This window comes from Methyloversatilis sp. (assembly GCF_051861465.1).
GTDB lineage: Bacteria > Pseudomonadota > Gammaproteobacteria > Burkholderiales > Rhodocyclaceae > Methyloversatilis.
This window is the reverse complement of the sequence record NZ_JBHYCQ010000004.1, coordinates 113,840-342,474: the sequence shown is the minus strand read 5'-3', so window position 1 is coordinate 342,474 and position 228,635 is coordinate 113,840. Positions and strand designations below refer to the sequence as shown.

Here is a 228,635-nt window from a genome sequence, read left to right as displayed (position 1 = left end):
GGCTGTCTGTTGCGCGTGATCGAACGCTTCTCGTCGGCCAGCACACCGCGATCGAGCAGACGTTCGACCAGATCGACCTTGTCGCCGACCGGGTAGTTGCGCCAGATTTCCTGCTTCAGTGCGGCCGGCGATCCGCCGCCGTGCAGGCTGATCAACGAATACCAGCCGCCCTGGTACGAAGCGGTCAGGTCTTCCATGAAGCGCGCGACCTCGATCCGCTTGTCGTACGGGATGTCCGGATTGGCACGCAGCACCTCGGCCAGCGTCGCGGCCGTGGCTGGGTTGTGGTCTTCGTCCGGGCCGGGAAGGGCGACGATCAGGCCGCCCGACACTTCGTGCGCCAGCCGGTGCATGTCGTAGATCTGGGTGGACAGCAGCAGCTTGCCGATATTGGCGAACACCGGCTCCGGCATGAAGGTGTGCGAGTACGGATCGGCCGCGGCATAGACGCTGGCCGCCACGCCGCAGGCGTAGAAACCTTCGGTGATCTTGATCAGTTCGACCATCGGGTCGCGCAGATTGGCCTTGCGGTCCGGGTCCAGACCGTTGGCTTCGCACATCAGCGCGGCGGCGCCGATCAGCAGATCGCCGAAGCCTGCGCGCGCCGCGATGCAGCTGTGGCGGTGATGGGTGGCGTAGTTGTAGGTGACGGCGCCCGAGTGTTCCCATTCGCCGGCCAGGAACACGCGTTCCCAGGCCACGAACACCTGATCGAAGATGACCACGCCGGTGGACTGACCATAGCGGCGCGAAAACAACGGCGAGCCGTGTTCGGGTTTCTCGCCCGGGCGCCCGGCGGGTCGGGCGACGATGGTGATGCCCGGCGCGTCGACCGGCACCGCGCAGCACACGGCAAAGTCGGCGTCCGCTTCCGTCATGTTGCGCGACGGCATGACCAGGAACTCATGCATGTAGGGTGCACCGGTGACGATGGCCTTGGTCCCCGAAATGACGATGCCGCGGGCGTTGCGCTCGACGATGTGCAGATAGACGTCCGGATTCGACTGCTGGTGCGGCCGTTGGCTGCGGTCGCCCTTGGCGTCGGTCATCGCGATGCCCAGCGTCAGGTCTTCGTCCTGCACGCGCTGCAGATAGTCGGCGAAGCGGGCGCCGTATTCGGTGTTGCCCCGCGCATCATCCAGCCGCGCCACCGCCTGGCCGATGCCATTGAGTGCGTCATGCGCCAGATAGCGCTGTGCGCAGCCGGTTTCCTGACACAGGATGCGCACTGCTTCGAGCTTGTTCAGCAGGTCGCCGGACGACTCGTTGATGTGCAGCATGCGATTGACCGTCCGCCCGCTGCGCGTCTGCACGGCCGTCATCAGCGGGGCCCTGGCCGGGTCGTGCGCGAAGTCGTAGCTCACCGCAAGCGCGTTGATGCCGGGCTGCAGCGACGGGGCATCAACGACCGAGTCGATCCGCTGGCCATCGACGTACACCGTAGGGGCGTACTTGCGCAGGGACTCACGGTAGTCCTGACCGGTCATCAGCGTGCCGGTGCTGGGTGGCGCATGTTTGTGCATGTGAAGTGTGGCGTGTTCCATTGATTGAACACTGTTCAAATAATTGCGTCAGGTTAAAATCAGGTCATGGTCAAGTCAACCGTACGGTCACCGGACGACGCTCCGGCGCAGGCTGCGCCGAGCGGGCCGCGCGTGCTGCGCGAGACCGTCATCAACGAAGCGCGGCGCATGCTGATTCTTGATGCTGCACGGTCCGCATTCTTCGAACTGGGGCTCGATGGCGCCAGCCTGCGGGAAATCGCCAAGCGGGCCGGCTACACACCGGGCGCGCTGTACAGCTACTTCGGCAGCCGCGAGGAAATCTACGCGGCACTGCTGGGCGAGTCGCTGCTGCGTCTGCAGCGCAGTGTGGATGACGCGACGCCGGCGGACAGCGCGCCCGCGACGGGTGAGCGTGCCGCGCTGATCGCGTTGCTGCGTGCCCGTGTGATGGCTTTTTTCGACTTCTATCGCGAGCACCCGCAGGACATGGACCTCGGGTTCTATCTGTTCAATGGCGCGCGGCCCCGCGGTCTGACGCCGGAACTGAACCAGCAGCTGAACGGCCGGCTGCAGGCCACGCTGCAGCCGATCCAGGACGTGCTGGTCCGGCTCGGTCTGAATGAAGCGGAGGCGGTGATCGAAACCACCGCGATCTTCGCCCACACCGTCGGCCTGCTGATGCTGAACAACACCGGCCGCATCCGCTTGTTCGGGCAGAACGCGCGGGACCTGCTGGTGCGCTATCTCGACCCGCTGTCGGCAAGGGTCGCCGGCCCGGCCTGACGCGCTTCAGGTGCCACCGCGAACCGGTGCGGGGCGCGCCGAAAAGCGCCTGGCCTGGACGACCCAGCCGTCTGCCTGCAGGCCGCCGGCCTGCGCGACCGGCATTCTCTGCGACAGCCAGCAGCGCGTCGCCATGAACGGATTGGCGGCCACCGCGCGCGCGGCGGCTGCCTGCGGCGGAAGATTGGCAAGCATCGTGCGGATGAGGTCGCGCTCGTCTTCACCGATGTCGCGCGTGATGAACACCAGACGCCCGTGGCGGTCGTCGAACGGGCCGCCTGCCGGCCACGCAGGCAGGCGCAGCGGCGGGTAGGCCACATCCTGCACGCACTGGATCACCTGCGGCAGGTCGTCACCGGCCACATTCATCAAGCCCTTCACGCGCAGCAGACGCGGGCCCCAGCTTTCCAGGATGCGGCCCATGGCGACTGAAAACCCATACCAGGGAACCGGTGCGTCGAAGCGGACGACGAAGCTCGATACCGAATCGTCGTGGCGCGCCGACGTCGCGCGCGCCGGTGCCGGCTGCGTGGTCCAGCGCAGCGGAGCCGTGGCCTGTGCGGCCCGGGCGCTTTCATCGAGCACGCGTTCCTCACCCAGCCACGCCGCCACATCCGGCAGCTTGCCGGCGGTGGAATAGATGCCGCTGCCGAACAGCTGTTCGGGCTCGATCCGCCCGTGGCGCACCTCCAGACGCAGCGCGCCCGGATTGAGCATGTCAAGCCGCGCATCGAGCGCCGTTCGGCTGTCGGCATCGGCCAGATCACCCTTGGTGATCAGCAGGCGGTCGGCCATGGCGATCTGGCGCAGCGCCTCCTGATGGCGGTCGATCTGTTCCAGGCCGTGCGTCGCATCGACCGCGGTCAGCACGCTGTCACACACGAAACGCGCGGCGATGAAGCGCTCTTCCATCAGCGTGTAGATGACCGGCACCGGGTCGGCCAGACCGGTGGTTTCGATGAGCACCCGCGTGACCGGCGGAATTTCGCGCTTCGAACTTCTGAGGTGCAGCTGCTTGAGTGCCGCCACCAGATCGCCCTGCACGCTGCAGCACAGGCAACCCGAATCAAGCAGCACGGTGGTGTCGTCGAGTCTTTCCACCAGATGGTGGTCGATGCCCACCTCGCCGAATTCGTTGATCAGGACCGCAGTACCGGCCATCGCCGGATGCTTCATCAGCCGGTTCAGAAGGGTCGTCTTGCCGGCACCGAGAAAGCCGGTCAACAGGCTCACCGGGATCCGGTCTACCGGGGCGGAGCCGGCGCTGGCAGTGGATGGAACACGAAAGGTCAAGGGTTTCTCCGAAGGTTCTGTCGGCGCGGGCGAGTCCGGGAGCCCGGAATCATCTGGCGCGTTGCAACGGTACTCGAGTCGCCGACCGGGGGTACCCGGCCTGCGCAAACGCGGCTTTCGGATCCGCAGCCGATGGTGTGGCCCGACCGCCTCGATGAAGCATTTCACCTTTGTTATCAATGACCGAACCCCGTTCGTGGTCGCTACGAGCGTGGTGCAGGCGGTCGTACTTTGGTATAACGCATCATTGTAGAGGGTCGGGGTCGCATCGCTCTCGTGTCCGCTCCGGGACACCGACGCACCGAGCCGGTCAGCGGTTCTCGTGGCATCGGTTCCCGCGCACGCGCGCAGCGGCGTCACCGGCAGACCTGTGCTCCTCTCCCGTTGCAAGGCGGGACAGTCCGATCACCCGCATGTTGGCCAGATTGATCCGGATCGCCACGGCCTTGCCGAAGCGTGCTGCTGCACGGCGTCGGCAAGACGATGCGCGGATGCGGCGGTGCTTCAGGACAAACCAGGGAGGTGCATGAGTTCGACCACTTCAGGCCAGCTGTTTTCCGAGCCGGAAAACGATCATCAAGTGATGGCGTCGTGGGAGCGCTTTCTGAACGGCGACGAGGGCGGTGCGGACGCCCTGCGGCGCCTGATCGATGATTCATGGCGCCGCTGCCAGGGCGCCCGCGTCGATCCGGCGATCTATCAGGCGCCGCCGCCGATCAAGGAGAACTCGCTGCACTCGCTGCAGACGGAATGCAGCGAACTGCTGACGGCGAGTACGCCAGTGATGGCCGCGGCGCGCGACTTCCTCGCGGAAACCGGCACCGTCATGGTGCTGACCGACCAGAGCGGAACGATCCTGAATCTCGAAGGCGACATGTCCACGCGTGGCGCCGCGGAGGATGTGCATCTGCTGTCGGGCGCCAACTGGAGCGAACTCGCCTGCGGCACCAACGCGATCGGTACCGCGCTGGCGGTCGGGCATGCGGTGCAGATTCATTCGGCCGAGCACTACTGCGCCGGCATCAAGCGCTGGTCCTGCGCGGCCACCGTGGTGCGCGATCCGTACGACAAGTCCATTCTCGGTGTCGTCGATGTGTCCGCCCTGACCGAGTCCTACAACCGTCTCAGTCTTGCGCTGGTGCTCGCGACGGCGGGCCGCATCGAAAACCGGCTGGCCAAGCTGGAACTGGACATCCGGTACCGCCTGCTCGAAGAGTGCGTCGACCGGCTGTCCAGCCGGACCACCGATGGCGTCATCGTGTTCGACCGTCGCGGGCGTGCCATCAAGTCCAACGGGCGCTCGTCGGCGATCATTTCCGATCTGGGCATCGACGCGGCCGCCGTCGACCCGGAAGGCCTGTCATCGCTGACCTTGCGCTGGAACAAGCGAAAGGATTCGCCGGACGATCTGCCCGACTGGATACGCCGGGAGTGGATCGAGCCCGTCATCGAGAATGGCGAGCACATCGGCAGCGTGCTGACCCTGCCGAGCCGGCGCGGATCGACGCTGGCCGGCAGCCGTCGCGGCACCGTGTCCGCCACCAGCGGCGACGCGGCGGACAAGCGCGGTTTCGAGAGGATCATCGGCAAATCCGATGCCCTGATGCAGGCGGTCGGCCGCGCCCAGCAGTTGGCCAGGTCCCGCGTGCCGGTGTTGCTGCTGGGGGAAACCGGCGTCGGCAAGGATGTGTTCGCGCGCTGCATCCATGAAGCGGGGACGTCGGCGGGCGCGCCGTTCGTGGCGTTGAATTGCGGAGGCTTTTCGCGCGAGCTGCTGTCGAGCGAACTGTTCGGTTACGCCGAGGGCGCCTTCACCGGTGCCCGGCAGGGCGGGGCCATCGGCAAGATAGAAGCGGCCAGCGGCGGCACCCTCTTTCTCGATGAAATCGGCGAAATGCCGCTCGATCTGCAACCGCATTTCCTGCGTGTTCTCGAGGAAGGCGAGGTCTATCGCATCGGTGAAAACAAGCCGAGAAAGGTGAACTTCCGGCTCATTGCGGCAACCAATCGAGACCTGCGCAAGGAAATCCAGTCCGGCGGATTCCGCATGGACCTGTTTTACCGGGTGGCCGTCACCAGCATCAACATTCCTTCGCTGCGTGACCGCACCGACGATATCGCGCTGCTCGGCGAATATTTCCTGACCCAGCTGTCGCAACGGCACGACATGCCCAGGCGGACCTTGTCGCCGGACGTCCTGAGCGTATTGCAGCGGCACGCCTGGCAGGGAAACATCCGCGAATTCCGCAACGTGATGGAAAGCATGCTGCTCACGTCCGCGAATTCGGTTCTGGACGTGGAAGACCTGCCGCCTCATGTGCTGTTGCCGCTGGCATCCGCATCAAGTCCGGCAGCGGCGTCCGCTGCACCGACCGGATACGACGCGGCAATGCCGGTGGCGGACAACGCCACGCCGTTGACCGGCATGGAGCATGCCGAACGCGAAGTGATCGTGAACGCCATCATCAAGCATGGCGGAAACATGACCGCCGCCGCGCGCGAAGCGGGCATCGCGAAGAGCACGCTCTACGTCAAGCTCAAGCGCTTCGGCATCGACGAGCGGCTGAAGCGCTCCGGTCTGGACGGCCTCACGCGCGACCAGCAGGGCACGCCGGCCTGATTGCGCCATCGCGCTGCTTGGCTGCGCCCCTGTGCAACGCATGTGCCGTGACCGACTGGCGCGTCCGTCACCCGATTGCAACATTCACCCCTGAGAATCCGGTATCGCGGCGTGCGACACATCGCTGCGAGAAAACCCCATTCCGCTTCCAGTCCGCATCCATCAATGGCTCGCGGACCGGACATACCGCACACAACGACGGACCGGTCATGCGTCCAGACATACACGACCGTTCAGGCGCTCCATGAAAGATTCGCTCGCGCAGGAACAGGTGGACGTTCAGTTGCTGCTGTTCACGATCGAAACGTCGATCCGGGTGGTCAAGCGCTTCCAGTTTTTCCTGTGGGCCCAGGGGTCGCTGCAGACCTTCCTGCCGCACGAAACGCTGCTGTGCGCCTGTGGCGATCTCGAGCGCGGCAACTTCCGCGCGCTGGTGTTTTCGCGTTCGGTGCTGGCGCCGGACGTCGAGGCACAGCTGACCCATCCGGTCGATGGCCTGATCGGTCGTCTGATCGAGGACTGGCGCAACGGCGCGCGCGAACCGCTGGCCCGTTCAAGCGGGCCGCGCAACCGCGACAGCAGCACGGCGCTGCTGCGCACGCTCGGCATTGAACATGCCCTGGCGCACGGTTGTCGCGAGGCACGCGGCGAGCAGTCCACCTTCTTTGCGCTGCTCGGTGTGCCGGCGGCGCCGACCAGTCAGGACGCGCGCCACATCGAGCTGCTGATGCCCAATCTTCACCTGGCACTGCTGCGCATCGTCGAGTTCGAGCGCGCCGAATCGGGGGATCGCACCGGCGCTCGCCCGGCACTCCAGGTGACGCTGAGCGGGCGCGAACTGCAGGTGCTCGACTGGGTACGCGAAGGCAAGACCAATCAGGAGATCGGGCAGATCCTGGACATCAGCCCGCTGACGGTGAAGAACCATATCCAGAAGATCCTGCGCAAGCTCGACGTGACCAACCGCGCACAGGCCGTGGCGCGGGTCACCGCGCTGCGTGCGCACGAAGGCGGCGCCGAAGCGGCGCGGGACATGTCATGAACAGGACGATATCGATGCGGTGGAGCCAGACCGTTTTCCTTTTGCTGGGTCTGTGGATGACCGGCGCGCAGGCGCAGGATGTGCCGCCCGAATGGCAGGGCCGCATCGCCGAGCCCGAGCGGCCGCGCGCCGCCGTGCCCGCAACCGCGCTCGAGTACGCCGACATCCGGCGCAGCGGTGCCGACGTCGATCCGCGCGCCTACCGTGCAGCGGATCTCGCACTGCTGTCGGCTGCGCGTCGCGGTGAGTGGGTCACCGCGGCGAAACTGCTGAAGGCCGGTGCGCCGGCCAACGCACGAGACGTGTGGGGCGACAGCGTACTGGTACATGCGGCGGCAGCTGGCGAAACCGAATTCGTGCGCGCGCTGATCAACGCCGGCGCCCACGTCGACCGGCGCGGCTCGAAGGGCTTCACGCCGCTGGGCGCGGCAGCGCTTGCCGGCCATCACAAGGTGGTCGATCTGCTGCTGCGCGCCGGTGCCGACATCGACGCCAAAAGTTCGAACGGCCATACGCCGCTGATCGACGCGGTGATGCTCGACCGCAGCGAGGTGGTGGCCGTGCTGCTGCGCCACCGGCCGCAGTGGGAATTCCAGACCGAGCGCGAATTCGGCCGCCATGCGCTGTCGCTGGCGGCCTCACTGGGTCATCTGAACGTGCTCGACCAGTTGCTGGCGGCCGGTTTCGACCCGAACATTCCGGATCGCGGCGGGTTCAATGCGCTGTACTGGGCGGTTTTCAAGAAGCAGCGGCTGGCCGTCGCTCATCTGCTGGCGCTCGGCGCCGATCCGGGCGCCATGTCGACCGACATCTACGACTGACCACCCTCACCGCGCAGGGCATCCCCTCTGCCGCGTCCGCGCGGCAGTCCGGCCGCCATCCTGCGGTTGTCGGGCCGGGCAGGGCGCCGGCTGGCCCGGGACGTTGCCCCGGTGATACCATTCGCTGCTTTTCCCACGACCTGCGCGGCCTGCAAAACGATGCGTCCGGCACACCGCGGCGCGCACGGAGCAGCCGCGGCTCCCAAGGCTTGAATTCATGGTGTCTTCCAATTCGGTGGCGGAACACGTCCGTTCGGTTCACGCCATCATCAGCCGTCCGCAACGCCCGGCGGGTCACGAACTCGTGGCCCGCTCGTGGTTGCGCTGCTTTCACGAACTGGGTCTGGACCCGGCCGCCGAAGACAGCCCGCCGCCGCTGGCACCCCAGGCGTGGCGCGAGCGCGGCGACCGGCTGGGCGAAGTCATGGACAGCGCCATCCCGGAAATGCAGACCCTGCACCGTCAGCTCGACGACCCGCAGTCTGCGCTGGTGCTCGCCGACGCCGAGGGCGTCATCGTCAGCATCGTGCGTCACCCGGGGTTCGCGCGTGAAGCGTCGCTGCGCGGACTGGTTGAAGGCGCGCGCTGGAGCGAGGACGTGCAGGGCACGAATGGCATCGGCACCGTGCTGGCGGAACGTCATTCGCTGGTGATCGCGGGTGAGGAGCACTTTTTTGCCCGCCACACCGACATGGTGTGCGCCGCGGCACCCATCTACGACGGCGTCGGCGAGGCAGCGGCGGTGCTGGCCGTGTGTTCGCTGGCTCCGGGTGGCGCGCGCGCGCTGCGTGCGCTGATCGAGCGCTCGGCGCGGGTGATCGAACATCGCGCTTTCCGTGCCCGCCACGCCACCGACTACATCATCCGCTTCCACGCGCACGCCGGCCGTGTGCTGACCGCGGTCGACGGTCTGCTTGCGCTGTCGCCGGAGGGTGAGGTGATCGAAGCCAACCACATCGCGTTCGAACTGCTGTCGCCGGAAGGGGAGGCGCTGCTCGGACGCGAAGTGACCGAATTTTTCGGCCAGTCGCTGCCGGAGCTGCTGTCGCGTACCTTCCGCGCCGGTTTCCATCCGCTCGCGCTGTCGATGCCGCAGCACCAGACCTGGCATCTGCTGGCACAGCAGCCGTCGCGCACCCGCGCGCAAAGCGGTACGCGCGCCAGCGACTCCGCGTCGGCGGCGCAGGCGCTGGCCGAGCTGGACCTGGGCGACCTGCGCATGGCCGGCAATGTTCACAGCGCGATGCGCATCCTCGATCGCGACATTCCACTGCTGATCGCCGGCGAAACCGGCACCGGCAAGGAAGTGTTCGCACGCGCCTTTCATGCGTCGAGCCAGCGCGCGCGCGGGCCTTTCGTCGCCATCAACTGCGCGTCGCTGCCCGAAACACTGATCGAATCCGAACTGTTCGGCTACAAGCAGGGCGCCTTCACCGGCGCCAATCGCGACGGCCGTCGCGGCAAGGTGCTGCAGGCCGACGGCGGCACGCTGTTCCTCGACGAGATCGGCGACATGCCGCTGCAGCTCCAGGCACGCCTGCTGCGCGTGCTCGAAGAGCGCAAGGTGACGCCGCTGGGTGGCGAGAACGCGGTGCCGGTCGATCTGCAGCTGGTGTGCGCGACACACCGTGACCTGCGCGCCATGGTGCGCGACGGCAGCTTCCGCGAAGACCTGTACTACCGTCTGCGCGGCATGGAAATCAGTCTGCCCCCGTTGCGCGAGCGCACTGACCGCCGTTCGCTGATCGAGCGCTGCCTGAGCGAGGAAAGTGCCGGGCGCCACCCGCCGGTGCGCTTGGGCCATGCGGCGATGAATGTGCTCGACCGCTTCCGCTGGCCGGGCAATATCCGGCAGCTGCGCTATGTGCTGCGCACGCTGGTCGCGCTGTGCGACGGACCGGAAATCACGCTGCGCGACATGCCGGCCGAAATGCTGGACGCGCCCGAACCGCTGCCGCCCGCCGCCGTTGCGCACGAACCTGCGCATGAGACCGCAGGGGTGCCGTCGGCGCCGCCGAGCAACCTCAATCCGCTGCAATCGGCCGAGCGTGACGCGCTGCTGGGCGAACTGCGCCGCCATCGCTGGAACATCGCAGGACTGGCGCGCGAGCTGGGCGTCAGCCGCAACACCATCTACCGCAAGATGAAGCGGCTCGATATCGACACTGACGCGCAGGTGGGCGATGGCTTCTGATCCGCGGCTTGACCCGCAGTGGGACCCGCTGGAACTGCTGCCCGACGCGCGCATCGCGTGGGGGCTGACCGGTTCCGGTCACTTCCTGAAGGAGTCGCTGGAACTGGCGGATGTCATGAACGGCATCGACCTGTTCATGACGCGCGCCGGCGAAGAAGTGCTCAACATGTACGGCTATCCGCTGGCCGACATGAAGAAGCGCTATCGCATCTTCCGCGACAACACCGCGAGCGCGGCGCCGGTCGGGCTGTTCTATCAGGGCCAGTACCACACCGTGGTGATCGCGCCGGCGACGTCGAACACCGTGGCCAAGTGCGCGCTGGGCATTTCCGATACGCTGGTGAGCAATATCTTTGCGCAGGCCGGCAAGCTGCGCATTCCGACCATCGTGTTCGCGTGCGACAGCGAGCCGGTGGTGATCACCGAATCGCCCAGCGAATGGGTGACGCTGTACCCGCGCGCCATCGACCTCGCACACACCGCGACCCTCGGGACCTTCGAACACGTGACCGTGGTCGACAGCGTCGAGGCGCTGAACGCAGCGCTCAAGCGAAGATTGGCATGCCTGAAAACGACTCCGCCCGCTCCGTCGAACGCGTCCTCTTCCTGACCGGGCATCTGGCGCAGAAAAGCCTGCACCGGATACTCGACGACATGCAGCCGCTGCCCTTTGCGCCCGAGGTGCTGGACATCGGCATCAATGTCGCCGGGCTGATGACAGCGGAACTGATCCGTCGCCGCCTGCCGGCGCCGGTCGCCGCCGACCGCATCATCGTGCCCGGCCGCTGCCGTGGCGATCTCGAGGCGCTGGCGCAGCACTATGGCGTGCCGGTGCAGCGCGGGCCGGACGAACTGAAGGACCTGCCGCTGCACTTCGGCCGCAAGGCGAAGGTGGCTGACCTGTCTAAGCACGACGTGCTGATCTTTGCCGAGATCGTCGATGCACCGCGGGTCGAAGTGGCCGCCGTCGTAGAACGTGCGCAGCGCTATCGGCGCGACGGGGCGGACGTGATCGACATCGGATGCCTGCCCGACACCGATTTTCCGCATCTCGAAGACTGCGTGCGCGCACTCAAGGCCGAAGGTTTCCGCGTCAGCGTCGATTCGCTCGATCCGAAGGACCTGCTGCGCGGTGCCCATGCCGGCGCGGATTTCCTGCTCAGCCTGAAGGAAGACACGCTGTGGGTGGCCGACGAGGTCGACGCCACGCCGATCCTGATCCCGAACACGCCGGGCGACCTCGATTCACTGCGCCGCGTGGTCGACCGGATGGTCGAGCGCGGCCGGCCCTTTTTCGCCGACCCGATACTGGAACCCATCCACTTCGGGCTGACCGCGTCCATCGTGCGTTTCCACGAGCTGCGGCACAGCCACCCGGACATTCCGATGATGATGGGCGTGGGCAATCTGACCGAACTGACCGATGCCGACACCAGCGGCATCAATGCGCTGCTGATGGGCATCATTTCGGAGCTGCGCGTGGGCGCCATCCTCGCCACCGAAGTCAGCCCGCATGCCCGCCGTGCGGTGCGCGAGGCCGACTGGGCGCGCCGCATCATGTTTGCTGCGCGCGAGGACAACGCGCTGCCGCGCGACTATTCCGGTGCGCTGATGACGACGCATGCGCGGCGCCCCTACACCGACACGCCGCAGGAAATCGTCGACGTGGCCGGTGCGGTGCGCGACCCCAACTTCCGCATCCAGGTCGCGACCGACGGCGTGCATATCTACAACCGCGACGGCCACCAGGTCGCGACCGACCCGTTCGACCTCTACCCGAAGCTGGGCGTCGAAGACGACGCAGGTCACGCGTTCTACCTCGGTGTGGAGCTGGCGCGCGCGCAGATCGCGTATCAGCTGGGCAAGCGCTACGCCCAGGACGAAGAGCTGGAGTGGGGCGCTGCGGTCGATCCGAAGCCGGTCGACCTGCAGGTGCATCGCGCGCCGGGCAGCACCACGAAGAAGAAGCCGAAGAAGCCCGCTGACCGGCTGGCCGACGCACAACAAGGCAGCATGCCCGACGGCACACAGGATCCCGACCGGGACCGCATACAGGACACGCCATGATCTGGGAAACCATACTCACCACCGTCGACGTGCAAGGCCGCACCCACATCACGCCATTGGGCATCCGCGAGGAGCGCGGGCTCACCGTGCTGTCGCCGTTCCGTCCGTCCTCCACACTGGACAATGTGCTCGCCAACCGCGTGGCGGTGGTCAATTTCACCGACGATGTGCGCGTGTTCGCCGGGTGTCTGACCGGCCGGCGCGACTGGCCGGTTCAGCCCGGTGAAGAAGTTGCCTGCGCGCGGCTGGTCGACACGCTGGCCCATCGCGAACTGGAACTGGTCGAGGTCGAGGAAGACGATGTACGCCCGCGTCTTTACTGCCGCACCGTGCATGAAGCCACTCATGGTGCGTTTCCCGGTTTCAACCGCGCCCGATCGGCGGTGGTCGAAGCCGCCATCCTGGTCAGCCGCCTGCACATGCTGCCCGTCGAGAAGATCGATGCCGAGCTGGCCTATCTGCAGATTGCCATCGACAAGACCGCCGGCCCGGCCGAACGCGAGGCCTGGGGCTGGTTGATCGAGAAGATCGACGCCCATCGGGCCGGAGTGCCGTCTTGATCCGCATGCTCGCCAGTGTGAAAGACCTGGCCGAGGCGCGGGTCGTGCTCGACACCGGCGTCGACCTGATCGATCTGAAGAACCCCGCTGACGGCGCTCTCGGCGCACTGCCGGGCGATGTCATCCGCGCAGTCGTCGACTTCGTTGCCGGCCGCACGATCACCAGCGCCACTGCCGGCAACCTCGGCCCGGATGCCAGCGAACTGCAGGCGGCGATGCTGCGCATCGCGGCCACCGGCGTCGATTACGTGAAGGCCGGTCTGTTTCCGCGCGGCTGGACGCACGGCGGGCGCGGCTACGTCGAGGTGTTCGACTGTCTCACCGGGCTGCAACCGCTGCCCGGCGCACGCCGCATTGCGGTCCTGTTCGCCGATCTCGCGCCGCCGCTCGATCTGGTGGACGCGGTGGCCGAAGCCGGATTCGACGGTGTCATGGTCGATACCGCGCTGAAGCAGGGTCGCAGCCTGTGCGATGTCGCGTCTTCCGAGTGGCTGGCCGATTTCGTTGCGCGCGCTCACGGACGCAGCCTCATGTGCGGCCTGGCCGGGTCGTTGCGTATGGAGCACATCGACGCACTGGCTTTGCAGGCTCCAGACTACCTTGGCTTTCGCGGCGCGCTGTGCGTCGGGCGCGAACGCGGCAGCGAACTTGACAGCCAAGCGGTGCGGCGCGTGCGCCAGAAACTGCGTGCCATCGAGCACGACGCGGTCGTCTGACGGCGCCTCGGTCGCCCGTACCACCCGTGTCGCGGGGCAACGCATGCGTTGCCTCTATCCTTATGTGGGAGGATCGCCTTACATGGCGAGCCCGCCTTGCAGGGGCGACGCAGTGCGTCGCCCCTATCCTGCACGTGGGAGGTCGGCTGAATACAGCCGACCCGTGTCGCCGGGGCAACGCATGCGTTGCCTCTATCCGGCGACACCCCACATCGCGCATTTGCGTTCTATGGTCTTTCGCGACACGCCCAGCTGGCGGGCGGCTTCGGATTTGTTGCCGCCACAGGCGGTGAGCACATCGAGGATGTGCTTGCGTTCGACGTCATCGAGCGCGGTGCGCTCGCCTGCGGCGGGGGCCGGCGGGGTCAGGCTGCCGAGGGCGTCGGCCGGAAAGTAGCCGAGGATGAGGGCGCGTTCGACCAGGTTGCGCAGTTCGCGGATATTGCCGGGCCAGTCGTAGCCAGCCATGCGCAGCACGGTATCGCGATCGAGCGGAATCGGCGCCACACCGAGGCGGGACGACAGCTGCGCCATGAAGTGAGCGATCAGCAGCTTCACGTCTTCACGCCGTTCGCGCAGGGGCGGAATGGTGATGCGCACGACGTCGAGCCGGTAGAACAGGTCCTGCCGGAAGCGGCCGGTGCGCACTTCGGAGGCGAGGTCGCGGTTGCTGGCAGCGACGATGCGGATGTCGACCGGGACTTCGCGTGTCGAACCGACCGGGCGGATCATGCGATCTTCGAGCACGCGCAGCAGCTTGGTCTGCATGGCTTGCGGCAGCTCGGAAATTTCGTCCAGGAACAGCGTGCCGCCCTGGGCATAGAACAGCAGGCCGGGGTAGTTGTCCTGTGCGCCGGTGAACGCGCCCTTGACGTGACCGAACAGTTCGGACTCGATCAGTTCGGCGCTGATGGCACCACAATTGACGGGCACGAACGGGGCTGCGGAGCGCGGGCTCATCTGGTGCAACGCGCGCGCGGCGACTTCCTTGCCGACGCCGGACTCACCGGTCAGCAGCACGGTGCTGGGCATCGCCGCGGCGCGTCGCAGTACGGTGGCCAGTTCGCGTACCGGTGCGGATTCGCCGACCATGCCTTCAACGCCTTCGGTCTGGCGCGCGATTTCCCGGCGCAGCACATAATTTTCTCGCAGCAGGCCGGCGCGGTCGAAGCAGCGGCCGACGGCATTCATCATCTGGTCGATGCGGAAGGGCTTCAGGATGAAGTCCGACGCGCCTGCGCGCAGTGCGTTGATGGCCGTCTCGATATCGGCAAACGCAGTGATCAGGATGACATCGCACTGGTGTCCCTGTTCGCGCAGCTCGTTGAGCCAGTCGAGGCCGCTGCGGCCGGGCAGGGTGATGTCGAGGATGACGAGATCGAAGTGCAGCCGGGCGAACAGCTGCTGCGCGGTTTCAACGCTGCAGGCGGCTTCCACCAGACCGCAGCGCGCACCCAGGGCGCGCGTGATGAAGCTGCGCATGCCCTCTTCGTCGTCGACCACCAGCACCGAATACTGCTGCCAGTCGCGCGTGCCCGCGCCCGCAGCAGCCGTCACGGATTCTGCACGGCGACCAGGATGCTGCACGGCGCTTCCTCGACCAGCGAAGCGCCGACCGAACCCTTCCACCAGCGCTCAAGCCGTGACGGGTGATGCTTGTGACCGATCACGATGAGGTCGACTTTCAGTTCGCGCGCCATGCGGCTGATTTCACGCACCGCATCGCCGGTCACCAGATGGCCGGCGGCCTTGACGTTGCGTGAGGCGAGCTGGGCCAGGCCATCATCGAGCACCTGCGCGAAGCGCGCGTTTTCCTCTTCCTGTGGCACATCGGCGACAAAACCTTCGGCGACGAACAGCGTCGGCGCGATGGGCGCCACCGCCAGCAGGTGGATGTCGGCATGCAGCAGGTTATTGATGTCGGCGCATTCGAACAGCGCACGGCGGCCGGATTCGGATCCGTCGTAGGCGAGCAGGACCTTGCTGTACATGGGATGCTCCCTGTCGATACAGTCAGATCTGCCGCGCGGAAGTGCGCGACAAGACGATTACCAGAGCTTCCACCACGGGTCGTCCTTGCCGTCCTGGAAGCCCAGTTCCGGATAGGTGCTGTCGGGGAAGTTCTTGACCATGACGCGCTGTGCGTCTTCCTGCAGATCGCTCAGGCCGAGCTGTTCGTACGAGCGGGTGAGGATGTACAGCGCTTCTTCGGTCGACGGCGATTCCTGGAAGTTGCTGATCGCGAACTGTGCGCGGTTCGCCGCGGCAAGATACGCACCGCGCCGGAAGTAGTAACGCGCCACGTGTACTTCGGCGGCGGCCAGCGCATTGACCAGATAGCCCATGCGCGCCTTGGCGTCCGGCACGTATTTGCTGTCCGGATAGCGGGTGATCAGTTCCTTCAGCGCGTCGAACGAGTCGCGCAGGCCCTTGGGGTCGCGTTCGGTCATGTCCTGACGCGAAATCTTGCTCATGAAGCCCATGTCTTCGTTGAAGTCGACCAGGCCGCGCAGGTAGAAGATGTAGTCGATGTTCGGGTGATTGGGGTGCAGGCGGATGAAGCGTTCGCAGGCGGCAAGCGCCTGTACGCGGTCACCGGAGCGATAGTAGGCGTAGGCCACCTCGATCTGCGCCTGCTGCGCATAACGGCCGTAGGGGTAACGCGCTTCCAGCTTTTCGTACATCTTGACCGACTGGTCGAAGGCGCCTTCGTCGAGCAGTTGCTTGGCTTCGGTGTAGAGGCGCTGCGCCGACCAGTTGGCCGTTTCGTCGATCTTCTTCGGCAGGATGTTGCAGCCAGCGGACAGCATCACCACAAGCACTATCGTTAAAATACGCCACATGACCGAACCAGCCCTGGAAGAGATTCAAGAAGAGGATTATATCGCCGAGCCGCCCGGTCATCGACTTCATGCAGTGGTGCCGCCCGGCGTGGTCGGCCAGCGGCTCGACGTGGTGCTGGCTGCCGTGTGGCCGCAGTACTCGCGGGCGCGGCTTCAGGACTGGCTGCGCGCGGGTCGGGTGAAGGTGGATGAGGCGGTGGCGAGCGACACCCGACGCCGCACCTTCACCGGCGAGCGGCTCGAACTCGATCCCGACGCACCGGCGCCGGACACCGTGCATGCGCCGCAGCACATCCCGCTCGACATCATTCACGAAGACGACACGCTGCTGGTGGTCAGCAAGCCTGCGGGCATGGTCGTGCACCCGGGCAATGGCGTACCGGACGGTACCTTGCTCAATGCGCTGCTACATCACCGCCCGGCGCTGGCGCAGGTTCCGCGCGCCGGCATCGTGCATCGGCTGGACAAGGACACGACCGGCCTTCTGGTGGTGGCCTGCACGCTCGAAGCGCAGACCGATCTGGTGCGCCAGCTGCAGGCGCGCACTGTCTCGCGCCGCTACATTGCGGTGGTCAGCGGCGCCGTGCGGGCCGACGGCGTGGTTGACGCGCCGATCGGCCGTCATCCGGTGCACCGCACGCGCATGGCCGTCGTGCCGACCGGGCGGCCGGCACGCACCCACTACGCCGTGCGCGACCGCCTGCGCGACGCCACGGCGCTCGAGTGTCGGCTGGAAACCGGCCGCACGCATCAGATACGCGTACACATGGCATCCATCGGTCACCCGCTGCTCGGTGATGACACCTATGCGCCGCGCCCGGTGGCGGCGCAGTTCGGCCGGCAGGCGCTGCACGCGTGGCGCCTCGGTCTGATCCACCCGAAAAGTGGCACCGACGTCGCCTGGGAAGTGCCGCTGCCGGATGACCTGGTGCAGCTGATCGACAGCCTGCGCGCGTCCCGATGACGCTGCCGCTGATCCGCCCCGACTGGCCGGCCCCGCCCGGCATCCATGCGGCCGTGACGACCCGGCTCGGCGGCGTCAGCCTGCCGCCGTTCGGTCCATTCAACCCGGCCTCGCACGTGGGCGACGATCCGGTAGCGGTCGCGGCGAATCGCGCGCTGCTGCGCGCCTGCCTGCCTGCCGAACCGCTGTGGCTCGATCAGGTGCACGGCGCAGACGTGGCGGATGCGGACAGCGACCGCACGGCGTGTGCCGATGCATCGGTGTCGCATCAGCCGGGTTCGGTGTGCGCGGTGCTGACCGCCGACTGTCTGCCGGTGCTGTTCTGCAACCGGCAAGGCACTGCGGTGGCTGCCGCGCATGCAGGATGGCGTGGTCTGGCCGCCGGCGTGCTCAGCCGTACCGTCGAACGCATGGGCTGTCCGGCGTCAGACATCCTTGCCTGGCTCGGACCGGCCATCGGGCCGGATGCCTTCGAGGTCGGACCTGAAGTGAAGGATGCCTTTGCGGCGCGGCTGGCGCGGGCGGAAGACGCCTTCAGGCCCGGCCAGGGCGACCGGCTGTTTGCCGATCTCTACCGCCTGGCGCGGCTCGAACTGGCGCAGGCCGGCGTGCATGCGGTGTATGGAGGCGGTTTGTGCACGGTTCGACAGGCCGGCCTGTTCCATTCTTTCCGTCGCGACGGACGTACCGGACGCATGGCCAGCCTGGTCTGGCGGACGGCAGGCCCCGCTGCGTCGCCGGATCAAGGATAATCCGGCCTCTTTTCAGCTACGCGCGGCACTTTATGTCTGTACTCATGTGGATCGTGCTCGCCTCGCTCGTGGGCGGCGTGATCAGTGTATGCGCCGCTGCCCTGGTCGGTTTTGCCGCGAAGCCGCACAGCATTCCGCTGCTCATCAGCTATTCGGTCGGTGCATTGCTCGGTGCATCGTTGCTGGGCGTGCTGCCACAGGCGATCACCGAAATCGGCAGCGTCGAGGTCGCCACGAGCATTCTTCTGGCCGGCATCCTTGGCTTTTTCCTGCTGGAAAAACTGGTGCTTTGGCGGCATTGCCATGAAGTGAGCTGCGAGGCGCATGACCCGGTCGAAGTGAAGCGTCCCGCGACGGCGCATTCGTACCGGCCGGTCGCCCAGGCGACTGTGCCCGTGACGCTCCACGCCCACGGTCACGCCGCGGGCGGCGGCCATGCGCACGGCTACGGCAGCGAGGAATCCGTGCGCAGCGCATCGCTGATCCTGATCGGTGACGCCTTCCACAATTTTGTCGATGGCGTGCTGATCGCCGCTGCCTTCACGCAGAGCATTCCGCTCGGCATCGTCACCGCCACCGCGATCGTGGCGCACGAAATCCCGCAGGAAGTCGGCGACTATCTGGTCCTGCTGCACTCGGGCATGAGCCGTATGAAGGCGCTCGCCTTCAATCTGCTGTCGAGCATGGCCACGCTGGTCGGCGCCGTGGGCGCGTACTTCGCGCTGGCGTCGATATCAGGGGCGGTGCCCTACCTGCTGTGCATCGCGGCGGCGAGCATGATCTACGTCGCCGTCGCCGACCTGATCCCCGGTCTGCACCGCCGCGCCGAACTGTCCGCCACCATTCAGCAGGTGGTGCTCATTTCGGCCGGCATCGGCAGCATCGTGCTGATCCACCATCTGGTCGACGGATTCGCCCACTGAAGCTTCGGCCTGCGCGAGCAGCGCCTTGCGGTGCGCGGTGCGCCGTCGGGCCGGCGTGCCGAAAATCCACAGGAAAAGAGCCAGCGGCGCCAGACCGTAGAAAACAAAGGTCATGATGCCGGCGATGACTGACTGTTCGGTGATCGACATCATCAGCACGACGTAGATCCAGGCGATTGCGACGATGTACATCCGGTGTGACTCCTTCCGCATTCCGGGATTGACACAGTTTTTGTGCGATGCAACAATTCTCGAGAAGGCTGAATGTTGCGAGAGGTAATTGAGGTAATCGTGCTGCGTTCATGCAATGCCGGACCGGAAGACAGGTCCTTTCAAGTTGCCGCTGCTATGCTCGGTAGCCGTATATCCGTATCCGATGGCGCTGCAGCTTACCGTTGCTTGCCGCGCATCTGGGTACATCAGGAACGACAGGAATCGAATTAGATGAGCAGCGAATCGGCAACGCCCGGGTCTTCATCAGTGCCGCCGTCCGGCGCACAGACCCAGGACTGGATGTCCATCATGACTGCCATGAGCCGCACCTTCAGCGACTTCATGGCACGCCAGCAGATTCCGGACGCTGCCCGCGCCGCCGCCACTCAGACACCTTTTCCGACGATCGGTTTTCCCCCGCCCGAGGCGGAGCGCTTCAACGCCCTGCACCAGCAGTGGCTGAACAGCCAGCATCAGCTCTGGCAGGCCTTTGCACAACGCAAACCCGATGAACCGGGCACCCCTGTCGTCACGATGGATCCGTCGGATCGTCGCTTCCGTGCGCCGGAATGGTCGGAGAGCCCGTACTTCGACTATCTGCGCCAGGCTTATGCGCTGAACGCAGCCTTCATGCGCGAGTGCATCGAGGCCACGCCGGTGGCCGACGGCCGTGCCAAGGAGCGCATGCGCTATCTGTCGAAGCAGATGATCGAGGCGATGTCGCCGGCGAATTTCGCCGCGACCAACCCCGAATTCATCCAGACGGCACTGCGCACCGAAGGCGAAAGCATCCGCAAGGGCATGGAAAACCTGTTGCGCGATCTGCAGCAGGGCTACATTTCGATGTCGGCACCGGGCGCCTTCGAGGTCGGCAGGAATCTGGCCGTGACGCCGGGTTCGGTGGTGTTCGAGAACACGCTGATACAGCTGATCCAGTACGCGCCGCTGACCGCCAAGGTGCATGCGAAGCCGCTGCTGATCATTCCGCCCTGCATCAACAAGTACTACCTGATGGACCTGCAGCCGGAAAACTCGCTGGTGCGCTACCTGGTCGAACAGGGCTTCACGGTTTTCCTCGTGTCGTGGCGGAATCCGGACGATTCGATGGGCAACCTGACCTGGGAAAATTACCTCAGTCTCGGCCCGCTGACGGCGCTGGATGTCGTACGCGACATCACGGGTGACGCACAGCCGAACACGCTGGGTTTCTGCGTCGGCGGCACCATTCTGGCCTCGGCGCTCGCCGTGGCCTGCGGTCGTGGCGAGAAACCGGCAGCCAGCATGGCCTTGCTGACAACGCTGCTCGACTTTTCCGATGCCGGCGAACTCGCCTGCCTGATCGACGAAGGCATGGTGGCCGCGCGCGAAGCGACCATTGGACGCGGTGGCGTGCTGCCCGGGCGCGAACTGGCGCAGACCTTCAGCAGCCTGCGGCCGAACGACCTGATCTGGAATTACGTGGTCGGCAACTACCTCAAGGGCGAAACACCGCCGCCTTTCGACATCCTGCACTGGAACTGCGACAGCACGAATCTGCCCGGGCCCTTCCTGACCTGGTATCTGCGCAACCTGTATCTGGAAAACAGCCTGCGCGTGCCGGGCAAGCTCGAGGTACTCGGCGTGCGGCTCGATCTGGGCAAGGTCGACATGCCGGCCTACCTGCTTGCCACATCGGAAGATCACATCGTGCCCTGGACCGGCGCCTATCTGGCGCGCGGTCTGCTCGGCGGCGACACCACCTTTGTGCTCGGCGCGAGCGGCCATGTTGCCGGCACGATCAATCCGGTTTCGAAGGACAAGCGCTCGCACTGGACTGGCGGCGATGCATCGACCGCGCTGGAATGGCGGGCGGGCGCGACCGAAAATCCGGGCAGCTGGTGGAAGCACTATGCCGTGTGGCTGGCGGGCAAGTCCGGCAAGAAGGTCGCCGCGCCGAAAGCCCCCGGAAATGCAAGATACGCCGTCATTGAAGCGGCGCCCGGCCGGTACGTGAAAGGGCTCGCAACGACTTGAGAAATGGCGGCCTTAAAGGAGGGGGGCCGCGGCAGCGAAATACCCTCAAAAAAATGGAGGAGACAAGCATGGCAAGAGTTGCACTGGTAACAGGCGGCATGGGCGGACTGGGTGAAGCGGTCTGCATCAAGCTCGCTGCACTGGGTTTCCGCGTGGTCACCACGCACAGCCCGGGCAATACGAAGGCAGCCGAATGGCTGCAGGCGATGAACAACATGGGCTATGGATTCAAGGCCTACGCGTGCGATGTGTCGGATTTCGATTCGTGCAAGGCGTGCGTGGAAACCGTGACCCGGGAAGTGGGGCCGGTGGATGTGCTGGTGAACAACGCCGGCATCACGCGCGACATGACGTTCAAGAAGATGACAGCGGCGGACTGGAAAGTGGTGATTTCGACCAATCTCGACTCCTGCTTCAACATGACGAAGCAGGTCATCGACGGCATGACCGAGCGCAAATGGGGTCGCGTCATCAATGTGTCGTCGGTGAATGGTTCGAAGGGCGCCTTCGGACAGACCAACTACTCGGCCGCCAAGGCCGGCATGCATGGCTTCACCAAGGCGCTGGCGCTCGAAGTGGCGCGCAATGGCGTGACCGTCAACACGATTTCGCCGGGCTACATCGGCACCAAGATGGTGATGGCGATTCCGCAGGAGATTCTCGACAGCAAGATCCTGCCGCAGATTCCGGTGTCGCGTCTGGGAAAACCGGAAGAAATTGCAGGCCTGGTGGCCTATCTGGCGTCGGACGAAGCCGCTTTCGTCACCGGCGCCAATATTGCAATCAACGGTGGTCAGCATATGGCCTGACCGCCAGCGCGGATGTCCGCGCAAAACTTCCACCCCGTCCGGCGGGGGTGGAAGCTCACTGACGCAGCTGGCTGGGAGATGAGTGATGACGAAAAGAGTGGCGCTGGTAACTGGCGGTATGGGCGGCCTGGGAACCGCAATCTGCAAGGCACTGGCAAAGGACGGCTACACCGTGGTGGCCAACTGTCTGCCGGGTTTCCCGCAGAAGGACGAATGGCTGACGAAGATGCAGACGGAAGGTTTTGACCTGAAGGCTGCCGAAGGTGACGTGTCGGACTACGAGTCCTGCAAGGCCATGATCGAAAAGGTCGAGCAGGATTTCGGACCCGTTGACGTCGTCGTCAACAACGCCGGCATCACCCGCGACAAGTTCTTTTCGAAGATGGACAAGGGTCAGTGGGACGCCGTGCTGACCACCAATCTCGACAGCCTGTTCAACGTGACCCATCAGGTTGCCGGCCGCATGGCCGAGCGTGGCTGGGGACGCATCATCAACATTTCGTCGGTCAATGGCGTCAAGGGTCAGGCAGGTCAGACGAACTACTCGGCCGCCAAGGCCGGCGTGATCGGCTTCACCAAGGCGCTGGCGGCTGAAATGGCCACCAAGGGCGTCACCGTCAATGCCATTTCGCCGGGCTACGTCGGCACTGAAATGGTCATGTCGATCCGCGACGATATCCGTCAGAGCATCATCGACTCGGTGCCGATGAAGCGTCTGGGCAAGCCGGAAGAGATCGGTGCGGCGGTATCCTATCTTGCGTCGGAACTGGCAGGCTACGTGACCGGCGCAACGCTGAACATCAACGGCGGGCTGTATTACCAGTAAGTTTAGAGCGTAAAGAATTGTTGCGCTAAGTATTGAGCCAAAGGCCTTATGCGGCACTGCCGCATAAGGCCTTTGCTTGCTGTATGATCAAAAATGTTGCGGACGGAACCCACCGTCCCGACGAAGAGCCAACGAGCAAGGACAGGACACAATGAGCGTTTCGCAAAGCCGCGAGGGGACCAGTTCCACCCACAGGCTGATCAAGAAATACCCCAACCGCCGGCTTTACGACACCCGCACGAGTTCCTACATCACGTTGTCCGATGTGAAGGAACTGGTCCTCGAGAACGCGGAATTCCAGGTGGTCGATGCGAAGACCGGCGACGACCTGACGCGCAGCATCCTGCTTCAGATCATCATCGAAGAAGAGAGTGAAGGCGTGCCGATGTTCACGTCGGACCTGCTGTCGCAGATGATCCGCTTCTATGGCAATGCGATGCAGGGCATGATGGGCAAATATCTGGAAGGCAACATCAAGGCCTTCACCGACGTACAGTCCAAGCTTCAGGATCAGGCGCGCGCCATTTATGGCGACAACAACGCCATGAGCAAGGATCTGTGGGCACAGTTCCTGAACTTCCAGGGCCCTGCCATGCAAAGCATGATGGGCGCCTACATGGAACAGAGCAAGCGCATGTTCGTGCAGATGCAGGAACAGATCGAACAACAGACGCGCTCCATGATGTCCGGCTTCAAGTTTCCAGGCTTCACGCCGCCGCAAAGTGGCGACAAGGGTCCGCCGCCGACCAAGTAAGCGGCAACGAAAGATGGTGCGAACCACTCAGAGCCGATCCGCAGGATCGGCTCTTTTGTTTACGGAGCGGCCGCGTTGATCAACGCCTGCCTGCTCGCCGATCGGCTGGTGCTGGTGCCGATGACGCACGACGACGCATCCGATCTTGCGCTGATCGCGGCCGACGCGTCGATTTTCCGGTACATCCCGGACATTCCGCAGCCATTCGATGCCGGGCGCTGGGTGCGCAGCGTGGTCGCCAACGACGCGCACCGCATCAAGCACGTGATCCGGCTCAGAACGGGCGAACCGGTCGGCTTCCTGCAACTCGGGCAACGGCGCAACGGCGATCTGCAGATCGGCTACTTCCTCGCCCGGGCGCATTGGGGGCACGGATTTGCTCGCGAAGCCTGTCTGTCCGCCCTCGGGTTTCTCGCCGGTCTGGGCGACGAACGGCCCGTGCATGCTGCAGTGCATCGCGACAATCTGACGTCGCTCCGCATGCTCGGATCGATGGGTTTTCGCCGCCTTGATTCGATGCCACCCCGCGCCGATTTGCCGCTCGACATGATCGACCACGTCCGATCGCCGGTCCGGGACGGGCGGGGCGGTATACTTGCGCGTTGATTTCCTATCGAGTGCTTCATGAGCAAGAATCCGAGTGTGGGCTTCCTCAGCCTGGGGTGTCCCAAGGCCACGGTAGACTCCGAATCCATCCTGACCCGGCTGCGCTCCGAGGGCTACGACATTTCACCGACCTACGACGGTGCGGACATCGTCGTGGTGAACACCTGTGGCTTCATTGATGCCGCGGTCGAGGAGTCGCTCGATGCAATCGGCGAGGCGCTGGCCGAGAACGGCAAGGTCATCGTGACCGGCTGCATGGGCGCCGAAGGTCCGAAGCGCCAGCAGGTGCTGGAAACGCACCCGCAGGTACTGGCCGTGACCGGTCCGCACGCGACCGAGGAGGTCATGAATGCGGTGCATCGCCATCTCCCCAAGCCGCATGACCCGTTCACCGATCTGGTGCCGCCTCAGGGCATCCGCCTGACGCCGTCGCACTATGCCTATCTGAAGATTTCCGAAGGCTGCAACCACCGCTGCAGCTTCTGCATCATTCCGTCGATGCGCGGCGATCTGGTCAGCCGGCCGATCGGCGACGTCATGCGCGAAGCCGAAACACTGCGCGACGCCGGCGTGCGCGAACTGCTGATCGTGTCGCAGGACACCAGTGCCTATGGCGTCGATGTGAAGTACCGCACCGGCTTCTGGGGCGGCAAGCCGCTGCGCACCAAGCTGTACGATCTGGCGAGTGCGCTCGGCGAACTGGGCATCTGGGTGCGCATGCATTATGTATACCCGTATCCGCATGTCGACGACATCCTGCCGCTGATGGCAGAGGGCAAGATACTTCCCTATCTCGACGTGCCGTTCCAGCACGCCAGCCCGCGCATCCTGAAGGCCATGAAGCGGCCGGCCAACGCAGAGAACAATCTGGAACGCATCCGCGCGTGGCGCGAAATCTGTCCGGACATCACGATACGCAGCACCTTCATCGCGGGCTTTCCGGGCGAAACGGACGCCGAGTTCGAAGAGTTGCTGCAGTTCCTCGGCGAGGCGCGGCTGGACCGCGTCGGCTGTTTCGCCTATTCCCCGGTTGATGGCGCGACCGCCAACGACCTTCCGGGCGCGGTGCCGGAAGAGGTGCGCGAAGAGCGCAGGCAGCGTCTGATGGAGTTTCAGGAAGACATCAGCACGCAGCGGCTAGAAGAGAAGATCGATCGCGAAATGATCGTGCTGGTCGACGAAGTGGATGAAGATGGCGCCGTGGCGCGCAGCGAGGGCGACGCACCTGACATCGACGGTCTGGTGCACATCCTCGACGGTCAGGACCTCGATGTCGGCGACTTCGTACGCGTACGCATCACCGACTGCGACGTGCATGACCTGTATGCCGAGCTGGTCATCGAGGACTGACGATGGAGCGCGAGCGCCTCGCTGACGCGCTCGCCGGGTTGCGCGATCTCGTCGGCGACGCACACGTGCTGACAGCCGCCGCCGATACCGCCCCGCACCTGACCGACTGGCGCGGCCGCTACACCGGTGATGCGCTGTGCGTCGTGCGCCCGGCAACGACGGAAGAACTGTCTCGCGTGGTGCGACTGTGTGCCGACGCCGGGCTGCCCATGGTGCCGCAGGGCGGTAACACCGGCCTGTGCGGCGGCGCAACGCCCCGCGCAGGGCAGGGCGAGGTGCTGGTCAATCTGTCGCGCCTGAACCGTATCCGCACGCTGGACCGCGACAATGCGTCGATCACGGTCGAAGCCGGCTGCAAGCTGGTGTCCGTTCAGGCGGCGGCACGCGACGCGGGCCTGTTGTTTCCGCTCAGTCTCGCATCGGAAGGCTCATGCGAAATCGGCGGCAACCTGTCGACCAACGCAGGTGGCGTACATGTGTTGCGTCATGGCAATGCGCGCGATCAGGTACTCGGGCTGGAAGTCGTGCTGCCAGACGGTCGTGTGTGGGACGGCCTGCGCGCCTTGCGCAAGGACAATACCGGCTACGACCTCAAACACCTGTTCATCGGCGCCGAGGGCACGCTGGGCTTCATCAGCGCTGCCGTGCTGAAGCTGTCGCCGTTGCCGGCGCATTCGGCACTGGCCTGGGTGGCGCTGGAGGATGCGCAACGCGGCATCGATGTGCTGGCGCATCTGCGCGCACAGGCAAGCGATGTGCTGAACGCCTTCGAACTGGTCGGGCGCGAGGCGCTGACGCTGGTACTCAAGCACCTGCCCGCCACGCGTGACCCCTTGCCTGGCGTTTCGCCCTGGTATGCGCTGATCGAGCTGTCTGGCAATCAGCCCGGGCTCGATGAACGCCTGGGTGCGCTGCTGGGCGCTCTGATGGAGCAGGGTGTCATGCGCGACGCGGTGATCGCACAGGATCTTTCGCAAGCGGCTGCACTGTGGGCGCTGCGCGAGAATATCTCCGAAGCACAGCGCATCGAGGGTTTCAGCGTGAAGCACGACATCAGTGTCCCGGTCAGCGCGATTCCGTGTTTCATCGACCAGGCCGGGAAACGCATCGCGCAGGCGCTGCCCGGCATACGTATCGTGGTGTTCGGCCATGCCGGCGATGGCAACCTGCACTACAACCTGTCCTTCCCGCAGGCGGACGACAACGCGCGGCTGATGGCCGACGCAGAAACAGCCAACACACTCGTCTACGAAACGGTACGCGCGCTGGCGGGGTCGATATCCGCCGAACACGGTATCGGCCAGCTCAAGCCAACGCTGCTGGCCGCGTGCAAAAGTCCGGTCGAGCTCGACCTGATGCGCGCAGTGAAACATGCGCTCGATCCGCAAGCGCTGATGAATCCCGGGAAGCTGCTGCCACCCCCTTTCACCTGAAGGCATACTGCCGCAATATGCGGAAGCGCTACGCATCTGGAATGTAGGCGGGGATCAGGCAAAAATAATCGCCTGGCTCACTTTACAAAGCGCCCGGACTGCTTATAATGCGCGTCTCTTTCGACGGGGGTATAGCTCAGCTGGGAGAGCGCTTGCATGGCATGCAAGAGGTCAGCGGTTCGATCCCGCTTACCTCCACCAGGCGAAAGAGAAACAGCAGCAGAAGCAAAAACTAGGTCCCCATCGTCTAGAGGCCTAGGACACTACCCTTTCACGGTAGGTACCGGGGTTCGAATCCCCGTGGGGACGCCAGTGATTCCGCTGGTCAGTCAAGTGAGTCCGGAAATGCTAGTGCCGGCACCAACAAGGAGTGGTAGTTCAGTTGGTTAGAATACCGGCCTGTCACGCCGGGGGTCGCGGGTTCGAGTCCCGTCCACTCCGCCAGCAATAACCGGGGCGCAGCATGCGCTTCGGTCAAAGAAAGGGCCGCGCATGCGGCCCTTTTCTTTTCGGTTGTTCATTTTGGTTTTTCTTGTCGGTCTTTGCGGTTTCGGTTCTGTTGAGTGTTCGGACCGTTGCGGATGATCGTTCCCGCCGATTCAGAACAGTTCGATAGCGCCGCAGTTGTCGACCTCGAGCACTTCGTCGCTGCGCAGCAACGCCTCGTGCGAATGCACCTGATTGCGGCCGTGCTTCTTCGCGTGATACACGGCGCGGTCACCACGGTCCACAGCGCTGCTTGCATTGTCCATTGCGCGGACGCGCGTGAATCCGACGCTCGCGGTGACCGTGCCGACCTGCGGGAAGCTGAAGGCGGCGAGCTGTTCGCGGAAGAACTCGAAGGCGAGCATGGCTTCACCTTCATGCTCGGCGCGCAACAGCACGATGAACTCCTCGCCGCCGAAGCGATAAAGCTGTTCGCTCTGACGAAATGCGCTGCGCAGCAGGCGCGCAACCAGCAGCAACACTTCGTCGCCGATCAGGTGGCCGAAATTGTCATTCACCAGCTTGAAATGGTCGATGTCGATGACGCCCAGCCACCAAGACAAGGACCTGTCGTCCTTGGTCGGTTCAATGCATTTCAGGAACTGTTCGTCAAAGGTCTTTCGGTTCAGCAGGCCTGTCAGGCTGTCGCGTTCGCTGTAATCGAGCAGCGTGATCTGGTTGCGATAGATCTTCAGCAGGCCGCTCACCAGACGCAGCTGCACCGGCAACAGTGGCTGTTCGCTGATCAGCTCGATGATGCCGAAACGTCGCGGCCCCGCCCAGACGGCAAAAAGATTGAGCCACGGACCCTCGTCGTCGCGCAGCGGCAGATCGAGCAGCGGCTCGTCCTGTGCGAAAGCCTGCTCGAACTGGGGGCGCGACGACAGTTGTGGCAGCGCTTCGAGCGGCGTCCAGGAAGGGTCGGCCGCAACCATGCCCTGACCTTTTTCCATACCGGCCTGCAACAGCAGGCGCAGGTCCGATCCGTCGCCGACGCAGCGATACAGATTCAGACGCAGCGGGTCGAGCCAGTCCCCGAGCACCGAAACGAAGGTACTGTCAATGAGATCACGGTCGCGGTATCCGGTGAGATTGGCGACTGATCCGATGAGATCTGACATGAACGGCGGCGTGCCCGGGAGGAAGGGATTCGTAGGGGTTATCGGCCCGCTTCCGCCTGCACTTTAGCGCGTCCATGGCGTCGATCCTCGCAGGCGCACGGAGCGCCGCGAGCGCTGTGCGGTGATACGCTCCGCTTTCCCTGTACCTGACGGATGCCGCATGCCTGTCCAGATTCTCGAATCCCGCCCACGCCTTCGCAAGACACTGATCGGATTGATCATTTTTCTTGTGTTGTTCGGCCTGTTCGGCTTCTTTGCAGCGCCGCACATCGTGCGGTCACTGGCGGAAAAGCATGGCTCGGAATTTCTCGGCCGGCAGGTCACGCTGAAAGAAGTATCGATCAATCCCTACACGCTTGAACTGTCGCTGGCCGGCTTGCGCATCCTGGAGTCGAACGAGGAAACCGAGGCACTCAGCCTTGCCCGGCTGGCGGTGGATGTCGAGTGGTCTTCGCTGTTCCGTGGTGCGCCGATCGTTCGCTCGGTAGAGATCGATCAGCCGCGCATTCGTCTCGCACGCATCGATGCATCGACCTACAACTTCAGCGACGTGCTGAACAAGATTCTCGACCAGCCCTCGACCGATGACGAACCGGCGCGCTTCTCGATCAACAACATCGTGCTGCGCGGCGGCCACATCGACATCGATGACCAGCCTCTGGGGCGACAGCACACGATCAGCGGGATCGAGATCGGCCTGCCTTTCGTGTCGAATCTGCCCTCCGACATTGCGCTTCACGTCGAGCCTTCGATTTCCGCGCGTGTTAACGATGCCGCGTTTGCGCTGCAGGGCAAGGTACGCCCCTTCACCGACGAGCGCGAAGCGACGCTCAAACTGGAACTGAAGGCGCTTGATCTGGCGCGAAGCGACGAATACTCGCCGGTACCGCTGGACTTCCGCATCGCCACCGGCACACTCGATACCGACATCGAGATCGGTTTCCGGCAGCCACTGAAGGGCGAGCCGCGCATCACGCTGCGTGGCACGCTGGGGCTGCATGATTTCAGACTTGACGACAAGGCCGGTGCCGCGCTGATCAAGCTGCCGGCGCTCGACGTCGTGCTGAACGAGATTGAACCGCTGATCGGCAAGGTCGATATCGCCAGCGTCCGCATCGACCAACCGGACATCGATGTCGCGCGTGCCAAGGACGGTCGCCTCAACCTGTTGTCGCTGATGCCCTCGGGCGGGACGGAGCCGTCCGATATCGCCCCGGCCGACGCCGCGGCCGCCACGAAGCCGGACATCAGGATCACGCTGCTCGAAGTGGTGCAGGCACGCATCGGCGTCATCGATGCGGTGCCGGTACGCCCGTTCGCCTTCGTCGTTGAACCGATCGACGTCGTGCTGCGCGACTTTTCGCTGCAGGGCGAAGCGCCGGCCACGCTGGTGGTGGACGCGAAGGGCGATGGCGGCCTGCAGATCAAAGTCGATGCCCGTGTGACGGCCGCGACAATGACTGCCGACGGGGAGCTGTCCATTGCAAGCCTGGATATCCCGCGCTTTGCCGGCTATCTGCCGGCATCGCTCGACTTCGTGATCGAGCAGGCGCAGGCGCGGCTCGGCGCGAAGCTGAAGATCGCGCTGGTCGAGGGCGTGCCGCAGGGTGAAGTGACGGTGACCGAAGCGGGGGTGGGCGGGCTCAAGCTGGTGCGCAAGGGCGCCAAGCAGCCTTTCGTGCAGGCAGACGACATCGTGCTGTCCGGCGCGACAATGGATCTGGCGGCCCGAACAGTGAAGGCGGACGCGTTCGATATCGTGCATCCGAAGCTGCGCGCTGCGCGTGAAGCCGATGGCAACATCGATCTCGCAGGACTTGTCACGGCGTCGTCCCCGCCCGTGACAGCGGCATCGACTGCAGGCGACCCTCAGCCGAACGGTGCGCCTTGGAGCGCCTTGCTCGGCGCTTTCCGCATGAAGGAGGGTGCGGTCCGGTTCGAGGACCGCACGCTGGCCAAGCCCGGTGTGGTCGAACTGGACAAGATCGCGCTGACGGTGGACAACATCGGCACCGACAAGACCCTGAAGTCGCGTATCGACCTGGCGTTCCGCGACGCGGCGGGCGGCCTGTTCGGTGCGCGCGGCGGCTTTTCGATGCAGCCGGTGTCGGCCAGCCTCAAACTGGACGCGCGACGTCTTGACCTGCTGGCCGGACAACCCTGGATGGCCGAGCGGCTCAACGCCGAATTGCTCCGCGGCAATATCAGCCTGCGCGGTGATCTGGGCGTGCAGGTTGCGCCGGCAGGGACCTGGTCCCTGTCGTGGAACGGCGAGACGACGGTGGCCGATGTACATCTGACCGACAAGATCCATGCCTCCGACCTGCTGAAGTGGCGCACGCTGTTCATCGGTGCGGTGGCATTGAAGCTCGACAGCAGCAAACCCGATCTGCTGTCGTCGCTGTCGGTCGGCGAGGTTGCGCTGTCCGATTACTTCGCCCGCATCATCCTTTCGAAAGAGGGCCGCCTTAATCTGCAGGATATCGTCAAGCAGCCTGCCAGCGCCCCCACGTCCGTAGCGCCACCGGCCCCTCCGGTCGCTGCCGCGCCGCCGGCGCCGCCCAAGCCACCGGCCTCCCAGGGCGCAGCGCTGGCAAGGATGATCGATGCAGCGCGGCCGCCGGTCGACGTGAAGACGATCGTACTGCAGGGCGGACAGGTCGATTTCAGCGATTTCTTCATCAAGCCGAATTACCGCGCGCAACTCTCGAAGCTCGGCGGACGGGTGTCCGGCCTCAGTTCGAAGTCGGGTACCGCAGGCGAAGTCGAACTGCGCGGCGTGGTCGAAGGTTCGGCGCCGATCGACATCACGGGCCGCATCAATCCGCTGGCCGGGCCGCTGTTCCTCGACATCAAGGCGAATGCGCGCGGCATCGAGCTGGCGCCGCTGTCACCGTACTCGGGCAAGTACGTGGGCTACGGCATCGAGAAGGGCAAGCTGAGCGTCAGCATCGCCTACAAGATCGAGAATGACCAGCTCACGGCACAGAACAATGTCGTGCTCGACCAGCTCACCTTCGGCGCGCCGGTCGACAGTCCGGACGCGATCAAGGCACCGATCCTTCTTGCCGTGTCGCTGCTGAAGGACCGCAACGGCGTCATCGACATCAATCTTCCGATCAGCGGTTCGCTGTCCGATCCACAGTTCTCGATCGGTGGTCTGGTGGTGAAGGTGATCGTGAACCTGATCGTCAAGGCCGTCACATCGCCATTCGCACTGCTCGGGTCGCTGTTCGGCTCGGATGCCGACCTCGACCATGTCGCGTTCGAGCCCGGACGGGCTTCGCTTGGCGACACCGCGCGCGGCAAGCTCGATACGCTCGGCAAGGCGCTGGCCGATCGGCCGGCGCTGAAGATCGAAGTCACCGGTCGTACCGACCGCGCGACCGACGTCGAGGGGTATCGCCGCGCGCTGCTCGACAACAAGGTGAAGGCGGTCAAGGCGGCGAAAACCAAGGTGCCGGTCGACGAGGTGGTGGTTGATCCGGCGGAGTACCCGGATCTGCTGGAGACGGTGTACAAGGCGGCGTCGTTTCCGAAGCCGCGCAATATTGTCGGGCTGACGAAAAGCCTGCCGGTCGGCGAGATGGAAACACTCCTGCTCACCAATACCGAAGTGGGCGATGAAGATCTTCGCCTGCTCGGACTGGCGCGTGCGCAGGCGGTGAAGGACTATCTCGCACAGCAGGCGAAGATCGATGACGCACGGCTGTTCGTCATTGCGCCGAATACGGTGGCGAAAACCGGCGACAAGACAAGTGATGCCAAGGCATCACCGGCTCGCGCCGACTTTTCGATCAAGTAGCCGCCACGCGCGAGGCGCGGATCGATCGGCCTGAGTGCCTGTTTCAGCGGCTGGCTTCCTGCGCCGGAATGATGTGGGCAATCTGTTCGGTCGCTTCGCGCGTGCGTTCGGACAGCGTGCGCACCTCGTCGGCCACCACCGAAAAACCACGGCCGGCGTCACCGGCGCGCGCTGCCTCGATGGCCGCATTGAGTGCCAGGCGGTTCGTCTGGCTGGCAATGTCGCGGATCGTGGTGACGATTTCGTGAATCTTCTGCACGTTGTCCTTCAGCTGCTGGCGCTGGTTCAGTTCCAGTTCCTGCAGATGACGTTCGTTCAGTTCGCTGTCGATGCTGGTCAGCGCGCCAACCGCACGCAGCGGCGTGCCGTCGGCGGCGCGCCGGGTACGGCCACGGGCGCGGAACCAGCGGTACTGGTTGTCCTTGCAGCGCAGCCGGTAGTCGATGCAGTAGGGCGTGCGGCCGCTGCGGTCCATCAGATGGTCGATGAAGGCCTTGAACACGGCCTGCTTCTCGTCCGGATGAAGACGTGAAGCCCAGCTGTCGAGCACGTTCGGAAACTCCTCTTCGGTCTCGAATCCGACCAGCTGGCGGAACTGGTCCGACCACCAGAAGGTGTTCGACGGATTGACCGGGTCGCCGGCGACGACGTCGAGGTCCCAGATGCCGTCGTTGAGCATTTCGCTGGCCAGCGTGAAACGGGTCAGCGTGACGTCCAGCATGGCTTCGTCTTCACGGCGCTGCGTGATGTCGGTCAGCGATCCGGCAATGCGCAGCGACTGGCCGGACGGATCGAAGGCCGTCACGACGCGGCCGCGTATCCAGCGGTAGCGGCCATCCTTGGCGGCGATCCGGTACTGCATGTCGGGCCAGCTGCCATCACGACGGTTACACCAGGCGTGGCTCAGTGCCTCCAGAGTGGCCTTGCGATCATCCGGGTGCAGTCGGCTCGACCAGCTCTCGAGCCGGTTCGGAAAGTCGGCTTCGCTGTCGAAGCCCAGCATGTGGCGCACGGTGTCGGACCACCAGACAGGTGCTTTCAGATCCAGCGTGCGGCTGTCGCCGGGCGTGGCCTCCCACAAACCCGCATCGGACAACGTTGCCATCATTTCGCTGCGCGTGCGCGCCTGATCGCCCGCCTCGCGTGCTTCATTCAGCTCGGCCTTCGTGGCCGCGAGATCGCCTTCCAACTGCCGAACCTGCTCTTCCGCGTGGTGCAAACCTTTCTTCAGGCCATCCAGCGCATTCGACAGCGAACCCAGCACCGCACGCTGTCGTGCGCCCCCTCCGGCCGGAGGGGCGTAGCCGTCGCCACGCGATGCGTTGTCTGCAATCTTCTGGATTTCCTGATGCAAGTTCGACCCGAAAAGGCTGTTCAGCATGTTTTTATTCCCCCGTTATGCGTCCGCTTGTGGCGAACCTGTAGCAAGGCGATCGGCACGCCTTGTTGATTCGTGGTTAGCGGACACTACGGCGGGATACTTGAAGCATTTCTTCACGCTGCAGGGAAGATGATTGCGCGAAGAAATTCCGGATTCTGAGGCGCGACATGCTGCGCTGCGGCTGAGGGGCGGATGCCGCACGGCATCCGCCCCTCAGCCGGTCAGCCGTAGCGCAGTTCGGTGGCCTTGCCCCAGAACACGCGATGGGCGAAAAAGGTGTAACCCAGTATGGCCGGCACCGTGAAGGCGCAGCCGGCAAGGATGAGGTTGAGGGCAGCCGTTGAACTGGCGGCTTGCCAGATCGTGATGCGGTCCATCACGACATACGGATAGAGGCTGTAGGCCAGGCCCAGCCCCCCCATGAGGAACACGCCGATGGTCAGGATGAACGGCAGCCAGCACAGTGTGCCCAGCGCGCGCGTGCCCGACAGGGTCCACCACAGCGCCACGAAGCAGGCGAAGGTGGCGAACGGTATGGGCAGCAGGCCGATCAGTTGCGGCAGGCTGAACCAGCGCTCGGCGACCGTGCTGCTGACCCAGGGCGTGGCCAGCGAGATCAGGCCCATGCCGATGATCACCGGTATCAGGGCAGTCCGGCCCCACTGTGCGGCGCGACGCTGCAGCTCGCCGTCCGTCTTGAGTACCAGCCAGCTGGCGCCCATCAACACGTAGGCGCAGGGCAGGGCGATGGCGATGGCCAGCGCGAACAAGTCATAGACGGCGCCTTCGGCGAAGCCGGTGATGAAACGTCCGAGCATCCAGCCCTGCGCCACCGACGTGACGGTCGAGCCGATGAAGAAGCCGCGGTTCCACAGCGGCTTGTGGGTGTCCTGCGCCTTGACCCGAAAATCGAAGGCGACGCCGCGCAGGATCAGCCCGATCAGCATCAGCGCGATCGGCAGATAGAGCGCAGTCATGACGACACCGTGTGCCTTCGGGAAGGCGATCAGCAGAATGCCGACGCCGAGCACCAGCCAGGTTTCGTTGGCGTCCCAGAACGGTCCGATGGACGCAATCATCATGTCCTTCTGACTGTCGTCGGCGCGATGCAGCAGCATGCCGACACCCAGGTCGAAACCATCCAGCACCACATAGAGGAACATCGACAGGCCCATCAGGCCCATGAAGATGACCGGCAGAAACTCGGCCCAGGTCATGCTTCACCTGCCTTGCGCGCCAGTTGCGCGCCACCGAGCACGGCCGCGCCGCCGGTGGGCGCCGGGTCGTAGGTGTCGGACGGCTTTTCAGCCATGTAGCGCAGCACACCGATGTAGCAGGCGATCAGCGCGGCGTACGTGATCAGATAGCCGGCCAGCGTGAGCGCGATGTAGGGCGCAGGCGTCGACGAGGCGACGTCCGCGGTCTTGATCAGGCCCTGCACGATCCACGGCTGACGGCCGATTTCGGTCACATACCAACCTGCGACAGTGGCCACCCAGCCGGAGAAGGTCATGCCGGCAATCGACGCAATCAGCCAGCGCGGCGCCCGCTCCGGCTGCCAGCCGTGGCGGCGCAGTATCCAGCAGCCGACCCAGCTGACCAGCAGCATCATCGTGCCGACGGCAACCATGATGCGGAAGCCGAAGAACAGGGGTTTGACCGGCGGATGGTTCTCGAACTCGTTCAGTCCTTTCAGTTCGCCGTCCCATTCGTGGGTCAGGATGAAAGAGGCCATCTTCGGAATGCCGATCGCGAGGTCGTTGCGCCGTTCCGCCTCGTTCGGCAGTGCGAACAGCAGCAGCGGGGCGCCTTTCTCGGTTTCCCACACCCCCTCGATCGCAGCGATCTTCTGCGGTTGGTGCTGCAGGGTGTTGAGACCATGCATGTCACCCACGACGATCTGCACCGGAATCAGCAGGGCGGCCAGCGTCAGTGCGGCACGCAGCGCCACCGCACTGGACGGGTTGGCCTTGCGCCGAAGTACCTGCCAGGCCGAGACGCCTGCCACCAGGAAGGACATGGTCAGGAAGGAGGCCAACAGCATGTGCGCGAATCGCCACGGGAAGGATGGATTGAAGATGATTTCCAGCCAGCTGGTCACGTGGAATTCGCCATCGATGATTTCGTAGCCGACCGGCGTCTGCATCCATGAATTGAGGACCAGGATCCAGAAGGCACTCATCGTGGTGCCGAAGGCGACCAGGAAGGTGGCCAGCATATGTATACGTTCACTGACGCGTCCATGGCCGAACAGCATGACACCGAGGAAGGTCGCCTCAAGGAAGAAGGCGGTCAGCACCTCGAAGCCCAGCAGCGGACCGGCGATGTTTCCGACCTTTTCCATGAAGCCCGGCCAGTTGGTACCGAACTGGAAGCTCATCGTGATGCCACTGACCACGCCCAGCGCGAAAGTGAGCGCGAAAACCTTGGTCCAGAAGCGGTAGGCCGTCAGCCAGGGGCGCTGATTTGTCTTCAGCCAGCGCCAGCGCATGAACAGCAGCATCCAGCCGAGCGCGATCGTGATGGTCGGAAACAGGATGTGGAAGGTGATGTTGGCGGCAAACTGGATGCGCGCCAGCAGGACGGGATCAAGATCCATCAGGTCACTCCTTGCTGCCGGATTTGAGCTGGCCGGTCAGTTCCAGCAGTTTCTGCACCTTGGAACCCATGCGCATCAGTTTGGCGAGTGTCTGGGCATCGAGCCGCTGTACATCGTCGAACCACGTGCTCATCAGGTCGATCAGATCGTGCATGCTGCGCATGCGTTCCTGCGCGATGCGGTCGGCTTCGCTGCCCGGCTCTTCAAGCAGCGCGCTGCGCAGCATGGACAGTGTCGGTTCCATCTCGCGCCGGCGGCGTTCTTCGGCCAGTGTCCGGAATACTTCCCAGGCATCGGTCGGGGCCTCGAAGAATTCCCGCCGGTCGCCCGGGACGTGCTTCATCTTCACCAGCCGCCAGGACTGAAGTTCCTTCAGCCCCATGCTCACATTCGAGCGTGAACAGCCGAGCGTGTCCGCAATCTCGTCGGCGCACAGCGCAGTCGGCGACACGAAGATCAGCGCGTAGATCTGGCCGACCGTGCGATTGATGCCCCAGCGGCTGCCCATCTCGCCGAAGTGGCCGACAAAGCTCTGTACGAGGGGTGTCATGGACGTGTGGATTGCAAGGGCTGATTGCGGTTTCGTTAATGTACATCAAATTTCAGTAATTACTGAAACTTCGATAACCTCCTGAAGCAGAAGACGCCATCGGACAGCCGGGACGCCAATCCCTGACGTCAAGGGCGAAGACTTGTGGCCCCGGTCTTGCTACACTCTATGGTTGTCCTTCTACGTCCCGCAGCATTTTTCCGGAGATTCACCATGGCAGCAGAACGCACCCTTTCGATCATCAAGCCCGACGCCGTCGCCAAGAACGTTATCGGCAAGATCTATCAGCGCTTTGAGGACGCGGGTCTGAAGATCGCCGCATCGCGCATGACCCAGCTGTCGCGCGCCGAGGCCGAAGGCTTCTATGCCGTGCACCGCGAGCGTCCGTTCTTCAAGGATCTGGTCGATTTCATGATTTCCGGCCCGGTGATGATCCAGGTGCTGGAAGGCGAAGGCGCCATCCTCAAGAATCGCGACCTGATGGGCGCCACTGACCCGAAGAAGGCCGCGCCGGGCACCATCCGCGCCGATTTCGCCGATTCGATCGACGCCAATGCCGTGCATGGCTCGGACGCGCCGGAAACCGCCGCTGTCGAAATCGCCTACTTCTTCCCCGCGCTGAACGTCTACTCGCGCTGAGAGCCGCCGCGTGACCCGCACCAACCTGCTGCAGTTTGACGCCGAAGGGTTCGCAGACTTTTTCGCCGGTCTTGGCGAAAAGCCCTTCCGCGCGCGACAGGTCATGCGCTGGATCCACCGCAACGGCGAGGGGGAGTTCGCTCAGATGAGCGACGTCGCCAAGTCATTGCGCGCGAAACTCGAACAGATCGCCTGCGTGGAGGCACCGGTGCCGGTGCGCGACAGCACCAGCACCGATGGCACGCGCAAGTGGCTGATCGATGTCGGCGCCGGCAATGCCATCGAAACCGTCTTCATTCCCGAAGAGCGTCGCGGCACGCTGTGCATTTCGACCCAGGCGGGCTGTGCGCTCGATTGTGCGTTCTGCTCGACCGGCAAGCAGGGCTTCAACCGCAATCTCGAGGTGTCGGAAATCATCGGCCAGCTGTGGCTGGCCAATCGTGCGCTGGGCGCCGTGCGCGGCGGCGAGAATGACGGCGAACGTGTGATTTCGAACGTCGTCATGATGGGTATGGGCGAGCCGCTGGCCAATTTCGATGCCACGGTGAAGGCGCTGCGCCTGATGCTGGACGACAACGCCTACGGCTTGTCGCGTCGTCGGGTGACGGTGTCGACCTCCGGCATCGTGCCGGCCATGGACCGCCTGGGCGAGGCCTGCCCGGTCGCACTGGCCGTGTCGCTGCATGCACCGAATGATGCGCTGCGCGACGAACTGGTGCCGATCAACAAGAAGTATCCACTGCGCGAGCTGCTGGCCGCCTGCGTCCGCTACCTCGATCACGCGCCGCGCGATTTCATCACCTTCGAGTACGTGATGCTCGACGGCGTGAACGACAGCGACGCCCATGCGCGCGAACTGATCGCGATTGCACGTCAGGTGCCGTGCAAGTACAACCTGATTCCGTTCAATCCGTTTCCTGCGGCACCGTTCGGGCGGTCGTCGAAAGAGCGCATCCGTGCGTTTTCGGACATCCTGATGGCGGAGGGCATCGTCACGACGACCCGCAAGACGCGCGGCGACGATGTCGATGCCGCTTGCGGGCAACTTGCCGGTCAGGTGCTCGACCGCACCCGACGTACGCAGAAAACCATTCCACTCGTGGAGGTTCCAGCACGGTGACCAGATTTTCATCAGGTGTTGCGACCGTCCTGTCACTCGCCGTCCTGCTCGCCGGATGCGCAGGCAGCCAGGGCGGAAATTCAACCGGCTCCACGACGGGCAATCCGAATACGACCACCACCGTGCAGAGTCGTACCGGTGCGCAGTCGTCGGAGTACAAGCCGCTCGAACCCATCGTGACGGGGGCGGCCCGCACGCGTGCAAAATCGCATACCGAGCTGGGCATGGCCTACCTTGAGGCGGGAAATGTTGCGATCGCGCTTGAAGAAGGGCGCACCGCACTGCGCGACGACGCGTCCTACGGCCCGGCCTACAACCTGATGGGTCTGGCGCACATGTACCTTGGCGAGAAGCAGCAGGCGCGCGACAACTTCGAGCGCGCGCTGCGTCTTGCGTCGAGCGATCCGGACATCAACAACAACTACGGCTGGTTCCTCTGTCAGAACGGCGACACGGCGCGTGCGATGCAGCTGTTCAACGAGGCGATCCGGAACCCGCTGTACGCCACTCCGACCCGTCCCTACACGAACGCCGGGCTGTGCGCATTGCAGGGGAATGACCTGCAGACCGCGGAAGTCAATTTCCTGCTGGCGATCAACGCCGATCCGGGCAATACGCAGGCGATCTACAACCTGGCGGCACTGCTGTATCGCAAGGGCAGCTATCTCGAGGCACGCAAGCAGTTGAGCAATTTCCACGCGCAGCGCGATTCGGTGGCGGAAAGTCTCTGGCTTGCCGTGCGCATCGAACGCAAACTGAGCGACAAGGTGTCGGAGGCTGGCTTCGCCAGCCAGTTGCGCCGCCGCTTTGCGGGCACGCCTGAACACCAGCAATTGATGCAGGGGAACTACGACTGATGTCTGAGCAGGACGAGGTGGTCGATCTGCCGCGCGATGCGCTCACAGGTTCGGTCGGCACGCGACTGAGGCAGGCGCGCGAAGCGCGCGGCATGTCCATCGACAGTGTCGGACGTGCGATCAAGCTGGCACCGCGTCAGGTCGAAGCCATCGAAGCGGACGATTTCGACAGCCTGATGAGCCCGACCTATGTTCGAGGTTTCATACGCAATTACGCGGCGCTGATCGGTCTGGATGCGCAGACCCTGCTGGGCAGTCTGGATCAGCAGCATGTACGGGCGACGCCGCAGCTGATCGAACAGGCCAATGTGGGCGTCGCCATGCCGGTGCAGTCGGCCCGGCGCAAGTGGCTGCTGCCGCTGCTTGCCATGAGCGTTCCGGTGCTGGCGGGTTTTGCCTTATATATATGGTTCGAGTTCTGGCCCGCCGATGTGCCGGTCACCGGGCAGGCGGACATTTCGCTGCTCGATCCGTCGCCGCTGGACGGCCCCGTGTCCACCGAAGCCTCCGGCGATGTCCGGTTCGATCCGGCCGATGCATCGGCCAGCGACCTATTGCCGTTGCCGGCCGAATTGTCGAGTGATGCGGCCCCCGACGCGGTTGTCCAGACCACGCCGTCGGACGCCGTTGCCGCGGCAGCCCCCGGAGAGCACCGGCTCGAATTCACCTTCAGCACGGACTCGTGGGTGGAAATCCGCGATGCCAGCGACGCCATCCTGCTGTCGGATCTGAACCGGAGCGGCAGCACCCGGACGGTGAATGCCACTTTCCCGGTCTCTCTGGTCATCGGAAATGCGCGTTCCGTGACCCTGAAGGTCGATGGGCAGCCGCACGATCTGGCGCCGTCGATCAAGGTTGATGTCGCGCGACTGAGGCTCGAGTAATGGGTGATCAAGCAATGAGTTCGCTGGTCCGCCGCGCGACACGTTCGGTGAAGGTCGCAGGCGTGACGATTGGTTCGGCTGCGCCGGTGGTCGTGCAGTCGATGACCAACACCGACACCGAAGACCATATTTCGACCGCCATCCAGGTGGCCCAGCTGGCACGCGCCGGTTCGGAAATCGTGCGCATCACGGTGAACACGATGGAGGCGGCGGCAGCCGTGCCGCGGGTGCGCGAGCAGCTGCTGAAAATGAATGTGGATGTGCCGCTGGTCGGTGATTTCCACTTCAACGGCCACAAGCTGCTGCGCGAGCATCCGGCCTGCGCCGAGGCGCTTGACAAGCTGCGCATCAATCCGGGCAATGTGGGCAAGGGCAGCAAGCGCGACGAACAATACGCAGCGCTGATCGAAATCGCCTGTCGTTACGACAAGCCGGTGCGCATCGGCGTGAACTGGGGCAGCCTCGACCAGACCTTGCTGGCACGCGTGATGGACGAGAACGCCCGCCGGCCGCAGCCCAAGGACGCCATCGACGTGATGCGCGAAGCCATGGTCACGTCCGCGCTGGAAAGTGCGGCGCAGGCCGTCGAATGGGGCCTGCCGCCCGATCGCATCATCCTGTCGTGCAAGGTGAGCGGCGTGCAGGACCTGATCGCCATCTACAGCGAACTGGCAAAGCGCTGCGACTACCCGCTGCATCTGGGCCTGACCGAAGCCGGCATGGGTTCCAAGGGCATCGTGGCATCGACCGCGGCGATGGCGGTACTGCTTCAGCAGGGCATCGGCGACACGATCCGCGTATCGCTGACGCCCGAACCCAACGGCGACCGCACGAAGGAAGTGATCGTGGCGCAGGAAATGCTCCAGACCATGGGGCTGCGCGCGTTCACGCCGATGGTCGCAGCCTGCCCGGGGTGCGGACGCACCACGTCGACCTTCTTCCAGGAACTGGCGTCCGACATCCAGAGCTATGTGCGCGACCGGATGCCTGACTGGAAAACGCAGTACGACGGCGTCGAACGGATGACGCTGGCCGTGATGGGCTGCGTCGTGAATGGCCCGGGTGAAAGCAAGCACGCCAACATCGGCATTTCGCTGCCGGGCACCGGTGAGACGCCGGTGGCACCGGTGTTCGAGGACGGCGAAAAAACCGTCACGCTGAAGGGCGACAACATCGCCGCCGAGTTCCGCGGCATCGTCGACGCCTACGTCGCCCGCACCTACACCAGGAAAATCGCCGGCACGACCGGCGCCTGAACAACGAACAATGAGCAAACTGCAAGCCGTTCGCGGCATGAACGACATCCTGCCGGACGAGGCAGAACGCTGGGAAGCCTTCGAAACCATCGTGCGCGACTGGCTGCGCGCTTACGGATACCGCCCGATCCGCATTCCGCTGCTCGAGCACACGCCGTTGTTCAAGCGCGCGATCGGTGAAGTGACCGACATCGTCGAGAAGGAAATGTATTCCTTCGAAGATGCGCTCAATGGTGAAAACCTGACGCTGCGCCCGGAAGGCACCGCCTCCTGCGTGCGCGCCGTGACCGAGCACAATCTGCTGTATGACAGCCCGCGCAAGCTCTGGTACATGGGCCCGATGTTCCGTCACGAGCGCCCTCAGAAAGGTCGCTACCGCCAGTTCCATCAAGTCGGCGTGGAAGCGCTCGGCTACGCCGGGCCCGATGTCGACGCCGAACTGATCATGATGTGCCAGCGCCTGTGGGACGACCTCGACCTGATGGGCATCCGGCTGGAAATCAATTCGCTCGGCTCGCCCGAGGAGCGCCTTCAGCATCGCGCCGAACTCATCGCCTATTTCGAGGCGCACCAGGAGCAACTGGACGAGGACGCGAAGCGCCGCCTGCACAGCAACCCGCTGCGCATCCTCGACACCAAGAACCCGGCCATGCAGGCGCTGGTCGAGGCGGCGCCAAAGCTGTCGGACTACCTGGGCAAGGAGTCACTGGCGCATTTCACCGCCATCCAGGACACGCTGCGCGCCGCCAATATCCCGTTCCGCATCAATCCGAGGCTGGTGCGCGGCCTGGATTACTACAACCTCACCGTGTTCGAGTGGGTGACCGACCAGCTTGGCGCCCAGGGAACGGTGTGTGCCGGCGGTCGCTACGACGGACTGGTTTCGCAGCTCGGCGGCAAGCCTGCCCCGGCAGCCGGCTTTGCAATGGGCATCGAACGTCTGCTGTCGCTGTGGAATCCGGTGCAGGCCGACGCGCTGATCGAACGCCCGGAAGCCTATGTCGTCCACTCGGGAGAAGGCGTCCAGGCGGAGGCGTTCGCGCTGTCAGAGCAGCTGCGCGACGCGGGCTTTGCCACGTTGATGCATTGCGGCGGTGGCAGCTTCAAGTCGCAGATGAAGCGCGCCGACGCCTCCGGCGCTGCGGTCGCACTGATACTTGGCGAAGACGAAGTCGCATCCGGTGATGTCACGTTCAAACCTCTGCGCGGGGGTGACCAGATGCGCATCAGCCGTGATGACGTCGCCGAACACCTCGCCATGCTGCTGCTCGGTGGCGACGACACCGACGACGAAGAACCGTTGTTGCACTGAAAATCAAACCACAACCGGAAACACCGGACAGGAGTCCAGGACATGGCAGCACTCGATCTTGAAGAACAGGAACAGCTTTCGACCATCAAGGCATGGTGGGCGGCTTGGGGCAATCTGATCACCTGGACGGTGATCGCGGTGTCCGCGTCGCTGATCGGCTACCAGGCGTGGAACTGGTACAACCGCGATCAGTCGGTGAAGGCCAGCGTCGTGTTCGACGCGCTGCAGGACGCCGCGCTTGCCGGTGACCTGAAGAAGACCCGCGAAACCTCCGGCCAGCTGACCGAACATTTCGGCGGCAGTTCGTACGCGAGCCTGGGAGCTCTGCTGTCGGCCAAGCTGCATGTCGACAACGGCGACACCAAGACTGCTCGCGCACAGCTGGAATGGGTCAAGGCGAACGCGCCGGAAAACATGCTGCGCGACCTCGGCCGCCTGCGACTGGCGTATGTGCTGATCGAGGAACAGGCGTTCGACGAAGCAACCAAACAGCTCGACGGCAAGGTCGATCCCACGCTTGAAGCGCGATTTCTCGAAGCGCGCGGCGACGTGCTGCTGATGCAGGACAAACGGGACGAAGCGCGCACGGCCTACCAGTCCGCGCTGACGAAGATCGATGAAAACGTCAAGGCGGGTGATGCGCTGGCCAGCGCGGCTCCGCAGGGCTATCGCAATGTGGTCGAGATCAAGCTCGATGCGGTCGGTGGCGCCCGGTGACGCGACTGACCGTTCTGCTGGTGGCCAGCGCACTGTTGGCGGGGTGTGGCTCAACGCTCGACAGCCTGGACAGCCTCAATCCGTTCAGCGGCCCGCCCAAGCCCAAGATGCCGGTACTCGAGCCGCTCGAATCCAGTGCCCCGGTGACCGAACTGTGGCGCTATGAGATCGGTCAGTCCGGCAATGCGGTGTTCGAACCCGCGGTGATCGGCAGCAGCATCTTTGTCGCCGCGCGCGATGGCACGATCGCCCGTCTGGACGACGGCAGGCAGATCTGGAAGATCAACGCCGGCAAGCCCCTTTCCGGCGGCATCGGCGCCAATGAGCGGCAACTTGTCGTCGGCACTGAAAAGGGCGATGTGCTGGCGTTCGACCTCGACGGCAAGCCGCTTTGGGACGGTCTCGTCAGTTCCGAAGTGCTGAGCGCACCGCTGGTGACCGATGACATGGTGTTCGTGCGCAGTGCCGACAGCCGCATCCAGGCGTTCACGGCGATCGATGGCGCGCGCAAGTGGAATTACCAGCGACCGAATCCGTCGCTGACGCTGCGCACCCACGCCGGGGTGATCAGTACCCCGTCCTTTCTGATTGCAGGGTTCCCGGGCGGCAAGCTCGTCGCCATCAACCGCAGCACCGGCGTGGCGGTGTGGGAATCTAACGTGGCATTGTCGCGTGGCGCGACGGAACTTGAACGCATCGCCGACGTATCCAGCCTGCCGGTCATCGTCGGTCGGGACGTCTGCGCCTCGGCCTTTCAGGGGCGGGTGGCGTGCTTCGAACTGAGTACCGGCAAATCCATCTGGACACGCGACATATCGAGTGCCGCCGGCATCGATATCGACGCACAGAACCTGTACGTCAGTGATGACAATGGTGCCATCCATGCGCTGGATCGCGCGACCGGCGCCAGCGTGTGGAAGCAGGACAAGCTGAAGCGCCGCTATCCGGGGCGGCCACTCGCGCTCGAGGGCGTTGTTGCCGTCGCCGATGGCGAAGGGCTGCTGCACCTGCTGAGTACGGAGAACGGCGCCTTCGTCGCGCGGGTCAAGGGTGACGGCAGCGCGCTCAATGCGTCGCTGCGTCCTTACGGCACCGCTTTCGTGGCGCAGAGCCGCGCCGGCATCGTACGGGCCCTGGCGGCCCGCTGAGGATCTAGCTTGAAACCCGTACTGGTACTCGTAGGTCGCCCGAACGTCGGCAAGTCGACGCTGTTCAACCGGCTGACCAAAACCCGTGACGCCCTCGTTGCCGATTTCCCCGGCCTGACGCGCGACCGTCATTACGGCACCGGCCGCCTCGGCGACCGGCCGTTTCTCGTGGTGGACACCGGTGGTTTCGAGCCGACCGCCCGCGACGGCATCATGGTCGAAATGGCGGCACAGGCCGAACAGGCGATTGCCGAAGCGGACGTTCTGATTTTCCTCGTCGATGGCCGGGCCGGCCTGACCGCGCACGACCGGGAAATCGCCGCCCGTCTGCGCCGTGTCGGCAAGCCTCTGGTGGTTGCGGTGAACAAGGCGGAAGGCATGCGGCAGGAAATCGTCGCGGCCGAGTTTCACGAGCTCGGGCTGGGTGATCTGCACGTGATTTCTTCCGCCCACGGCGAGGGCGTGCGCAGCCTGCTTGACCACTGCCTGAGCGGCTTTGCCGACGACGACGAGGTGGAACCTGATGACCGGGTCCCGAAGATTGCCGTGGCCGGTCGCCCGAACGTCGGGAAATCGACGCTGATCAATGCGCTTTTGGGCGAAGAGCGTGTCATCGCCTTCGACCAGGCCGGAACGACGCGCGACGCGATCAGCATTCCGTTCGAACGCAACGGCAAGCGCTACACACTGATCGATACCGCCGGGCTGCGCCGCAAGGGACGGGTGTTCGAAACGATCGAGAAGTTTTCGGTCATCAAGACAGTGCAGGCGATCGAGCAGGCAAACGTGTGTGTGCTGGTGCTCGATGCAACGCAGGAAGTATCCGATCAGGACGCCCATATCGGCGGCTTCATCGTCGAAAGCGGCCGTGCCCTGGTGCTTGCCGTCAACAAGTGGGACGCCGTGGACAGCTACCGGCGCGAAATCTTCAAGCGTGAAATCGCGCGCAAGCTGGGTTTTCTGGGCTTCGCGCGCCATCTGTACATTTCGGCACTGGAGGGGTTGGGCGTGAGCGGCCTGTTCGGTGCTGTGGACGCCGCCTACGCAGCGGCGATGACCAAACTTCCGACGCCCAGGCTGACGCGCGCGCTGCAGGCGGCGGTCGAGAAGCAGTCGCCCCCGAAGCACGGCCTTTTCCGGCCCAAGATGCGCTATGCCCACCAGGGCGGAATGAATCCGCCGGTCATCGTCATTCACGGCGCCGCACTCGAACATATTGCCGAAAGTTACCGGCGCTATCTCGAACACTATTTTCTGGAAATATTCCGGCTTCAGGGTACGCCGCTGAGGGTCGAATTCCGTACCGCGCACAATCCGTTCGTCGCATCGAAGAAATGATGTCGCGATCGGGGATCAAAATGCGGGGTCCGGGGTCTGAAGCTGCGGTGCATCAAAAAATCCAGTAGAGTCCTATTTCAAATAAACAAGAGGTGTCCACATGAGCAACAAAGGGCAAATGCTACAAGACCCCTTCCTCAACACCCTGCGCCGGGAGCATGTTCCGGTCGCGATCTACCTCGTGAATGGCATCAAGCTGCAGGGCCAGATCGAGTCGTTCGACCAGTACGTTGTTCTGCTCAAGAACACGGTGACGCAGATGGTGTACAAGCACGCCATCTCCACTGTCGTACCCGCGCGTCCGGTCAATATCCAGCACGATCAGGGCGACAGCGCTTGACCGGCGACAACGGTCACCTGCAGGCACTTCGCTCGCATGATTGAGCGGCCAGATACCGGCGAGCGCGCGGTCATCGTCCAGCTCGATCTCGGGAAAGGCGACTACGAAGACCGGCTGGACGAATTCACGTTGCTCGCGCTGAGTGCGGGCGCGGTGCCGGTCGCTCGCGCAGGGGGCAAGCGACAGGCCCCGGATCCGGCGACCTTTGCCGGAAAGGGCAAGGTGGCCGAGATCCTCGATCTCGCCAATGCCAACGAAGCGGACATCGTGCTGTTCAATCACGAACTTTCGGCCAGCCAGCAGCGCAATCTCGAGCGGGCGCTGTCGCGGCGCGTCATCGACCGCAATGCGCTGATCCTCGACATCTTCGCGCTGCGTGCGCGCAGTCATGAAGGCAAGCTGCAGGTCGAACTCGCCCAGCTCGAACATCTGTCTACACGTCTGGTCCGCGGCTGGACCCACCTGGAACGACAGAAGGGCGGCATCGGTCTGCGTGGTCCGGGTGAAACGCAGCTCGAAACCGACCGCCGCCTGCTCGGCCACAGGGTGAAGGCGCTGAAAGAGCGACTTGAGAAGGTCGAACGCCAACGCGGCGTGCGCCGGAAGTCGCGCGAGCGGCAGTCGACGCCTGTGGTCGCGCTGGTCGGTTACACGAATGCGGGCAAGTCCACATTGTTCAATGCGCTGACGAAGGCGGGCAGCTATGCCGCGGATCAGTTGTTTGCCACGCTGGACACGACGTCGCGCCAGCTCTATCTCGGCGAATTCGGGCAGGTGGTGCTGTCGGACACGGTGGGTTTCATACGCGACCTGCCGCATACGCTGGTCGCCGCCTTCCACGCGACGCTGGAAGAAACTGCCGGCGCCGACCTTCTGCTGCATGTCATCGACTCGTCGGCGCCGGATCGCGATGCGCAGATCGCTGCGGTGGATCGTGTGCTGGCCGAAATCGGAGCCGACGCGGTGCCTCAGATAAGGGTGCTGAACAAGGTGGACCTGATGCCTGCGTTGCAGCCGGGAGCTGATCCTGCAGGCTGTGATAACATTTGCAAAGTTCGCGTGAGTGCTCGCACGGGTGCGGGTTTGGCTGATTTGCGGGCAGTCATCGCGACACGTTTGCAGGCCGAAAGGATCGCCGCTGCGCAGCGCGTGCATCCGAACGACGATCCTCGAGGCCTGAACCTGGAACCGCGGACGAATTCCGCACTCCGAGTGATCAGCTCATCAGAGAGCGGCGACATGTCTTCCACGGAAGGCGACGAACGCTCCCCTCAACTTTTATCCTTACCTGACCAATCCGAACGTGCTGAATGCGATCTTGATGTCGCTGAATGACCCCCGCTGGGGCAATCAGGGCGGCAATGGCAACAAAGGCGGCAATCAGGGACCTCCCGATCTGGAAGACCTGTGGCGCGATTTCAACAAGCGCCTGGCGGGGCTGTTCGGCGGCAAGTCGAACAACGGCGGTGGCGAAAGCCGCCCGCCGGTCACACCGCGCCAGTTCGGCGGCGGCATCGGCGTGGTGCTCGGCCTGATCGTCATCGTCTGGCTGGCCAGCGGCCTGTACATTGTCGATGCAAGCCAGCGCGGAGTCGTGCTGCGTTTCGGCAAGCTTGTCGAAACGACCGACCCGGGCCTGCAGTGGCGCCTGCCGTATCCGATCGACTCGCACGAACTGGTCAACCTGACCGGCGTACGCACGGTCGAGGTCGGCTACCGCGGCGCGGAACGCAACAAGGTGCTCAAGGAAGCACTGATGCTGACCGACGACGAGAACATCATCAACATCCAGTTCGCGGTGCAGTACATTCTGAAGGACCCCGTGGCTTACCTGTTTCAGAACCGCCTGCCCGAAGAGTCGGTTGTACATGCCGCTGAAACCGCAATGCGCGAGGTGGTCGGTAAGAGCAAGATGGACTTCGTTCTTTATGAAGGACGGGAACAGATCGCCGTCGATGCGCAGCGCATCATGCAGCAGATACTCGATCGCTATCAGACCGGCATCCAGATCAGCCGCCTGACGCTGCAGAATGCGCAGCCTCCGGAGCAGGTGCAGGCCGCATTCGACGACGCAGTCAAGGCCGGACAGGATCTGGAACGACAGAAGAACGAAGGTCAGGCCTACGCCAATGACGTGATCCCCAAGGCACGCGGTACCGCCTCGCGGTTGCTTGAAGAGGCCAACGGCTACAAGGAACGGATCATCGCCACCTCGCAGGGTGACGCGAGCCGGTTCAAGCAGATTCTTGCCGAGTACGTGAAGGCGCCTGAAGTGACGCGCCAGCGTATGTATATCGACACGGTGCAACAGGTCATGATGAATACGAGCAAGGTGCTGCTCGACGCGAAGGGCGGCAACAACCTGCTGTATCTCCCGCTCGACAAGCTGATGCAACAGGCGGGGGCAGCTGCGGTCGATGTCGCAGCGGGCAATCGCAGCAACGAAACGATGTCGCTTCCGTCGATGTCGGGTGATGCGGCAGCCGCCGACATGCGATCGCGCGATGCGCTGCGCGCCCGCGAGCGGGGAGAGCGTTGATGCGCGAAAAACTGCCTCTCTTCTTCGGCGGCATCATCGTCGCCCTGATCGTACTGTCCAGTTCGCTTTTCACGGTCGATCAGCGCCAGTACGCCATCGTGTTTCAGCTCGGTGAAGTGCGCACCGTGATCGAGCAGCCCGGCCTGCATTTCAAGTGGCCGCTGGTGCAGAACGTGCGCCTTTTCGATCGCCGCATCCTGACGCTCGACAGTGCCGATCCCGAGCGCTACATCACGTCGGAAAAGAAGAACGTGCTGGTCGATCTGTTCATCAAATGGCGCATCACCGACGTCAAGCAGTACTACATCTCGGTCGGTGGCAACGAGCGACTTGCGGAAACGCGCCTGCTGCAGACCGTGAACGCAGGGTTGCGCGAGGAATTCGGTCGGCGCACGGTCAATGAGGTCGTGTCGGGCGAGCGCGAAAAGATCATGGAAGACATGCGCAGCAAGGCCAACGTCGATGCCGTCAAGATCGGCGTGGAAATCGTCGATGTGCGGTTGAAGCGCGTCGATCTGCCGACCGAGGTGTCCGAATCGGTGTATCGCCGGATGGAAGCGGAGCGTAAGCGTGTTGCCAATGAGCTACGCTCGCTGGGTTCGGCTGAAGCGGAAAAGATCCGGGCGGACGCTGACCGTCAGCGTGAAATCATCGTCGCGGAGGCCTACCGGGAATCGCAGAAGGTCAAGGGTGACGGCGATGCGCAGGCAGCGGCCATCTACTCCGACGCATTCGGCTCCAATCCAGAGTTCTATGCCTTCTACCGCAGCATGGATGCGTATCAGAAGAGCTTTCGCAACAAGAGCGACCTGATGGTCATCGAGCCGACGTCCGATTTCTTCCGCTATCTCAACAACAGCGGTCGGCAGCCGGTGAAATGAGCATCGGAACCCCAGGCGTCCGCGCTGCTGTATAGTCCACCGGTTATTTATTCGCCGTACGGAATGAAAAGTCACCAGCCCGCAATGCGGGCTGTGCTTTTTTCGTGATGGATTCAATACTTCTCATCGCCTTGGGTTTGATGCTCGTCCTGGAGGGCGTCCTGCCTTTCGTGGCGCCGCGCCTGTGGCGTGAAACCTTCCGCAGAGCGACCGAGCTGGCCGACGGCCAGCTTCGTTTCGTCGGTCTGACCTCAATGATTATCGGTATTGCGCTGATTGCGCTGTTCAAGTGATGCGTCGCTGGTTATTGCCCGAATCGATCGAAGACCTGCTGCCCGATGAGGCGCGTCAGGTCGAAAGCCTGCGTCGGCGCCTGCTGGATGAATGCCTGACCCAGGGCTACGAGCTGGTCGTCCCGCCCCTGGTCGAATACATCGAATCGCTGCTGACCGGCAGCGGGCGCGACATGGATCTGCGTACCTTCAAGCTGGTGGATCAGCTGTCCGGTCGAACGATGGGGCTGCGTGCCGACATCACGCCCCAGGTCGCACGCATTGATTCCCACCTGCTGAATCGCAACGGCGTGGTGCGCCTGTGCTACTGCGGCTCGGTCGTCCATGCGCTGCCGTCCGGATTCAACGCGACGCGAGAGCCCATACAGCTCGGTGCGGAGCTTTACGGCCACGCAGGGATCGAGGCGGACGTCGAACTGGTCACCTTGCTGCTGACGTCGCTCGATGTTGCGCAGGTTGCGTTGGCACGCATCGATTTTGGCCATGTCGGCATCTTTCGAGCGCTGGCCGACCGCCTGGAGTCACCTCAGCTGCGCAGCGAAGATGGATTGCAGGACTTGTTTGCAGCGCTTCAGGCCAAGGACATGCCGTCGCTTCGGCAACTGCTGATGGATGAACCCGCCACGCTCAAGGCTGCCTTCCTCGCGTTGCCCGATCTTTACGGGAAAGCTGACACGCTGGCGCGCGCGCGCGCTGCGCTGCCGGATTTCCCGGAAATCGCGACCGCGCTGGCGGAACTTGAACGCGTGGGTGCGACGGTCGATGCCGACGCGCTCGGTTTTGACCTCGCGGACCTGCGTGGCTATCACTACCACAGTGGAATCACGTTCGCCGCATACTGTGCGGGTCAGGCGCAGGCGATCGCGCTCGGCGGGCGCTACGATGAAGTGGGCAAGAGTTTTGGCAGGGCGCGTCCGGCGACCGGATTCAGCCTGGATCTGCGCCAGCTGGCGCGTCAGGCGCCGCAACTCGAACGGCGGTCGGGCATCCGCGCACCGTATGTTCATGATGCCGCGCTGATGCAGCGGATTCGTGCATTGCGTGACGCCGGCGAAATCGTGGTGGTCGACCTGCCGGGTCATCCGGACGATGTCGCCGAACTGGGATGTGACCGCCAATTGGAATTCGTTGAAGGTGAGTGGCAGATCGTGTCGCTCGACAGAAAGGTTTAAGCATGGCAAAGAACGTAGTGGTCGTCGGCAGTCAATGGGGCGACGAGGGCAAGGGCAAGGTCGTCGACTGGCTGACCGATTCGGTACAAGGCGTGGTGCGCTTCCAGGGCGGCCACAACGCCGGCCATACGCTGGTGATCGGTGGCAAGAAGACCGTATTGCACCTGATTCCGAGCGGCGTGCTGCGCGAAGGCGTGGCCTGCTACATCGGCAATGGTGTCGTGCTGTCACCCGAGGCGCTGTTGTCCGAGATGGACGAACTGGAGGCTGCCGGAGTCGATGTTGCGGCACGCCTGCGCATTTCGGAAGCCTGTCCCCTGATCCTGCCGTACCACCAGGCACTCGATCGTGCCCGCGAAACCGCCAAGGGCGAGAACAAGATCGGGACCACCGGTCGAGGCATCGGCCCGGCCTACGAGGACAAGGTGGCGCGCCGTGCGCTGCGCCTGCAGGACCTGCTGCGTCCGACGCGTTTCGCAGCCAAGCTGGCGGAGATACTCGATTATCACAATTTCGTGCTGACGCAGTATTTCGGCGCACCCAAGGTCGACTTCCAGCAAACGCTGGACGGCGCGCTGGCGCTGGCGCCGCGCATCGAAAAACTGGTGGCCGACGTGCCGCGCGCCCTGTACGAAGCGAACAAGGCGGGCTCGAACCTGCTGTTCGAGGGGGCTCAAGGCACGCTGCTCGACATTGACCACGGCACCTATCCCTTCGTCACGTCGAGCAATTGCGTCGCAGGTGCGGCAGCGGCGGGGGCCGGTGTCGGTCCGACGATGCTGCATTACGTGCTCGGCATCACCAAGGCCTACACGACGCGCGTCGGCGGCGGACCGTTCCCGACCGAACTGTTCGATGACACCGGACGCCATCTGGCCACCAAGGGCAATGAATTCGGTGCCACCACCGGTCGCCCGCGTCGCTGTGGCTGGTTCGATGCCGCCGCGCTGAAGCGTTCGATCCAGATCAACGGCATATCCGGCCTGTGCGTGACCAAGCTTGACGTGCTGGATGGCGTCGAGGAACTGAAGGTGTGTACGGGTTACCGCATCGATGGAGAACTGTCGGACATCCTGCCCGTCGGCGCCGAAGAGCTGTCGCGCTGCGAGCCGGTGTATGAAACGTTGCCGGGCTGGAAGGATACGACCTTCGGCATCAAGGCGCTCGATGAACTGCCGGCGAATGCCCGCAGTTACCTCAAGCGCATCGAGGAAATCTGCGGCGTACCGGTCGACATGATTTCCACCGGTCCTGACCGTACCGAAACCATTCTGCTGCGCCATCCGTTCGAGTGAGTGATGGCGGGGCCGGGGGCCGCATGTCCGTGAAGGCCATGCGGTTCATAATGGGTAATGTGACCGATGCAGTCAGGAACGTCGGCGGGAAGAAAGCGGACAGGAAAAGAAAAAAGCCGACATCGCTGTCGGCTTTCGTCCTTGCTTCTTGGTGCCCAGGAGAGGACTCGAACCTCCACACCTTGCGGCACTAGTACCTGAAACTAGCGCGTCTACCAATTTCGCCACCTGGGCAAGAGGCTGCGCATTCTAAAGAAAGCATTCACGTTGTCAAGAGAAACAGAGAAGAAGAATTCACCGAGCAAGATTCGACGCGCCGACCCGTTCTTCGAACGCGAGTCGACGCGTTACGACAATCCCCTGCCGAGCCGCGAGTACATCGTGCAGGCGCTCGAAGAGGCCGGCATGCCGATGACCGCCGACGAGCTCGTACAAGCGCTGGACATCCAGCCCGAGGAGCGCGAGCACTTCGTGCGCCGCCTGAGCGCGATGGAGCGCGAGGCGCAGCTGATGCGCAACCGGCGCGATGCCTACATCATTCCCGACAAGGCAGACCTCGTGGCAGGTCGGGTCGAAGGACACCCGGACGGGTTCGGTTTCGTCATCACCGGTGACGGCAAGGCGGACAAGAAGGGTGAGAAAGGCGACAAGGGCGACATCTTCCTCAGCGCGCAGGAAATGCGCAGCGTGCTGCATGGCGACCGTGTGCTGGTGCGTGTCACCGGACTTGATCGCCGCGGCCGGCGTGAGGGCAGGGTGGTTGAGGTCACCGAGCGCGGCAATACGCGTCTGGTCGCCCGCGTCGTCGAAGAGCACGGCGTACAGTTCTGCATTGCCGAGAACCGCCGCATCCGCCAGCAGATCGTGCTGGCCGCGCCCGAGAAGGGCAAGCGGGCACTGAAGGCCGCCGCCGGCAGCGTGGTCGAAGTCGAATTGATCGAACAGCCGACCCGCTACACGCCGCCGATCGGCCGCGTGGTCGAGGTCCTGGGCAATTTCGGCGATTCCGGCATGGAAATCGAAATCGCGCTGCGCAAGCACGACATGCCGCACGAATTTTCCGCCAAGGCACTGGCTGCGGCAAAACGCCTGCCCGACGAAGTGCGGTCGGAAGACATCGGCAAGCGCGAAGATCTGCGCAAGCTGCCGCTGGTCACCATCGACGGTGAAACCGCGCGCGACTTCGACGATGCGGTCTACGCCGAACGGCAGGGCAAAGGCTTCCGCCTGATCGTCGCCATCGCCGATGTCAGTCACTACGTGAAGCCCGACGCCCCGCTCGACATCGACGCCTTCGAACGCGGTAATTCGGTGTATTTCCCGCGTCGCGTCATTCCGATGCTGCCGGAAAAACTGTCGAATGGCCTGTGTTCGCTGAACCCCGAAGTCGATCGCCTGTGCATGGTGTGCGACATGGACGTGTCGGCCACCGGCGCCATCCAGCACTACAGCTTTTACGCTGCAGTGATGAATTCGAAGGCACGGCTGACCTACACCGAAGTGGCGGCGGCGATCTACGACAAGGACCCTGCGACGCGCGAACGCCTGAAGCCGCTTCTGCCACGCCTCGAAGCACTCGATGCGGTGTTCCGCGTGTTCGAGAAGGCGCGTGCCAAGCGCGGCGCAATCGACTTCGAAACCGTCGAAACGCTGATGCTGTTCAACGATGAAGGCAAGATCGACCGCATCGTGCCTTATGCCCGCAATGATGCGCACCGGCTGATCGAGGAATGCATGCTCGCGGCCAATGTGTGCGCGTCACGCTTTCTCGAAGACAGCAAGCAGCCGACGCTGTATCGCGTGCACGAAGGCCCGAGCGAGGACCGGTTGCAGAAGCTGCGCGCCTTCCTCGGCGAATTCGGCTTCCAGCTCGGCGGTGGCGACAAGCCGCACGCGAAGGACTACGCCGCACTGCTGACGCAGATCGGCGACCGTCCGGACCGCCAGCTGCTGCAGACCGTCATGTTGCGTTCGCTGCGCCAGGCGGTTTACAGCCCCGACAATGTCGGTCACTTCGGTCTTGCCTACGAGGCCTACACCCACTTCACGTCGCCGATCCGCCGTTATCCCGATCTGCTGGTGCATCGCGCGATCAAGGCGGCGCTTGCGAAGAAGCGCTACGAGCCGGGTGACTGGTCGGACATCGGCCTGCACTGCTCGACCACCGAGCGGCGTGCCGACGAGGCCAGCCGCGACGTCCAGAACTGGCTCAAGTGCTATTTCATGCAGGATCGCGTCGGCGAAGAGTTCGAAGGCAGCGTGTCGGCCGTCGTGCCGTTCGGTCTGTTCGTCGCGCTCGACAATGTCTTCATCGAAGGGCTCGTCCACATTTCCGAACTGGGCGCCGACTACTTCCACTACGAAGAGGGCAAGCATCGTCTGGTTGGCGAGCGCAGCGGACGCATGTATCGCCTCGCTGACCGGGTGCGCATTCAGGTCGTTCGGGTCGATCTGGACAACACCCGCATCGAATTCAGGCTGGCGGGCGGTGGCGACGATTTCGGGCGCGTGCCGCGCGCATCGCTGACGCCGAAAGCGGGGCCGACCGGTCCTTCATCGCGCAAGCGGGTCGCCGTCGAACCGGTTGAGCCCACGCCGCCGCCGAAGGCGGCGAAGACCGGTCGGGGTCGGGCCGCCAGGAAGGCGGCTCAGGCTTCTGCGTCCGCCTCGTCCCCGTACGCTGTCCCGGACCAGCCGTCCGTTGGCAAGAAACCGAAAGCGGCATCGAAAGCAGCGCCTGACGCGCCGGCCAAGCCCGCCAAAGGCGGCGCGAAAAAGGCTGCGAAGCCCAAGGCTGCAAAGCCGGCGCCCGCGAAGCGCGAAGCTGCAAAATCGCAGGCCACGAAGCCGGCCGCCGCGAAAGCTGCCGGCAAACCTGCGGCCCTGCTGCTGTCGAAGTCGCCCGCCAAATCATCGAAGCCGGCCGCAGCAAACGGCGGCGGGACGAAAGAGACCACGCCTGAGTCGGCGGCACCGAAGCGTGGTGGCCGGAAATGAGTGGCGATACGCGTTACATCTTCGGCTTCCACGCGGTGACGGCAAAAATCCGTCATGCGGCGGACAGTGTGAAGGAAGTGTTCGTTTCGACGGCACGGACCGACGGCCGCATGCGCGACCTCGTCCGCGCGGCCGAGGCGGCCGGTGTGAAGCTGGTGCAGACCGATCCCGCGCGGCTTGACGGGCTGGCAGGTGGGGCAGCCCGCCATCAGGGTGTGGTGGCGCGCGTGCTGGCGCAGATCCCCTATCGCTCGCTGGACGACGTGCTCGATGCGCTGTCCGAACCGCCGCTGCTGCTGGTACTCGATGGCATCCAGGATCCGCACAACCTCGGCGCCTGCCTGCGAGTCGCCGATGCAGCGGGTGCCCATGCCGTGGTTGCGCCGCGCGACCGTGCGGTCGGCCTCAACGCCACCGCGATCAAGGTGGCCAGCGGCGCGGCAGATACCGTGCCCTATGTGACCGTCACCAACCTGGCGCGCAGCCTGCGCGAAATGAAGGAGCGCGACATCCTGACCATCGGCGCGGCCGGCGAGGCGACGCAGTCGATGTATGCCGTCGACCAGTCGGGTGCGGTGGCCTGGGTGCTCGGCGCCGAAGGCGACGGCCTGCGCCGGCTGACACGCGAAACCGCAGACGTGCTGGCGATGATTCCGATGCACGGCACGGTCGAAAGCCTGAACGTATCGGTCGCCAGCGGCATCTGCCTGTTCGAGGCCAGACGCCAGCGCAGCGCCCGGTCTGGCTTGTGAGGCCTTGATTTTCCGGGCTATAATGTTCGGCTTACCTTGCCTCACCGGACTCGCATGCCGGGAGGCTTAACCGCCAGGTCTGCCGCAGGGCAGGCGGGCAAAAACCGCAAGGAGATTACATGCGACATTACGAAGTTGTTTTCATCGTCCATCCGGACCAGAGTGAGCAGGTGCCCGCAATGGTCGAGCGCTACCGCACGCTCGTCACCGGTCGCAGTGGCAGCATCCATCGTCTGGAAGATTGGGGCCGCCGTCAGCTGGCCTATCCGATCCAAAAGGTGCACAAGGCTCACTACGTGCTCATGAACATCGAGTGCGACAACGAAACGCTGGCCGAACTCGAGCACGCCTTCAAATTCAACGACGCCGTCCTGCGCCATCTGACGATCAAGATGCGCAAGGCTGTCGTGACGCCTTCGCCGATGATGAAGGAAGAGAAGTCGCGTTCGCTGCTGGCACCGTCCGCTGACTCGGCATCGTCCGCTGACTCGGCATCGGTTGCAGAAGCCGAGCCAGTCGCCGAACAGCCGGCCGCTTGATCGACGGCGGAACGGATACGGAGCGCAAGGCGAATCCGTCCGGTCAGGCGATCAACAGTTTCACGTTGCACGCCACCCTGATCGAACGTGACGCGCTGAGGCACACACCGGCTGGCGTACCGATCCTGCGGGGATGTCTCGAACACCACTCGCAGCAGATCGAAAACGGCGTGCCGCGCGAAGTCAGGCTTGAAACAGACTTCGTGCTGCTCGGCGACCAGGCCGGATTGCTCGCCGCCGCACCGCTCGGAACCGCGTTGATCGCACAAGGATTCATGGCTGCCCGCAGCGCACGAAGCAGGCAGGCAGTCATGCACATGAACAGCATTGAATTCGTGACGGAACGCTGACTCGCGAACCGTCGCAAAAATGGAAGGAACCACCATGGCTTTCAGACCGAAGAACGCAAAGAAGAAGGACGATCGCGGATCGCGCAGCATGTTCAAGCGCCGCAAGTTCTGCCGCTTCAGCGCCGAGAAGATCGAAGAAATCGACTACAAGGACGTCGAAATCCTGAAGGATTTCATCTCCGAGAACGGCAAGATCATGCCGGCCCGACTGACCGGCACCCGTGCCGGCTATCAGCGCCAGCTGTCCACAGCCATCAAGCGCGCCCGCTTCCTTGCGCTGATGCCTTTCACTGACCTGCACCAGTAAGCGAGGAGACGACCATGCAAGTCATCCTGATGGATAAAGTGGCCAAGCTCGGCGATCTGGGCGATGTGGTGAAGGTGCGTGACGGTTACGCCCGCAATTTCCTGATTCCGACCGGCCGCGCCAAGCGCGTCACGCCGGAAAATCTGGCCGTGTTCGAAACGCGTCGCGCCGAACTTGAAAAGGCCGCTGCCGAACGTCTGGCGGGCGCCAAGGCCGTCGCCGAAAAGATGGAAGGCGTGACCGTTCAGGTCGTGCGCAAGGCCGGTGTCGATGGTCGCCTGTTCGGCTCGGTGTCGACGTCCGACATCGCCGAGGCGCTGGTCGCCCAGTCGTTTCCGGTCGACAAGTCGATGGTCCGCATGCCCGATGGTCCGCTGAAGACGACCGGCGAAAGCCAGTTCGAAATCGCACTGCACTCGGATGTGCTGGTCAACGTCACGGTGGCAGTGGTCGGCGAAAGTTGATCGTCGCCTCCGGCCAGCTGGCCGGATCGCAGCAAGAAAGCCACCTCAGGGTGGCTTTTTTGTTTTCGAGTTGGCGCCCGGATGTGCTTCCAGCCCACCCACATGGCTGCCCACAGCTTATCCACAGCTTGTGCCGTTGTGCCGCACGCCCGGCCGGACTAGATTGCCGGATTGACGGCACCGCTTCCAGGAAACGAAAACACCACAATGAGCATCGTGCGCAACGCAGGAAACCCCGACGCGCAGGCAGCGCAGGCTTCGCAGGACAGGCAGATCGCTGCGCTGAAGCTGCCGCCGCATTCGATCGAGGCCGAGCAATCGCTGATCGGCGGGCTGTTGCTCGACAACAGTACCTGGGACCGTGTCGGCGACCAGGTCGGCGAATCCGATTTCTACCGCGATGACCATCGTCGCATCTTCCGCCACATCGCCAAGCTGATCGAACAGGGCAAGCCGGCCGACGTCGTCACGGTGTACGAGTCGATCGAAAAGTCCGACGAGGGGCTACAGACCGGAGGATTGGCGTATCTCGGCGAGATCGCCAACAACACGCCGTCGGCGGCGAACATCCGCCGTTACGCGGAAATCGTCCGCGAGCGTGCCATCCTGCGCAAACTGGTCAGCGTGGGCGACGAAATCGCAGCGAGTGCGCTGTCTCCGCGCGGACGCGATGCCAAAACCTTGCTCGACGAAGCGGAATCGAAGATTTTCGAGATTGCAGAAGCCGGTGCCAGCAGCGGCTCCGGCTTCGTCGCCATCCAGCCCTTGCTGGTCCAGGTGGTGAACCGTATCCAGGAACTGTACGACCGCGACGATCCGTCCGACGTCACCGGTGTGCCGACCGGCTACATCGACCTCGATGCGAAGACAGCCGGCCTGCAGCCCGGCGACATGATCATCGTCGCCGGACGTCCGGCCATGGGCAAGACCTCGTTCGCACTGAATATCGCCGAGCACATCGCTGTGGACATCGGACTGCCGGTGGCCATCTTCTCGCTCGAAATGCCCGGCACCCAGCTGGCCATGCGTTTCGTGTCATCGGTCGCCAAGATCGATCAGAGCCGTCTGCGCACCGGACGGCTGACCGACGATGACTGGGGCCGGCTGACGATGGCACTGGGCAAGTTGCATGAAGCGCCCATCCACATCGACGAGACGGGCGGCATCAATCCGACCGACCTGCGCGCCCGTGCGCGGCGGCTGTACCGGCAATGCGGCAAGCTCGGCCTGATCGTGGTCGATTACCTGCAACTGATGTCAGGCACGCGCGATGGCGAAAACCGGACAGCGGAAATTTCCGAAATCTCCCGTTCCATCAAGTCGCTGGCCAAGGAACTGCATGTGCCCATCATCGCGCTGTCGCAGTTGAACCGCGCACTGGAACAGCGGCCCAACAAGCGCCCGGTAATGAGCGACCTGCGCGAATCCGGCGCCATCGAACAGGACGCGGACATCATCATGTTCATCTACCGGGACGAGGTCTACAACCCGGACACGCAGGACAAGGGGCTGGCAGAAATCATCATCGGCAAGCACCGCAACGGCCCGACCGGTACGGTCACGCTCGGCTTCCAGGGCGAACACACCCGCTTCGTCAACGCGGCGCGGCCGGGTTCCTACTGACACGAACATGCGTTCCGGGCTGCGCCGCGCCGTTCTGCTCCTGGTCCTGACCGGCGTGGCGGTGCTCGGCGCCTTCCTGCTTGCGCCGCTGCTGCTTCGCAATCAGATCGAGACGGCCCTCGGGCCGCGCGGCGAGGTTGCGAAGATCGATGTCGGATTCGGGGCGGTCGTGCTGCACGACGTGCGCATTCGCGCCGTGCGCGACGGCAAGCAGGGATGGCCGGCCGATGACGAGCTGCGTGCGCGACGCGTCGAAGTGCGTCCGCAGCTGCGCGACCTGCTGTCGGCACGCGTGCGCATCGAACGCATCACGGTCGATGGCGCCTATCTGTCGATGTTGCGCACGCGTGACGGCGCACTGCGGGTGCTGCCGGCGCTGCTTGAGCAATCGCCCGTCACGGACGGCACCCGGAACAGCGCGTCCCGAACGCCTGTGCCGGTTCACGTGTCGCGGATCGAACTGCGCGATGCGTCGCTCGACTTCCACGATGCCAGCGTGCGCCGCACACCGCATCGACTGACATTGCAGGCGCTGAACGCCGAGATCGGGCCGCTCGATCTTCCTGCGCTGGATACCGCCAGCACGCTCAGGTTGGAGGGCATCGTCAAAGGTGTGCGGCAGGACGGTCGCCTGACGCTGCAGGGCGAAGTGGTGCCCTCGACGCGCGATGCACGGCTGGCGCTGTCGCTACGCGATGTCGATCTCGTGGCCTTCCAGCCCTATCTGATCAAGGCGGCGGAAACCGGCGTCAAGCGCGGCACGATGGATCTCGATATCCGGCCGGTCGTCGTCGCCCAGCGCCTGAAGGCCCCCGGCACGCTGACGCTGAAAGAACTGGAGCTTGCCTCCGGCGGCTCGTTCATGGGCTTGCCGCGGTCGGCCGTGGTCGGGCTGATGAAGGACCGGGAGGGGCGCATCAGCGTCGATTTCACGCTGGAAGGCCGCATCGATGATCCATCGTTCTCGCTGAACGAAGGATTCTCCACCCGCGTCACCGGCGCCGTCGCCGAATCGGTCGGCGTCAGTCTTGGCGGCCTGGTGCGCGGGGTAGGCAGCGCCGGAAGTACGGTCGTGAAAGGCGTCGGCGACGCGGTGGGCAAACTGTTCGGCGACTGAGTGACTGGCTGCGAGCGAAGGCGTGTTCAGCCGGCGCCGTGGGCGGCCTGATCATGCTGCTTAAGGTGCGCGCTCAGCATGTGCAGTTCAGTGCGCATCCGCGCAAAGACGTCCGGCGGCAGACCGGACTGTTCGGCCACCCCTGCGTGCACGGGCCGCGCCTGTTCTCGCAGTGCGCGTCCGGCATCGGTCAGCCGGATTTCCAGCGCCCGCTCGTCGATCCGGCTGCGCGCCCGCGTGATGTAGCCGGCGCCTTCAAGCCGCTTGAGCAGTGGCGTCAGCGTGGGCGAATCGAGATCGAGACGTTCGGCAAGTGCCTTCAGCGTCAGCGCGTCTTCCTGCCACAGAACCAGCATCACCAGATACTGCGGGTAGGTCAGGCCGAGGGCCTTGAGCCCTGGCGAGTAACAACGGGTGATGGCATGCGTCGCTGCATAGAGGGCGAAACACAACTGCTGGTCAAGAAGCATAGGGTCAATCATGGTTGCGGCTCCTTCATCACTTCACACATGGCACTCATAACACTTCGGCTGCATGATCTGCAAGGCGCGAGCGCTCACCCCGCTGCAAGGTCACGTGACCACTGTGCGGCCAGCCCTTGAAACGGTCAACGACATAGGTCAAACCCGAGCTGCCTTCGGTCAGATAAGGCGTATCGATCTGCGCAATATTGCCCAGGCAGATCACCTTGGTGCCGGGGCCGGCGCGGGTGATCAGCGTTTTCATCTGCTTGGGCGTCAGGTTCTGCGCCTCGTCGATGATCAGGAACTTGTTCAGGAAGGTGCGCCCGCGCATGAAATTGAGCGACTTGACCTTGATCCTGCTGCGGATCAGGTCGAGCGTGGCGGCGCGGCCCCACTCCCCGGAGGCATTCGGGTCGTCGGTCTTGTTCAGCACGTCGAGGTTGTCTTCGAGCGCGCCCATCCACGGCGTCATCTTTTCTTCTTCGGTACCCGGCAGGAAACCGATGTCTTCGCCGACCGGCACGGTCACGCGCGTCATGATGATTTCGCTGTAGAGCTTGCTCTCCAGCACCTGGGTCAGTCCGGCAGCCAGCGTCAGCAGCGTTTTTCCGGTCCCGGCCTGGCCGAGCAGGGTGACGAAATCGATGTCCGGATTCATCAGCAGGTTCAGCGCGAAGTTCTGTTCGCGGTTGCGCGCCAGAATGCCCCAGACCGAATTCTTGTGGTGCCCGTAATCGACCAGCGTTTCCAGCACCGCGGTCTTGCCGCTGCGTTCCCGCACTGCGGCATGGAAGGGCTTGTCCTGCTTCGCCCCCGCTTCCCGGTAAACAAATTCGTTGATCAGCAGGTCGGGGCACAGCGGGCCCTTGACCCGATACAACGTGCGGCCGTTCTCCTTCCACGATTCGAGGTTGCCGCCATGCTCGTCCCAGAACTTCTCCGGCAGCTCGCGCGTGCCGGTGTAGAGCATGTCGGTGTCTTCGAGCACCTTGTCGTTGAAGTAATCCTGCGCATGCAGCCCGAGCGCGCGGGCCTTGATGCGCATGTTGATGTCCTTCGACACCAGGATGACCTGACGCGCCGGATAGCGCTGCGACAGATGCATCACGACCGCGATGATCTGGTTGTCCGCCTTGGCGGTGGGCAGTCCGGCCGGCAGCACACCGTCGATCGCCTCCGTCTGCAGCAGCAGGTGGCCGCTCGCCAGGTCGCTCGACGCCGCCGCCAGCGGAATGCCAAGGGCGATGCGGTCTTCCGCACCGCTGACGATCTCGTCCAGCAGCCGGCTGGCCTGGCGCGCGTTTCGCGCGACCTCGGTCATGCCCTTCTTGTTGTTGTCCAGTTCTTCCAGCGTCATGATCGGCACGAAGATGTCGTGCTCCTCGAAGCGGAACAGGCTGGTCGGGTCGTGCATCAGCACGTTGGTGTCGAGGATGAAGAGCTTGGTGGCCGGGGCGGACTTGCGGGTGCGCGATGCGGGTGCTGCGGCGGGGCGTCGGGTGGCCATTGGATCTTTTCTGTGTCGGTTGCGCCGGGTTTCAGAGTGTCTTGACGAAGTCGAGCACCTCGTCCGCGTGGCCCGGCACTTTCACGCCGCGCCACTCGCGCAGGATAAGGTTGCCGGTGCCGATCACGAAAGTGCTCCGCTCCACGCCGCGCACCTGCTTTCCATACATGTTCTTCATCTTCATGACGTCGAACAACGCGCACGCGGTTTCATCGGGGTCGGATATCAGTTCGAACGGGAGCTCGAGCTTGGCCTTGAAATTCTGGTGCGACTTGATGCTGTCGCGCGAAATGCCGATCACGCCGCAGCCGGCGGCAACGAACTGCGGATAAAGATCGCGAAAGGCTGCGCTTTCGGTGGTGCAGCCCGGTGTACTGTCCTTCGGGTAGAAGTAGATGACCAGCGGCTTGGCGGCAGCGGACAGGTTGAAGTCCTGTCCCGAGGTGGAAGCGAGGGTGAAATCGTCGATCGGGGTGGTGCTCATCTGAGCCGTCTCTCCTTGTGTGGTTTCGGGGTCACGCTGGCGGCACTCCCTCCGGCAGGATGAGTGCTGCGGCCACGGCACGGCCTTCCGCGACGAGTATGTTGTAGGTGCGCGCAGCGGCCAGCGTGTCCATGACTTCAACGCCGATGCCCGCGTCGATCAACGGACGCAGCAGGGAAGGGTGCGGGAACTGCTGTGTCGGGCCGGTGCCGAGCAGAAGAATCTGTGCATCGAGCGTGGTCAGTTGCGCGAAGTCGGCGGCATCGAGCTGGTCGATACTGCCGGCGCCCCAGTCCTCGCGCAGCAGTCCGGGGCCGAGCACCACGGTGCGCGTCAGCTGGCGCTCTCCGATCTGCAGATAGCCATCACCGAATCCGGTGACAAGGTAGGTGGTCGGGCGCGGGTTCTGGTGCAGCTTCACGGTGGTTCGGTCGGAGAGGATCCAGGTGGTCTTCGGGTGCCGCTGGCAACCGGCTTTTGCCCTGCCTTGCGGGCTCGCATACAATCATATCTTTTTTCGCCGGCGGACAATGAAGTCCGCGCGACGGCGGTCATCCCGGTGACTGCCGCAATCTGCCCCATGCCCAGTCATCCAATCATCGCCTCTCCAGATCGCCCCATCGTGCATCCTCCGGTTTCGAAGTCTTCAAAGCTCGCCAACGTCTGTTACGACATCCGCGGCCCCGTACTCGCCCGGGCCCGCCAGATGGAGGAAGAAGGGCAACGCGTCATCAAGCTCAACATCGGCAACCTCGCGCCCTTCGGGTTCGAAGCGCCCGAGGAAATCGTGCAGGACGTGATCCGCAACCTGCCCGACGCATCCGGCTACACCGATTCCCGCGGCCTGTTCGCGCCGCGCAAGGCCATCATGCAGTACAGCCAGGAAAAACGGATTCCGGGCGTGGGTGTGGACGACATCTTCATCGGCAACGGCGCGTCCGAGCTCATCGTGATGGCCATGCAGGGCCTGCTCAACAGCGGCGACGAAGTGCTCGTGCCGGCGCCCGACTACCCGCTGTGGACCGCGGCGGTGACGCTGGCCGGTGGTACGGCGCGTCACTACATCTGCGACGAAGGCGCCGACTGGATGCCCGATCTGGCCGACATCCGCGCCAAGATCACGGCCAACACGCGCGCCATCGTCATCATCAATCCGAACAATCCGACCGGCGCGCTGTACTCCGACGCGCTGCTTCAGGATCTGGTGGACATCGCGCGCCAGAACAACCTGATCGTGTTTGCCGACGAAATCTACGACAAGACACTGTACGACGGCGCCACCCACACGTCGATCGCCTCGCTGGCCGACGACCTGCTGTTCGTCACCTTCAACGGCCTGTCGAAGAACTACCGCGCCTGCGGCTACCGCGCCGGCTGGATGGTCGTGTCGGGCGACAAACGCCATGCGCGCGACTACATCGACGGGCTGAACATGCTGGCGTCGATGCGACTGTGCTCCAACGTGCCCGGCCAGTTCGCGATCCAGACCGCACTCGGCGGCTATCAGACGATCAACGATCTGGTTGCGCCTGGCGGACGACTGGCGCGACAGCGCGACACCGCGTGGGAGCTGCTGACGCAGATCCCGGGCGTCAGCTGCGTCAAGCCGCGCGCCTCGCTCTACCTGTTTCCGCGGCTTGACCCGAAGCTCTACCCGATCGAGGACGATCAGCGCTTCATTCTCGAACTGCTGGAAGAGCAGCGCGTGCTGCTGGTACAGGGCACCGGCTTCAACTGGCCGCGGCCGGATCACTTCCGCGTCGTCTTCCTGCCGCACGAGGACGACCTGCGCGAAGCCATCGGACGCATCGCCCGCTTCCTCGACGGCTTCCGAAAGCGTCATGGCCGCTGAGGTCACCGTCGTGCGGGTGGCCGGCAAGCGGGCCGTGCTGGAACCTTCGTGGCTGGCACGCGCCGAATCGGTACATCGAGCACTCCGGCCCGATCTGCCGGCGGATTACGCCGGCACCTTGCAGGGCATTTTCGACGACGGCGGCGAAATGGCGGTGGCCGTCCGCGACGACCAGGTTGTCGGCGTGGCGGTCTTCCGCTGCCACCGCAACACGTCGAGCGGTGTGCACTTCTATATGGATGACCTGGTCACCGCACCGGCGGCCCGCTCGCAGGGGGTCGGCAAGACCCTTCTCGACTGGCTGGCAAACGAGGCGACAGAACGCGGGGCCACGCGACTCAGGCTTGATTCCGGTACCCAGCGCGTCGACGCGCACCGCTTCTACCATCGCGAAGGCATGCACATCGCCTGTTTCCTATTTTCGCGGGATCTGGACACCATCCCGCAACGACATTCCACACGAGGCAAGGCATGAAACCCATCAATGTAGGTCTGCTCGGCATCGGCACCGTCGGCGGCGGAACCTGGACGGTCCTTACCCGCAACCAGGAAGAAATCACCCGCCGCGCTGGCCGGCCGATCCAGATCACGGCGGTCGCAGACCGCGATATTGCCCGCGCACAGCAGATGACCGGCGGCAAGGTGAAGGTGACCGGCGATGCCTTCGAAGTCGTGCGCGACCCCGACATCGACATCGTGGTCGAACTGATCGGCGGCTACACCATCGCGAAGGAACTGGTGCTCGAAGCGATCGCACACGGCAAGCATGTGGTGACCGCCAACAAGGCGCTGCTGGCCACGCACGGGCAGGAAATCTTCGCCGCGGCACAGGCCAAGGGTGTCATGGTGGCGTTCGAGGCGGCAGTGGCCGGCGGCATCCCCATCATCAAGGCGGTGCGCGAAGGGCTCACCGCCAACCGCATCGAGTGGGTGGCCGGCATCATCAACGGGACCACCAACTACATCCTGTCGGAAATGCGCGACAAGGGTCTGACCTTCGCCGACGCGCTGACCGATGCGCAACGGCTGGGCTATGCCGAAACCGATCCGACCTTCGACATCGAGGGCGTCGATGCCGCGCACAAGATCACCTTGCTGTCGTCGATCGCGTTCGGCATCCCGGTTCAGTTCGACCGCGCGCACATCGAAGGCATCACGAAACTGACCGCCGACGACATCCGCTACGCCGAAGAACTGGGCTATCGCATCAAGTTGCTGGGCATCACCAAGCGCAAGGCCGACGGTTTCGAACTGCGCGTGCACCCGACGCTGATCCCGTCGAAGCGCCTGATCGCCAATGTCGAGGGCGTGATGAATGCGGTGCTGGTGAAAGGCGACGCGGTCGGCGCCACGCTGTATTACGGCCGCGGTGCCGGCGCCGAGCCGACGGCCAGCTCGGTCATCGCCGACCTGGTTGACGTGACCCGCCTGCACACGGCCGACCCGGAACATCGTGTGCCGCATCTGGCGTTCCGCGCCGACCAGCTGTCCGACACCCCCATCCTGCCGATCAGCGAAGTCGAAAGCGCCTACTACCTGCGCCTGCGCGTGCAGGACAGGCCGGGGGTGCTGGCCGACATCACGCGCATCCTGGCCGACCAGGAAATCAGCATCGACGCCATGCTGCAGAAAGAGCCGTCGGAAGGCGAACAGCAGGCGAACATCATCATGCTGACCCACGTGACGCGCGAGAAAAAGGTCGACGCTGCCATCGCGCGCATCGAAGCACTCGACAGCACGGTGGGCAGCGTGACGCGTCTGCGTCTTGAAGAGCTGAACGGCTGAACCGGCGGGGCCGGCGTTCAGCCGGCCTGCGCCGGTGCTGCATCGGGTTCGACGGCAGACGCTTCGCTTCTTGCGTCGATCAGCGCCATCCGGTGATACAGCGCCGCGACCAGATCGGTGCGGTCCAGCAGCCCGACCAGGCGGTCGGCACCGTTGATCACCGGCACCGCAGTCTGGCGGCCGGCGGCAATCGCCTCGGCAGCCGCGGCCACGCTGTCGTGCTGGCGCAACACCAGCACGCCATCGCGCACGTCGCGCATCATCTGTCCGGCCACCTCCGCCTTGTCGGAATGCATCTGCGGTGAAGGCGCGAGCAGGTGACGTACCGCATCGCCCATCGTGCGATTCGCATCGGGCGACACCTCGCGCAGGAAATCTTCCAGCGACAGCAGACCGATCACGCGCCGGCTGCGATCGACCACCGGCAGGGTGTCGACGCGCAGCGTACGCATCAACCGCCAGGCGTCGGCGAGCGGTGTGGCGAATTCAAGCGCCGGCGCGGCCCTGTCCGAACGCTCGATCAGGTCGCTGCAGCGCATTTGATGGACGCGCATGAAGGCGTGTCTGAGCGTGCGTTCGTACAGGTCGACGAGGTCGTCGTCACGCACGTCGAGAAAACCGTCGATTTCGCCCAGTGCAGCCTCGAGATCGCGGTGTGCGATGACCGGCGGCGCCCGGTGCATCCGCTGCTGCGCGGCGGGTGGCGTACCCTGCGGATAGTGACGGCCGGGAATCAGGTTATTCACCACCATGACCGCCACCATGATCGCAATCGTGTTCGCGGCGGTCGCCATCAGCGCCGGCTCGATCGCAGCGCCCTGGGCGGCGGCCATCGCCATCGTCAGCGCCATCGCGCCGGCCGGCGGATGAATGCAGCGCGCCCATGCGGTCAGCCAGATCGATGCGGCCAGTGCCACCGCCATCACCCACGGCCCGCTCGGCAGCCAGTAACCGCAGGCGTAACCGAGCGGCGCGGATATCAGCAGACCGCCGATGACCGACCATGGCTGCGCCAGCGGGCTGTGCGGCAACGCGAACAGGATGACCGACGTCGCGCCCAGCGGTGCCAGGATGCGCTTCTCGTCCGCGCCGAGCGGCAGCACATGGAGCACGCCTTCGAACAGCAGCAGGCCGACAAGACCGGCCAGCGTGCTGCGCCACCGTTCGGCGGGCGACAGCGGCGGGGCGTCGGATACCAGATGTCGGCGCAGCAGTTCGGACAGGCCGATCATGGCAAGCTTCCAGTCGAAACGCTGCAGTGTAGCCGTGCGCCCCAACTTGGTGCATTCATGTCGCCATAACCCGCGAGGCATCGGAGCAGGCGGGGTGGGCATGCTGTGCTAGATTAACGCCCCTTGTATTGACGCTGTCGAGCGCGCTGTGCCCGACAGCCCTCCCGACCACGACTCCGATGCACGACGCGATGTATTACGTATCCACCCGCGGCCTCGCGCCGCAGAAGCGCTTCACCGACATCCTGCTGGGCGGCCTGATGGAGGATGGCGGTCTCGCCATGCCTGTCCACTACCCGACGTTCACACCGGTCGAGCTCGGGTCCATGCGCGGCATGGATTACCGCCAGCTGGCCTTTGCGGTGCTGTCGCGTTTCGCAGACGACCTGCCGGCCGACGACCTGCGCACGCTGATCGAACGCACCTATCGGCCCGAGGTTTACTGCAACACCGTATCGGGTTCCGACGCCCGCGACATCACGCCGCTGTACACGCTGGAGCCGGACCTGCACCTGCTCGAACTGTCGAACGGCCCGACGCTGGCATTCAAGGACGTGGCGATGCAGCTGCTCGGCAACCTGTTCGAGTATGCGCTGGCGAAAAACGGGGCAGAGCTGAACATTTTCGGTGCCACGTCGGGCGATACCGGTTCGAGCGCCGAATACGCTATGCGCGGCAAGCGAGGCATCCGCGTGTTCATGCTGAGCCCGCACGGCAAGATGAGTCTCTTCCAGAGCGCCCAGATGTTCAGTCTCCAGGACCCGAACATCTTCAATATCGCGGTGCGCGGTGTGTTCGACGACTGCCAGGACATGGTGAAGGCGGTATCGAACGACCTCGATTTCAAGGCAAAGTACCGCATCGGCACCGTCAATTCGATCAACTGGGCGCGCGTGTCGGCACAGGTTGTCTACTATTTCAAGGCGTACTTCGCCGCGACGCAGCGCGATGACCAGCAGGTGAGCTTCACCGTGCCGTCCGGCAACTTCGGCAATGTGTGCGCCGGTCACATCGCCCGCATGATGGGCCTGCCGATCCGGCATCTGGTGGTGGCCACGAACGAAAACGACGTCCTCGACGAGTTTTTCCGCACCGGCGTCTATCGGCCGCGCGGCAATGCGGAAACGCTGCACACCACGAGCCCGTCGATGGATATTTCCAAGGCGAGCAACTTCGAGCGCTTCATCTTCGACCTCACCGGTCGCGACACCGGGCAGGTGAGGGCGATGTGGGGCGAAGTCGATCGCGGCCGCCCGTTCGATCTGTCGGGCACCGGACTGTTCGGCAAGGTCGCGTCCGAGTACGGCTTCCAGTCCGGTTCGAGCAACCATGGCCATCGTGTCGCCACCATGCGGCTGGCGCATCAGCGCTGGGGGCGCGCCATCGACACGCACACCGCCGACGGCCTGAAGGTGGCGCTTGAGCGGCGCGAAGCGGGTGTGCCCATGGTGGTGCTCGAAACAGCACTGCCGGCCAAGTTCTCGGAAACCGTGGTCGAAGCACTGGGCTGCGAGCCGGTCCGACCGCACGGGATGGAGCACCTCGAATCGCTGCCGCAGCGTTACGAAGTGATGGGTACGGACGTGGCTGCCATTAAGGCCTTCATTGCCCGCAACACTGGATAATCTGCAGGCAGGCGGCAGCGGCGCGGGCTGAATCGGGGATCAAGTCGGACCCGCACGCTGCCGTATACACAGACATCGAACCACATGCGCACCGCGGTGCGTCACGGAGAATATGTCATGGGTGAGCCGGTGAATTCATCGCTTGAGGCACTGCAGCGGCTTTCAGCCGAACTTGAATCGGGCGACATCGTCTTCCCGACCAGCATCGATGTGTCGCTGCGCATCCGGCAGGCGCTTGAAAACCCCGACATCAACGTCAATGAAGTCTGCCGGCTGGTTGGCGCCGAACCGGTGCTCAGCGCGAAAGCCCTGCGCCTCGCCAATTCGGTCGCCTACAACCGCAGCGGCAACGAAATAACCGATGTCCGCACCGCGGTGACACGCGTCGGTACCGAGCCGATCCGCATGCTCACGATGTCGCTCATCGTCCGCCAGATGGTCGATGCGCGCGCCGACGAACGTCTGCGCGTACTGACGCACGACCTGTGGCGGCACACCATCCACGTTTCGGCGCTGAGTTACGTGATCGCGCGTCGCCTTTCGCGGCTCAACGCCGATACGGCCATGTTCGCCGGTCTGGTCCATGAGATCGGCCAGTTCTATCTGCTGGCCCGCGCATCGGCCTTTCCTGCGCTGCTGCAGCGCGAAGCCGAACTGGGTGGGCTGATGTTCAGTTTCAGCCAGAGTGTCGGCCGCGCGGTGCTCGAATCGCTCAAGGTACCGGAGCAGGTCATCGCAGCCGTCGATGCACCGTCGTTCGAAGGTGCCGTCGTGCCGCCCCGTTCGCTGGGTGATGTGCTGTTCCTTGCCGAGAGCATGGCGGCCTTTCCGAACCCGTTCACCACCCTGTCGCCGGAAGAGGATGTTCTGCTTGCCGATGCGGCGACCTCTGAGATCGACAACGAAACGCTGGAGGCGGTGGTTGCGGAATCCAAGGAAGAGATCGACTCCATCATCGCCACATTGCAGATATGAGTGCCCGGGGCCTGTTGGCATTTGATCCGTGCGCGCCAGCCCAAGGGCAACCTGCAGGACGCGCAGCCAGCGCTTGATGTACGAATCAAATGCGAACAGGCCCTCAAGTCTTTCGCAGCGCAGTCGTTAAGTGATGTGACGACATATTGAAGCTGAACCAGGGCAAACCCACCGAAAGGTGGCGACGCAAAGTTTCCGGTCTACCGGGTGCCCAGCGCCCCACGACAGCGGGGCCGCCGCGAAGCTGCACTCCGCCTCGCGTCCGGTCCTGACTTTGCGCCCCGTTTCAGCCTTTACCGACCGCCGTGCGCGGCCGCAAAGGTGAATCATGAGCGCTGTACCCCTGCCGAAACAGACTGCCGTACCGCCCGAACGAGGGCGGGTGATCAGCGACTGCCGCGATTTCACGATCCGGCGCCTGCGTGATTCGCTGCGCGGCATGCTGGAAAAGATCGAAGAAGATCTGGTCGCCCGGGCCGAGGCGGAACTCGACCGTGACCAGCGCAACCTCTACATGTTCACCTGCGGCAAGGCCCGCCAGCAGTGGGCCGGCATCGAACAGACCTTCATCGATCACCTGACCCGCTATTTCGACGCGCGCGTACGCGGCGAGCCGGTCGAATCGTCGCGCTCAGCGGTACCGACCTCCCTTGACGAACTCAGCCTGGTGGGCGAAGACGACCTGACGCAGGATCTGGCTGTCCATGAACTCACCCGCAAGCTGAAGGAACACTGCGACGAGGAACTGTTCGGCGTCGAACAGCGTCTGGGTTCGCTGCTCGGCAAGTCGGACCCGACCGATCAGGACAATCCGCTCGGCACCGAAGGCGTCGCCAAGGCGCTGCGAGCGGCGTGCGAAGAAGTCGATGCCAGCGTACAGATGCGCCTGGTGCTCCTGCAGTCGCTCGAATCGCAGATTTCACGCGAACTTTCAAAGCTGTACCAGGACCTGAACGTACGGTTGCAGCGGCAGAATGTGCTGCCGGGCCTGCGTCGTGGTTTCCGCCGCCATGTCGGCGCACGCGCCGGCGTGGCGGGCGTATCGCCCGTGCAGGGCACCGGCGCACCCGGCGATCCGGCGGGAATGGCCAGCGGTGGTTTTGCGCCGTCTTCAAGCGGGCAGGGTGGCTTTCCTTCGACAGGTGGCGCCCAGGACGCAGCCTTCACCGCATCGATGCCCGGTTTCGGCATGTCGTCGGTGAATGGCGGCTTCGGCGAGCCGGCAGCGTTCGGTGGCGCCGCCGAGGCGGACGGCGACATCTACGCCATGCTGTCGCAACTGGTCCAGGGTCAGATGGCAGCACAGGGCATTGCGCTGCCGCCGATCGGCGCGGCCGGAGCGAATCCGGCCGGGCTGGCGTCGCCCTTCGTGTTCGAGGCGCTCAGCGCGCTGCAGTCCGACGCCGATCTTTCGGTGCCGGCGGCCGCGTCCTACAACCTCGGCATACCGCCCAATCTGCTGCGCAACTTCCGCACCTCGGAGCTGGGCCGCCATCTCGGGCAGTTCGATGCGATCACGGTCGACATCGTCGCCATGCTGTTCGACCTCATCTTCGACGACGCCGATATCGCCGATCCGATCAAGGCGCTGGTCGGCCGGCTGCAGATTCCGCTGGTCAAGGTGGCCATGCTGGATCGCAGCTTTTTCTCCAGCAAGGCACATCCGGCGCGTCGATTGCTCGACCTGATTTCCAATTCGATGATGCGCTGGGGGCGCGACGTCGGTCACGAAGACCCGCTGTACATCAAGCTGGCTGAAATCGTCGATCGCATCCTGCGCGACTTCGACCGCGATCTGAGCCTGTTCGAGGCCTGCAGCGACGACCTGCGCGCCTTCGTCATCGAACTCGAGGCGGACGAGACGCAGCGCGCGGAAGCCGCGGCGCTGATCGCCAGCGCGCGCGAGCAGGAACGGCTGCGCCGCGAGGATGCGCGGCGCGCCGCCGACGACGAGATCGATGACCGGTTGCGCAAGCCGCTGCCCGGTGTCGTGCAAAGTCTGCTCGATGGCGTATGGCGCCGCCTGCTGCGCAAGCACGTCGATGCCGGTCCGGATGCGGCGGTCGATTACCAGCAGGCGCTCGCCACCATCGACGAACTGATCTGGAGCGTGCAGGCCAAGGCCGATGCGGATGAACGCCGCGCGCTCGTGGTCGCGCTGCCCGGTTTGCTGCGCCGCCTCAACCAGGGCTTCGATCTGGCAGGCGCCCATCCGGCCGACAAGCTGATGCTGCTCAACGGCCTGTTCGACCTGCATGCGCAGTGGATCAAGCCCGGCGCGGCAGCCGCACCGCCGGCGGTCGAACAGTGGGTGCCGGAGGCGTACTCCGCGAATGACGATGTGCCGGCGCCTGAAGTCGTCAGCGAACACGTCGAGCAGGACGGGCTTGAGCTGAATGACATTTCATTGAATCTGCCGGCGCCACTCGACATCCAGGAGCAGGACCGCGTATTCGAACTCAAGCGCGGCGACTGGATCGAGTTCCGGCAGGTTGACGGCAGTTTCGTGCGCATGCGCCTGAACTGGGTCAGCCCGCAACGCGGCATCTACCTCTTCACCAATCCCGGTTCGACGCGGGCCACCTCGATCGCACCCGACGCGCTGGCGCTGCAACTGGCCAACGGCGAAGCACGCGTGGTCAACAATGAGCCGATGTTCGACCGGGCGGTCAGCCAGGCACTCGGCCAGCAGCGCGCGCGTTAAGGGCGGCCGACCGTCAGCGACGCATCTGACGGTCATGCTTCTGAGGCCGGATGCCGGCATGGGCGCGGTCCTGCATGCGTTCCATCCTGACCGCCTCCTTGCGATCGATCGCGCCATCGGCCAGTGCCCGGTTTTCCGCGCGATCGATATGCGCCTGCTGATGTTCCAGCCGGGCGGCTTCATGCGCGGTGACCGTCCCCTTTTCGATTCCGCGGTCGATCCGCGTTTCCTGTCTGTCCTGCCGGTTGTCGATGCGGGTGTCCATGCGATCGGATGGCGTGGGCTGAGCGAGTGCCGCGGTGCTGAAGGCAAGGGCGAGCAGGGCGGCGAGCGGAAGAGCTTTCATGATGGTCTCCGGAAGGTCGGCGGCGTGCGAATGCATCGCCTGCATCGCTTGAACGCTGCGCGCCCGCCGGTCCTTACGTTGTCCGCATGTAAGCGGATGTAAGGTTTTGCGGCGGCCCCGGATGTCGCGTAAGAATCCGTCGTCCCGCGCGTTCAATGCCGGTGACCGTGATGCCTGGAACCGACTTGTTCTCACGTTCCTCCGACAACGCCATGGGCCGGCCGCACCGCCCGATCCTGCTCCTGATCGCGTGCGCAGCGCGCTGATGATGTGGGCGTGGGAAGAATGCGACATCGCGACCATTGCACACGAACTGGGGCTGGCCGAAAATGCAGTCCATCAGCAGTTGTTCCGGGGCCCGGGCCCGACTCAAGACCCTGCTGTCAGGAGGGGACGCGCATGACTGAACCACTGTCGGGTGTCGCACCGGACGCCGCCTCGGGCCTGTTCGCCGACGATGCGCTGCGCAGTGCGCTGCGCGAAATGCCCGAACCGTCGCCGTCACACGACCTGCAGCAACGGCTGCTTGCCGGTGCGCCACATCGCCGCCCGCGCGTGCGGCGCGGCTGGATGACCGGGCTGGTGCTGTGTTCCCTGCTGGCCGCGGTCGCGCTCGGCGTGATCGAATATCGTGCCTGGCAGACCACCGAAGAACTGGCCCGGCTGGACGAGCTGTCGGTGGCGTCCATGCTGCTGCTCTGAGCCGGGCGATGCCGGCTGTGATCAAGGGCTGTTAAGCTCTTGCGCAACAAGGATGGATGGAGTGTTCGATGCTGATTGACCGCCACGGATCGTCGCTGCTGCTGATCGACATGCAGGAGCGCCTGTTGCCCGCGATGGATGACGCCGGACGCCTGCTCGACAATGTCGTCTGGATGGTGCGCATCGCGCAACGCCTGTCGGTTCCTGTTTCGATCTGCGAGCAGAATCCGAAAGGCCTGGGCGCGACGGTGCAGGCGCTGCGCGACCTCGTACCGGCTCAGTCCATCGCGCCCAAGATGCACTTCTCATGCGTCACCGATGGCTGTCTGGACACGATGATCGGGCTGCAGCGCCCGCAGGTCGTGATCTGCGGCATCGAAGCGCATATCTGCGTGCTGCAGAGTGCACTGCACCTGCAGTCCAGTGGCAAGCAGGTATTCGTCGCCGCCGATTGCATCGCGTCACGCGACCCGTCCAACCGCATGGTGGCCATCGACCGCATGCGTCAGCACGGCGTGATCGTGGTGTCGCGCGAAATGGTGGCATTCGAATGGCTGGGTGCGGCGGGCTCCGACGAGTTCCGCGAAATCAGCCGGACTTTCCTGCGCTAGGCTAGGGGCTGCCGAGGCGGATGGCCGCCACGCTGGCATGGCCGCACAGCGCCATGCTCTGTTCCAGTTCGTCGCGCAACAGCCGCATGACGTGCGCAACACCGAGTGCACCGTTGCCGGCCAGCCCCCAGATGCACGGTCTCCCGATCAGTACCGCATGCGCGCCCGCCGCCAGTGCGCGGTGCACGTCGATGCCACTGTCGATGCCGCTGTCGAGCAGCACCGGCACACCCGGCCCGACGGCGCTCACGATGGCCGGCAGCGCCGACAGGCTGGCCGGTGCCCCGGGCAGTACGCGTCCGCCGTGGTTGGACACGACAACGCCGTCACAGCCCCGACGCACTGCTTGCACCGCGTCGTCCGGGTGCAGCACGCCCTTGAGCAGCAGGGGCAGCGGCGTGAGGTCGCGCAGCCAGGCCAGATCGCCCCAGGTCGGTGCCTGCGTCATCCAGCCGTCGAACACCTGACTCTGGCCGTCGGCGATGGCGACCGGGCGCGCGGGTGCATCGAGATTGACCGCGCCGACCTGCGCCGGCAGCGCCAGCGCGCTCTGCTTCACCGGCGCATCGACCGTGAACACCACCGCGCGGACGCCGGCAGCGAGGGCGCGATCGAGCAGCCGGCGTGTCGCGTCGCGGCTGCCTTGCCAGTAAAGCTGGAACCACGGCGCGCGCTCTGCGGCACGTGCGATGGTGTCGAACGGCTGGCTGGCCAGCGCGCTGATGATCAGCTGCCCGTCCTGCGCATTCGCTGCCATGGCACTCGCCTGTTCGCCGTCCGGGTGATACAGGCGCTGATAGGCGAGCGGGGCGAGCAGCATCGGATGGCCGAGCACCTCGCCGAACAGTTCGATGCGGGTATGGCCGCCGCGCACATCGGCCAGCGGGCGCGGCATCAGCAGCGCGGCATCGAACGCTGCGCGGTTGGCGCGACCGCATGGCGTATCGCGGCCGTCGTCGAGGTAGTGCCAGAGCTCGGGGTGCAGGCGCGTGCGCGCCAGCTCGCGATAATCGGCGATGGAACGCGGCGCGGGCAGGGTCACGTTCAGGTGTCACCCCAGCGGCGCAGCAGGTTGTGATAGACGCCCGTCAGTCTGACCATGGAGGGCGTTTCACCCAACTGCTGGCGCAGCGCGAGCAATTCCATGTCGAGATCGAACAGCAGGCGTCGCTTTTCGGCGTCCCGCACCAGACTCTGGATGAACATGAAGCAGCCGATGCGCTCACCGCGCGTCACCGGCTGCACCTGATGCACCGACGATGATGGATAGATGACCAGACTGCCGGCCGGCAGCTTCACTTCGTGCCGGCCGTAGGTGTCTTCGATCACCAGTTCGCCACCGTCGTACTCCGCCGGATCTGACAGGAAAAGCGTTGCCGACACGTCGGCACGCACATAGCCGCTGCCATCGGGCAGCGCGCGCATCGAATTGTCGATGTGCGCACCATAGCGGTCGGCGTCGTCGGCGTAGCGGTTGAAACAAGGCGGCACGATGCGGTGCGGCAGCACGGCGGTGAAAAACATCGGCGAGCGGTTCAGTGCCGCCAGTACGATGCGCCGCAACTCCGGCAGCAGCGGCGCATCTTCGTCGATCTGCCGGTTGTTCTTGACGGTGACGGCCTGCGTACCGGCGGTGGCCGCACCGCTCGACCACTTGGCACGGTCAAGCAGCGCGCGCACCAGGGCGACTTCATCGTTCGCCAGCAGATCGTCGATCGTCAGCAGCATGGGCAGGGCAGTTCAGCAGGAATCAGGATCAGAACGAGTGGATGGCCGACAGCACGGCGGCGCGACCGGCTCCCGGGATGCTCTGGCCGCCGGCCACTTCGAACAGGTATTTCTCATCCATCAGGTTGTACACATTGAGCCTGAGCTTGAGGTCCTTGCTGACCTGATAGAGCGCGACTGCATCGAACAGCCAGTAATCGTCGACCACGACCACGAGGTCGGTGCTGGCACTGCTGGCGATGATGTTGTTCCGGGTATCGACATACTGCACGCCGCCACCGACGCTCAGTTCATTGGTCAGCTGGTAGGTGGCCCACGCATTGAAGGTGTGGCGTGGCGTGTTGTCAAGTTCCTGTCCGAGTTGCACCGCGTCGTTCGACTTTTTCACTTCGCTGTCCTGGAAGGTGTAGCCGGCAAACAGGTTCAGCCGTGATGTCACGCGGCCGGTGGCCGACAGTTCAATGCCTTGCACTTCCTGTACGCCATTGAGCACCGTCGCAATGTCTGCCGGACCGCGCGTGCGGCCGTTGAACCGTTCGGTGCGGAACAGGGCGCCATGGATCAGCAGCGATTCGCCCAGCGCATTCCACTTGGCACCGACTTCATAGCTTCGAGTGCGCTCCGGCTTCAGGTTGAAATCGGCCACGGTGACCGGAAGATTGTTGTTGCCGCCGGCCAGCTGCACGATTTCGGCGCGGCCTGACGGATCGAAGGAACTGCCGTAGCCGGCGTACAGGCTCAGCGTCGGGATGGGCCGGAAGATGAGGCCGACATTGCCCGACACCTCGGTATCGGTGCGCGACAGGTCCTGGCTGTAGCCCGGCACGCGGCCGTCATTCAGCGCCCGCACCTTCGTCTTCACACGGTCCCAGCGCAGGCCGGCGTTGATGTCCCATTGCGGCGTCAGCGTGATGATGTCCGACACATAGAGCGCCGTGGTTTCCAGATCGAGCCGGGCGCGCGTGCCGTTGTAGGCAATCGACGCGGCGGCACGCAACTGCGGATCCAGCAGATTGGTCGCCGGGCCGTTGGCGTCGAGGCGGCGCTTGTTCTCGCTGTCTTCGCGCGACAGTTCCAGACCGGTCACGAGATGGTGACGAATGGCCCCGGTCATGAACTTGAACGTCAGGTCGGTCTGGTTGATCAGCAGTTCGTTGTCCTGGTCACGCGGCTTCTGGTTGCCGACCACCAGCGTATTCGCGTTGAGGGTGGTCAGGCCGCCGGGAGAAAAGCGCGGCGACGAGAAGATCGAATCATTGCTCGTGTGGCCGTAGCGCAGCTGGTTGCGGACGCTGACCTTGTCGTTGAAGTCATGTTCGAACCTGAACGTGGCCTGATGGGTTTCCAGGTCCTGGTAGTCGGTGCTGTGACCGTAGTAATTCGCGTAGTTGACCGGCGCCACCTTGCCGCCAAACCCTGAATTTTGCAGGCTGGCGTTGCGCGAGTTGGGCAGACCCGAATCCGGCCGGTTGTCCTGCCGCATGTACATGTAGCTGAGCGTGAAACGGGTGGGCGTACCCAGGCCGAAGGCGATCGACGGTGCGATGCCAAAGCGCTTGTTCTCGACCTCGTCACGGCCGGGTTGGTCGTTCTGGTGCGACATCAGGTTCAGCCGGAAGGCACCGCGGATGCTTTCGAGCGGCTGATTGATGTCGGCGGTGATGCGGTACAGGCTGTCGGTGCCGATGCCGGCCTCGATTTCGCGCTTCTGTTTCAGCGACGGCGCCTTCGACACCTGATTGATCGTGCCGCCGGACGAGCCGCGACCGGCAAATGCCGATGCCGGGCCCTTGGTCACTTCGATGGTTTCGACGTTGAACGGATCGCGGAAAAACACGCCGGTGTCGCGCACACCGTCGACCAGGATGTCGTCGCGCGCCGAAAAGCCACGGATCTTCAACTGGTCGCCGGACGGCGGATTGCCTTCGCCGGCCTGAAAGCTGATGCCGGTCACGTTGCGCAGCGCATCGCGCAGGGTTTTCGTGCCCTGGATTTCCAGCATCTCTTCGGTCAGCACCTGCACCGTCTGCGGAATGTCCTGAATCGCCTGCGGCCGCTTCGGCGACGACAGCACTTCGGCCTTGTAGGGCGGGGGAGCCTGACCTTCGACGCTCACTTCCGGCAGCACCTTGCCTCGCTGCACGTTGTCTTTCGTCGCCGGCTCGGCGCCTTGCGCCACCAGACTGAAACCACCGGCCATCAGCGCCGCACCCAGCGGCAGCAGGCTGCGGCCCCGCAGTTCGAGGGACGTTCCAGCTGTTCTGCTGCCTGCACCGTGACGGGCGGACGGGCTGTCTTTTGATCGCTGCTTCATGCGTGCTCCTTGCGGGGATTGCTGCCTTGGATGGCCCGGGTAATTTGCGCACAAATGGTAACCGAAATGTAAATGATTCTCACAACGCTTTTACAATTCATCCATCACGCAACGACAGCTGACCCCCCGTGCGCGATCGCACTGGCGGGCGTCAGGCAGACATCGATAGGGGAGCGCGGCTGACCGATCAGGCAGCCGCTGCGGTGCAGGTCAGTCCGGAAACGTGCCGGACGAGGCGCCTGCTACAGGTAGAGCACCGCGGGGAACACGGTCACGGCCAGCACAAACACCAGCCATTCGATGTTGTTGCGGGCCAGAAAACCGGTGAAGTGCAGGATGAGTACGGTGATTGCAACGATGTAATACAGGATGAACCACATCAGCCCAGGTCTCCGCAGGTGTCGGTCGAGTGTGCCGGACGCTCAGCGTTCGACATGACGAAGGGAAAGGTCGATCGCGCGTACGTTCTTGGTCAGCACGCCGATCGAAATGCGGTCCACACCGGTTTCCGCGATGGCGCGCACCCGGTCCAGATCCACACCGCCGGACGCTTCGAGTTCTGCCCGGTCGTCATTGATCGCCACCGCCTCGCGCATCTGGTCGATGCTCATGTTGTCCAGCAGCACCATGGTGGCGCCGGCGTCCAGTGCCTCGCGCAGCTGCGCCAGCGTCTCCACCTCGATCTGGATGAAGGCGTTCGACGGTGCAATGCCGCGCGCCCGTGCCAGCACCGGGCGGATGCCGCCAGCCGCCATGATGTGGTTTTCCTTGATCAGGATGCCGTCATACAGCCCCATGCGGTGGTTCAGCCCGCCGCCGATGCGTACCGCGTACTTCTGCGCCAGTCGCAGGCCCGGCAATGTCTTGCGCGTATCGACGATGCGCGCCGACGTACCGCCGATGGCATCGACGAAACGGCGCGTCATCGTGGCCGTGGCGGACAGCAGCTGCACGAAATTCAGCGCAGCACGTTCGGCGGTCAGCAAGGCACGCGTTTCGGAGAGGATTTCGCACAGCTTCTGGTCCGGCGCCACCCATTCGCCTTCCGGTACATGCCAGGCGACCGTCGCTTTCGGATCGAGCGCGCGCAGGCAGGCTTCGAACCAGTCGCGGCCGCACAGCACCGCTTCCTCGCGCGCCGTCACCAGGCCCTGCGCAGCACGCCCGGGCGGAATCAGGCGTGCCGTCAGATCGCCGGTGCCGACATCCTCGGCGAGCGCCTGCGACACATTGCGCTGGATTTCGATGGACAGCTGTTCATTTTCCCGCATGGCAGTGACCGGTAGATCGAAGCGGCGGATTCTAGCATCGCGCCCGTGCGCGCCATGCGGCGGCAGTCACACCGGACACGCTCAGCGTCGGTGCGCCAGCCAGGCACTCAGCAGTCCGCTGGCCACGATGATGGCCGCCCCGCCGATGGCACTGGCGCCCGGCAGGTCACCGAACACCAGCCAGCCCATCAGCGTCGCCCAGACCAGTTGTACATAGATGAGCGGGCTCAGCGTCGACGCCGGCGCGAAGGCCATTGCGCGGATCAGCAGGAAGTGACCGGCCATGCCGGACACGCCCAGCGACAGCACAAGCAGGGTGTCCTGCCAGCCTGGAATATCGCTGTGCGCGGCGGCCGGCAACGCCACCGACGAGATGGCTGCGCCGATCAGCGCGGTATAGAACAGTGTGGTCAGCGGTCGCTCGGTCGGCGCCAGCGTGCGCGTCGCCAGCTGGTACAGCGCGTACAGCAGCGAGCCGGCCAGCAGCATCAGCACCGGCCCCAGCGGCAGGTCGCCGTCCGGGCGGGCGATCAGCAGCACGCCGGAAAAGCCGAACAGCGCAAGCAGCCAGTGCGCCCCGGTCACCCGCTCGCCCAGCACGGGACCGGCCAGCAGCGTGACGATGAGCGGCGTGATGAAGAACAGCGACGTGCCCTCGGCCATCGGAATCGTGCGCAGGCCACCCATGATGAGGAAGGACACACCGGCCAGCAGCGCGGCACGCACGATCTGCAGCCGCCAGCGTGCGGTGACCACGAGGGTGCGTCCCATGCGCGGGTACAGCACGGCGCCCAGCACGATGGCCGGTACCAGATAGCGCGCCCAGACCAGTACGCCGACCGGATAACGCTGCGACAGGTATTTGCCGGTCGTATCCAGTACGGCGAAGCAGAACAGGGCCGCCAGCATCAGCATGACGCCGATCAGCGGCTGCGAGCGGTCAGAGCGGGATATGGCTGACTTCCTGCAGATCGGTGCCGGCGATCAGCGCATTGAAGGCGGCGCGCGCCGATTCGATCACTTCGCCGGCGGTCAGGCCATTCGGTCCCTTGCCGAGCGCGACCAGCCGGTCGCCCGCCAGCCCGTGCAGATGCACGCCGCCGATCAGCGCCAGATCGGCCGGCCAGCCCTGCGCCAGCAGGCCGGCGATCAGCCCGGTCAGCACATCGCCCATGCCGGCCGACGCCATGCCCGGATTGCCGGTGGTGTTGATGAACCAGCGTCCGTCGGCCAGTGCGATCACGCTGCCGCATCCCTTGAGCACGGTTGCGGCGTGGTAGCGGCGCGCAATGGCGCAGGCCGAGGCGATGCGGTCTTCCTGCACCTGCGGTGTCGTGCTGCCGAGCAGGCGCGCCGCCTCGGTGGGATGCGGCGTGAGCAGTGTCGGCGCACTGCGGTCATGCACCGCCTGCGCCAGATCCGGGTGTTGCGACAACAGATTCAGCGCGTCGGCGTCGAGCACCAGCGTGGCGGTGGTGGCAATCGCCTCGCGCATCAGTTCAAGCGCCGCCGGGCTCTGACCCAGGCCCGGTCCGATGGCGACACAGGTTGCCAGATCGCCGGTCAGGACTTCACCCGGCGAGCGGATCATCAGTTCCGGCTGTTCGGGATCGAGCGGCAGGGCAGCGTGGTCGAGCATGCCGACATAGACACGACCGGCGCCCACCTTCAAGGCGGCGCGCCCGGCCAGCAGCGCGGCACCGGCCATGCCGCGCGCCCCCCCGATCAGCACGGCGTTGCCGTTGGTGCCCTTGTGACTGTTGCGCGCGCGCGGACGCAGCAGGTGGTCGAACAGCGCGCGGCCGACCTGCCAGCCGGACGGCCGCGCGACCAGCGCACAGTCGAGTCCCAGATCGTGCAGCGACAGCTCGCCACAGTGGTCCGGCCCGTCCAGCGTCAGCAGGCCGGGTTTCATCGCAATCATCGTCGCCGTGTGCGACGCACGGATGGCGCGACCCAGCACGCGGCCGGTGTCGGCGTTCAGTCCGCTCGGTACGTCGATGGCCAGTACCGGGCACGTCATGTCGTTGACGGCATCGATCCAGGCCGCGTGTTCGCCCTCGACCGGCCGGGTCAGGCCGATGCCGTACAGCGCATCGACCACCAGCGAATACTCGCCCGCCGGCAGCCGTGGCAGCGTGACGCCGCCAATGGCGCGCCAGGACGCCCAGGCCGATACGGCGTCGGTGGCTTGCGCATGCTCGTCGCCGATGTAGGCAACGACCACGTCGAAGCCGGTCTGACGCAGCTGTCTGGCGATCACGAAGCCGTCGCCGCCGTTGTTGCCCGGCCCGCACATCACGAGCACGCGGCCGTGCCGGCCACCCATGATTTCCATCGCCTTGGCCGCCCCGGTCGCGCCGGCGCGCTCCATCAGGCGCGGCGAACTGCGCGGTGCGTAGTGTCGCTCGATGCGCCGCAGCGCCTCTGCGCTGTAGAGCGCAGGCAGCGAGGCGGTGTTCAGGGCGTTCGGGATGGCTGACATTGGGTTTCCGGAAAACGTGTGTCGACGCGCGACAGATCGTGCAAGCGCTGCATTTTAGGCCTTGCCGCGCCGGCGTGCCGAGGCATGCGGCACTTCCAGCACGCGGTCGGCAGCGGCGACGAAGCAGCGCATGCCGGCGCCGGGCGCCAGCGTCATGTGTCCGGTGAAGCTGCCGAAGGCCGGGAGCAGGCCGACATCCGGGCCGAAGGCGAAGCAGGGCAGGCGCAGCCGGTCGCCGCCCGCCTCGACGCGCAACGCCGGATGGACGTGGCCGGCCAGCACGTAATGGCCCGGTCGCGCATCCGGGTGATGGCACAGCGCGAACGGCGCCATCAGCATGGGCTCGTCGACCACGGTCAGCCCCAGTTCGGTCGGCACCCCTGCGTACATGTCGTGGTTGCCGCGCACCAGCACCCACTCGACGCCCGGTGCGTGCAGCCCGGCCAGCGTCGCCATCAACGCCGGCTGGCGTGCTTCGCGGGCGTGCAGCAGGTCGCCGAGAAACACGACGCGGGCCGCCCCCGTGCGGGCGAGCAGTGCCGCCAGCCGGTCCATCGTGTCGTCGCTGGTACCGAAAGGCACGGCCACACCGCGCGCGCGGAAGGTCAGTCCCTTGCCGAAATGCGCATCCGCGATCAGCAGGGTGGATTGCGCCGGCCACCACAGCGCACGTTCGGCGAGCAGCGTCAGCGATTCGCCGGCAAGGTCGATTTGCAGCATGGCTCAGGGCCCGGCCGCTTTTTCCAGCAGCGCCACCATGCGTGCCACCCGCTCGGACAGCTGTTCGCTTGACAGCCGTTCGCGCAGCCGCGCCACCAGCAGCGGCAACGCAAGCGGGGTCATGGACGGCGGACGCGTGATGCAGTGCCGGGCGGCGCGCATCGCAGCCAGCGTGCCGGCGATGCGGTCGGCATCCAGTTCGTCCTTCAGGGCTTCCTGCTTCGCCTGGTGCAGAAGCAGGTTGTCCGGGTCGTGGCGCGAAAACACGTCGAACAGCAACTCGCTGCTGACCTGCAGCTGGCGTGCACTCTTGCCCTGTCCGGGATAGCCCTGGAAGGTCAGGCCGGCCACCCGGGCGACTTCTCGAAAGCGGCGGCGTGCGAGCTGGGCCGCGTTCAGGCAATGTTCGATGTCGGCATCCAGCGCGTCGCCGGACAGCAGACCGGCCGCGATTTCTTGCGCCCAGTCGACCGGCGAGGCCGACAGCAGCTCGAAGCCGTAGTCGTTGAACGACAGCGAAAAGGTGATCGGCCGACTGCGTGAAATGCGGCCGGCGAGCAATGCGGCCATCCCGGCATGCACCGGCCGGCCGGCGAACGGGAAGAAAAAGGCGTGATGCCCTTCGCGCGACTGCATGACTTCGATCAGCAGTTCATCTTCGCGCGGCAGCGCCGACCAGCCGCGCTGCACGTCGAGCAGCGGGCGCAGCGCCTGCATTTCCGGCTCCGGGTACTCGCCTTGCGCGGCGAGTGCGATCAGCGTGCGGATTTCCTGTGCCAGTTCGCTGGACAGCGGCATGCGTCCGCCGGCCCAGCGCGGCACCGTGCCGCGCGCCGCGTTGCCGGCGCGCACCAGCGCCTGCATGTCACGCACGGCGACCAGTTCGAGCACCCGGCCGGCGAACAGGAAACAGTCGCCCGGCTTCAGACGGCCGATGAAGGATTCCTCGACCTGACCGAGCCGGCCGCCGGCCAATGCCGCAGCGCCGGACGCGGGGGCGCTCTGACCGCCGCTCCTTCCATCGCTCCTTCCACCGCTCTTTCCACCCCTCGCCCAGCGCACATCGACCGCCGAATCGGCGGTGATGGTGCCGATCTGCATGCGGTGGCGGCGGGCGATGTCGGCGCGCGGCACGCGGTGGCGGCCGTCGGCATCGCGTTCGACCTTGCGGTAATCCGGGTAGGCGGCCAGCGAGGCGCCGCCGCGGCTGACGAAATCCATCGCCCAGTCCCAGGTGCGGTCGTCCAGCGCACGGTAGGCATGGGTGGTGCGGATTTCCGCCTTCAGTGCGTCGGCGTCGAAACCGCCGGCCAGCGCCAGCGTCACCAGGTGCTGCACCAGCACGTCGACCGGCGCCTCCGGGCTGTGGCGCGGTTCGATGCGCCCGGCCGCGACCGCGCGACGCGCGGCGGCCGAATCGATCAGTTCCAGGCCATGGCCGGGCACGCAGGTGGCGTGCGGTGTGCGGCCGGGTGCGTGGCCCGAGCGGCCGGCGCGCTGCATCAGGCGCGCCACACCCTTCGGCGAGCCCAGCTGCAGCACGCGCTCCACCGGCAGGAAGTCCACCCCCAGATCGAGGCTGGAGGTGCACACCACGGCGCGCAGCGTGCCGTTCTTCAGCCCGGCTTCGACCCACTCGCGCACCTCGCGCGACAGCGAGCCGTGATGCAGCGCGATCAGTCCCGCCCAGTCCGGGCGCGCCGCCAGCAGCGCCTGGTACCACAGCTCGGCCTGCGACCGCGTGTTGGTGAACAGCAAGGTCGACGGACTGGCGTCCAGTTCGGTCAGCACGGCGTCGAGCAGCTTCACGCCCAGATGGCCGGCCCACGGAAAGCGTTCGGTGCGCGCCGGAATCAGGCTGTCCAGCTTGACCGGCCGGTCGACTTCGCCGGCGACCCGTGCGCCCCCCGGACCGCACAGCACCTGCATCGCGTGGTCCGGATTACCCAGGGTGGCCGACAGGCCCCACACCAGCAACGCCGGATTCCACTGACGCAGCCGGGCCAGCGCGAGTTGCGTCTGCACGCCACGCTTGTTGGCGATCAGTTCATGCCACTCATCGACCACCACGGCGCACAGCCCGAACAGGTGTTCGCGCGCGGTGTCGTGCGACAGCATCAGCGTGAGGCTTTCCGGGGTGGTGACCAGCGCCTGCGGCAACGCGCGCGCCTGGCGGGCGCGCTCGGCCGAACCGGTGTCGCCGGTGCGCAGGCCGACCTCCCAGTCCAGACCGAGCACGCGCGCCGACTCGCCCAGCGTCAGCGCGGTGTCTGCGGCCAGTGCGCGCATCGGGGTGATCCACAGCACGCGCAGCCCCGGGGCGGGCTGGGCCGCGGCCCGCAGCAGCGCCCCGAGCCACACCGCCAGGGTCTTGCCCGATCCGGTGCCGGCGTGCAGCAGTCCGCTGCGGCCCTGCTGCAGATAGGCCCACACCGCGCGCTGGAACTCGAACACACGCCAACCCCGCTCGGCGTAAAGCCCTTCGATGCGCAGCTGCAGTGCGGCCACGTCGGGCAGCGCACCACCGGCATGTCGGGCACGTCGTGCCGGCCGGGGCGGCACGCGCTCGCCTGTTTGCCGCGCCGCCTGCTCGCGCTGCTGCTTCGCCCGCGCGGCGCGCAACTGCCGGCTGAGCGAAGACGACGCCACAATGCGCCGGATGTCGGCACGCGTCGGTTCGTCGGACGGTATTTCCGGGTCGGACATCGGGGGAAGGGGGCAGGCAGACGGTGCACAGACTATCCGTACACCGGGCGGTTCGCGCATTTCAGGCCAGAGGACGCACCAGTTCGCGGTGACGGAAGCAGTCGACCATATGGTCATTCACGACGCCCACCGACTGCATCCAGGCGTAGACGATGGTGCTGCCGACGAAGCGAAAGCCGCGCTGGGCGAGCTGTTTGGAGAGTTGGTCCGACAGGTCGGTCGTGGCCGGGCAGTCGGCCGGCCGGCGCCAGTGGTTGATCAGCGGCTGGCCGTCCACCCTGTCCCACAGCAGTCCGGCGAGTGTTTCGCCGCGCTCGTGCAGCGCCAGCAGCGCGCGCGCGTTGCCGATGGTGGCGTCGATCTTCAGCCGGTTGCGCACGATGTCGGCGTCGGCCAGCAGGCGTGCGCGGTCCTCGTCGCCGTAGCGCGCGATGCGTCCGGCGTCGAAACCGTCGAAGGCGCGCCGATAGCCTTCGCGCTTGCGCAGTATCGTGATCCACGCTAGACCGGCCTGCGCACCTTCGAGAATGAGCCGTTCGAACAGCGCCGCCTCATCGCGCACCGGCACGCCCCATTCGGTGTCGTGATAGGCAACGTACAGCGGGTCCTGCCCGCACCAGCTGCAGCGGGCGGGCAGCGCGCTCACGACGGACGCAGGTCCAGTTCGCCGTTGAACAGCGAACTGTCTTCCGGGTCGCGGTTGATGTGGAAGCCCAGGCTCTGCACGAAACGCAGCATGCGTTCGTTGTTGGCGAGAAACACGCCTTCCATCACCTTGAGGCCGCGTTCGCGCGCCGCTTCGATCAGCAGGTTCATCATCGTGCGGGCCAGGCCCTGACGCTGCCAGGCATCGGCAACGACGATGGCGAATTCGCACGATTCGCCGTCCGGATTGACGACATAGCGGCAGACGCCGATCTGCTCTTCACTGTCGCCATCACCGGTGATCGCCACCAGCGCCATTTCGCGGTCGTAGTCGATCTGCGTCAGGCGGGCCAGCAGAGGGCCCGGCAACTCCTTGATCGTGCTCATGAATCTGAGATAGCGTGTTTCGGGCGAAAGGGCGCGCACGAAGTTGGCTTCGCGGTCGGAATCTTCCGGCCGGATCGGGCGGATGATGGCGCGTGCGCCATTGGGCAGATTCACCACGTGTTCCAGCCGCGCCGGATACGGATGGATCGCCATGTGCGAGTAGGGCGTCGCGGTCGGCAACACGTCGGCGAGAATGATGCGCGCATCCACCGCCACGCAGCCGTTTTCGTCCACCAGCAGCGGATTGATGTCCATCTCGCGTATCCACGGCAGCTCGCACACCATTTCGGACACGCGGATCAGCACCCGTTCGAGCGCGTCCATGTCGATCGCCGGCATGCCGCGGAATTCGCCCAGCATGGCGGAGACCCGGGTGCGCTGGATGGCATCGCGTGCCAGCTCGACATTGATCGGCGGCAGCGTGACCGCGCGGTCGCGCAGCACCTCGATGCGGGTGCCGCCATGGCCGAAGCTGATGACCGGCCCGAACACATCGTCATGCAGTACGCCGACGAACAGCTCGCGGGCATTCGGCTTGGTCACCATGGGTTCGATCGACACGCCGGTCAGCCGGGCATCGGGCTTGCGCCGGCCGACTTCCGCCATCAGTTCCTGCCAGCAGTCGCGCACGGCGCGCAGGTTGTCGACATGCAGCCGCACGCCGCCGACATCGCTCTTGTGCGTGATGTCGGGCGAATCGATCTTCATGGCGACCGGCAGGCCCATTTCTTCGGCGTACACCATGGCTTCGGTCGCGCTGCGCGCGACCACGGTCTGCGCGATTGGAATGCGGAAAGCGGCCAGCAGCGCCTTCGATTCCATTTCGGTCAGCACGGTGCGCCGCTCCGACAGCGCCGTCTCGATCACCAGACGCGCCGATTCGACCGACGGCGGATCGAGATCCTGCGCCAGTGAGGCGGGTGCATGGCGCAACAACTGCTGGTTCTGGTAATAGGACGAAATGTGGTGGAACAGCTCGACCGCCGGCTCGGGCGAGCGGAAGGTCGGCAAATGCGCCGCCTCGAACAGCGCACGCGCGGCGCGCACCTGTTCGCCCCCCATCCAGCAGGTCATCAGCGGCTTGTGCGCGGTGGCGGCGATTTCAATGACGGTTTCCGCCACGGCAGTCGGCTGCGTCATGGCCTGCGGCGTCAGCAGTGTCAGCACGCCGTCGACACCCGGATCTGCCAGCACAGCCTTCAGTGCTGCGCCGTAACGCGCGGCATCGGCATCGCCGATCAGGTCGATCGGATTGGCGTGCGACCAGGTCGGCGGCAGCGCGCCGTTGAGCGCCGCCATCGTTTCCGGCGACAGCGCGGCCAGCTCGATGCCCAGATCCGCCGCCCGGTCCGCCGCCATGACGCCCGGTCCGCCGCCGTTGGTCACCACGGCGAGCCGCTTGCCCGAAGGCTTGAAGCCCGTGAACAACGCATTGGCCGCCGAGAACATCTGGCCCATGTTCGACAGGCGCACCACGCCGGCGCGGCGCAACGCGGCGTCGAACACGTCGTCCGAGCCCACCATGGCGCCAGTGTGCGACGCCACCGCCTTCAAGCCGGCCGGATGACGCCCGACCTTGATCGCAAGCACCGGCTTGACCCGCGCGGCCGCGCGCACCGCACTCATGAAGCGGCGCGCATCGCGGATGCCTTCGATGTACATGAAGATGCTTTCGGTACGCGGGTCGGCAATCATGTAGTCGAGGATTTCCCCGAAATCGAGATCGATCGACGCACCCAGCGACACCACGGTCGAAAAGCCGACGCCATTCGTCTGTGCCCAGTCGAGCAGGGCGGTGCAGATGGCGCCGGACTGAGAAATGAGACCGATGCTGCCCGGGATGCCGGCAGCGCGTGCGAAGGTGGCGTTCAGGCCGATCGCCGGTCGCATGAGGCCGAGGCAGTTGGGGCCGATGATGCGTACGCCACTGCGCTTGGCCGCGATGCGGGTGCGCCGTTCCAGTTCGGCACCTGCCGGGCCGCATTCGGCGAAGCCGGAACTGATGACGACGGCCGACTTGATGCCGGCCCGGCCGCATTCCTCGATCAGTCCGGGCACCGTGGCCGCCGGAGTGCAGATCACCGCCAGATCGGGACGCTTGCGCAGGTCGTCGAGGCGCGCCACACACGGCACACCGTGAACCGAATCGTGTTTGGGATTGATGGCGTGCAGCGCGCCGTTGTAGCGCGCATCGAGCATGTTGCGGATGAGGACCGCACCGATCGAGTCGTGCCGCTCGCTGGCGCCGACGATGGCGACCGACTGCGGCTCGAACATGGACTTCAGATAGTGCTCGTACTGCATGGAGACTCCCTTGGCGCTGCGATGTCGTCAGCGGTGGTGGCGGTGATTGCCAGCCTTGCTGCTGCCGTACGCGGTGATGCCTGGCACCTTGACCTCAGTATATTGCATCGCAACACAAGTTCCGCCTGTGGAAATCTACAATCTTCGTCAATCAAATATTAAATTCATTTAATTAGATGCTTGAGCCGGACTTCTAAAGTCAAATCTACAAATAAATAAATGTGCAATTGCAATATAAACACAACGAAACCGAACTCAGCCAGCCGGATCGGGCAAGGTGAAGTAGAAGCTCGCGCCTTTGCCGGGGGCGCCCTCGGCCCAGATGCGACCGCCATGGCGGTGCACGATACGCTGCACGGTCGCCAGTCCGATACCGGTGCCGCTGCTGTCGGCCTGGTCGTGCAGCCGGTTGAACGGGCGGAACAGCTGCGACACGTGGGCCATGTCGAAGCCGGCGCCGTTGTCGCGCACGTGGAACACGACTTCGCGATTGCGCAGCCGGGCGTCGAATTCGATCTCGGCCGGTGTACAGGCGGCGGTGAATGCCCAGGCATTGCGCAACAGATGTTCGAGCATGACACGGGCGAGCATCGGGTCGACGCGCGCCATCAGGTGCAGGCCGATCGACACCCGGGCTTCGCGTTCGGGTGCCTCCGCATGCAGCTCGCGCGCAAGGGTGCGCGCGATCGCCGACAGGTCGACCACGACCCGGCTGATCGGCGCCCGCGTCAGGCGCCCGAGTTCGATCAGGTCGTCGATCAGGGTCGACAGCTTCTGCGACGCCGCTCGGATGCGTCCGAGGTGGCTGTGCGCCATCTTGTCGAGCTGATCGCCATAGTCCTCGATGATGATCTGCGAAAAGCCGTCGATGGCGCGCAGCGGGTTGCGCAAGTCATGCGAAACCGAGTAGGAAAAGGCCTCCAGCTCGCGATTCGACGCTTCGAGTTCAGCGGTGCGCCGCTTCACGCGTCGCTCCAGTTCGGCATTCATGTCGTACAGCGTCGATTCCGCCTGCTTGCGCTGCGTGATGTCCTCGATGCTGCCGGACAGACTCTCCAGGCCGCCGCTGCCGTCGAAGCGCGCACTGATCGCGATTTCGAGCCAGCGCGCCGGCTGACCGGCGGTGTGGGTGCGGACCTCGACCTGCATCGAATCACGACGACCATCGAGCAGCGGTTCCAGCCGCGCCAGCAGATAGCGCGCTTCGTCCTTCGACAGCCAGCGCAGCACGCGCTGGCCGATGGCCTGCGACACCGGCTGGCCGGTCAGATCTTCCCATGCGCGGTTCAGGTAAGTGAAACGACCCCGGGCATCGATGCGGAAAATGACTTCGCGCAGGTGATTCACCATTTCGCGATGCCGCGTCTCCAGCTCGCGCAGCGCGCGCGTCGACTGCACGAAGGCACTTTCGTCGCGCCCGGTACCGCGATAGCCGCAGAACTCGCCTTTCGCATCGGTCACCGGCCGGCCGCGCAGATCGATGTGGCGTACGCTGCTGTCAGGGAGTCGAAGCACCAGATGCAGTTGCATGGGCTGACGCGACTGGATCATGCGATGGCACTCCTCCCAGTCACCGTGCACCGGCGACAGCGCGTCGATCTTCCAGAACTGAAAGCCATTCACCGCAACGATGTCCAGCGCATTGCCGAGCACCGGACGGGTCTGCGACACGCGGAGCCTCATGCCGGAATCTGTTTCCCAGTGCCAGTCTGCCGCGAGGTCGGCGAAGTCCTGCTGGCGCAGGTTTTCGCCGACCAGGGCGGCCAGCCGCTCGGCGGCAACGGTCAGTTGTCGTGCCGCAGCCGCACCGACGCCACAGGCAATCAGGAACACGACAAGTCCGATCGGCATGGACACACTGGCCGCAACGGCGCCGGCCAGAAGGGCCAGAGGCAGCGCGCGCCAGAGAAAGAAGCCGCTCGCAGCCATCGGAGAAGCCGGCATATTCGCAGTGCGAAACATTTTTTTCCTTGAAGTGCCTCGGATGATAATGCCGCCCCGACCCCCCACAACCTTGAATAAAGGCCTGCCGATGCCCTCTCATTCCCACTTTTCCGGTCAGACGCCATCGGAATGGGTCACCCGTTTCGCGGCCCTGTGCGCGCCTGGCGCGGAAATCCTCGATTTCGCCAGCGGCGCCGGTCGGCATGCCCGATGGCTCGCCGGCCAGGGCTTCAGCGTGCTGGCCGCCGATCGTGATGAGTCGGCGCTGGCCGGACTGGCCGGAGTGGGCGGCGTGCGTACGCTGTGCGCAGATCTCGAACAGGACCCCTGGCCGTGGGGGGCTGCCAGCTTCGATGCGGTGGTGGTCACGCGCTACCTGTTCCGGCTGCGACTGGCTGAGCTGGCCGCGCTGCTGCGACCGGGCGGCGTGCTGATCTACGAAACCTTCATGCTGGGCAACGAGCGCTTCGGCAAGCCGTCGAATCCGGATTTCCTGCTCCGGCCGGACGAACTGTTCGACTGGGCGCGCAGCTGGGGACGCGTTCTGGCATTCGAACAGGGCGAACTGACCGCGCCGGCGCCGGCGATGATTCAGCGCATCTGTGCGGTGCGCGCCGACACGTCGTCGAAAGTGCCCTGAGCGGTGGTCCGGATGATCCGTGCCGCGAGCGCATCGATGCCTGCTGCGTCGAGCCGGTCGGCCTCGAAGGCAGGCGCATCCGGATGGCGTGCAAAGTTGTACTGCTGCGATCGTCGGTACAGGGGGTCGTAGTGCTGCTCCAGCAACGCCGCGACCAGCGTGCGCCAGTCGCCGGCGCGCGCCAGCGCCGACCAGGCGCCTATCGTTTCGTGTCCGCGCAGATCGGTCAGCCGTTCGAGCTCGGCAATCAATGCCTCGGCATCGCTCGTGAGGTAGTCGTAGTCGCGCAGCAGGAAGTCCGTACGGGCGGCCACCGAAGCATCGATGCGCAGGCAGGGCGCCGCCCGCATGCGCTCGATCAACTCGTTCGGCAGCGAAACCAGGCCGATGCGCCGGCTTTCCGCTTCGGTGAATACCGGGCGCGCCGGATCGAAAGTCGCCAGCACCGCATGCAGCTGAGATTCGAACCAGCGCTGCGGCGGTTGCGGCTGACCGGGCTGTCGGCCCAGTACCGATCCCTTGTGCGCGGCCAGCGCCTCCAGATCGAGCACCTGTTCGCCACGTGCCGCCAGCCTCTCGAGCACCCGGCTCTTGGCGCTGCCGGTCGGTCCGCTCAGGATGCGGAAATCAAGCTGGGCGGGGGCTGCGGCGAGACGGTCGAGCACATCGCGACGGTAGCGCTTGTAGCCCCCTTCGAGCTGGTGCGCATCCCAGCCGATCTGGCGCAGCACGGTGACGAAGGCGCCGCTGCGCTTGCCGCCCCGCCAGCAGTAGATCAGCGGACGCCAGTCCGGCCCCTTGTCGTGGAAGGTTTCCAGCAGGTGGCGGCCGATGTTCAGGGCAACCAGCGCCGCACCGCGCCGCTTGGCGACGAACGGCGACACCTGTTTGTACAACGTGCCGATTTCCGCGCGCTGCGCGTCGTCGAGTGCCGGGCAGTTGATCGCGCCCGGCACATGGTCGAGCGCGAATTCGGCGGGCGAACGGGTATCGATGAGGGCGTCGAAGTCGTGCAACTGACGGATCGACGCCATTCCCGCCGGTCGCCGGAGGAGGGGGGCGTCGCTCATTGCCGGGTGTTCCTGTGCATGACAGCCTTGTCTGGGAGAACCGCGGCCGGCGATGGTAGCGTGCCGGACGAAAGTCGAGTGATTGCTTGCCGCGTTACGCCGTATATATACGCAGCACCTGTTTTCCGACCCGCAGGCCGGAGCGCGATCACCGCTGGTGCGCGGCCGACGCGCTGTCGGTCACCTTGCCGAGCAGCGGCTTGAGCGGCGTCCAGATGTTGTCGGCGATGCGCGACTGCACGCCGGCGACCGGATGAACGCCATCCGGCAGGAAGCTTCGCGGATCGGTCGCGAAACCGTCGAGCAGGAAGGGCAACAGCGCCGAGCGGGTGCTTGTGGCCACCTCACCGAAGGCAGCGGAGAACTTTTGCGTGTAGTCGGGGCCGTAGTTCGGCGGCAGTTGCATGCCGGCGATCAGCACCCGGGCGCCGGCCGCCTGTGCCTTGCGCGTCATGGATTCGATGTTGTCGCGCATGCTTTTGACGGGCAGGCCGCGCAGTCCGTCGTTGGCACCGAGCGCGAGAATGACGATGGCCGGCTTGTGCGCCGCGAGCGCCGCGTCGATGCGCGACAGGCCGTTGGCCGTCGTGTCACCGCTGGTGCTCGCATTGACGACCGAATGGGCGTAACCCGCCTGCGCCAGTTTCTGCCCGAGCAACACCGGCCAGGCCTCATGCTGGCGCAGACCGTATCCGGCTGACAGACTGTCGCCGACCACCAGCAGTGTCTGCGCCTGCAACGGCAGCGCAGCGAACACCATGCATAACATCGAGAAAAACACTTTTTTCATGCCTACAGACACTCCGGAAACACGCCCGACCGTCCTTGAAGTCATCGGGCTGGGCAAGCAGGTAAGCAGCGGGAACGCGCCGCTGCAGATTCTTCAGGATATCGCCTTCACGGTTCGTGCCGGCGAAGCTTTGGCCATCGTCGGCGCCAGCGGTTCAGGAAAATCGACCTTGCTCGGTCTTCTGGCCGGGCTCGACCTGCCGTCTGCCGGCTCGGTCAGCATCGCCGGGCAGGACATCTTTGCGCTCGACGAAGACGCCCGGGCGCAGCTGCGCGGCGAAAAGGTCGGCTTCGTGTTCCAGTCCTTCCAGCTTCTGCCGGCGCTGACCGCGCTCGAAAACGTCATGCTGCCGCTCGAACTGGCCGGCGTCGACCGGGTGCGCGAGCGCTCGGTGGCACTGCTGGAACGGGTCGGCCTGGGCGGGCGGATGACGCACTACCCGCGCCAGCTGTCCGGCGGCGAACAGCAGCGGGTCGCGCTGGCGCGCGCCTTTGCGCCCGAGCCCGGACTGCTGCTGGCCGATGAACCGACCGGCAATCTCGACGCCGCGACTGGCGCGTCGGTCATCGACCTGATGTTCGCCATGAATGCCGAACAAGGCACCACGCTGATCCTGGTGACGCACGACGAGGCGCTGGCGTCGCGCTGTACGCGCCGCATCCGCCTGGCCGCCGGCAGGATGATTTGAGATGCAAGATTCAAGATGAAAGATGCAAGCGGGTCCGTCGTTCCTTGAATCTTGCATCTTGAATCTTGCATCTGCCTTCACAGATCGAAACGGCGCATGAACGCGCGGTCGATGCGGTCCTTCCAGCGCCACACCCAGTCCCCCTGCAGCGACCAGCCGCCGCGTGATGCGATGGCGTGGCGGCGGCCGCAGGCGAGCAGCAGCAGGGCCTGTGTCTGCGGTGTCCAGGGTTGCAGCGTGTCGCCACGCGCGGCGCGCAGCAGGTTGGCGGCCAGCGGCGGGCCGGCGCGCACGGCAAACACGCCGGACTTCGGGCGCGGTGAATCGATCATCGTCGCGACATCACCGGCGGCGAACACTTCGGGGTGTGACAGTGACTGCAGCGTCGGGCCGGTCGCGATGAAACCGCGGGGGTCGAGTGCCAGACCGCAGTCGCGCAGCCAGGCTGGCGGGGCGGCGCCGGTGGCCCACACCGTGAACTGGCTCGGAATGCTGCGTCCGTCCGCCAGCCGCACGGTATCGGCGTCGACACCGGACACGCTTGCATCGGTCACCACGTCGATCCGCTGGCGCGCCAGTTCGGCCATCACACGCCGCTGCAGGCCCGCGGGCAGCCCGTCGAGGAGATGCGGCGCGCGGTCGATCAACGTACAGCGCATCCGCGGTTGCCGGTGATGCAGCGCCATGATGATTTCGACGCCGGCCGCCCCGGCGCCGACAACTGCGGCAGCGCGCGCGGCGCGCGCGGTGTGCCAGCTCTCGAGCAGTTGACCGATCGGCTTCACCGGATGCGCGCAGGTGTCGGCGCCCGGCAGATCGGGGATGCGCGGCGTCGAACCGGTGTCGATCGACAGCAGGTCGTAGTCGATCACCTCGCCGCTGGCCAGCCGGATCTGCCGTTGCCCGGCGTCCAGTGAGACCGCGGCATCCAGCCTGAGCGCGCAGCCCGCCCGCGCTGCCAGCGGGGCGAGATCGATGCAGGCCTGCCGGTAGTCGTAATGGCCGGCGATGACGCCCGGCATCATGCCGGAGTAGGGCGTCAGCGCATCGGGCGTGATCAGGCTGACCCGTGCATCGGGCTGTTCGCGCGCAAAGGCTTCCAGCACGAACAGGTGGGCGTGACCGCCGCCGAGCAGGACAAGACGCTTCATGGGGGGGGCTGCAGCGGTGACCGGGCGGTGACCGACAGGTCGCCGAAATAACCGAGGGTCTGTCCGCCCGTGTTGTCGCTGTCGCTGGCCACGACGATGCCGGTCACGGCCGGCGGGCCTTCGCCGAAGGCTTCCCGGAAATCCTCGACCAGGTTGCGGCTCACGTCGCGCCAGCTGCCGGTCGGCGAACCGGCACCGTCTACGGCGATCATGCGTACCCGGTCGGTGTAGGCGCTCCATGCGCGCGAGCCCGGCGCAGCGCGCGTGTCCCACACGTAGCACAGCACGGCGGTCGGAATCTGCTCGCCGTAGAAGGTGCGCGCCAGCCGGATTTTCGTGCGGCTGCCGAACGACAGCTTCGACAGATCGAGATCGAACAGCACATAGACGCGCAGCGCGTAGTCGTCGCCGTCCCGCGTCGCGAAGCGCCCGGCGGTCGGCAGCACGTCGGCGCGCCAGCGCCAGTTCAGCCAGGGCGTGGCGAGCGGATCGAAGCGGCGGGCGTGGATCAGCGCCGAGGCGGCATTCGACGCTTCGACTCGCAGAACGGTCAGGCCCTCCAGCTCGGCCAGCCGGAAATCGGCCGGTGCCGCCTTGCCGCCCAGCGTGTAGGCGCTCCAGCCCGATACGGTCGATCCGGCGGGCTGCGAGGAAAAGGCGGGCAGGGCAATGGCATCGGCGGCAGCGGCCGACATTTCGCAGGTCAGCGCCAGCGCGATGGCCAGCAGCAATGCGCGCAGGCGGGTCAGCACGGTTCGGGCACCAGCAGACCTTCGGCCACGGCGCGACGGTAGTCATCCGGCCGGTCGAGGTCGTAACCGGTCGGGAGCACATGCGTGAGCAGGCCGAGCCGCTCGATCACCGCACGGGTTTGCGGCCACACCCCGGCGCTGCCCCACGCAATGCCTTCGAACAGGTGAGCTTGCCGTACGCGCAGCCCCACCAGCAGATAGCCGCCATCCTCTGCCGGAGCGAACACCGCATCGTGGCTGCGCAACGCAACACCCGCTGCGCGCAGGTCAGCCGACTGCAGCGACACGGCGTCGGCGCCGATCAGCAGCGCGCCTGCATGGCGACGGAGGGTGTCATCGAAGGCATGCGCCATGCGCATGCCGATGTCGCCGCCGGTCTGGGCGTGCAGCGACACGCCGTACCGGTCGCGACAGCGTTCGAAGAAATCATGGCTGCAGTCCGGTGCGCACCACAGCTCGACCGGGCCGATGGCCGCGTCGGCAGCCACCTGCAGCGCACGTTCGGTCAGTTGCGCACCGATCCGCGCCGCGCCGTCGGCGCCCAGCAGCGGCATCAGCCGCGTCTTGCTGCGGCCGGCCTCGGGGGCGCGCGCGAACACGAGCACCGCCGTTACGGACTCACTCATGGTGCGGCCGGTAGTCCCGCGCCAGATCGCCCGGATCGGCACCGAAGAAGTAACGCAGGCGCAGGCGCCACATCAGCACGATGGTGCGCAGCACCCCCTGGCGCTCCCAGCGGCGGCCCGACGTGATGACGCGCGCGCGCAGACAAGCCGGTCGCGACCGCGACCGCGCACGGGTGGAAAAGTCGATGTCTTCCATCAGCGCGATCGGCGCGTAGCCATCCAGTGCGTCGAACAGTGCGCGCGTGCAGAAGATCGCCTGATCGCCTGTGGCGATGCCGGTCAGGCGGGAACGCAGGTTCATCATGGCGGCGACCACCGCGAGCAGCGGGTGGCGACCTTCGATGCGCACGTCGAAGCGCCCCCACTGCGCACCGGCTGCGATCGCCCGATCGATCCGTGCGAACGCGTCGGGCGGCAGCTGCGTGTCGGCGTGCAGGAACAGCAGCACGTCGCCGGTCGCCGCCTGCGCACCGGCGTTCATCTGCAGCGCACGACCGCGCGGCGCGCGTACGACGCGCGCGCCCTGCGCGGCAGCGAGCGATGCGGTGTCGTCGAGACTGCCGCCGTCGGCGACGATGCGTTCCATATCGCAGACGTCGGTGGCCGGCATGCGCGACAGCGCTTCCCCGATGGTCGCGGCTTCGTTCAGCGCCGGCAGCACGACGGACAGCCGCCTCATCCGCGCATCCACGAGTGATAGCGCGCGACCCATGCGAGCAGCGTCTGCGGCGCATGCGCCTTCTTCCAGACGCCGGCGGCGAACTTGTTCGCCTCGTTCATCGTCGGGTAGATGTGGATGGTGCCCAGCAACTTGTTGAGCCCGAGACCGTGCTTCATCGCCAGCACGTATTCGGCGATCAGTTCGCCCGCGTGTTCGCCGACGATGGTCACGCCGAGGATGCGGTCGCGCCCGGGTACGGTGAGCACCTTGACGAAGCCGTGCGCCACCTCGTCGGTGATTGCGCGGTCGAGGTCATCGAGTTCGTAGATCGTCACTTCGTGCGGAATGTTGCGCGCCTTCGCGTCGGTCTCGTTCAGGCCGACCCGCGCCACCTCGGGTTCGGTGAAGGTGGCCCACGGAATGACCGAGTAGTCGACCGCAAAGCGCCTGAAGCGGCCGAACAGGGCGTTGACCGCGGCGTACCAGGCCTGGTGCGCCGCGGTATGCGTGAACTGGAACGGGCCGGTCACGTCGCCGCAGGCGAAGATGTTGGGGTAGAGCGTTTCCAGGTAGTCGTTGGTATCGACCGTCCGGTTGGCGCGCAGCGTGATGCCCAGCTCTTCCAGACCGTAGCCGCTGACGTTGGGCGTGCGTCCGACGGCGCACAGCAGGGTGTCGAATTCAATGCGCACTTCACCTTCCGAGCCTTCGGCAAACAGCACTTTCGCATCGCCTTCCCGCGCAAAGCGCACCGCCTTGTGGCCAGTCAGCACGCGCACGCCTTCTTCCGCGAAACGTGCTTCGACCAGTGCCGACACATCCGGGTCTTCCCGCCCCATCAGGCGCGGCGCCATTTCGACCTGGGTCACGTCGGCGCCGAAGCGCGCGAAGGCCTGCGACAGTTCGCAGCCGATCGGGCCGCCACCGAGCACCAGCAGACGGCCGGGCAGCGCGCGCAGCGACCACAGCGTGTCCGAGGTGAGCAGGTCCATCGCCTCGATGCCGGGTATCGGCGGCACGAAGGGGCGGGCGCCGGCGGCGATGACGATGTTGCGCGCGGACAGCGCGCGCGTGCTGCCGTCACGCTGCGTCACCTCGACCGTCCACGGCGAGGTGATGCGCGCCCGCGCGTCGAAGCAGTCGACGCCGAGCGCGTTGTAGCGCTCGACCGAATCATGCGGTTCGATCGCGCGCACCACCCGCGCGACGCGTTCCATCACGTCGGCGAAATCGAACTGCGCAGTGGCCTCGCGCACACCGAGCGACTTCGCATGCGCGATCTGCGACAGCAGCCGCGCCGAGCGGATCAGCGCCTTCGACGGCACGCAGCCGGTGTTGAGGCAGTCGCCGCCCATGCTGTGCTGCTCGATCAGCGCCACCTTCGCCTTCACCGCGGCGCCGATGTAGGCGGTGACCAGACCGGCGCTGCCGCCGCCGATCACCAGCAGGTTGTAATCGAAGCGTGCCGGCTTCGACCAGCGGCTGAACACGGCACGGCTGCGCACCGCATCGATCACCCTGCGGGCGATCAGCGGGAACACGCCCAGCAGCACGAACGCACCGATCAGCCCGGGCGACAGGATGCCGGACAGCGATTCGATGCGGCCGATCTGGGTGCCCGCATTCACGAACACGATGGTGCCCGCCAGCATGCCGAGCTGGCTCACCCAGTAGAAGGTGCGTGCCGGCAGGGCGGTCAGCGCCATCGCCAGATTGACCGCGAAGAAAGGGAACGCCGGCACCAGACGCAGCGTGAACAGATAAAAGGCACCGTCCTTTTCGACGCCGCGGTTGATCGACTCCAGCGCCGTGCCGAAGCGCGCCTGCACCCAGTCGCGCAACAGGAAGCGCGCGATCAGGAAGGCGAGCAGGGCGCCCAGGCTGGATGCAAAGGACACGATGACCAGTGCCTTGGCGAAGCCGAACAGGGCGCCGCCGGCCAGCGTCATGATCGCCGCACCGGGCAGCGACAGCGCCGTCACGACGACGTAGATCGCGAAGAACACCGCGGCCGAACGCCAGGGCGCGGCATCGACCTGTTCGGTCAGCATGCGCTGCTGCGCCTTGAACCAGGCCAGATCGAAGAAGCGGCCGAGATCGAGAATGAAGAACGCGGCGACCAGCGCCACGACGACGCCGAGCAGGGCAAGCTTGCGCGCGTTCATGGTGCAGCCTCTTCCAGCGTCCAACCCGGACCGTGGTCGATGCGGTCGCGGTAGTTCAGCGCGGCCGCCGAGCCGTCGGGCCACTGCGCGGTGAATTCGGCCCGCCAGGCGGCCGGATCGTAGTCGAGCGCGAGCGCATCGACATGCAGTGCGCCGACGCGCGCGCCGTACAGCACCGGATGCGGCGACGGCGTCAGCGCGATGCGGCTGATGACGCCGCACAGACGGTCGCAGAAATTGGGCATGCCGGCAGCACCGTTGTTGATGACCGCCCGGTCGTCGAATCGCTTCAGCGCAGGCAGGCAGGTGTGGCTGCTGGCGAACACGTCGCACTGCGCCCGGCGGAACTGTTCCAGGTAACGGGCGCGATGCGCAGCATCCTGCAGCGCGCGGGCGTCAAAGGACCAGCCAGCCAGCGAATCGGCGTCGCCATGGACCACGCCGACGCGGGCGTCGCCGATGCGCACGGCGCGCCAGAAATCGAGCGCCGCCAGTTCGCCGCGCCAGTGCGGATCGTGGCGGGCGGTGCGCGACAGCTGTGAGTGGATGAGGTTGGAGCGGTCGACCAGCGCCTGCGGAACGTCGTCCGGGTAGCTGCAGCCGCATCCGGCCTCCCCCGAGCCATCGGCCAGTTCGGCTTCGACGTTGCCGGCGATCGCGTCATGCGCCCGCACACGCCGCTGCACGTCGCCGAAGCAGGCCGGGTCGATGTCGAACCAGTGGAAATCGCCGTTGAACATCAGGCGTGCATCGCCCCGCTCGCGGGCGAACAGGTGCTCCAGCGAGTCGAGCGCCGGCCGGTTGCCGTACAGGCCGCCGACGACGTACAGCGTATCCGTCACCAGATCGGCTCGGGTGTCGGCCAGTGCAGCCGCCCCGTAGCGGTAATGCAGCGGACAGCTGCGGCCGGGGTCGGCGAGGCTGTCGTCGGCCGTGCTGTCGACGAGATCGGGGTTCATCGCATCCGCCCTGCAATCAGCGGCGGCAGCAGATAGCCCGCGGTGCACAGCAGCAGTCCGTAAAGATTCACGCCGAGCAGTTTGGCGTACTTGCCGGTGCCGATGGCCCAGCTGTCCGGGATGCCACCCATCGCCAGCAGCACGCCCAGCGCGAGTCCGGTCCAGAACGCCAGGTGGAAGGACCACTTCGCGGCGCGCGTGCCAGGCTGCGTGAAGCCGGCCAGCAGGAAGATGGGCGCCAAGCCGATCACCATGGTGCCGCTGATGGTTGTCGCCTTCAGGATGTCGGTGCCGGCGATCATCGGCAGATTGCCGATGATCGCGAACAGCGCCATGGCGCCCATGCCGAGCGCGATGGCCCGCCTGGGTTCCGGACGCCCGGCCAGTTGCGGCAGCTCCTGCGCCACATGCCGGGCCAGCGATGAGAAGGTCGAGTCGAGCGTGGACCCTGCGGCGGCCACCATGACGATGGTCATCACGAACAGCGCGGCCGGCCCCATGCTGCGGGCGAGTGCCGCCGGCACGTTGTCTCCGCCGGCCAGGCCTTCGAGCCGGGCGTGCACGCCGACCAGCGAAAACAGCAGGATGCAGACGAAGCCAAGCGCGCCGGCCCAGACGAAGGCGCGCAGCATGCGCTTTTCTTCGGTGATGAAGCCGCGGTCGGTCAGCACCGGATCATGGAAGGGGTAGGACAGCACCTGCAGCGCGGCGACCAGCAGCAGGTCGACACCCGCGTCGAGCCGGAAATCGCCGGTGCTCGCGAGCGCCACCGGTCCGTGCGTCGGCAGCACCAGCAGCAGCACGACGGCGAAGAACAGCACGAACAGGCCGGTCTGCAGCACGTCGGTGTAGATCGACGAGCGCAGGCCACCCTTCAGGCTGTAGAACAGCGTGGCGGCGGTAAACAGCAGCGCGGCACCGATGAATTCGGTCGAACCGGCCGGGCCGTAGTAGCCGCCGACGACCGCAGTATTGCTCCACACCTCGTTGAAAAGGCGCACCAGGATGGCGATCGAGAAGGCCAGCGCCGCCAGCCTGCCGTGCCGGCCGGTCAGGAAGGACATCAGGCTGGTGGCGCCGTAGCGCCTGCGCAGTCTCAGGATGGCCCAGCCAGCCAGCGGAATCGACAACCAGTAGGTCGCGTACGCAAGACCGCCGACGATGCCGTAGGTCGCACCGAGATTGGCCGCGTTGGTGATCGACTTGGCGAAGATCCACGAAATGAAGATGCTGGCGCCGAGCGCCCAGGTGCCGGCCGGGCGACCCGCTTCGTCGTGGCCGTCGAAGAAGCCGGCCCGCCCGACGGCGCGCGGCGACAGCGCATACATGCCGACGCCGTACAGCACCAGAAAGCCCCAGAAGGCGACGCCGAACACCACCGGATCATTCATGGCGAGCCTTTCAGACGAGCGCGCCGGCGCAGGACGAGCCCTGTCCCGCGGTACAGCCGTAGCAGTGATCCATGACGACGATGGGCGTACCCGACACGTCGCGGCCGATCAGTTCGGACAGGTGCACACGCGGCCGGCCATCGATGCGCAACGGCAGACCCAGCATCTGGTTGAAGTCACAGTCGTAGACATGGCCTTCCCAATCGACGCTCAGCAGGTTGCGGCACATCACGCTGTCCAGATTGTCTTCGCGGTGGGCGGTGCGCAACGTCTGCATGTAGGTGTTGAACTGCCCCTTCGATACCAGCGTCGACCCGAAACGCTGGATCGGCATGTTGGCGAGGGTGTAAAGGCGGGTGAACACGATGCCGAATGCGCTGCCGAGGTGATCGCGATACGACTGCTCCAGTGCCGCCTGCGGCGGAGGCAGCGACGGCCCCTGCGGGTTGAACACCAGATTCAGTTCAAGCCCGGAATCGGGCTGTCCATAGCCGAGCGCGTTGAGCTGCTGCAGCGCGGCGATGCTGCGCGCGAACACGCCATTGCCGCGCTGGCGATCGACGTTGTCTTCGAGATAGCAGGGCAGCGACGCGGTGACCTGCACCTGATGGTCGGCCAGAAACCGCGCCATGCCCTCGTAACCGGGTTCGGACAGGATGGTCAGGTTGCAGCGGTCGATCACGGCGACATCGAGCTTGCGCGCTTCACCGACCAGCCAGCGGAAGTGCGGATTCATTTCCGGCGCGCCGCCGGTCAGATCGATCAGGCGCACGTCGGACGCGCGGATGAAGTCGAGTACGACCTGCAATGTGGCCAGACTCATCTGTTCGGTGCGGCCGGGCCCTGCGTTGACGTGGCAATGCAGGCAGCTCTGATTGCAGGTGTAGCCCAGATTCAGTTGCAGGATTTCGGTGTGGCGGCGGGCAAGCGGCGGGAAGTCGGTCGTTCGCAGGAGCGGCAGTGTGGCGTGCATGCGTGATTGAGCCCTGTGGCAATGCGATGGAGGATGTCGGAGGAAGACCGTTGTCGCCGCCGCAACCTTACTGCTTTGCGGGTCAACAAGTATCCTGCGCGCTGCAGACCGTCAATGACCGGAGGAAACCGAAGATGTTCAAGGCCATATTGCTGGAGCAGGGCGCGGACGGCAAGACGATTGCCCGCCTGAGCGATATCGAGGACGCGGCACTGCCCGAAGCCGATGTACGCGTTGCCGTGCAGTGGTCCAGCCTCAATTACAAGGATGCGCTGGCGATCACCGGGCGCAGCCCCATCGTGCGCAAGTGGCCGATGGTGCCGGGCATCGATTTCGCGGGCGTGATCGAACACAGCGACCATCCGTGCTGGAAGGTTGGCGACAAGGTCGTGCTGACCGGCTTCGGCGTGGGCGAGGGCCACTGGGGCGGTCTGGCCCAGCGCGCTGCGATCAAGGGTGACTGGCTGGTCGCGCTGCCGACCGGCTTCGATGCGAAGCATGCGATGGCCGTCGGCACGGCCGGCTTCACCGCCATGCTCTGCCTGCTGGCGCTGGAACGTCACGGCCTGAAGCCGGGCGACGGCGAAGTACTGGTGACCGGCGCCAGCGGCGGCGTGGGTTCGGTGGCCGTGGCACTGCTGGCCAGTCTGGGTTATCGCGTGGTCGCGAGCACCGGCCGCCTCGACGAAACCGACTACCTGAAGTCGCTCGGCGCCGAATCGGTCATCGATCGCGCGACGCTCTCGGCACCGGGCAAGCCGCTGGCGCGCGAGCGCTGGGCGGGGGTGGTGGACAGCGTCGGCTCGCACACGCTGGCAAACGCCTGCGCCGCGACCCGCGAGAACGGTGCGATCGCCGCCTGCGGGCTGGCCCAGGGCATGGATTTCCCCGCCAGCGTTGCGCCGTTCATCCTGCGTGGCGTCACGTTGTACGGCATCAACAGCGTCACCGTGGCGCACGGACCGCGCGAAGAAGCCTGGGCGCGCATCGTGCGCGATATGCCGATGGCCAAACTCGACGCCATGACGCAGGTGGTGCGGCTCGATGAAGTGCTCGACATCGCGCCGCGCTTCCTCGAAGGAAAGGTGCGCGGTCGCCTGGTGGTCGATACCGCTGGAGTCTGAATCTGCAGGCCGCGCAGCGCGCGGCGGTTTTGACGGTCTCTCCGTCCTTCGCTACACTGCGCGGCGATTTTCCGAAATAAGTTCAACCTTCAAAAAGAGATCATCGATGAGCGCCAGAACCGTTCTCGCTGTCGCAGCCCTCTGTGTCAGCCCGCTTGCCCTCGCCGTCGAAGGCAATGCAGAAGCCGCCAGGGACAAGGTCGCCATGTGCATCGGCTGCCACGGCATTCCGGGTTACCAGACCGTGTTTCCGAAAACCTACAAGGTGCCGCTGATCGGTGGCCAGTACCCCGAATACATCGTCGCCGCGCTGCAAGCCTACAAGAGCGGTGACCGCAAGCACCCGTCGATGAATGGCATTGCCGCCAGCCTGACCGAGCAGGACATGGCCGACATCGCGGCTTACTACTCCGCGCAGAAATGAGGAAGGTCGTGATGATCAAGAAAACGATGGTGGTCGCAGCCGCTGTGCTGCTGGGCAGCAGCTTCGCGTTCGCAGGCGACGTGGCGCGCGGCAAGGAAAAATCGGCTGCGTGCGCGGCCTGTCACGGTGCAGACGGCAACAGCCCGGCGCCGGCTTTCCCGCGCATCGGCGGGCAGCACGAGGACTATCTGCTGCAGTCGCTGCTGTCGTACAAGAGCGGTGCGCGCAAGAATGCCATCATGGCCGCCCAGGTCGGTGCGCTGAGCAAGCAGGACATGGCGGATCTGGCGGCGTACTTCGCATCGCAAGCCGGCCCGCTGGTGTCGCGTCGCTGAACACCCGCTTCCGCGATACAAAAAGCCGGCATTGCCGGCTTTTTTCCTTTTTTGCGCGTCCTCAGGTCCGCAGCCGGCCCGCTCGCTCAGATCACCAGGCTGCCTCCCGCGCAGTAACCAGCCTGTTCGATCCGGCTCAGGCTGGGTGTCAGATTCAACCCGGTGTCCGCACGCAGACGCTGCGCCCGCGCGCGCAGCACGTCCATCGACACACCCGTGCCGTTGTCGATTGATGCGATGCAGATCGCGTTGCCCTCGTTGAGCGAGGGCAGCACGAGGGCGCGCCCCTCGTAGGCGTCCATCACCCGCTGTGCGCTGGCGCGAAAACCGCGCGTGCGACCGAACAGGTTCAGACAGACCCGTCCGCCCGGCGACAGCTTCGCCCGACAGGCACGATGGAAGGCTTCGGTATCGAGCGAGTTGGCCCGCGCACGGTGATCGTAGCCATCGACCAGGATCAGGTCCCACTGCTGCGCGCTGGCGGCGACGAATGTCGCGCCGTCGTCGATCACGATGCGCAGCCGCCCGTCTTCCGGCGGCAGGCGGAAGTAACTGGCCGCCGCCGCCGGCATGCGCGGATCGATCTCGACCACGGTCAAGGCCGACTGTGCGCAATAGCGATGCAGAAACTTGGTGACCGATGCCGCACCCAGACCGATGATCAGCACCTGCGCCGGCCAGGTTTCATCGGCCGTCAGCAGCAGCGGCAGCATCATTTCCCGCGTGTATTCCAGTTCCAGCGCGAACGGACGCGCGACGCGCATCGCACCCTGTATCCACTCGGAACCGAAGTGCAGGTAACGCACGCCGGCTCCCTCGGACACGTCGATCGAATGACGAGGAACGACGAGGTTCAACCCGGAAGCCTCGGCTGACCGCCCGCCATGTCATCGAAAACCTTCGCCGGGTTCAATTTCGCTGATCGGGCAGCACGATGTTGACTTCAAGTACTTCGTAGTTGTCCTGCTTTTCGAGCTGGACCTTGATGTCTTCCGGATTGACGCGCACGTATTTCGAAATGACCGCCACCAGTTCCTGCTGCAGCGCCGGCAGGAAGTCGGCCGACGAATTCGCACCGCGTTCACGCGCGATGATGAGTTGCAGCCTTTCCTTCGCGATCGACGCAGTTTTCGGCTTCTGGCCGAAAATCAGTGACAGCAGCGACATGTCACTTCCCTCCGAACAGGCGCTTGAGCAGGCCGGGCTTTTCGTAATCGACGAAGCGCAGCGGGCGCTCTTCGCCCAGGAAGCGGGCCACCACGTCGGCGTACGCCTGCGCGACATCGCTGCCCTCCATGTGGATGGCCGGCGTGCCCTGATTCGATGCCTGCAGCACGATTTCCGACTCGGGGATGACGCCCAGCACCGGAATGCGCAGGATTTCCTGCACGTCGCCGTAGCTGAGCATTTCGCCATCGTTGGCACGTTTGGGCGAATAGCGGGTGATGACCAGATGCTCCTTCACCGGCTCGCGGCTTTCCTTGGCGCGACGCGATTTCGACTGCAGGATGCCGAGAATACGGTCCGAGTCGCGCACCGAACTGACTTCCGGATTGGTGACGATGATGGCTTCGTCGGCAAAGGTGAGTGCCATGACCGCGCCGTGTTCGATGCCGGCCGGCGAGTCGCACACGATGTAGTCGAAGCCCATGCCGACCAGATCGTTCAGGATCTTCTCGACGCCGTCCTCGGTCAGCGCATCCTTGTCGCGGGTCTGCGACGCAGGCAGCACGAACAGGTTGTCGCAATGCTTGTCCTTGATCAGCGCCTGCGTCAGGTTGGCTTCGCCGTGCAGCACATTCACGAAGTCATACACGACCCTCCGCTCGCAGCCCATGATGAGGTCGAGATTGCGCAGGCCGACGTCGAAGTCGATGACGGCTGTCTTCTTGCCGCTCATGGCGAGGCCGGACGAAAATGCGGCGCTGGTGGTGGTCTTGCCCACGCCGCCCTTGCCGGATGTGACGACTACGATACGGGTCACTCTTGTTCTCCCTCTGGTGTTTCAGGTGGTCGCCAGTGCGGCGACATCAAGTACCTGTTTATCTTCATGTTCCTGCAGCCGCACATGCGCCGGCTTGCGCAGCAGCTCGCTGTGCGCGGTGTGTTCGAAGGTGCGGTATACGCCGGCGATCGACACCAGTTCGGCTTCGAAGCAGGTGGTGAAGATGCGCGCATGCACGTCGCCCGACGCCCCCGCCAGCGCACGTCCGCGCAGCGGCGCATAGATGTGGATGTTGCCGTCGGCGATCACCTCGGCGCCGGCGCTGACCATGGCCAGCACGATCAGGTCACAGCCGCGGGCATACACGCGTTGGCCGGAACGCAGCGGCTTGTCGATGATTTCGGCTCGCCGGGCCGCTGCCGGCGCGACGACCGGCTCGGGCACGCTGGCGACCGGGGGCCCGGCCTCGCTGACGGGTTCGCTGACGGGTTCGCTGACCGGCTCGGCGACGGGTTCAGGTGGTGGCGCACGGTCGGGCTGCACGTCGCCGGCGACGACTGCAAAGCCGAGCGCGCGCGCGACGCCGGCAGCGGCGTCATCGACCCCCTGAACCGCGACCGCGGTCAGTGCATGGCGGGCCAGCGCGTCGCGGATGCCTGCCCAGTCGGGTGACACATCCGACGGCAGCGCGCTCGCGTCGATGACCACCGGTTCACCCGAGAAAAAGCCGGGGGTTGCGCCCAGACGTGCGTCCAGGGCTGCCGCAACAGATGGCGCATCCGCTGCGTGCAGCAGCGCGCGCATGGCTTCGAGCGTGGCGCTTTTGAGTTCTACGGCCGGGGGAGCAGGCTTGCGCGCCATGGGGTGTCCGCGGGAAATATCGAAAGTCTACATAGTGACCGGTGCACCGGCAACTGCCGCAGGGGGGCGTCTGGACGCTGCATCAATGCACAGCGGGCGGAGCTTCACCGAACAGCAGCTGGATGTCGAGCGCGCTGAAGCGGTAGTCGTGGTTGCACATGTCGTCGTGGATATGCACCTCGCCCTGTTCGCGCAGGATGGATTCGACCTCTTCGCGACCGAGCGACAGCACCAGCCGGCGCAGCTTCTCTTCGTCGCGCGGGCAGTGATGTCGCGGTATCGCCGGTGCGAACACACGAATGCCGTCGCGCGCCGCCTCTTCGGCAAACAGGCGGCCGAGCAGCGCCTCGGGCGCCAGCGCCTTCAGCTCGTCCGGCGTCACGGTCGCGGCCAGGTGGCACAGGCGGTTCCAGCCGTCGGCGTCCTTGCGGTCGGCATCCGGCAGCTTCTGCAGGAACAGGCCGGTCGCGCAGTCGGCATCGGCGTGGAGCCACAGCGCTGCCGGCTGCTGTTCGGACAGCGCCAGATAGTGCTCGAACACTGCCGCCACCGAGTCGCCTTCCAGTGGAACCAGGCTCTGGTAGGGCGTCTCCGCCTCGTCCGTCTGCAATGTCATCACCAGATGCCCCTCGCCGAGCAACGCCGGGACCGGTGCATCGGCCAGGTCTGCGGGCGCACTGGCCATGCCGCGCAGGCGCAACTGCTGGTCGCAATCCACGACCAGCGTCTCGACCGGGCCGCGGCCGCGCACCTGAACCGTCAGACGGGCCGGCTGTTTGAGCTGCCCGCCGATCAGCAGCGTGACCACCGTCACTTCGCCGAGCAGTCGTGTGGCGACGGCGCCATAGCCTCGCCCCTGCTGCATGGCCTGCCAACCCTCGTCGAAACGGACCAGCGCACCGCGGACGTCAAGCGCCTCGAACATGAACCGCTGGATGAAGTCACGCTCACTCATTGGGCTTGCGCTTGAGGATTTCGCTCCAGTGCGCCGGATCGAAGCCGATAAGCAAGTGTCCGCCGTGCTCGATGATGGGCCGGCGGATGGCTGACGGATGTTCGGTCAACAGTGGCTGTGCGCATACATCGTCCAGATCGGCGGTCAATTCGGGGGGCAGCTTGCGAAAGGTCGTACCTTTCGTATTGACGATGGCCCGCCAGCCGGCACGTTCGATCCAGCCGGCAAGCCGGTCCGCCGGCACACCGTCCTTCTTGTAGTCGTGCAGATGGAATTCGAGCTGGTGTTCGTTCAGCCAGGCCATGGCGCGGGACATCGTGTCACAGCGCCGGATACCGAAAACGCGAAGCATGTGCGGAGTACGGAAAGGGAATCACCGTCATTGTAAGTCGTGCTGACATGCTTCGGCGGTACTGGCGCTGCGCGGCTGCAATGGTTAATATTGGAAAAATCATCCTAAACAATAAATTGCCTCACATCGTTGATCGAAGTTTTCAGTTCGGTCAATACTTCGGGCAACTTCGGGAGACGTGCATGATCGGTAAAACTTGGGGCGCAATCGCCCTGTCTGCCCTGTTTGGATTTTCGCTGATCGGTACGATGGACGACGCTTATGCGGCGCGGTCAGTGGCGAGCAGCCAGCAAGTCAAAAAGAAGATACGTCCTGCGGTCAATGTCGCCGCTAAAAAACGCATATCCGTGACCGCCAAGGCGCCGCGCCGCAGTGTGGCAGTCGCTGCCGCAACACCGGTCTTCCGGCCGCCGAAGGCGCCGGCCCAGCGGCACTACGCGGTGGATGGCAGTACGTTCTACGCGGATGGCGTGCGTGTCCGGGCGGCAGGTCTGGAAGCGCTCGAAACCACAACCGCATCCAGCATCGGCAAACAGAAATTGCAGCAACTGCTCGATTCGGGCCGGGTAAGCATCGAACCGCTGGATATGGACGACGGTGAGGTGACGCTGGCGCGCGTGAGGATCGACGGCAAGGACCTGAGCGAACTGGCTACGATGCGGTAGGGCAAAGGCCGGTCGCGCGAGCGACCGATGCTGGAATCACCCCGCCGTCAGCGCGGGGTTTTTTTCGTCTGAAGGTTTCGCACTGCTGCTGTCAGGCTTCTTGTCGTCGGATGCGCTGTCGGCGCTGTCCTTTTCGCCGTTGTGCTGCGCGTCCGCAGGTGGCGTACCGGCATGGGCGGTTTCACTCACCATGCGGGTACCACGGGGCGGCAGGGTGGGCAGCACGACGTCGAGCTTGTTTTCCGTCATGTAGTCGTTCATTTCGCGCCAGCCGGCAAAGACGGCGGCCTTCGATGCCTTCGGATTGAGCCGGTAGCAGTCTTCCAGCGCCCGGCCGGCGTGACGGCAGGCGCCGCCGATCGCCTTGCTGTCGAGCTCCTTTTGCATCGCTGCGCGATTCGGATCCGGAATGGGCAACTTGTCGCACGCCACAAGGGTGACGGCGAGCGACACGAGCAGGATGGACTGGGCGACCTTCACCTTGACGTTTGTCCGGATGGATTGAACACATCCGGTTTACGGCAGTTCCGGCCGGCGCTTGAGTGGGTTAGTCGGCCAGCTCCGCCTTACTTGCCGCCGCGTGAATACTCGGCCAGCAGCGTTTCCTGCGCGCAATGACGCGCGGCGCGCGAGACGCGCCTCCGGTAGCGGCCATCCGGCTCCATCTCCCATGACTGGCTGTTGTCCAGCAGGTAGGGACGCAATCCCTCTTTCATCACGCGCCGCTTCAGTTTCGGATCGAGTATCGGAAAAGCCACCTCGATGCGCCGGAAAAAGTTGCGTTCCATCCAGTCGGCGCTCGCCAGGTAGAGCCGTTCCTCACCGTCGGCATGGAAGTGGTAGATGCGTGAATGCTCGAGAAAGCGGCCCACGATGGAGCGCACCGTGATCCGTTCGGACAAGCCGGGCACACCAGGGCGCAAGGCGCACACGCCACGCACGATCAGATCGATGTCGACACCGGCCTGGCTCGCGCTGTAGAGCGTCTCGATCGTTTCGTCCTCGACCAGCGAATTCATCTTGGCAATGATGCGTGCCTTGCGACCGGCGCGTGCGTTGTCGGCTTCGCGATTGATCGCGGCGATGACATTGCTGTGCAAGGTGAACGGCGCCTGCCACAAGTGGGTCAGCGTGCCGGCGTGGCCGAGCCCGGTCAGCTGCTTGAACACCTCGTTGACGTCTTCGCCGATCTGCTCGTCGGCCGTCATCAGGCCGAAATCGGTGTAAAAGCGCGCGGTGCTCGGATGGTAATTGCCGGTACCCAGATGCACGAAGCGACGGAAGCTGCGCACCCCCTCGATCTCCTCGCGCCGCACCACCATCAGCAGCTTGGCGTGCGTCTTGTAACCGAACACGCCATACACCACGTGCGCCCCTGCATCTTCGAGCCGCGACGCCCAGTTGATGTTGGCTTCCTCGTCGAAACGCGCCATCAGTTCGACCACGACTGTCACTTCCTTGCCCTTGTGGGCGGCGCGCACGAGCGCCTCCATCAGCACCGAATCGATGCCGGTGCGATACACGGTCATCTTGATCGCAACCACTTCCGGGTCATCCACCGCCTGCTGCACCAGATCGATCACCGGCGTGAAGGCCTCCCACGGGTGGTGCAGCAGGACGTCCTGTCGGCGCAGCATCGAGAAGATGTCGTAGCGCTTTTCCATGGCACGCGGCAGCGTCGGCGTGAACGGCGGGTACTTCAGGTCCGGCCGGTCCACCCAGTTCGGAACCTGCATGAGCCGCACCAGATTGACGATGCCGGGCGCGCGGTAGAGGTCGTCGCGGGTCAGATTGAATTGCTGCAGCAGAAAGTCCGCCATGTGCTCGGAGCAGTTGTCGGCCACCTCCAGGCGCACCGCATCACCGTAGTGGCGCTGCGGCAGTTCACCCTGCAGCGCGAGACGCAGGTTCTTCACCTCTTCCTCGTCGAGGAAGAGGTCGGAATTGCGCGTCACCCGGAATTGGTAGCACCCAAGCACATTCATGCCTTCGAACAGATCGCCGACATTCATGTGCATCGCTGACGACAGAAACACGAAGCCGTGGTCGACGCCGGTCAGTTCCTTCGGCAGCTTGATCACGCGCGGCAATGCCCGCGGCGCCTGCACGATGGCAAACCGCGAACTGCGGCCGAACGCATCACGTCCGTCGAGTTCGACCGCGAAGTTAAGGCTCTTGTTGAGCACACGCGGGAAGGGGTGGGAAGGATCCAGCCCGATCGGGGTGAGCACCGGCATCAGCTCGCGCATGAAATAGTCGCGTATCCATTCCCGCTGTTCGTCCGTCCAGGCGCCGCGGCGCAGGAACACGATGCCTTCGGTTTCCAGCGCCGGCAGGATGACGTCGTTCAGCAGCGAGTACTGCTCGGCGATCAGCTGATGGCATTCGTTCGCGATCAGGCGCAAGGCCTCCTGCGCCGAGCGCCCGTCCGACGTGACACTGCGCGCGCCGAACTTGATCTGCTCGCGCAGGCCACCGATCCGGACCTCGAAGAATTCGTCCAGATTGCTCGACACGATGCACAGGAACTTCAGCCGTTCGAGCAGCGGCACGCGTTCATCGGCCGCCTGCGCAAGCACGCGACGGTTGAACGCAATCAGCGACAGTTCGCGGTTGATGAAGTGGTCAGGTGCGAAACGCGGCACCAGAAGCGGTATGTTCATGAGCAAAAGTCCGGATTCGACATCGGTAGGCAACGCGCTATTGTGTGACATGAAACATGTTCGATTATTACAGCCGTGTGACGCAAATGCGCCGGAGGCACGTGTGCACCCGGCTGTTAAACTCCGCCGCTGACCACTTTCAGTAACGGATGCATGAGCTACGAACTACTCGCTGCGGTTGACCTGGGCTCGAACAGCTTCCGGCTCCAGGTCGCCCGCGTCGTCGACGACCAGATATATCCGCTGGACGGTCTGAAGGAAACCGTCCGGCTGGCGGCGGGACTTGGACAGGGCAAGCTGCTTGATGGCCCTTCGCAGGTGCGGGCCATCGAGGCCCTGTCGCGGTTCAACGAACGGCTGCGCGGCTTCGCACCCGATCAGGTGCGCGCAGTGGCCACCAACACCCTGCGCGTGGCCAAGAATGCACCGCAGTTCCTGCCGCAGGCCGAAGCGGCGCTGGGTTCTCCGATCGAGGTGATCGCCGGGCGCGAAGAGGCCCGGCTGATCTATGTCGGCGTCGCGCATACGCTGCCCAACCCGTCGAGCCAGCAACTGGTGGTCGACATCGGCGGCGGGTCGACCGAGTTCATCATCGGTCGCAGCTTCGAGCCGCTGGCGCTGGAATCGCTTTACATCGGCTGCGTGGCATTCAGCCTGCGCTACTTTCCGGACGGCCGGATGGACAAGCGCTCGTTGCGCGAAGCCGAACTGGCGGCGCGGCGCGAACTGGAAACCATCGAGTATGGCTATCGGTCGCTCGGTTGGGACGAAGCCGTCGGATCGAGCGGCACGGCGCGGGCGCTGCTCGACATCATGGAACTGAACGGCTGGTCGCAGGGTGCGTTGACCCGCGAGGCCATGGAAAAGCTGCGCGCGCTGCTGTTGCGCGTCGGCGACGTGAACCGGCTCGGCATCGCCGGCCTGCGACCCGACCGCCTGCCGGTACTGGCTGGCGGATTCGCCATCATGTCGGCGGTGTTCGATGCTTTCGGGCTGGAACGCATGAGTTTCTCGGAAGGAGCGCTGCGGCTGGGCGTGCTGTACGACCTGCTGGGCCGCTATCACCACCAGGACCTGCGTGATGCGACGGTGCTGCAGTTCATGCGGCGCTACCAGGTCGACCAGAAGCAGGCCGATCGGGTGCGCGATACGGCACTGCGTCTGTTCCGTTCGCTCAATCCGGCGGCAGGCGGCGATCACCCCGACCTGCAGATGCTGAGCTGGGCAGCCTGCCTGCACGAACTGGGGATTTCGGTTGCGCATGCCGGCTATCACAAGCACAGCGCCTACATCGTCGGCAACGCCGACATGCCGGGTTTTTCGCGCATGGACCAGTCGCGTCTGGCGCGCATCGTGCTGGCGCATCGCGGCAAGCTCGAAAAGGTGAACTCGGCTTCGGCCGACGCGCGTGACTGGTCGCTGATCCTCTGCCTGCGGCTGGCTGTGCTGCTGCACCGCAGCCGTGAAGATTTCAATGAACTGCCGCTCACCATCGAGCGCGCCGGCAATGGTTATCAGCTGGGCGCGCGGGCGGAATGGCTGTCCGCATCGCCGCTGACCCATGCAAGCCTGCATGACGAGCTGAGGCTGTGGGGCGTGATCGGCATCGAACTGAAGCTGCGCACGACCCGCCTCGCAGCAGGCGTGATCCGCTGACACGTGCATGAGCGCACCGACCGTATCGTTCGATCGGGAAGGTGCTGCGCCGGTCGCATCACTGTGCGGCGACTGGACGCTGCAAGGGCTGGAAGGCCGCATCGAGGCGTTGCTCGCCGCGCTCGACACCGTTGAAGCGCGCGCCGCCGCGCGCTGGGATCTGACCGGTATTGCCCGCATCGACAGCCTTGGCGCCTGCCTGCTGTGGCGCATCTGGGGTGATCGCCTGCCGCCGACGCTCGACGCCGGCGAGCACACGCTCGCCATGCTGGAATCAGCCTCGGTGCTTGGCACACGCAGCCGTGTGGCAACGCCGCAGTCGACGTCGTTCGATTCGCTGGCTCAACTGGGCCGTGCCGGATTGTCCTTCGGGCGGCAGATCGGCGATCTGGTCGCGCTGATCGGCCAGTTGCTGCTCGACCTGCTGCACATCGCACGCTGGCCGCGGGACGCCCCGCTGCGCGAAATCTCCGCCAATCTTTACAAGACCGGCGTCAGCGCACTGCCGATTACCGCGCTGGTCGGTTTCCTGATCGGCGTCGTGCTGTCGTATCTGTCGGCGCTGCAGCTCAAGACCTTCGGTGCCGATGTGTTCATCATCAACATCCTGGGCATCGGTATCGTGCGCGAGCTCGGGCCGGTACTGGTGGCCGTGCTGGTGGCCGGACGATCCGGCTCGGCGATGACCGCGCAGCTGGGCGTGATGCGGGTGACCGAAGAGATCGATGCGCTGGCGACGATGGGCGTACCACGCAGCCTGCGCCTCGTACTGCCCAAGGTACTCGCGCTGGTGACGGCGCTTCCGCTGCTGGTGCTGTGGACGTCATCGGCTGCGCTGTTCGGCGGCATGGTGGCCGCATCGATTCAACTCGACATGAGCTACGGCTTCTTTCTCGACACACTCCCGCGCGTGGTGCCGATCGCGAATCTGTACATCGGGCTGGCAAAAGGCGTCGCATTCGGGCTGGTGATCGCGCTGGTGGCCTGTCATTTCGGTCTGTCGGTGAAGCCCAATACCGAAAGCCTGTCGTCGAACACAACCAAATCGGTGGTCAGCGCCATCACCTGCGTCATTCTGGTCGACGCACTGTTCGCCATCGCCACGCGTCACATCGGACTGCCCGGAGGATGAGCGCGCCGGTCATCGACATTCGCGGGCTGGTGACGCGCTTCGGCACGAACGTCGTTCATCAGGACATCGACCTGTCCGTCGAGGCCGGCGAAGTGGTGGCGCTGGTCGGCGGCTCGGGCAGCGGCAAGACGACCTTGCTGCGCCAGGTGATCGGCCTGCTGCGACCGGACGCCGGGCAGATCCGCGTATTCGGCCAGCCGCTGTTCTCGGGCGACGCGCTGGCCGATCGCCGGTTGCGCCAGCGCTTCGGCGTGCTGTTCCAGCAAGGCGCACTGTTTTCGGCACTCAATGTCCTCGAAAACATCGCCTTCCCGCTGCGCGAGCTGCGCTGGCTGGATCGCGCCACCATCCGCGATCTGGTCATGATGAAACTGGCCATGGTGGAACTCGAACCCCGACATGCCTGGCTGATGCCCTCCGAACTGTCCGGCGGCATGATCAAGCGGGTGGCGCTGGCGCGGGCGCTGTCACTCGAACCCGAACTTCTGCTGCTCGACGAACCGACCGCCGGCCTCGATCCGGATCGCTCGGCCGCCTTCGTCAGCCTGATCCGCACGCTGCGCGGACAACTCGGCCTGACGGTCGTTCTGGTCACGCATGACATCGATACGCTGGCCGCGCTGGCAACACGGGTGGCCGTGCTGGGCGAGCGACGTATACTGGCTTATGGCCCACTTGATCACGTCATGAACGTCGACCACCCGTTCATCCAGAACTTTTTCGCCTCCGATCGTCTGCAGCGCAGGCCGGACGTCACGGAGCGCTGACGATGGAAAGTCGCGCCCATGCCCTCGCCGCCGGGCTTTTCCTGCTGCTGATGAGCGCCTGTGTCGGTCTGGCGACCTGGTTCCTGTCGAGCGACAGCGAAGTGGGGCGTGAGTATCTGTTGGTGACCACCTCGAATGTCAGCGGACTCAGTCCGCAGGCACAGGTGCGCTACCGCGGCATCCGGGTGGGCAAGGTGAAGGAAATTTCGATCAATCCCGACGCACCGCGTGAGATCCATGTCCGCATCGACATTCCGGCACGTTTTCCGGTCACCGCCGCCACGCGTGCACGCCTGTCCTATCTCGGCGTGACCGGACTCGCGCTGATCGATCTCGACGACGACGGCTCCGATCCGGCGCCGCTGCTGGCCGGCGAACAGGGTCCTGCGCGCATACCGCTCGGTGGCTCGCAGTTCGATGCGCTCGGTTCGCAGGCGACCGACACGATGGCTGTGCTGCGGCAGGTGCTGCTGCGCGTAAATGTGCTGTTCGACGACGGCAATATCGAGCGGATATCCGGCGTGCTGGCCAATATGCAGTCGGCCACTGCGCATCTGGATACTTCGCTGGCCGGGCTGCCGGCCGTGCTGGCCGAGGCCCGGCAGACGTTCGAGCGAACGCAGGCCGTCATGTCGCCGCAGAACGTCGAACGCCTGAGCGGCATTCTGACCAGTGTCGAACAGACCAGCGGTGAAGGCCGTCGGGCCGCGGAAGATCTGCGCGCCCTGCTGGGTTCGATGAAACAGCTGACGGATCGCGTCGATGCGCTGGCTGTGGTGGCGGGACAACAGGTGACCGACGACACCTTGCCCCGGCTGCAGAGCCTGATCGACGAGGTGCAACGCAATTCGCGCCAGCTCAACCGGGTGCTGGGCGAGCTTGAATCCTCGCCGCAGACGCTGCTGCTGGGGCGCGAAACATCCCGTGCCGGACCGGGTGAGGCCGGTTTTGCGCCGGCCACGGAAGGAGCGGTGCGATGAAGGCTGGGTCGATGCGGGGGGTCCGGACGGCGGTGCTGTCGCTCGTTCTGGTGGCGCTGGCGGGCTGCGGACCGCTGGTCAGTCGTCCGCCGCCACCGGCGCTGCACGATCTGGGCAGTGCGCGTGCCGCCTTGCAGCGCATCGCCGGGCTGCGCGCCATAGAGGTCCGTTCGCCGAGCTGGCTCGATGGCAGCGCGATGCATTACCGCCTTGCCTACGAAAGTGCAACCCGGCGCGACACCTACGCCTTCAGCCGCTGGGCTGCTTCGCCACCGGAAATGCTGGCGGTGGCTTTGCGCCAGATGCTGCAGACCGACGACGCGGGCACCGGCCCGGGTTGCCGGCTGCGGGTCGACATCGACGAATTCATCCAGCACTTCGATCGGCCGGACAGTGCGCGGGCATTGCTGTCCGGCCGCGCCGTACTGACCGACATGCGTGGTCAGCGGGTACTGGCGAGCCTGCCGTTCGCGATCAGCGAACCGGCGGCCGGGGCCGATGCAGCCGCCGGCGTGGCGGCATCGGCGCGTGCCGTCGATGCCCTGGGTTTGCAGATTGCCGGGTGGGTCGCATCTCCGATGACGAAAGGCGCGCGCGATGGCTGCTGAAAAGCCGAAGTCGCCGCCCGCGCCGGATGCCGGCCGCGGTCTGTTGCAGGCGGCACTCGATCAGGTGATTGATGCCGTATGGACGGGCGTGCGCTGCGCACGTGCGTCCGTCATGCTGGCCGACGGCGAGGGTGAGCAGGCGTTGCTCGGGCTTGCGGCGTGGCGCGGCGAACTGGCCGAAGACGCCCTGCAGGTGCGCGTCGGTGTCGGCATGTCGACATCCGGCAGCGTATTCGCGAGCGGTGTCGCGCAGCGTATCGATGACGTCGATGCCGCCGCGCCCGATATCCGGGTGCGCGGCGAGGGTGGCAGTTTCATCTGTCAGCCACTTTCGCTGGACGGGCGCGTACTGGGCGTCATCAACGTGCGCCGGCCACGTGGCGACGCACCGTTCACCACAATCGACCAGCAGTTGCTCGCGGCGCTGGCGCTGTACGCGGGCAAGGCGATCCAGGTCGCTCAGCTGGCTTACCTGCTGAATTCGGGTTTCGCGCAGCGCGCGCTGGAAAGCGGCGGCAATGTGCCGCTGCCGGCCATGGAGGCCTTCACGCAGGGCGCGGCGCAGCCGGCGCAGATGGCCAAGCTGCTGGCCAAATCCTTCTATCGGGAAATGAAGTCGGCCGGCTTCGGCCCCAACCAGATCGTCGCTGCAGCCGGCGAAATCATCGATCAGCTTTCAGGCAGCCTGCGCAAGCATGGTCGGCGCATCGGCCGCGGCAAGACGTGAGCAGGCTGCAGCCGGGCGATCAGGCGATGGAAGCGGTGTAGCGGGCGGCGTCCATCAGGACATCGAGCTCGCCGGCGTCATCCGGCTTGATGACGAACATCCACGCCTCGTACGGATCCTTGTTGACCTGTTCGGGCGCATCCGCGACCGGCGGATTGACCGCCGTCACCGTGCCCGACACCGGTGCATGGATATCCGACGCCGACTTGACCGATTCGATGACGGCCATCGAGTCGTTGCGGGTGACCTGCTGGCCGACCTCGGGCAATTGCAGGAAAACCACGTCGCCGAGTGCGTCCTGCGCGTGATCCGTGATGCCGACCGTCACGCTGCCATCCTGTTCGATCCTGACCCATTCATGCGTGTCGGTGTAGCGGAGGGTATCCGGGTGATTCATTGCAGTTCCAGGTTGAAATGACCAACGCGAATTGTAGCCGCGCCGGGCGGGAGACGATGGCCTGATAGAATCGACGGGATATGAACGCTGACCTGCATTGCCATTCCTGCCACTCCGACGGTGTGCTTGTGCCCTCGGCACTGGCTGCCCGCGCAGCGGCCAACGGCGTCGAACTGTGGTCACTGACCGATCACGACACGCTGAGCGGACTCGACGAAGCACGCGATGCCGCCCTCGAGTGCGGCCTGTCCTTCATCGACGGTGTCGAAGTGTCGGTGAGCTGGGGCGGTATCACGGCACACGTCGTCGGTCTGGGCATCGATCCGTCGAATGCGGATCTGGCCGCCGGTCTGACCCGGGTGCGCAGCGGGCGCGACGCGCGCGCCCTGCGCATCGCGGACGAACTGTCACTGCTGGGCGTGGTTGAGCCGTACGAAAACGCAATGCGCCATGCCGGCAACCCGTCACTCGTCGGACGCTCGCACTTTGCGCGCGTGCTGGTGGAGCAGGGCTATGCAAGCGATATTCACGGCGTCTTCCGCAACTTCCTGGTACCCGGACGACCGGGCTTTGTCGATCACCGGTGGACCACGCTGTCCCAGGCACTGGCCTGGATTCATGGCGCCGGCGGCGTCGCGGTCATTGCCCATCCGGGGCGTTACCGCATTTCGGGTGAGCGGATCGAACAGCTGTTCGAAGAATTCCATGCGCTTGGCGGCCGCGGCATCGAGGTGGTGTCCGGCTCGCACGGCGACGCTGAAGTGCGAACCTTTGCCCGCCTGGCGCGCCGATTCGGCTTCTACGCCTCGCGCGCTTCGGATTTTCATGCGCCTGACGAGAGCGCCGTGGATCTGGGGCGCAGCGCGCCGTTGCCTGACGATCTGCAGCCGATATGGCGGTCTCCGGAACTGAACGAACGTGTGATCTGCATGACCTGAGTTCGCGCACGGCGCCCCGGAGCGACCTGCGATCTGCGACGACTGACCCAAGACGAGTGGCCCTGAACGACTTGCCCCGGACGACTTGCCACAGATTTTCCTCCTTGATTTTCCCCTTCGATTCCAATTGGCCCAACTTTTCAATCTTCACCCCGACAATCCGCAACCCAGACTGATACGCCAGGCAGCCGACATCCTGCGATCCGGCGGGCTGGCTGCCATCCCGACCGACTGCGCCTATTCGCTGGTCGGCCACATGGGCGATGCGCAGGTGCTGGAGCGCATCCGGCGCATCCGTGGCGTAGACGCCCAGCATCATTTCACGCTGATGTGCCGCGATCTGTCGGAAATCGCCAGCCTTGCACGGGTCGACAATACACAGTTCCGGCTGCTGAAGAGCGCCACGCCCGGCGCCTACACGTTCATCCTGGAAGCGACGCGCGAATTGCCCCGCCGCATGCTGCATCCGAAGCGCAAGACCATCGGGCTGCGCGTGCCCGACCATCCGGTCGTGTCCAGCCTGCTGGCCGAACTGGGCGAGCCGCTGCTCGGATCGACGCTGCTGCTGCCCGGCGAAGAGCTGCCGCTGACGGATGCAGACGACATCCGGGAGCGCCTGCAGCACGAACTGGATCTGGTGATCGAAGCCGGTTCGTGTGGCACCCGGCCGACTTCGGTGATCGATCTGTCGTCCGGCGAGCCGGTGCTGATACGCGCCGGTGCAGGCGACGTATCGCGCTTCGGCCTCGACGAATCGTGAGCGCAGACCGCCTGCCTGGCGCAGGGAGCGCACATGGATGACATGATCGCGCGACTGGCCATCATCATCATCCCGGTGGTGCTGGCGATCACCCTGCATGAAGCGGCGCACGGCTACGCCGCGCTGCTCAAGGGAGATCCGACGGCACATCTGGCCGGGCGCATCACGGCCAACCCGCTAAAGCACATCGATCCGGTCGGTACGATACTGGTGCCGCTGGTCATGTATTTCGGCGCAGCGATGCTCGGCCAGCCCGGCCTGCTGTTCGGCTGGGCCAAGCCGGTACCAGTCAATTTCTCGCTTTTGCGCCGTCCCAAGCAGGACATGCTGTGGGTGGCTGCCGCCGGGCCGGGCGCCAATCTGGTCATGGCCGTCGTCTGGGGACTGGTCTACAAATTTGCATTGGACGCCTCTCCCCAGTATTTTGGCGAGCCGCTGACGCTCATGGCGGAGGCGGGCATCCTGATCAACCTGCTGCTGATGGTGCTCAACCTGCTGCCGGTTCCACCGCTGGACGGCGGCCGCATCATGGTGAGTCTGCTGCCGCGCGGACCGTCGATGGCCTTTGCCCGGCTTGAGCCCTACGGCCTGTTCCTGCTGCTTGCACTTTTGCTGACCGGCGTACTGGACAGTATCCTGCGCCCGCTGCTGACGCTGGCCAGACTGGCCTTGATTGCGCTGCTTTTCTGAACTGGATGATTCCACACCATGTACGCTGAACGTGTTCTTTCCGGCATGCGCCCGACCGGGCGCCTGCACCTCGGCCACTACCACGGGGTGCTGAAGAACTGGGTGCGTCTGCAGCACGAATACCCCTGTCTGTTTTTCGTCGCCGACTGGCACGCGCTGACCACCAATTATGAAGACACGCAGGTCATCGAACGCAGCGTGTGGGACATGCTGGTCGACTGGCTGGCGGCGGGCGTCGATCCGTCGCAGGCGACGCTGTTCATCCAGTCGCGGGTGCCCGAGCACGCCGAACTGCACCTGCTGCTGTCGATGATGTGCCCGCTGGGCTGGCTGGAGCGCGTGCCGACCTACAAGGATCAGCAGGACAAGCTGTCCGACAAGGATCTTGCGACCTACGGCTTTCTCGGCTACCCGCTGCTGCAATCGGCCGATATCCTGATCTACCGCGCCAATCTGGTACCGGTGGGTGAGGATCAGGTGCCGCACGTCGAACTGACGCGTGAAGTCGCACGCCGCTTCAACCATCTTTACGGGCGCGAACCGGGGTTCGAGGAAAAGGCACGCGAAGCGGTGAAGAAGCTCGGCGGCAAACGCGGCAAGCTGTACGAGGAACTGCGTACGCTGTACCAGCAGGAAGGTCGCGACGAGGCACTGGAACAGGCGCATGCGCTGCTCGACGAGGCACAGAGCCTGAGTCTGGGTGACCGCGAACGGCTGTACGGCTATCTTGAAGGCGGCGGCAAGATGATCCTGGCCGAGCCCGGCGCGCTGCTGACCGAGGCGGCGCGCATGCCGGGTCTCGATGGACAGAAAATGTCGAAGTCGTACAACAACACGCTGATGCTGCGCGAAGAGCCGGATCTGGTGACCAAGAAGATCCGCGGCATGAAGACCGACACGCAGCGCGTGCGGCGTACCGACCCGGGTGACCCGGATCGCTGCCCGGTCTGGCAGTTCCACGTCATCTATTCCGACGACAGCACGAAGCAGTGGGTGCAGGAGGGCTGTCGTTCGGCCGGCATCGGCTGTCTCGATTGCAAGCAGCCGGTGATCGATGCCGTGCTGAAGGAACAGGCGCCAATCCATGAACGTGCGCGGCAATACGAGGAAGACCCCATGCTGTTGCGCAACATCGTCGCCGACGGCTGCGAGCGCGCGCGCAAGCTGGCGTCGGAAACGATGCGCGACGTGCGCGAAGCCATGGGTCTGAACTACGCCTGATGTCGGGCGACGCGCGCCTGGTTGAAGCCGCTGTACCGACACCGGTGCGGTTGTACGGCGAGACGCTGGAAAAACTTCCGCTCGACCTGTACATTCCGCCCGACGCGCTCGAAGTGTTCCTGGATGCGTTCCAGGGCCCGCTCGATCTGCTGCTCTACCTGATCCGCAAGGCGAATGTCGACATCCTCGATATTCCGATGGCGCCGCTGACCGCGCAGTACTTGGTTTATGTCGAGGCCATGCGCACACATCGCCTTGAACTTGCAGCCGAATATCTGCTGATGGCCGCGATGCTCCTGGAGATCAAATCCCGGATGTTGCTGCCGCGTCCGCCGCGCGAATCGACGGACGAAGGCGAAGATCCGCGTGCCGAACTCGTTCGGCGGCTGATCGAATACGAACAGATGAAAGCAGCTTCGCTCGCGCTCGACGCCATCCCGCGCGCGCAGCGTGAGCACGAATGGGTGGGCGTGCAGGTTGCCGAACGCATCGCCGAGATCCAGCCAGCCGTCAGCGCGGCGGAGCTTCAGCTGGCATGGCTGGCGCTGATGCGACACGCAGACGTCACCCGTCACCACAAGGTCAGTCGCGAGGCCCTGTCGGTACGTGAATTCATGTCCGGCATCCTGAGACGCCTGACGGACGAAGGTTCGCTGCGCTTCGACCAGCTGTTCGAAGCCGGTGCGCCGGCAGCGCAGTTGGTGGTGAATTTCCTCGCGGTACTTGAACTGGCCCGCGAGAACCTGATTGAACTGCTTCAGATTGAAGCTTTTGCGCCGATTTATGTCCGACACGCCACACCTGCTGTCGCCGAATCCGTCTGATATCAAGCGGATACTCGAAGCGGCGCTGCTTGCAGCGCAGGACGCACTTTCGATCGCCGAACTCAGACGGATGTTCGATGAGGAACTGGATGCATCGGTGCTCCGTCGACTGCTCGACGAATTGCGCGACGATTGGTCGGGGCGCGGTGTCGAACTGATACAGGTCGCGTCCGGGTGGCGCTTTCGCACCCGTGCGGATCTGCAGCCGTATCTGGAAAAACTGAAGAACGAAAAGCCGCCACGCTACTCGCGCGCGGTTCTGGAAACGCTGGCGATCATTGCGTATCGCCAGCCGGTGACGCGAGGCGACATCGAGGACATCCGCGGGGTGTCGGTGTCGCCGGGCATCATCAAGGCACTTGAAGGGCGTGGCTGGATCGACAGCGTCGGTTACCGGGAAGTCCCCGGGCGGCCGGCTCTGTACGCCACCACCCGACGATTCCTCGACGATCTGGGGCTGCGCACGCTTGCCGAGCTGCCTCCCCTGGCCGAACTACAGAAGGTGATGAATTTCGATGATGCAAGGTAAGCGCAGACCGGGCGGGCCCCAGGTCAATGGCAACGTGGCCAACTACAGATCGCAGGACAGCCGTCCCAAGAAGCGCGGCCCGGTCGTGTTTTCCGAGCCGCAGAAGCTGCACAAGATGCTGGCCGACATGGGGCTTGGATCACGCCGCGAGCTGGAAGACTGGATCGTGGCCGGCCGCATCAGCGTGAACGCGCTGCCGGCCCACGTCGGTCAGCGCGTCGGGCCGGAAGACAAGGTCCGCGTCAATGGCAAGCTCATCCACATCCATTTCGCACCGCGCGCGCCGCGCGTGCTCATCTATCACAAGCCGGAAGGTGAAATCGTGTCGCGCGATGACCCGGAAGGCCGGCCGTCGGTATTCGACAAGCTTCCGCGCGTCGGTGGCGGGCGCTGGATCGCGGTCGGACGGCTCGACTTCAACACCTCCGGGCTGCTGGTGTTCACGACCAGTGGCGAGCTGGCCAACAAGATGATGCACCCGAGCTACGAGCTCGAACGCGAATACGCCGTTCGCCTGATCGGCGAACTGACCGACGAACAGGCCACCCGCCTGACGACCGGCATCGAACTCGACGACGGCATTGCAAAGTTCAATGCGTTGTCCGACGGTGGCGGAGAAGGGTCGAATCACTGGTATCGCGTCACCATTTCGGAAGGGCGCAATCGCGAGGTCCGACGTATGTTCGAGGCCGTCGGCCTTGCGGTGAGCCGGCTGATGCGCGTGCGCTATGGACCGTTCGAGCTGCCGCGCCGGCTGCACCGCGGCGAAGCGGAAGAACTCAAGCCGGAAGAAGTGTCCCGCCTGCTGACTGCCGTACCGGCTTCCGGCAAGCCGCGTGCGAAATCTGCGGAGGCCGCTCCGGCGCCCAAACCGGTGCAGGGCAATGGCCGCCGGCGCGGCCCGCGCAAACCGCGCGAACCCGGCAACGGCGCACCTGCCGGTCAGGCGCCCGCGCAGGCACAGCGTGCCGAGGGCGAAGCGCCGCCGCGCAAGCGCGCGCCGCGCCGCCGCCGCCGCCCGTCTGCCGCTCCGGCCGGCGAATCCTGACATCTAGAACATCCTTGTGCGCGGGCAATCTGGCCATTCATGTTGAAGTGGATTGTCGCGCTCTGATACACTAACGGACTTGTCGCGCTGGCGGTGCCGGCGTTTGTTTGATGGGCGGTCAGCCCATTTTTTATTTGTGCGTCCGGAATTGTGTTGCAAGGATGAATGTTGCAGAGCTCATCGAGCAGGCTGTCAGCGGGCTCGGATACGAACTGGTCGATGTGGAAACGTCCCCGCGCGGACGCCTGCTGCGCATCTTCATCGATGCGGAGCAGGGCATCACTGTGGATGACTGCGTGACGGTGAGTAATCACCTCACACGGCTTTTCACTGTTGAAAACGTCGATTACGACCGGCTCGAAGTATCGTCGCCCGGTCTCGACAGACCGCTCAAGAAAGCGGCCGACTTCATCCGTTTCACCGGGCAGGAAGCGCAGCTTCGGTTACGCATCCCGTTGAACAACCAGAGAAGTTTCAGCGGACGCCTTGCCGGTGTCAGCGACGGCCGACTGACCATGGAAATCAAGGGTGTGGCACACGAGTTCGAGTTGTCGCAGATCGAGCGCGCCCGTCTGGTGCCGGACTTTGAACGCAAGCAGGAGTTGAAACGATGAGTCGCGAGATTCTGTTGCTGGTTGATGCGCTGGCGCGCGAAAAGAATGTCGCCCGCGAAGTGGTGTTTGGCGCACTTGAATCTGCACTGGCTTCGGCCACGAAGAAGCGTACCCATGACGACGCCGACGTGCGCGTGACCATCGACCGCGAAACCGGTGAGTACGAATCCTTTCGTCGCTGGCTGGTGGTGCCTGACAGCGAGCTCGAAAACGAAGAGGCGCAGATCGGCCTGACCGATGCGCAGGAACAGATTTCCGACGTGCAGCTCGACGAGTACATCGAAGAGGCGCTCGAGCCGATCGATTTCGGTCGCATCGGCGCACAGGCCGCCAAGCAGGTCATCCTGCAGCGCATCCGCGATGCCGAACGCGAGCAGATCCTGAGCGATTTCCTCGAACGCAAGGATCATCTGGTCACCGGCACCATCAAGCGCATCGAGCGCGGCAACGCCATCATCGAATGCGGTCGTCTGGAAGCCCTGCTGCCGCGCGAACACATCATTGCCCGTGAAAACCTGCGTGTCGGCGATCGCGTCAAGGCCATCCTGCTGCGGGTTGACCGCCAGGCGCGCGGTCCGCAGATCATCCTGTCGCGCACGGTGCCGGAATTCATCATGAAGCTGTTCGAGCTCGAAGTGCCCGAGATCGAAGACGGCCTGATCGAAATCAAGGGCGCGGCTCGCGACCCCGGCATCCGCGCCAAGATCGCAGTGAAATCAAACGATCCGCGCGTCGACCCGCAGGGTACCTGCATCGGCATGCGCGGTTCGCGCGTGCAGGCGGTGACCAACGAACTGGGCGGCGAGCGGGTGGATATCATCCTGTGGTCGCCCGATCCGGCCCAATTCGTCATCGGAGCACTGGCGCCGGCCGAAGTCGCGAGTATCGTCGTCGACGAAGACGCCCACAGCATGGATGTCGTCGTCAGCGAGGACAATCTGGCGATCGCCATCGGACGCAGCGGCCAGAACGTACGTCTGGCATCGGAGCTGACGGGCTGGAAGATCAACCTGATGACCATCGAGCAGTCGGCCGCCAAGTCCGACGCCGAGAACGCGGCCATCCGGCTGTTGTTCATGGCGAAGCTCGATGTGGATGAAGAGGTGGCCGACATCCTGATCGAGGAAGGTTTCTCGACGCTGGAAGAGGTTGCCTACGTGCCGCTGGCCGAAGTGCTCGAAATCGAAGCGTTCGACGAAGACACGGTGAACGAATTGCGCAACCGCGCACGCAACGTGTTGCTGACCGAAGCCATCGTGGACGAGGAGCAACTGGAGCAGGTCGATGACGATCTGCTCGGGCTGGACGGCATGGACAAGCCACTGGCGGCGCAGCTTGCGCGAGCCAATGTGCGATCGCGTGACGATCTCGCAGATCTGGCGGTCGATGAACTGGTTGAAATCGCCGGCATCGATTCCGCACGTGCGACATCGCTGATTACCACTGCGCGCGCGCACTGGTTTGAATAATCGAGGACAGGTATGGCGTTGATGAGTGTTTCCCAATTTGCGACCGAGCTGAAAATGCCGGCTGCCGCGCTGCTCGAGCAGCTCCGGCACGCGGGTGTCGACAAGCAGAGCGAACGTGATTCGCTGACCGAGCAGGACAAGTCCCGCCTGCTCGACTACTTGCGTCGTCAGCACGGTGACACCGCGGGAAAGACGAAAATCACGCTGACCCGTCGCGAAACAACCGAAATCAAGGCGACCAATTCATCCGGTCAGGCGCGAACCGTTCAGGTGGAAGTGCGCAAGAAGCGCGTTCTGGTCAAGCGGGACCCGGCCGAGCTGCTGGCCGAAGAGGCCGCACAGAAGGCGGTTGCCGAGGCGCCGGTGGTCGAAGAGCTGGTCGTGCCCGAGCCGGTCGCGATTCCCGAACCGGCGGAAGTTCCGGTCGTGGTCCCGGTTGCAGAGCCGGAGCCAGAGCCGGAGCCTGTTGCAGCGGCAGTTGAAGAAATCGCTGTCGAGCCGGTACCGGAAATCGCGGTGGACGAGGCGGCTTCAGAGGTCGTTCCGGAGGCGCCCGTGCTGCGCGCACCGACGGCCCGCGAGCGCGAAGCCAAGCGCCACTCGGAATTGCTGGCAATCCAGGAACGCGAGCTCAAGGCAAAGAAGGAACGCGAGGTCCAGGTACGTCTCGACATCGAGGCGCGCCAGGTGCGTGCCCAGGAAGAGGAGGCCGCCAAGGAAAAGGCGGCGGCAGAGGCTGCAAAAGTCGCAACCGCTGCACCGAAGGCGACACCTGGAACCCTGCACAAGCCGGCCAAGGTCGATGACAAGGGTGCAAAGGCCAAACCGGCGCCTGCCGCCAAGGCGAAGCCGGGCACCGCATGGAAGGACGACGCAGCGAAGCGCCGCCAGATCAAGACCCGTGGCGATGCCGGTACCGGCGGCTGGCGTGGCGGTCCCAAGGGACGCAACCACCGCGACCACGACCAGGGAGGCCAGCAGCAGGCGCCGGTCGAGGCCGTGGTGCGTGAAGTGCTGGTGCCGGAAACGATTTCGGTGGCCGATCTGGCGCACAAGATGGCGATCAAGGCCACGGAACTGATCAAGGTGCTGATGAAGCTCGGTCAGATGGTCACGATCAATCAGGTGCTTGACCAGGAAACGGCCATGATTCTGGTCGAGGAAATGGGCCACATCGCCAAGCCGGCGAAGCTGGACGACCCGGAAGCCTTCCTCGGCGAAACCACGGAAGAGCACAGGGACGTCGAACTGCTGCCGCGCGCACCGGTCGTGACCGTCATGGGTCACGTCGACCACGGAAAGACCTCGCTGCTCGACTACATCCGGCGTGCCCGTGTGGCCGCAGGCGAAGCGGGTGGCATCACGCAGCACATCGGCGCCTATCACGTCGATACGCCGCGCGGCATGATCACCTTCCTCGACACACCGGGTCACGAGGCCTTCACGGCCATGCGTGCCCGCGGTGCAAAGGCAACTGACCTCGTGATTCTGGTGGTCGCTGCGGACGACGGCGTGATGCCGCAGACGCGCGAAGCCATCCACCACGCCAAGGCGGCCAATGTGCCGCTGATCGTGGCGATCAACAAGATCGACAAGCCGGGCGCCAGCCCAGATCGCGTCAAGCAGGAACTGGTGGCCGAGGGCGTCGTGCCGGAAGAGTACGGTGGTGATTCGCCGTTCATTTCGGTATCCGCCAAGGTCGGTACCGGCATCGATGAACTGCTCGAGAACGTGCTGCTGCAGGCCGAAGTGCTTGAACTGACCGCCCCGCGCGACGCGCCGGCCCGTGGTCTGGTAATCGAAGCGCGCCTCGACAAGGGCAAGGGCCCGGTGGCGTCCGTGCTGGTGCAGCAGGGCACGCTCAAGCGTGGAGACATCATTCTGTGCGGCCAGGTGTTCGGTCGCGTACGGGCCATGCTGGACGAAGCGGGCAAGTCGATCAGCGAAGCCGGCCCGTCCATCCCGGTCGAGATTCAGGGCCTGTCCGACGTTCCTGCGGCCGGCGACGAAGCGCTGGTGCTGGGCGACGAACGCAAGGCGCGCGAAATCGCGCTGTTCCGTCAGGGCAAGTTCCGCGACGTGAAGCTGGCCAAGCAGCAGGCGGCCAAGCTGGAATCGATGTTCGAGCAGATGGGCGAGGGCGAAGTCAAGGTCCTTCCGCTCATCATCAAGGCCGATGTGCAGGGTTCGCAGGAAGCGCTGGTGCAGTCGCTCACCAAGCTGTCGACACCGGAAGTGCGGGTGCAGGTCATCCACGCAGCGGTCGGCGGCATTTCGGAAACCGACGTCAATCTGGCGCAGGCTTCGAAGGGCGTCATCATCGGCTTCAACGTGCGTGCCGACGTCGGCGCCCGCAAGCTGGCCGAGAACTTCGGTGTCGACATCCGCTACTACACGATCATCTACGAAGCTGTCGACGAGGTGAAGGCGGCGCTGTCCGGCATGCTGTCGCCGGAAAAGCGCGAGAACATCCTGGGTACCGTGGAAATCCGACAGGTGTTCCGCGGCACCAAGATCGGCACCATCGCCGGCTGCATGGTCACCTCGGGTCTGGTCAAGCGTGGCGCCAGTGCGCGCCTGCTGCGCAACAACGTGGTCGTGTGGACCGGCGAACTCGAATCGCTCAAGCGCTTCAAGGACGACGTGAAGGAAGTGAAGGAAGGCTACGAGTGCGGCCTGTCGCTGCGCGGCTACAACGAAATCGAAGAACTCGACCAGCTCGAAGTGTTCGAGATCGAAGAGATTGCCCGCAAGCTGGCCTGATACCGGCCCGCCCATCAGATGAGCGAACGTTATTCACGCAGCGACCGGGTGTCGGAGGCGATCCGCCGCGAACTTGCGCAATTGATCGCGACCGAGTTGAAGGACCCGCGTGTCGGCATGATTTCGCTGACCGCGGTCGAGATCACACCCGACTACGCACACGCCAAGATTTTCTACACCACGATGGCAGAGGGTGAGGCGCTGGCGCATATCCAGGAAGGCCTGGTACGCGCCTCCGGCTTCCTGCGCCGCGAACTCGGTCGCCGGGTGCGCATCCACACGACGCCGGCGCTGCACTTCGTGCATGACGAGACGCTTGCACGCGCCGATCACCTGTCGCGCCTGATCGACAAGGCGCTGCATTCCGGCCCTTCCTCGAGCGGCGAAGACTGAGTTGCAGCCCCGATCGCGCTGGAAAGCGGTTCATGGTGTGCTGCTGCTTGACAAGCCCATCGGCCTGAGCTCCAACGACGCGCTGCAGAAGGCACGCCGCCTGTTCCAGGCTGCCCGCGCGGGTCACACCGGTACGCTCGATCCTCTCGCCAGCGGGCTGCTTCCCGTCTGTTTCGGCGATGCGACGCGCTTTGCCGGACTGATGCTGGATGCCGACAAGGAGTATCTCGCGCAGGTCAGGCTGGGCGTGCGCACCCGCACCGGCGACGCCGAGGGCGAAATCCTCGACACGCGTCCGGTCGACGTGAGTCTCGAGCGACTGCTGGGCGCACTGACCGCACACCGCGGCGACATCGAACAGATTCCGCCGATGCATTCTGCACTCAAGCACCAGGGCAAGGCGCTGTACGAATACGCGCGTGCCGGCGAAACCATCGAGCGCGCAGTGCGCCACGTACGCATCCACGACATCGAATTGCTCGACTGCGCAATGCCCGTATTTTCGATGCGGGTGCGCTGCAGCAAGGGCACCTACATCCGCACGCTGGCCGAAGACATCGGTGAAATGCTTGGCTGCGGTGCGCATCTGAGCGGCTTGCGGCGCACGCTGACCGGCCCCCTTTCGCTCGACACCGCGCATACGCTCGAAGCGCTCGCCGCACTCGACGAGGCGCAACGTATGGATAGGCTGCTTCCGCCCGACTGTCTTTTGCAGGATCTGCCGGCCTGCCAGCTCGATGGCGAGTCGGCACGACGGCTGATCCAGGGGCAGATCGTGTCGCTTGACGCCGTCGCGGACGGCGCGTCCATGGTCGAAGGACAGGTTACCCGGGCCTATGACGGCACCGTGTTTCTCGGGCTGGTCAGTGCATGTTCCGGTCGATTGCAGGTGAAACGCCTTTTGCCTCAGGAAAGTGGCCAAAAGGCTTGAGATTGCGCCGTTCTGGCGTATAATTTTGGGTTTTCCAGACGAGAGAGTTTAGATAGATGGCTATCGTTACCGCCGAAAAAGCCCGCATTGTGGCTGACTTCCAGCGCGTGGCCGGCGATACGGGGTCACCCGAAGTCCAGGTTGCCCTGCTGACCGCACGCATCAATGGCCTCACCGGCCATTTCAAGGAACACGTGAAGGACCACCACTCCCGCCGTGGTCTGCTCAAGATGGTAAGTCAGCGTCGCAAGCTGCTTGATTACCTCAAGCGCACCGATGCAGACAGCTATCGTGCGCTGATCGGACGTCTCGGGCTGCGCAAGTAATTGCTTCTGCAGACTACGGTCAAGCCTTCATCGGCCTGACACAACACACCGGCGTGAGTCCATGCGACTCCGCCGGTTTGTTTTTTGGCGGGCGCGCAAGTCCGCCGTGAATCGAAACGAAAGGAATCAACTTGCTTAACGCTACCCGCAAGGAATTCATGTTCGGCAACCAGAAGGTGGTGCTGGAGACCGGTGAGGTCGCCCGCCAGGCTGGTGGTGCCGTCATGGTGAGCATCGACGAAACCGTGGTGCTGGCCACTGTCGTGGCCTCGAAGACGGCCAAGCCGGGACAGGACTTCTTTCCGCTCACCGTGGATTACGCTGAAAAGTTCTATGCCGCCGGTCGCATCCCGGGTGGCTTCTTCAAGCGTGAAGGTCGTCCGAGCGAAAAGGAAACGCTGACGTCACGCCTGATCGATCGCCCGATCCGTCCGCTGTTCCCGGAAGGCTTCTACAACGAAGTGCAGGTCATCGTGCAGGTGCTGTCGCTGAATCCGGAAGTCGATTCCGACATTCCCGCTCTCATCGGCACGTCGGCAGCGCTGTCGATTTCCGGCATTCCGTTCAGCGGCCCGATCGGCGCGGCGCGCGTGGGTTACGCCAACGGCCAGTACATCCTGAATCCGACGGCCACCGAGCTGAAGACCAGCGAACTGAATCTGGTCGTTGCAGGCACCGAAGCCGCCGTGTTGATGGTCGAATCGGAAGCGATGCAGCTGTCGGAAGAAATCATGCTGGGCGCCGTCGTGTTCGGTCACGAACAGATGCAGGCCGCGATCAATGCGATCAACGAACTGGTCGAAGTCGCCGGCAAGCCCGAGTGGGACTGGCAGGCGCCGGCGCGCGACGAAGCGCTGTGGAACAACATCGTCGGTCTGGCCGAAGCCAAGCTGCAGGAAGCCTACCGCATCACGCAGAAGCAGACGCGCAGCCAGCGCGTGAACGAGCTTCGCAGCGAAGTCGTTGCGGCACTGACCGCCGATGCGGCCAACGCGCCGGATGTGAACACCATCAAGAATTACTTCTTCGACATCGAAGCGAGCATCGTCCGTAGCCGCATCCTCAACGGCGAGCCGCGCATCGACGGTCGCGACACGCGCACCGTGCGTCCGATCTACATCCGCAACAGCGTGCTGCCGCGCACCCACGGTTCGGCGCTGTTCACCCGCGGCGAGACGCAGGCGCTGGTCATCGCCACGCTGGGCACCGGCCGTGACGAGCAGATCATCGACGCACTGGGCGGGGAGTATCGCGACCGCTTCATGCTCCACTACAACATGCCGCCGTTCGCCACCGGCGAAGCCGGTCGTTTCGGCACGCCGAAGCGTCGCGAAATCGGCCACGGTCGTCTGGCCAAGCGCGCGCTGCTCGCCGTGCTGCCGCCGGCCGACGAATTCAGCTACTCGATGCGCGTGGTGTCGGAAATCACCGAATCGAACGGTTCGTCGTCGATGGCTTCGGTGTGCGGCGGCTCGCTCGCCCTGATGGACGCCGGCGTGCCGCTGAAGGCGCACGTGGCCGGGATCGCCATGGGCCTGATCAAGGACGGCAACCGCTTCGCGGTGCTGACCGACATCCTCGGTGACGAAGATCATCTGGGCGACATGGACTTCAAGGTGGCGGGTACCGACAACGGCATCACCGCACTGCAGATGGACATCAAGATCCAGGGCATCACGAAGGAAATCATGCAGGTCGCGCTGGCGCAGGCACATGAGGCGCGCAAGCACATCCTGGCGATCATGCAGGAATCGATGAGCGGCGCCCGCGAGGGCGTGTCGACCTACGCACCGCGTCTGCTGACGATGAAGATCAATCCGGAAAAGATCCGCGACGTGATCGGCAAGGGCGGCGCTGTCATCCGCGCGCTGACCGAAGAGACCGGCGCCACGATCGACATCGGCGACGACGGCACGATCACCATCGCATCGGTCAGTGCCGAAGCTGCCGAGAACGCCAAGCGCCGCATCGAGGCGATCACGGCGGAAGTCGAAGTGGGCAAGGTATACGACGGCACGGTGCTGCGTCTGCTCGATTTCGGCGCCATCGTCAGCGTACTGCCTGGCAAGGACGGTCTGCTGCACATTTCCCAGATCGCGAACGAGCGCATCGCCAACGTCGCCGACCACCTGAAGGAAGGTCAGCAGGTGAAGGTGAAGGTGCTGGAGACCGACGAGAAGGGTCGCATCCGCCTGTCGATGAAGGCGCTGCTCGCGGCGCCGGAAGCGACCGACACGCAGGAGTGATGACGGCGGGGCAGGGTGGTTTTTTCTTGATCCACTCGCCCTGCAGCCATTGACCGCGCGGCTTTGCGCCGGTAGTATCGCGCGCTCTCGGGGTGTAGCGCAGCCCGGTAGCGCGCTTGCTTTGGGAGCAAGATGTCGGGGGTTCGAATCCCTCCACCCCGACCAGAACATCGGTCCGCAACGCGGTAACTTAGTACCTGCCCGTAGCTCAACTGGATAGAGCAACGGCCTTCTAAGCCGTAGGTTGCGGGTTCGATTCCTGCCGGGCAGGCCAGTTGTATGTTGGCCCGAGAGTTTCAAACGCTGATCGCTCGATCAGCGTTCAAGTGGTGGCTGTAGCTCAGTTGGTAGAGTCCCGGATTGTGATTCCGGTTGTCGTGGGTTCGAGTCCCATCAGCCACCCCACTCTTCAAGTTGCCCCCGCAGTCCACCCATGCCATGGTCCGGGCTTCAAGGTCCGTCACTTGGCACGCTGAGTCCTCAAGCCTGCAATCCGATTGCCCGTTAACGCTCCTGCAAGCACAGGTCGATCATCAGATCCGATCATGTATTTCGAGTTATCGATGGGGGGCGGCCGTGCAGGGGCAATACCGGATTTCGGGATTCACGCTTGTAGAGCTGCTTGCAGTGGTCGCGATCATCGGAGCGCTTGTCGCGATCGCACTTCCGAACTACGAAGCCTATGTCGAGCGCAGCAAGCGAACTGCTGCGATGAGCGACATGACAAGCATCATGATGGCGATCGATCGTCATGTGATCCGGGCAAACGAATTTCCGTTTTCGCTCGCCGAGGTTGGATTCGGCGAGTTACTGGACCCGTGGAGAAACGCTTACCAGTACCTGCGCATCAGCGGCACGCCACGCCCGAATCGCGGTCAACTGCGCAAGGACAAGAACCTTGTGCCGCTGAACAGCGATTACGACCTCTACAGCATGGGCAAGGATGGGCGAAGCCAGAAACCGCTCACGGCTTCCGCCTCGCGCGATGACATTGTCCGCGCCGGTAATGGCGCGTTTGTCGGCCTTGCCGTCGATCACTGAATGTCTGTCCGCCTTCATCTGCGGAGCCGTTTCGGGCGCCGCCTCTTCAGCCGCTTCCTGATCGCAGCCCTGCTGCCGATGGCGGTGCTGGCGACCTTTTCCTACAGCGAGATGCGCGCGCAGTTGGTGGATCAGCTCCAGCACGGTCTGCGCAGTGACGGCAAGAGCCTTGGCATGGAGCTCATCAACGAGCTCAGCCTGCGCGTCGGCATACTCAAGGACAGCAGTACGGGCGAAGTCGAAGGCGACGCAAGTGGCTTCGTCTGGGTCAGGGACGAACGTGATCCGCAGGTGCCGGCGCTCGATGACGACGAAGTCCGGGCGCTTGCTGCACACGGCGCAACCGTCCGCCTTTACGGCGCGCACGCGCCTTTGCTTGTCGTGCGTCGGAGCACCGACAACCGCACACTTTACGGCCGCCTTGACCCGGCAGCCTTGTGGCAGAGACATTCGGTCGATACGCCCTATTGCATCCTCGACACGCTGCAACGCCCCATCCTGTGCACGCAGGGGCTGCAGCCCCCAAAGCTCGACCTGTCGTCGACGGATCGGACACCGATCACCGCATTGTCCAATGGTGTGCCCCACCTGGTGGGTCACTGGAGCGCCCACCTGGAAGGTCTTTACGGGGCGGGCGTTTTTCATGTGTTGACGACAGTCCCTGCACAATCGCTGACCTTGCCGCTTTCTCACCTTCGTTACGGATTCATCGCGATCTTCGCACTCGCGCTGGGCTTGATCGTGGCGATGGCGGCGAGCCAGATCGGCCGGCAGACGCAGCCGCTTGACGCACTGACCCGGGGGGTCAGGCGTCTTGCGCGCGGCGAAATGGACACCCGGGTCGACGTGCCGGGCGACGATGAATTCGCCCTGCTCGGCGCAACCTTCAATGCGATGTCCGATCGCCTGAAACGCAAGTTCAACATGCTTCGCCTGCTTGCAGAGCTCGATCGCGCTGTACTCGGTTCGGGCGAGCCGGCACGGGTGACCGAAGCCATTCTTTCGGGCGTGCTTGAAGCCATTCCCTGCGACGCTGCAGGCATCGCACTCATCGATGCGAACGGAACGGCCACCTATGCACGTGCGCATTCTGGCGACGGACAACTTTCTGCGCGCCTTGATGTATCGGCCGATGTCCTGACGCAGATCTGCAGCCTCTGTGTCGACGAATGGAACGATGTTTGGATCGACGTTGAATCGCTGCTGAACGGCAAGCCGCAACAGCCGGGCCGGGGTGCGCTGATGTTTCCAGTGCGCAGCCATGGGCGGCTCGACGGTCTGCTCGTGCTCGCCCTGGCGACCGATGGCCGGCAGTACGAGGAGGAAATCATCACCGCGGGACGCAATCTTGCCGATCGGATGTCGGTTGCGGGATCCAGCTTCGCGTGGGAGGAAAAGCTCTACCGTCAGTCACATTACGACGCCTTGACCGGCCTTCCGAATCGCACGCTGCTGCGCGATCGTGTGACGCAGGCGCTCACGCGGGCGGAACGGGAGAAGACGTCGGTTGCCGCCCTTTACATCGATTTCGACGACTTCAATTCCATCAACGAGGCGCTCGGCCAGACTGCCGGCGACAAGTTCCTCATCGAAGCGTCGCGCCGCCTTGAATCCCTCATGCGACCGGAAGACACGGTCGCCCGCCTTGCCGGGGACGAGTTCGTGATGCTTGTGACGGGTCTGGATGACGTGGGACGCATGCTGGTGCTGCATGGCATCGCTGAGCGTATCCACCCCTTGCTGGCGTCGCCGGTACGCCTTGAGGACAGGGATGTCATTTCGCAGGCAAGCATAGGCATCTCGCTCTACCCGGACAATTCGGACGACTTCGAATCGTTGATGAGCACCGCCGAAGTTGCACTTCACGAAGCAAAGAAGACCAGCCGTGGCGGCTTCAACTTCTATTCGCAGTCGATGAATGCGGCGGTAAGCGAGCGCTTCGAGCTCGCCCAGGCGCTGCGTCGTGCCGTTCAGAACGAAGAACTTCTGCTGCACTTCCAGCCGAAGGTGAGGGCGCACGATGGCGCCATCATGGGCGCCGAAGCGCTGATCCGCTGGCAATCGCCCACGCGCGGCCTGGTGTCCCCGGGCGCTTTCCTTCCGCTGATCGAGGATATCGGTCTGAATGGCTGGCTGACCGACTTCGTGCTCGACAAGGCATGTGCGCAGATGGCGGCGTGGGACAAGGCGGGTTTGCCGCCGATTCCAGTCTCGATCAACGTATCCCCGGCCGATCTGGGGACTGCGGATTTTTTCGACAAGATCACCGCGGCGCTGCAACGGCACGGTCTTTCGTCCGACCGGCTTGAACTGGAAATTCTCGAGACGTCCGAGGTCGGAGCAGGCGGCCCGGTACGCACGACCTTGCAGCGCCTGCGCGACGTCGGCGTGAAGATTGCGCTGGACGACTTCGGTACCGGCTATTCCTCACTGGTCTATCTGACTGAAATGCCGGCCGACATCCTCAAACTCGATCGCGCATTCATTCGCAACCTGGCCGGTGACGTGCGTCAGCAGGCCATCGTCCGGCAGGTCATTTCGCTTGCCCGCTCGCTTGGGTTCAGCATCGTCGCCGAGGGCGTGGAACAGCTTGCCCAGCGAGACCTGCTGGTCGACATGGAGTGCGATCTGATTCAGGGCTTCCTGTATTCCCGCCCGCTGCCGCCTGACGAACTGGCGGCCAAACTGCGCGGGAAACTGCCCATGGCGGCATAAGCCCGCGCGCGGTGCGTATCAGTGCGCGTCGGCGCCGCCCAGCGTCTCGATCAGCTGATCGATCAACCGGCCCAGTTCGCCCGTCATCAGCGCAAAGTCGGTGTCGAAGCGCTCGGCTTCATCGCCGCTGCCATCTTCCTTTTCGGTCAGCACGTCGAGCGGTGCGATGCGCTTCAGGGTCAGGGTTTCGGTCAGCGTGAAGGACACCCGTTCGGCCCAGGTCATCGCCAGACGCGTGCACTGCTTGCCGGCTTCGATGTGGCGGCGCAGATCTTCGGCTTCCAGTGCGTGGCGGGTGTAGCGCACCGTAGCCTTGGACTGGGTACTTGAGCGCAGTTCGGTGTCCTGATCGACGGTGAAGCCTGCGGGCGCCTCGTCGGACACGAGCCACGAAGTCATCGCCGACACGGGCGACAGCGCGGTCTGCAAGGGGCGGGCGCCGAGGTTTTCCAGGCTTTCGTTCAGCAGCTGCATCACCTCGTCGCTTTTTGCGCTGGCGGCGGCATCGACGACGATCAGGTTGCGCACCGGATCGATCCACACCCGGGTGTCGCGCGCGATGGCGAAGGCGCGCGGCAGCAATTCATTGGTGACTGCGTCCTTGATTTCGCGCATTTCCTTGCGGCCGGGCTTGTAGCCCTGCCGCTCCTCGATGTCCTGCGCGCGTGCCTTGGCGAACTGATTGATGACCGACGCCGGCAGCAGCTTCTTTTCGACCCGCAGCGCAATCATCATCTGGCCGGCCACCGCGTGTACCAGCGCCTCATCGTTGCGCGGCGATACCCAGCCCAGGCGCTGCATTTCGATGCTGGTACCGGGCTGGAAAGCCTGCGCAGCGAGCTTTTCAGCCAGCTGGTCGGGCGTTGCGGTGAATGGCGTGGAGAGGCGGTAGATCTGGAGGTTCTTGAACCACATGGCGTCGGCAAAAAGGGACGCAGTCTACACGAGCGATCCGCGAAGCCGCGCCTTGCCGGACAATCGGCTGCCACGCAACGTCGGTATCGACGGCGGGGCGCCATTGCATGCAAACTAGCGCACTTTTCGCGCGGCCCCGTCGGCGCGCGCTGTACCGATTGCCTCTGTTCCACCGACCTCAGCCCGCTGCGACATGAACAAACCCAGCAGTTACAACGCCGCCGAAATCCAGGTGCTCGAAGGCATCGCGCCGATCCAGAAGCGGCCGGACATGTACACGCGGACCGAAAGTCCGAACCACATCGTGCAGGAAATGATCGACAACGCCTGCGACGAGGCGCAGGGCGGTTTTGCCGACCGGCTGGGCGTGATCATGCACGCGGACGGCTCGGTGACGGTGGAGGACAACGGGCGCGGCATTCCGGTCGATATCCATCCGACCAAGGGCGTGCCGGCGATTGAGGTCATCTTCACCATCCCGCACTCGGGCGGCAAGTTCGAAGGCAAGGCCTACCGCATCGCGGGCGGCCTGCATGGCGTCGGCGTCACGGTCACCAATGCGCTGTCGAAGCGGCTCGAAGCGACCGTGAAGCGCGCCGGCCGCGAGTACGCGATTGCCTTCGACCACGGTGTGTCGCAGGGGCTGACCGAAGTCGGCAGCTGCCCGAAAACGCACAACGGCACGCGGGTGCGCGCCTGGCCAGACCCGCGTTATTTCGGCACGGCGAAGATCAAGCGCGCCGATGTCGAACATCTGCTGCGCGCCCGCAGCGCCATGCTGCCCGGCGTGCGCATCGTGTTCCAGGACGAGGAAAGCGGCGACACGCGCGAGTGGCACTACGCGAACGGGCTGGAAGACTATCTGCGCGAACAGCTGTTCGAGGCCATCGGCGACACGGCACCCGGCGCACCGCGTCAGGCCGTGTTCGCCGGTGCGCGCAGCGCACTGCCCGGTTACGACGCGGGCGAGGGCGCCGAGTGGGCGATCGGCTTCGTCGAAGGCGCCTCGGTGCGCGAATCCTTCGTCAATCTGATTCCGACCCCGGGCGGCGGCATGCACGAATCCGGCATGCGCCAGGCCTTGTTCGAATCGGTGAAGGACTACGCGACGCACCATGGTCTGATGCCGGCCAAGCTGGCACTGCAGTCCGAAGACGTGTCGCATCACGCCAGCTATGTGCTGAGCGCGCGCGTGCTGGAACCCCGCTTCCAGGGCCAGACCAAGGACAAGCTGAACAACCGCGAGGCGGTGAAGCTGGTGTATGAATCGATCAAGGATGCGCTCGACCGCTGGCTCAATGACCACGCGGCCGAAGCGCAGCGCATTGCCGGGCTGGCCATCCGCAGCGCGCAGTCGCGCGCGCGCGCCGGCAAGGTGGTGGAAAAGCGCGCCGGCTCCGGCGTCACCCTGCTGCCCGGCAAGCTGACCGACGCCACCGGCACGGTGCCGGAGCAGAACGAAATCTTCCTGGTCGAAGGCGATTCGGCCGGCGGCAGCGCCAAGCAGGCGCGCGACCGCACCTTCCAGGCGGTGCTGCCGCTGCGCGGCAAGGTGCTGAATACCTTCGAAATCGACGCGTCGGAAATCTTCGCCAACAACGAAGTGCACGACATCGCGGTGGCGCTGGGCATCGACCCGCACAAGCCGCACGCACCCGATACCGTGCTCGACGGCCTGCGTTACCACAAGGTGATCATCCTGTCGGACGCCGACGTCGATGGCGCGCACATCCAGACGCTGCAGCTCACGCTGTTCCTGCGCCATTTCCCGCGCCTCATTGCGCGCGGCCATGTGTTCATCGGCCAGCCGCCGCTGTACTGCATCAAGATCGCCCCGACCAGGGCACGCCCGGCGCGCCGGCTGTATGCGCTCGACGAAGCCGAACGCGACAGCATGCTCGAGGGCCTGATCAACGACGGCATCGCCGAAAGCGCGCTGACCGTCAGCCGCTTCAAGGGTCTGGGTGAGATGAATCCGGACGAATTGAAGGAAACCGCAATGAACCCGGAAACGCGACGGCTGATTCGCATCACGCCGGGCGCCGATGCCGATGTGGTGATGAACACCTTCACCATGCTGATGGGCAAGAAGGAAGCCGAGCGTCGCCGCCGCTGGATGGAACAGGAAGGCGACAGCGTGGTGCCCGATGCGTAATCGGAACCCTGTAGGTTGGGGTGAGCGCAGCGATGCCCAAAGACATCCGCCAACGCCGACTCATCTTTACCGGCTCGACTGCCACGCTGGCATGTTGGGCATCGCTGCGCTCACCCCAACTTACGGGATGCGTGTCGGGCATTGGTGTGCTCGCCCCGACCTGCGGAATGCGTAATGAATCAATGGAGTTCCTGAATTGAGCGACACCCTGTTCGAACCCGACATCGATGACGTTCCGATCGACACGCATGCGTCGCAGGCCTATCTGACCTATGCCATGTCGGTCGTCACCTCGCGCGCGCTGCCTGGGCTGGAAGACGGCATGAAGCCGGTGCAGCGGCGCATCCTGTTCGCGATGGATGGCTTCGCGCGGCCCGATGCGGCGCACAAGAAGTCGGCGCGCGTGGTGGGCGACGTGATCGGCAAGTACCACCCGCACGGCGATTCGTCGGTGTACGAGGCCATGGTGCGTCTGGCGCAGCCGTTCACGCTGCGCTATCCGCTGATCGACGGGCAGGGCAACTTCGGTTCGATGGACGGCGACAACGCCGCCGCGATGCGTTACACCGAGTGCCGGCTGACCGCCTTTGCGCGCCACGTGCTGCTGTCGGAACTGAACGCGGGCGTCATCGACTTCCAGCCGAATTACGACGGCACGCAGCAGGAACCGGCGCTGCTGCCGGCGCGCCTGCCGGTGGTGCTGGCCAATGGGGCGTCCGGCATTGCGGTCGGCATGGCGTGCGAGATTCCGCCGCACAACCTGCGCGAAATCGGCGAGGCGACCTGCCGGCTGCTGGTCGATCCGCGCATGCCGGACGACGACCTCATCGACTGCTTCCAGGGGCCGGACTTCCCGAATGGCGCGACGCTCATTTCGTCGCGCGAAAGCATCGTCGCCGCCTACAAGGAAGGGCGCGGCTCGTTCCGCATGCGCGCCAATTATGAAGTCGAGGCGCTGGCGCGCGGCCAGTGGCAGATCGTCGTCACCGCACTGCCGCCCGGTGTCAGCACCGGCGCCATCCTGACCCGCATTGACGATCTGGCGAACCCCAGGCCCAAGGGCGACAAGAAGAAGATCAGCGATGACCAGGCGCGCACGAAAACACTGGCCACCTCGCTGATCGACTCGGTGCGCGACGAATCCGACGCGCGTCATCCGGTACGGCTCGTGATCGAACCGAAGTCGCGCGCAGTGAGCCAGGAAGACCTGCTGGCCTTCCTGTTCGCCTATACCGACCTCGAATGCAACACCAGCCTGAACCTCACGCTGCTCGACACGCGCCGCCGGCCGGGCCAGATCGGCCTGCCGGCGGTGCTGCGCCAGTGGTGCGACTACCGGCTCGCCGCGGTGTCGCGCCGGCTGACCCAGCGCATCGCCGACATCGACGAGCGCATGCACATTCTCGATGGTCGCCTGGCCATCCTGCTCGACATCGACCGCGCGATCGCCATCATCCGTGCCGCCGACGATCCGAAGGCCGACCTGATGGCCGGTTTCGGCATCACCGAGCGACAGGCCGAGGACGTGCTGGAAATCCGCCTGCGCCAGCTGGCGAAGCTCGAAGCGATCAAGCTGCAGGCGGAGCGCGACGCGCTCGATGCCGAGCGCACCGGCCTGCTGGGCATTCTGGGCAGCGACACCGCACTGCGCCGCTTCGTGCGCGACGAGGTGAAAGCCGATGTCGAACGCTTCGGCGACGAGCGGCGCACCCGGGTGAATGCCGACGTGCAGGCGACGCGCGCGCGCGAAGTGCCGCAGATCGACGAGGCGGTCACCGTCATCGTGTCGCGCGGTGGTTTCGGCCGCCTGCGTTCCGGTCACGACGTCGATGAGGCGGCACTCACCTGGAAGGCCGGTGACGGTCCGCTGGCGGTGCTGAAGTGCCGCACCGTGTGGCCGGTCATCCTGCTCGACGCCGACGGCCGCAGCTACACGATCAAGCCGACCGACCTGCCCAGCGGCAAGGGCGATGGCGTGCCGGTGTCGTCGCTGGCCGATCTGGCCGGCAAGAAACTGGTCGCGGTGCTGACCGGCGAGCCCGGCAGCCGCTACCTCGTCGCATCGGACGGCGGCTACGGCTTCGTCTGCACCATCGAAGACATGGTGAGCCGCAACCGCGCCGGCAAGGCCTTCCTGAATACCGACGGCACGCTGGCACTGCCGCCGCTGCGGCTGCAACCGGACGACGCCTGGGTCGTGGCGATGTCGGGCGATCGCCTGCTGGTGTTCCCGCTCGACGAAATGAAGACGCTGTCCGGCGGCAAGGGCGTGAAGATCATGACGCTGCCCGATGGCGAATCGCTGGCCATGCTGGATCTGTTCCGCGGCCGGCTCGTGCTGAACGTACCCGGTTCGCGCGGGCGCCCGAAGGCGCTGACACTGGACGAAGCTGCGCTGATGGCGTGGCGCGGCGTGCGCGCCACCAAGGGGAAGAAGCTGGGCTGATCACCGATCCGATCAGCGGCCCGGCAGGCGCATCAGCGCCTCGCCGGCCCGGATGCGCCGGCCGATGACCGTCAGCGGATGCAGCACCATCGACGACGGCGCCAGCACGATGATGGTCGAACCGTGCTGAAACCAGCCCATTTCGTCACCCTTGCGCAGCGTGGCGTCGCAGTCCAGCCGGTGCGGGCCGCGATAGCCGGCGTGCAGCAGCAGATCGAGGCAGTGCAGTCGCAGGCTGGCCACCAGAATGGCCGCAACCGGCACCAGCAGGACAGGCGTGCCATCGGCCAGCGCGGTGGTGATCGCCGCACGCTCGTTGCGACAGTACAGCTTGTCCACCCGTGCGAGCGCCGGCGGATTGACGTTCCAGGTGTCGCCCGGAAAGTAGGTGACGTGCGACACCCGGCAATCGAGTGGCGCGTGGAAGCGGTGATACATCGACGCCGTGATGCGCACGGTGGCGTAGCAGCCGTCGTGAAACCGTGCGGCCAGCGCGGCGTAGCCCAGCAGTTCCTCCAGCGTGTAGTGCAGGCCCTTGGCCTGCAGCAGCATGTCGCCTTCGATGCGACCGCAGGCCACGACAATGCCGTCGCATGGACTGACCAGCGTGAGCGGATCGGCATCGACCGGTCGAGCGCCGTCGCGCAGCTCGCGCACGAAGCAGTCGTGCAAGCTGGCAAAGCGGGTCTTCTTCGCCTCCGACAGATCGACGTCACCGAACATCCGCCACAGCGCGATCGACGCGTCGCGCACCAGGGGCTGTTCGATCCGGCTGAACCAGCCGGCGAAGCGGGTCAGGGCGGCACGCGGCACGCGGTTGGTCAGCGCGAAGTTCAGTGCGTCACGCAGCCGGCGCCGGGCCGGCAGATCGGCGTCATTCATGGTGCCGTAACCTCGCGCTGATATCTCGGTGACGCATGACCGAAGCCCTCCCTTTCTATATCGCCGGCGCCGCTGCGCTGCTGGCGCTGCTGCCGCGCGTCAAGCGCCGGCTCGAACTGTCGCGCGCCAAGCACCGCTCGCTCGCCGGCCACGCCAAAATGTCGCGTCGGGTGGCCAGGCTGCTGCCTTTCTACGAATTCGATGCGGCTGACGTGTTCGCGGCCGATGAAGCGCCGCCCGCCGTGGTCGAACTGCGCCGCCTCGCGTTCGAACGTCTTGCCGCGCTGTACCGCGAGCGCTACCCGAAGACGCGCGCGCTGACGGCAGACGTGCAGCCCATGCTGTCCGACCTGCAATTCACCAGCGCCTATCGCGTGCCGTTTCCGTTCAGCCGTCATGTGCGCGAGCACCTGAAGGCCGGCAGCTTCGTCGCGTCGTCGTCCGGCGTGACCGTGACCGACCTCGACGGCAACGTCGCCTACGACCTGACCGGCTCGTACGGCGTCAATGTGTTCGGCTACGACTTCTACAAGGGCTGCATGGCGCGCGGCAACGCACAGGTCGAAGCCCTCGGACCGGTGCTCGGCAGTTTTCACCCGCTGCTGGCCGACAACGTGAAACGGCTGTGCGCGATTTCCGGACTCGATGAAGTGTCGTTCCACATGTCCGGCACCGAGGCGGTCATGCAGGCGGTGCGCCTCGCGCGCTATCACACGCGGCGCAGCCACCTGGTGCGCTTCTGCGGCGCGTATCACGGCTGGTGGGGCGATGTGCAGCCGGGCGTCGGCAATCCGGTCGCGGCCGAACACACCTACACGCTGAAGGACATGCATGCCGATACGCTGCACGTGCTGCGCACCCGGCGCGACATAGCCTGTGTGCTGGTGAACCCGCTGCAGGCCCTGCACCCGAATGCCGGTGCACCCGGCGACTCGTCGCTGGTCGACGGCGGTCGGCGCGCCCATTTCGATCGCGCGGCCTATGCCGACTGGCTGCGCCAGCTGCGCGAAGTGTGCACGGCGCGCGGCATCGTGCTGATCTTCGACGAGGTGTTCGTCGGCTTCCGGCTGGCGCCCGGTGGCGCACAGGACTATTTCGGCGTGCGCGCCGACATGGTCACCTACGGCAAGACGCTGGGCGGTGGTTACCCGGTCGGCGTGGTGTGCGGCAAGGCGGCGCTGATGCGCCGCTACCGCGACGACCGGCCGGCCGACATCTGTTTCGCGCGCGGCACCTTCAATTCGCATCCGCACGTGATGGCCGCGATGAACGAATTCCTGCGGGCGCTCGACACGCCGGAGATCGCGGCGCTGTACGACGGCCTCGATGAGCGCTGGAACGCACGGGCAGAAAAGCTGAATGGGCTGCTGGGCGAAGCGGATCTGCCGGTTCGGGTGGCGAACCTGTCGTCGATCTGGACTGTGACCTACTGCATGCCGTCGCGCTACAACTGGATGCTGCAGTACTACCTGCGCGCCGAAGGCCTGGCGCTGAGCTGGGTCGGCACCGGCCGGCTCATCTTCAGCCTGAATTACGGCGACGCGGAATTCGATGCTGTTTGCGAACGTTTCGTCGCCGCCGCGCGGCGCATGCAGGCCGATGGCTGGTGGTGGGTGCCTGAAGGGGCGAGCAACAAGCAGGTCAAGCGGCGCATCCTGCGGGAAATGCTGGCGGAGCGGTTTGCGCGGCGCGGTTGAACGCATGGATGAACACGCAGTGGCGGGGGCGGAGCGCGGTTCAGGCGAGCAGTGCCCGCCGAAATCCCCGTTCCGCCCCCGCCGCGAAAGCCATGCTTCAGGCTTGCGCCGAGTGCTGTGCGTGGCGAGGGTCGATCAGCTCGCCGCGCAGCAGATGCAGCGGGGCACGGTAGTACAGCTTCACGTCATGGAAGGGGTCGGTGAGGATCTTGGTCATCCACACCAGACCGGTCTGCACGTCGCGGATGAAGAACAGATGCACGGTGCGGAACAGCAGGCCGCCGACGCCCACCGCCAGCCAGATCAGCGACACGTTGTGAACGAAACCGCGCGTGTCGGCATGCGGCTCGAGCAGGCCGTACAGCGCCGGATCGACGTACAGCACCAGCGGTGACAGCGCCCAGACCCCCATCAGCACGATCTTGCGTCGCAGGTTGTAGCCGACCTTGATGTCTTCCTTGAACTCGTGGGTCGCCTGATTGATGTGGTCGTAGCCCTTGGGTTCGAAGAAGAAGTGACCGGACTGACGCGACACCATGGCGACACCCCAGCTGAGCAGCGCCGCGGCGGCCGGATCGACGAACAGCATTGCATAGGCCGCAAGAAAGCTCAGCGCACTGATCAGATGCAGGCTCTGGTTGATGCGGCTGTGGTGGTAGTAGCGGTGGTCATCCCAGCGCTGGACATGCAGGGCCTTCAGAAATTCGTTCATGTAACGCCTCCGTAGTGTGCGAAGGCTACGAATGAGGCGTTACATGAAGAATGCAGTTCGTCTACATCTCGGTGACAGGCTGCCGACGTTCAGAAAGCTTCGTCCGGTCGCAGGTAGCGCCACTTGCCGACCGGCAGGTCGGCGAGCGGGATGCGACCGATGCGCACGCGCTTGAGTGCGACCACTTCGAGACCGACTGCGTCGCACATGCGACGGATCTGTCTTTTCTTGCCCTCACGCAGCACGAAACGCATCTGCTCCTCGTTCTGCCAGCTCACCTTGGCCGGTTTGAGCGGCTGGTCGTCCAGTTCGAGACCGTGATTCAGCAGCGCCAGCGATTCGGCCGGAAAGACTTCAGACAGAGGGCCGTTGCCGAACGACTTCGTCGCCCGCACGCGCACCAGGTATTCCTTTTCGATCGTCGAATCCTCGCCGATCAGCACACGGGCAACGCGACCGTCCTGCGTCAGCACCAGAAGGCCGTGCGAATCGATGTCCAGCCGGCCGGCCGGCGCCAGACCGCGCAGATGGTTGCGATTGAAGGTCTGCCCCGACTTGTCGCCCATCCACTGGTTTTCCGGCACGAACAGCACACTGGCGGGCTCGTGGCCGTCTTCAGCCTGGCCGCTGACGAAGCCGACCGGCTTGTGCATCAGCACGGTGACGCGCAGCGCCTGGTCGGCGCGCGCTTCCTTGTTCACCTCGACCTTCTGGTGCGACAGCACGCGCTGGCCGAGCACGGCGACTTCGCCATCGACCGTCACCCAGCCACGCACGATCCAGTCATCCGCTTCCCGACGCGACGCGGCGCCCCGGTCGGCCAGCCAGCGCGACACGCGGATGCCGTCCTTCGGATGGTCGTCGCCGTCTTCGGCCGGCACGGCCTTCACGCGACCTTTCTTGTCCATGTCGCGCTCTTCCCACGGCTTGGCCGGGCGCAGCGGCGCGGCCGCGGGCTTCGCACTGCGCGGGCGCTCGCTGCCCTCGGCACGCGGCGGACGGCTGTCGCGCTCGGGACGCGGTGTCCACGGGCGCTTCGGCGCGTCGTCGGCACCGGACGTGCGGGCAGGCCGCTCGCCGCGATCACTTCGTGGCGGGCGATCGGCGAAATTGCCGCGCGGCGCGCGTTCGCCACCCTCGGCACGCGGCGGACGGCTGTCGCGCTCGGGGCGCGGCGTCCATGGGCGCTTCGGCGCGTCGTCGGCGCCGGGCGCACGGGCCGGGCGCTCGCCACGTTCGGTGCGCGGCGGACGATCGGAGAAATCCTTGCGGGGTGGCCGATCACCCATGTCACGGCGCGGCGCGCCGTCACGGCCGCGCGGCGTCTTGGCGGGGGGCGCGACCTGGGTGGTATTGCGGCTCAATGTCCGGGACTTGGCGGTGCTGTTGCGCACCGGCTTGCGGGCCGGATCGCGGTCCGAGGCAGTCGGGCTGTCGGATTTGCTCGGCAAACCGAGTTTCGGACGAGTGGTCATCGTGAAGTCAACAATCTGTAGACCGCACAGCATAGCGGGGACTTGAAATGTCGGGGGGAAGTCTCAATCTTCCGCGGTTGTCATTTCATCATACGGAGTTGCCATGTCGGAAACCGCCACCGCCGCCCAGACCATGAATTTCCAGGCCGAGGTGAAGCAGCTGCTTCATCTGATGATCCATTCGCTGTACAGCAACCGCGACATTTTCCTGCGCGAACTGGTCAGCAATGCGTCGGACGCCTGCGACAAGCTGCGTTTCGAAGCGATTGCGGATCCGGCCCTGCTCGAAACCGATTCCGACCTGAAAATCCGCGTCGCCTTCGACAAGGTCGCGCGCACCATCACGATCACCGACAACGGCATCGGCATGTCGCGCGACGAGGCGATTTCCCATCTCGGCACGATCGCCCGCAGCGGCACCAAGGAATTCTTTTCCAGCCTGACCGGCGACCAGAAGAAGGACGCCAACCTGATCGGTCAGTTCGGCGTCGGCTTCTACTCCGCCTTCATCGTCGCCGACACGGTCACCGTCACCACGCGCAGAGCCGGGTTGCCGACCGCGGAAGGTGTGCGCTGGTCATGCTCGATGACCGGTGATGCAGCAGGCGAGTACACCGTCGAACAGATCGACCTCGAGCCACGTGGCACCGAAATCGTGCTGCACCTGCGCGAAGACCAGGACGAACTGCTGTCCGGGTTCAAGCTGCGCCACATCATCCGCGAGTACTCCGATCACATCCTGCAGCCGGTCGTGATGAAGAAGGAAGAGTGGAAAGAGGGCGAGCAGATCACGACCGACGAGGACGAAACGGTCAATCAGGCCAATGCGCTGTGGACCCGCTCGAAGTCTGACATCACCGACGAACAGTACGAAGAGTTCTACAAGCACGTCAGCCACGACTTCCAGGCGCCGCTGGCCTGGTCGCACGCACGGGTCGAAGGGCGGCACGAATACACCCAGTTGCTGTACATCCCGGCACGCGCGCCCTTCGACATGTGGGACCGCAAGACCAAGCACGGTCTGAAGCTCTACGTACGCCGCGTGTTCATCATGGACGACGCCGACAAGCTGTTGCCGGGCTATCTGCGCTTCGTGCGCGGCGTGGTCGATTCGGCCGACCTGCCGCTGAACGTGTCGCGCGAAATCCTGCAGGAGGGGCGCGACATCGACACCATCCGCTCCGGCTGCACGAAGAAGATCCTGTCGGTGCTGGAAGACCTGGCCGACAACGAAGACCCGACGCAAAAGGAGAAATTCACCACCTTCTGGAAGGCCTTCGGCAATGTGTTCAAGGAAGGCGTGGGCGAAGACACGGCCAACCGCGAGCGCGTCGCCAAGCTGCTGCGCTTCGCGTCCACGCATCTCGATACCGACGAGCAGTCGGTGTCACTGGCCGACTACCTGTCGCGCATGAAGGACGGCCAGAGCAAGATCTATTACGTCACGGCCGAGTCGTTCAAGGCGGCAAAGAACAGCCCGCACCTGGAAGTGTTCCGCAAGAAGGGCATCGAAGTGCTGCTGATGCACGAGCACATCGACGAGTGGGTGGTCGGCAACATGACCGAGTTCGAAGGTCGTCCGATGGTGTCAGTCGCCAAGGGCGGGCTCGATCTGGGCGCGATGGAAGATGAAGCCGAGAAGCAGGCGCGCGAACGCGACGAGGGCGAATTCAAGCCGCTGGTCGAGCGCCTGCAGGCGACGCTGGCCGAGCAGGTGAAGGAGGTGCGCATCACGCACCGCCTGACCGATTCGCCGGCCTGCCTGGTGTCGGACGAATTCGAGATCGGCGGCAATCTGGCGCGCATCCTGAAGTCGGCCGGCCGCGACGCGCCGGCGTCGAAGCCGACGCTCGAGATCAACCCGCAGCACCCGGTGGTGCAGCGGTTGCGCAACGAGGATGCGCATTTCGACGACTGGGCGGCGGTGCTGTTCGATCAGGCCCTGCTGGCCGAAGGCGGCGCACTGGAAGATCCGGCCACGTTCGTGCGCCGCATGAACCAGCTGATGCTGGCGATGAGCGGCGAACGGCCGTCCGCATAGGCACGCTGCGGAATGGAAAAGGGCGCTTCGGAATGAAGCGCCCTTTTCATTTGCGCGACCACGGGATTCAGATGCGGAACACCTGCACCGCCTCCTGCAGGTTCTGCGCGGAACCGGCCAGCTCGTTGCCCTGGCGGGCGGTTTCCTCAGCGACTTTCGCGTTCTGTTCGGACAGCGAGAACAGCAGCTCGGTATTGCGCACGATGTCGCCGACCGATGCGTTCTGTGCGCCGAGGCTGTCGCTGATGGTCGCCGACTTGCCTGACAGCGCCTGGAGCCGCTGCAGGATGCCGTCGAACTCGCTGACCGCGGCGGCGGTGTTCTGCGTCGCCACCGTCACTTCGTCGTTCGAACCGCGCACCAGGGTGATGGTTTCTTCGGCATCGTCGCGGATGCGCACCACCAGTTCGCTGATGTCGTTCGACGACGCCTGGCTGCGCTGCGCCAGCTTGCGGACTTCGTCGGCCACGACCGCGAAGCCGCGTCCCTGTTCGCCGGCGCGTGCAGCCTCGATGGCCGCATTGAGTGCCAGCAGGTTGGTCTGGTCCGACAGTTCCTTGATCAGCTCGTTGATGCGGTTGATGGCGCGCGAATCATCCACCAGCCGTTCGATCACGGCGAGCGAGTCGGCCATCTTGCCGGATGCCGCATGCACACTGTCCAGCGCACCTTCGAGCGTCCGCTTGCCGACCTGCGACGCCGCGCCCGCGGCTTGCGACAGGTCACTGGCTTCACGCGACAGCGACTCCACATCCTGGATCTTGCCGCTCATCTGTTCGATTGCGCTGCCCACCGCACGGATCGAATCGAGCTGACGGGTGACCGTTTCACGGGCTTCGCCCGACGCCTGCGACAGTTCCACTGCGGAGCCGGTCAGCGTGGTCGACAACGCCTGCAGACGCTCGACCAGCTGTTTGACGGCCTTGCGCGCCGCGTTGTATTCGTAACCCAGCCAGGCGAAGTCGTCCTTGCCGTCGAGACTGATCCGGTGGTCGAGCCGCCCCTTGGCCAGCGCATGCAGGCCACCGACGATGATTTCCGCCCGCGCACCATAGAACCGGCCAATGAAGTGACCAGTCAATGCGCCGCCCGTCAGCAACAGCAGCGACACGCCGATCTGCACCGGCCAGTTGCCACCCCCCGAAACCATGTTGAATGCGACGCAGCAGATCAGCGCCGACGAGGCGCCGAACAGCGTGAACGCCTTTTTCACGCTCAGACTTTTTAGCATGTCTCCCCCTGCACGACGACATGGCGAACGACGCCCGCGCATCTGTCCCGAATTTCTGATTACGGATGATCGGCAGGTCAGCTTGAGGTCGGCCCTGCGAAATGGCCATCGCAGCCCGGTACAGACGAAAAAAATCCGCGGGCGGACACGCCGCGCGCGGACAAGGGGAATGTCCTTTCGAAATGCTCAGTCGCTGCTGCTCATGAAGCCGAACAGCTGCAGCAGGGAGGTGAAGAGGTTGAAAATGGACACGAACAGCCCGGTCGTCGCCATCACGTAGTTCGTCTCGCCGCCGCGCACGATGCGCTGGGTTTCGTAGGCGATCATGCCGGCCATCAGCAGTACCACTGCAGCAGACACGGTCAGCGACAGCGCCGGCATCTGGAAGAAGATCGCACCCAGACCCGCCAGTATCGCCACCACCATGCCGATGAACAGAAAGCCGCCCATGCCGCTGAGGTCGCGCTTCGTGACACTGGCCCACGTCGACATCGCCAGGAACACGCCAGCCGTGGCGCCGAGCGCCATCGTCACGATCTGGCCGCCGCCCGGCAGCGCGACGACCGACGACAGCAGCGGGCCGATGGTGTAGCCCATGAAACCGGTCAGAGCGAACGTGAGCAGCACGCCGACGCCGCTGTCGCGGAAACGGCTGACCGCAAACAGCAGGCCGAAATAGCCGGCCAGCGTCAGCAGGATGCCCGGCGAAGGCCACGCCATCGCCGCAGCCGTACCGGCGATCAGTGCGCTGAAAGCCAGATTGAGACCGAGCAGCATGTAGGTATTGCGCAGCACCTTGCGCGGCGCGTCGGCCAGCGTCGCGCCGACTTCTTCATAGGGCAGCGTCGTGATGTCGGCGCCGCGTTTCGATCGCAGTTCCATATACATATCTCCTGTAAATTCAGACCACTTCAAATTCGGGTTCGGGCGCCGCCATCGTGGTGGCCTGACGGGCACGCCTCATGGTGCGAACCACACGCTGGCTCGCCCGGGCAAGCGCGGTGTCGATCGCCTTGCGCCAGTTGCGTCCGGTGGCGGACACGACGACCGGACGGGCGCCGGTCAGCCTCAGTTCGACCTGTACGTGCTTGTCTTCACCGCCTTTCGGCCCATTCAGGTCGGACAGGCTGACCCGCGCCTTCGGGATCCGCCAGGCGAGACGCCGCAGCACCACGCGCAGCCGGTTTTCGGCCACGCTGCGCAGGGCACTTGCTTCGGCACTTCGTGATTCGACGATGACTTGCATGACAGTCCTCCTGTGGATGAACGAGCGCTTACCTTACGCGCCGAGTAACTTCTTTTGAATGTACCTTTGTAGTACCTTAACTTCGTCTTTTTAGAATCCAGGTGGATTTGTGCTCAATTACCGTCACCTGTATTACTTCTGGGTCGCGACGAAGGAAGGCGGCATTGCGCGCGCGGCCGAGCGACTCGACATGGCGGTGCAGACCGTCAGCACGCAGATCCACACGCTGGAAGCGGCGCTCGGCCATGCGTTGTTCAAACCATCGGGCCGCAGCGTCGAGTTGACCGCAGCGGGCGTCGCGGCACTGCGCTACGCTGAACAGATCTTCCAGCTGGGCGAACAGCTGCCGCTGGCCGTGCGCGAGGCCGCGTCGTCACAAGGCGTGCGTCTGTCGGTCGGCATTTCCGACGGCCTGCCCAAGCCGGTGGCGCGCCACCTTCTGCTGCCTGCAACCGACACTGAAGGTCTGCATCTGCTGTGCAGCGAGGGGGAATTCGACGACCTGCTGGCCGATCTCGCGCTGCACCGGCTGGACGTGGTGCTGGCCGACCGACCGGCGCCGGTCAATCCGAATCTGAAGGTGTATAGCCACGCGCTCGGTGAAGCTGCGCTGATGTGGTACGCCTCACCCGCGCTGCGCGCCTTGTCCGATGCGGCGTTTCCGGCCTGTCTGGACCAGATGCCGCTGCTGCTGCCGAGCCGCCACGCCGCGGTGCGCGCCCGCATCGACGACTGGTTCGATCGCAAGTCGCTGCGCCCGCGTGTGGCGGGCGAATTCGAGGACAGCGCGTTGCTGGCCACCTTCGGCGAAAGCGGTCTGGGTGCATTTCCGGCGACCGAGTGGTCGCACGACGAACTCACCGGCCAGCGCGGCCTGCAGCTGCTCGGTCGCTGCGACGAAGTGGTCGAGCACTTCTATGCGATTTCCGCCGAGCGCCGCGTGCAGCATCCACTGGTACAGAAGGTGCTCGGTCAGTAGCGCTCCCCCAGGCGACGGCGACCATGCTGGGTTGCGGGCGCTCGGGCTGTGGGAGCGGCGTCCTCGCCGCGATCAGTGCCGCGACCATCGCTGTGCCGAGTGCGCATCGCGGCGAGGACGCCGCTCCCACAAACCCCGCCGTGCTCCTGCTCAGTGCTGCCGTCCGTCCGGGGCACTGGCCGGCTGGACGCCGACAATCCACCCCTCCACCGGATCGATCTGCAACGGCAACCCGTAGCCGGCATCGCGCCGTGTCCAGGCCCAGGCCGCTTCGACCAGGCACAGCACGCAGTCGAGCAGGTCGCCGGTGCCATCGGTGGCCATCGCATCGAGCAGCGCAGTGTCGTCGCAGCGCAGGACGATGCCCAGCGGGTGCGCGCCGCGCTGCAACGCCTCGATGATGAGCATGCGGTTGGCCAGCCTCGCCTGCGTCTGACCAATGGCCGATTCGCTCTTGTACGAGGCCGGCACGATGCTGCGCGCCAGCCAGCCCGGGTAGGCCTCCAGCGCCACGCGCGCGCCATCGCCGCCATGCATGCCGGGCAGGTGCACGCCGGCCTCGAGCAGACGGCGCGCACCTTCCTGAAACATCCAGCCGACCGGCGGATTGACGAATTTCATCGGGCTGTGCGAGCCCGCCGGCCGGTCCGTCGCGCGATGGGTGTATTTCTGCCCGACCGCCCGCGGCGCCCGTTCCGCATCGGCCAAGGCCTTGAATTCATTCCGGGAAAGCAGGGAAACCGCACGTACCATGCCGGCCCAGTCGGTCGGCCAGCCGTGTTCCAGCACCGATTCGCGCGGCAGGCCGAACGGAAAATCGAACGCCCCCAGCCACGGACCGGGCCGCATCAGGAAGGCCTCGAAGGCGCTCCATGCGGGCAGTCGTTCGATCGATTCGAGGATCAGGACGCCATCGTCTGCTACGTGACCGCAGGCCACGGTGACCGGTTTGCGCGACGACGGGGAAGAGGTGAAATCAATGCCGTACAGGGTGCTCATGGCGCAAAGGTAGCCCATGACGCCGGCTCAGCCAACCCGGTGTCAGCCTGGCTTGACGATCTGCGCAGCGGTGGGTGACCCGATCAGCGCGCGCAGCGCGTCGATCGTATCCGCCTCGGCCGCTCGCTTGTCCAGCCGCCGGCGCAGCATGCGCGGGAAGCGCACCGCGATGCCCGACTTGTGGCGGGGCGATGGCTGTATACCTTCGAAACCCAGTTCGAACACCAGTTCGGGCGTGACTGAACAGACCGGGCCGAAGCGTTCGATCGTGTGGCTGCGGATGAAGGCGTCGATCTCTCGCATTTCGGTGTCCGACAGACCGGAATAGGCCTTGGCGAACGGCACCAGTGTGCGCGTGCCGTCGGCCGCGACCGACCAGACCGCGAAGGTGTAGTCGCTGTACAGCCCGGCGCGCCGGCCGTGGCCGCGCTGGGCGTAGATCAGCACCGCGTCGATGCTGTACGGGTCGAGCTTCCATTTCCACCATTGGCCGCGCGCATCGAGCTTGGTGCGGCCGATGCCGTAGGGCGCGTCGGCGCGCTTGAGCATCAGGCCCTCGACACCGTGCTCGCGGGCACGATCCCGCTCGGCGGCCAGCGCGGGCCAGTCACCGCGCAGCACCGGCGACAGGCGCAGCACCGGCGTTGCCAGCCCGGCCAGAAGCACGTCCAGTCGCGCGCGCCGTGCCGATTGCGGCTGGGCACGCAGGTCCGCGCCGACGTGTTCGATCAGGTCGTACGCCATGAACACGGTCGGCACGTCGTCGAGCAGGCGGCGCGTGAGCCGCTTGCGGGTGATGCGGGTCTGCAGCTGCGCGAACGGCAGCGGTGCGTCGCCACGCCAGGCGAGCACTTCGCCGTCGAGCACGCAGCCGTCCGGCAAGGCGGCAGCCGCTTCCATCAGTTCCGGAAAGCGCTCGCTGATCAGTTCTTCCCCGCGCGACCACAGCGCGACCTGGCCATCACGGCGCACCAGCTGGGCGCGGATGCCGTCCCATTTCCACTCGGCGAGCCAGTCGGCGGCCTCTCCGAGCGACTCGGCGGGACCGGTGTGCAGCGGATGGGCAAGGAAGAAGGGGTAGGGCTGCATGCCGGTTTCGTCGTCGCCCGCCGGCGCCACCAGCGCGGCGAAGCGCGCCGCACCCATGCCGCTGCGCGCCGGGTCGGCCGCCAGATAGCCGATGAGGCGCTGCGCAACGAGTTCGGCCGGCACCTGCGCAAACGCCGCCAGCGCCCGCGTGACCAGCAGGCGCGACACGCCGACTCGCAGCGCGCCGGTAATCAGCTTGTTGAACAGGAAGCGCTCGCCGCTGCCCAGCACCTGCCAGGCGTCAATCAACGAGTCGGGCTTTTCGTCGGGGGGTGAGGCGCGCAACGCACCCAGCACGCCGACCCAGTGGTGCAGCGGAAGGTCGGTGACGGCTCGCGGTGGCGGCAGGATGAGCGCCAGCGTTTCCGCCAGATCGCCGACCGCCTCGTAGCATTCGTCGAACAGCCAGTCCGGCATGCCGGCGGCCCGCGCGCCGGTTTCGCGCAGCACGCGCGTGCCCACCGCCTGGCGCGGCTTGCCGCCGGCCAGGAAGTACACCGCCCACGCGGCGTCTTCCGCCGGCACCTGCGCGAAATAGTCCTGCATCGCCTGCACGCGATGGCGGGTCGAGGTGCTGCTGTCGAGCGACAGGTAAAGGGCGGCGAAACGCTGCATCGGGTCATCGTAACCGGGAGACGCCGCTTTGATGGCGTGCCGGTGCAGCGGTTCGCGAGTCGGTCAGTCGACGAAAAACGCCGGCCAGCGGCCGGCGTCTGGCTGCGTACGCGACGATCAGGCGCGACGGCGGGCCATGAAGCCAAGCAGGCCCAGACCGGCCAGCAGCATCGCCCAGGTATCGGCTTCCGGCACCGGTGCGGCGAACGAGGTCAGGCCCGGGCTGCCGATGGCCTCGCTTTGCGAGCGGTAGGAGCCTTCGACATCGCCGATCGACGACAGCACCCACAGCGTCGCATTGTTGGCGCCCAGTGCGGCGGCCGAGGTGGCGCGGCCGCTGACCTCCTGGGTACGCGGGCCGCCTGCTGCGGCATTGTCGCCATAGGTCAGACGATCGACCAGCGAACCTGCGCCGTCGAACAGGTTCAGTTCGTCGGCGCGACCGATGTTGTTGGTGTAGCCGCCCAGCACCTTGACGCTGTCGGCAAGGCGCCAGTCGAGACGGAAGGTCGCTGCTTCGGTTTCGGTGATGATGACCGATTCGCCTGCGCCAACCAGACCGAAGGCGCTGAGGCTGAATACACCGGGTGTCCGGCTGTCGTCGTCATAGCTCCAGCCCGTGAAATCGACCGCCGAGGTACCCAGGTTGGTGAATTCGATGAATTCACCGCTGCCGCCTGAGTACATCCATTCGGTGATGCGGACATCGGCCTGGGCCTGCGAAGCGAAACCTGCGACGAGCAGTGCTGCGAGAAGCTTGTTCATGGTGTGACCTCCTTGCTGGATTGAATGGATCAGGACAGACGGCGGCGGGCGGCGGTGCCGATGAGGCCGAGACCGGCCAGCAGCAGCGCCCAGCCTTCGGGTTCGGGCACGGCGGCGATCGGCGCCAGTACATAAAGGCGCGGGGTTTCGCCGACGATGTAGATGACGCCGTTGCCGTCGATGGTGACGCCTTCGGCGTCATCGGCGATGGCGGAAAAGTCGAACTGGCTCAGCACCTCGCCGCTGCGCGTGACTTCCATCAGGCGCGGCGTTTCCTGGCTGTAGATAAGCAGGTTGTCCTGGTCTGCGGTGCCGCGCAGCGACGCGACGGTGGTCAGCGTCTGCACGTCGGACAGGTCCAGCGTGTCGAACAGGCGTGCGAACTGGTTCGCCGGCGGCACCAGTTCGGTCACGGAGGCCACGCCGGTGGTGAAGTCAAGCGCCGCGTCATACACCGCCTGCGGCGTCTTTTCCTTCACGATGATGAAGCGGCCGCTCAGCGGGTCGTATGACAGGCCTTCCAGCCCCACATTGCCGACCGTCGGACCGACCGACACCGCAGGCGTCGCGTTGCGACCGATCGCACCACCCGCCGTGTAGCTGAAGCGATAGACGTCCTGAAGCCGTTCCTCGACGAGAACGAACTGCCCGTTGCCGACATAGCTCAGCCCCTCGGTGTCGTCGAAGCCGAACAGGTTCATCGAACTGATCTGCTGACCCAGCTTGTTCACCTCGACGACATAGTCGCCTTCGTCGCCGAGCACGAACAGCGTATCGGTGTCCCAGTTCCACGTGACGGCTGACGCTTCGGACGCCTGAACCGACGGCAGGTCATGGGTGGCGACCAGGCGGTAGTCGGCCAGGTCAAGTTGAGTGATGGCGGCTGACGCCGAGCCCGTTGAAATCAGGGCGATGGCGGCCGCAAGACAGGAGCGGAACATGGAAAGACCCGGAGCGCGTGAAAGAACGCGGACGGTGCCGCACATGCATTTCCGGCTGATGACGACCGATGGTTCTTTCGGACTACCTGACGCGGGCGGCCGCCATGAAGGGCTCAGCCGGACTGCCGACTTGCCGCGTCAACCATTGATCCGATGTCGGCCGTCCTTACAGCGCGCGCACGCGCCGTTCCTGCGCCTCGGCAATACGTCCTTTAATCATCAACTTGCTGCTTCGGCTCACTATTTGCTTCAACGATGATCGAACAGGTTCATCACCATCGAGAAAGGATAATTTCCGTGATCCGATACGTTTCGCGCCTTCGCGCACTCCCTGTCGCACTCGTCGCTGCCGGCGTCATGCAGGCCCAGGCGGCCACGCTGGCCGGCAGCTACACCGCCGACGACAGCCTGAAGATCTATCTGTCCGCCGATCTGACAGCCACGATCGACGAACTGGTCACAACCAAGTCTTCATCGTGGGGGCCGACCGAATCGTTTTCCGGTTTTGCGCTGGCGCCGGGGCAGAGCGTCTATCTGCTGGTCGAGGCCTACAACGTCAGCGGGCCGGCGATGTTCGTCGGCCATTTCGACATCACCGGCGATGGCTTCACGTTCGCCAACGGCACCACCTCGCTGCTGACGAACACGCTGGACTGGACGGTCGGCGAAACCGGCTTTGCCAGCGCCACCGCGCAGCCCGTGTCGCTCGGCGCGAACGCGCCCGGCTTGCAGATCTGGGGGCAGCGCCCATCGATAGACGCCGAGGCCGAAGCGATCTGGGCCTACTACGCGGACTGGTCGGCCGGTCGTCCCGGATCGGCCTATTTCGTCACGCAGATCACCGCAGTACCCGAACCGTCAGCCGGCGGCATGTTCGTCGCCGGTCTGGCCGCCCTCGGCCTCGCGTTGCGAGGCAGCCGTCGCAGCTGATTCCGGCGCGGCCGCGTCGTCATCTGCATCCTGGCCGAAGGCGGTCGCGAAGGCGCCGGCTTCGATGCCGTGTTCGGTCAGCCAGCGCACCAGCGGCTGGACATGGCCATGGGTGACGATGACGCGCGAGGCGCCGGTGGCGCCGATGGCGCTCAGCAGCCCGGGCCAGTCGGCGTGGTCCGACATCACGAGGCCGCGATCGACGCCGCGCCGCCGGCGCGCGCCGCGCACCTGCATCCAGCCTGACGCGAAACAGTCGGCGTAGTCGCCGAAGCGCTTCATCCACGGGGTGGACTGCGCCGAGGGCGGTGCAAGCACCAGCGCACGGCGCAGCGCCACAGCGTCCAGTCCGTCCGACACCATGGCGGTGGCGGGCAGGGCGACGCCGCTGTCGCGGTAGGCGCGGTTCAGCGCCTCGACCGCGCCGTGGCACACGATCGGGCCGATCGCCGGATCGAGGCCGGCGAGGATGCGCTGCGACTTGCCGAAGGCGTAGGCGAACACCACGCTGGCGCGTCCGGCGTCGGCGTTGCCGCGCCACCATTCGTTCAGTTCGGCCAGCAGTACGTCCTGAGCCGGCCAGCGGTAGATCGGCAGACCGAAGGTGGATTCACTGATGAAGGCATGCGCTCGCACCGGATCGAACGCCGTGCAGGTCGCATCCGGCTCAAGCTTGTAGTCACCCGAGGCGACCCACACCTCGCCCGCGACTTCGACCCTGACCTGCGCCGAACCGAGCACATGGCCGGCCGGATGCAGCGACACCGCCGCATCCCCAATATATATGCGCTCGCCGTACCTCAGTGTCTGCAATGCGATGTCGCCCAGCCGTGCGCGCAGCACCCGCTCGCCTTCGGCACTGGCGAGATAGCGGCGGTGACCGGTGCGCGCATGGTCGGCGTGGGCATGGGTGATGACGGCGCGATCGACCGGTCGCCACGGGTCGATGTAGAAATCGCCGGCCGGGCAATAAAGCCCTTCCGGGCGCAGGGTGATGAGATCGTGACGCATGGTGGCGATGGTATCGTTCGCTTCATGAGCGTGATGCCCGATCACAAGTTCCTGCGCGAACACAGCCGGCTGCTGGCCGAGAGCTTCGAGCGCCTGACCGGCCAGCGGCTGCCGTCGGATTCGCTCACGCTGTACAACGCGCACTTCGCCCTGGTATCTCACGGCACCCAGCCGGATCCGGTATTCAATTACGCCAACCTGTTCGCACAGCGGCTGTTCGGCTACCCGTGGGACGAATTCGTCACGCTGCCATCGCGCCTGTCGGCGCGCGAGCCGGAACGCGACGAGCGGGCCCGCCTGCTCGAAATGGTGACCCAGCAGGGCTACATCAGCGACTACTGCGGCGTGCGGGTGCGCCGCGACGGTACGCTGTTCCGCATCAGCCACGCCACGGTGTGGAAGGTGCTCGATGCCGACGGCCAGTTCTGCGGACAGGCGGCGATGTTTTCCGAAGTCGAGGAATTGCAGTGAGGACATTGCAGTGAGGACATTGCAGTGAGCCGCGCCGACAGCAGTCCGCATCCGCTGGTCGAGGCACTCGGCGAGCGTCATGCGCGCTGGACGTCGATCCGGCGCGACCTGCATGCCCACCCGGAACTGGCTTACGAGGAAACGCGCACCGCCGCCGTCGTGGCGCGTACGCTGCGCGCGTCCGGCATCGAGGTGCATGAGGGCATCGGTCGCACCGGAGTGGTCGGCGTGCTGCGCGCCGGCAACGGCAAGGCGACCATCGGCCTGCGCGCCGACATGGATGCGCTGCCGATGACCGAACAGAACACCTTCGCCCATCGTTCGACCCATACCGGACGCATGCACGGCTGCGGTCACGACGGCCATACCGCGATGCTGCTGGCGGCGGCCGAATATCTGGCGGCGACCCGCTGTTTCGACGGCACCGTGAATTTCATCTTCCAGCCGGCCGAGGAGGGCAGGGGCGGTGCGGCGGCGATGATCGCCGACGGCCTGTTCGAGCGTTTTCCGATGCAGTCGGTGTTCGGCCTGCACAACTGGCCCGGCCTTCCGGTCGGCGAAATGGCGGTGCATGACGGGCCGGCCATGGCCAGCAGCGACGAGATCGAAATCGTCATCGAAGGTCGTGGCGCGCACGCCGCGATGCCGCATCTGGGCGCCGATCCGGTACTGGCCGGGGCGGCCATCGTGCAGGCGCTTCAGTCCATCGTGTCGCGCAATGTGTCGCCGGTCGACTGCGGCGTGGTCAGCATCACGCAGTTCCATGCTGGCGAGGCCTACAACGTCATTCCGCAGTCGGCCACGCTGCGTGGCACGGCGCGCGCGTTTTCACCCGAGGTGCGCGACCAGCTCGAAGCCGGTATCCGGCGTGTTGCCGAAGGTGTGGCGGCGGCGCACGGCGTAGCGGTTGCGGTCAGCTACCGGCGCGGCTATCCGCCGACGGTGAACACCTCGGCCGAGGCGGCATTCTGTGCGTCCGTGGGGCGTGAACTGCTGGGCGACGCCTGCGTGCGTACCGACTACCCGCCCAGCATGGGCGCGGAGGATTTTGCCTACATGCTCGAATGCAAGCCCGGTTGCTACATCTGGCTCGGCAACGGCGGCGGGCCGGATGCCGGGTCGCGCCCGGGCCATGAAGAAGGCGGCGGCTGCATGCTGCACAACCCGCGCTACGACTTCAACGATGCGGTCATTCCGCTCGGTGTGGCGTACTGGACGCGGCTGGTCGAGCGCTTCCTGCAGGCGGATTGAGGCCTTCCGGGCGCGGCGTCAGCCATGTGCGGGCGCACCCAGCAACACCAGTTCGGCTTCCTCGTGCGGTTCGTACAGCCGCGAGCGGGTCAGGAAGCGGATGCCTTCCGGTGATTCGATCGAAAAGCCGGCGCCCCGTCCGGGCACCGCGTCGATGATCAGATGGGTGTGCTGCCAGTACTCGAACTGCGATTCGCTCATCCAGAACGGCATGCCGCCGATCTCGCCCAGTTGCACATCGGAACTGCCGAGCGTGAACTCTCCCTGCGGGTAGCACATCGGCGCACTGCCGTCGCAGCAGCCGCCTGACTGATGAAACATCAACGGGCCATGTTTGCGCGCCAGCCGGTCTATCCAGTCCAGCGCCAGCGGTGTTGCAGAGACGCGGGTCACCATGATGTTCCCTCGCAAAACATGAAGTTGAATCGAGATATCCTACACAACTTTATGTTTAAAAATAGATTTGTATGAATGATACAGTCCCGGATGTACGAAGAGGCGAACGATCTGCACCGTCCGCCTCTTCATCGATCCGGCTCACCTTACCGCGGCGATCCGGAATGAGCCACCCCGCGCGGAATCAGAAGAATCCGAGCGCCTTCGTCGAGTAGCTCACCAGCAGGTTCTTGGTCTGCTGGTAGTGGTCGAGCATCATCTTGTGGTTTTCGCGGCCGATGCCCGACTGCTTGTAGCCACCGAACGCGGCATGCGCCGGGTACAGGTGATAGCAGTTGGTCCACACCCGGCCCGCCTGGATGGCGCGGCCCATGCGATAGGTGCGATGTACCGAACGCGACCACAGGCCGGCACCCAGACCGTACAGCGTGTCGTTGGCGATGGCCAGTGCGTCGGCTTCGTCCTTGAAGGTGGTCAGCGCCAGCACCGGCCCGAAGATTTCTTCCTGGAACACGCGCATCTTGTTGTGTCCCTTCAGCACGGTCGGCTGGATGTAGTAGCCGCCCGCTTCCTCTTCCTTGCGCACGCTGCCGCCGGTCAGCACTTCCGCGCCTTCCTTGCGACCGATGTCGATGTAGGACAGGATCTTTTCGTGCTGGTCGGAACTGGCCTGGGCGCCGATCATGGTGTCGGTGTCCAGCGGATGACCGCCGCGCACCTTGTTCACGCGTGCAATGGCGCGCTCGATGAACTTGTCAGCAATGTTTTCCTGGACCAGCGCACGGCTCGGGCAGGTGCACACTTCACCCTGGTTCAGCGAGAACATCGCGAAACCTTCAAGGCACTTGTCAAAGTAGTCGTCGTCGGCGTCCATCACGTCGTCGAAGAACACGTTCGGCGACTTGCCACCCAGTTCCACGGTCGAGGGGATTATGTTCTGGGAAGCATATTGCATGATCAGTCGCCCGGTCGTAGTTTCCCCGGTGAAGGCGATCTTGGCGATGCGCTTGTTGGTGGCCAGCGGCTTGCCGGCTTCGATACCGAAACCGTTGACGATGTTCAGGATGCCGGGTGGCAGCAGGTCCTGGATCAGTTCGATCAGGACGAGCAGGCTGACCGGGGTCTGTTCCGCCGGCTTCATCACGATGCAGTTGCCCGCAGCCAGTGCCGGCGCGATTTTCCACGCCGCCATGAGGATGGGGAAGTTCCACGGAATGATCTGGCCGACAACGCCCAGCGGTTCATGGAAATGATAGGCAACGGTGGTTTCGTCGATTTCCGAAAGCGCACCTTCCTGTGCCCGGATGCAGCTGGCGAAGTAGCGGAAGTGGTCGATGGCGAGCGGGATGTCGGCCGCCAGGGTTTCTCGCACAGGTTTGCCGTTTTCCCAGGTTTCGGCGACGGCCAGCAACTCGAGGTTGGCTTCGAGGCGGTCTGCGATCTTGAACAGCAGGGCGGCACGTTGCGCCGGCGCAGTGCGCGCCCAGCCTTCGCGCGCCTTGTGGGCGGCGTCCAGCGCCAGTTCGATATCAGCGGCCTGGGAGCGGGCGACCTGACAGAACACCTTGCCGGTCACCGGCGTGGTGTTGTCGAAGTACTGACCTTCAACCGGCGGTACCCACTGGCCGCCGATGAAATTGTCGTAGCGGGCCTTGAAAGTGAGTTTCGAACCGGGTTGACCGGGGTCGGCGTAGCGCATGATCTGTCTCCTCGAATGATCGGTTGCCCTGCGGCCGACGTCGAATGCGCGGCACAAGAACACAGGGTCGGCCCGCACGCTAGTTCGTGCGGGGTAGGTATCCGGTAGGTGGAGGAGAACTTGTGAGCAATACGTCTGGCCGTCTGGCGGATCGCCGGCGGCGCATCGAATCGCTGCGGCGCGGTGAGCGCAGCACCGGCGAACACATCGTCGTGGTGGGCATGGACATTGCCGGCTCGTGGCAACGCTCGCGCGAAGCCGTGTCCGAAACCTGCTCGGCGGCACCGCTCGACGACACCGCACCGGACTGGACCGGTTCCGCCTACGGTCAGGCGCTGGTCGCCTGCGTCGACGAGCTGGAAACGGTGGCGATCGAAAGCGGCATGGTGGCAGCGGTCAGCGACGCCGATGGCCGTCTGCTGTGGACCGGCTGCAGCCGCAGCATGCGCACCCGCGCCGAGCGCGTGCATTTCGTGCCCGGCGGCCGTTGGGACGAACGTTCTGTCGGCACCAATGCGCTGGCCTTGGCGCTGCGTCATCGTCGCCCGGCCAGCGTCTTTTCGGCTGAACATTTCATTCCGGCGGTGCAGGACTGGGTGTGCTACGCCGCCCCGGTGCGCGACACGATCAGCGGCGAGGTGATGGGCGTGGTCGATCTGTCGACCACCTGGAACCGCCATTCGCCACTGGCGCTGCATGCGGTCGAGCGTTTCGCCGAGCGCGTTTCGCAAGCCCTGCAGGGGGTCAGCCAGGCGCCGGTGCTGCGCCTGCGCATGCTCGGCACACCCCAGGCCTCGATACACGGCAAGGTGCTGCCGCTGTCGCCGCGACAGATGGAAATACTCTGCCTGCTGGCACTGCATCCGGAAGGGATGGATCTGGAACGGCTGCACGCGGCCATCTACGGCGACCGCACAGTCGGCGTGGCCACGCTGAAGACCGAAGTGTCGCAATTGCGTGAACGGCTCGGCGGCGCCATCGGCTCGCGCCCGTATCGATTGCTGGTGAACTGGCAGGCCGACTTCATGGATCTGGAACAGGCGCTGAATGCGGGTCGCGTCGAAGCAGCGCTGGCCGGTTACCGCGGCGATTTTCTGCCGCGCACCGAAAGCCCGCTGCTGCGCACCTGGCGCGACTGCCTCGAATCACGACTGTCTGATGCCATCTTCCGCATCGACGACCCCGACCTGCTGTTGACCCATCTCGGTCAGTCACCCGAGGCGGTCGACGCGGTGGAGCGGCTGGTCGAACTGTTGCCGGGCGACCACCCGGTGCGCGCGCGGCTGCTGCAGACCCGCGACAGCCAGCGCTGACGGGCAGGGCATCAATGGCCGAACAGCAGTCGTTCGGCCTCCGGCACGTCGTATTCGACGCCTGCCTCGTCGAGCGAATAACCGCTCATTTCCTGCGCGCGCGCCTGCCAGTCCGGCTGGCGCAGCAGGCTGCCCAACACGTCCAGCGTGCGGCGCGAGGCCGGGCCGTCACGCAGCGCCAGAAAGTACATTTCCTCGAACAGCGGCAGGAACTCCAGGCCCAGCCGTCGCGCGAAGGCCTCGAGGCCCAGGCCCGCATCCGCCTCGTCACTGGCGATCAGTGCCGCCACCGCGGCATGGGTGTGCTCTTCGTCACCCTCGTTCAGTGCCCGCGTATCGAGTCCGGCCTGGCGCGCCAGCTGGTCGAATGCGAGCCGCGTGCCGGCGCCGGGCTGACGATGCACGAAGCGCAGGTCGGCACGCGACAGATCGCTCAGCCCGCGCACCCCCCTTGGATTGCCGCGGGCGAGGATCAAACCTTGCGTGCGGCGCGCGAAGCCGAGCAGACGCAGCCGCGGCAAGCCGTGCTGCGCGAGGTAGAGCGTCCAGATGTCGCGACCGAGTTCGCCGATCGGACAGTGAAAGCCGGCGATGTCGCAGCGGCGTGCTGCCAGCGCGAGCAGCGATTCCAGACTGCCATGCGTGCTCAAGGTTGCGCTCCGGCCGTCGTGGCGCAGCTGGCGGATCAGGTCGTTCAGCAGCGGATCATGGCTGGCGGCGATGCGCAGTGCGCCTGCTACGCCACCGGATGACTGCAGCGGCAGTTCGCGCATCGGCTGGCTGGCCGTGTGCAACGCGGCAGCGAGCGACTGCCGGGCGTCGCGGTCGACGGCCAGCAAGTGGCGGGCAAAGTCGTCCAGCGTCGAGCCACTTGCGCGCGCGGTCGAAATCAGCGTCTGGCCGAAGTACCCCTGCCAGGCGTTGATCAGCCCCCAGGCGTTGCGATACGAAAATCCGATGTGGCGCGCCGCGCCGGCGATCGACCCTGTTGTCTCGATCGCCGCGAGCAATGACAACAGCCGGCCGATGCCGGCCGGTGCATCGGGACCGAAATCCCACTCGATCCCGAGCCGAGGGGTTGTTACGGAAATTCCAGACATATAGGAAACCTTGTCGTCGAGCGATAGCGTCCGCGATCTTATGTGTTTCCGAATGCAGATAATGGGATTTCGCTGGCGACGCGTGACTGACGGACTGAAGCGCCTGCAAACGGGCGCGTCGGCATCCGGACAGGCATGAGCACGCTCAGCGAAAGCTTCGTGACCGCAGGCGGGCTGGTGCTCGCCGGCGATGCACAACTGCTGGGCATCGTGACGCTCAGCCTGCAGGTCAGCTTGACGGCCGTGTTTCTTGCATCCTGCGTCGGTCTGCCGATCGGCGCGGCGGTGGCGGTCGGGCGCTTTCCCGGTCGCAAGCCGCTGACCGTCATCCTGAACGGCCTGATGGGCTTGCCGCCGGTGGTCATCGGGCTGCTTGTCTACCTGCTGCTGTCGCGCGCCGGCCCGCTCGGATCTTTCGGCCTGCTGTTCACACCGACCGCGATGGTGATCGCCCAAGTGGTACTGATCACCCCCATCGTCGCCGCACTGTCGCGCCAGATCGTCGCCGACGCGTGGCGCGACTACGAAGAACAACTGCGATCGCTCGGTGCCTCGACGCCACGTGCCGCCTTCACCCTGCTGGTCGATACCCGTTTCTCGCTCAGCACCGCAGTGCTGGCCGGACTCGGCCGGGCGGTGGCCGAGGTGGGTGCGGTGATGATCGTCGGCGGCAATATCGACGGCGTCACCCGCGTCATGACCACCAGCATTGCGCTCGAAACCAGCAAGGGCGACCTGCCGCTGGCGCTGGCGCTCGGTTTCATCCTGATTGCCATCGTGCTGCTGCTCAATGCGCTGGCGCACGCGGTGCGCGAATGGGCGGTACGTCGCCATGGCTGACGCACTGATCACGCTCGACGCACTGCGCTACGACGCCGGCGACCGCACGCTGATCCGAGACGTGTCGCTGCGCATCGAAGCAGGGCGGCGCACGCTCATCCTCGGTCCCAACGGCGCCGGCAAGAGCGTGCTGATGCGTCTGATGCACGGGCTGATCGAACCGAGCGCCGGCCGCATCCTGTGGAACGGCGGCAGCGGCCGCCCGGCGCAGGCCATGGTGTTCCAGCGGCCGGTCATGCTGCGGCGCAGTGTGCTCGACAACGTCATCTATGCGCTCGATCTGGCCGGCGTTCCGGCGGCCGCCCGCCGCGCGCGCGCGCGCGACGTGCTCGAGCGTGTCGGTCTGACCGCGCTGGCCGACCGGCCGGCGCGCGTGCTGTCTGGCGGCGAGCAGCAGCGCGCCGCGCTGGCGCGCGCATGGGCACTGCGCCCGCGCGTGCTGTTCCTCGACGAGCCGACCGCCAGTCTCGATCCCGGTGCAGCGGCCGAAGTCGAGCGGCTGATCCGCGTCATCGCCGACGAAGGCTGCAGCATCGTCATGGTCACCCATCATCTCGGTCAGGCGCGTCGACTGGCCGACGACATCGTGTTCGTCGACGCCGGCCGCATCACCGAACACACGCCGGTCGCTGAATTTTTTGCATCACCACGCTCGGCCGAAGCCGGGAATTACCTCAGAGGAGAGCTCTCATGGACCTGATCCGCCGTTCCTTCATCACCTCCGCAGTGGCTGCCGCCATCGCGATGGGCACCCCGTTCGCCAGCGCAGCCGACCGCTTCATCACCGTGTCGTCGACCACCTCGACCGAACAGTCCGGACTGTTCAAACATCTGCTGCCGGCGTTCCAGGCGAAGACCGGCATCGAAGTGCGCGTGGTCGCGCTGGGCACCGGCCAGGCGCTGGACATGGCACGCCGCGGCGATGCCGACGTCGTGTTCGTGCATGACAAGGTGGCGGAGGAGAAATTCATCGCCGAGGGCTTCGGCGTGAAGCGCCAGGAGGTCATGTACAACGACTTCATCCTGGTCGGTCCGAAGTCGGACCCGGCGAAGGTCGGTGGCGGCAAGGACATCACCGAAGCGCTGAAAGGCATCCAGGCGGCGCAGGCGCCTTTCGTGTCGCGCGGCGACAAGAGCGGCACGCACGCCGCCGAGCTGCGGCTGTGGAAGGCGGCCGGCGTCGACCTCGACGCGGCGAAGGGCGCCTGGTACCGCGACACCGGCTCCGGCATGGGCCCGGCGCTGAACACCGCGGCATCGATGAACGCCTACATCCTGGCCGACCGCGGCACCTGGCTGTCGTTCAAGAACCGCGCCGACCTGACCGTGTCGGTTGAAGGCGACAAGCGCCTGTTCAACCAGTACGGCGTGATCCTGGTCAATCCGGACAAGCACCCGCACGTCAAGAAAGCCGACGGTCAGGCCTTCATCGACTGGGTCGTGTCGGCCGAAGGCCAGACCGCCATTGCCGACTACAAGATCGACGGCCAGCAGTTGTTCTTCCCGAACGCGGTGAAGTAGGGCGCTGGATCGACCGGGTGGGGTTGTCGGGCATTGCCTCGACCGGCTCGACCTGCGGTGGGTGCGAAGGTCGGGGAGGGCAGTGTTGGGCATCGCTGCGCTCACCCCAACCTACATAGGGTGCGGACATGTGCAAGGCGGGTACCGGGCATCGCCGCGCTCGACCCGCCCCAGCGTGGGGAGGGCGGTGGGGTTCGTAGGTTGGCGTGAGCGAAGCGATGCATAACGACACGTCACGACACCGCACAACACCGTAGGTTGGGGTGAGCGCAGCGATGCCCAACAACGCACTCGGTCAGTCACCCTCCGTCGCGGCCGTCAGCCTGCATCCAGCCCAGGCCCGCCGCCGTGTCGCCGGCCGGCAGGTATTCGGCGCTGACCCAGCCGGCGTAGCCGATGCGATCGAGCCACTTGAACAGGAAGGGGTAATTGATTTCGCCGGTGCCCGGTTCGTGACGGCCGGGGTTGTCGGCGATCTGTACGTGGCCGATGCGCGCGCGTTCGCGCTGCAGCGTGCGGGCGAGGTCGCCTTCCATGATCTGCATGTGATAGACGTCGTACTGCAGCTTCACGTTCGGCTCGCCGACCCGTTCGATCAGTGCCAGCGTTTCGGCCGAATGGTTCAGCAGGAAGCCCGGCATGTCGCGTGTATTGATCGGTTCGACCATCAGTTCGATGCCTTCGCGCGACAGCGCGCGCGCAGCGAAGCGTACGTTGCGTTCCATCACGGCGAGCAACTCCGCGCGGTCCGCGCCGTCCGGCGCCAGACCGGCCAGGCAATTGATGCGCCGGCAATTCAGCACGCGCGCGTAGTCGAGTGCTTGCCCGACGCCCGCTTCGAATTCATCCACCCGGTCCGGCAGACAGGCGATGCCGCGCTCGCCGGCAGCCCAGTTGCCGGGGGGCAGATTGAACAGGACCTGTTCGAGCTGGTGGGCCTGCAATTCGTCGGCCAGTGCCTCGGCCGGCACGCCGTAAGGAAAGTGGCATTCAACACCGGTGAAGCCGGCGCGCGCGGCGGCGGCGTAGCGCCCGGCGAAGGGCTGCTCCGTGAACAACAGTGACAGGTTGGCGCAGAAGCGGGGCATGTGACGTCATTTCAGGCGAAGCCATGATTCTAATTGGCGGCGGACATGCGTTGTCCGGTCGCGCGGAGTATCGTCTGCGGCTTCGCGTTTTTTCGCCCGGCCCCGTTCATGCCCGCACACACCACTCACGGCGACGATCCGCATGCCCTCGCGGAATGCATCGCCACGCATGATTTCTGCTTCCTGCCGGCCGATCACACGAAAAACGGTCTGGCCAGCCTCGAAGCAGGCTGGAACAGCGACTGGGACCGCTTTGCCGCGAGCTGGGGCTCGCTGGAGCGCGATACCTACATGGCGGACGGCGGTCGCTACCGCCGCCGGCGTTATGCGGTGCTGAGCGCGCCGGCCGACAGTCTCGACGCGGTGCTCGAGCCACCTCAGCCGCATTACCAGAGCCTCGACTACAACAACCTGAACGGGGGCGTCGCGCGGCATTTCGCACCGATCGCGCCCGAGGTGATGCAGGGTGCGACCATGCAGACCGCGATCCGGCTCGGTCTGGGCGTGTTCCAGCGCCTGCATCCGGGCGCGGCGGCGCACATCGAGGTGCACCAGTTCCGCATCGAGGCGCTGCCCGACGGGGCCGGCAAGCCGACGCCGGAAGGCGTGCATCGCGACGGCGTCGATTTCGTGCTGGTGATGATGGTGCGGCGTGAGAACGTCGAGAGCGGCACCACCGAAATCTTCTCGCCCGAAGGCGATCCGCTGGACAGCTTCACGCTGACTGCGCCGTGCGACGCCGCGCTGGTGAACGATCAGCGCGCGCTGCACGGCGTGACGCCCATCCATCCGCTGGACCCGTCGAAACCGGCCTGGCGCGATGTGCTGGTGGTGACTTACCGGCGCGCGATGTGCTGAACAGTGTCGGCGACGCTCGCCGACCTGCGTCACCAGACCTCGAAGTCATCGGCCGGCACGGGTCGGCCGCAGTATCGCCAGACCCGTGCCGGCGCGTTCAATGGCCGAGTGCGTCGCGCAGCAGGGCGCCGAACTGCGTCTCGTCCGGTGCAGTGTCGAGGCTCTTGAGGGTGGGATCGGGCGTGCTCCACACGGGTGCGCTGCGGGTCCATACATTGATCTGTGGCCTGAAGATGTCGGGATCATCGAGGCTGCCCGCCCACAGACCCTGCAGGTCGGGCACCAGATCGGCGAGGATGAACAGGTTCGAGCCACAGTCGCCGCACAGGCCGCGACTGACCAGGCGCCCGCTTTCTGCATGCAGCGAGGCATAGCGCGCGGCAGGGCCGGTGATCGTGAGCGCAGTTTTCGGGACATACATGACCGGGCAGTAGGCAGCGCCACTGGCACGCTGACAGTCACGACAGTGGCAGTTCCAGGAAAACCGCGGTCTGGCGGCGCACTCATATCGGATGGCGCCGCACGAGCAGCCGCCGGCAAACGGTGTAATCACGTCATCTCCTTTTTTTGTTGTCGGCCCCTCGCGTGTCGGGCCTGCCAGAGCGTGTTCACCGTATGTCTTGCCACTGAGTCGGTGCGCGACGCTGCGCAGACCTGGCGTCTGAACGGCCGTTCGCTGTGAACACGCTCCACAAACAAGATAGGTGACGGCGAGCCGGCTTTCCAGAATCCGCGAGGCGCTGCCACAGGGCTGCGGGCGAAACGCAGGCCTGCCTTGTTACTTCTGAAAACAGTAAATTTCAGAACTTAACCATTCGGGCAAGGTGAAAGGTAAAGAGGCGTTCGCCCGCTCAGCCTTGCTTGCCCGGGGCTGCCGCGCCCTCGTCCATACCTGCCGGACGACCTGCCTTCGATGGCACCTTCAGGTGCAGCGCGGCCTTGGCCATCAGATTGGCTGATACGGGCGCGGTAATGAACAGGAACAATGTGATGAGCAGTTCGGGCACGCCGAAGCGGCCGCCGGCCCAGCTGTGGACCATGGCGGCGATCAGCACGCCGCCAACGCCCAGCGTCGTGGCTTTGGTCGGTGCGTGCAGGCGCATGAAGAAATCGCCGAAGCGCACGAGGCCGATGCCGCCAACCAGCATGAACAGCGCGCCGATGACGAGCATCAGCGATATCAGGGCGTCGACCAGTGGGTGCAGGGTGTCCATATATAGATGCCTTACTCGATCACGTCGCCGCGCGTCAGATAGCGCGCCAGCGCCACGGTCGACACGAAACCCAGCATGGCGACGATCAGCGCCGCCTCGAACAGCAGTTCGGTCTGCTGGCGGATGCCCAGCAGCACGACCAATGCCACCACATTGATGTAGAGCGTATCGAGCGCCAGCAGCCGGTCGGTCACTTCCGGGCCGCGGAACAGCCGGAATGCACACATCAGCATGGCCAGTGCAACGGCGGCCACGGCAATGTCGAGAGCCAGAGGCATCATTCGAAAATCTCCCGCAGCGGTCGTTCGTAACGGTTCTTGATGTCCTGCGCCATCGCAGCCGGTTCGCTGCAGTCGAGCGCATGCACCAGGATTTCATGGCGCACCTCGTCGATCACGCAGGACACCGTGCCCGGTGTGGTCGTGATGATGGTCGCCAGCAACGCGATGCCGTTCGGGTGACGGATGTCCAGCGGCACCGGCACCCAGGCGGGCTGCGGCTCGCGCGCCGGATTGAGGACGATTTTCGCAACCGTGATGTTGGACACCACGATGTCCCACAACACGATGCCGGCGAAGCGCACGACGGTTGCCCAGGACGACACCTTCACCTGTGGCCCGAGAAAACCCGCCAGTACGCGTGGCAGGAGCAGCGCAAACACCGTGGCGGTGATCAGCTGCGGCACGGCGAGCGACTGCTGCAGCAGCAGCCAGCTGGCCGCGATGATGGCGGACATGAAAGGGTACGCCAGCCAGCGCTTCGGGTGGGATGTTCCGGTCGCCATCAAGGCCCTCCTTCCGTACCCTGCCCCGCTGGCACGCCTGCGGCCGGTCGCGGGAAAACATAGGGCAATGTGGTGTCGACACCCTCGCCGCCCAGCACGCCGAGCGCGTAGGCACGGTGGTCGGTCAGCTGTGCGGCCGCGGCATCGGTGTAGCGCTTGAGCGGATCGGCCAGCACGGTCATGGCAACGCCGCCGACCAGCAGCGCGATGGTGGCGAGCACCAGCTTGCTGCTGGCGCCCGCGGCGGTACCGGTGCCCGCCAGTTCAGGGCGTGTGCTCCAGAACAGCAGACTGCCGGCGCGCGCCAGCCCGATCAGCGTCAGGAAACCGACCGACAGCACGACGATCCAGATCCACACCTGCGCATCGTGACCGCTGGACGCCTGCAGCACCATCAGCTTGCCGATGAAACCGGGCAGCGGCGGCAGGCCGGCGGCCGAGGCGGCGGCGAGCAGCAGCATCAGGCCGAGCAGGACCGGCTGCGCCACCGGTGCACCGGCTTCGAGCCGGCTGTCGGCGTCGCCGCGTTGCGAAGCGACCAGTTCGACCAGCAGGAACAGCGCGGCGATGACCAGCGTGCTGTGCGCCATGTAATACAGCGCGGCAGACCAGGCTGCGGTGCTGAAGAGGCCAAGCGACGCGAGTATCGTGCCGACCGACGCGATCGTCAAATAGGCCACCAGCCGCGGCAGGGTCTGCGCGGCCAGCGCGCCGAACACGGCCAGCGCGCTGGTACCCAGCGCCAGCGGCAGCAGCCAGGGCTCGGCCACCAGCGCCGAGGCGCCACCGTCTGCACCGAAAATGACGCCGTGCACCCGCACGATGCTGTACACGCCGACCTTGGTCATCAGCGCGAACAGTGCCGCCACCGGCGCACTGGCCGCGGCATAGGTCGCCGGCAGCCACAGGTAGAGCGGCAGCATGGCTGCCTTGACACCGAACACCACCAGCAGGATAAGCGCCGCCGCCTTGAGCACCAGTGCCTCGTCACCGGTGACCAGCGGCACGCGCTGCGCCAGATCGGCCATGTTCAGCGTGCCGGTCACAGCGTAGATCAGTGACACACCGATCAGGAACAGCGCCGACGCGGCGAGGTTGATCGCCACGTACTGCACGCCGACGCGGAAGCGCTCCTTGCCCTGACCGTGCACCAGCAACACATACGACGCGATCAGCAGCACTTCGAAAAACACGAACAGGTTGAACAGGTCACCGGTGACGAAGGCGCCGCACAGACCCATCAGCTGGAACTGGATCAGCGCATGGAAATGCCGGCCGTGACTGTCCCAGCCGCCGCTCGCATACAGCAGCACCGGCAGCGCGACCGCCTGCGTGAGCACCAGCATCAGCGCCGACAGCCGGTCGATCACCAGCACGATGCCGAACGGCGCCGGCCAGTCGCCGACGCGATACACGCGCAACTCGCCGCCATGTGCGTCGAGCGCAAGCTTGAGCGCCAGCAGCAGGCCGAGCGTGACCGACGCCAGCGCGATGCGCCGCGCCAGCACCAGGCGTTCGCGGCTGTCGCCGATCAGCACCAGCAGCATCGCGGTGAAGGCCGGCAGCAGCACGGTGAGCACCGGCAGATGCGGCGCAATCAGGCTGGCAAGGCTCATGCGCCGGGCTCCTTGCCGTCGACCTGGTCGGTACCCGACTCGTGATGGCTGCGCAGCGCGAGTTCGATGACGAAGCCGGTGGTGGCGAAGCCGATGACGATGGCGGTCAGCACCAGTGCCTGCGGCAGCGGATCGGCGATCACCTCGCCGTTGCCGATGATGGGTTGCGCACCGGTCCACAGGCGGCCCATCGCAAAGATGAACACATTCACCGCATAGCCGATCAACGTCAGGCCGAGCACGACCGGAAAGCTGCGGCCACGCAGCATCAGGAACACGCCACAGGCAGTGACCCAGCCGATGCCGCTGGCGACCAGAAACTCCATACTCACATTCATCCGTGACTCTCCTTGCTGGCGGCGCCCAGCACCGACAGCATCAGCAGCGTTGCACCGACCACGGTGATGTACACCCCGAGGTCGAACACTGCTGCGCTGGCCAGCGGCAGTTCGCCCAGCACCGCAACCGTCGGGTGTCCGTGCGCGCTGGTCAGGAAAGGTTTGCCGAACACGAACGCGGCCACACCGGTCAGCCCGGCGATCGCGAGACCGCTGCCGATCCAGCGGCTGAAACGCCGCCCGGCCGCGCCATGCAGCGCAGATTCGGCACGCGCCTGCCCGAGCGCCATGAATTGCAGCACCAGCGCAACGGCGGTGACCAGACCGGCGATGAAACCGCCGCCGGGCAGGTTGTGGCCGCGCCAGAAGATGTAGGCCGAAACGACCAGCGCCAGCGGCAGCACGATGCGCGCAGCCACCCGCAGCAACAGCGGCTGCTGTTCGAAGGTCCATGCGCGCCCGGCGGTATCGACCGTCGGCCGCTTCGCGCGCAGGCCGTCGAGCAGCGCAAGTGCGCCCAGCGCGGCGATACCGAGCACGGTGATTTCACCGAAGGTGTCATAGCCGCGGAAATCCACCAGGATGACGTTCACCGCATTGGTGCCGCCGCCGCCGGGCACGGTGTTGTCGAGGAAGAACCAGGAAATCGACGAATGGTCGCGCGTGAGCATCAGCCAGGCCAGCGCCGCCACGCCGCCGCCGGCGGCCAGCGCGAGTGCGGCGTCGCGGCCGTAGCGCAGCGACGTCGATTCGCGCGGCGAGGTCTGCGGCAGCAGTGCAAGCCCCATCAGCAGCAGCACGGTAGACACCACTTCGACCGACAGCTGGGTCAACGCCAGATCGGGCGCCGACAGTGCGACGAAAGTAAGCGCGGTCACCATGCCGACGACGCCGGTCAGCACGACCGCCTGAAAGCGCGCGTGGTGCGTCCACACCAGTGCCGCGCCCGCCGCGAGCAGCAGTGCCCACACGACGATGGCCAGCGGCGGTGCGTCGAGCAGCGTGCGGCTGCCGGCCCGGGGCAGACTGTCCGCGGCACCGAAAGGCGCCGCTGCCATGGCCAGCACCAGCAGCACCATCAGCGCCAGCGATCGCTGGAGTGAGCCGTTTTCGATGCGGCCGGTCAGCCGGCCGGAGAGGGCGAACAGGCTTTCCATCAGGCAGGTGAAGCTGGCTTTGCCGGACCAGCGCTGCGGTGTGTAGCCAGGCAGACCGAACGATTTCTGAAGCGTGAAATACAGCGCCAGTCCGCCCGCCACGGCGATGGCGCTCATCAGCAACGGCAGGTTGAAGCCGTGCCAGATCGCCAGGTGATACTCGGGCGGCGCCGTGCCGAGCAGCGCGCTGGCCGCGACCTGAACCAGCGGACCATAGGTCACGGCAGGGAAGACCCCGACCATGACACACAGCACAGCCAGCAGCACGACCGGCGCCAGCATGCCGATCGGCGGGTCGTGCGGATGCGCATCCGGCGGCAGATCCTTCGGCGCGCCGTTGAAGAAGGTGGCATGTACCAGCCGCACAGAGTAGGCCATCGAACAGATGCCGGCGAAGGTGGCGATGACCGGCACGGCCACGCCCCACGGCAGCGTCGACTCGACCGCTTCGTGGAAGAACATTTCCTTCGACAGGAACCCGTTGAACAGCGGGATGCCGGCCATCGCCGCGGCGGCCGTCATGGCGAACGTGGCGGTCCAGGGCATCAGCCGGTACAGCCCGCCGAGACGGCGCAGGTCGCGCGTACCGGTTTCGTGATCGATGATGCCGGCGCTCATGAACAGCGCCGCCTTGAAGGTGGCGTGATTCAGGATGTGGAACACCGCAGCCACCGCCGACAGCGGCGAGCCCAGTCCGATCAGGAAGGTGATGAAGCCGAGGTGGCTGACCGTCGAGTAGGCCAGCAGGCCCTTCATGTCATGCTTGAAGATCGCCACCCAGGCGGCGAAGGCAACCGTGGCCAGACCGAAACTGGCGACCACGCCCTCGAACAGGTCGGTGCCGCCGAGCGCTGGATAGAGCCGCGCCAGCAGGAACACGCCGGCTTTCACCATGGTGGCCGAATGCAGGTAGGCCGATACCGGCGTCGGTGCTGCCATCGCTTCCGGCAGCCAGAAATGGAAGGGCACCTGAGCGCTCTTGGTGAAGCAGCCGACCAGAATCAACCCGAGCAGCAGCGGGTACAGCGGGTCGGCCTTGATGATGTCGCCGCGTGTCAGCAATTCGCTCAGTTCATAGGTGCCGGCAACCTGGCCGAGCAGCACGAAACCGGCCAGCATGACCAGACCGCCGCCGCCGGTGACTGCCAGCGCCATGCGCGCACCCGCCCTCGCCTCTTCCTTGTGGCCCCAGTAGCCAACCAGCAGGAAGGACGACACGCTGGTCAGTTCCCAGAACACCACCAGCAGCATGATGTTGTCCGACATGACCACACCGAGCATGGCTGCCATGAACAGCATCAGCAGCGTGTAGAACTTGCCGGCCGGGTCCGATGCCGCCAGATAGAAGTGCGCGTAAATGACGATCAGCAGACCGATGCCGGTGATCAGCAGCGCGAAAAGGAGCGCCAGGCCGTCGAGTCGCCAGCCGATGGCCAGGCCGAGCGACGGCACCCAGTCGGTGTGCGCGATCAATGTCTGGCCGGCCAGTATCTGCGGCGCGAGCGACAGCAACAAGGCCAGCGCGGCGACGGTGACGCCGCCGGCCGCCAGGGCGGTCAGCGTCCGGCGGGCAGGCGAATTGTCGCGGCCAAGGCCGAAACACAGCAACGTGCCTGCCAGTAGGGGCAGCAGCACTATCGTGGCAAGTGGATTCATGGGCGCTGCGAAGTCGGGCTACGTCTGTCCGGCCGAAGAATAACCTTGTTTGATCCGAGTGCTCCGATGGGCGGAGCGCTCGACAGGCTTGAGTCATTGTCGAGTCCGGATGATCTTATCCCTGACTGACGCGAACCTGACCGGTGCCATCGCCGGTTGGTTCCGCAAGCCGGTTACCATCCGGCTGCCCTGCCCCACCCTGCAACGATGCCAGCCCGATTCCGCCATGAGTGACGAAAGCGCCCTGCCCGAACTGCCGGTTCCGATCCGTCCGCTGGACGAAGTCACCGTGCCCGCCGCGCTCGACGGTCACGACGGCATCAACCGCGCCGATGCGGCGCGGCTGCAGATCAGTGCCTCGAACGACGTCGACGCCATCCGCTGCTTCCTGACCGAGTACGAACAGTCGCCCGGTACGCATCGCATCTACCAGCGCGAGTGCGAGCGGCTGCTGCTGTGGTCGCTGATCGAATGCGGCAAGCCCTTGTCCAGCCTGAACCGGCAGGACTTCGAAGGCTATCTGCACTTTCTGGCCGATCCGCAGCCGGCGAAGCTGTGGTGCGCGCCCAAGGTGCCGCGCGTGAAGCCCGCGTGGCGCCCCTTTGTCGGCCCGCTGTCGGATTCGGCGGTGCTCACGTCGATCGCGGCGATCAATTCGTTGATGGCCTATCTGGTCGACGCGGGCTATCTGTCCGGCAATCCGCTGGGCCTGATCCGGCAGCGCCGGCGCAAGCTGAACATGGCGGCGACCGGACCGGCGCAGGTCATCGCGCAGACTGAGGAAATGCAGAAGATCGAGCGCTTTCTCGACGCCGAAATGTGGCACGCGGTCACCCGCGCCATCGAGGCCCTGCCGCGCGAAACGGAGGGCGAACGCGACGAGTACGAGCGGGCGCGCTTCATCGCCGCCTTGCTCTACATGCTGGCACCGCGTGCCGGAGAGCTGGAGTCGCATCGCATGAACAGCTTTCGCGAGGAGCGCGGCCGCTGGTGGTGGCATGTCGTCGGCAAGGGCGGCAAGCAGGCCAGGGTGCCGGTGGCCGACGACATGGTGCATGCGCTGGTGCGCTACCGGAAACATCTGGGGCTCAGCGCGATGCCGAAACGCACCGACCTCACGCCCTTGCTGGTGTCGATCAAGGACCGCAGCCCGATCACCGCACGCCGGCTGAACCAGATCCTGAAGAAGCTGTTCAACGCCGCCGCCGACCTGCTGCCCGAGGCCTCGGAACACAAGCGCGAAAAGCTGCGCGCCGCCTCGGCGCACTGGGGACGCCATACCGGCATCACGGCCAAGCTCGACAGCGGCATGAACGAACGCTTCGTGCAGAAGGACGCCCGTCATACCGACGCGCGCACGACACAGCGCTACATCCACGAAGAGGAAGAACGCTGGCATGACGAAGCGCAGAAGCAGCAGTTGCCGTGGGCAACCCCGTCCGATGAGGAGGCGCTGAAGAAGCCTTGATACACGGGCAGCGAAAAATTTTCTCCGGGTGAAGTAAGCATCGCGATGCCACCCGGGTCTAGTGGCGGGAGAGCGCAATGCGCGGGCCACCGGCCGGCGGGTGTTGTTCTCGCACAGACCCACACGGGCACACGCCCATACAGACGCCCATTACCCAGGAGAACATGATGTCGACAATGAATTTCGGTGCTTCGATTGCCGCCGCTGCCGCTGCGCTCGCCCTGTCCGGTTCGGTTTTTGCTGCGGATGCCCCGGCAGGTTCGAAGGGCATGGCCATCGGTGCCAGCGACAAGGTGCATTGCTACGGCCTGCATGCCTGCAAGGGCAACAGCGACTGCGCCACCGCGGAGCACAGCTGCAAGGGCCAGAATGCCTGCAAGGGCCACGGCTTCAAGGGCATTCCGGCCAAGGACTGCCTGACCCAGGGCGGCACCATCGGCGACCTGGTCGCCAAGTAAGCCGACGCCTCAGTCGTTGCACCCCGCCGTTCGCGAAACGATCACGTGCCCGCCAGGGCATGTTGTCCGGTCGCGAACGGTTTTCCATTTTCCGCGATGACGCCGGTGTACAGGACTGCCCCCATGAATACCTTGACCCGTGAATCACCCGGATTCGGGCTGGGATTGCGCCCTGCCCACTACGCCGCGCTGCTCGAACAGCGGGCGCCGCTCGACTGGCTGGAAATCATTTCGGAAAACTTCATGGTCGACGGCGGCAAGCCGATGGCGATGCTCGACCGGCTGCGCGCCGACTACCCGATGGCCATGCACGGCGTGGCGCTGTCGATCGGCTCGGACGAACCAGTCGATCGCCACTATCTCGCCCGACTGAAGCGGCTGGCCGATCGCATCGATCCGCTGTGGATTTCCGATCACCTCTGCTGGACCGGCTTCAACGGCCGCAATTCGCATGACCTGCTGCCGCTGCCGTACACGGAGGAATCCGCCCGCCTGCTGGTGCGCAAGATCGGTCAGGTGCAGCACGAGCTGGGGCGCCGGCTGGTGCTCGAGAATGTGTCGAGCTATCTGGGCTACGGCATGTCGGATGCGACCGAGTGGGATTTCATCCGCGCGGTGGCCGACGAGGCGGATTGCCTGCTGCTGCTCGACGTCAATAACATCTATGTCAGCAGCGTCAATCACGGCTTCGACGCGCTCGACTTCCTGCACGCCATGCCGTCGAACCGCATCCAGCAGATCCATCTGGCCGGTCATTCGACGCATGACGACCATCTGGTCGATACGCACGACCATCCGGTGTGCGAAGAAGTGTGGGCGCTCTATGACATCGCCTGCGGCATGTTCGGCGATGTGGCGACGATGATCGAACGCGACGACCAGATTCCGGAACTGCCCGAACTGCTGCGCGAACTCGACCGCGCCCGGCGCATCGCGATCCGCGCCGAGACCTTCGAAAGGGCCGTGGCATGAGCGCGCTCGCCAGCCTGCAGGCGCAATTCATCGATTACCTGCACGACAGGCCGAACGACTTCCTGAGCACGCTGGCCGACGCCGGCGGTCTGGCGAAGGCGGACCGCGCGCAGATCTATTTCAATGCTTACCGCGTCCGCCTGCTCGACACGCTGAAGGACAGCTTCGACAAGACCTGGGCGTGGCTGGGCGACGAGCGCTTCGAATCGACAGCGCTGGCCTGGATCGCCGACCACCCGCCACGCCAGTTCAGCCTGCGGCCCTTCGGTGACCGCTTCGCCGACTGGCTGGGTGCGGTGTGGCCGAACGACCCAGAGGTTTCGGAGCTCGCCCGGCTCGACTGGGCGATGCGGCAGGCCTTCGACGGTGTCGACGCCGAACCGGTCACCGGAACAACGCTGGCCGACTTCAATGACGATGACTGGGCGCAGGTGGTGTTTCGCCTGCACCCGACCGTGCAATGGCTGCGTGTCACGCGCAATACGCTGGATCTGTGGCATGCGATGGACTGCAGCGATGCCCCGCCACAGGTCGACGTACTGGACCGGCCGGGTCGTCTGCTGGTATGGCGCAAGGGCTTCCAGCCGCACTTCCGTTCGATCGGCGACGATGAAGCCGCCATGCTGCAGGCGATGGCGTCGGGCACGCCCTTCGCCGCCGCCTGCGAATCCGTGGTCGCCGAAGATGCCCGGACCCTGATCGGCGGCTGGCTGGCGCGCTGGCTCGACGACGAATTGCTCGTCGTCAGCCCGAACCTGCGCTGACGGGCGGCGCGGGATACCCTGCGGGCGCTCGTCAGATCACACCCTGCGCCAGCATGGCGTCGGCCACCTTGACGAAGCCGGCGATGTTGGCACCGTCGACATAACTCAGGCGGCCATCCGGCCGCTTGCCGTGCTGCAGGCAAGCGGCGTGTATGCCCTGCATGATGTGCAGCAACCGGGCATCGACTTCGTCGCGCGTCCACGACATCCGGATCGCGTTCTGACTCATTTCCAGACCCGAGGTCGCGACACCGCCCGCGTTCGATGCCTTGCCCGGCGCATACAGCACGCCGGCCGACTCGAACGCGCGCACCGCTTCCAGGGTCGACGGCATGTTCGCGCCTTCGGCCACGCACTTCACGCCATTGGCGATCAGCGTACGGGCGTCGCGCTCGTCCAGTTCGTTCTGCGTCGCGCACGGCAAGGCCAGTCCGACCGGCACCTGCCAGGGGCGCACACCGGCTTGGAAGCGCGCGCCGACCTGCTTCGCGTAATCGCTGATGCGACCATAGGCGCGGTTCTTCACGTCCATCAGGATGGCCAGCTTCTCCGGCGTGAAGCCGTCCTCGTCGATCACCGTGCCGGCGGAATCCGACGCCGTCACGACGCGCGCGCCGAAGGCCATCGCCTTTTCGATCGCGTACTGCGCGACATTGCCCGAACCGGATACCGCGACGCGCATGCCGTCCATCGACTGACCGGCGTGACAGAGCATTTCCTCGGCGAAATACACCGTGCCATAGCCGGTCGCTTCCGGCCGGATCAGCGAACCGCCGAAACTGAGGCCCTTGCCGGTGAACACGCAATCGGCCCGATTACTGAGTTTTTTCATCATGCCGGCCATGAAGCCGACCTCTCGGCCACCGACGCCGATGTCGCCAGCCGGCACGTCGGTGTCGGAACCGATGTGACGGAACAGCTCCGACACGAAAGCCTGGCAGAAGCGCATCACCTCACCCGGGCTGCGGCCTTTCGGATCGAAGTCCGAACCGCCCTTGCCGCCGCCCATCGGCAGCGTGGTCAGCGCGTTCTTGAAGGTCTGCTCGAAGGCCAGGAACTTCAGGATCGACAGGTTTACCGACGGATGGAAGCGGATGCCGCCCTTGTACGGGCCGATGGCCGAACTGTGCTGGATGCGGTAGCCGCGATTGACCTGCACGTCACCGTGGTCATCGACCCAGGACACCCGGAACATCAGCACCCGCTCGGGTTCGACCAGACGGTCGAGCAGCGCGTGTTCGGCAAGTCGCGGGTGGGCTTCGATATGGGGCCACAGGCTTTCCATGACCTCCGTTACCGCCTGCAGGTATTCCGGCTGCCCGGGATTGCGGGCGTCGACGTGGGCGATGAATGCGCCGAAGTTGCTGTGTTTCACTCGTTTCTCCAGGAAAAGTCAGGACATTCAATGCACCAAGGGCGCGCATTCTGAGGGAAATCGCGTTGATTCGCACTCGTTTGGTGCGATGTCGCATGATGTGTTCTTCGAAAACCATCCCCGGACGGGCATATCTTCCGCACTGCAGCAGTGCATACGATGGCGCGCCCTCCAGAAGGCAGCGTTTCCGCACACGAACGGTGCAATTCCTCGGTCATGAACGCCTTCGGCTGGTGCGCTCTTTGCTTTTTGCACCGCCACGGTGAATCGTGGAGGAATCATGGAAAGTTTCAAGACATCAACCGATGTGCTGTTCGTTCTGCTTGGCGCCATCATGGTGCTGGCCATGCACGCCGGTTTTGCCTTTCTCGAAGTTGGCACGGTGAGGCGCAAGAATCAGGTCAATGCCCTGGTCAAGATTCTGGTCGATTTCTGCGTATCGACCTTGCTGTACTTCTTCGTCGGCTACGGCATCGCCTATGGCGTCAGCTTCTTCGCCAGCGCGACCGCCCTGACCCAGTCGAGCGGCTACGACCTGGTGAAGTTCTTCTTCCTGCTGACCTTTGCGGCAGCCATTCCGGCCATCGTGTCCGGCGGCATCGCCGAGCGCGCGCGCTTCTGGCCCCAGGTGGCGGCCACGGCGATGATCGTCGGCCTGCTCTACCCGTTCTTCGAAGGCATGGTCTGGAACGGCAACTTCGGTTTCCAGTCGTGGATGGAGGCGCAATTCGGCCATCCGTTCCATGATTTCGCGGGTTCCATCGTGGTGCACGCGGTCGGCGGCTGGATCGCGCTGGCCGCGGTGCTTCTGCTCGGCGCCCGGCGTGGGCGCTATTCGCGCGACGGCGGCATTTCGGCGCATCCGCCCTCGAGCATTCCCTTCCTCGCGTTGGGCGCCTGGATACTGACCGTGGGCTGGTTCGGCTTCAACGTCATGAGCGCCCAGAAGCTCGAAGGCGTGAACGGGCTGGTGGCCGTCAATTCTCTGATGGCCATGGTCGGCGGCACGCTGGCCGCATTGATCGCCGGCCGCAATGACCCCGGCTTCACGCACAACGGACCGCTGGCCGGACTGGTGGCCGTATGTGCCGGATCGGACCTGATGCATCCGCTCGGTGCGCTGGTGACCGGCGCGGTCGCCGGCGGCCTGTTCGTATGGATGTTCACGCTGACCCAGAATCGCTGGAAGATCGACGACGTGCTCGGCGTGTGGCCGCTGCACGGCCTGTGCGGCACCTGGGGCGGCATCGCAGCGGGCATCTTCGGCACGCAGGCGCTGGGTGGGCTCGGCAATGTGAGTTTCATGTCGCAACTGGTGGGGAGCATCGCCGGCGTCCTGATCGCGCTGGTCGGCGGCTTCATCATCTACGGCCTGCTGAAGACGCTCGTCGGTATCCGGCTCGATCCGGAACAGGAGCACGAAGGCGCCGACCTCGCCATTCACCGCATCAGCGCGTCACCCGAGAGGGAAACGCTGTGGTGACGCGACGGCCCCTGTAGGCGGGCGGTGACAGCCGGAGGCCGGGGTCGGCGACAGCATGAGCAGGCGGGAGAGCGCACAATCGCGCGGTCTTCCACGGAGCTTTCCCATGCACAGCACTTCCCGACCCCGTTTTTCCCTGGCCCGACGCACCAACGGTCTGCTGGCCGGGCTGCTTGCGGCACTGACCACCCTGCCCGCCCAGGCAGATCTGCTGCTGGCCACGCGCCAGACGCAGATCGAGCCGGGACTGCCGCTGACGCTGACAGTGATCTCCACAGCCGGCGAAACGCTGCCTGACGATCTGAAGGCCCGTGTCATCGTCGGCGTGCGGGCAGCCGACGTCGCGTTGCGCGCCAGCGCCCCGGCCGAGGCCGGCCGGCGCGAGTACGCCGCGGTCTTTCCGACCGATCTCGAAGGCACCGGCCGCATCGAACTGACCAGCGCAGCGTCCAGCGTGCTGCTGGTGCAATTGAAGCCGGCGCCGCTGGCAGCCGGTGCCGTGGCCGTCACGACGCCGGCCGCGGTCAAGGCCGCGAACGGAGATGCCGCCTCGGCCGAACCGGTCGGTGTCGTGAACCTCGGCCGCAACCGGCTCGGTCTGTCCACCCACGAGCCGGTCTATTTCGTGGCCGGTTCGCGCGGCGACACGACCGGGCGCTTTCAGCTGTCATTCAAGTTCCGGCTGTTCGACCCGGACGGCTGGGCGACCGAAATTCCGGTCGGCGAACTGCTGACCGGCCTGCATTTCGGCTATACGCAAACGTCGATCTGGGACTGGAGCAGCGATTCCAAGCCCTTCCGCGACACGGTCTACAAGCCGAGCTTCTTCTACGAATTCGGTCCGTACAGGCAGATCGGCTCGCGCCACACCTTCACCGCGCAGGCCGGTTACGAACATCAGTCCAACGGTCGCGACGCCGACGAATCCCGCTCGATCGACACCTTGTTCGTCAAGCCGTCATGGCGCTGGGACCTTGACCACAACACCCATGTCGGCGCCTCGCTGAAGGTATTCGACTACACCGACCGCGACCCGACCAACCGCGACATTTCGCGCTATCGCGGCTATGCGCTGCTCGGCGTCGAGGTGGGCAACGACGACGGCTGGCTGCTCAAGGCCGAAAGCTATCCGGGCAGCCAGGGTTCGCTGCAGATCGACCTGTCGTACCGGCTCAAGCGTTTGCTGATTGCAGATGCGGGCGCCGGCGGCTTCCTGCACTTCCAGTACTTCAATGGCTATGGCGAAAGCCTGGTCGACTACAACCGCAGCGGCCCGGCCCAGTTCCGGGTCGGTTTTTCGATCGTTCGGTAAGCGTGTCCTGCGGCGGACGGGCACAGCCAACTCATCCGGTGCACGTCAGGCGTGCGGCACGCCATCGCTGCCGCGGAACACCGGCTCGGCCAGCAGATGCACGGTGAAACAGCTGCCTTCGCCCGGCGTGCTGCTCACCGTGATGCTGCCGCCATAGCGCTCGACCAGGCCGAGTGACACGGACAGACCGAGACCGGTACCTTCGGCGCGCTTGGTCGTGAAGAACGGGTCGAACACGCGACCCAGATTCTCCGCCGCAATGCCGTGGCCCGTGTCGCGGACCAGGATGTCGGCACCAAGCCCCGCTCCGGCGGGTTCGTCCCGGTCGCGACTGGCCAGCGTCAGCGTGCCGCCGTCGGGCATGGCGTGCAGCGCATTGACCATCAGGTTGACCAGCACCTGCTGCAGTTCGTCGCGGTTGATGCGCACGCGCGTCCTTGCCTGCAGATCGAACACGATGTCGACCGCCGGTGCCGGGACCTGATGCAGCACCAGCGGCAGCGTGTCGCGCAGCAGCGCCGACACGTCCACCTCGTCGATGTAGCCGGCGAATTCACCTGGCCGCGCGTATTGCAGCAGCTTCGTGACGATCAGCCGGATGCGGTTGATCTGTTCGTCGAGCAGGCGGATTTCGGTTGCGACGCCGCTGGCGGCATCGCCCAGCAGATCGCGCATCAGGTCCAGATTGCCCTGCATGACGGCGATCGGATTGTTGATTTCGTGCGCCACGCCGGCCGTCAGCTGGCCGATCGCCGCCAGTTTTTCCGAGCGGACCAGCTGGCGCTGGGTTTCGCGCAGTTCCGCCGTGCGCTCGACCACCTTGTGGTCCAGTTCGGCATTGAGCTGTTTCAGTTCCGCCTCGCGCGCCGCCACGGTGTCGAGCAGGGTGTCGAGGTGGGCCGCCAGACGGGCCACTTCCTCGCCACCGGACACCGCGCCGGTGCGCGCCGCGGGGTCGCCCTGCTCGACCGCGCTGATCGTGGCATCCATGCGCTCGATCGGCCGGAAAATGCTGCGCGCGCCGCGCAGCGACAGCACGACCCCGGTGGCCACGATGAGCGCGAACAGTGCGATCAGTGCCGCGAGGATGTTCTGCTTCACGTCGCGGAACGGTGCTTCGAGAAAACCGACATAGAGCATGCCGACGCGCCGCCCTTCGCCGTCGACCACCGGCTCGTAGCCGGACACATACCAGTCGTTCACGACGAAGGCACGGTCGAGCCAGCGCTCGCCGTTGTCGAGCACGCGGTGGCGCACCGCTGCCGACACGCGCGTGCCCAGCGCGCGGTCACCGCCGAACATGCGCACATTGGTGGCGATGCGCACGTCGTCGAGAAACAGCGTGGCGGTGCCGCGCGACCCGAGCGGCAGCGCGCCGTCGTTGTAGACCAGATCGTTGATCGTATCGCCGAAGTCGAGGTTGCGGTTCAGCAGCTGGCCGCCTTCGAGCACCGCGATCTGTCGCCCCTGGGCGTCGACCACCGGACTGGCGACATGAATCATCATGCCGCGCTCTTCTTCGGTGCGTGGGTCAGGGCGGGCGTTTTCGGTGGGCACGATGGCCAGGCGGGCCCGCTCGCGCAGCGGCGGGCCGATCTGTTCGAGCTCCGCCGCGCCGAAGATGGACAGGGCCACCTCCGCTTCACCGGCCAGCGCCGCAGCGACCACCGGCCAATGGCTGCGCGGCGCATCGCCGGGCTGCGTACGATGCGGACCGGCTTCGTCGGTGGAACTGGCAATGACGCGGCCCGCATCGTCGAGCAGATGCAGGTAGTCGAAGCGGCGCGACGTGGCCTGCTGCGCCAGCATGGCGCCCAGCGTCGCGTCGTCGCCCATGGCGCTGCGCAAACGGCCCGATCCGGCCAGTCCTGCCACCGCCAGCTTCTGCGCTTCGAGCACCCGGTCAAGGTACTGACGGGCGATCGTCAGTTCCGCATTCACCTTGTATACAAGCAACCGGTCGTACGCCGAATTGCCCCAGTACACGACCAGGCCGATCAGCAGCGGCAGCATCAGCAAGGGCGGCGCGAGCACCAGCAGCAGCAGGCGCGCGCGGACCGAACCCCCTCGCAGAGCGGAAAGCAATCGCATCGGGCGAGGCGCCGTCAGGCGGGCGATGCCTCGAGCACGGTCAGCAGCGCCGAGGTATCGCGCGTCGCGCCGCCCTGCCCCATCAGCGCATTGAGTTGCTGCCATACCGCAGCGGACAGGGGCATCGCGAGGCCGAGCGCGGCCGCCTCGCCGAGCACGATGCCCATGTCCTTGTGGTGCAGGCGAGCCTGCACGCCGGCCGAGAAATCGCGCGCAGCCATCTTTCCACCAAACAGGTCGAGCGCCCTGGAGGCCGCCGAACCGTGCATCACCGCCTCGCGCACCGTGCCGAAATCGACGCCATTGGCGCGGGCCAGCCGCGCCGCCTCGGCGGCCGCTTCGATGAAGGCGCACAGCAGAAGCTGGTTGCACGCCTTGGCGACCTGGCCGGCACCGTTCGGCCCGACATGCACCAGCGTGCGGCCGACCGACGACAGCAGCGGCCGCATCCGCTCGAACACCGCCGCATCGCCGCCCGCCATGATGGACAGGCTGGCGTCGATTGCGCCCCGTTCGCCGCCGGACACCGGCGCATCGAGCATGTCGATGCTGCGTCGGGCCAGCGCATCGGCGATGTCGCGCGCGGTGGAGGGCGGAATCGTGCTGTGGTCGATGAAGACGCAGCCGGGCGGCGCGCCTTCGATCACGCCGTCGGCACCGAGCGCGACCTGACGCACGTCCGGTCCCGCCGTCACCACGCACAGCACGGCATCGGCGCCGCGCGCGCAGTCCGCTGGCGATTCGGCCGCACGCGCGCCGAGTGCGACCAGCGGCGCCATCGACTCGGCGCGCCGCGCCCACACGGCGACGTCATGGCCGGCGCGCAGCAGATTGGCGGCCATTGCGCGCCCCATCGCGCCGAGGCCGATGAAGCCGGCCTTCATCCTTCGATGCCGCCAAGACCTTCCAGCACCTTGAGCACGGCGATCGAATCTTCCTCGCCCAGCCCCTGGCCGACCATGGCATTGAGCATCTGCGCCGCCGCGGCGGCGGCGGGCAGCGCCAAACCCATCTGGTGCGCCTCGTTCATCACGATGCGCAGATCCTTCTGGTGCATCCAGGACTTGAAGCCCGGCTTGAAATTGCGGTCGAGCATGCGCTGGCCGTGGTTCTCCAGGATGCGGCTGTAGGCGAAGCCGCCGAGCAGCGCTTCGCGCACGCGTGCCGCGTCGACACCGCTCTTTTCGGCGAAGGCAAAGGCTTCGGCCAGCGCCAGCACGCCGACGCCGGTGAGGATCTGGTTGCAGGCCTTGGCCACCTGTCCGGCACCGCTGTCGCCGACCCGCGTCACGTTCTTGCCCATCAGCTGGAACAGCGGCAGCACCCGGTCGAAGGCGGGCTGCGGTCCGCCGGCCATGATGGTGAGCGCCGCGTTGATGGCGCCGACTTCGCCACCCGATACCGGCGCGTCGATCATCGCCACGCCCTTGGCCGCCAGCCGCGCGGCGATCGAACGCGCAGCGTCGGGCGCGATGGTGCTCATGTCGACGAAGATCAGATCGGCGCGTCCGGCTGCGCCCTCGGCAACGCCCTGCGGGCCGAGCGCGACCGCTTCGACGTCAGGTGCGTCGGCGACCATCGAAAACACGATGTCGGCCTCGCGCGCCACATCGGCGATCGACGTGTGCAATGTGGCACCGCTGTCGCGGAACGGCGCCAGCGACTCCGGCCGACGTGCCCACAGGTGCAGGCTGTGGCCGCCCGCGGCTAGGTGGCCGGCCATCGGCCGCCCCATCAGTCCCAGTCCGATGAAACCAATCTTCATTCTTTTCTCCTCGATGCGTTGTGCGCGCCTGTACCGGCGCTGCAGGGACTGCCGACTATAACGCAGCAGGCCGCGCCGCCCGCGCGGGCATAATCCGGCCCATGGACTACACGAAACAGATCAAGGAAATCGGCCGCGGCGCCAAGGGCGCGCGCGCGCTGTCGCGCGACGATGCACAGGCCCTGTTCGGCGACATGCTCGACGGTCGCGTACCGCCGCTGCAGCTGGGCGCCATCGTGCTGGCGATGCGCATCAAGAGCGAATCACTGGATGAACTGCTGGGATTCAAGGCGGCGCTCGACGCGCGCCTGACCCGCGTCGGCGCACCGTCCGGCCCGCGCACCGTGGTGCTGCCGACCTACAACGGCGCGCGCCGCCGCCCCAACCTGATGCCGCTGCTCGCCATGATGCTGGCGCGCGAAGGGGTGCCGGTGCTGATCCACGGCCACTTCGACTTCGACAGCCGGGCCGATCCGTTTGCGCTGCTTGCCGCGCTCGACCTGCCGCTGGCCGACAGCGCCGCACACGCCGGCGAACTGCTCGCGCACCGGCGCATCGCCTGCATCCAGGTTGCAAAACTCAGTCCGGGGCTGGATGCGCTGCTGTCGTTGCGGCCGCAGCTGGGCGTGCGCAATTCGGCGCATTCGATGACCAAGATGATCGATCCGCTGCCCGGGCGCAGCGTGCGCGTCGTGCCGGTGACCCATCCGGAATATCTGGACAAGATGACGCAATTCCTGCGTCTGGATGGCGGCCGTTCGATGCTGTTGCGTGGTACCGAAGGCGAGGCCTATGCCAATCCGGCGCGCCGGCCATCGATGACCGGCTTCTTCGATGGCGAGGTACGGGTGCTTTGCGATGCGCAGGGCGCAGGCGCCGCGCCGACCCAGCCCGAAGACGGCATAGAGGCCGAGGCCAATGCACGTCAGGTGTCCGATCTTTTGCATGGACGGCTGCCGTTGCCGGAGCCGCTGCGCGCCCAGTTCGAGGCCTGCCTGACGCTGGCAACTGCGCCCCTGGGAAGCGAGGTGCTCAACGCACCCTGAACTGACTGCCCGCGGCGACCAGCGCCTGCGCCATGGTGTTCAGCTGTGCCGCGGTGGCGCGGTCTTCCGCTGCGGTGGATGCCGTGCTGTCCGCCAGAGCGGCAACCTGTTCGACCCCTGCCGCGATATCCGCAGCCGCCTGAGTCTGCTCCTTCATCGATTCTGAAATGCCGATCACGATGGACATCATTTCACTGATGTCAGTCGAGACAGATGCAATCGACACGCCGACTTCCCCCACCCGGTCAACACCGCGTTTCGCGGTGCTCACCGTGTTGGCCACGCTGGACAGCGCACAGTCCTTGCTCGCCTGCATGCTGACGACCGTGCGCGCGATATCTTCCGTTGCCAGACGCGTGCGTTCCGCGAGCTTTCGCACTTCGTCTGCCACCACTGCAAAACCTCGGCCCTGTTCGCCAGCCCGAGCCGCCTCGATGGCCGCATTGAGCGCGAGCAGATTGGTCTGATCCGCAATATCCTTGATCAGGGCAACGATGGCTTTCACGCTCTCGAACTGTGCGCCGATCTGCTGCATGCTGGTTTCGACCTCGAGAATCGCCGTGCCTGTCTGACGTATTTCGCCGGCGAGTTCGTCCATCACGGCCACACCACGATCGGCTGATTGCCCGCTGCGCTGAACGCGGTCGCTCGCGTCCTCTGCGTTCTGCGCAATCTGCTGGATCGATGCTGTCAGTTCCTGCACCGCCGACGCCATGCGCTGCGTCGCCTCGCTTTGCTGGCCGGTCGCTGCCGTCACGTTCTCTGCATTCACCAGCATCGCGTCGGCCACCTTCTGCGCACTGGCCGACTCGGTCACGAGCAGACTGACGGTCTGGGCCAGCCGGTTGCGCATGCTTTCCATCTTGGCCAGCAGCGGCATGCCGGCGTCGGGCACGATGGCCGACGCCAGATCGCCCGACCCGATACGTTCGGCGGCCTCGCCTACACGGGCCGCCTGTATGGCTTCCCGGCGCAGGCCGACCGACATGTAAACGAGCAGGCCCGCCTCGACGACGACGAAGGCGGCGTGCACCAGAACCGTGTTGAAACTGGCGCCGTCGCTGAAGACGGATACGCCCAGACCGGCCGCCTGCATGAAGTTGAAGACAAGGTGATGCACCGCGATCAGAGCGGCCGCCATGACGACGGGCCTCCAGTCGCGGTAATAAAGCAGAAAGGCGAGGAGCACGAAGATGCTGAAGTGCGCTTCGGCCAGGCCGCCGGTGATCTGGATCAAGAGTGCCGCCAGCACCATGAACGAACTGGCGCACGCCAGTCTCGAAACAAGCGACCCCGGCAGAAGCTTGTAGAGCGCGAAGGGGATCAGACTGGCCGGAACGCCCACCAGCAACGAGGTCAGCAGATGGCCGCTCGTGGCGCCGATTGTAATGCACACGAGCGTGCCGAGACTGGCCGACGCGAGCATGACCTTGTCGGCGCTGACGTTCGAGGAATGGAGTATCTGGTCATTCATTTCGGGCTCCGGTGATTTGCGGGAATTCAGCTTCGCGTAATGCAAACGCCGGCAGGGTTCAGCTGCATGTGCGTCAGCAGGATGCCGCCGGCCGAGAGCAGCCAGCCAGCCAGCAGGCACCAGGCAATCACGTGTCGGCGCGTGCTGCCGCGAAGGTGTGTATTGACGCTCGCAGGGCCACTCATGCAAGGCTTAACGGCATCGGGAATTTTTCCTTTACGCACCTGCACCAGAACCTTGTGCATCAGAACCTTATGCACCAAAATCGTGCATAAAAATTTTGCGCCTCGCGCGGAGCGGGGCCTGCGATAGTTCCGAAGGCCAATAACCCTATTTAAATCCGCGCTTTGCAAGGCGGTGCTGCAAGCCCCACAGCACGTGATCAACTGGCAAATTTCTTGCTATTGGATTACCGACGAGTCTGGACTGCATGACGCGGCAGACACGCGAAGGGTCTGAATCGAACCCGCACATTCGAGAAGGCTGCTGCACGGCGCAACTGCCGGCACCTTCCGGAACAACCCGCGCACACACGATGCAACGCCGCATCGCGCGCGGGCTGGTGCGGGACGATCGAAACAGGCCGGAACTCGAAACAGCGGCTTTGCCCGCACCAGCCACGCACCGTATCCGGGCAGGATCGGTGCCGATCGATCGTGCGATGGGACGTCCAGCGGCCCCCATCGCAATCTCGCAGTAACCGGTTCGGACGCCCAACGCGGGGTTTCCACCGGCAGAAAAATCGCTGGCCGGCGTGATCCGGCCCTGATAGACGAAATGCCCGACGGTGCCAGCAATGTTGCAGGCGCGGGTGTTTGCACGTCCTCGCGGTCCGGAAATGGCGGCCCGTGATGTGCGGCGCCGCGTCGGGATCGCAGACCGCACGATTTGCGGTCGGTTTTCTGCAGGAATCGGACAATGCAAAAGAAACGTCTTGTGATGGTGGGCAATGGGATGGCGGGCTGTCGCACGCTGGAAGAGCTGATCAAGATCGCACCGGGGATGTACGACATCACGGTGTTCGGCGCCGAGCCGCATCCCAACTACAACCGCATCCTGCTGTCGCCGGTGCTGGCCGGCGAAATGACGGTGCAGGACATCATCCTGAACGACTGGGACTGGTACCGCGACAACGGCATCACGCTGCACGCGGGCAAGAAGGTCGTGAAGATCGACCGCATCGCGCGCAAGGTGGTGGCCGAAGACGGCACCGAAGCCGAATACGACCGCCTGCTGCTGGCGACCGGTTCCAATCCCTTCATCCTGCCGGTGTCGGGCAAAGACCTGCCGGGCGTGATCGCGTATCGCGACATCGCCGATACCGACGCGATGATCGAAGCGGCTGCGAACCACCGGCACGCGGTCGTGATCGGTGCTGGCCTGCTCGGACTGGAGGCGGCCAACGGCCTTGCGCTGCGCGGCATGCACGTCACCGTGGTGCATCTGGGCGCATGGATCATGGAACGCCAGCTCGACCGGCCATCGGCCGACATGCTGCAGGCCTCGCTGGAAAAGAAGGGCCTGGCCTTCCTGCTGGAGAAACAGACCGAGTCGCTGATCGCCGGACCGGATGGCCGCGTGTCGGCCGTGCGCTTCAAGAGCGGCGAGACGATTCCCGCCGATCTGGTCGTGATGGCCGCCGGCATCCGCCCGAACACCACGCTGGCCGAATCGGCCGGCATCCACTGCAACCGCGGCATCGTCGCCAACGACACGATGCAGACCTACGACCCGAAGATCTACGCGGTCGGCGAATGCGTCAGTCACCGCGGCATCGCCTACGGCCTGGTCGCGCCGCTGTTCGAACAGGCCAAGGTGTGCGCCAACCACCTCGCGCAGTACGGCATCGGCACCTACAAGGGTTCGGTCACCTCGACCAAGCTGAAGGTGACCGGCATCGACGTATTTTCCGCCGGCAACTTCACCGGCGGCCCGGGCTGCGATGACATCGTGCTGCACGACCCGTCGGGCGGCGTCTACAAGCGGCTCGTACTGGAAGGCGAACGTCTGGTCGGCGCCTGCCTGTATGGCGACACGGCGGATGGCGCCTGGTACTTCCAGCTGATCAAGGACGGCCAGGACATCCACGCGGTGCGCGACCACCTGATGTTCGGCCAGAACCATCTGGGCGACGTCGGCCACAAGGGTCAGACGCAGGCCGCCTCGATGCCGGACACGGCCGAAGTGTGCGGCTGCAATGGCGTATGCAAGGGCACCATCGTCAAGGCGATCAAGGAAAAGGGCCTGTTTTCGCTGGACGACGTGCGCAAGCACACCAAGGCGTCGAGTTCTTGCGGTTCATGCACCGGACTGGTCGAACAGATCCTTGCCTCGTGCATCGGCGGCGCCTACACGCCGGCCAGCTCCACCTCGAAGCCGATGTGCGGCTGTACCGACATGAACCACGGTGATGTGCGCGCAGCGATCCGCGACCGCCATTACATCGACATACCGACCGTGATGCGCGAACTGCAGTGGAAGACGCCGAACGGCTGTGCGTCATGCCGCCCGGCGCTCAACTACTACGTGCAGTCGAGCTGGCCGCACGAGGCGAAGGACGATCCGCAGAGCCGCTACATCAACGAGCGCGCGCACGCCAACATCCAGAAGGACGGCACCTATTCGGTGGTACCGCGCATGTGGGGCGGGCTCACCACGCCGAACGAACTGCGCGCCATCGCCGACGCTGCGGAAAAGTACAAGGTGCCGACCGTCAAGGTGACCGGCGGCCAGCGCATCGACCTGCTGGGCGTCAAGAAGGACGACCTGCCCGCCATGTGGGCCGACCTCGCACAGGCCGGCATGGTGTCCGGTCACGCCTACGGCAAGAGCCTGCGCACCGTGAAGACCTGCGTCGGCGCCGAGCACTGCCGCTTCGGCACCCAGCTGTCGATGGGTCTGGGCGTCAAGCTGGAGAAGATGCTGTTCGGCATGTACAGCCCGCACAAGGTGAAGCTCGCCGTGTCCGGCTGCCCGCGCAACTGCGCCGAAGCCGGCATCAAGGACGTGGGCGTCATCGGTGTGGAATCCGGCTACGAAATCTATGTCGCCGGCAATGGCGGCATCAAGACCGAGGTTGCGCAGTTCTTCTGCAAGGTGACCAGCGACGACGAGGTGATGGAGTACTCCGGCGCCTTCCTGCAGCTCTATCGCGAAGAAGGCTGGTACCTCGAACGCACGGTGCATTACATCGACCGCGTCGGCCTCGACTACGTGAAGGGCAAGGTGGTCGACGACGCCGAAAACCGCCGGGCGCTTTACGAACGCCTGCTGTTCGCGCTGCAGGACTACCAGGACCCCTGGCTGGAACGCGCGCAGGCCGATGCGAAGTCGGAACTGGGCCGCGAATTCCGCACCATCGCCATCCGGCAGGCGATGAAGGCTTGATCCAGGTGCTAGGGATTAGGGGCTAGCAGCTGGCGCCGCCCTCGCGCGGCAAAGTAGCGCGTTTTCCCTGGCCCCCAGCCCCTGACCCCTAGCCCCTCCAGATACACAAACAGGAACCCTCATGAGCACCGAAACCTCCACCTGGGCGCCGGTCTGCGCGCTCGAAGACATTCCTCACCTGGGCTCGCGCGTCGTACGCAGCGACACCGGCGACATCGCCATCTTCCGCAATGACGAGATGGTGTTCGCGGTGCACGACAAGTGTCCGCACAAGGGCGGGCCGCTGTCGCAGGGCATCGTGCATGGCAACACCGTCACCTGCCCGCTGCACGGCTGGAAAATCCAGCTCGATTCGGGCGATGCCATCGCACCGGACGTCGGCTGTACGCGCAGCTTCGAAGTGAAGGTCGAACAGGGACAGGTGCTGCTGAAGGCCTGACAACCCTTACGGCACGTAACCCCGCAGGTTGGGGTGAGCGCAGCGATGCCCGACAAGAGCTCGATGCGCAGCGCACGGCGTGGCATCGGCATGTTGGGCATCGCTGCGCTCCCCCCAACCTGCACATGATTACCGATGCACCGCGGAGCGATGTTCAGCGGCTCACCCATTTCATTCACAGCGATCCCGAACAATGGCTGTCCGCAACGACGCGCAAAGGCCGAACCGATGACGGGGAGGTCATCCACCGATGGGCGGTAAAGCACTTTTTCAAGGCCGGCCACACGCCCACGCTGTTTGCCGCCTGAGCACAGTGCGAACCAGGCGCACCAGTGGCATGCATGCACCATTCAGCGCGCCCCGCGAAGGAGCGCATGCGTGCAGCTTCGCGGCAAAAGCGCTCACCCAGGCGCGCAAACCGGCCTTCAACAACGTGGCATAAGCCTTGCTAAATGTCTGGCGGAGACAATAATGACCGACACCCGACACGAAACCCGCTCGACCTGCTGTTACTGCGGTGTCGGGTGCGGCGTGATCATCGAACACGACGGCAGCCGTATCAGCGGTGTGCGCGGAGACCCCGAGCATCCGGCGAATTTCGGCCGGCTGTGCACCAAGGGCGCCACGCTGCACCTCAGCGCGCGTCCGGAAACGCGCGCCCTGCATCCGGAACTGCGCCTTGGCCGCGATGCGCCGCGCACGCGCGTGGGCTGGGATGCTGCGCTCGACCATGCCGCCGACCGGTTTGCGGCCATCATCGATGCGCACGGCCCGGATGCCGTCGCCTTCTACATTTCCGGCCAGCTGCTGACCGAGGATTACTACGCCTTCAACAAGCTGGCCAAGGGACTGATCGGCACCAACAATGTCGACACCAATTCACGCCTGTGCATGAGTTCGGCCGTGTCGGCCTACAAGATGACGCTCGGGGCCGACGCCCCGCCCTGCGCCTACGAAGACATCGACCACACCGACTGCCTGCTGATCGCCGGCGGCAACCCGGCCTACGCCCACCCCATCGTCTATCGCCGCATCGAGGACGCGCGGCGCGCCAATCCGGCGTTGAAGGTGATCGTCATCGACCCGCGCCGCACCGACACCGCATCCGATGCCGACCTGCATCTGCCGCTGCTGCCCGGCACCGATGTCTGGCTGTTCAACGCCATGCTGCACGTGCTGCTGTGGGAAGGTCACGCCGACGACGCCTTCATTCGCGCACACACCGAAGGCTTCGACGCACTGCGCAGGCACGTGCGCGACGTGACGCCGGCGGTGGCCGCGGAAATATGCGGCCTGCGCGCCGAAGACATCGTCACCGCCGCGCAGTGGTTCGGTTCTGCGAAGGCGGCGATGTCGATGTGGTGTCAGGGCCTGAACCAGTCGCATCACGGCACGCACAACGGCACGGCGCTCATCGCGCTGCATCTGGCCACCGGCCAGATCGGCCGCCCGGGGGCCGGTCCGTTCTCGCTGACCGGTCAGCCCAATGCGATGGGCGGACGAGAAGTCGGCGGCATGGCCAACCTGCTGTCCGGCCACCGGGACCTCGCCAACCCGGTACACCGGGCCGAAGTCGCCCGGCTTTGGGGCATCGATGACGTACCGGCGCAACCCGGCCTGACCGCGGTCGAACTGTTCGAGGGCGTGCGCAGTGGCCAGGTGAAGGCGATCTGGATCGCCTGTACCAATCCGGCGCATTCGATGCCCGATCAGGCGCTGATCACCGAAGCGCTGCAGGCGGCTGAATTCGTCGTCGTCCAGGACGCCTGCCGCAGCACCGAAACAGCCGCCTTCGCCGATCTGCTGCTGCCGGCGACCACCTGGGGCGAAAAGGAAGGCACCGTCACCAATTCGGAACGGCGCATCACGCATGTGAACGCGGCACTGCCGGCACCGGGCGAAGCGCGCGCCGACTGGCGCATCGCCTGCGATTTCGCACACGCGCTCGCGCCCCGGCTCGGCCGCGACGCGATGAGTCTGTTCCCTTACGACACGGTGGAACAGCTGTTCGACGAGCACGCCGGAACCACGCGCGGACGCGACCTCGACATCACCGGCCTGAGCTACGCCCTGCTCGACCGGCTCGGTCCGCAGCAGTGGCCCTTCCCCGCGGGCGCCGATGCCGGCTTGGCACGCCTCTATACCGAGCGCAAATTCGCGACCCCGGACGGCCGGGCACGCTTTGTTGTACCGGTCACCACCACCACGGCGGAAAAGATCGATGCACGCTTTCCGCTGCACCTGAATACCGGCCGCCTGCGCGACCAATGGCACTGCATGAGCCGCACCGGTCAGGTGGCGCAGCTGTACAGCCATGTCGACGAGCCGCGCATCGAGGTGCACGCCGATGATCTGGCGCGCCGCGGTCTGGCCGACGGCGACCTGGTACGCATCCGGAGCCGACGTGGCCACATCGTGCTGCGCGCCCACGCCAGCGCGGCCCAGCGACCGGGCAGCGCCTTCGTCGCGATGCACTGGGGACGCAACACGCTTTCGAACAGCGGCGCCAATGCGCTCACCGCAGGCCGGACCGACCCGTACTCGAAACAGCCCGAACTCAAACACGCGGCCGTTCAGATCGCCCGCGCCGATCTGCCGCATCAGGCGCTGCTGCTGCGCACCGAAGCCAGCGACGAGGCCGCCGTCAGTGCCGCGCTGCAACGGTCGGAAGCGCTCGCCCCGTTACTGGCGCGCTTTGCCTACGCCGCGCTGTCGCTGGCCGGCCGCGAGCGCCCGGTGCTGGTGCTGCGCATCGCGCACGACACGCCGATTCCGGACGAATGGCTGGCCGACATCGATGGCATCTGTGCGCTCGACAACCCGGCCTGCCTGGTCTATCGCGACGCACGACGCGACATCACGAAGCGTGCGCTGATCGAGGACGGTCTGCTGACCGGCATCCGGCTGACCGGCGAAACCGCTGCAGCCGGCTGGCTGCGCGACGTGATGACCGGCCGCCAGCCGACGACCGACCTGCGGCGCTGGCTTTTTGCGCCGCTGGTCACGCCGCCGGTGGCCACCGCCACACGCGGACGCATCGTGTGCAACTGCCTCGACGTGGCGGAGCCCGACATCGCGCGGGCCATCGACGCCGGGGCGGATCTGGTGTCGCTACAACACACCTTGCGTTGCGGCACCTCGTGCGGGTCCTGCGTACCCGAGTTGAAACGCATGCTGGATGCACGAAGGCAGGCGGCATAACAATATTTCGAGGAGACGAACATGAGCATGGAGCGATCGCTGCGATGTTGAGCCAACAGACCCTGACAGACATGTTGTCCGCGCTCGGCCGCGGCGGCGAAGACGGCCGGGATCTGGCGGAAGAAGAGGCTTACGGCCTGTTCGCCGACATGCTCGACGGCCGCATACCGGCGCTCGAGCTCGGTGCGGTGCTGGCCAGCCTGCGCTGGAAGAACGAATCGGCCGACGAACTGGCCGGCTTCGCGCGCGCGCTCAACGAACGCGTTCCGGTCATCGAACTGCCGCAGCATCGGCCTCGCATGGTGGTCATTCCGAGCTACTCGCGTGCCGGCCGGGCACCCAACCTGATGCCGCTGCTTGCGCTGATGCTGGCGCGTCTCGAAGTGCCCGTGCTGGTGCATGGTCTGGTGGGCCATGGTACGCGGGCGGGCAGCATCGACGTATTCGAACGACTTGGCCATGCGCCCTGCAGCAGTCTGGCCGACGCGCAGACCACACTGAATTCAGGGCGCTGTGCGGTGGTACCGACCGAAATGCTCAGCCCCTCGCTCGACAGCCTGATCCGCTTGCGGGATCGCATGGGGAACCGAAACACGGCACACGTCGTGGCCAAACTGCTCGATCCGGCGCCGCTGCGCAGCCTGCGTGTCATCTGCGTGGCCGACCCCCAACTGTTGTCGCGACTGCACGACATGTTCCTGCGCACACCGGAACGTGCGCTGCTCATGCGCGCGCCCGATGACGATTCATTTGCCGACCCGATGCGTCGTCCGCGCATACAGATGTTCGAACACCAGACCGCCCGCACGCTGTTCGAAGCGGAAATCGGCACCCCTCAACTGGTCAATCCGCTGCCACCGGCGGAAGACATCGAGGCCACCAGCGACTGCATACGTGAAATGCTGGAAGGCCACCGCGCCATCCCGCAACCGCTGCTCAACCAGGTGGCGGCCTGCCTGTTCGGCAGCGGTTCAGCGCGCGACCTGACGCACGCCAAGGCCACCGTTTCACTCGGGCTGGCGCACGCAACACCGCACTCGGCCCACTGAGGCTCGACGACCGGGCCCCGGTCGCACGGCGTCAGGCGCCGTTGGCGGCCATCCAGGCCAGGCAGCGCTGCCAGCCGTCCCTGGCGTCGACTTCGCGATAGCTCGGCCGGAAGTCGGCATGAAAACCGTGCGGTGCCTCCGGATACAGCACGATGTCCGAGCGGCGCGCCGCATCGGCAGGTGACTTCGTCAGCGCATCGCGCATGGCGTCGACGTCGCTGGTCGGAATGCCCTGATCCTTGCCGCCGTACAGACCGAGCACCGGCGCCTTGAGCGCGTCGGCCAGATCGATCGGGTGGTTCGGCGTGAGCTCACCCGGCAGACCGTCAAGCTTGCCGTACCACGCCACACCGGCGCGCAGCGCGGGCTGATGCGCGGCATACAGCCAGGTGATGCGGCCGCCCCAGCAGAAGCCGGTCGCCGCCAGACGGGCCGCATCGCCGCCGGACTGCGCGGCCCAGGCGACGCAGCTGTCGAGATCGCTCATCACCTGCGCATCGCCGACGCGCGACACGATGCGTTCGAGTATTTCCGGCACGCTGCTGATCTTCGACGGATCGCCCTGGCGAAAGTACAGCTCGGGCGCGATCGCGAAGTAACCGGCCCGGGCAAAGCGTCGGCAGACATCACGGATATGTTCGTGCACGCCGAAGATTTCCTGCACCACCAGCACCACCGGGGGCTTCGGCGTGGCGGCCGGGCGGGCGAAATAGACCGGCAGCTTCTGCGCATCGGCGGTACCGACCTCGGCCATGCCGGTGTCCAGACCTGTCGCGGGCGTCGTGATGATCTGCTGCGCCATCACCGGCTGAGCGGCCAGCGCGAAACCGGCCACCGTTGCGGTACGCAGGAAGTCGCGCCGTTCCGGATCGCCCGGCAGGCCGCTTGCGGGTTTTGCTGCACTCGAATCCACGGCCAGCCCTCCTCAGCGATTGATGAAGCCGGGCTCGCGTGCCGGCACCGAGTCGGAGAACTCGTTCAGCTGGCGCGCCAGGTCCATCTTGCCGGCGGTCGCCACCTGCGGCACATAGTTGCGGAACAGTTCGCTGATCGCCGCGCGCTCGCCGCCCTGGAACTGGCCGGCCACCGGGTACAGACGCTCGATCATGTCGATGCCTTCGGACCACTTGTTCTGCGCGGCGCAGGCGATCGACAGTTCGGCGAGGCGACGGGCCAGCGGGAGGTCCGGGGCACTGCCGGCTCGCTTTTCCTCGATGGTCAGCGATTCGCGCAACAGCTCCTCCGCACCTTCCCAGTTGCCGAGCATGCGCTTCAGTTGTGCATAGTTGTACAGGCGCTGCGACTTGGCATCCGGGGTGATCGCGTTCACGTCCGGGTGCATCAGCGCCTTGTAGCAGAGCTCATCGGCCAGACCGATGTTGTTGTCGGCCCACGCAGCCCGGCATTCGCGGAAAAACCGGTCGGACTGGTTGTCCTGCGCAGCCGAACCGGCGCTCGCGCCGAGCAGGCAGAACGTCGCGGCAAGTGCCGTCAGCAGATGTTGTTGGCGGGTCATGGTCAGATCTCCTCGTGATGGGTACTGCGTTTTTTTCTGGCCTCAGGCGAGGCTTCTTCTGTAGATCCACTGCGTGTCCGACGACGCCTTGCCGTCGAATGCGTAGCCGTCGACGGCAAAGTCCCGCAACGCCTCAACGTCATCGATGCGATGGTCGGCGGCGTAGCGTGCCATCAGGCCACGCGCGCGTTTGGCGAAAAAGCTGATCACCTTGTAGGTGCCGCCCTTCCCGTCCTGGAACACCGGCTGGATCACCTCCGCCTTCAGCGTCTTGCGCTTCACGGACTTGAAGTACTCGTCGCTGGCGAGGTTGACCAGTACCGGCCGCGAATCGTTCTCCAGCAGAGCGTTGAGCGCCTGCGCAGGCAGATCGCCCCAGAACGCATACAGATCCCTGCCCGACGGATTGACCAGTCGAGTCCCCATTTCCAGCCGGTAGGGCAACATCAGGTCGAGCGGGCGCAGCACCCCGTACAGGCCGGACAGGATGCGTACATGCTGCTGCAGCCAGTCAAGTCCGGCCGGGTCGAGCGAGCGGGCGTCGAGTCCGTCGTAGACGTCGCCGTTGAACGCCAGCGCGGCCGGGCGCGCGCGCGGAGCGTCGTAGTCCGGCGTCCAGTCGGCATAGCGCGCGGCATTCAGCGCGGCCAGCGGATCGGAAACGCTCATCAGCGATGCGATGTCGGCCGGACTTTTGCGCTTCAGGATATCCACCAGCGCGGCCGATCGATCAAGGAAATCGGGCCGCGTTGCATGGGCAGCGGGCAAGGGGGATTCGTAGTCGAGCGATTTGGCGGGAGACAGGACGATGATCATGGGCGTGACGCAGACAGTGTTGATCCCGTGATGGTAGCGTGGTCGTCGAACCACGGCGCGTCGGCAGGGACGCGCCGGCTGCGTGCCGCGTCAAGTGGGACGCCCAATGAAAACGGAGGCGCCGCAATGCGGACACCTCCGTTGTTCCTGCCGGGCAAGCATGCACTTCCTGGGTCATGCCGGACAGTTCGTCCGGGGCTGCGGATTCGCCTCGGCCCCGGGAAAGGAAACCGGTTACTTCTTGTTGATCGACTTCTTCAGCGCGGCGCCTGCAGTGAACTTTGCAGTCTTGGCAGCAGGAATCTTGATCGTGGCGCCAGTGCGCGGATTACGGCCGGTGCGGGCGGCACGCTTGCCGGTGGCAAAGGTACCGAAACCGACCAGGGTCACTTTCCCACCCTTCTTCAGTTCGGTCGTGACGGATTCGAGAAAACCGTCGAGCAGACGACCTGCTGCGGCTTTGGAAACGTCAGCTTTCTTGGCGAGTGCTTCGATCAGTTCTGCTTTGTTCATCTAAGTCTCCTTCTTCGTTATACGCAAATGCGCGCGGGAAAACCTGCAGCGATGATAGTGAGGCGCAGCGCGCTCCACAAGCGGCTATGCAGACTTTCTTCATGAATTTGCGCGCCCTGTAGCGACTTTTTCTTCGCCAAGCCAGTTCCATGCCCGGTTTGGCCTACACACGCCGATCCGGTTGGACACCCGGGTGCCCGAGGGGCATAATCCGCGACCATGAAATTTCTGTTCGATCTGCTGCCGGTCCTGCTGTTCTTTGCAGCCTACAAATTCGCCAACGCGTCGCCCGAGGCGTCTCATTCGCTGGTCACCCAGGTGCTGGGCGACGGCATCGCCGTCACGCAGGGTCCGATACTGATCGCCACCGCCGTGGCGATCATTGCGACGATAGGGCAGGTGCTGTGGCTCATGGCGCGCGGCCGCAAGGTCGAAATCATGCTCTGGGTCAGTCTGGGCATCATCGTCGTGTTCGGCGGTGCGACCCTGCTGTTTCACGACGCGACCTTCATCAAATGGAAACCGACCGTGTTGTACTGGTTGTTCGCGGGTACGCTGGCCGGCGCGGCGCTGTTCCTGAAACGCAACCTGATCCGAAGCCTGATGCAGGCACAGATCGAACTCCCTGAAGCCGTATGGACGCGGCTCAACCTGTCCTGGATCGGATTCTTCGCCATCATGGGCGTGCTGAATCTTTATGTTGCCTTCAGTTTCAGCGAGGAAACCTGGGTGGATTTCAAGCTCTACGGCGGCATGGGTCTCATGTTCCTGTTCGTGCTCGCGCAGGGAGCGATGCTGTCGCGTCACGTTGACGAGAAAAATTCCTGATCCCGTCCGATCCGATATTTCAGATCCAGACTGCCCGATCCTGTCCCCCACATTGCCGATTCCACAGAGGTGACGATGTTTTATGTTCTGATGGGCGAAGATGCACCGGGCAGCCTGCCGAAGCGACTCGCTGCACGACCTGACCACCTGCACCGCCTGCAGCTTTTGCAGGACGAAGGGCGCCTTCTGCTGGCCGGTCCGATGCCGGCGATCGACGCGGTCGACCCGGGCGACGCCGGTTTCAGCGGCAGCCTGATCATCGCCGAATTCGATTCGCTCGACGACGCGCGAGACTGGGCCGACGAAGACCCCTACACTGTTCAGGGCGTGTTCGAGCGGGTCATCATCAAACCCTTCCGCAAGGTCTTTCCGTCGTGAATCAAGCCTTGACCGTCGAATCCGCCATCCGCGCGCGGCTTGCCACGCTTGAACCGGTGACGCTCGATCTGGTCGACGAATCGCATCTGCACGCCGGACATGCGGGTGCGCGATCCGGCGGACGGCACTACCGGCTGTCCATCGAATCCGCCCGCTTCACGGGGCGACGGCTGATGGAACGCCACCGTCTCATCTACGCTGCACTGGGCGACCTGATGCAGCATGACATTCACGCCCTGTCGATCACGGCGCGCGCCCCCGGCGATGCGGATCCGGTTTGATCGACAATCCGTTCATTTGCAGTACCTGGCATTCACCCAGAAAGGTAACCCGATGAAACACACGTTCTCGATTCTGTCCCTTGCCGTCATGACTGCCTTCGCCGCACCGGCGATGGCGCAGCAGAAGGCGAAGGAAAAGCCGGCTGCCGCTTCGGCCGAGGGCGTGCTCGCCACGGTCAACGGCAAGACCATCCCGCAGGGCCGCGCCGACATCATGGTGCGCAATCAGATTGCCCAGGGTCAGCAGGACGGTGAGCAGCTGCGCAACGCCGTGCGCGAAGAGCTGATCCGCCGCGAAGTGCTGACGCAGGCCGCCGCGACCAAGGGGCTGGACAAGAACGCCGCCCTGATGCATCAGGCCGATCTGGCCCGCCAGGCCGTGCTGATCCAGGCTTACCTGCAGGAATACGTGCGCGCCAACCCGGTCAGCGAAGCGACGGTCAAGGCCGAGTACGACAAGGTGAAGGCCGGTCTCGGCGACAAGGAATACAAGGCGCGCCACATCCTCGTGAAGACCGAGGACAAGGCGAAGGAAATCATCGCCAAGCTGCAGGTCGGTGAAAAGTTCGAAGATCTGGCCAAGGACTCTGAGGACCCGGGCTCGAAGGACCGCGGTGGCGACCTCGGCTGGAGCGCTCCGGCACAATACGTGAAGCCGTTCTCCGAGGCGCTGACCAAGCTCGAGAAGGGCAAGTTCACGCCGCAGCCGATCCGCACCGACTTCGGCTACCACGTGATCAAGCTCGAAGATGTGCGCGACCTGAAGGTGCCGCCGTTCGAAGAAGCCAAGGCGCAGATCGCCCAGCGCCTCGAGCAGCAGACCATTGCCGCGCACGTGAACGAACTTCGCCAGAAGGCTTCGGTCAAATAAACCTGCGTCCGGTCCCGGGTGCGCTCACCTCAACCTGCGTGTCATCGAGCCGTTAACGCGGACGGATGAGATGAAGAAGGAGGACGCGAAATGTCTCGCGAAGCACCCGAACCCGGCGTCGAGTCGGGTGATCCGCTGACCGCTCCGGTCGAGCCTTTCTGGCGCGTCTGGTGGCGTTTCGTCTGGCCTTTCCTGTACTTCCGTGACTGCACGCGCGGCAGCTGGCTGGAGCGCGTGCAGAGCTACCGCCACAACCGGTCGATGCGGCGCTACCTGCCGGGCTTCATCCTGAAGTGGCTGGTGTTCACGGCGTTCTTCTTCATCTTCGGTCATTTCTTCGACGATGCAGCCGGGCTCGTCATTCCTGCTGCCTGCTGTTTCGTGACCGGTACGTGGACCGGTGTGGTGTCGATCGTGCTGTTCATCGCCTGGGGCTGGCTGGAGCGATTCCCGGAACTGTACTGAGCAGCAGGCGGGTGACGTGTGACACCCGCCGCCCCGCCTTTCAGCGAGCAGCCAGCCGCGCCGCCTGCTCTGCCACCCGCTGACCGAACAGCCGTGCAGTCTGCAGATCCCCATCGAGCATTTCCTCCACCGATGCATCGGACGGCGTCGAAGCCATTGCGCCGGCGAAGGACGCCACATAGTTGATGTCGTTGCGCGTGGCCGCCTTGCTGTTGCTCGGCATCAGGCCGGTGCCCACCCAAAGCATGCTGTGCTGCATCGCCAGCGTCATCAGATAGTGCAGCGTCGAATGCTTGTCGCCGTTCATCGAGGCGGAATTCGTGAAGCCGGCCGCCAGTTTGTCCTTCCACTTCTGGCCGAACCAGGGCTTCGAGCTCGCGTCGGCGAATTTCTTGAACTGCCACGATACGGTGCCCATGTAGGTCGGACTGCCGAACACGATGGCATCGGCGGCGGCCAGCGTATCCCATGCCGCGTCAGGCACATTGCCGTCTGCGTCGACTTCGATGGCATGGACTTCGGCCGCGTGCGCGGCGCCTTCGGCGACAGCCTGGGCCATGCGGCGGGTGTGGCCATAGCCACTGTGATAAACGATCGCTACCTGTGTCATGTCGGACTCCTTCATCAAGATGCGGGGTTGCCAAGGTCGAACAGCAGCACATGTGCGCCCTGCCCGTGTTCAAAATTCACTTCCGTTTCATCGTCCAGCTTCAAAGCGTCGCCGCCCTGCAGCCGCTGCCCGTTGACGGTCAGCGCGCCATCCACCAGATGCACATACGCCTTGCGGCCGCTCGCCAGCGGGTGGCTGACCGGCGCGTCGCCGGCATCGAGCCGCATGGCGAGCAGGGCCACATCGGAATGGATGCCCAGCGCGCCATCGCGTGCCGGCGGATGGATCAGCGTCTGCAGCCGCCCGCGCTGTGCAGCGGCCGGAAAGTGCGCCTGTGCGTAGCCGGGCGTGATGCCACGCGCTTCCGGCAGCAGCCAGATCTGCAGCATGCGCACGGTGTCGCCACGGCCGTGGTTCCATTCGCTGTGCAGCACGCCGTGGCCGGCGCTCATGCGCTGCACATCACCGGCGCGCAGCACCCCGGTATGGCCCATCGAGTCGCGATGGGTCAGTTCGCCGGCCAGCACGACGGTGACGATTTCCATGTCGCGATGCGGGTGGGTGCCGAAGCCGCCGCCAGGCGCGATCGTGTCTTCCATCAGCGCACGCAGCACGCCGAAACCCATGTGATCCGGATCGTGGTAATCCGCGAACGAAAAGCTGAAATGCGACTGCCCCCAGCCGTGGTCGTCGAAACCGCGTTCTGAAGATTTGCGCAGACTGATCATGGCCCATCTCCTTGATTCGTTGATCGATGGAAGGATTGTGGTTGTCCCGAACCATGGGTTGTCCGCGTGGAGTTGATATCATCATTCAAATATTTTGATCATAATCACACTTCACTTCGACACCCTGCGTCCCTCCTCGCACATCGAGCGTCCCATGAGCGACCACGACCACCCTCTGAACCCGGAAGCGATCCGCCTGATCGCCACCATCGACGAAGCCGGCAGCTTTGCCGCCGCGGCGCGTGTGCTCGGCAAGGTGCCGTCGGCGCTCAGCTACAGCGTGCGTCAGCTGGAAGACGCGCTCGACGTGCTGCTGTTCGATCGCGCCAGCCGCAGCGCCGTGCTGACGCCGGCCGGTCGCGAACTGCTGTCGGAGGGGCGTCGCCTGTTGATCGAGATGGATGCCGTCGCGAGCCGGGTGAAGCGGGTCGCCAGTGGCTGGGAAGGTCAGTTCGCGATCGCCGCCAACGCCCTGCTGTGTCCGCATACCCTGCTCGACCTGGTGGATGGCTTCTACAGCCAGCGCGACACCGCCCGCCTGCCGCCCCCCACGCGCATCCGCTTGCGCCAGGAGGTGCTGTCCGGCACCTGGGAGGCCCTGCTGACCGGCACGGCCGACCTGGCGATCGGCGTCGATGCCGACGACAGCCGGGTCAGCGGCGTGCAGATCGAACCGCTGGGCGACGTTCCCTTCGTGTTCGTCGTCGCCCCGCAGCATCCGCTGGCGCGCATCGATGCGGTGCTGACACCGGCCGTCATCCGCATGCATCGCGCCGTCGCAATCGCCGACAGCGCGCTCAAGCTGTCGCCGTTATCGCGCAACCTGCAGCCGGGCCAGGATGTACTCACGGTGCCGACGCTCGACATGAAGATCGACGCACAGCTGCGCGGTCTGGGCTGCGGTTTCCTGCCGGAAAGCCGGGTTCGCGCGCACATCGCGGCCAGGCGACTGGTGGCGAAGGACACCGGCGAGACGAAGGTCGCCCGCTTTTCGATCGCCTGGCGCAGCGGGCCGCGCGGTCGCGCGCTCGACTGGTGGCTGCAGCAGCTGGCGAGTCCACGCACCCGCGCCGCACTGCTCGAAGGCTTCCCGCATGATTGACAACCACCTTCCCATCATCCTGCTGACCGGTTTTCTGGGCAGTGGAAAAACCACGCTGCTGAACCGCCTGCTCGCTGCACCCGGCATGTCCGATACGCTGGTCGTCATCAACGAGTATGGCGACGCCTCGCTCGACCATCTGCTGGTGACCCATTCGGCGGAGCAACCCGTGGTCGAGCTGCCCGGCGGCTGCGTCTGCTGCAGCCTGCGCGGTGATCTGGCACAGACGCTGCGCGACGCGCACTGGCGCTTCGCGCGCGCCGGTCGCCGGCAGTTCGAACGCATCGTCATCGAGACGACCGGTCTCGCCGACCCGGCACCCATCCTGCGCACGCTGACGCAGGACGCCCGCATCGCCGCGCGCTACCGCCTGCGCTGCACGCTGACCGTGGTGGACGCGCTGCACGCCGCACGCACGCTGGCGACACAGGACGAAGGCGTGCGCCAGATCGCCGCCGCCGACCGCCTGCTGATCAGCAAGTCCGATCTGACGGACGCCGACGCGCTCGGTGCGCTGCGTACCAGGCTCGAACGCATCAATCCTTTCGCGCCGCAGACCGACCTTCAGGCGACGTCCGACGGTGCGGCACTGATGGCGCTGCTCGACGCGCCACCGCCCCGGCCGGCGCGCTTTCAGCCCGTGATGACGGACGCACCGCACGCCATTCGTGCGGACAGCTTTGCCTTCGACCGGCCGATTGCCGCTGGACGACTGGACGCCTGGCTCGCCGGCTGGCCGGACATCGCCGGGCCGGGCCTGCTGCGCATGAAGGCGTTGTTCGATGTCCAGGGGCTGACCGGGCCGGTGGCGGTACACGGCGTGCAGCACACACTGCATCCGCCGACACCGCTGGCTGACTGGCCCGACGCGGGCCGCAGCTCGACTGTCGTGTTCATCACGCGCGGCATCGACGCCGAAGCACTGCGCGAATATGTGGCGCTGCTCGGGCACGATTGAACCTGCTGCCACGCACATCGCTCACAATAGCGTCTTGCGTCCGCCCTGCTTCGTCCGAGTCCATCAACCATGTCCATTGCCGCCCGACGGCTCGATGAAATCGAGTTCGACAACCTGTTCGTGCGCAGCCTGCCCGCCGATCCTTCTGCCGACATGCGCTCGCGCCCGGTCATCGATGCGTCCTATACGCTGACCTCGCCGACACCGGTCGCGGCACCCGAACTGCTGGCCTGGTCGGACGTGCTGGGCGCCCAGCTCGGGCTGCGCCGCCCGGCACGCGTCGATGTCGCGGTCGAAGCGCTGGCCGGCAATCGCATCCTGCCCGGCATGCAACCCTACGCGGCACGCTACGGTGGCCACCAGTTCGGCAACTGGGCCGGCCAGCTCGGCGACGGCCGCGCCATCACGCTGGGCGAAATGATCGATACCGCGGGTCAGCGACAGGAACTGCAGCTCAAGGGCGCCGGCCCGACACCCTACTCGAGGCGTGCCGATGGCCGTGCCGTGCTGCGCTCGTCGGTGCGGGAATTCCTGTGCAGCGAAGCCATGTTCCACCTCGGCATTCCGACCACGCGCGCGCTCAGTCTGGTCGCGACCGGCGACCGGGTGGTGCGCGACATGTTCTACGACGGGCATCCCGAATACGAGCCGGGCGCCATCGTGTGCCGCGTGGCCCCCAGCTTCGTGCGCTTCGGCCACTTCGAAATCCTCGCGTCGCATGAGGAGCTCGACCTGCAGCGCCGGCTGGCCGACTGGGTGATGACGCACCACTTCCCCGGCATCACGTCGCCGGCGGAGTGGTTCGCGGAGATCTGCCGCCGCACGGCGGTGCTGATGGTCGAGTGGATGCGCGTCGGCTTCGTGCATGGCGTGATGAACACCGACAACATGTCCATCCTCGGCCTGACGATCGACTACGGCCCGTACGGCTGGCTTGAGGGCGTCGACATGATGTGGACGCCGAACACGACCGACGCCCAGGGGCGACGCTACTGCTACGGGCGCCAGCCGCAGATCGGCTACTGGAACCTGACGCGGCTGGCTGCCGCGCTGTCGCCGCTGATCGACGATCAGGCGGCGATCGATGCCGCACTCGAAGGCTACGAGCAGACCTTCTCCGACCGCTGGACACGCATGCTGGCCGACAAGCTCGGCTTGCCGGCGGCAGCGGACGAGGCGGAACAGGCCATGCGCAGCGAACTGTTCCAGCTGCTGCAGGCGGAGGAATGCGACTTCACGATCTTTTTCCGCGCGCTGGCCCAGGTGCCTGTGGCGACAGCCCTCGCGGGCGATGCGGCGGCACTGGCGCCGCTGCACGAAGCCTTCTACAGCGGCGATGGCCCTTCCACCGACCATGGTCGCGCGCTGCTTGCGTGGCTGCAGGGATGGGCGCAGCGCGTCACGGCAGGCGGCGAAGCGGACGCGGCGCGCATCGCGCGCATGAACGCGACCAACCCGAAGTACATCGTGCGCAACTGGCTGGCGCAGCGCGCCATCGACGATGCCACTGCCGGCGACACCACGATGATCGAGCGGCTGCTGAAGATGATGCAGCGGCCGTATGACGAACAACCCGAATTCAATGATCTGGCCGGCCGCCGCCCCGAATGGGCGCGCAACAAGCCCGGCTGTTCCGCCCTGTCCTGCAGTTCATGAACCGCCTTCCATCCCGATGAATCCTTCCACGCACAGTCTCGCCTCACACACCTTCCATGGCCTCGAAGCCGGACCGCGCCTGATCGTGCTCGGCGCGGTCCATGGCAACGAAATCGGCGGCACGCGCGGCATCGAGCGCGTGCTCGACGAGCTGGCGCGCGGCGACCTCGTCATCGTGCGCGGCACCGTCACCTTCGTGCCGATCACCAATCCGCTCGCCTGGACGCTGAAGCGGCGCGCCGGCGACCGCAATCTGAACCGCAACCTGCGTCCGGTTGCCGAGCCGCAGGACTACGAAGACCGCATCGCCAATGTGCTGTGTCCGCTGCTCGCCGCGCATGACGTGCTGCTCGACCTGCATTCCTTCCACACCGGCGGCGAACCGTTCGCGATGCTGGGGCCGCAGGACAACGACGGAATGCTCGAAGCCTTCTCGCACGCTACCGCCGAAGAGGCGCTGGCGCTGCGCCTCGGTGCGCGCCGTCTGGTGGAGGGCTGGCTCGACACCTACGCCACCGGCGTGCGCAGGCGACTGGCCCGCACCGCGCCCACCGAACGCGCCCACCTGTTGTCGACCGATCCGGACTACGGCATCGGCACCACCGAGTACATGCGCCGCATGGGCGGCTACGCAGTGACCCTGGAATGCGGCCAGCACGACGATCCGGCCGCGCCTGAATTCGCCTGGCGCGCCATCCGGAACACGCTGGCCCACCTGAAGCTGGTCGAAGCGCCCGCGCCAGCGGCGCGCGACAGCTTCGAACTGCTGCGCCTGACGGAAGTGATCGACCGGCTGCACCCGGACGATCAGTTCGCGCGCGCCTGGTGCAGCTTCGACCCGGTCAGCGCCGGCGACACGATCGGCACCCGCCATGACGGTACGCCGGTCATTGCGCCGCAGGACGGCTACATCGTGTTTCCGAATCCGACCTCGACACCGGGCAACGAGTGGTTCTATTTCGCGCAGCGCAGCACGCGGGTGCTGCACCGGAACTGAGCTAGAAGCGCCAGCGCAGGCTGGCGTAGCCATTGCGTTCCGGCATCGGGTAGTAGGTTTCCGAAAAGGCGATGGTCGAATACACCTTGTCGAACACATTGTTGATGCCGGCCGCCAGTTGCGCGCCGCCGCCCAGATCGAGGCGCAGCGCAAGATCGAACACCGTGTAGGACGGCAGTTCGGCGAAGCTGCGATTGTCGAGGTCGTTGCCGTCGAAGCGCCGACCGGCGTAGCGCGCCGCGACGATCCAGCGCAGCGACGGCGTCTGCAGCCACTCCGCACGCGCATTCGCGGTCCAGCGCGGCACCAGCGGAATGTCGGCGTCGGTGCCCTTGAAGCGTGGCTGCACATACCCGGCGTTGGCAGCGAACAGCCAGGCGGCCGACGGCTGCCAGCGCGTTTCCAGCTCGACGCCAGTGCGTTGGGTCGGCAGGTCGTAATTGCGGTTCACGCTCGGCACGCCGGTGCTGTCGAAGTAGATTTCATCCTGATTGCGCAGTCGGAACAGCGTCAGCCCGAACGAAAGTCTGTCGTCGGGCTGCACACGCACGCCGGCTTCGATCGTGCGGCCGCGCTGCGCGCGCAGATCTGACGACGCCAGCGCCAGTTCGTCGATGTTCGGGGTGCGGAAGTTGTGCGACACGCTGGCAAAGGCGACCAGCGCCTTCACCGGCTGCCAGCTCACCCCGAGCTCCGCAGCATGGCTTTTCGTGCTCGACGCGTAACGGCTGTCCGCTTCGAAGCCGGTGACGCAACTGCCCGGAATTTCCACCGGAATGAAGCCCAGGCCCGGAACGAACACGTTCTGGAACTGGCAGGTGCGACGGTAGGTGGCCGCTTCTGTGCGGCTTTTCGTGTCATCGCTGCGCCAGCCGGCGTTCAGGCGCAGCGCATCGGTCGCGCGGAACACCGTCTCGGCATACCAGGCCTGACCGTTCAGGTCGCCGGTACGCAGCCTTGACTGGTCGATCACGGTGCGGCCGACGTCGCGCCGCAGATAGTCGGACGATTGCGTGACAAAGCCGGCACCGAAAGAGTGGATGCGACCGAAGGCGCTGTAGTCGAGGTCGTAGCGCAACTGCACGTCGCGCCGCGTCGATTCGATCCTGTATTGCTGATCGCTCAGCGGCTGTGCCGGATTGACGCCGATCAGGTACGGATTGTCGCGCGTACGGTGGTCGGTCTGGAATTCGACCAGACCGAAATCGCCCAGATCGAAGCGCCACAGCGTGCCGAACTTGCGGTCGTCGGTACTGCCGCCGTCCAGCGGCGACGCGGTGCTCGACCGACGCAGCGCCGCACTGCTGGACAGGAAGCGTTCGCGCGACACCGGACCGGGCAGCTTGTATTCATCGGTGTGGCGCGACACGCGCAGCAGCACGTCCATGAAGGACAACGCGCCGTCAGGTGTGATGCGCAGTTCGGCTGCAGTATCGCGTCGGCGCTGTTCGTCGTTGTCCCGGTAGCCGTTGCCGTCGAGCCGCCCGACATCGATGCGGCCGGACAGGGGCCCCGCACCGCCGGACGCGCTGAAGCGCAGTTCCTGCGTGTCGTACGAAGCGGTGCGCGCCTCGAATTCGCCCTTCAGCGGCCCGCTGCGCGGACGCCTTGTCAGCACATGGATGATGCCGCCCACAGCACCGTCACCGTAGCGCACCGCACCGCCACCGCGCAGCACTTCGATGCGTTCGATCTGGGACAAGGCGACCGACGACAGGTCGGCGCCGGACAGATCCGATGCATTCAGCCTGACGCCATCGACCAGCACCAGCACATTGCTGACCGCCGTGGCGCCGAATCCGCGCATGTCGACGGTGGCGCCCTTGTCGCGGCCGAAATAGCTCTGGATGTTGAGGTTGGCTTCGCGACCCAGCACTTCGGCCACGGTGCGCGACGGCGAATGTTCGATGTCTTCGGTGGTGATGACGGACACGCTGTGCGGCACCACACGCAGCGTGTCGGCTGCCGACGGGGCACTGACGAGGACTTCGTCGAGCTCGTGCACACGCGGCGCCGAAGCCTGTGCAAGGACCAGGCCGGGCAACACGGTCAGCAACAGCAAAAGGCGGAAGCGATGCATCAATGCGCATCACCCGCACACCGCGGAGGGCGTGCGGGTGACTCCGGGTCGATCAGCCGCGACGGCGGCGCGCGACCGCGCCGACCAGCGCCAGACCGGCCAGCAGCAGCGCGATCTGCTCCGGCTCCGGGACTGCGGTGACGGTCAGATTGTCGAGTGCGAAATAGGCCGGCGTGTTGATGCCGAATTCACCGCTGTCGCTCGAAACCAGCGCGAACTGCAGGCTGCTGACCGTGCCGAGCGCCGCGAGATCGACCCAGCGCCAGTCGGTCACCACGTAGTCCTGCGTGTTGTCGGCGAACCGGTAGTCGGCCAGCATGAAGTCGACGCTGCCGGTCGTCGCACCGAAACCGTCCTTGCCGATGATGGTCAGCTTCAGGTAGTCGGGGTCATTGCCGCTGGCGCCGCCGAACTTCTTCGAAAAACCGAACAGGGTGTCGCCGTCGAGCATGGTCCGGCCGGCAAACGTCGTGTTGGTGAAGTACGCACCCTGCACACTGACGGCCGACGCAAAGCTGATCGTCGGCGCGCCGAAGTTGGCGATGGCGTAATGGGCCGATCCGTCGACGCCGCCGCCGGTGATTGCGCTGTGCTGATTGGTGAAGTTGCCGGTCGTCGTGTCGGTGCGGTTCGAATACACCCAGTCGACATGGCAGCAGCCGCCACCGAAGTCCGAGTAGGTGTGGTTGAAGGTGGCGGCTCCGCTGACGAATGTGGTCGTCACTTGCGGGAAGAAGTGGCTTTCGGACGCCAGCGGCGCGTCTTCGAACGTGGCAACCGAGGACGTCGCTGCGTGTGCGCCATGGCTGGCTGCCAGTGCGCCCAGCGCGAAGGCAAGAAGTGTCTTGTTCATGTCAGTGATCTTTCGTGGTGAGCGGGAGCGGCATCAGCCGCGACGGCGGGCGACCAGACCGAGCAGGCCGAGTGCGGCGCAGTACATCGCCCACTGCGACGGCTCGGGCACGGCCGGCAGTGCCGCGTAGTGGATGACGCCGACCGCGTCGAGGTCGAAGCCGCTGCTGCCGGTGGTCGGATACGGGTCGTAGATCGGGTGCGGGCCGCCGAATTCGGCCGGGAAGCTGTCGAAGGTCGAGCCATTGCCGACGACGTCGATCAGGCGCACGTACTGCACCTTGTTCACATCCAGCCCGGCGACGCCGCTCAGCACATCGAGATCGAACGGCGTACCGAAGCCGGCGCGGTACTTGCCGGCCAGACCGTCGATATTGGTCGGGTCGATCAGGCCGAAGCCGCCGACCGGGCTGGCCGTGAACGAGAAGTTCGGAAAGCGGAAGAAATCGGTGCCGTTGGACGACACCTCGACGAAGGCCAGTTCCAGGAAGGTGTCCATGAAGCCGTTTTCGAACACCGCGAAATCGGCGCCGGCGCCGTTCGTGATGTAGCCGTCGAAGGTGAGCGTGATGCGGCCGCCGTCACCGAGCACGACGATGTCGGTCGCACCGCCCAGGGCAACGCCAAGACCTTTTTCCGGCGTTTTCCACGTCGCATCGACGTTGGGACCGGGCTGATAGTCGAGATAGCCGGTCGCCCACTGGACGAAAGCCGGACTGTCCTTGCTGATGGCGGTCGATCCCGTCTGACCGGCGGCCGGCGCGAAAGGGCCGGCCTGTGCGGAGCCGGCGAATGCCAGCCCGATGAGGGATGTGAGAAGAATGGTACGCATGCAGACCTCCTTGCAGCGCCGGCAGCACCCGCCGGCGAATTGCGGAAATCCGATGATCTGAAACGAACGGGAAGCGACGCACGACCTGCGCGGAACAGCGACCGGGCAACGGAAATACGCACCTCCGCCGCCCACCGCAGCCATCGGTCAAATGCGTCAGGCCGGTCTCCGGGCTCGCGAGGGAAATGTGCGATCCGCCTTCCCATGCATGGCGCACAGTGGCTGATTGGATCGCTACGACTCGCTTACCGTTGCGGGGGCAGCGCCGGGATCGCGACCTGATTGCAGGCACTCACCGGACTTCCCGTTTCACCCCTCGCAGCGAACGCTGGTCAGGGCACCTGAAGCACGCGCAGGGTAGCCGTCAGCCTCACCTGTCGTCAATGACAATACTTGATGCAGGGTCAAAAAAAACCGGGGCACTCGGCCCCGGTTTCAAACTAACGATTGACGGATCAAGCCGTTACCATTTTCGCCTGACCGCCGCCGTAGGTCGTCAGTCGGGTCGGCGTCCCGCCCTTCTTCAGGCGCACCGCGCAGTACTTGAACTCCGGAATCTTGCCGAACGGGTCCAGCGCCGGATTGGTCAGCATGTTGGCGGCGGCTTCGTAATACGCGAACGGGATGAACACGGCACCGACCGGCACATTGCCATCGACGCGCGCGTACAACGCGATCTTGCCGCGGCGCGATTCGACCGTCACCACCTCGCCCGGCCGCAACTTCAGCTTCGCCATGTCGGCCGGGTTGATCGTGACCGTGGCGATCGGCTCGATGTTGTCGAGCACCGACGCCCGGCGCGTCATCGAGCCGGTATGCCAGTGTTCCAGCTGCCGGCCGGTGATCAGCACCATCGGGAAATCGGCATCCGGCTTTTCGTTGGCGCTGATCAGCTTGGCGGGTACCAGCTTGGCGCGACCGGACTGGGTCGGGAAGCGTTCGATGAACACCACCTCATCGCCCGGGTCGCCCTCGTTCTCGCACGGGTAGGTGACCGAGTGCTCCGCCTCCAGACGCTCCCACGTGATGCCGGCGATCGAATGCATTGCCTTGCGCATTTCGTTGAACACGTCCTTCGCGCCGTCGTAGTGCCAGTCCAGCCCCATGCCGATGGCCATCTGCTCGATGATCCACAGGTCCTGCCGCGCATCGCCCGGCGGATTGATCGCCTGACGACCCAGTTGCACCTGGCGGTCGGTGTTGGTGAAGGTGCCGGTCTTTTCCGGGAAGGCCGACGCCGGCAGCACGACATCGGCGAAATAGGCGGTTTCGGTCAGGAAGATGTCCTGCACGACCAGGCAGTCGAGCTTGGCCAGCGCATCGCGGGCGTGCTCGACGTCCGGATCGGACATGGCCGGGTTCTCACCCATGATGTAGCAGCCGTTGAGCTTGCCGGCATGGATGGCGTCCATGATTTCAACCACGGTCAAGCCGGGGTTGGCATCGAGGCGGCTGCCCCACAGTTCTTCGAACTTGTCGCGGATGGTCTTGTTGCCGACCGCCTGGTAGTCCGGGAACACCATCGGGATGAGACCGGCGTCGGACGCGCCCTGCACGTTGTTCTGGCCGCGCAGCGGATGCAGGCCGGTGCCGCGGCGACCGATCTGGCCGGTCATCATGACCATCGAAATCAGACAGCGTGCATTGTCGGTGCCGTGCACGTGCTGCGACACGCCCATGCCCCACAGGATCATCGACGCCTTCGAGGTCGCGAACATGCGTGCCACCTCGCGCAGCGTTTCGGCCGGAATGCCGCAGATCTTGGCCATGCGTTCCGGACTGAAATCGGCCACGTTCTTCTTCAGCGCCTCGAAACCCGACGTGCGATCACGTACGAAGGCTTCGTCGACCAGACCTTCCTCGATGATGACGTGCATCATCGCGTTCAGCATGGCCACGTCGGTGTCCGGCTTGAACTGCAGGAAGTGCGTGGCGTAGCGCTGCAGGTCGTTGCGGCGCGGATCGCACACGATGAGGCGCGCGCCCTGCTTGACCGCGTTCTTGATCCAGGTCGCGCCGACCGGGTGGTTGACCAGCGGATTGGCGCCGATCAGGAAGATCACGTCCGAGTGCAGCACATCGCGCACCGGGTTCGATACCGCGCCCGAACCGACCGCTTCGAGCAGCGCAGCAACCGACGAGGCATGACACAGGCGCGTGCAGTGATCGACGTTGTTCGTGCCGAAGCCGGTGCGGATCAACTTCTGGAACAGATAGGCCTCTTCGTTCGAGCCCTTGGCCGAACCGAAACCGGCCAGTGCGTTCGGGCCCTTGGTGTCGCGAATGGTGCGCAGCCGGCTGGTTGCGTACTCGATCGCCTCTTCCCAGCTGGCTTCGCGGAACGCCGACAGCGGATTGGACGGATCGACGACGAAATTCTTGTGCTTCGGCGCATCGGCGCGACGGATCAGCGGCTTCGTGAGCCGCTGCGGGTGACGCGCGTAGTCGAAGCCGAAGCGGCCCTTGACGCACAGGCGCTCTTCGTTGGCCGGACCGTCGCGGCCGGTCACCATCAGCACGCGGTCGTCCTTGACGTGATAGGTCAGCTGGCAGCCGACGCCGCAGTACGGGCAGACGGAATCGACGGTCTTGTCCATCTTCACCATGCCGACACCGCCGGCCGGCATCAGCGCGCCGGTCGGGCAGGCCTGCACGCATTCACCGCAGGCCACGCAGGTCGACGCGCCCATCGGGTCGTCCTGATCGAACACGATCTTCGACGCCGAACCGCGGAAGGCATAGCCGATCACGTCATTGCCCTGCTCTTCGCGACAGGCGCGCACGCAGCGGTTGCACTGGATGCAGGCGTCGAGGTTCACGCTCATCGCCGGATGCGACTGGTCGCATGCGGGCTGATCGCGGCCTTCGAAGCGCGAGCCGGTCACGCCGAGCTTGTCCGCCCAGTGCGCCAGTTCGGAATCGGGCTTGTAGGTCTGGTCCGGCATGTCCGACAGCAGCAGTTCGACCACCATCTTCTGTGCCTTGACGGCCCGCTCCGATTCGGCCTTCACATTCATGCCGGGCGTCGGTGCGCGGCAGCAGCTCGGCGCGAGCACGCGTTCGCCGTCGATCTCGACCACGCAGGCGCGGCAGTTGCCGTCCGGACGGTAGCCGTCCTTGTAGCAAAGATGGGGGATGTCCACACCCTGGCGGGCGGCCGCCTGCAGGATGGTTTCGCCGACACGGGCTGTCATCGACTGACCGTCCAGCGTGAATTCGATCGATTGCGCGATCACCGAAGCATCAATGGGTGCATTCATTTGGGTTGCCGTCCCTTCACTTGATTTCGTCAGGGAAATACTTGATCACGCAGCGCACCGGATTCGGTGCCGCCTGCCCGAGGCCGCAGATCGACGCGTCCACCATGGTCTGTGACAGCTCCTCGACCAGATCGGTGTCCCACACCGGGGCCTCCATCAGCGTGTTCATCTTGGCCGTACCGACACGGCAGGGCGTGCACTGTCCGCACGACTCGTGTTCAAAGAAATGCATCATGTTGCGCGCCGCATCGGTCGCGCGGTCGTGGTCGGACAGGATGATGACCGCCGCCGAGCCGATGAAGCAGCCGTAGGGCTGCAGGGTGTCGAAGTCGAGCGGGATGTCGCCCAGACTGGCCGGCAGGATGCCGCCGGACGCGCCGCCCGGCAGATAGCCGTACAGGGTGTGACCCGGCAGCATGCCGCCGCAGTATTCGTCGATCAGTTCGCGCACCGAAATGCCGGCCGGCGCCAGATGCACGCCTGGCTTCTTCACCCGGCCCGACACCGAGAACGAACGCAGTCCCTTGCGGCCGTTGCGGCCGTGGCCGGCGAACCATTCCGCGCCCTTCTCCACGATGTCGCGGATCCAGAACACGGTTTCCATATTGTGTTCCAGCGTCGGGTGACCGAACAGGCCGACCTGGGCGACGTAGGGCGGACGCAGGCGCGGCATGCCGCGCTTGCCTTCGATCGATTCGATCATCGCCGACTCTTCGCCGCAGATGTAGGCACCCGCGCCGCGGCGCAGGTGGATCGGCGGCAGCGCACAGGGCGGATCGGCCAGCAGCTTCTTCAGCTCCTTCTGCAGGATGTCGCGCACATGCGCGTATTCGTCGCGCAGATAGACGTACACCTCGCCGATGCCGACGCAGTACGCAGCGATCAGCATGCCTTCGAGGAAGCGGTGCGGATCGCGTTCGAGGTACCAGCGATCCTTGAAGGTACCGGGTTCGCCCTCGTCGATATTGATTGCCATCAGCCGCGGTGCGGCCTCCGCACGCACGATGCGCCACTTGCGGCCGGCCGGGAATCCGGCGCCGCCCAGACCGCGCAGGCCGGAGTGCTCCATCGCCTGAATGACCGACTCGACATCGCGACGGCCTTCCACCAGATCGCGGAACAGCTGGTAACCACCGGCTTTCAGATAAGCCTTGTAGCCGACGTAACGGGGCAGCGGATGGGTCGATTCATTCGCCTTCACGGCGGCCTTCACGTCCGCTTCGGTGGCGCCGCCGAGCGCGTTCTGGCCGACCACGACGACCGGTGCCTGTTCGCAGCGGCCGACACAGGGTGCCGGAATGACGCGTACTTTGGTGCCCAGGATGCCCGGCAGCTTCTTCAGCAGGTCGTCCGCTCCGGCCATCTTGCAGGACAGCGTGTCGCACACCCGGACGGTCAGTTCGGCCGGCGCACCCTCGCCTTCGCGCAACACGTCGAAGTGGTGATAGAACGTCGCGACTTCGTATACCTCCGCCTGCGACATCTTCAGTTCGGCCGCCAGTGCTGCGAGATGGCGCGCATGCACCGCGCGGTAGGTGTCCTGCAGCAGGTGCAGGCATTCGATCAGCAGATCCGGGCGGCGCGGCATGCGACCGAGCAGCGCCTGCACCTCTTCGACGGCCACCGGGTCGAGCGCGCGCCCCTTGGGCGTGGGCTTGACCATGCGACGCATCTGCTCAAGCGGTATGGAAAACGGTTCCGACATGTAGGCTCATCCTCATCGATCAATTCTGTTGTGTAGGGCGCGGCGCCGGGCCGCATCCTGATTCACGCCTGACTTCACTGCGGGCCGAAGGCACGGGCTTCCCGGTGCAGATAGGCGAAATGCACGTTGCGGCGGTGCCACAGGGCATAGCCGTGCCAGTCGCGGAATTCCGCCAGTTCGACCTGGTCCAGCGCCTCCTCGAGCGTCGCGCCGCCAACAAACAGCGCATCCACGCGCTCGACCAGTTGCTGCAGATAACGGCGCGGCGCGTCGAGAACTTCACGTCCGCCCGGCGCGCCATGCGCCGGCACGACCTGCCGCGCGCCCAGCGCGATCAGCGCATCGAGCGCAGCGACCCAACCGGTTTCGCTCGCGTTGTACAGATCGGGCAGATAGTGCGTCGCCGCCAGTTCGCCCGCGAACAGCGTGCCGCTTGCGTCGTCCAGCAGCGCGGTTGCGCCGGGCTGGAAGCTGTGTCCGTAGTGCAGCAATGTCAGCCTGCGGGAGACGCCGGTCAGCCGGCCTGAATGTTCGAAGGTCACGCTTGCGGGAGTGGGTTCGGTACCTGACATCATATTTTCGCCCAGCGCCGCCGTCAGGCGCTCGACACAGGTGTGGCAACTGGCCCGGATGAAGCGGTCTGTTTCAATATGCGCTGTAACCGGCACACCCCGTGACACAAACACGCGGTTGCCCAGCACATGGTCGCCGCCACCATAAAGATTGACCGCCGCGATGACCGGTTTGCCCAGCTCGCGTTCGACGAAGGCGAGCAGGTGCTGCGCAAAACGCTGACTGGTGCCGGTGCCGACCAGGATGAGCCCGCGTGCGTCGACCAGCACCCCGATGTGGGTCACGAAACCGGCGTTGTCCTGACTGACTTCGAACGAGGTCGGACGCAGCACATAGACGCCATCGGCCAGCGGGGTCAGGCGCAGTTCAGGCAGCGTTTGCGCGAGTGCGGACGCCGTGCCGGCCAGACATCCCGCGAAAATCACGATGACTGCACACAGCCATCGGGAAAGAATCCTGTGCAACTCGGGCGGCAAAACGGCGGTCTGCGTCGATGTGCTAGCCTTTTTGGCGTTGCCAGCCAGCGAGCCCCTGCGGTTCATCAAAAACAAATGAGGAGATCCGGTTTGAAATTTCATCGCTTCCACGTGACCGTCGCTGCGATCGGCGCGCTGCTGATGGGTGGCCCGGCTGCAGCCGCCAACGACTACCCGACCAGCTCGCGTGTCGAATTTGCGCTCGAATGCCTGCAGGCTTACGGCAGCAACCATGAGTACATCTACAAGTGTTCATGCCTGATCGACGAAATCGCGACCAAGCTGACACACGACGAGTACGTCGAGCTGTCGAGCTTCAGCCGCACCCAGTCGATGAGCGGGGAGCGCGGTGGCGTGTTCCGCGGCACCGACGAAACCAAGGGCGCGGTGAAGAAGTACCTGGACGTCGTTGCGGAATCGAAGAAGCGCTGCTTCATCAAGTAATCGATACGCGCAGCGCGGCGGTGCGGCCTGCGCCGCACCGCTCAGGAGCCGCGCAGCCCCGGCTTGATCGCCACCGAACTTTCGAAACGCAGGTCCTTGGAATCGACGACCACCGCCTTGAGTTCGCCCTCCTTCGCCGGCAGCACGTAAAACCTGAAGTTCGGATTTTCGCTGATCGAGAAATCGACGTCTGCGGTCATGACCGGTTCGCCGCCGAAGGTGACCTCGACGCGGCGCACGAAATGCGGCGGTACGAACAGCCGGGTCATCTGATCCATGGCCAGCCCGGAGCTGTTCGGGTGACTGATCATCAGTTGCGCAACGCTGGGCTGGCCGGCGGCGGCTTCTTCGACCTTGAATTTCATCTTGCCCAGCCGTGCCAGCGCCTCTTCCATGTCCTTGCCGGCAGGCGCCGAACAGCCGCCCGAAGCCTTTACGAAGCGGCGCGCGACATAGACCTTGCCGTCGCTCGTTTCGGCGATGGCGCGAACCCAGCTGTAGGCTTCGATGCGCACCCGCGTTTCGATGTCGGCCCGCCCGGCCAGCGGTGTGAAGGCGAACGTGCCACCGATCGGTGACGGGTTTTCGTCGATCACCAGATGCACCTTGCTGACGTAAACGCCACCCGGCAACTGCTTCGTGCGCACGGAGACCGGCACCACCGCCGCGTCTTCGGCACGCACCGGCGCGTCGATCTCCAGGACCGAGCCGGTCGTGTCCTCGATCACCGGGCGGTCGCCGACCAGCAAGGTGCGCACCTTGCCCCAGATCGGCGTATCCGAACCGTCTTCGGCCGCCTGCGCAACCGGCGCAAGCAAAACCAGGCACGCCGCCAGTACCGCCGTCCATCCGTTGTTGGGTTTCATCGTCTTCTCCTCGTGGTCATTCTGCAGCAGACCGCCTGCAGACGGTAATGCTGACATGCGTCACCCTTCATTCTTCCCACTCGAGTTCGGCAAACGCCGACGTCACATTGCGCCGGTGGAACAGATCGACAAGAGCCCAGTCTTTCGCGTCCCCCGGTTCGACTTCGCCAACCGTCTGCGACAGCGTCTTACCGGCTTTCAAGGCCCTGCGGGTTTGATCGACCAGCCCCTGCAGGTAGTTCCCCTGCTTTGCAAATGCTTCGCGCCATGCATCGCCGGCGTCACCATGACCGGGTACGACGCGCTGCACGTCCATCGCCGACAGCGTCGCGCCGACCTTGATCCAGCCCAGAATCTTGCCGTCCACCACCGGCAGGTGGCCGACAAAAAGCAGATCGCCGGCGAAAAGCGTGCCGGTTGCCTCGTCGAGCACGGTGAGATCGTTGTCGGTATGCGCCGTTGGCCAGGCGCGCAGCTTCAGCGTCCGGCCGCCGAGATCGAGTTCGTCTTCGTTTGCTACGGTGCGCGAGGACGGCACCAGTTGCAACCCCTTGCCGGCCACTCCCATCTGGCGTTCTGCTGCCGCCAGATAGTGGCTGCTGCGTGCCGCCAGCGCGGCTGGTAGCCGGGCATGACCGACGAACACCGGCTTGTCGTCAATGAAGGCCTGATTGCCCAGAATGTGGTCCGGATGCACGTGGGTGTTGATCACGTAACACACCGGCAGATCGGTCTTGCTGCGGATGCTGGCGCGCAGTGCCGCGCCGACCGCTGGCGAGCCACCGGTGTCGATGACCGCCACGCAGCGGCTGCCGACGACGAAGCCGAGGTTGGATATCGCACCCAGATTCCGGGCGTCCTGCTCGGCAATCTCGCCCTGGAACAGGAAGACGCCGGGCGCCACCTGCCGGACCTCAAGCGCCTCGAGGGCCTGCACACCAGCGGCCGCAAGCGCCAGCAGCACACCGATCAAACTGTGGATGCATGAGAGCCGCCAGCAAGGACTGTGTTTGCGCACAACAGCGTGCATCGTTAGCATTCGGTGTTGATCAGCTGCCCAGAATAACAAATCAGGATGCGGTGCTTCACCCCTCCGTTCTACTTGCTGCTGCCCTGTATCGCCCTCAGCGCATGTGCGGTGCAACAGGTGCCGCCCGCACCACTCGACCCGTTGGCACTCCAGACCGCGTTCCTTGGCCGTTCGCTGACCGACGACGCAACGCGCGAGTTTCTTGCGCAGCGCAGCATGAATGCATCGACCTGGCCGCCCGAACGCTGGACGCCCGAGCAACTGGTGCTGGCCGCGCTGCTGCAGCACCCGGCCGCTGCACAGGCGCGCGCGCGCGCGGCGCTTGCCCGCGCCCAGCTGACGACCGCCGGGCTGACGCCGCGCACGCTGCTGGCGCCGGAGACCGAACGCACCAATGAACGCGACGCCGGCCAGTCGGCCTGGAGTGTCGGGCTCGCTCTGGACCTCGCGCTGACCGGCGAATCGGTGCGTGAAGCGCGCGTCGAGCGTGCCCGCCTGCTGGCCGACGCGGCGCTGCTCGACGAAGCCGACGCCGCCTGGGCGGTCCGCAGTGGCGCCCAGCGCGCGCTCATCGAGTTGTGGTCGGCCAATGCCGAGCTGGCACTGCTCGACCGACTGGTCGTCACCACCCTGGACGCCCAGGCGGTGATGCAGAAGCGCTACGACCTCGGCGCCGCCGACGCGCTCGAACTGACGCAGACCCGCACCGCCGCGGCACAGGCCGAGTCGCGCTATGTGCTGGCCGAACAGCGGCAGATCCGCGCGCGCGGCGACCTGGCCCAGGCACTGGCGCTGCCGCTGCCTGCCCTCGACGCACTGCGCATCGATTACACCGCCTTCGACGAGCCGGTTGCGGTGCCGGCGATGGAGGCGCTGCGGGCGAACGCCACGCTCGACCGCATCGACCTGCGCCGTGCGCTGGCGCAGCATTCCGCAGCCGAAGCGGCGCTGACGGTTGAACTGCGCGCGCAGTACCCGGAAATTCGCATCAAGCCCGGTCTGCTGTGGGACCAGGGCGCCACGGTGTGGAGCCTGGGCGCCGCATTGCCGCTGTTCGCGGCGCAGCGTCAGGCCGGGCCGATCGCCGAAGCGGTCGCGCGGCGCGATATGGCGGCGCAGGATTTTCTGGCGCTGCAGTCGCAGGCGCTGGTCGCACTCGAACACGCGCGCACCCGCGTGAAGGCGGCCGAACTGGACATCGATGGCGCCGAAGCCGAGCACGATGAAGCCCGCCTGCAACTGACGCGCACCGAGCAACGCTACGCGCGCGGCGACGCCGACCGGCTGGATCGTCTGCTGGCGCGCATCCGCGTGCTCGAAGCCGACATCCGGCTGCTGTATGCACGGCAACGCACCCTTGCCTCGCGCCTGGCACTCGAGGACGCGGTACAGCGCCCGCTGTCTTCGCTGACGGGCCCCACGGAGACGACACCATGAACCGCATCACCCCCCAGCAACTGCTGTTCGCGATGGGCCTGCTGCTGATCGCCCTCGTCTGGGCCGTGGTGTATTACGCGCGCGACGAGTGGAAGCTGTACGGCGATCAGCCCGACGACGACATCGAGGTGCCGTCGCTGGTTGAGCGGAATCGGGACGGCCTGACCAGCGTACGCCTGACCGCCGCCGCGCAGACAGCGAGCGGCATCGAACTCGGCCAGCCGCTGGCCGTGCGGGCCGGCACCGAACACGAGGCGCAGGCCGCAGTGCTCGACCTCGAGCCGCTGTTCGCGCTGCGTGGGCAGTTGCACGAAGCGCGCGCCGACATCGCACGCCTGGCCGCCCAGCTTGCCCGCGCCGAAACCGAACGCGATCGGGTTCAGGCGCTGTTCAACGATGACCGCAATGTATCGGAGCGGACGCTGCAGACCGCACGCAGCCAGGTCGAGCAGGACCGCGCCGCGCTGGCCGCTGCGCGCGCCCGTGCCGACGGCCTGCATGCGCGGCTGGTGCAGGGCTGGGGACCATTGGCCGGACCGGCCTCGGGCGAAGCGCCGGATGAGCTGGAGCGGTTGGCCGACCGGCGAAACTCGCTGGTCGCCGTCGCGCTACGCGGCTCGGGCGAGGCGCCGCCGCTGATGCTGCTGCGCCTGCCGGACGGCAACGATGCCATCGAGGCGCGCCGCATCGGGCCTGCGCCTCGCAGCCTCGCCCAGGCAGCCGGCGAGACCTGGCTGTACAAATCCGAGCGCGTACTGCCGACCGGCACCCGCCTGGCGGCACGCGGCGTCACCGGCGAGACCATGCTGTCGCTGGTGCCCAACAGCGCCGTCGTCTGGTATGCCGGCCTGCCCTGGGTGTATGTGCGCGACGATGACGAACCGGAGGAATTCACCCGTCAGGCGCTGCCCGCCGAATCGCAGCGTCCGGACGGCTGGCTCGCACCGGAGCTGGAAGATGACGCCCGCGTGGTGACGCGCGGCGCGCAGCTGCTGCTGTCCGAAGAGCTGAAGCACACGCTGGCGGACGAGAACGATGACTGATCCGGCACCTTCGCGACCGGGCCGCGGCCGGATGTTGGGGTTCGCTGGCTCACCCCAACCTACGAAAGCAGCTCGACACTGCATCCCTGCCAGCCGCCTGCGCCCCGCAGGTTGCGGTGCGCGCAGCGATGCCCGACACCACCCCGCACATCGGGACCACCGCAGCCCAACCGGTTCGAGCAAGCGTCACCCCGTAGGTTGGGGTGAGCGCAGCGATGCCCGGCACGGACCACAAGCCACCCTGCCCGCCCCAATGCAGGCGGCCTGTCGCATGGGCCGAATCCGATGATCGAAGCCATCGTCCGCTTTTCGGTGCGGCGGCCCGGCATTGTGCTGGCGCTGTCGCTGGTGCTCGTGCTGTACGCCATCAGCCGCATGTTCGACGCCCGGCTCGACGTGTTTCCCGAGTTCGCACCGGCGCAGGTCGTGATCCAGACCGAAGCCCCCGGCCTGCCGGCCGACCTGGTCGAAACACGGGTCACGACGCCGATCGAATCGGCCGTTTCAGGGACGCGCGGGATCAAGGAATTGCGCTCGCAGTCGATTCCCGGTCTGTCCGTGGTCACGGTCATCTTCGACGAAAAATCCGACCTGTTCCGCAACCGGCAACTGGTATCGGAGCGGCTCGGCACGTTGGGGTCGCTGCTGCCGGCCGGCGTGACGCCGGTCATCACGCCGCTGACCTCTTCGGCCAGCACCCTGCTCGGCATCGGCATCACGTCGGCAGAGCGCTCGCAGATGGACATGCGCTATCTGGTCGACTCGGTCGTTCGGCCGCACCTGCTGGCGGTGCCGGGCGTGGCGGACGTGAATGTGTTCGGTGGTGAAGTGAGGCAGTGGCAGATCCAGCTCGACCCGGCGCGACTGCGCACTTTGGGCGTGACGTTCGCCGATGTGGAGCTGGCGGCGCGCGGCGCGGCTTCGGTCGCCGGTGCAGGTTTCGTCGAGAACGACAACCAGCGATTGCTGATTGCGATCGACGCCACGCCGGCGTCGGCGCGCAGTCTGGAACAGCTCACCGTCACGCTGCCGGACGGACGTTCGCTCGCGCTGGGCGACGTCGGACGAGTGCGCGAAGCGCCGGGCCCGGCGATCAGTGCGGCGCAGATCAACGGCACACCCGGTGTGTTCATGATGGTGCAGGGCCAGCTCGGCGCCGACACCCTCGGCGTCACGCTGGACCTGGAGAAATCGCTGGCGGAGCTGGCACCGCTGTTCGAACGCGAACAGGTCACGCTGCACCCGGCGCTGTTCCGGCCGGCCAACTTCATCCAGACGGCGCTCGGCAATGTGCGGGCCGACGTGATGATCGGTGCCACGCTGGTGGTGATCGTGCTGTTCGTGTTCCTGTACAACCTGCGCACCGCGTTCATTTCGGCCGTCGCCATTCCGCTGTCGCTGCTGGCGGCGGTACTGGTCATGCTGGAGGCGGGCGCCAGCCTGAACATCATGGTGCTGGGCGGGCTTGCGATCGCCCTCGGCGAGGTGGTGGACGACGCCATCATCGACTGCGAAAACATCTATCGCCGGCTGCGCGAAAACCGTCACCTGGGCTCGCCGGTGGCTGCGTGGAAGGTGGTGCTCGACGCGTCGATGGAGGTGCGCAGTTCGGTGGTGTACGCCACCTTCATCGTTGCGCTGGTGTTCGTGCCGCTGCTGACGCTGTCCGGCGTCGCCGGCAAGCTGTTCGCGCCGCTGGGTCTGGCCTACATCCTGGCCATCCTCGCGTCGCTGGTCGTGGCGCTGACGGTCACGCCGGCGATGAGCTTCCTGATGCTGGGCAATCGCGAGCTACCCGACGAAGACCCACCGCTGGTGCGTTGGTTGCGACCGCGTTACGAGCGGACGCTGCGCGCCATCGAACGTCGGCCGCACGGGCTGATCGCCGGCGTCATGCTGGCGCTGGCCGGCGGGCTGGGGGTGCTGCCGCTGTTCGGTGGCGAATTCATTCCGCCGCTGCGCGAAGGTCACTACATCGTTCATCTGTCGACCATTCCGGGCACCGCACCCGGCGAGGTGCTGCGGGTCGGCCAGCGGGTGACCGAAAAGGTGCTGCAGATCGACGGCGTGAAGTCGGTGGCGCAGTGGGTCGGGCGGGCGCAGAACGGGTTCGACCCCTTCGGCCCGCACTACAGCGAGGTCGAGATCGAAATCGGTCCACTCGACGGCGCGACCCAGGAACGCATCCTCGCCGACATCCGGCGCACGGTGACGGGCGACGACGGCGACGAAGATCGCTCGGACGAAGAAGCCGCGGAATCGGTCGGATTCCCCGGCCTCGCGTTCTCGGTCAACACCTTCCTGACCGAACGCATCGGCGAGACCGAATCGGGTTTTCCGGCGACGCTGGTGGTGCAGGTGTTCGGCACCAATCTCGACCGGCTGGATGCCGACGCCAGCGCCGTTGCGCAGGCGCTCGCGAAGGTCAGGGGGGCGACCGACGTGCAGGTGCTGGCGCCGCCCGGCACGCCGGAAATCATCGTCCGGCCGCGCCTGGACAAGCTCGCGGTCTGGCGCCTGTCGCCGGAAGACGTGCTGTCGGCGACCAGCACCGCCTTTGCCGGTCGCAAGGTGAGCGAGGTCTATCGCGGTACGCTGGCGACACCGCTGGTCGTGGCGCTGGATCCGGACCACCGCCGCTCGCCGAACGAGATCGGCCGTCTGCCGCTGCGCACGCCGGATGGCCGGCTGGTCGAACTGCGCGACGTGGCCGACATCAGCGTCGAGAACGGTCGCTACAAGATCCTGCACTCGGGTGGCAAGCGGGTGCAGACCATCACGGCGAATCTGGCCAGCGGCCAAGATCTGGGCGCGTTCAGCGAGGCCGTCCGGCGCACCTTGCGCGAAGACGTGAAACTGAACGCCGGCAGTTACTACA

At 65.3% G+C, this 228,635-nt stretch carries 208 protein-coding genes, 7 tRNA genes and 2 riboswitches (2 of these 217 running past the window's edge); of the genes, 124 read left to right on the top strand and 91 right to left on the bottom strand.

The window, feature by feature from the left end:
* A protein-coding gene (locus ACTIFF_RS08075; protein ID WP_439536358.1) for a 4-hydroxyphenylacetate 3-hydroxylase family protein crosses the window boundary here: on the bottom strand, positions 1-1,523 show its 5' portion. Its footprint begins 85 nt before the window's first position; 1,523 of the gene's 1,608 nt are visible here — the first part of the coding sequence; it begins with the start codon at positions 1,521-1,523; its stop codon lies beyond the left edge, outside the window.
* A 66-nt stretch (positions 1,524-1,589) separates the two neighbouring features.
* Between ACTIFF_RS08075 and ACTIFF_RS08070 the strand changes: the two genes are divergently transcribed.
* The gene (locus tag ACTIFF_RS08070) at positions 1,590-2,288 is read left to right on the top strand and encodes a TetR/AcrR family transcriptional regulator (RefSeq protein WP_439536357.1); all 699 of its coding nucleotides are present in this window, start codon (positions 1,590-1,592) and stop codon (positions 2,286-2,288) included.
* A 6-nt stretch (positions 2,289-2,294) separates the two neighbouring features.
* Here ACTIFF_RS08070 and ACTIFF_RS08065 read toward each other — a convergent pair whose 3' ends face one another.
* A complete protein-coding gene (locus ACTIFF_RS08065) occupies positions 2,295-3,521 on the bottom strand; it encodes a CobW family GTP-binding protein (RefSeq protein ID WP_439536356.1) in 1,227 nt (408 codons plus the stop codon).
* Positions 3,522-4,107: 586 nt separating this feature from the next.
* Between ACTIFF_RS08065 and ACTIFF_RS08060 the strand changes: the two genes are divergently transcribed.
* The 8 genes from ACTIFF_RS08060 to ACTIFF_RS08025 all read left to right on the top strand — a co-directional run bounded on the left by ACTIFF_RS08060 (position 4,108) and on the right by ACTIFF_RS08025 (position 13,601).
* The gene (locus ACTIFF_RS08060) at positions 4,108-6,201 is read left to right on the top strand and encodes a sigma-54-dependent Fis family transcriptional regulator (protein WP_439536355.1); all 2,094 of its coding nucleotides are present in this window, start codon (positions 4,108-4,110) and stop codon (positions 6,199-6,201) included.
* 244 nt (positions 6,202-6,445) lie between these two features.
* Positions 6,446-7,243 (top strand): XrtB/PEP-CTERM-associated transcriptional regulator EpsA, encoded by a 798-nt coding sequence (gene epsA, locus ACTIFF_RS08055; protein ID WP_439536354.1) that lies wholly within the window; start codon positions 6,446-6,448, stop codon positions 7,241-7,243.
* Positions 7,240-8,064 (top strand): ankyrin repeat domain-containing protein, encoded by an 825-nt coding sequence (locus ACTIFF_RS08050; RefSeq protein WP_439536353.1) that lies wholly within the window; start codon positions 7,240-7,242, stop codon positions 8,062-8,064. Before epsA ends, ACTIFF_RS08050 begins: the two co-directional genes overlap by 4 nt.
* Before the next feature lie 217 nt (positions 8,065-8,281).
* A complete protein-coding gene (locus ACTIFF_RS08045) occupies positions 8,282-10,258 on the top strand; it encodes a sigma-54-dependent Fis family transcriptional regulator (protein WP_439536352.1) in 1,977 nt (658 codons plus the stop codon).
* The gene (locus ACTIFF_RS08040; protein ID WP_439536351.1) at positions 10,248-10,868 is read left to right on the top strand and encodes a flavoprotein; all 621 of its coding nucleotides are present in this window, start codon (positions 10,248-10,250) and stop codon (positions 10,866-10,868) included. Before ACTIFF_RS08045 ends, ACTIFF_RS08040 begins: the two co-directional genes overlap by 11 nt.
* Complete coding sequence (locus ACTIFF_RS08035; protein WP_439536350.1) at positions 10,820-12,325, top strand: DUF6513 domain-containing protein; 1,506 nt, start codon at positions 10,820-10,822, stop codon at positions 12,323-12,325. The genes ACTIFF_RS08040 and ACTIFF_RS08035 overlap by 49 nt, the downstream gene beginning before the upstream one ends.
* A complete protein-coding gene (locus ACTIFF_RS08030; RefSeq protein WP_439536349.1) occupies positions 12,322-12,885 on the top strand; it encodes a DUF447 domain-containing protein in 564 nt (187 codons plus the stop codon). Before ACTIFF_RS08035 ends, ACTIFF_RS08030 begins: the two co-directional genes overlap by 4 nt.
* 5 nt (positions 12,886-12,890) lie before the next feature.
* A complete protein-coding gene (locus ACTIFF_RS08025) occupies positions 12,891-13,601 on the top strand; it encodes a (5-formylfuran-3-yl)methyl phosphate synthase (protein ID WP_439536379.1) in 711 nt (236 codons plus the stop codon).
* A gap of 192 nt (positions 13,602-13,793) precedes the next feature.
* Here the strand turns inward: ACTIFF_RS08025 and ACTIFF_RS08020 are convergent, their stop codons facing one another.
* Genes ACTIFF_RS08020 through ACTIFF_RS08010 form a run of 3 tightly spaced genes read right to left on the bottom strand, consistent with a single transcriptional unit; the run spans position 13,794 to position 16,444 of the window.
* Positions 13,794-15,158 (bottom strand): sigma-54-dependent transcriptional regulator, encoded by a 1,365-nt coding sequence (locus ACTIFF_RS08020; RefSeq protein ID WP_439536348.1) that lies wholly within the window; start codon positions 15,156-15,158, stop codon positions 13,794-13,796.
* Entirely contained in the window at positions 15,155-15,592 is a 438-nt protein-coding gene (locus tag ACTIFF_RS08015; RefSeq protein ID WP_439536347.1) for a universal stress protein, read from the bottom strand. Before ACTIFF_RS08015 ends, ACTIFF_RS08020 begins: the two co-directional genes overlap by 4 nt.
* 57 nt (positions 15,593-15,649) lie before the next feature.
* Positions 15,650-16,444: an outer membrane protein assembly factor BamD gene (locus ACTIFF_RS08010; RefSeq protein ID WP_069037392.1), complete on the bottom strand. Its 795-nt coding sequence runs from the start codon at positions 16,442-16,444 to the stop codon at positions 15,650-15,652.
* Between ACTIFF_RS08010 and rluD the strand changes: the two genes are divergently transcribed.
* The 13 genes from rluD to ACTIFF_RS07945 all read left to right on the top strand — a co-directional run bounded on the left by rluD (position 16,443) and on the right by ACTIFF_RS07945 (position 27,531).
* Complete coding sequence (gene rluD / locus ACTIFF_RS08005; protein WP_439536346.1) at positions 16,443-17,408, top strand: 23S rRNA pseudouridine(1911/1915/1917) synthase RluD; 966 nt, start codon at positions 16,443-16,445, stop codon at positions 17,406-17,408. The genes ACTIFF_RS08010 and rluD overlap by 2 nt on opposite strands.
* Positions 17,405-18,160, top strand: coding sequence for a peptidoglycan editing factor PgeF (pgeF, locus tag ACTIFF_RS08000; RefSeq protein WP_439536345.1), 756 nt, complete (start codon positions 17,405-17,407; stop codon positions 18,158-18,160). The genes rluD and pgeF overlap by 4 nt, the downstream gene beginning before the upstream one ends.
* 32 nt (positions 18,161-18,192) lie before the next feature.
* The gene (locus tag ACTIFF_RS07995; protein ID WP_439536344.1) at positions 18,193-19,083 is read left to right on the top strand and encodes a ZIP family metal transporter; all 891 of its coding nucleotides are present in this window, start codon (positions 18,193-18,195) and stop codon (positions 19,081-19,083) included.
* A 522-nt stretch (positions 19,084-19,605) separates the two neighbouring features.
* Positions 19,606-21,309, top strand: a complete 1,704-nt coding sequence (phaC, locus tag ACTIFF_RS07990; RefSeq protein ID WP_439536343.1) for a class I poly(R)-hydroxyalkanoic acid synthase — start codon at positions 19,606-19,608, stop codon at positions 21,307-21,309.
* A gap of 68 nt (positions 21,310-21,377) precedes the next feature.
* Positions 21,378-22,118 carry an acetoacetyl-CoA reductase gene (gene phbB / locus ACTIFF_RS07985; RefSeq protein WP_257078448.1) on the top strand — a complete coding sequence of 247 codons (741 nt, stop codon included), beginning with the start codon at positions 21,378-21,380 and terminating at the stop codon, positions 22,116-22,118.
* An 85-nt stretch (positions 22,119-22,203) separates the two neighbouring features.
* Positions 22,204-22,944 carry a beta-ketoacyl-ACP reductase gene (locus ACTIFF_RS07980; RefSeq protein WP_069037385.1) on the top strand — a complete coding sequence of 247 codons (741 nt, stop codon included), beginning with the start codon at positions 22,204-22,206 and terminating at the stop codon, positions 22,942-22,944.
* Between the two features lie 151 nt (positions 22,945-23,095).
* Positions 23,096-23,698 carry a polyhydroxyalkanoate synthesis repressor PhaR gene (gene phaR / locus ACTIFF_RS07975; RefSeq protein WP_257093547.1) on the top strand — a complete coding sequence of 201 codons (603 nt, stop codon included), beginning with the start codon at positions 23,096-23,098 and terminating at the stop codon, positions 23,696-23,698.
* A 75-nt stretch (positions 23,699-23,773) separates the two neighbouring features.
* A complete protein-coding gene (locus tag ACTIFF_RS07970) occupies positions 23,774-24,304 on the top strand; it encodes a GNAT family N-acetyltransferase (protein ID WP_439536342.1) in 531 nt (176 codons plus the stop codon).
* 18 nt (positions 24,305-24,322) lie between these two features.
* Positions 24,323-25,654 carry a 30S ribosomal protein S12 methylthiotransferase RimO gene (gene rimO, locus ACTIFF_RS07965; protein WP_439536341.1) on the top strand — a complete coding sequence of 444 codons (1,332 nt, stop codon included), beginning with the start codon at positions 24,323-24,325 and terminating at the stop codon, positions 25,652-25,654.
* A 2-nt stretch (positions 25,655-25,656) separates the two neighbouring features.
* On the top strand, positions 25,657-27,087 hold the full coding sequence (locus tag ACTIFF_RS07960) for an FAD-binding oxidoreductase (protein WP_439536340.1): 1,431 nt from the start codon (positions 25,657-25,659) through the stop codon (positions 27,085-27,087).
* A gap of 125 nt (positions 27,088-27,212) precedes the next feature.
* Positions 27,213-27,288: transfer RNA gene (locus ACTIFF_RS07955), tRNA-Ala, on the top strand.
* A gap of 35 nt (positions 27,289-27,323) precedes the next feature.
* Positions 27,324-27,399, top strand: a tRNA-Glu gene (locus ACTIFF_RS07950).
* A gap of 55 nt (positions 27,400-27,454) precedes the next feature.
* Positions 27,455-27,531, top strand: a tRNA-Asp gene (locus ACTIFF_RS07945).
* Between the two features lie 155 nt (positions 27,532-27,686).
* On the opposite strand, the gene ACTIFF_RS07940 is transcribed toward ACTIFF_RS07945, so the two are convergent.
* Entirely contained in the window at positions 27,687-28,694 is a 1,008-nt protein-coding gene (locus ACTIFF_RS07940) for a GGDEF domain-containing protein (RefSeq protein WP_439536339.1), read from the bottom strand.
* A 160-nt stretch (positions 28,695-28,854) separates the two neighbouring features.
* On the opposite strand from ACTIFF_RS07940, the gene ACTIFF_RS07935 reads away from it, so the two are divergent.
* Entirely contained in the window at positions 28,855-32,499 is a 3,645-nt protein-coding gene (locus ACTIFF_RS07935) for a DUF748 domain-containing protein (RefSeq protein ID WP_439536338.1), read from the top strand.
* 43 nt (positions 32,500-32,542) lie between these two features.
* On the opposite strand, the gene ACTIFF_RS07930 is transcribed toward ACTIFF_RS07935, so the two are convergent.
* The 4 genes from ACTIFF_RS07930 to ACTIFF_RS07915 form a co-directional block, all read right to left on the bottom strand.
* Positions 32,543-33,880 carry a methyl-accepting chemotaxis protein gene (locus ACTIFF_RS07930; RefSeq protein ID WP_439536337.1) on the bottom strand — a complete coding sequence of 446 codons (1,338 nt, stop codon included), beginning with the start codon at positions 33,878-33,880 and terminating at the stop codon, positions 32,543-32,545.
* Between the two features lie 221 nt (positions 33,881-34,101).
* On the bottom strand, positions 34,102-35,097 hold the full coding sequence (locus ACTIFF_RS07925) for a cytochrome d ubiquinol oxidase subunit II (RefSeq protein ID WP_439536336.1): 996 nt from the start codon (positions 35,095-35,097) through the stop codon (positions 34,102-34,104).
* The gene (locus tag ACTIFF_RS07920) at positions 35,094-36,479 is read right to left on the bottom strand and encodes a cytochrome ubiquinol oxidase subunit I (protein ID WP_439536335.1); all 1,386 of its coding nucleotides are present in this window, start codon (positions 36,477-36,479) and stop codon (positions 35,094-35,096) included. Before ACTIFF_RS07920 ends, ACTIFF_RS07925 begins: the two co-directional genes overlap by 4 nt.
* 4 nt (positions 36,480-36,483) lie before the next feature.
* The gene (locus ACTIFF_RS07915; RefSeq protein WP_439536334.1) at positions 36,484-37,029 is read right to left on the bottom strand and encodes a GbsR/MarR family transcriptional regulator; all 546 of its coding nucleotides are present in this window, start codon (positions 37,027-37,029) and stop codon (positions 36,484-36,486) included.
* A 213-nt stretch (positions 37,030-37,242) separates the two neighbouring features.
* Here ACTIFF_RS07915 and ndk point away from each other — a divergent pair, with 213 nt between their 5' ends.
* The 16 genes from ndk to ACTIFF_RS07835 all read left to right on the top strand — a co-directional run bounded on the left by ndk (position 37,243) and on the right by ACTIFF_RS07835 (position 52,820).
* Complete coding sequence (ndk, locus tag ACTIFF_RS07910; RefSeq protein ID WP_069037375.1) at positions 37,243-37,668, top strand: nucleoside-diphosphate kinase; 426 nt, start codon at positions 37,243-37,245, stop codon at positions 37,666-37,668.
* A 10-nt stretch (positions 37,669-37,678) separates the two neighbouring features.
* The gene (gene rlmN, locus ACTIFF_RS07905; RefSeq protein WP_439536333.1) at positions 37,679-38,788 is read left to right on the top strand and encodes a 23S rRNA (adenine(2503)-C(2))-methyltransferase RlmN; all 1,110 of its coding nucleotides are present in this window, start codon (positions 37,679-37,681) and stop codon (positions 38,786-38,788) included.
* A gap of 122 nt (positions 38,789-38,910) precedes the next feature.
* Positions 38,911-39,645 carry a type IV pilus biogenesis/stability protein PilW gene (pilW, locus tag ACTIFF_RS07900; RefSeq protein ID WP_439536332.1) on the top strand — a complete coding sequence of 245 codons (735 nt, stop codon included), beginning with the start codon at positions 38,911-38,913 and terminating at the stop codon, positions 39,643-39,645.
* Complete coding sequence (locus ACTIFF_RS07895; protein ID WP_439536331.1) at positions 39,645-40,529, top strand: helix-turn-helix domain-containing protein; 885 nt, start codon at positions 39,645-39,647, stop codon at positions 40,527-40,529. The genes pilW and ACTIFF_RS07895 overlap by 1 nt, the downstream gene beginning before the upstream one ends.
* Before the next feature lie 14 nt (positions 40,530-40,543).
* Complete coding sequence (gene ispG, locus ACTIFF_RS07890) at positions 40,544-41,785, top strand: flavodoxin-dependent (E)-4-hydroxy-3-methylbut-2-enyl-diphosphate synthase (RefSeq protein WP_439536378.1); 1,242 nt, start codon at positions 40,544-40,546, stop codon at positions 41,783-41,785.
* Between the two features lie 10 nt (positions 41,786-41,795).
* Entirely contained in the window at positions 41,796-43,097 is a 1,302-nt protein-coding gene (hisS, locus tag ACTIFF_RS07885; RefSeq protein WP_439536330.1) for a histidine--tRNA ligase, read from the top strand.
* Positions 43,098-43,139: 42 nt separating this feature from the next.
* Positions 43,140-43,814 carry a YfgM family protein gene (locus ACTIFF_RS07880; RefSeq protein WP_439536329.1) on the top strand — a complete coding sequence of 225 codons (675 nt, stop codon included), beginning with the start codon at positions 43,140-43,142 and terminating at the stop codon, positions 43,812-43,814.
* The gene (gene bamB / locus ACTIFF_RS07875) at positions 43,811-44,962 is read left to right on the top strand and encodes an outer membrane protein assembly factor BamB (protein WP_439536328.1); all 1,152 of its coding nucleotides are present in this window, start codon (positions 43,811-43,813) and stop codon (positions 44,960-44,962) included. Before ACTIFF_RS07880 ends, bamB begins: the two co-directional genes overlap by 4 nt.
* 9 nt (positions 44,963-44,971) lie before the next feature.
* The gene (gene der, locus ACTIFF_RS07870; RefSeq protein WP_306478125.1) at positions 44,972-46,300 is read left to right on the top strand and encodes a ribosome biogenesis GTPase Der; all 1,329 of its coding nucleotides are present in this window, start codon (positions 44,972-44,974) and stop codon (positions 46,298-46,300) included.
* A gap of 100 nt (positions 46,301-46,400) precedes the next feature.
* On the top strand, positions 46,401-46,640 hold the full coding sequence (gene hfq, locus ACTIFF_RS07865; RefSeq protein WP_069037366.1) for an RNA chaperone Hfq: 240 nt from the start codon (positions 46,401-46,403) through the stop codon (positions 46,638-46,640).
* A gap of 36 nt (positions 46,641-46,676) precedes the next feature.
* Positions 46,677-47,975 carry a GTPase HflX gene (hflX, locus tag ACTIFF_RS07860; RefSeq protein WP_439536327.1) on the top strand — a complete coding sequence of 433 codons (1,299 nt, stop codon included), beginning with the start codon at positions 46,677-46,679 and terminating at the stop codon, positions 47,973-47,975.
* The gene (gene hflK, locus ACTIFF_RS07855; protein WP_439536326.1) at positions 47,962-49,179 is read left to right on the top strand and encodes an FtsH protease activity modulator HflK; all 1,218 of its coding nucleotides are present in this window, start codon (positions 47,962-47,964) and stop codon (positions 49,177-49,179) included. The genes hflX and hflK overlap by 14 nt, the downstream gene beginning before the upstream one ends.
* Complete coding sequence (hflC, locus tag ACTIFF_RS07850) at positions 49,179-50,060, top strand: protease modulator HflC (protein WP_439536325.1); 882 nt, start codon at positions 49,179-49,181, stop codon at positions 50,058-50,060. Before hflK ends, hflC begins: the two co-directional genes overlap by 1 nt.
* A 107-nt stretch (positions 50,061-50,167) precedes the next feature.
* On the top strand, positions 50,168-50,353 hold the full coding sequence (locus ACTIFF_RS07845; RefSeq protein WP_257093587.1) for a DUF2065 domain-containing protein: 186 nt from the start codon (positions 50,168-50,170) through the stop codon (positions 50,351-50,353).
* Positions 50,353-51,525 carry an ATP phosphoribosyltransferase regulatory subunit gene (locus ACTIFF_RS07840; protein ID WP_439536324.1) on the top strand — a complete coding sequence of 391 codons (1,173 nt, stop codon included), beginning with the start codon at positions 50,353-50,355 and terminating at the stop codon, positions 51,523-51,525. Before ACTIFF_RS07845 ends, ACTIFF_RS07840 begins: the two co-directional genes overlap by 1 nt.
* A 2-nt stretch (positions 51,526-51,527) precedes the next feature.
* Positions 51,528-52,820, top strand: a complete 1,293-nt coding sequence (locus ACTIFF_RS07835; RefSeq protein ID WP_306478121.1) for an adenylosuccinate synthase — start codon at positions 51,528-51,530, stop codon at positions 52,818-52,820.
* 149 nt (positions 52,821-52,969) lie between these two features.
* Here the strand turns inward: ACTIFF_RS07835 and ACTIFF_RS07830 are convergent.
* Positions 52,970-53,054: transfer RNA gene (locus tag ACTIFF_RS07830), tRNA-Leu, on the bottom strand.
* A 33-nt stretch (positions 53,055-53,087) separates the two neighbouring features.
* On the opposite strand from ACTIFF_RS07830, the gene rnr reads away from it, so the two are divergent.
* The 8 genes from rnr to ACTIFF_RS07790 all read left to right on the top strand — a co-directional run bounded on the left by rnr (position 53,088) and on the right by ACTIFF_RS07790 (position 60,969).
* A complete protein-coding gene (gene rnr / locus ACTIFF_RS07825) occupies positions 53,088-55,817 on the top strand; it encodes a ribonuclease R (protein ID WP_439536323.1) in 2,730 nt (909 codons plus the stop codon).
* Positions 55,814-56,569, top strand: coding sequence for a 23S rRNA (guanosine(2251)-2'-O)-methyltransferase RlmB (rlmB, locus tag ACTIFF_RS07820; protein WP_257078473.1), 756 nt, complete (start codon positions 55,814-55,816; stop codon positions 56,567-56,569). Before rnr ends, rlmB begins: the two co-directional genes overlap by 4 nt.
* Positions 56,570-56,688: 119 nt before the next feature.
* Positions 56,689-57,108, top strand: coding sequence for a 30S ribosomal protein S6 (rpsF, locus tag ACTIFF_RS07815; protein ID WP_439536322.1), 420 nt, complete (start codon positions 56,689-56,691; stop codon positions 57,106-57,108).
* Positions 57,105-57,458, top strand: a complete 354-nt coding sequence (gene priB, locus ACTIFF_RS07810) for a primosomal replication protein N (protein WP_439536321.1) — start codon at positions 57,105-57,107, stop codon at positions 57,456-57,458. Before rpsF ends, priB begins: the two co-directional genes overlap by 4 nt.
* Positions 57,459-57,492: 34 nt before the next feature.
* Positions 57,493-57,765: a 30S ribosomal protein S18 gene (rpsR, locus tag ACTIFF_RS07805; protein ID WP_069040341.1), complete on the top strand. Its 273-nt coding sequence runs from the start codon at positions 57,493-57,495 to the stop codon at positions 57,763-57,765.
* Between the two features lie 14 nt (positions 57,766-57,779).
* A complete protein-coding gene (gene rplI, locus ACTIFF_RS07800; RefSeq protein ID WP_257093597.1) occupies positions 57,780-58,229 on the top strand; it encodes a 50S ribosomal protein L9 in 450 nt (149 codons plus the stop codon).
* A gap of 207 nt (positions 58,230-58,436) precedes the next feature.
* Positions 58,437-59,852, top strand: a complete 1,416-nt coding sequence (gene dnaB / locus ACTIFF_RS07795; protein WP_439536320.1) for a replicative DNA helicase — start codon at positions 58,437-58,439, stop codon at positions 59,850-59,852.
* Positions 59,853-59,859: 7 nt separating this feature from the next.
* The gene (locus tag ACTIFF_RS07790) at positions 59,860-60,969 is read left to right on the top strand and encodes a DUF748 domain-containing protein (RefSeq protein WP_439536319.1); all 1,110 of its coding nucleotides are present in this window, start codon (positions 59,860-59,862) and stop codon (positions 60,967-60,969) included.
* 26 nt (positions 60,970-60,995) lie between these two features.
* Here the strand turns inward: ACTIFF_RS07790 and ACTIFF_RS07785 are convergent, their stop codons facing one another.
* From ACTIFF_RS07785 to ACTIFF_RS07770, 4 genes are read right to left on the bottom strand one after another with little or no spacing between them, the layout of a single operon-like run.
* A complete protein-coding gene (locus ACTIFF_RS07785) occupies positions 60,996-61,451 on the bottom strand; it encodes a MarR family winged helix-turn-helix transcriptional regulator (protein WP_069037354.1) in 456 nt (151 codons plus the stop codon).
* A gap of 34 nt (positions 61,452-61,485) precedes the next feature.
* Positions 61,486-62,940, bottom strand: a complete 1,455-nt coding sequence (locus ACTIFF_RS07780; RefSeq protein ID WP_439536318.1) for a PhoH family protein — start codon at positions 62,938-62,940, stop codon at positions 61,486-61,488.
* Positions 62,941-62,971: 31 nt separating this feature from the next.
* Entirely contained in the window at positions 62,972-63,424 is a 453-nt protein-coding gene (locus ACTIFF_RS07775) for a peroxiredoxin (protein ID WP_439536317.1), read from the bottom strand.
* Between the two features lie 31 nt (positions 63,425-63,455).
* On the bottom strand, positions 63,456-63,845 hold the full coding sequence (locus ACTIFF_RS07770; protein WP_439536316.1) for an Mth938-like domain-containing protein: 390 nt from the start codon (positions 63,843-63,845) through the stop codon (positions 63,456-63,458).
* A 159-nt stretch (positions 63,846-64,004) separates the two neighbouring features.
* On the opposite strand from ACTIFF_RS07770, the gene ACTIFF_RS07765 reads away from it, so the two are divergent.
* The 3 genes from ACTIFF_RS07765 to ACTIFF_RS07755 are packed head-to-tail and all read left to right on the top strand — an operon-like array spanning position 64,005 to position 67,061.
* Positions 64,005-65,276, top strand: a complete 1,272-nt coding sequence (locus tag ACTIFF_RS07765; RefSeq protein ID WP_439536315.1) for a pyridoxal phosphate-dependent aminotransferase — start codon at positions 64,005-64,007, stop codon at positions 65,274-65,276.
* Positions 65,266-65,751 (top strand): GNAT family N-acetyltransferase, encoded by a 486-nt coding sequence (locus tag ACTIFF_RS07760; RefSeq protein WP_439536314.1) that lies wholly within the window; start codon positions 65,266-65,268, stop codon positions 65,749-65,751. The genes ACTIFF_RS07765 and ACTIFF_RS07760 overlap by 11 nt, the downstream gene beginning before the upstream one ends.
* On the top strand, positions 65,748-67,061 hold the full coding sequence (locus ACTIFF_RS07755) for a homoserine dehydrogenase (protein WP_439536313.1): 1,314 nt from the start codon (positions 65,748-65,750) through the stop codon (positions 67,059-67,061). Before ACTIFF_RS07760 ends, ACTIFF_RS07755 begins: the two co-directional genes overlap by 4 nt.
* 17 nt (positions 67,062-67,078) lie before the next feature.
* Here ACTIFF_RS07755 and ACTIFF_RS07750 read toward each other — a convergent pair whose 3' ends face one another.
* Positions 67,079-68,293, bottom strand: a complete 1,215-nt coding sequence (locus ACTIFF_RS07750) for an HPP family protein (RefSeq protein ID WP_439536312.1) — start codon at positions 68,291-68,293, stop codon at positions 67,079-67,081.
* Positions 68,294-68,484: 191 nt separating this feature from the next.
* Between ACTIFF_RS07750 and thrC the strand changes: the two genes are divergently transcribed.
* The 3 genes from thrC (at position 68,485) to ACTIFF_RS07735 (ending at position 73,597) form a co-directional block, all read left to right on the top strand.
* Complete coding sequence (gene thrC, locus ACTIFF_RS07745; RefSeq protein ID WP_439536377.1) at positions 68,485-69,918, top strand: threonine synthase; 1,434 nt, start codon at positions 68,485-68,487, stop codon at positions 69,916-69,918.
* Positions 69,919-70,035: 117 nt separating this feature from the next.
* Entirely contained in the window at positions 70,036-70,893 is an 858-nt protein-coding gene (locus ACTIFF_RS07740) for an HDOD domain-containing protein (protein ID WP_439536311.1), read from the top strand.
* Positions 70,894-71,044: 151 nt separating this feature from the next.
* Positions 71,045-71,134, top strand: a riboswitch (cyclic di-GMP riboswitch).
* Positions 71,135-71,221: 87 nt separating this feature from the next.
* Positions 71,222-73,597, top strand: coding sequence for a DUF1631 family protein (locus ACTIFF_RS07735; RefSeq protein WP_439536310.1), 2,376 nt, complete (start codon positions 71,222-71,224; stop codon positions 73,595-73,597).
* 13 nt (positions 73,598-73,610) lie between these two features.
* On the opposite strand, the gene ACTIFF_RS07730 is transcribed toward ACTIFF_RS07735, so the two are convergent.
* Positions 73,611-74,099, bottom strand: coding sequence for a hypothetical protein (locus ACTIFF_RS07730; RefSeq protein WP_439536309.1), 489 nt, complete (start codon positions 74,097-74,099; stop codon positions 73,611-73,613).
* A gap of 243 nt (positions 74,100-74,342) precedes the next feature.
* Between ACTIFF_RS07730 and ACTIFF_RS07725 the strand changes: the two genes are divergently transcribed.
* Positions 74,343-74,645, top strand: coding sequence for a hypothetical protein (locus ACTIFF_RS07725; protein WP_439536308.1), 303 nt, complete (start codon positions 74,343-74,345; stop codon positions 74,643-74,645).
* Positions 74,646-74,713: 68 nt separating this feature from the next.
* Complete coding sequence (locus ACTIFF_RS07720; RefSeq protein ID WP_439536307.1) at positions 74,714-75,256, top strand: hydrolase; 543 nt, start codon at positions 74,714-74,716, stop codon at positions 75,254-75,256.
* A gap of 1 nt (position 75,257) precedes the next feature.
* Here ACTIFF_RS07720 and ACTIFF_RS07715 read toward each other — a convergent pair whose 3' ends face one another.
* The 12 genes from ACTIFF_RS07715 to ACTIFF_RS07660 form a co-directional block, all read right to left on the bottom strand.
* Entirely contained in the window at positions 75,258-76,304 is a 1,047-nt protein-coding gene (locus tag ACTIFF_RS07715; protein WP_439536376.1) for an alpha-hydroxy acid oxidase, read from the bottom strand.
* Entirely contained in the window at positions 76,301-76,984 is a 684-nt protein-coding gene (locus tag ACTIFF_RS07710) for a Fe2+-dependent dioxygenase (protein ID WP_439536306.1), read from the bottom strand. Before ACTIFF_RS07710 ends, ACTIFF_RS07715 begins: the two co-directional genes overlap by 4 nt.
* A 28-nt stretch (positions 76,985-77,012) precedes the next feature.
* Positions 77,013-79,298 (bottom strand): TonB-dependent receptor, encoded by a 2,286-nt coding sequence (locus ACTIFF_RS07705; protein WP_439536305.1) that lies wholly within the window; start codon positions 79,296-79,298, stop codon positions 77,013-77,015.
* A gap of 242 nt (positions 79,299-79,540) precedes the next feature.
* Positions 79,541-79,678, bottom strand: coding sequence for a hypothetical protein (locus ACTIFF_RS07700; protein ID WP_190295037.1), 138 nt, complete (start codon positions 79,676-79,678; stop codon positions 79,541-79,543).
* A gap of 42 nt (positions 79,679-79,720) precedes the next feature.
* Positions 79,721-80,569, bottom strand: coding sequence for a carboxylating nicotinate-nucleotide diphosphorylase (gene nadC / locus ACTIFF_RS07695; RefSeq protein ID WP_069037342.1), 849 nt, complete (start codon positions 80,567-80,569; stop codon positions 79,721-79,723).
* Between the two features lie 81 nt (positions 80,570-80,650).
* The gene (locus ACTIFF_RS07690) at positions 80,651-81,484 is read right to left on the bottom strand and encodes a DMT family transporter (protein WP_439536304.1); all 834 of its coding nucleotides are present in this window, start codon (positions 81,482-81,484) and stop codon (positions 80,651-80,653) included.
* 25 nt (positions 81,485-81,509) lie between these two features.
* Positions 81,510-83,054 (bottom strand): NAD(P)H-hydrate dehydratase, encoded by a 1,545-nt coding sequence (locus tag ACTIFF_RS07685; protein WP_439536303.1) that lies wholly within the window; start codon positions 83,052-83,054, stop codon positions 81,510-81,512.
* A 54-nt stretch (positions 83,055-83,108) separates the two neighbouring features.
* On the bottom strand, positions 83,109-83,774 hold the full coding sequence (gene pdeM / locus ACTIFF_RS07680; protein WP_439536302.1) for a ligase-associated DNA damage response endonuclease PdeM: 666 nt from the start codon (positions 83,772-83,774) through the stop codon (positions 83,109-83,111).
* Positions 83,775-83,777: 3 nt separating this feature from the next.
* On the bottom strand, positions 83,778-86,480 hold the full coding sequence (locus ACTIFF_RS07675; RefSeq protein WP_439536301.1) for a ligase-associated DNA damage response DEXH box helicase: 2,703 nt from the start codon (positions 86,478-86,480) through the stop codon (positions 83,778-83,780).
* Positions 86,481-86,541: 61 nt separating this feature from the next.
* Positions 86,542-87,126: a DNA-3-methyladenine glycosylase I gene (locus tag ACTIFF_RS07670; RefSeq protein ID WP_439536300.1), complete on the bottom strand. Its 585-nt coding sequence runs from the start codon at positions 87,124-87,126 to the stop codon at positions 86,542-86,544.
* Entirely contained in the window at positions 87,123-89,816 is a 2,694-nt protein-coding gene (locus tag ACTIFF_RS07665) for a bifunctional acetate--CoA ligase family protein/GNAT family N-acetyltransferase (RefSeq protein WP_439536299.1), read from the bottom strand. Before ACTIFF_RS07665 ends, ACTIFF_RS07670 begins: the two co-directional genes overlap by 4 nt.
* Positions 89,817-90,071: 255 nt before the next feature.
* Positions 90,072-91,745, bottom strand: a complete 1,674-nt coding sequence (locus ACTIFF_RS07660; RefSeq protein WP_439536298.1) for a sensor histidine kinase — start codon at positions 91,743-91,745, stop codon at positions 90,072-90,074.
* Between the two features lie 103 nt (positions 91,746-91,848).
* Between ACTIFF_RS07660 and ACTIFF_RS07655 the strand changes: the two genes are divergently transcribed.
* Entirely contained in the window at positions 91,849-92,400 is a 552-nt protein-coding gene (locus ACTIFF_RS07655; RefSeq protein WP_439536297.1) for a class I SAM-dependent methyltransferase, read from the top strand.
* Here the strand turns inward: ACTIFF_RS07655 and mnmH are convergent.
* Together mnmH and ACTIFF_RS07645 are read right to left on the bottom strand one after the other, a co-directional pair.
* Positions 92,352-93,470, bottom strand: a complete 1,119-nt coding sequence (mnmH, locus tag ACTIFF_RS07650) for a tRNA 2-selenouridine(34) synthase MnmH (RefSeq protein ID WP_439536296.1) — start codon at positions 93,468-93,470, stop codon at positions 92,352-92,354. The genes ACTIFF_RS07655 and mnmH overlap by 49 nt on opposite strands.
* Before the next feature lie 148 nt (positions 93,471-93,618).
* Positions 93,619-94,260, bottom strand: coding sequence for an arylesterase (locus tag ACTIFF_RS07645; RefSeq protein ID WP_439536295.1), 642 nt, complete (start codon positions 94,258-94,260; stop codon positions 93,619-93,621).
* On the opposite strand from ACTIFF_RS07645, the gene ACTIFF_RS07640 reads away from it, so the two are divergent.
* Complete coding sequence (locus ACTIFF_RS07640; protein WP_439536294.1) at positions 94,259-94,948, top strand: ABC transporter ATP-binding protein; 690 nt, start codon at positions 94,259-94,261, stop codon at positions 94,946-94,948. The two genes, ACTIFF_RS07645 and ACTIFF_RS07640, sit on opposite strands and share 2 nt — an antisense overlap.
* 77 nt (positions 94,949-95,025) lie before the next feature.
* Here ACTIFF_RS07640 and ACTIFF_RS07635 read toward each other — a convergent pair whose 3' ends face one another.
* From ACTIFF_RS07635 to arsS, 8 genes are read right to left on the bottom strand one after another with little or no spacing between them, the layout of a single operon-like run.
* Positions 95,026-96,099 (bottom strand): FAD-dependent oxidoreductase, encoded by a 1,074-nt coding sequence (locus tag ACTIFF_RS07635; RefSeq protein ID WP_439536293.1) that lies wholly within the window; start codon positions 96,097-96,099, stop codon positions 95,026-95,028.
* On the bottom strand, positions 96,096-96,851 hold the full coding sequence (locus ACTIFF_RS07630; protein ID WP_439536292.1) for a DUF3047 domain-containing protein: 756 nt from the start codon (positions 96,849-96,851) through the stop codon (positions 96,096-96,098). The genes ACTIFF_RS07635 and ACTIFF_RS07630 overlap by 4 nt, the downstream gene beginning before the upstream one ends.
* Positions 96,845-97,477 carry a TIGR04282 family arsenosugar biosynthesis glycosyltransferase gene (locus ACTIFF_RS07625; RefSeq protein ID WP_439536291.1) on the bottom strand — a complete coding sequence of 211 codons (633 nt, stop codon included), beginning with the start codon at positions 97,475-97,477 and terminating at the stop codon, positions 96,845-96,847. The genes ACTIFF_RS07630 and ACTIFF_RS07625 overlap by 7 nt, the downstream gene beginning before the upstream one ends.
* Positions 97,470-98,156 carry a TIGR04283 family arsenosugar biosynthesis glycosyltransferase gene (locus ACTIFF_RS07620; protein WP_439536290.1) on the bottom strand — a complete coding sequence of 229 codons (687 nt, stop codon included), beginning with the start codon at positions 98,154-98,156 and terminating at the stop codon, positions 97,470-97,472. The genes ACTIFF_RS07625 and ACTIFF_RS07620 overlap by 8 nt, the downstream gene beginning before the upstream one ends.
* Positions 98,153-100,303, bottom strand: coding sequence for an FAD-dependent oxidoreductase (locus tag ACTIFF_RS07615; RefSeq protein WP_439536289.1), 2,151 nt, complete (start codon positions 100,301-100,303; stop codon positions 98,153-98,155). Before ACTIFF_RS07615 ends, ACTIFF_RS07620 begins: the two co-directional genes overlap by 4 nt.
* A complete protein-coding gene (locus tag ACTIFF_RS07610) occupies positions 100,300-101,262 on the bottom strand; it encodes a metallophosphoesterase family protein (protein ID WP_439536288.1) in 963 nt (320 codons plus the stop codon). The genes ACTIFF_RS07615 and ACTIFF_RS07610 overlap by 4 nt, the downstream gene beginning before the upstream one ends.
* A complete protein-coding gene (locus ACTIFF_RS07605) occupies positions 101,259-102,653 on the bottom strand; it encodes a sodium:solute symporter family transporter (RefSeq protein WP_439536287.1) in 1,395 nt (464 codons plus the stop codon). The genes ACTIFF_RS07610 and ACTIFF_RS07605 overlap by 4 nt, the downstream gene beginning before the upstream one ends.
* 10 nt (positions 102,654-102,663) lie before the next feature.
* Positions 102,664-103,626 (bottom strand): arsenosugar biosynthesis radical SAM (seleno)protein ArsS, encoded by a 963-nt coding sequence (gene arsS / locus ACTIFF_RS07600; RefSeq protein WP_439536286.1) that lies wholly within the window; start codon positions 103,624-103,626, stop codon positions 102,664-102,666.
* 134 nt (positions 103,627-103,760) lie between these two features.
* Between arsS and acuI the strand changes: the two genes are divergently transcribed.
* The 3 genes from acuI (at position 103,761) to ACTIFF_RS07585 (ending at position 105,509) form a co-directional block, all read left to right on the top strand.
* Positions 103,761-104,750, top strand: coding sequence for an acrylyl-CoA reductase (NADPH) (acuI, locus tag ACTIFF_RS07595; protein ID WP_439536285.1), 990 nt, complete (start codon positions 103,761-103,763; stop codon positions 104,748-104,750).
* Positions 104,751-104,856: 106 nt separating this feature from the next.
* The gene (locus ACTIFF_RS07590; RefSeq protein WP_306478273.1) at positions 104,857-105,174 is read left to right on the top strand and encodes a c-type cytochrome; all 318 of its coding nucleotides are present in this window, start codon (positions 104,857-104,859) and stop codon (positions 105,172-105,174) included.
* A gap of 11 nt (positions 105,175-105,185) precedes the next feature.
* On the top strand, positions 105,186-105,509 hold the full coding sequence (locus ACTIFF_RS07585) for a c-type cytochrome (protein WP_257078518.1): 324 nt from the start codon (positions 105,186-105,188) through the stop codon (positions 105,507-105,509).
* 86 nt (positions 105,510-105,595) lie between these two features.
* Here ACTIFF_RS07585 and ACTIFF_RS07580 read toward each other — a convergent pair whose 3' ends face one another.
* The 6 genes from ACTIFF_RS07580 to ACTIFF_RS07555 all read right to left on the bottom strand — a co-directional run bounded on the left by ACTIFF_RS07580 (position 105,596) and on the right by ACTIFF_RS07555 (position 109,622).
* Positions 105,596-106,333 carry a fused MFS/spermidine synthase gene (locus tag ACTIFF_RS07580; RefSeq protein ID WP_439536284.1) on the bottom strand — a complete coding sequence of 246 codons (738 nt, stop codon included), beginning with the start codon at positions 106,331-106,333 and terminating at the stop codon, positions 105,596-105,598.
* Positions 106,334-106,418: 85 nt separating this feature from the next.
* Complete coding sequence (gene minE, locus ACTIFF_RS07575) at positions 106,419-106,676, bottom strand: cell division topological specificity factor MinE (protein ID WP_069040319.1); 258 nt, start codon at positions 106,674-106,676, stop codon at positions 106,419-106,421.
* 1 nt (position 106,677) lies between these two features.
* Positions 106,678-107,493 carry a septum site-determining protein MinD gene (gene minD / locus ACTIFF_RS07570; protein WP_257078520.1) on the bottom strand — a complete coding sequence of 272 codons (816 nt, stop codon included), beginning with the start codon at positions 107,491-107,493 and terminating at the stop codon, positions 106,678-106,680.
* Positions 107,494-107,514: 21 nt separating this feature from the next.
* The gene (minC, locus tag ACTIFF_RS07565) at positions 107,515-108,315 is read right to left on the bottom strand and encodes a septum site-determining protein MinC (protein WP_439536283.1); all 801 of its coding nucleotides are present in this window, start codon (positions 108,313-108,315) and stop codon (positions 107,515-107,517) included.
* An 82-nt stretch (positions 108,316-108,397) separates the two neighbouring features.
* Complete coding sequence (locus ACTIFF_RS07560) at positions 108,398-109,270, bottom strand: Hsp33 family molecular chaperone HslO (RefSeq protein WP_439536282.1); 873 nt, start codon at positions 109,268-109,270, stop codon at positions 108,398-108,400.
* Positions 109,263-109,622, bottom strand: coding sequence for a Spx/MgsR family RNA polymerase-binding regulatory protein (locus tag ACTIFF_RS07555; RefSeq protein ID WP_439536281.1), 360 nt, complete (start codon positions 109,620-109,622; stop codon positions 109,263-109,265). Before ACTIFF_RS07555 ends, ACTIFF_RS07560 begins: the two co-directional genes overlap by 8 nt.
* Positions 109,623-109,804: 182 nt before the next feature.
* Between ACTIFF_RS07555 and ACTIFF_RS07550 the strand changes: the two genes are divergently transcribed.
* Positions 109,805-110,287 carry a hypothetical protein gene (locus ACTIFF_RS07550; RefSeq protein ID WP_439536280.1) on the top strand — a complete coding sequence of 161 codons (483 nt, stop codon included), beginning with the start codon at positions 109,805-109,807 and terminating at the stop codon, positions 110,285-110,287.
* Between the two features lie 36 nt (positions 110,288-110,323).
* Here ACTIFF_RS07550 and ACTIFF_RS07545 read toward each other — a convergent pair whose 3' ends face one another.
* Entirely contained in the window at positions 110,324-110,767 is a 444-nt protein-coding gene (locus ACTIFF_RS07545; protein WP_439536279.1) for a hypothetical protein, read from the bottom strand.
* Between the two features lie 86 nt (positions 110,768-110,853).
* Positions 110,854-112,950 carry a polyphosphate kinase 1 gene (ppk1, locus tag ACTIFF_RS07540; RefSeq protein WP_439536278.1) on the bottom strand — a complete coding sequence of 699 codons (2,097 nt, stop codon included), beginning with the start codon at positions 112,948-112,950 and terminating at the stop codon, positions 110,854-110,856.
* A 153-nt stretch (positions 112,951-113,103) separates the two neighbouring features.
* Between ppk1 and ppx the strand changes: the two genes are divergently transcribed.
* Genes ppx through ACTIFF_RS07510 form a run of 6 tightly spaced genes read left to right on the top strand, consistent with a single transcriptional unit; the run spans position 113,104 to position 118,820 of the window.
* Entirely contained in the window at positions 113,104-114,606 is a 1,503-nt protein-coding gene (ppx, locus tag ACTIFF_RS07535; protein WP_439536277.1) for an exopolyphosphatase, read from the top strand.
* A 7-nt stretch (positions 114,607-114,613) separates the two neighbouring features.
* Positions 114,614-115,738, top strand: coding sequence for an MlaE family ABC transporter permease (locus tag ACTIFF_RS07530; RefSeq protein ID WP_439536276.1), 1,125 nt, complete (start codon positions 114,614-114,616; stop codon positions 115,736-115,738).
* Positions 115,735-116,505 (top strand): ABC transporter ATP-binding protein, encoded by a 771-nt coding sequence (locus ACTIFF_RS07525; protein ID WP_439536275.1) that lies wholly within the window; start codon positions 115,735-115,737, stop codon positions 116,503-116,505. The genes ACTIFF_RS07530 and ACTIFF_RS07525 overlap by 4 nt, the downstream gene beginning before the upstream one ends.
* A 2-nt stretch (positions 116,506-116,507) precedes the next feature.
* Complete coding sequence (locus ACTIFF_RS07520; RefSeq protein WP_439536274.1) at positions 116,508-117,485, top strand: MlaD family protein; 978 nt, start codon at positions 116,508-116,510, stop codon at positions 117,483-117,485.
* On the top strand, positions 117,482-118,093 hold the full coding sequence (locus ACTIFF_RS07515) for an ABC-type transport auxiliary lipoprotein family protein (protein WP_439536273.1): 612 nt from the start codon (positions 117,482-117,484) through the stop codon (positions 118,091-118,093). Before ACTIFF_RS07520 ends, ACTIFF_RS07515 begins: the two co-directional genes overlap by 4 nt.
* Positions 118,083-118,820, top strand: a complete 738-nt coding sequence (locus tag ACTIFF_RS07510) for a GAF domain-containing protein (protein ID WP_439536272.1) — start codon at positions 118,083-118,085, stop codon at positions 118,818-118,820. The genes ACTIFF_RS07515 and ACTIFF_RS07510 overlap by 11 nt, the downstream gene beginning before the upstream one ends.
* Before the next feature lie 19 nt (positions 118,821-118,839).
* On the opposite strand, the gene gcvH is transcribed toward ACTIFF_RS07510, so the two are convergent.
* Positions 118,840-119,217, bottom strand: a complete 378-nt coding sequence (gcvH, locus tag ACTIFF_RS07505) for a glycine cleavage system protein GcvH (protein ID WP_439536271.1) — start codon at positions 119,215-119,217, stop codon at positions 118,840-118,842.
* An 80-nt stretch (positions 119,218-119,297) separates the two neighbouring features.
* Between gcvH and ACTIFF_RS07500 the strand changes: the two genes are divergently transcribed.
* The 19 genes from ACTIFF_RS07500 to ACTIFF_RS07410 all read left to right on the top strand — a co-directional run bounded on the left by ACTIFF_RS07500 (position 119,298) and on the right by ACTIFF_RS07410 (position 137,725).
* Complete coding sequence (locus ACTIFF_RS07500; protein WP_439536270.1) at positions 119,298-120,155, top strand: PHP domain-containing protein; 858 nt, start codon at positions 119,298-119,300, stop codon at positions 120,153-120,155.
* A gap of 127 nt (positions 120,156-120,282) precedes the next feature.
* Positions 120,283-120,915 carry an L-threonylcarbamoyladenylate synthase gene (locus ACTIFF_RS07495; RefSeq protein WP_439536269.1) on the top strand — a complete coding sequence of 211 codons (633 nt, stop codon included), beginning with the start codon at positions 120,283-120,285 and terminating at the stop codon, positions 120,913-120,915.
* A gap of 33 nt (positions 120,916-120,948) precedes the next feature.
* Positions 120,949-121,605, top strand: a complete 657-nt coding sequence (locus tag ACTIFF_RS07490) for a site-2 protease family protein (RefSeq protein WP_439536268.1) — start codon at positions 120,949-120,951, stop codon at positions 121,603-121,605.
* Between the two features lie 18 nt (positions 121,606-121,623).
* A complete protein-coding gene (locus ACTIFF_RS07485) occupies positions 121,624-122,826 on the top strand; it encodes a tryptophan--tRNA ligase (protein WP_306478294.1) in 1,203 nt (400 codons plus the stop codon).
* Positions 122,826-123,650: a segregation and condensation protein A gene (locus tag ACTIFF_RS07480; RefSeq protein ID WP_439536267.1), complete on the top strand. Its 825-nt coding sequence runs from the start codon at positions 122,826-122,828 to the stop codon at positions 123,648-123,650. Before ACTIFF_RS07485 ends, ACTIFF_RS07480 begins: the two co-directional genes overlap by 1 nt.
* The gene (gene scpB / locus ACTIFF_RS07475; protein ID WP_305613550.1) at positions 123,610-124,179 is read left to right on the top strand and encodes an SMC-Scp complex subunit ScpB; all 570 of its coding nucleotides are present in this window, start codon (positions 123,610-123,612) and stop codon (positions 124,177-124,179) included. The genes ACTIFF_RS07480 and scpB overlap by 41 nt, the downstream gene beginning before the upstream one ends.
* On the top strand, positions 124,169-125,227 hold the full coding sequence (gene rluB / locus ACTIFF_RS07470) for a 23S rRNA pseudouridine(2605) synthase RluB (RefSeq protein ID WP_439536375.1): 1,059 nt from the start codon (positions 124,169-124,171) through the stop codon (positions 125,225-125,227). Before scpB ends, rluB begins: the two co-directional genes overlap by 11 nt.
* A gap of 161 nt (positions 125,228-125,388) precedes the next feature.
* Positions 125,389-125,841 (top strand): ribosome maturation factor RimP, encoded by a 453-nt coding sequence (rimP, locus tag ACTIFF_RS07465; RefSeq protein WP_306478330.1) that lies wholly within the window; start codon positions 125,389-125,391, stop codon positions 125,839-125,841.
* Positions 125,838-127,310 carry a transcription termination factor NusA gene (gene nusA / locus ACTIFF_RS07460; RefSeq protein ID WP_306478296.1) on the top strand — a complete coding sequence of 491 codons (1,473 nt, stop codon included), beginning with the start codon at positions 125,838-125,840 and terminating at the stop codon, positions 127,308-127,310. The genes rimP and nusA overlap by 4 nt, the downstream gene beginning before the upstream one ends.
* 21 nt (positions 127,311-127,331) lie before the next feature.
* Positions 127,332-130,073 (top strand): translation initiation factor IF-2, encoded by a 2,742-nt coding sequence (gene infB, locus ACTIFF_RS07455; protein ID WP_439536266.1) that lies wholly within the window; start codon positions 127,332-127,334, stop codon positions 130,071-130,073.
* Between the two features lie 18 nt (positions 130,074-130,091).
* Entirely contained in the window at positions 130,092-130,466 is a 375-nt protein-coding gene (rbfA, locus tag ACTIFF_RS07450; protein ID WP_439536265.1) for a 30S ribosome-binding factor RbfA, read from the top strand.
* A 1-nt stretch (position 130,467) separates the two neighbouring features.
* On the top strand, positions 130,468-131,397 hold the full coding sequence (truB, locus tag ACTIFF_RS07445; RefSeq protein WP_439536264.1) for a tRNA pseudouridine(55) synthase TruB: 930 nt from the start codon (positions 130,468-130,470) through the stop codon (positions 131,395-131,397).
* Positions 131,398-131,453: 56 nt separating this feature from the next.
* The gene (gene rpsO, locus ACTIFF_RS07440) at positions 131,454-131,723 is read left to right on the top strand and encodes a 30S ribosomal protein S15 (protein ID WP_069040295.1); all 270 of its coding nucleotides are present in this window, start codon (positions 131,454-131,456) and stop codon (positions 131,721-131,723) included.
* A 158-nt stretch (positions 131,724-131,881) separates the two neighbouring features.
* Positions 131,882-133,969, top strand: a complete 2,088-nt coding sequence (gene pnp / locus ACTIFF_RS07435) for a polyribonucleotide nucleotidyltransferase (protein WP_439536374.1) — start codon at positions 131,882-131,884, stop codon at positions 133,967-133,969.
* A gap of 88 nt (positions 133,970-134,057) precedes the next feature.
* Positions 134,058-134,134 (top strand) — tRNA-Pro (locus ACTIFF_RS07430).
* Positions 134,135-134,166: 32 nt separating this feature from the next.
* Positions 134,167-134,243: transfer RNA gene (locus tag ACTIFF_RS07425), tRNA-Arg, on the top strand.
* Positions 134,244-134,298: 55 nt separating this feature from the next.
* Positions 134,299-134,374 (top strand) — tRNA-His (locus ACTIFF_RS07420).
* Between the two features lie 171 nt (positions 134,375-134,545).
* Positions 134,546-135,010: a prepilin-type N-terminal cleavage/methylation domain-containing protein gene (locus ACTIFF_RS07415; protein WP_439536263.1), complete on the top strand. Its 465-nt coding sequence runs from the start codon at positions 134,546-134,548 to the stop codon at positions 135,008-135,010.
* Positions 135,011-137,725 (top strand): putative bifunctional diguanylate cyclase/phosphodiesterase, encoded by a 2,715-nt coding sequence (locus ACTIFF_RS07410; RefSeq protein ID WP_439536262.1) that lies wholly within the window; start codon positions 135,011-135,013, stop codon positions 137,723-137,725.
* Positions 137,726-137,743: 18 nt separating this feature from the next.
* Here the strand turns inward: ACTIFF_RS07410 and ACTIFF_RS07405 are convergent, their stop codons facing one another.
* Positions 137,744-138,640 carry a recombination-associated protein RdgC gene (locus ACTIFF_RS07405; protein ID WP_439536261.1) on the bottom strand — a complete coding sequence of 299 codons (897 nt, stop codon included), beginning with the start codon at positions 138,638-138,640 and terminating at the stop codon, positions 137,744-137,746.
* A 193-nt stretch (positions 138,641-138,833) separates the two neighbouring features.
* Here ACTIFF_RS07405 and ACTIFF_RS07400 point away from each other — a divergent pair, with 193 nt between their 5' ends.
* Positions 138,834-140,795 carry a DNA topoisomerase IV subunit B gene (locus tag ACTIFF_RS07400; RefSeq protein WP_439536260.1) on the top strand — a complete coding sequence of 654 codons (1,962 nt, stop codon included), beginning with the start codon at positions 138,834-138,836 and terminating at the stop codon, positions 140,793-140,795.
* 196 nt (positions 140,796-140,991) lie between these two features.
* Positions 140,992-143,241 carry a DNA topoisomerase IV subunit A gene (gene parC / locus ACTIFF_RS07395; protein WP_439536259.1) on the top strand — a complete coding sequence of 750 codons (2,250 nt, stop codon included), beginning with the start codon at positions 140,992-140,994 and terminating at the stop codon, positions 143,239-143,241.
* Between the two features lie 12 nt (positions 143,242-143,253).
* Here the strand turns inward: parC and asd are convergent, their stop codons facing one another.
* Positions 143,254-144,123, bottom strand: coding sequence for an archaetidylserine decarboxylase (gene asd, locus ACTIFF_RS07390; protein ID WP_439536258.1), 870 nt, complete (start codon positions 144,121-144,123; stop codon positions 143,254-143,256).
* Positions 144,124-144,158: 35 nt separating this feature from the next.
* Between asd and ACTIFF_RS07385 the strand changes: the two genes are divergently transcribed.
* The gene (locus ACTIFF_RS07385) at positions 144,159-145,820 is read left to right on the top strand and encodes an aminotransferase class III-fold pyridoxal phosphate-dependent enzyme (protein WP_439536257.1); all 1,662 of its coding nucleotides are present in this window, start codon (positions 144,159-144,161) and stop codon (positions 145,818-145,820) included.
* 97 nt (positions 145,821-145,917) lie between these two features.
* Here the strand turns inward: ACTIFF_RS07385 and ACTIFF_RS07380 are convergent, their stop codons facing one another.
* Complete coding sequence (locus ACTIFF_RS07380) at positions 145,918-146,532, bottom strand: hypothetical protein (RefSeq protein WP_439536256.1); 615 nt, start codon at positions 146,530-146,532, stop codon at positions 145,918-145,920.
* Positions 146,533-146,621: 89 nt separating this feature from the next.
* A complete protein-coding gene (locus ACTIFF_RS07375) occupies positions 146,622-148,040 on the bottom strand; it encodes a pseudouridine synthase (protein WP_439536255.1) in 1,419 nt (472 codons plus the stop codon).
* Positions 148,041-148,110: 70 nt separating this feature from the next.
* On the opposite strand from ACTIFF_RS07375, the gene htpG reads away from it, so the two are divergent.
* Positions 148,111-150,048 carry a molecular chaperone HtpG gene (htpG, locus tag ACTIFF_RS07370; RefSeq protein ID WP_439536254.1) on the top strand — a complete coding sequence of 646 codons (1,938 nt, stop codon included), beginning with the start codon at positions 148,111-148,113 and terminating at the stop codon, positions 150,046-150,048.
* Between the two features lie 67 nt (positions 150,049-150,115).
* On the opposite strand, the gene ACTIFF_RS07365 is transcribed toward htpG, so the two are convergent.
* The 3 genes from ACTIFF_RS07365 to ACTIFF_RS07355 form a co-directional block, all read right to left on the bottom strand.
* Complete coding sequence (locus ACTIFF_RS07365; RefSeq protein ID WP_439536253.1) at positions 150,116-151,279, bottom strand: methyl-accepting chemotaxis protein; 1,164 nt, start codon at positions 151,277-151,279, stop codon at positions 150,116-150,118.
* A gap of 186 nt (positions 151,280-151,465) precedes the next feature.
* Positions 151,466-152,161 (bottom strand): Bax inhibitor-1/YccA family protein, encoded by a 696-nt coding sequence (locus ACTIFF_RS07360; RefSeq protein WP_439536252.1) that lies wholly within the window; start codon positions 152,159-152,161, stop codon positions 151,466-151,468.
* A gap of 19 nt (positions 152,162-152,180) precedes the next feature.
* A complete protein-coding gene (locus tag ACTIFF_RS07355; protein WP_439536251.1) occupies positions 152,181-152,525 on the bottom strand; it encodes an HPF/RaiA family ribosome-associated protein in 345 nt (114 codons plus the stop codon).
* 109 nt (positions 152,526-152,634) lie between these two features.
* Between ACTIFF_RS07355 and ACTIFF_RS07350 the strand changes: the two genes are divergently transcribed.
* Complete coding sequence (locus ACTIFF_RS07350; RefSeq protein ID WP_439536250.1) at positions 152,635-153,504, top strand: LysR family transcriptional regulator; 870 nt, start codon at positions 152,635-152,637, stop codon at positions 153,502-153,504.
* Positions 153,505-153,654: 150 nt separating this feature from the next.
* Here the strand turns inward: ACTIFF_RS07350 and ACTIFF_RS07345 are convergent, their stop codons facing one another.
* The 4 genes from ACTIFF_RS07345 to ACTIFF_RS07330 form a co-directional block, all read right to left on the bottom strand.
* Entirely contained in the window at positions 153,655-154,503 is an 849-nt protein-coding gene (locus tag ACTIFF_RS07345; RefSeq protein ID WP_439536249.1) for a DUF429 domain-containing protein, read from the bottom strand.
* 42 nt (positions 154,504-154,545) lie between these two features.
* The gene (locus ACTIFF_RS07340; protein ID WP_439536248.1) at positions 154,546-156,207 is read right to left on the bottom strand and encodes an ATP-dependent DNA ligase; all 1,662 of its coding nucleotides are present in this window, start codon (positions 156,205-156,207) and stop codon (positions 154,546-154,548) included.
* Positions 156,208-156,324: 117 nt separating this feature from the next.
* Entirely contained in the window at positions 156,325-156,972 is a 648-nt protein-coding gene (locus tag ACTIFF_RS07335) for a lamin tail domain-containing protein (protein WP_439536247.1), read from the bottom strand.
* Positions 156,973-157,001: 29 nt separating this feature from the next.
* The gene (locus ACTIFF_RS07330; protein WP_439536246.1) at positions 157,002-157,913 is read right to left on the bottom strand and encodes an SdiA-regulated domain-containing protein; all 912 of its coding nucleotides are present in this window, start codon (positions 157,911-157,913) and stop codon (positions 157,002-157,004) included.
* A 297-nt stretch (positions 157,914-158,210) separates the two neighbouring features.
* Between ACTIFF_RS07330 and ACTIFF_RS07325 the strand changes: the two genes are divergently transcribed.
* On the top strand, positions 158,211-158,843 hold the full coding sequence (locus ACTIFF_RS07325; RefSeq protein ID WP_439536245.1) for a PEP-CTERM sorting domain-containing protein: 633 nt from the start codon (positions 158,211-158,213) through the stop codon (positions 158,841-158,843).
* On the opposite strand, the gene ACTIFF_RS07320 is transcribed toward ACTIFF_RS07325, so the two are convergent.
* Positions 158,772-159,854 carry a ligase-associated DNA damage response exonuclease gene (locus tag ACTIFF_RS07320; protein ID WP_439536244.1) on the bottom strand — a complete coding sequence of 361 codons (1,083 nt, stop codon included), beginning with the start codon at positions 159,852-159,854 and terminating at the stop codon, positions 158,772-158,774. The two genes, ACTIFF_RS07325 and ACTIFF_RS07320, sit on opposite strands and share 72 nt — an antisense overlap.
* A 24-nt stretch (positions 159,855-159,878) precedes the next feature.
* Between ACTIFF_RS07320 and ACTIFF_RS07315 the strand changes: the two genes are divergently transcribed.
* Both ACTIFF_RS07315 and ACTIFF_RS07310 read left to right on the top strand, forming a co-directional pair.
* Positions 159,879-160,325 carry an MEKHLA domain-containing protein gene (locus tag ACTIFF_RS07315; RefSeq protein WP_439536243.1) on the top strand — a complete coding sequence of 149 codons (447 nt, stop codon included), beginning with the start codon at positions 159,879-159,881 and terminating at the stop codon, positions 160,323-160,325.
* 24 nt (positions 160,326-160,349) lie between these two features.
* On the top strand, positions 160,350-161,576 hold the full coding sequence (locus tag ACTIFF_RS07310; RefSeq protein WP_439536242.1) for a M20 aminoacylase family protein: 1,227 nt from the start codon (positions 160,350-160,352) through the stop codon (positions 161,574-161,576).
* Positions 161,577-161,594: 18 nt separating this feature from the next.
* Here ACTIFF_RS07310 and ACTIFF_RS07305 read toward each other — a convergent pair whose 3' ends face one another.
* A complete protein-coding gene (locus ACTIFF_RS07305; protein WP_439536241.1) occupies positions 161,595-161,972 on the bottom strand; it encodes a DUF779 domain-containing protein in 378 nt (125 codons plus the stop codon).
* A 184-nt stretch (positions 161,973-162,156) separates the two neighbouring features.
* On the bottom strand, positions 162,157-163,671 hold the full coding sequence (exaC, locus tag ACTIFF_RS07300) for an acetaldehyde dehydrogenase ExaC (RefSeq protein ID WP_439536240.1): 1,515 nt from the start codon (positions 163,669-163,671) through the stop codon (positions 162,157-162,159).
* Positions 163,672-163,793: 122 nt separating this feature from the next.
* Here exaC and ACTIFF_RS07295 point away from each other — a divergent pair, with 122 nt between their 5' ends.
* Entirely contained in the window at positions 163,794-164,984 is a 1,191-nt protein-coding gene (locus ACTIFF_RS07295; RefSeq protein ID WP_439536239.1) for a GAF domain-containing protein, read from the top strand.
* An 11-nt stretch (positions 164,985-164,995) separates the two neighbouring features.
* Here the strand turns inward: ACTIFF_RS07295 and ACTIFF_RS07290 are convergent, their stop codons facing one another.
* Positions 164,996-166,084 (bottom strand): substrate-binding domain-containing protein, encoded by a 1,089-nt coding sequence (locus ACTIFF_RS07290; RefSeq protein ID WP_439536238.1) that lies wholly within the window; start codon positions 166,082-166,084, stop codon positions 164,996-164,998.
* A 135-nt stretch (positions 166,085-166,219) separates the two neighbouring features.
* Here ACTIFF_RS07290 and ACTIFF_RS07285 point away from each other — a divergent pair, with 135 nt between their 5' ends.
* Genes ACTIFF_RS07285 through ACTIFF_RS07275 form a run of 3 tightly spaced genes read left to right on the top strand, consistent with a single transcriptional unit; the run spans position 166,220 to position 168,445 of the window.
* Positions 166,220-166,924, top strand: coding sequence for an ABC transporter permease (locus ACTIFF_RS07285; RefSeq protein ID WP_439536237.1), 705 nt, complete (start codon positions 166,220-166,222; stop codon positions 166,922-166,924).
* Positions 166,917-167,624 carry an ATP-binding cassette domain-containing protein gene (locus ACTIFF_RS07280; RefSeq protein WP_439536236.1) on the top strand — a complete coding sequence of 236 codons (708 nt, stop codon included), beginning with the start codon at positions 166,917-166,919 and terminating at the stop codon, positions 167,622-167,624. Before ACTIFF_RS07285 ends, ACTIFF_RS07280 begins: the two co-directional genes overlap by 8 nt.
* Positions 167,615-168,445: an extracellular solute-binding protein gene (locus ACTIFF_RS07275; RefSeq protein ID WP_439536235.1), complete on the top strand. Its 831-nt coding sequence runs from the start codon at positions 167,615-167,617 to the stop codon at positions 168,443-168,445. The genes ACTIFF_RS07280 and ACTIFF_RS07275 overlap by 10 nt, the downstream gene beginning before the upstream one ends.
* 299 nt (positions 168,446-168,744) lie before the next feature.
* Here the strand turns inward: ACTIFF_RS07275 and hyi are convergent, their stop codons facing one another.
* Positions 168,745-169,533 (bottom strand): hydroxypyruvate isomerase, encoded by a 789-nt coding sequence (hyi, locus tag ACTIFF_RS07270; RefSeq protein WP_439536234.1) that lies wholly within the window; start codon positions 169,531-169,533, stop codon positions 168,745-168,747.
* A gap of 108 nt (positions 169,534-169,641) precedes the next feature.
* Between hyi and ACTIFF_RS07265 the strand changes: the two genes are divergently transcribed.
* Positions 169,642-170,391, top strand: a complete 750-nt coding sequence (locus tag ACTIFF_RS07265; RefSeq protein WP_439536233.1) for a 2OG-Fe dioxygenase family protein — start codon at positions 169,642-169,644, stop codon at positions 170,389-170,391.
* Between the two features lie 97 nt (positions 170,392-170,488).
* On the opposite strand, the gene ACTIFF_RS07260 is transcribed toward ACTIFF_RS07265, so the two are convergent.
* The 7 genes from ACTIFF_RS07260 to ACTIFF_RS07230 form a co-directional block, all read right to left on the bottom strand.
* Entirely contained in the window at positions 170,489-170,944 is a 456-nt protein-coding gene (locus ACTIFF_RS07260) for a GFA family protein (RefSeq protein ID WP_439536232.1), read from the bottom strand.
* 298 nt (positions 170,945-171,242) lie between these two features.
* Positions 171,243-171,605: a Na+/H+ antiporter subunit G gene (locus ACTIFF_RS07255; RefSeq protein ID WP_439536231.1), complete on the bottom strand. Its 363-nt coding sequence runs from the start codon at positions 171,603-171,605 to the stop codon at positions 171,243-171,245.
* Between the two features lie 11 nt (positions 171,606-171,616).
* The gene (locus ACTIFF_RS07250; RefSeq protein ID WP_439536230.1) at positions 171,617-171,886 is read right to left on the bottom strand and encodes a K+/H+ antiporter subunit F; all 270 of its coding nucleotides are present in this window, start codon (positions 171,884-171,886) and stop codon (positions 171,617-171,619) included.
* Entirely contained in the window at positions 171,883-172,389 is a 507-nt protein-coding gene (locus ACTIFF_RS07245) for a Na+/H+ antiporter subunit E (RefSeq protein WP_439536229.1), read from the bottom strand. Before ACTIFF_RS07245 ends, ACTIFF_RS07250 begins: the two co-directional genes overlap by 4 nt.
* Positions 172,389-174,005 carry a monovalent cation/H+ antiporter subunit D gene (locus tag ACTIFF_RS07240; RefSeq protein ID WP_439536228.1) on the bottom strand — a complete coding sequence of 539 codons (1,617 nt, stop codon included), beginning with the start codon at positions 174,003-174,005 and terminating at the stop codon, positions 172,389-172,391. The genes ACTIFF_RS07245 and ACTIFF_RS07240 overlap by 1 nt, the downstream gene beginning before the upstream one ends.
* Positions 174,002-174,343, bottom strand: coding sequence for a Na+/H+ antiporter subunit C (locus ACTIFF_RS07235; RefSeq protein ID WP_439536227.1), 342 nt, complete (start codon positions 174,341-174,343; stop codon positions 174,002-174,004). Before ACTIFF_RS07235 ends, ACTIFF_RS07240 begins: the two co-directional genes overlap by 4 nt.
* Positions 174,340-177,156 (bottom strand): monovalent cation/H+ antiporter subunit A, encoded by a 2,817-nt coding sequence (locus tag ACTIFF_RS07230; protein ID WP_439536226.1) that lies wholly within the window; start codon positions 177,154-177,156, stop codon positions 174,340-174,342. The genes ACTIFF_RS07235 and ACTIFF_RS07230 overlap by 4 nt, the downstream gene beginning before the upstream one ends.
* A 226-nt stretch (positions 177,157-177,382) precedes the next feature.
* On the opposite strand from ACTIFF_RS07230, the gene ACTIFF_RS07225 reads away from it, so the two are divergent.
* From ACTIFF_RS07225 to ACTIFF_RS07210, 4 genes are all read left to right on the top strand, one after another.
* Positions 177,383-178,624: a tyrosine-type recombinase/integrase gene (locus ACTIFF_RS07225; protein ID WP_439536225.1), complete on the top strand. Its 1,242-nt coding sequence runs from the start codon at positions 177,383-177,385 to the stop codon at positions 178,622-178,624.
* A 167-nt stretch (positions 178,625-178,791) separates the two neighbouring features.
* Positions 178,792-179,082, top strand: a complete 291-nt coding sequence (bufA2, locus tag ACTIFF_RS07220) for a BufA2 family periplasmic bufferin-type metallophore (RefSeq protein ID WP_305612096.1) — start codon at positions 178,792-178,794, stop codon at positions 179,080-179,082.
* A 123-nt stretch (positions 179,083-179,205) separates the two neighbouring features.
* Positions 179,206-180,054: an MNIO family bufferin maturase gene (bufB, locus tag ACTIFF_RS07215; RefSeq protein WP_439536224.1), complete on the top strand. Its 849-nt coding sequence runs from the start codon at positions 179,206-179,208 to the stop codon at positions 180,052-180,054.
* Positions 180,051-180,818: an HvfC/BufC family peptide modification chaperone gene (locus tag ACTIFF_RS07210; RefSeq protein ID WP_439536223.1), complete on the top strand. Its 768-nt coding sequence runs from the start codon at positions 180,051-180,053 to the stop codon at positions 180,816-180,818. Before bufB ends, ACTIFF_RS07210 begins: the two co-directional genes overlap by 4 nt.
* Positions 180,819-180,849: 31 nt before the next feature.
* Here ACTIFF_RS07210 and gdhA read toward each other — a convergent pair whose 3' ends face one another.
* A complete protein-coding gene (gdhA, locus tag ACTIFF_RS07205; RefSeq protein WP_439536222.1) occupies positions 180,850-182,193 on the bottom strand; it encodes an NADP-specific glutamate dehydrogenase in 1,344 nt (447 codons plus the stop codon).
* A 280-nt stretch (positions 182,194-182,473) separates the two neighbouring features.
* On the opposite strand from gdhA, the gene ACTIFF_RS07200 reads away from it, so the two are divergent.
* Positions 182,474-183,676, top strand: coding sequence for an ammonium transporter (locus ACTIFF_RS07200; RefSeq protein WP_439536221.1), 1,203 nt, complete (start codon positions 182,474-182,476; stop codon positions 183,674-183,676).
* Between the two features lie 106 nt (positions 183,677-183,782).
* Positions 183,783-184,988, top strand: a complete 1,206-nt coding sequence (locus tag ACTIFF_RS07195) for a phospholipase A (protein ID WP_439536220.1) — start codon at positions 183,783-183,785, stop codon at positions 184,986-184,988.
* Between the two features lie 45 nt (positions 184,989-185,033).
* Here the strand turns inward: ACTIFF_RS07195 and ACTIFF_RS07190 are convergent, their stop codons facing one another.
* From ACTIFF_RS07190 to ACTIFF_RS07180, 3 genes are read right to left on the bottom strand one after another with little or no spacing between them, the layout of a single operon-like run.
* On the bottom strand, positions 185,034-187,079 hold the full coding sequence (locus ACTIFF_RS07190) for a sensor histidine kinase (protein WP_439536219.1): 2,046 nt from the start codon (positions 187,077-187,079) through the stop codon (positions 185,034-185,036).
* Between the two features lie 14 nt (positions 187,080-187,093).
* Positions 187,094-187,963, bottom strand: a complete 870-nt coding sequence (locus ACTIFF_RS07185; RefSeq protein WP_439536218.1) for an NAD(P)-dependent oxidoreductase — start codon at positions 187,961-187,963, stop codon at positions 187,094-187,096.
* Positions 187,960-188,910 (bottom strand): NAD(P)-dependent oxidoreductase, encoded by a 951-nt coding sequence (locus ACTIFF_RS07180; protein ID WP_439536373.1) that lies wholly within the window; start codon positions 188,908-188,910, stop codon positions 187,960-187,962. The genes ACTIFF_RS07185 and ACTIFF_RS07180 overlap by 4 nt, the downstream gene beginning before the upstream one ends.
* A 35-nt stretch (positions 188,911-188,945) precedes the next feature.
* Between ACTIFF_RS07180 and ybiB (ACTIFF_RS07175) the strand changes: the two genes are divergently transcribed.
* On the top strand, positions 188,946-189,890 hold the full coding sequence (ybiB, locus tag ACTIFF_RS07175; protein WP_439536217.1) for a DNA-binding protein YbiB: 945 nt from the start codon (positions 188,946-188,948) through the stop codon (positions 189,888-189,890).
* Here the strand turns inward: ybiB (ACTIFF_RS07175) and ACTIFF_RS07170 are convergent.
* Both ACTIFF_RS07170 and ACTIFF_RS07165 read right to left on the bottom strand, forming a co-directional pair.
* Positions 189,877-191,364: a methyl-accepting chemotaxis protein gene (locus ACTIFF_RS07170; RefSeq protein WP_439536216.1), complete on the bottom strand. Its 1,488-nt coding sequence runs from the start codon at positions 191,362-191,364 to the stop codon at positions 189,877-189,879. The genes ybiB (ACTIFF_RS07175) and ACTIFF_RS07170 overlap by 14 nt on opposite strands.
* Positions 191,365-191,390: 26 nt before the next feature.
* Positions 191,391-191,609: a hypothetical protein gene (locus tag ACTIFF_RS07165; protein WP_439536215.1), complete on the bottom strand. Its 219-nt coding sequence runs from the start codon at positions 191,607-191,609 to the stop codon at positions 191,391-191,393.
* Between the two features lie 673 nt (positions 191,610-192,282).
* Here ACTIFF_RS07165 and nirB point away from each other — a divergent pair.
* The 5 genes from nirB (at position 192,283) to ybiB (ACTIFF_RS07140) (ending at position 199,440) form a co-directional block, all read left to right on the top strand.
* Positions 192,283-194,751 (top strand): nitrite reductase large subunit NirB, encoded by a 2,469-nt coding sequence (gene nirB, locus ACTIFF_RS07160; protein ID WP_439536214.1) that lies wholly within the window; start codon positions 192,283-192,285, stop codon positions 194,749-194,751.
* A 121-nt stretch (positions 194,752-194,872) separates the two neighbouring features.
* Positions 194,873-195,190, top strand: a complete 318-nt coding sequence (nirD, locus tag ACTIFF_RS07155) for a nitrite reductase small subunit NirD (protein ID WP_439536213.1) — start codon at positions 194,873-194,875, stop codon at positions 195,188-195,190.
* Between the two features lie 125 nt (positions 195,191-195,315).
* Entirely contained in the window at positions 195,316-195,498 is a 183-nt protein-coding gene (locus ACTIFF_RS07150) for a hypothetical protein (RefSeq protein ID WP_439536212.1), read from the top strand.
* Positions 195,499-195,661: 163 nt separating this feature from the next.
* Entirely contained in the window at positions 195,662-198,391 is a 2,730-nt protein-coding gene (locus ACTIFF_RS07145; RefSeq protein ID WP_439536211.1) for a nitrate reductase, read from the top strand.
* 71 nt (positions 198,392-198,462) lie between these two features.
* A complete protein-coding gene (gene ybiB / locus ACTIFF_RS07140) occupies positions 198,463-199,440 on the top strand; it encodes a DNA-binding protein YbiB (protein WP_439536210.1) in 978 nt (325 codons plus the stop codon).
* A 31-nt stretch (positions 199,441-199,471) separates the two neighbouring features.
* Here the strand turns inward: ybiB (ACTIFF_RS07140) and ACTIFF_RS07135 are convergent, their stop codons facing one another.
* From ACTIFF_RS07135 to ACTIFF_RS07120, 4 genes are all read right to left on the bottom strand, one after another.
* On the bottom strand, positions 199,472-200,353 hold the full coding sequence (locus ACTIFF_RS07135) for a dienelactone hydrolase family protein (protein ID WP_439536209.1): 882 nt from the start codon (positions 200,351-200,353) through the stop codon (positions 199,472-199,474).
* Positions 200,354-200,365: 12 nt separating this feature from the next.
* Positions 200,366-200,956: a hypothetical protein gene (locus tag ACTIFF_RS07130; protein WP_069040241.1), complete on the bottom strand. Its 591-nt coding sequence runs from the start codon at positions 200,954-200,956 to the stop codon at positions 200,366-200,368.
* 42 nt (positions 200,957-200,998) lie between these two features.
* On the bottom strand, positions 200,999-201,772 hold the full coding sequence (gene yaaA / locus ACTIFF_RS07125; RefSeq protein ID WP_439536208.1) for a peroxide stress protein YaaA: 774 nt from the start codon (positions 201,770-201,772) through the stop codon (positions 200,999-201,001).
* Between the two features lie 234 nt (positions 201,773-202,006).
* Entirely contained in the window at positions 202,007-202,285 is a 279-nt protein-coding gene (locus tag ACTIFF_RS07120) for an HU family DNA-binding protein (protein WP_069040239.1), read from the bottom strand.
* A gap of 219 nt (positions 202,286-202,504) precedes the next feature.
* Here ACTIFF_RS07120 and ACTIFF_RS07115 point away from each other — a divergent pair, with 219 nt between their 5' ends.
* From ACTIFF_RS07115 to ACTIFF_RS07095, 5 genes are all read left to right on the top strand, one after another.
* Positions 202,505-203,113 carry a septation protein A gene (locus ACTIFF_RS07115; RefSeq protein WP_439536207.1) on the top strand — a complete coding sequence of 203 codons (609 nt, stop codon included), beginning with the start codon at positions 202,505-202,507 and terminating at the stop codon, positions 203,111-203,113.
* Positions 203,114-203,188: 75 nt separating this feature from the next.
* Entirely contained in the window at positions 203,189-203,491 is a 303-nt protein-coding gene (locus ACTIFF_RS07110; protein WP_439536206.1) for a YciI family protein, read from the top strand.
* Entirely contained in the window at positions 203,488-203,772 is a 285-nt protein-coding gene (locus tag ACTIFF_RS07105; protein WP_439536205.1) for a BolA family protein, read from the top strand. Before ACTIFF_RS07110 ends, ACTIFF_RS07105 begins: the two co-directional genes overlap by 4 nt.
* A gap of 52 nt (positions 203,773-203,824) precedes the next feature.
* Positions 203,825-204,643, top strand: a complete 819-nt coding sequence (locus ACTIFF_RS07100; protein WP_257093843.1) for a peptidylprolyl isomerase — start codon at positions 203,825-203,827, stop codon at positions 204,641-204,643.
* A gap of 90 nt (positions 204,644-204,733) precedes the next feature.
* Positions 204,734-205,108: a hypothetical protein gene (locus ACTIFF_RS07095; RefSeq protein ID WP_439536204.1), complete on the top strand. Its 375-nt coding sequence runs from the start codon at positions 204,734-204,736 to the stop codon at positions 205,106-205,108.
* A 40-nt stretch (positions 205,109-205,148) separates the two neighbouring features.
* Here the strand turns inward: ACTIFF_RS07095 and ACTIFF_RS07090 are convergent, their stop codons facing one another.
* Positions 205,149-205,718 (bottom strand): flavodoxin family protein, encoded by a 570-nt coding sequence (locus ACTIFF_RS07090; protein WP_439536203.1) that lies wholly within the window; start codon positions 205,716-205,718, stop codon positions 205,149-205,151.
* A 14-nt stretch (positions 205,719-205,732) separates the two neighbouring features.
* Positions 205,733-206,446 carry a pirin family protein gene (locus ACTIFF_RS07085; protein ID WP_439536202.1) on the bottom strand — a complete coding sequence of 238 codons (714 nt, stop codon included), beginning with the start codon at positions 206,444-206,446 and terminating at the stop codon, positions 205,733-205,735.
* Positions 206,447-206,600: 154 nt separating this feature from the next.
* On the opposite strand from ACTIFF_RS07085, the gene ACTIFF_RS07080 reads away from it, so the two are divergent.
* The 4 genes from ACTIFF_RS07080 to ACTIFF_RS07065 all read left to right on the top strand — a co-directional run bounded on the left by ACTIFF_RS07080 (position 206,601) and on the right by ACTIFF_RS07065 (position 211,159).
* Positions 206,601-207,548, top strand: coding sequence for a LysR family transcriptional regulator (locus tag ACTIFF_RS07080; protein WP_439536201.1), 948 nt, complete (start codon positions 206,601-206,603; stop codon positions 207,546-207,548).
* The gene (locus ACTIFF_RS07075) at positions 207,541-208,506 is read left to right on the top strand and encodes a CobW family GTP-binding protein (RefSeq protein WP_439536200.1); all 966 of its coding nucleotides are present in this window, start codon (positions 207,541-207,543) and stop codon (positions 208,504-208,506) included. The genes ACTIFF_RS07080 and ACTIFF_RS07075 overlap by 8 nt, the downstream gene beginning before the upstream one ends.
* Before the next feature lie 69 nt (positions 208,507-208,575).
* On the top strand, positions 208,576-210,162 hold the full coding sequence (locus tag ACTIFF_RS07070) for a protein adenylyltransferase SelO (protein ID WP_439536199.1): 1,587 nt from the start codon (positions 208,576-208,578) through the stop codon (positions 210,160-210,162).
* A gap of 16 nt (positions 210,163-210,178) precedes the next feature.
* The gene (locus ACTIFF_RS07065) at positions 210,179-211,159 is read left to right on the top strand and encodes a succinylglutamate desuccinylase (RefSeq protein WP_439536198.1); all 981 of its coding nucleotides are present in this window, start codon (positions 210,179-210,181) and stop codon (positions 211,157-211,159) included.
* Between the two features lies 1 nt (position 211,160).
* Here the strand turns inward: ACTIFF_RS07065 and ACTIFF_RS07060 are convergent, their stop codons facing one another.
* The 6 genes from ACTIFF_RS07060 to ACTIFF_RS07035 all read right to left on the bottom strand — a co-directional run bounded on the left by ACTIFF_RS07060 (position 211,161) and on the right by ACTIFF_RS07035 (position 220,886).
* Entirely contained in the window at positions 211,161-213,239 is a 2,079-nt protein-coding gene (locus tag ACTIFF_RS07060) for a TonB-dependent receptor (protein ID WP_439536197.1), read from the bottom strand.
* A 52-nt stretch (positions 213,240-213,291) separates the two neighbouring features.
* Positions 213,292-214,092 (bottom strand): DUF4465 domain-containing protein, encoded by an 801-nt coding sequence (locus ACTIFF_RS07055; protein WP_439536196.1) that lies wholly within the window; start codon positions 214,090-214,092, stop codon positions 213,292-213,294.
* A gap of 33 nt (positions 214,093-214,125) precedes the next feature.
* Positions 214,126-214,923, bottom strand: coding sequence for a PEP-CTERM sorting domain-containing protein (locus ACTIFF_RS07050; protein WP_439536195.1), 798 nt, complete (start codon positions 214,921-214,923; stop codon positions 214,126-214,128).
* 142 nt (positions 214,924-215,065) lie between these two features.
* Positions 215,066-215,283, bottom strand: a riboswitch (cobalamin riboswitch).
* Between the two features lie 95 nt (positions 215,284-215,378).
* Complete coding sequence (gene fdhF / locus ACTIFF_RS07045) at positions 215,379-218,183, bottom strand: formate dehydrogenase subunit alpha (protein WP_439536194.1); 2,805 nt, start codon at positions 218,181-218,183, stop codon at positions 215,379-215,381.
* Positions 218,184-218,199: 16 nt separating this feature from the next.
* Positions 218,200-219,888: an NAD(P)H-dependent oxidoreductase subunit E gene (locus ACTIFF_RS07040; RefSeq protein ID WP_439536193.1), complete on the bottom strand. Its 1,689-nt coding sequence runs from the start codon at positions 219,886-219,888 to the stop codon at positions 218,200-218,202.
* A 74-nt stretch (positions 219,889-219,962) separates the two neighbouring features.
* Positions 219,963-220,886, bottom strand: a complete 924-nt coding sequence (locus tag ACTIFF_RS07035) for an MBL fold metallo-hydrolase (RefSeq protein WP_439536192.1) — start codon at positions 220,884-220,886, stop codon at positions 219,963-219,965.
* A 141-nt stretch (positions 220,887-221,027) separates the two neighbouring features.
* Here ACTIFF_RS07035 and ACTIFF_RS07030 point away from each other — a divergent pair, with 141 nt between their 5' ends.
* Positions 221,028-221,381: a hypothetical protein gene (locus ACTIFF_RS07030; RefSeq protein ID WP_439536191.1), complete on the top strand. Its 354-nt coding sequence runs from the start codon at positions 221,028-221,030 to the stop codon at positions 221,379-221,381.
* 41 nt (positions 221,382-221,422) lie between these two features.
* On the opposite strand, the gene ACTIFF_RS07025 is transcribed toward ACTIFF_RS07030, so the two are convergent.
* Positions 221,423-222,247 carry a quinoprotein dehydrogenase-associated SoxYZ-like carrier gene (locus ACTIFF_RS07025; RefSeq protein WP_439536372.1) on the bottom strand — a complete coding sequence of 275 codons (825 nt, stop codon included), beginning with the start codon at positions 222,245-222,247 and terminating at the stop codon, positions 221,423-221,425.
* 67 nt (positions 222,248-222,314) lie between these two features.
* Positions 222,315-223,391 carry a quinoprotein relay system zinc metallohydrolase 2 gene (locus ACTIFF_RS07020; RefSeq protein WP_439536190.1) on the bottom strand — a complete coding sequence of 359 codons (1,077 nt, stop codon included), beginning with the start codon at positions 223,389-223,391 and terminating at the stop codon, positions 222,315-222,317.
* A gap of 27 nt (positions 223,392-223,418) precedes the next feature.
* Here ACTIFF_RS07020 and ACTIFF_RS07015 point away from each other — a divergent pair, with 27 nt between their 5' ends.
* The 3 genes from ACTIFF_RS07015 to ACTIFF_RS07005 all read left to right on the top strand — a co-directional run.
* Positions 223,419-224,714 carry a TolC family protein gene (locus ACTIFF_RS07015; protein ID WP_439536189.1) on the top strand — a complete coding sequence of 432 codons (1,296 nt, stop codon included), beginning with the start codon at positions 223,419-223,421 and terminating at the stop codon, positions 224,712-224,714.
* On the top strand, positions 224,711-225,757 hold the full coding sequence (locus ACTIFF_RS07010; RefSeq protein ID WP_439536188.1) for a hypothetical protein: 1,047 nt from the start codon (positions 224,711-224,713) through the stop codon (positions 225,755-225,757). The genes ACTIFF_RS07015 and ACTIFF_RS07010 overlap by 4 nt, the downstream gene beginning before the upstream one ends.
* Positions 225,758-226,042: 285 nt before the next feature.
* On the top strand, positions 226,043-228,635 hold the 5' portion of the coding sequence (locus ACTIFF_RS07005) for an efflux RND transporter permease subunit (RefSeq protein WP_439536187.1). The gene runs 554 nt beyond the window's last position; the window shows 2,593 of its 3,147 coding nt (coding positions 1-2,593); it begins with the start codon at positions 226,043-226,045; its stop codon lies beyond the right edge, outside the window.

Coding starts and splice junctions, on each gene's coding strand:
- ACTIFF_RS08070 (WP_439536357.1), top strand. CDS start 1,590: ATGGTCAAGTCAACCGTACGGTCACCGGACGACGCTCCGGCGCAGGCT.
- ACTIFF_RS08060 (WP_439536355.1), top strand. CDS start 4,108: ATGAGTTCGACCACTTCAGGCCAGCTGTTTTCCGAGCCGGAAAACGAT.
- epsA (WP_439536354.1), top strand. CDS start 6,446: ATGAAAGATTCGCTCGCGCAGGAACAGGTGGACGTTCAGTTGCTGCTG.
- ACTIFF_RS08050 (WP_439536353.1), top strand. CDS start 7,240: ATGAACAGGACGATATCGATGCGGTGGAGCCAGACCGTTTTCCTTTTG.
- ACTIFF_RS08045 (WP_439536352.1), top strand. CDS start 8,282: ATGGTGTCTTCCAATTCGGTGGCGGAACACGTCCGTTCGGTTCACGCC.
- ACTIFF_RS08040 (WP_439536351.1), top strand. CDS start 10,248: ATGGCTTCTGATCCGCGGCTTGACCCGCAGTGGGACCCGCTGGAACTG.
- ACTIFF_RS08035 (WP_439536350.1), top strand. CDS start 10,820: ATGCCTGAAAACGACTCCGCCCGCTCCGTCGAACGCGTCCTCTTCCTG.
- ACTIFF_RS08030 (WP_439536349.1), top strand. CDS start 12,322: ATGATCTGGGAAACCATACTCACCACCGTCGACGTGCAAGGCCGCACC.
- ACTIFF_RS08025 (WP_439536379.1), top strand. CDS start 12,891: ATGCTCGCCAGTGTGAAAGACCTGGCCGAGGCGCGGGTCGTGCTCGAC.
- ACTIFF_RS08015 (WP_439536347.1), bottom strand. CDS start 15,592: ATGTACAGCAAGGTCCTGCTCGCCTACGACGGATCCGAATCCGGCCGC.
- rluD (WP_439536346.1), top strand. CDS start 16,443: ATGACCGAACCAGCCCTGGAAGAGATTCAAGAAGAGGATTATATCGCC.
- ACTIFF_RS08010 (WP_069037392.1), bottom strand. CDS start 16,444: ATGTGGCGTATTTTAACGATAGTGCTTGTGGTGATGCTGTCCGCTGGC.
- pgeF (WP_439536345.1), top strand. CDS start 17,405: ATGACGCTGCCGCTGATCCGCCCCGACTGGCCGGCCCCGCCCGGCATC.
- ACTIFF_RS07995 (WP_439536344.1), top strand. CDS start 18,193: ATGTCTGTACTCATGTGGATCGTGCTCGCCTCGCTCGTGGGCGGCGTG.
- phaC (WP_439536343.1), top strand. CDS start 19,606: ATGACTGCCATGAGCCGCACCTTCAGCGACTTCATGGCACGCCAGCAG.
- phbB (WP_257078448.1), top strand. CDS start 21,378: ATGGCAAGAGTTGCACTGGTAACAGGCGGCATGGGCGGACTGGGTGAA.
- ACTIFF_RS07980 (WP_069037385.1), top strand. CDS start 22,204: ATGACGAAAAGAGTGGCGCTGGTAACTGGCGGTATGGGCGGCCTGGGA.
- phaR (WP_257093547.1), top strand. CDS start 23,096: ATGAGCGTTTCGCAAAGCCGCGAGGGGACCAGTTCCACCCACAGGCTG.
- rimO (WP_439536341.1), top strand. CDS start 24,323: ATGAGCAAGAATCCGAGTGTGGGCTTCCTCAGCCTGGGGTGTCCCAAG.
- ACTIFF_RS07960 (WP_439536340.1), top strand. CDS start 25,657: ATGGAGCGCGAGCGCCTCGCTGACGCGCTCGCCGGGTTGCGCGATCTC.
- ACTIFF_RS07940 (WP_439536339.1), bottom strand. CDS start 28,694: ATGTCAGATCTCATCGGATCAGTCGCCAATCTCACCGGATACCGCGAC.
- ACTIFF_RS07935 (WP_439536338.1), top strand. CDS start 28,855: ATGCCTGTCCAGATTCTCGAATCCCGCCCACGCCTTCGCAAGACACTG.
- ACTIFF_RS07930 (WP_439536337.1), bottom strand. CDS start 33,880: ATGCTGAACAGCCTTTTCGGGTCGAACTTGCATCAGGAAATCCAGAAG.
- ACTIFF_RS07925 (WP_439536336.1), bottom strand. CDS start 35,097: ATGACCTGGGCCGAGTTTCTGCCGGTCATCTTCATGGGCCTGATGGGC.
- ACTIFF_RS07920 (WP_439536335.1), bottom strand. CDS start 36,479: ATGGATCTTGATCCCGTCCTGCTGGCGCGCATCCAGTTTGCCGCCAAC.
- ACTIFF_RS07915 (WP_439536334.1), bottom strand. CDS start 37,029: ATGACACCCCTCGTACAGAGCTTTGTCGGCCACTTCGGCGAGATGGGC.
- ndk (WP_069037375.1), top strand. CDS start 37,243: ATGGCAGCAGAACGCACCCTTTCGATCATCAAGCCCGACGCCGTCGCC.
- ACTIFF_RS07895 (WP_439536331.1), top strand. CDS start 39,645: ATGTCTGAGCAGGACGAGGTGGTCGATCTGCCGCGCGATGCGCTCACA.
- ispG (WP_439536378.1), top strand. CDS start 40,544: ATGAGTTCGCTGGTCCGCCGCGCGACACGTTCGGTGAAGGTCGCAGGC.
- hisS (WP_439536330.1), top strand. CDS start 41,796: ATGAGCAAACTGCAAGCCGTTCGCGGCATGAACGACATCCTGCCGGAC.
- ACTIFF_RS07880 (WP_439536329.1), top strand. CDS start 43,140: ATGGCAGCACTCGATCTTGAAGAACAGGAACAGCTTTCGACCATCAAG.
- hfq (WP_069037366.1), top strand. CDS start 46,401: ATGAGCAACAAAGGGCAAATGCTACAAGACCCCTTCCTCAACACCCTG.
- hflX (WP_439536327.1), top strand. CDS start 46,677: ATGATTGAGCGGCCAGATACCGGCGAGCGCGCGGTCATCGTCCAGCTC.
- hflK (WP_439536326.1), top strand. CDS start 47,962: ATGTCGCTGAATGACCCCCGCTGGGGCAATCAGGGCGGCAATGGCAAC.
- hflC (WP_439536325.1), top strand. CDS start 49,179: ATGCGCGAAAAACTGCCTCTCTTCTTCGGCGGCATCATCGTCGCCCTG.
- ACTIFF_RS07845 (WP_257093587.1), top strand. CDS start 50,168: ATGGATTCAATACTTCTCATCGCCTTGGGTTTGATGCTCGTCCTGGAG.
- ACTIFF_RS07840 (WP_439536324.1), top strand. CDS start 50,353: ATGCGTCGCTGGTTATTGCCCGAATCGATCGAAGACCTGCTGCCCGAT.
- ACTIFF_RS07835 (WP_306478121.1), top strand. CDS start 51,528: ATGGCAAAGAACGTAGTGGTCGTCGGCAGTCAATGGGGCGACGAGGGC.
- rlmB (WP_257078473.1), top strand. CDS start 55,814: ATGAGTGGCGATACGCGTTACATCTTCGGCTTCCACGCGGTGACGGCA.
- rpsF (WP_439536322.1), top strand. CDS start 56,689: ATGCGACATTACGAAGTTGTTTTCATCGTCCATCCGGACCAGAGTGAG.
- rpsR (WP_069040341.1), top strand. CDS start 57,493: ATGGCTTTCAGACCGAAGAACGCAAAGAAGAAGGACGATCGCGGATCG.
- rplI (WP_257093597.1), top strand. CDS start 57,780: ATGCAAGTCATCCTGATGGATAAAGTGGCCAAGCTCGGCGATCTGGGC.
- dnaB (WP_439536320.1), top strand. CDS start 58,437: ATGAGCATCGTGCGCAACGCAGGAAACCCCGACGCGCAGGCAGCGCAG.
- ACTIFF_RS07790 (WP_439536319.1), top strand. CDS start 59,860: ATGCGTTCCGGGCTGCGCCGCGCCGTTCTGCTCCTGGTCCTGACCGGC.
- ACTIFF_RS07785 (WP_069037354.1), bottom strand. CDS start 61,451: ATGATTGACCCTATGCTTCTTGACCAGCAGTTGTGTTTCGCCCTCTAT.
- ACTIFF_RS07780 (WP_439536318.1), bottom strand. CDS start 62,940: ATGGCCACCCGACGCCCCGCCGCAGCACCCGCATCGCGCACCCGCAAG.
- ACTIFF_RS07775 (WP_439536317.1), bottom strand. CDS start 63,424: ATGAGCACCACCCCGATCGACGATTTCACCCTCGCTTCCACCTCGGGA.
- ACTIFF_RS07765 (WP_439536315.1), top strand. CDS start 64,005: ATGCCCAGTCATCCAATCATCGCCTCTCCAGATCGCCCCATCGTGCAT.
- ACTIFF_RS07760 (WP_439536314.1), top strand. CDS start 65,266: ATGGCCGCTGAGGTCACCGTCGTGCGGGTGGCCGGCAAGCGGGCCGTG.
- ACTIFF_RS07755 (WP_439536313.1), top strand. CDS start 65,748: ATGAAACCCATCAATGTAGGTCTGCTCGGCATCGGCACCGTCGGCGGC.
- ACTIFF_RS07750 (WP_439536312.1), bottom strand. CDS start 68,293: ATGATCGGCCTGTCCGAACTGCTGCGCCGACATCTGGTATCCGACGCC.
- thrC (WP_439536377.1), top strand. CDS start 68,485: ATGTATTACGTATCCACCCGCGGCCTCGCGCCGCAGAAGCGCTTCACC.
- ACTIFF_RS07740 (WP_439536311.1), top strand. CDS start 70,036: ATGGGTGAGCCGGTGAATTCATCGCTTGAGGCACTGCAGCGGCTTTCA.
- ACTIFF_RS07735 (WP_439536310.1), top strand. CDS start 71,222: ATGAGCGCTGTACCCCTGCCGAAACAGACTGCCGTACCGCCCGAACGA.
- ACTIFF_RS07725 (WP_439536308.1), top strand. CDS start 74,343: ATGACTGAACCACTGTCGGGTGTCGCACCGGACGCCGCCTCGGGCCTG.
- ACTIFF_RS07720 (WP_439536307.1), top strand. CDS start 74,714: ATGCTGATTGACCGCCACGGATCGTCGCTGCTGCTGATCGACATGCAG.
- ACTIFF_RS07710 (WP_439536306.1), bottom strand. CDS start 76,984: ATGCTGCTGACGATCGACGATCTGCTGGCGAACGATGAAGTCGCCCTG.
- ACTIFF_RS07705 (WP_439536305.1), bottom strand. CDS start 79,298: ATGAAGCAGCGATCAAAAGACAGCCCGTCCGCCCGTCACGGTGCAGGC.
- ACTIFF_RS07700 (WP_190295037.1), bottom strand. CDS start 79,678: ATGTGGTTCATCCTGTATTACATCGTTGCAATCACCGTACTCATCCTG.
- nadC (WP_069037342.1), bottom strand. CDS start 80,569: ATGCGGGAAAATGAACAGCTGTCCATCGAAATCCAGCGCAATGTGTCG.
- ACTIFF_RS07690 (WP_439536304.1), bottom strand. CDS start 81,484: ATGCTGATGCTGGCGGCCCTGTTCTGCTTCGCCGTACTGGATACGACC.
- ACTIFF_RS07685 (WP_439536303.1), bottom strand. CDS start 83,054: ATGTCAGCCATCCCGAACGCCCTGAACACCGCCTCGCTGCCTGCGCTC.
- pdeM (WP_439536302.1), bottom strand. CDS start 83,774: ATGCTGCAAATCGACCTTGCCGGCGAATCGCTGACGCTGCTCGCCGAA.
- ACTIFF_RS07675 (WP_439536301.1), bottom strand. CDS start 86,480: ATGTCCGACCCGGAAATACCGTCCGACGAACCGACGCGTGCCGACATC.
- ACTIFF_RS07665 (WP_439536299.1), bottom strand. CDS start 89,816: ATGCAGTACGAGCACTATCTGAAGTCCATGTTCGAGCCGCAGTCGGTC.
- ACTIFF_RS07660 (WP_439536298.1), bottom strand. CDS start 91,745: ATGGCTGCGAGCGGCTTCTTTCTCTGGCGCGCGCTGCCTCTGGCCCTT.
- ACTIFF_RS07655 (WP_439536297.1), top strand. CDS start 91,849: ATGCCCTCTCATTCCCACTTTTCCGGTCAGACGCCATCGGAATGGGTC.
- mnmH (WP_439536296.1), bottom strand. CDS start 93,470: ATGAGCGACGCCCCCCTCCTCCGGCGACCGGCGGGAATGGCGTCGATC.
- ACTIFF_RS07640 (WP_439536294.1), top strand. CDS start 94,259: ATGCCTACAGACACTCCGGAAACACGCCCGACCGTCCTTGAAGTCATC.
- ACTIFF_RS07645 (WP_439536295.1), bottom strand. CDS start 94,260: ATGAAAAAAGTGTTTTTCTCGATGTTATGCATGGTGTTCGCTGCGCTG.
- ACTIFF_RS07635 (WP_439536293.1), bottom strand. CDS start 96,099: ATGAAGCGTCTTGTCCTGCTCGGCGGCGGTCACGCCCACCTGTTCGTG.
- ACTIFF_RS07625 (WP_439536291.1), bottom strand. CDS start 97,477: ATGAGTGAGTCCGTAACGGCGGTGCTCGTGTTCGCGCGCGCCCCCGAG.
- ACTIFF_RS07620 (WP_439536290.1), bottom strand. CDS start 98,156: ATGAGGCGGCTGTCCGTCGTGCTGCCGGCGCTGAACGAAGCCGCGACC.
- ACTIFF_RS07615 (WP_439536289.1), bottom strand. CDS start 100,303: ATGAACGCGCGCAAGCTTGCCCTGCTCGGCGTCGTCGTGGCGCTGGTC.
- ACTIFF_RS07610 (WP_439536288.1), bottom strand. CDS start 101,262: ATGAACCCCGATCTCGTCGACAGCACGGCCGACGACAGCCTCGCCGAC.
- ACTIFF_RS07605 (WP_439536287.1), bottom strand. CDS start 102,653: ATGAATGATCCGGTGGTGTTCGGCGTCGCCTTCTGGGGCTTTCTGGTG.
- arsS (WP_439536286.1), bottom strand. CDS start 103,626: ATGCACGCCACACTGCCGCTCCTGCGAACGACCGACTTCCCGCCGCTT.
- acuI (WP_439536285.1), top strand. CDS start 103,761: ATGTTCAAGGCCATATTGCTGGAGCAGGGCGCGGACGGCAAGACGATT.
- ACTIFF_RS07590 (WP_306478273.1), top strand. CDS start 104,857: ATGAGCGCCAGAACCGTTCTCGCTGTCGCAGCCCTCTGTGTCAGCCCG.
- ACTIFF_RS07585 (WP_257078518.1), top strand. CDS start 105,186: ATGATCAAGAAAACGATGGTGGTCGCAGCCGCTGTGCTGCTGGGCAGC.
- minE (WP_069040319.1), bottom strand. CDS start 106,676: ATGTCGCTGCTGTCACTGATTTTCGGCCAGAAGCCGAAAACTGCGTCG.
- minC (WP_439536283.1), bottom strand. CDS start 108,315: ATGGCGCGCAAGCCTGCTCCCCCGGCCGTAGAACTCAAAAGCGCCACG.
- ACTIFF_RS07560 (WP_439536282.1), bottom strand. CDS start 109,270: ATGAGTGAGCGTGACTTCATCCAGCGGTTCATGTTCGAGGCGCTTGAC.
- ACTIFF_RS07555 (WP_439536281.1), bottom strand. CDS start 109,622: ATGCTTCGCGTTTTCGGTATCCGGCGCTGTGACACGATGTCCCGCGCC.
- ACTIFF_RS07550 (WP_439536280.1), top strand. CDS start 109,805: ATGATCGGTAAAACTTGGGGCGCAATCGCCCTGTCTGCCCTGTTTGGA.
- ppk1 (WP_439536278.1), bottom strand. CDS start 112,950: ATGAACATACCGCTTCTGGTGCCGCGTTTCGCACCTGACCACTTCATC.
- ppx (WP_439536277.1), top strand. CDS start 113,104: ATGAGCTACGAACTACTCGCTGCGGTTGACCTGGGCTCGAACAGCTTC.
- ACTIFF_RS07530 (WP_439536276.1), top strand. CDS start 114,614: ATGAGCGCACCGACCGTATCGTTCGATCGGGAAGGTGCTGCGCCGGTC.
- ACTIFF_RS07525 (WP_439536275.1), top strand. CDS start 115,735: ATGAGCGCGCCGGTCATCGACATTCGCGGGCTGGTGACGCGCTTCGGC.
- ACTIFF_RS07520 (WP_439536274.1), top strand. CDS start 116,508: ATGGAAAGTCGCGCCCATGCCCTCGCCGCCGGGCTTTTCCTGCTGCTG.
- ACTIFF_RS07515 (WP_439536273.1), top strand. CDS start 117,482: ATGAAGGCTGGGTCGATGCGGGGGGTCCGGACGGCGGTGCTGTCGCTC.
- ACTIFF_RS07510 (WP_439536272.1), top strand. CDS start 118,083: ATGGCTGCTGAAAAGCCGAAGTCGCCGCCCGCGCCGGATGCCGGCCGC.
- gcvH (WP_439536271.1), bottom strand. CDS start 119,217: ATGAATCACCCGGATACCCTCCGCTACACCGACACGCATGAATGGGTC.
- ACTIFF_RS07500 (WP_439536270.1), top strand. CDS start 119,298: ATGAACGCTGACCTGCATTGCCATTCCTGCCACTCCGACGGTGTGCTT.
- ACTIFF_RS07490 (WP_439536268.1), top strand. CDS start 120,949: ATGGATGACATGATCGCGCGACTGGCCATCATCATCATCCCGGTGGTG.
- ACTIFF_RS07485 (WP_306478294.1), top strand. CDS start 121,624: ATGTACGCTGAACGTGTTCTTTCCGGCATGCGCCCGACCGGGCGCCTG.
- ACTIFF_RS07480 (WP_439536267.1), top strand. CDS start 122,826: ATGTCGGGCGACGCGCGCCTGGTTGAAGCCGCTGTACCGACACCGGTG.
- scpB (WP_305613550.1), top strand. CDS start 123,610: ATGTCCGACACGCCACACCTGCTGTCGCCGAATCCGTCTGATATCAAG.
- rluB (WP_439536375.1), top strand. CDS start 124,169: ATGCAAGGTAAGCGCAGACCGGGCGGGCCCCAGGTCAATGGCAACGTG.
- rimP (WP_306478330.1), top strand. CDS start 125,389: ATGAATGTTGCAGAGCTCATCGAGCAGGCTGTCAGCGGGCTCGGATAC.
- nusA (WP_306478296.1), top strand. CDS start 125,838: ATGAGTCGCGAGATTCTGTTGCTGGTTGATGCGCTGGCGCGCGAAAAG.
- infB (WP_439536266.1), top strand. CDS start 127,332: ATGAGTGTTTCCCAATTTGCGACCGAGCTGAAAATGCCGGCTGCCGCG.
- rbfA (WP_439536265.1), top strand. CDS start 130,092: ATGAGCGAACGTTATTCACGCAGCGACCGGGTGTCGGAGGCGATCCGC.
- rpsO (WP_069040295.1), top strand. CDS start 131,454: ATGGCTATCGTTACCGCCGAAAAAGCCCGCATTGTGGCTGACTTCCAG.
- pnp (WP_439536374.1), top strand. CDS start 131,882: ATGTTCGGCAACCAGAAGGTGGTGCTGGAGACCGGTGAGGTCGCCCGC.
- ACTIFF_RS07410 (WP_439536262.1), top strand. CDS start 135,011: ATGTCTGTCCGCCTTCATCTGCGGAGCCGTTTCGGGCGCCGCCTCTTC.
- ACTIFF_RS07405 (WP_439536261.1), bottom strand. CDS start 138,640: ATGTGGTTCAAGAACCTCCAGATCTACCGCCTCTCCACGCCATTCACC.
- ACTIFF_RS07400 (WP_439536260.1), top strand. CDS start 138,834: ATGAACAAACCCAGCAGTTACAACGCCGCCGAAATCCAGGTGCTCGAA.
- asd (WP_439536258.1), bottom strand. CDS start 144,123: ATGAATGACGCCGATCTGCCGGCCCGGCGCCGGCTGCGTGACGCACTG.
- ACTIFF_RS07385 (WP_439536257.1), top strand. CDS start 144,159: ATGACCGAAGCCCTCCCTTTCTATATCGCCGGCGCCGCTGCGCTGCTG.
- ACTIFF_RS07380 (WP_439536256.1), bottom strand. CDS start 146,532: ATGAACGAATTTCTGAAGGCCCTGCATGTCCAGCGCTGGGATGACCAC.
- ACTIFF_RS07375 (WP_439536255.1), bottom strand. CDS start 148,040: ATGCTGTGCGGTCTACAGATTGTTGACTTCACGATGACCACTCGTCCG.
- htpG (WP_439536254.1), top strand. CDS start 148,111: ATGTCGGAAACCGCCACCGCCGCCCAGACCATGAATTTCCAGGCCGAG.
- ACTIFF_RS07365 (WP_439536253.1), bottom strand. CDS start 151,279: ATGCTAAAAAGTCTGAGCGTGAAAAAGGCGTTCACGCTGTTCGGCGCC.
- ACTIFF_RS07360 (WP_439536252.1), bottom strand. CDS start 152,161: ATGGAACTGCGATCGAAACGCGGCGCCGACATCACGACGCTGCCCTAT.
- ACTIFF_RS07355 (WP_439536251.1), bottom strand. CDS start 152,525: ATGCAAGTCATCGTCGAATCACGAAGTGCCGAAGCAAGTGCCCTGCGC.
- ACTIFF_RS07345 (WP_439536249.1), bottom strand. CDS start 154,503: ATGAGCACCCTGTACGGCATTGATTTCACCTCTTCCCCGTCGTCGCGC.
- ACTIFF_RS07340 (WP_439536248.1), bottom strand. CDS start 156,207: ATGCAGCGTTTCGCCGCCCTTTACCTGTCGCTCGACAGCAGCACCTCG.
- ACTIFF_RS07335 (WP_439536247.1), bottom strand. CDS start 156,972: ATGAACAAGCTTCTCGCAGCACTGCTCGTCGCAGGTTTCGCTTCGCAG.
- ACTIFF_RS07330 (WP_439536246.1), bottom strand. CDS start 157,913: ATGTTCCGCTCCTGTCTTGCGGCCGCCATCGCCCTGATTTCAACGGGC.
- ACTIFF_RS07320 (WP_439536244.1), bottom strand. CDS start 159,854: ATGCGTCACGATCTCATCACCCTGCGCCCGGAAGGGCTTTATTGCCCG.
- ACTIFF_RS07315 (WP_439536243.1), top strand. CDS start 159,879: ATGAGCGTGATGCCCGATCACAAGTTCCTGCGCGAACACAGCCGGCTG.
- ACTIFF_RS07305 (WP_439536241.1), bottom strand. CDS start 161,972: ATGGTGACCCGCGTCTCTGCAACACCGCTGGCGCTGGACTGGATAGAC.
- exaC (WP_439536240.1), bottom strand. CDS start 163,671: ATGCGCTACGCCGACCCCGGTCAACCCGGTTCGAAACTCACTTTCAAG.
- ACTIFF_RS07290 (WP_439536238.1), bottom strand. CDS start 166,084: ATGTCTGGAATTTCCGTAACAACCCCTCGGCTCGGGATCGAGTGGGAT.
- ACTIFF_RS07285 (WP_439536237.1), top strand. CDS start 166,220: ATGAGCACGCTCAGCGAAAGCTTCGTGACCGCAGGCGGGCTGGTGCTC.
- ACTIFF_RS07280 (WP_439536236.1), top strand. CDS start 166,917: ATGGCTGACGCACTGATCACGCTCGACGCACTGCGCTACGACGCCGGC.
- ACTIFF_RS07275 (WP_439536235.1), top strand. CDS start 167,615: ATGGACCTGATCCGCCGTTCCTTCATCACCTCCGCAGTGGCTGCCGCC.
- hyi (WP_439536234.1), bottom strand. CDS start 169,533: ATGCCCCGCTTCTGCGCCAACCTGTCACTGTTGTTCACGGAGCAGCCC.
- ACTIFF_RS07265 (WP_439536233.1), top strand. CDS start 169,642: ATGCCCGCACACACCACTCACGGCGACGATCCGCATGCCCTCGCGGAA.
- ACTIFF_RS07255 (WP_439536231.1), bottom strand. CDS start 171,605: ATGGACACCCTGCACCCACTGGTCGACGCCCTGATATCGCTGATGCTC.
- ACTIFF_RS07250 (WP_439536230.1), bottom strand. CDS start 171,886: ATGATGCCTCTGGCTCTCGACATTGCCGTGGCCGCCGTTGCACTGGCC.
- ACTIFF_RS07245 (WP_439536229.1), bottom strand. CDS start 172,389: ATGGCGACCGGAACATCCCACCCGAAGCGCTGGCTGGCGTACCCTTTC.
- ACTIFF_RS07240 (WP_439536228.1), bottom strand. CDS start 174,005: ATGAGCCTTGCCAGCCTGATTGCGCCGCATCTGCCGGTGCTCACCGTG.
- ACTIFF_RS07235 (WP_439536227.1), bottom strand. CDS start 174,343: ATGAATGTGAGTATGGAGTTTCTGGTCGCCAGCGGCATCGGCTGGGTC.
- ACTIFF_RS07230 (WP_439536226.1), bottom strand. CDS start 177,156: ATGAATCCACTTGCCACGATAGTGCTGCTGCCCCTACTGGCAGGCACG.
- ACTIFF_RS07225 (WP_439536225.1), top strand. CDS start 177,383: ATGAGTGACGAAAGCGCCCTGCCCGAACTGCCGGTTCCGATCCGTCCG.
- bufA2 (WP_305612096.1), top strand. CDS start 178,792: ATGTCGACAATGAATTTCGGTGCTTCGATTGCCGCCGCTGCCGCTGCG.
- bufB (WP_439536224.1), top strand. CDS start 179,206: ATGAATACCTTGACCCGTGAATCACCCGGATTCGGGCTGGGATTGCGC.
- ACTIFF_RS07210 (WP_439536223.1), top strand. CDS start 180,051: ATGAGCGCGCTCGCCAGCCTGCAGGCGCAATTCATCGATTACCTGCAC.
- ACTIFF_RS07200 (WP_439536221.1), top strand. CDS start 182,474: ATGGAAAGTTTCAAGACATCAACCGATGTGCTGTTCGTTCTGCTTGGC.
- ACTIFF_RS07195 (WP_439536220.1), top strand. CDS start 183,783: ATGCACAGCACTTCCCGACCCCGTTTTTCCCTGGCCCGACGCACCAAC.
- ACTIFF_RS07190 (WP_439536219.1), bottom strand. CDS start 187,079: ATGCGATTGCTTTCCGCTCTGCGAGGGGGTTCGGTCCGCGCGCGCCTG.
- ACTIFF_RS07185 (WP_439536218.1), bottom strand. CDS start 187,963: ATGAAGGCCGGCTTCATCGGCCTCGGCGCGATGGGGCGCGCAATGGCC.
- ybiB (WP_439536217.1), top strand. CDS start 188,946: ATGGACTACACGAAACAGATCAAGGAAATCGGCCGCGGCGCCAAGGGC.
- ACTIFF_RS07170 (WP_439536216.1), bottom strand. CDS start 191,364: ATGAATGACCAGATACTCCATTCCTCGAACGTCAGCGCCGACAAGGTC.
- ACTIFF_RS07165 (WP_439536215.1), bottom strand. CDS start 191,609: ATGCACAAGGTTCTGGTGCAGGTGCGTAAAGGAAAAATTCCCGATGCC.
- nirB (WP_439536214.1), top strand. CDS start 192,283: ATGCAAAAGAAACGTCTTGTGATGGTGGGCAATGGGATGGCGGGCTGT.
- nirD (WP_439536213.1), top strand. CDS start 194,873: ATGAGCACCGAAACCTCCACCTGGGCGCCGGTCTGCGCGCTCGAAGAC.
- ACTIFF_RS07150 (WP_439536212.1), top strand. CDS start 195,316: ATGATTACCGATGCACCGCGGAGCGATGTTCAGCGGCTCACCCATTTC.
- ACTIFF_RS07145 (WP_439536211.1), top strand. CDS start 195,662: ATGACCGACACCCGACACGAAACCCGCTCGACCTGCTGTTACTGCGGT.
- ybiB (WP_439536210.1), top strand. CDS start 198,463: ATGTTGTCCGCGCTCGGCCGCGGCGGCGAAGACGGCCGGGATCTGGCG.
- ACTIFF_RS07130 (WP_069040241.1), bottom strand. CDS start 200,956: ATGACCCGCCAACAACATCTGCTGACGGCACTTGCCGCGACGTTCTGC.
- yaaA (WP_439536208.1), bottom strand. CDS start 201,772: ATGATCATCGTCCTGTCTCCCGCCAAATCGCTCGACTACGAATCCCCC.
- ACTIFF_RS07120 (WP_069040239.1), bottom strand. CDS start 202,285: ATGAACAAAGCAGAACTGATCGAAGCACTCGCCAAGAAAGCTGACGTT.
- ACTIFF_RS07115 (WP_439536207.1), top strand. CDS start 202,505: ATGAAATTTCTGTTCGATCTGCTGCCGGTCCTGCTGTTCTTTGCAGCC.
- ACTIFF_RS07110 (WP_439536206.1), top strand. CDS start 203,189: ATGTTTTATGTTCTGATGGGCGAAGATGCACCGGGCAGCCTGCCGAAG.
- ACTIFF_RS07100 (WP_257093843.1), top strand. CDS start 203,825: ATGAAACACACGTTCTCGATTCTGTCCCTTGCCGTCATGACTGCCTTC.
- ACTIFF_RS07095 (WP_439536204.1), top strand. CDS start 204,734: ATGTCTCGCGAAGCACCCGAACCCGGCGTCGAGTCGGGTGATCCGCTG.
- ACTIFF_RS07090 (WP_439536203.1), bottom strand. CDS start 205,718: ATGACACAGGTAGCGATCGTTTATCACAGTGGCTATGGCCACACCCGC.
- ACTIFF_RS07085 (WP_439536202.1), bottom strand. CDS start 206,446: ATGATCAGTCTGCGCAAATCTTCAGAACGCGGTTTCGACGACCACGGC.
- ACTIFF_RS07080 (WP_439536201.1), top strand. CDS start 206,601: ATGAGCGACCACGACCACCCTCTGAACCCGGAAGCGATCCGCCTGATC.
- ACTIFF_RS07075 (WP_439536200.1), top strand. CDS start 207,541: ATGATTGACAACCACCTTCCCATCATCCTGCTGACCGGTTTTCTGGGC.
- ACTIFF_RS07070 (WP_439536199.1), top strand. CDS start 208,576: ATGTCCATTGCCGCCCGACGGCTCGATGAAATCGAGTTCGACAACCTG.
- ACTIFF_RS07065 (WP_439536198.1), top strand. CDS start 210,179: ATGAATCCTTCCACGCACAGTCTCGCCTCACACACCTTCCATGGCCTC.
- ACTIFF_RS07060 (WP_439536197.1), bottom strand. CDS start 213,239: ATGCATCGCTTCCGCCTTTTGCTGTTGCTGACCGTGTTGCCCGGCCTG.
- ACTIFF_RS07055 (WP_439536196.1), bottom strand. CDS start 214,092: ATGAACAAGACACTTCTTGCCTTCGCGCTGGGCGCACTGGCAGCCAGC.
- ACTIFF_RS07050 (WP_439536195.1), bottom strand. CDS start 214,923: ATGCGTACCATTCTTCTCACATCCCTCATCGGGCTGGCATTCGCCGGC.
- fdhF (WP_439536194.1), bottom strand. CDS start 218,183: ATGAATGCACCCATTGATGCTTCGGTGATCGCGCAATCGATCGAATTC.
- ACTIFF_RS07040 (WP_439536193.1), bottom strand. CDS start 219,888: ATGTCGGAACCGTTTTCCATACCGCTTGAGCAGATGCGTCGCATGGTC.
- ACTIFF_RS07025 (WP_439536372.1), bottom strand. CDS start 222,247: ATGAAACCCAACAACGGATGGACGGCGGTACTGGCGGCGTGCCTGGTT.
- ACTIFF_RS07010 (WP_439536188.1), top strand. CDS start 224,711: ATGAACCGCATCACCCCCCAGCAACTGCTGTTCGCGATGGGCCTGCTG.